General features: G+C 74.1%; 203 protein-coding genes, 4 tRNA genes, 1 pseudogene and 2 riboswitches (2 of these 210 only partly in view). Of the genes and pseudogenes, 133 read left to right on the top strand and 75 right to left on the bottom strand.

Annotated features, from left to right (window positions below; genetic code table 11):
- Positions 1-235, bottom strand: partial view of a DUF2530 domain-containing protein gene (locus tag ACQFYA_RS17175; protein ID WP_499126178.1) — the 5' portion only. The gene continues 23 nt to the left of window position 1, outside the view; 235 of the gene's 258 nt are visible here — the first part of the coding sequence; the start codon lies at positions 233-235; the stop codon falls past the left edge of the window.
- Positions 236-460: 225 nt separating this feature from the next.
- On the opposite strand from ACQFYA_RS17175, the gene ACQFYA_RS17170 reads away from it, so the two are divergent.
- From ACQFYA_RS17170 to ACQFYA_RS17155, 4 genes are all read left to right on the top strand, one after another.
- Positions 461-1,966, top strand: a complete 1,506-nt coding sequence (locus tag ACQFYA_RS17170) for a sugar transferase (protein WP_499126176.1) — start codon at positions 461-463, stop codon at positions 1,964-1,966.
- A 156-nt stretch (positions 1,967-2,122) separates the two neighbouring features.
- Positions 2,123-3,586, top strand: coding sequence for an NCS2 family permease (locus ACQFYA_RS17165; RefSeq protein ID WP_499126175.1), 1,464 nt, complete (start codon positions 2,123-2,125; stop codon positions 3,584-3,586).
- 81 nt (positions 3,587-3,667) lie between these two features.
- Complete coding sequence (locus ACQFYA_RS17160) at positions 3,668-4,981, top strand: UDP-glucose dehydrogenase family protein (RefSeq protein ID WP_499126173.1); 1,314 nt, start codon at positions 3,668-3,670, stop codon at positions 4,979-4,981.
- Positions 4,982-5,149: 168 nt separating this feature from the next.
- Positions 5,150-6,496, top strand: a complete 1,347-nt coding sequence (locus ACQFYA_RS17155) for an MFS transporter (protein WP_499126171.1) — start codon at positions 5,150-5,152, stop codon at positions 6,494-6,496.
- Positions 6,497-6,545: 49 nt separating this feature from the next.
- Here ACQFYA_RS17155 and ACQFYA_RS17150 read toward each other — a convergent pair whose 3' ends face one another.
- On the bottom strand, positions 6,546-7,382 hold the full coding sequence (locus ACQFYA_RS17150; RefSeq protein WP_499126169.1) for an MHYT domain-containing protein: 837 nt from the start codon (positions 7,380-7,382) through the stop codon (positions 6,546-6,548).
- 121 nt (positions 7,383-7,503) lie between these two features.
- On the bottom strand, positions 7,504-8,670 hold the full coding sequence (serC, locus tag ACQFYA_RS17145; protein WP_499126167.1) for a phosphoserine transaminase: 1,167 nt from the start codon (positions 8,668-8,670) through the stop codon (positions 7,504-7,506).
- Between the two features lie 144 nt (positions 8,671-8,814).
- On the opposite strand from serC, the gene ACQFYA_RS17140 reads away from it, so the two are divergent.
- The 5 genes from ACQFYA_RS17140 (at position 8,815) to ACQFYA_RS17120 (ending at position 13,999) form a co-directional block, all read left to right on the top strand.
- The gene (locus ACQFYA_RS17140; protein WP_499126165.1) at positions 8,815-9,534 is read left to right on the top strand and encodes an iron-dependent transcriptional repressor DtxR; all 720 of its coding nucleotides are present in this window, start codon (positions 8,815-8,817) and stop codon (positions 9,532-9,534) included.
- Positions 9,535-9,664: 130 nt separating this feature from the next.
- A riboswitch (cyclic di-AMP (ydaO/yuaA leader) is annotated at positions 9,665-9,842 on the top strand.
- Positions 9,843-9,845: 3 nt separating this feature from the next.
- A complete protein-coding gene (locus tag ACQFYA_RS17135; RefSeq protein ID WP_499126163.1) occupies positions 9,846-10,637 on the top strand; it encodes a C40 family peptidase in 792 nt (263 codons plus the stop codon).
- 191 nt (positions 10,638-10,828) lie between these two features.
- Positions 10,829-11,018, top strand: a riboswitch (cyclic di-AMP (ydaO/yuaA leader).
- On the top strand, positions 11,019-11,825 hold the full coding sequence (locus tag ACQFYA_RS17130; RefSeq protein ID WP_499126161.1) for a C40 family peptidase: 807 nt from the start codon (positions 11,019-11,021) through the stop codon (positions 11,823-11,825).
- Positions 11,826-11,993: 168 nt separating this feature from the next.
- Positions 11,994-12,950, top strand: a complete 957-nt coding sequence (locus ACQFYA_RS17125; RefSeq protein WP_499126160.1) for a universal stress protein — start codon at positions 11,994-11,996, stop codon at positions 12,948-12,950.
- A gap of 137 nt (positions 12,951-13,087) precedes the next feature.
- Positions 13,088-13,999 carry a putative endonuclease domain-containing protein gene (locus ACQFYA_RS17120; protein ID WP_499126158.1) on the top strand — a complete coding sequence of 304 codons (912 nt, stop codon included), beginning with the start codon at positions 13,088-13,090 and terminating at the stop codon, positions 13,997-13,999.
- Positions 14,000-14,075: 76 nt separating this feature from the next.
- Here ACQFYA_RS17120 and ACQFYA_RS17115 read toward each other — a convergent pair whose 3' ends face one another.
- The gene (locus ACQFYA_RS17115; protein WP_499126156.1) at positions 14,076-14,912 is read right to left on the bottom strand and encodes an ABC transporter permease; all 837 of its coding nucleotides are present in this window, start codon (positions 14,910-14,912) and stop codon (positions 14,076-14,078) included.
- Positions 14,909-15,958: an ATP-binding cassette domain-containing protein gene (locus ACQFYA_RS17110; RefSeq protein WP_499126155.1), complete on the bottom strand. Its 1,050-nt coding sequence runs from the start codon at positions 15,956-15,958 to the stop codon at positions 14,909-14,911. Before ACQFYA_RS17110 ends, ACQFYA_RS17115 begins: the two co-directional genes overlap by 4 nt.
- Before the next feature lie 104 nt (positions 15,959-16,062).
- On the opposite strand from ACQFYA_RS17110, the gene ACQFYA_RS17105 reads away from it, so the two are divergent.
- Positions 16,063-17,454: a serine hydrolase domain-containing protein gene (locus ACQFYA_RS17105; protein WP_499126154.1), complete on the top strand. Its 1,392-nt coding sequence runs from the start codon at positions 16,063-16,065 to the stop codon at positions 17,452-17,454.
- A gap of 46 nt (positions 17,455-17,500) precedes the next feature.
- On the opposite strand, the gene ACQFYA_RS17100 is transcribed toward ACQFYA_RS17105, so the two are convergent.
- A complete protein-coding gene (locus ACQFYA_RS17100) occupies positions 17,501-18,271 on the bottom strand; it encodes a GntR family transcriptional regulator (RefSeq protein WP_499126153.1) in 771 nt (256 codons plus the stop codon).
- 338 nt (positions 18,272-18,609) lie between these two features.
- On the opposite strand from ACQFYA_RS17100, the gene ehuB reads away from it, so the two are divergent.
- The 4 genes from ehuB to ehuA are packed head-to-tail and all read left to right on the top strand — an operon-like array spanning position 18,610 to position 21,751.
- Complete coding sequence (gene ehuB, locus ACQFYA_RS17095; protein ID WP_499126151.1) at positions 18,610-19,539, top strand: ectoine/hydroxyectoine ABC transporter substrate-binding protein EhuB; 930 nt, start codon at positions 18,610-18,612, stop codon at positions 19,537-19,539.
- Positions 19,540-19,543: 4 nt separating this feature from the next.
- The gene (gene ehuC, locus ACQFYA_RS17090) at positions 19,544-20,290 is read left to right on the top strand and encodes an ectoine/hydroxyectoine ABC transporter permease subunit EhuC (protein ID WP_499126149.1); all 747 of its coding nucleotides are present in this window, start codon (positions 19,544-19,546) and stop codon (positions 20,288-20,290) included.
- Positions 20,287-20,934: an ectoine/hydroxyectoine ABC transporter permease subunit EhuD gene (ehuD, locus tag ACQFYA_RS17085; protein WP_499126147.1), complete on the top strand. Its 648-nt coding sequence runs from the start codon at positions 20,287-20,289 to the stop codon at positions 20,932-20,934. The genes ehuC and ehuD overlap by 4 nt, the downstream gene beginning before the upstream one ends.
- Positions 20,935-20,962: 28 nt before the next feature.
- Positions 20,963-21,751, top strand: coding sequence for an ectoine/hydroxyectoine ABC transporter ATP-binding protein EhuA (ehuA, locus tag ACQFYA_RS17080; protein ID WP_499126145.1), 789 nt, complete (start codon positions 20,963-20,965; stop codon positions 21,749-21,751).
- An 85-nt stretch (positions 21,752-21,836) separates the two neighbouring features.
- On the opposite strand, the gene ACQFYA_RS17075 is transcribed toward ehuA, so the two are convergent.
- The 5 genes from ACQFYA_RS17075 to ACQFYA_RS17055 form a co-directional block, all read right to left on the bottom strand.
- The gene (locus ACQFYA_RS17075) at positions 21,837-23,213 is read right to left on the bottom strand and encodes a hypothetical protein (protein WP_499126143.1); all 1,377 of its coding nucleotides are present in this window, start codon (positions 23,211-23,213) and stop codon (positions 21,837-21,839) included.
- Positions 23,214-23,377: 164 nt separating this feature from the next.
- Positions 23,378-24,700: an aspartate aminotransferase type Ic gene (locus tag ACQFYA_RS17070; RefSeq protein WP_499126142.1), complete on the bottom strand. Its 1,323-nt coding sequence runs from the start codon at positions 24,698-24,700 to the stop codon at positions 23,378-23,380.
- A gap of 87 nt (positions 24,701-24,787) precedes the next feature.
- A complete protein-coding gene (locus ACQFYA_RS17065) occupies positions 24,788-25,300 on the bottom strand; it encodes an SRPBCC family protein (protein ID WP_499126140.1) in 513 nt (170 codons plus the stop codon).
- Entirely contained in the window at positions 25,297-26,208 is a 912-nt protein-coding gene (locus ACQFYA_RS17060; RefSeq protein WP_499126138.1) for a hypothetical protein, read from the bottom strand. The genes ACQFYA_RS17065 and ACQFYA_RS17060 overlap by 4 nt, the downstream gene beginning before the upstream one ends.
- Positions 26,205-26,711, bottom strand: coding sequence for an OsmC family protein (locus tag ACQFYA_RS17055; protein WP_499126137.1), 507 nt, complete (start codon positions 26,709-26,711; stop codon positions 26,205-26,207). The genes ACQFYA_RS17060 and ACQFYA_RS17055 overlap by 4 nt, the downstream gene beginning before the upstream one ends.
- 184 nt (positions 26,712-26,895) lie before the next feature.
- Here ACQFYA_RS17055 and ACQFYA_RS17050 point away from each other — a divergent pair, with 184 nt between their 5' ends.
- Positions 26,896-27,648, top strand: a complete 753-nt coding sequence (locus tag ACQFYA_RS17050; protein WP_499126135.1) for an SDR family oxidoreductase — start codon at positions 26,896-26,898, stop codon at positions 27,646-27,648.
- Positions 27,649-27,687: 39 nt separating this feature from the next.
- Positions 27,688-28,605: an RNA polymerase sigma factor SigJ gene (sigJ, locus tag ACQFYA_RS17045; RefSeq protein WP_499126134.1), complete on the top strand. Its 918-nt coding sequence runs from the start codon at positions 27,688-27,690 to the stop codon at positions 28,603-28,605.
- Between the two features lie 18 nt (positions 28,606-28,623).
- Here the strand turns inward: sigJ and ACQFYA_RS17040 are convergent, their stop codons facing one another.
- A complete protein-coding gene (locus ACQFYA_RS17040; RefSeq protein WP_499126132.1) occupies positions 28,624-30,015 on the bottom strand; it encodes an NAD(P)/FAD-dependent oxidoreductase in 1,392 nt (463 codons plus the stop codon).
- A gap of 538 nt (positions 30,016-30,553) precedes the next feature.
- Here ACQFYA_RS17040 and ACQFYA_RS17035 point away from each other — a divergent pair.
- The 9 genes from ACQFYA_RS17035 (at position 30,554) to ACQFYA_RS16995 (ending at position 39,850) form a co-directional block, all read left to right on the top strand.
- On the top strand, positions 30,554-31,378 hold the full coding sequence (locus tag ACQFYA_RS17035) for a thymidylate synthase (RefSeq protein ID WP_499126131.1): 825 nt from the start codon (positions 30,554-30,556) through the stop codon (positions 31,376-31,378).
- Between the two features lie 7 nt (positions 31,379-31,385).
- Entirely contained in the window at positions 31,386-31,910 is a 525-nt protein-coding gene (locus ACQFYA_RS17030) for a dihydrofolate reductase (RefSeq protein ID WP_499126130.1), read from the top strand.
- A gap of 375 nt (positions 31,911-32,285) precedes the next feature.
- The gene (locus ACQFYA_RS17025) at positions 32,286-33,266 is read left to right on the top strand and encodes an ABC transporter permease (protein WP_499126129.1); all 981 of its coding nucleotides are present in this window, start codon (positions 32,286-32,288) and stop codon (positions 33,264-33,266) included.
- A gap of 11 nt (positions 33,267-33,277) precedes the next feature.
- The gene (locus ACQFYA_RS17020; RefSeq protein ID WP_499126127.1) at positions 33,278-33,940 is read left to right on the top strand and encodes a YesL family protein; all 663 of its coding nucleotides are present in this window, start codon (positions 33,278-33,280) and stop codon (positions 33,938-33,940) included.
- A gap of 14 nt (positions 33,941-33,954) precedes the next feature.
- On the top strand, positions 33,955-35,466 hold the full coding sequence (locus ACQFYA_RS17015; protein WP_499126126.1) for an extracellular solute-binding protein: 1,512 nt from the start codon (positions 33,955-33,957) through the stop codon (positions 35,464-35,466).
- A gap of 107 nt (positions 35,467-35,573) precedes the next feature.
- Positions 35,574-36,917 carry a glycoside hydrolase family 28 protein gene (locus ACQFYA_RS17010; RefSeq protein WP_499126124.1) on the top strand — a complete coding sequence of 448 codons (1,344 nt, stop codon included), beginning with the start codon at positions 35,574-35,576 and terminating at the stop codon, positions 36,915-36,917.
- Complete coding sequence (locus tag ACQFYA_RS17005; protein WP_499126123.1) at positions 36,914-38,422, top strand: extracellular solute-binding protein; 1,509 nt, start codon at positions 36,914-36,916, stop codon at positions 38,420-38,422. The genes ACQFYA_RS17010 and ACQFYA_RS17005 overlap by 4 nt, the downstream gene beginning before the upstream one ends.
- 1 nt (position 38,423) lies before the next feature.
- Positions 38,424-38,927: a hypothetical protein gene (locus ACQFYA_RS17000; protein WP_499126122.1), complete on the top strand. Its 504-nt coding sequence runs from the start codon at positions 38,424-38,426 to the stop codon at positions 38,925-38,927.
- Entirely contained in the window at positions 38,924-39,850 is a 927-nt protein-coding gene (locus tag ACQFYA_RS16995) for a carbohydrate ABC transporter permease (protein WP_499126121.1), read from the top strand. The genes ACQFYA_RS17000 and ACQFYA_RS16995 overlap by 4 nt, the downstream gene beginning before the upstream one ends.
- A gap of 82 nt (positions 39,851-39,932) precedes the next feature.
- Here the strand turns inward: ACQFYA_RS16995 and ACQFYA_RS16990 are convergent, their stop codons facing one another.
- The 3 genes from ACQFYA_RS16990 to xylA form a co-directional block, all read right to left on the bottom strand.
- Complete coding sequence (locus tag ACQFYA_RS16990; RefSeq protein WP_499126119.1) at positions 39,933-41,333, bottom strand: serine hydrolase domain-containing protein; 1,401 nt, start codon at positions 41,331-41,333, stop codon at positions 39,933-39,935.
- Positions 41,334-41,337: 4 nt separating this feature from the next.
- Positions 41,338-42,846 (bottom strand): FGGY family carbohydrate kinase, encoded by a 1,509-nt coding sequence (locus ACQFYA_RS16985; RefSeq protein WP_499126118.1) that lies wholly within the window; start codon positions 42,844-42,846, stop codon positions 41,338-41,340.
- Between the two features lie 90 nt (positions 42,847-42,936).
- Positions 42,937-44,103 (bottom strand): xylose isomerase, encoded by a 1,167-nt coding sequence (gene xylA / locus ACQFYA_RS16980; RefSeq protein ID WP_499126116.1) that lies wholly within the window; start codon positions 44,101-44,103, stop codon positions 42,937-42,939.
- A gap of 139 nt (positions 44,104-44,242) precedes the next feature.
- Here xylA and ACQFYA_RS16975 point away from each other — a divergent pair, with 139 nt between their 5' ends.
- The 4 genes from ACQFYA_RS16975 (at position 44,243) to ACQFYA_RS16960 (ending at position 47,807) form a co-directional block, all read left to right on the top strand.
- Positions 44,243-45,496, top strand: coding sequence for an ROK family transcriptional regulator (locus tag ACQFYA_RS16975; RefSeq protein WP_499126114.1), 1,254 nt, complete (start codon positions 44,243-44,245; stop codon positions 45,494-45,496).
- Between the two features lie 183 nt (positions 45,497-45,679).
- Positions 45,680-45,752: transfer RNA gene (locus ACQFYA_RS16970), tRNA-Arg, on the top strand.
- Positions 45,723-47,246: a hypothetical protein gene (locus ACQFYA_RS16965; protein ID WP_499126112.1), complete on the top strand. Its 1,524-nt coding sequence runs from the start codon at positions 45,723-45,725 to the stop codon at positions 47,244-47,246. The genes ACQFYA_RS16970 and ACQFYA_RS16965 overlap by 30 nt, the downstream gene beginning before the upstream one ends.
- Before the next feature lie 33 nt (positions 47,247-47,279).
- The gene (locus tag ACQFYA_RS16960; RefSeq protein ID WP_499126111.1) at positions 47,280-47,807 is read left to right on the top strand and encodes a DinB family protein; all 528 of its coding nucleotides are present in this window, start codon (positions 47,280-47,282) and stop codon (positions 47,805-47,807) included.
- A gap of 57 nt (positions 47,808-47,864) precedes the next feature.
- Here the strand turns inward: ACQFYA_RS16960 and ACQFYA_RS16955 are convergent, their stop codons facing one another.
- Positions 47,865-49,109 (bottom strand): MFS transporter, encoded by a 1,245-nt coding sequence (locus tag ACQFYA_RS16955; RefSeq protein ID WP_499126109.1) that lies wholly within the window; start codon positions 49,107-49,109, stop codon positions 47,865-47,867.
- Positions 49,110-49,443: 334 nt separating this feature from the next.
- Between ACQFYA_RS16955 and ACQFYA_RS16950 the strand changes: the two genes are divergently transcribed.
- Positions 49,444-54,036: a PDDEXK-like endonuclease domain-containing protein gene (locus ACQFYA_RS16950; protein ID WP_499126107.1), complete on the top strand. Its 4,593-nt coding sequence runs from the start codon at positions 49,444-49,446 to the stop codon at positions 54,034-54,036.
- Positions 54,037-54,094: 58 nt separating this feature from the next.
- Complete coding sequence (locus ACQFYA_RS16945; RefSeq protein WP_499126105.1) at positions 54,095-54,301, top strand: hypothetical protein; 207 nt, start codon at positions 54,095-54,097, stop codon at positions 54,299-54,301.
- Positions 54,302-54,323: 22 nt separating this feature from the next.
- On the opposite strand, the gene mscL is transcribed toward ACQFYA_RS16945, so the two are convergent.
- Both mscL and ACQFYA_RS16935 read right to left on the bottom strand, forming a co-directional pair.
- Positions 54,324-54,746 (bottom strand): large conductance mechanosensitive channel protein MscL, encoded by a 423-nt coding sequence (gene mscL / locus ACQFYA_RS16940; protein WP_499127581.1) that lies wholly within the window; start codon positions 54,744-54,746, stop codon positions 54,324-54,326.
- A gap of 117 nt (positions 54,747-54,863) precedes the next feature.
- Positions 54,864-55,637, bottom strand: a complete 774-nt coding sequence (locus ACQFYA_RS16935; protein ID WP_499126104.1) for an SAF domain-containing protein — start codon at positions 55,635-55,637, stop codon at positions 54,864-54,866.
- 144 nt (positions 55,638-55,781) lie between these two features.
- Here ACQFYA_RS16935 and ACQFYA_RS16930 point away from each other — a divergent pair, with 144 nt between their 5' ends.
- On the top strand, positions 55,782-55,958 hold the full coding sequence (locus tag ACQFYA_RS16930; RefSeq protein WP_499127643.1) for a hypothetical protein: 177 nt from the start codon (positions 55,782-55,784) through the stop codon (positions 55,956-55,958).
- Positions 55,959-55,972: 14 nt separating this feature from the next.
- Here ACQFYA_RS16930 and ACQFYA_RS16925 read toward each other — a convergent pair.
- Positions 55,973-56,224, bottom strand: a pseudogene (locus ACQFYA_RS16925) (FmdB family zinc ribbon protein); the annotation flags it as partial.
- Between the two features lie 56 nt (positions 56,225-56,280).
- Here ACQFYA_RS16925 and ACQFYA_RS16920 point away from each other — a divergent pair.
- Positions 56,281-58,950 carry a penicillin acylase family protein gene (locus ACQFYA_RS16920; protein WP_499126102.1) on the top strand — a complete coding sequence of 890 codons (2,670 nt, stop codon included), beginning with the start codon at positions 56,281-56,283 and terminating at the stop codon, positions 58,948-58,950.
- A gap of 12 nt (positions 58,951-58,962) precedes the next feature.
- On the opposite strand, the gene ACQFYA_RS16915 is transcribed toward ACQFYA_RS16920, so the two are convergent.
- Positions 58,963-59,628 carry a 5-formyltetrahydrofolate cyclo-ligase gene (locus ACQFYA_RS16915; protein ID WP_499126101.1) on the bottom strand — a complete coding sequence of 222 codons (666 nt, stop codon included), beginning with the start codon at positions 59,626-59,628 and terminating at the stop codon, positions 58,963-58,965.
- 110 nt (positions 59,629-59,738) lie between these two features.
- Here ACQFYA_RS16915 and ACQFYA_RS16910 point away from each other — a divergent pair, with 110 nt between their 5' ends.
- The 3 genes from ACQFYA_RS16910 to ACQFYA_RS16900 all read left to right on the top strand — a co-directional run bounded on the left by ACQFYA_RS16910 (position 59,739) and on the right by ACQFYA_RS16900 (position 61,920).
- Entirely contained in the window at positions 59,739-60,380 is a 642-nt protein-coding gene (locus ACQFYA_RS16910) for a GNAT family N-acetyltransferase (RefSeq protein ID WP_499126100.1), read from the top strand.
- Between the two features lie 103 nt (positions 60,381-60,483).
- Positions 60,484-61,797 (top strand): hypothetical protein, encoded by a 1,314-nt coding sequence (locus ACQFYA_RS16905; RefSeq protein ID WP_499126099.1) that lies wholly within the window; start codon positions 60,484-60,486, stop codon positions 61,795-61,797.
- 50 nt (positions 61,798-61,847) lie between these two features.
- A tRNA-Ala gene (locus ACQFYA_RS16900) sits at positions 61,848-61,920 on the top strand.
- 58 nt (positions 61,921-61,978) lie between these two features.
- Here the strand turns inward: ACQFYA_RS16900 and ACQFYA_RS16895 are convergent.
- The gene (locus tag ACQFYA_RS16895) at positions 61,979-62,521 is read right to left on the bottom strand and encodes a sugar O-acetyltransferase (RefSeq protein ID WP_499126097.1); all 543 of its coding nucleotides are present in this window, start codon (positions 62,519-62,521) and stop codon (positions 61,979-61,981) included.
- Positions 62,522-62,614: 93 nt separating this feature from the next.
- On the opposite strand from ACQFYA_RS16895, the gene ACQFYA_RS16890 reads away from it, so the two are divergent.
- Both ACQFYA_RS16890 and ACQFYA_RS16885 read left to right on the top strand, forming a co-directional pair.
- On the top strand, positions 62,615-64,270 hold the full coding sequence (locus ACQFYA_RS16890; RefSeq protein ID WP_499126095.1) for a hypothetical protein: 1,656 nt from the start codon (positions 62,615-62,617) through the stop codon (positions 64,268-64,270).
- 131 nt (positions 64,271-64,401) lie between these two features.
- Entirely contained in the window at positions 64,402-65,850 is a 1,449-nt protein-coding gene (locus ACQFYA_RS16885) for a beta-N-acetylhexosaminidase (protein WP_499126092.1), read from the top strand.
- Positions 65,851-65,937: 87 nt separating this feature from the next.
- Here ACQFYA_RS16885 and ACQFYA_RS16880 read toward each other — a convergent pair whose 3' ends face one another.
- Positions 65,938-67,767 carry a dolichyl-phosphate-mannose--protein mannosyltransferase gene (locus ACQFYA_RS16880; protein ID WP_499126090.1) on the bottom strand — a complete coding sequence of 610 codons (1,830 nt, stop codon included), beginning with the start codon at positions 67,765-67,767 and terminating at the stop codon, positions 65,938-65,940.
- Positions 67,768-67,801: 34 nt separating this feature from the next.
- Here ACQFYA_RS16880 and rsmI point away from each other — a divergent pair, with 34 nt between their 5' ends.
- A complete protein-coding gene (gene rsmI / locus ACQFYA_RS16875) occupies positions 67,802-68,695 on the top strand; it encodes a 16S rRNA (cytidine(1402)-2'-O)-methyltransferase (RefSeq protein ID WP_499126088.1) in 894 nt (297 codons plus the stop codon).
- A 101-nt stretch (positions 68,696-68,796) separates the two neighbouring features.
- Here rsmI and ACQFYA_RS16870 read toward each other — a convergent pair whose 3' ends face one another.
- Complete coding sequence (locus ACQFYA_RS16870; protein ID WP_499126085.1) at positions 68,797-69,399, bottom strand: isochorismatase family protein; 603 nt, start codon at positions 69,397-69,399, stop codon at positions 68,797-68,799.
- 92 nt (positions 69,400-69,491) lie between these two features.
- Between ACQFYA_RS16870 and ACQFYA_RS16865 the strand changes: the two genes are divergently transcribed.
- Positions 69,492-70,598, top strand: a complete 1,107-nt coding sequence (locus tag ACQFYA_RS16865; protein ID WP_499126082.1) for a mandelate racemase/muconate lactonizing enzyme family protein — start codon at positions 69,492-69,494, stop codon at positions 70,596-70,598.
- Between the two features lie 31 nt (positions 70,599-70,629).
- On the opposite strand, the gene ACQFYA_RS16860 is transcribed toward ACQFYA_RS16865, so the two are convergent.
- Positions 70,630-70,809 (bottom strand): hypothetical protein, encoded by a 180-nt coding sequence (locus ACQFYA_RS16860; protein WP_499126079.1) that lies wholly within the window; start codon positions 70,807-70,809, stop codon positions 70,630-70,632.
- A gap of 165 nt (positions 70,810-70,974) precedes the next feature.
- Between ACQFYA_RS16860 and ACQFYA_RS16855 the strand changes: the two genes are divergently transcribed.
- From ACQFYA_RS16855 to ACQFYA_RS16815, 9 genes are all read left to right on the top strand, one after another.
- Positions 70,975-72,165, top strand: a complete 1,191-nt coding sequence (locus ACQFYA_RS16855) for a PQQ-dependent sugar dehydrogenase (protein WP_499126077.1) — start codon at positions 70,975-70,977, stop codon at positions 72,163-72,165.
- A 65-nt stretch (positions 72,166-72,230) separates the two neighbouring features.
- Entirely contained in the window at positions 72,231-74,015 is a 1,785-nt protein-coding gene (metG, locus tag ACQFYA_RS16850; protein WP_499126073.1) for a methionine--tRNA ligase, read from the top strand.
- Positions 74,016-74,072: 57 nt separating this feature from the next.
- The gene (gene metG, locus ACQFYA_RS16845) at positions 74,073-75,695 is read left to right on the top strand and encodes a methionine--tRNA ligase (RefSeq protein WP_499126070.1); all 1,623 of its coding nucleotides are present in this window, start codon (positions 74,073-74,075) and stop codon (positions 75,693-75,695) included.
- A 2-nt stretch (positions 75,696-75,697) separates the two neighbouring features.
- Positions 75,698-76,651 carry a TatD family hydrolase gene (locus ACQFYA_RS16840; RefSeq protein ID WP_499126067.1) on the top strand — a complete coding sequence of 318 codons (954 nt, stop codon included), beginning with the start codon at positions 75,698-75,700 and terminating at the stop codon, positions 76,649-76,651.
- 113 nt (positions 76,652-76,764) lie between these two features.
- Positions 76,765-77,928, top strand: a complete 1,164-nt coding sequence (locus tag ACQFYA_RS16835) for a resuscitation-promoting factor (protein ID WP_499126065.1) — start codon at positions 76,765-76,767, stop codon at positions 77,926-77,928.
- Positions 77,929-78,162: 234 nt separating this feature from the next.
- Entirely contained in the window at positions 78,163-79,458 is a 1,296-nt protein-coding gene (locus ACQFYA_RS16830; RefSeq protein WP_499126063.1) for a resuscitation-promoting factor, read from the top strand.
- Positions 79,459-79,822: 364 nt separating this feature from the next.
- Complete coding sequence (locus ACQFYA_RS16825) at positions 79,823-81,169, top strand: aggregation-promoting factor C-terminal-like domain-containing protein (RefSeq protein WP_499126062.1); 1,347 nt, start codon at positions 79,823-79,825, stop codon at positions 81,167-81,169.
- Positions 81,170-81,222: 53 nt separating this feature from the next.
- Positions 81,223-82,095, top strand: a complete 873-nt coding sequence (gene rsmA, locus ACQFYA_RS16820) for a 16S rRNA (adenine(1518)-N(6)/adenine(1519)-N(6))-dimethyltransferase RsmA (protein WP_499126060.1) — start codon at positions 81,223-81,225, stop codon at positions 82,093-82,095.
- A complete protein-coding gene (locus ACQFYA_RS16815) occupies positions 82,092-83,036 on the top strand; it encodes a 4-(cytidine 5'-diphospho)-2-C-methyl-D-erythritol kinase (RefSeq protein WP_499126058.1) in 945 nt (314 codons plus the stop codon). Before rsmA ends, ACQFYA_RS16815 begins: the two co-directional genes overlap by 4 nt.
- A 150-nt stretch (positions 83,037-83,186) precedes the next feature.
- Here ACQFYA_RS16815 and ACQFYA_RS16810 read toward each other — a convergent pair whose 3' ends face one another.
- A complete protein-coding gene (locus ACQFYA_RS16810; protein ID WP_499126057.1) occupies positions 83,187-84,170 on the bottom strand; it encodes an acetylxylan esterase in 984 nt (327 codons plus the stop codon).
- Between the two features lie 168 nt (positions 84,171-84,338).
- On the opposite strand from ACQFYA_RS16810, the gene ACQFYA_RS16805 reads away from it, so the two are divergent.
- The 10 genes from ACQFYA_RS16805 (at position 84,339) to ACQFYA_RS16760 (ending at position 98,057) form a co-directional block, all read left to right on the top strand.
- On the top strand, positions 84,339-85,592 hold the full coding sequence (locus ACQFYA_RS16805) for an ROK family transcriptional regulator (protein ID WP_499126054.1): 1,254 nt from the start codon (positions 84,339-84,341) through the stop codon (positions 85,590-85,592).
- Between the two features lie 157 nt (positions 85,593-85,749).
- On the top strand, positions 85,750-87,111 hold the full coding sequence (locus ACQFYA_RS16800; protein ID WP_499126053.1) for an ABC transporter substrate-binding protein: 1,362 nt from the start codon (positions 85,750-85,752) through the stop codon (positions 87,109-87,111).
- Between the two features lie 4 nt (positions 87,112-87,115).
- Entirely contained in the window at positions 87,116-88,051 is a 936-nt protein-coding gene (locus ACQFYA_RS16795; RefSeq protein ID WP_499126051.1) for a carbohydrate ABC transporter permease, read from the top strand.
- Positions 88,051-88,974: a carbohydrate ABC transporter permease gene (locus ACQFYA_RS16790; RefSeq protein WP_499126048.1), complete on the top strand. Its 924-nt coding sequence runs from the start codon at positions 88,051-88,053 to the stop codon at positions 88,972-88,974. The genes ACQFYA_RS16795 and ACQFYA_RS16790 overlap by 1 nt, the downstream gene beginning before the upstream one ends.
- A 76-nt stretch (positions 88,975-89,050) precedes the next feature.
- A complete protein-coding gene (locus ACQFYA_RS16785) occupies positions 89,051-92,140 on the top strand; it encodes an alpha-mannosidase (RefSeq protein ID WP_499126045.1) in 3,090 nt (1,029 codons plus the stop codon).
- Positions 92,141-92,221: 81 nt separating this feature from the next.
- The gene (locus ACQFYA_RS16780) at positions 92,222-93,412 is read left to right on the top strand and encodes a glycoside hydrolase family 76 protein (RefSeq protein ID WP_499126043.1); all 1,191 of its coding nucleotides are present in this window, start codon (positions 92,222-92,224) and stop codon (positions 93,410-93,412) included.
- Positions 93,413-93,425: 13 nt separating this feature from the next.
- Positions 93,426-95,333: an ABC-F family ATP-binding cassette domain-containing protein gene (locus ACQFYA_RS16775; protein ID WP_499126040.1), complete on the top strand. Its 1,908-nt coding sequence runs from the start codon at positions 93,426-93,428 to the stop codon at positions 95,331-95,333.
- On the top strand, positions 95,330-95,785 hold the full coding sequence (locus ACQFYA_RS16770; protein ID WP_499126038.1) for an Lrp/AsnC family transcriptional regulator: 456 nt from the start codon (positions 95,330-95,332) through the stop codon (positions 95,783-95,785). Before ACQFYA_RS16775 ends, ACQFYA_RS16770 begins: the two co-directional genes overlap by 4 nt.
- Before the next feature lie 57 nt (positions 95,786-95,842).
- The gene (gene lat, locus ACQFYA_RS16765) at positions 95,843-97,195 is read left to right on the top strand and encodes an L-lysine 6-transaminase (RefSeq protein ID WP_499126037.1); all 1,353 of its coding nucleotides are present in this window, start codon (positions 95,843-95,845) and stop codon (positions 97,193-97,195) included.
- Positions 97,196-97,463: 268 nt separating this feature from the next.
- A complete protein-coding gene (locus ACQFYA_RS16760; RefSeq protein ID WP_499126035.1) occupies positions 97,464-98,057 on the top strand; it encodes a hypothetical protein in 594 nt (197 codons plus the stop codon).
- An 87-nt stretch (positions 98,058-98,144) separates the two neighbouring features.
- Here the strand turns inward: ACQFYA_RS16760 and ACQFYA_RS16755 are convergent, their stop codons facing one another.
- From ACQFYA_RS16755 to ACQFYA_RS16735, 5 genes are all read right to left on the bottom strand, one after another.
- Positions 98,145-100,856, bottom strand: a complete 2,712-nt coding sequence (locus ACQFYA_RS16755) for an FtsX-like permease family protein (protein ID WP_499126034.1) — start codon at positions 100,854-100,856, stop codon at positions 98,145-98,147.
- Positions 100,853-101,584: an ABC transporter ATP-binding protein gene (locus tag ACQFYA_RS16750; RefSeq protein WP_499126032.1), complete on the bottom strand. Its 732-nt coding sequence runs from the start codon at positions 101,582-101,584 to the stop codon at positions 100,853-100,855. Before ACQFYA_RS16750 ends, ACQFYA_RS16755 begins: the two co-directional genes overlap by 4 nt.
- Positions 101,581-102,219: a PadR family transcriptional regulator gene (locus ACQFYA_RS16745; RefSeq protein ID WP_499126031.1), complete on the bottom strand. Its 639-nt coding sequence runs from the start codon at positions 102,217-102,219 to the stop codon at positions 101,581-101,583. Before ACQFYA_RS16745 ends, ACQFYA_RS16750 begins: the two co-directional genes overlap by 4 nt.
- A gap of 124 nt (positions 102,220-102,343) precedes the next feature.
- Positions 102,344-103,171 (bottom strand): hypothetical protein, encoded by an 828-nt coding sequence (locus ACQFYA_RS16740; RefSeq protein ID WP_499126029.1) that lies wholly within the window; start codon positions 103,169-103,171, stop codon positions 102,344-102,346.
- Positions 103,156-103,335: a hypothetical protein gene (locus ACQFYA_RS16735; protein WP_499126028.1), complete on the bottom strand. Its 180-nt coding sequence runs from the start codon at positions 103,333-103,335 to the stop codon at positions 103,156-103,158. Before ACQFYA_RS16735 ends, ACQFYA_RS16740 begins: the two co-directional genes overlap by 16 nt.
- A 411-nt stretch (positions 103,336-103,746) precedes the next feature.
- On the opposite strand from ACQFYA_RS16735, the gene ACQFYA_RS16730 reads away from it, so the two are divergent.
- The 7 genes from ACQFYA_RS16730 (at position 103,747) to ACQFYA_RS16700 (ending at position 111,437) form a co-directional block, all read left to right on the top strand.
- On the top strand, positions 103,747-105,357 hold the full coding sequence (locus tag ACQFYA_RS16730) for a peptide ABC transporter substrate-binding protein (protein ID WP_499126026.1): 1,611 nt from the start codon (positions 103,747-103,749) through the stop codon (positions 105,355-105,357).
- Between the two features lie 171 nt (positions 105,358-105,528).
- The gene (locus tag ACQFYA_RS16725) at positions 105,529-106,533 is read left to right on the top strand and encodes an ABC transporter permease (RefSeq protein WP_499126025.1); all 1,005 of its coding nucleotides are present in this window, start codon (positions 105,529-105,531) and stop codon (positions 106,531-106,533) included.
- Positions 106,526-107,458, top strand: coding sequence for an ABC transporter permease (locus ACQFYA_RS16720; protein WP_499126024.1), 933 nt, complete (start codon positions 106,526-106,528; stop codon positions 107,456-107,458). Before ACQFYA_RS16725 ends, ACQFYA_RS16720 begins: the two co-directional genes overlap by 8 nt.
- Positions 107,459-107,463: 5 nt before the next feature.
- On the top strand, positions 107,464-108,546 hold the full coding sequence (locus tag ACQFYA_RS16715; protein WP_499126023.1) for an ABC transporter ATP-binding protein: 1,083 nt from the start codon (positions 107,464-107,466) through the stop codon (positions 108,544-108,546).
- A complete protein-coding gene (locus ACQFYA_RS16710; protein WP_499126021.1) occupies positions 108,539-109,810 on the top strand; it encodes an ABC transporter ATP-binding protein in 1,272 nt (423 codons plus the stop codon). Before ACQFYA_RS16715 ends, ACQFYA_RS16710 begins: the two co-directional genes overlap by 8 nt.
- A 2-nt stretch (positions 109,811-109,812) precedes the next feature.
- A complete protein-coding gene (locus tag ACQFYA_RS16705; protein WP_499126018.1) occupies positions 109,813-110,640 on the top strand; it encodes a type 1 glutamine amidotransferase in 828 nt (275 codons plus the stop codon).
- Positions 110,640-111,437, top strand: a complete 798-nt coding sequence (locus ACQFYA_RS16700) for a serine hydrolase (protein WP_499126017.1) — start codon at positions 110,640-110,642, stop codon at positions 111,435-111,437. Before ACQFYA_RS16705 ends, ACQFYA_RS16700 begins: the two co-directional genes overlap by 1 nt.
- Before the next feature lie 42 nt (positions 111,438-111,479).
- On the opposite strand, the gene ACQFYA_RS16695 is transcribed toward ACQFYA_RS16700, so the two are convergent.
- The 3 genes from ACQFYA_RS16695 to ACQFYA_RS16685 all read right to left on the bottom strand — a co-directional run bounded on the left by ACQFYA_RS16695 (position 111,480) and on the right by ACQFYA_RS16685 (position 115,237).
- Positions 111,480-112,724 carry an MFS transporter gene (locus ACQFYA_RS16695; protein WP_499126015.1) on the bottom strand — a complete coding sequence of 415 codons (1,245 nt, stop codon included), beginning with the start codon at positions 112,722-112,724 and terminating at the stop codon, positions 111,480-111,482.
- Positions 112,725-112,760: 36 nt separating this feature from the next.
- Positions 112,761-113,264 carry a MarR family winged helix-turn-helix transcriptional regulator gene (locus ACQFYA_RS16690; RefSeq protein WP_499126013.1) on the bottom strand — a complete coding sequence of 168 codons (504 nt, stop codon included), beginning with the start codon at positions 113,262-113,264 and terminating at the stop codon, positions 112,761-112,763.
- A gap of 170 nt (positions 113,265-113,434) precedes the next feature.
- Positions 113,435-115,237, bottom strand: coding sequence for an MFS transporter (locus ACQFYA_RS16685; protein WP_499126012.1), 1,803 nt, complete (start codon positions 115,235-115,237; stop codon positions 113,435-113,437).
- Between ACQFYA_RS16685 and ACQFYA_RS16680 the strand changes: the two genes are divergently transcribed.
- Complete coding sequence (locus ACQFYA_RS16680) at positions 115,148-115,648, top strand: MarR family winged helix-turn-helix transcriptional regulator (RefSeq protein ID WP_499126010.1); 501 nt, start codon at positions 115,148-115,150, stop codon at positions 115,646-115,648. The genes ACQFYA_RS16685 and ACQFYA_RS16680 overlap by 90 nt on opposite strands.
- Positions 115,649-115,794: 146 nt before the next feature.
- Here the strand turns inward: ACQFYA_RS16680 and ACQFYA_RS16675 are convergent, their stop codons facing one another.
- The gene (locus ACQFYA_RS16675; RefSeq protein ID WP_499126009.1) at positions 115,795-118,137 is read right to left on the bottom strand and encodes an FdhF/YdeP family oxidoreductase; all 2,343 of its coding nucleotides are present in this window, start codon (positions 118,135-118,137) and stop codon (positions 115,795-115,797) included.
- Positions 118,134-119,030: a formate dehydrogenase accessory sulfurtransferase FdhD gene (fdhD, locus tag ACQFYA_RS16670; RefSeq protein WP_499126007.1), complete on the bottom strand. Its 897-nt coding sequence runs from the start codon at positions 119,028-119,030 to the stop codon at positions 118,134-118,136. The genes ACQFYA_RS16675 and fdhD overlap by 4 nt, the downstream gene beginning before the upstream one ends.
- Positions 119,031-119,172: 142 nt before the next feature.
- Between fdhD and fdhA the strand changes: the two genes are divergently transcribed.
- The gene (gene fdhA / locus ACQFYA_RS16665) at positions 119,173-120,396 is read left to right on the top strand and encodes a formaldehyde dehydrogenase, glutathione-independent (protein ID WP_499126006.1); all 1,224 of its coding nucleotides are present in this window, start codon (positions 119,173-119,175) and stop codon (positions 120,394-120,396) included.
- 78 nt (positions 120,397-120,474) lie between these two features.
- Here fdhA and ACQFYA_RS16660 read toward each other — a convergent pair whose 3' ends face one another.
- Genes ACQFYA_RS16660 through ACQFYA_RS16650 form a run of 3 tightly spaced genes read right to left on the bottom strand, consistent with a single transcriptional unit; the run spans position 120,475 to position 122,133 of the window.
- Positions 120,475-121,074 (bottom strand): TetR/AcrR family transcriptional regulator, encoded by a 600-nt coding sequence (locus ACQFYA_RS16660; protein WP_499127579.1) that lies wholly within the window; start codon positions 121,072-121,074, stop codon positions 120,475-120,477.
- Positions 121,075-121,123: 49 nt separating this feature from the next.
- Positions 121,124-121,597 carry a DoxX family membrane protein gene (locus ACQFYA_RS16655; RefSeq protein ID WP_499126005.1) on the bottom strand — a complete coding sequence of 158 codons (474 nt, stop codon included), beginning with the start codon at positions 121,595-121,597 and terminating at the stop codon, positions 121,124-121,126.
- A 20-nt stretch (positions 121,598-121,617) separates the two neighbouring features.
- Positions 121,618-122,133, bottom strand: a complete 516-nt coding sequence (locus ACQFYA_RS16650) for a DM13 domain-containing protein (RefSeq protein ID WP_499126003.1) — start codon at positions 122,131-122,133, stop codon at positions 121,618-121,620.
- A 162-nt stretch (positions 122,134-122,295) separates the two neighbouring features.
- Here ACQFYA_RS16650 and ACQFYA_RS16645 point away from each other — a divergent pair, with 162 nt between their 5' ends.
- From ACQFYA_RS16645 to ACQFYA_RS16595, 11 genes are all read left to right on the top strand, one after another.
- Positions 122,296-122,991 (top strand): response regulator transcription factor, encoded by a 696-nt coding sequence (locus tag ACQFYA_RS16645; RefSeq protein ID WP_499126002.1) that lies wholly within the window; start codon positions 122,296-122,298, stop codon positions 122,989-122,991.
- Positions 122,992-122,993: 2 nt separating this feature from the next.
- Positions 122,994-124,154, top strand: a complete 1,161-nt coding sequence (locus tag ACQFYA_RS16640) for a sensor histidine kinase (protein WP_499126000.1) — start codon at positions 122,994-122,996, stop codon at positions 124,152-124,154.
- Positions 124,155-124,294: 140 nt separating this feature from the next.
- A tRNA-Gln gene (locus ACQFYA_RS16635) sits at positions 124,295-124,366 on the top strand.
- 120 nt (positions 124,367-124,486) lie between these two features.
- Positions 124,487-126,118, top strand: coding sequence for a bifunctional UDP-N-acetylglucosamine diphosphorylase/glucosamine-1-phosphate N-acetyltransferase GlmU (glmU, locus tag ACQFYA_RS16630; RefSeq protein WP_499127577.1), 1,632 nt, complete (start codon positions 124,487-124,489; stop codon positions 126,116-126,118).
- Positions 126,115-127,098, top strand: coding sequence for a ribose-phosphate diphosphokinase (locus ACQFYA_RS16625; protein ID WP_499125998.1), 984 nt, complete (start codon positions 126,115-126,117; stop codon positions 127,096-127,098). Before glmU ends, ACQFYA_RS16625 begins: the two co-directional genes overlap by 4 nt.
- A gap of 69 nt (positions 127,099-127,167) precedes the next feature.
- Positions 127,168-128,325 carry a glycosyltransferase gene (locus ACQFYA_RS16620; protein ID WP_499125996.1) on the top strand — a complete coding sequence of 386 codons (1,158 nt, stop codon included), beginning with the start codon at positions 127,168-127,170 and terminating at the stop codon, positions 128,323-128,325.
- Positions 128,326-128,624: 299 nt separating this feature from the next.
- Positions 128,625-129,245, top strand: a complete 621-nt coding sequence (locus tag ACQFYA_RS16615) for a 50S ribosomal protein L25/general stress protein Ctc (protein ID WP_499125994.1) — start codon at positions 128,625-128,627, stop codon at positions 129,243-129,245.
- Between the two features lie 127 nt (positions 129,246-129,372).
- On the top strand, positions 129,373-129,975 hold the full coding sequence (gene pth, locus ACQFYA_RS16610) for an aminoacyl-tRNA hydrolase (protein ID WP_499125992.1): 603 nt from the start codon (positions 129,373-129,375) through the stop codon (positions 129,973-129,975).
- 122 nt (positions 129,976-130,097) lie between these two features.
- The gene (locus ACQFYA_RS16605) at positions 130,098-131,345 is read left to right on the top strand and encodes a glycosyltransferase (RefSeq protein WP_499125990.1); all 1,248 of its coding nucleotides are present in this window, start codon (positions 130,098-130,100) and stop codon (positions 131,343-131,345) included.
- On the top strand, positions 131,342-133,105 hold the full coding sequence (locus tag ACQFYA_RS16600; RefSeq protein ID WP_499125989.1) for a polysaccharide biosynthesis tyrosine autokinase: 1,764 nt from the start codon (positions 131,342-131,344) through the stop codon (positions 133,103-133,105). Before ACQFYA_RS16605 ends, ACQFYA_RS16600 begins: the two co-directional genes overlap by 4 nt.
- Positions 133,102-134,349, top strand: coding sequence for a glycosyltransferase (locus ACQFYA_RS16595; protein WP_499125987.1), 1,248 nt, complete (start codon positions 133,102-133,104; stop codon positions 134,347-134,349). The genes ACQFYA_RS16600 and ACQFYA_RS16595 overlap by 4 nt, the downstream gene beginning before the upstream one ends.
- Here ACQFYA_RS16595 and ACQFYA_RS16590 read toward each other — a convergent pair.
- Genes ACQFYA_RS16590 through ACQFYA_RS16575 form a run of 4 tightly spaced genes read right to left on the bottom strand, consistent with a single transcriptional unit; the run spans position 134,267 to position 140,082 of the window.
- Positions 134,267-135,493 carry a glycosyltransferase gene (locus ACQFYA_RS16590; protein ID WP_499125985.1) on the bottom strand — a complete coding sequence of 409 codons (1,227 nt, stop codon included), beginning with the start codon at positions 135,491-135,493 and terminating at the stop codon, positions 134,267-134,269. The genes ACQFYA_RS16595 and ACQFYA_RS16590 overlap by 83 nt on opposite strands.
- Positions 135,490-136,581, bottom strand: coding sequence for a glycosyltransferase family 4 protein (locus ACQFYA_RS16585; protein ID WP_499125983.1), 1,092 nt, complete (start codon positions 136,579-136,581; stop codon positions 135,490-135,492). Before ACQFYA_RS16585 ends, ACQFYA_RS16590 begins: the two co-directional genes overlap by 4 nt.
- Before the next feature lie 16 nt (positions 136,582-136,597).
- Positions 136,598-138,031, bottom strand: coding sequence for an O-antigen ligase family protein (locus ACQFYA_RS16580; protein ID WP_499125981.1), 1,434 nt, complete (start codon positions 138,029-138,031; stop codon positions 136,598-136,600).
- Positions 138,028-140,082 carry a glycosyltransferase gene (locus tag ACQFYA_RS16575; RefSeq protein WP_499125979.1) on the bottom strand — a complete coding sequence of 685 codons (2,055 nt, stop codon included), beginning with the start codon at positions 140,080-140,082 and terminating at the stop codon, positions 138,028-138,030. Before ACQFYA_RS16575 ends, ACQFYA_RS16580 begins: the two co-directional genes overlap by 4 nt.
- A gap of 201 nt (positions 140,083-140,283) precedes the next feature.
- Between ACQFYA_RS16575 and ACQFYA_RS16570 the strand changes: the two genes are divergently transcribed.
- Both ACQFYA_RS16570 and ACQFYA_RS16565 read left to right on the top strand, forming a co-directional pair.
- Positions 140,284-141,306: an NAD-dependent epimerase/dehydratase family protein gene (locus tag ACQFYA_RS16570; protein WP_499125978.1), complete on the top strand. Its 1,023-nt coding sequence runs from the start codon at positions 140,284-140,286 to the stop codon at positions 141,304-141,306.
- Between the two features lie 22 nt (positions 141,307-141,328).
- On the top strand, positions 141,329-142,516 hold the full coding sequence (locus tag ACQFYA_RS16565; protein WP_499125976.1) for a class I SAM-dependent methyltransferase: 1,188 nt from the start codon (positions 141,329-141,331) through the stop codon (positions 142,514-142,516).
- A 106-nt stretch (positions 142,517-142,622) separates the two neighbouring features.
- Here ACQFYA_RS16565 and rfbC read toward each other — a convergent pair whose 3' ends face one another.
- Positions 142,623-143,171, bottom strand: coding sequence for a dTDP-4-dehydrorhamnose 3,5-epimerase (gene rfbC, locus ACQFYA_RS16560; RefSeq protein WP_499125974.1), 549 nt, complete (start codon positions 143,169-143,171; stop codon positions 142,623-142,625).
- 169 nt (positions 143,172-143,340) lie between these two features.
- Here rfbC and ACQFYA_RS16555 point away from each other — a divergent pair, with 169 nt between their 5' ends.
- The 7 genes from ACQFYA_RS16555 to ACQFYA_RS16525 are packed head-to-tail and all read left to right on the top strand — an operon-like array spanning position 143,341 to position 151,116.
- Positions 143,341-144,798 (top strand): glutamate-1-semialdehyde 2,1-aminomutase, encoded by a 1,458-nt coding sequence (locus ACQFYA_RS16555; protein ID WP_499125972.1) that lies wholly within the window; start codon positions 143,341-143,343, stop codon positions 144,796-144,798.
- Positions 144,795-145,697, top strand: a complete 903-nt coding sequence (locus ACQFYA_RS16550) for a glycosyltransferase family protein (protein ID WP_499125971.1) — start codon at positions 144,795-144,797, stop codon at positions 145,695-145,697. The genes ACQFYA_RS16555 and ACQFYA_RS16550 overlap by 4 nt, the downstream gene beginning before the upstream one ends.
- A complete protein-coding gene (locus tag ACQFYA_RS16545; protein ID WP_499125969.1) occupies positions 145,697-146,356 on the top strand; it encodes a PIG-L deacetylase family protein in 660 nt (219 codons plus the stop codon). The genes ACQFYA_RS16550 and ACQFYA_RS16545 overlap by 1 nt, the downstream gene beginning before the upstream one ends.
- Positions 146,353-147,564, top strand: a complete 1,212-nt coding sequence (locus ACQFYA_RS16540) for a polysaccharide pyruvyl transferase family protein (protein ID WP_499125967.1) — start codon at positions 146,353-146,355, stop codon at positions 147,562-147,564. Before ACQFYA_RS16545 ends, ACQFYA_RS16540 begins: the two co-directional genes overlap by 4 nt.
- Positions 147,561-148,478, top strand: coding sequence for a glycosyltransferase family 2 protein (locus ACQFYA_RS16535; RefSeq protein WP_499125965.1), 918 nt, complete (start codon positions 147,561-147,563; stop codon positions 148,476-148,478). Before ACQFYA_RS16540 ends, ACQFYA_RS16535 begins: the two co-directional genes overlap by 4 nt.
- Positions 148,475-149,680, top strand: coding sequence for a polysaccharide pyruvyl transferase family protein (locus tag ACQFYA_RS16530; RefSeq protein ID WP_499125963.1), 1,206 nt, complete (start codon positions 148,475-148,477; stop codon positions 149,678-149,680). Before ACQFYA_RS16535 ends, ACQFYA_RS16530 begins: the two co-directional genes overlap by 4 nt.
- Complete coding sequence (locus ACQFYA_RS16525) at positions 149,677-151,116, top strand: apiosidase-like domain-containing protein (protein WP_499125962.1); 1,440 nt, start codon at positions 149,677-149,679, stop codon at positions 151,114-151,116. The genes ACQFYA_RS16530 and ACQFYA_RS16525 overlap by 4 nt, the downstream gene beginning before the upstream one ends.
- A gap of 42 nt (positions 151,117-151,158) precedes the next feature.
- Here ACQFYA_RS16525 and ACQFYA_RS16520 read toward each other — a convergent pair whose 3' ends face one another.
- Genes ACQFYA_RS16520 through ACQFYA_RS16500 form a run of 5 tightly spaced genes read right to left on the bottom strand, consistent with a single transcriptional unit; the run spans position 151,159 to position 156,135 of the window.
- Positions 151,159-152,070 (bottom strand): glycosyltransferase, encoded by a 912-nt coding sequence (locus ACQFYA_RS16520; RefSeq protein ID WP_499125960.1) that lies wholly within the window; start codon positions 152,068-152,070, stop codon positions 151,159-151,161.
- A complete protein-coding gene (locus ACQFYA_RS16515; protein WP_499125958.1) occupies positions 152,070-152,906 on the bottom strand; it encodes an ABC transporter permease in 837 nt (278 codons plus the stop codon). Before ACQFYA_RS16515 ends, ACQFYA_RS16520 begins: the two co-directional genes overlap by 1 nt.
- A gap of 5 nt (positions 152,907-152,911) precedes the next feature.
- Positions 152,912-154,135 carry an ABC transporter ATP-binding protein gene (locus ACQFYA_RS16510; RefSeq protein ID WP_499125956.1) on the bottom strand — a complete coding sequence of 408 codons (1,224 nt, stop codon included), beginning with the start codon at positions 154,133-154,135 and terminating at the stop codon, positions 152,912-152,914.
- 34 nt (positions 154,136-154,169) lie between these two features.
- The gene (locus ACQFYA_RS16505) at positions 154,170-155,225 is read right to left on the bottom strand and encodes a glycosyltransferase family 2 protein (protein WP_499125954.1); all 1,056 of its coding nucleotides are present in this window, start codon (positions 155,223-155,225) and stop codon (positions 154,170-154,172) included.
- Entirely contained in the window at positions 155,218-156,135 is a 918-nt protein-coding gene (locus ACQFYA_RS16500) for a glycosyltransferase family protein (RefSeq protein WP_499125953.1), read from the bottom strand. Before ACQFYA_RS16500 ends, ACQFYA_RS16505 begins: the two co-directional genes overlap by 8 nt.
- 155 nt (positions 156,136-156,290) lie before the next feature.
- Between ACQFYA_RS16500 and ACQFYA_RS16495 the strand changes: the two genes are divergently transcribed.
- Both ACQFYA_RS16495 and ACQFYA_RS16490 read left to right on the top strand, forming a co-directional pair.
- On the top strand, positions 156,291-157,403 hold the full coding sequence (locus tag ACQFYA_RS16495; RefSeq protein ID WP_499125951.1) for a glycosyltransferase WbsX family protein: 1,113 nt from the start codon (positions 156,291-156,293) through the stop codon (positions 157,401-157,403).
- Entirely contained in the window at positions 157,400-158,452 is a 1,053-nt protein-coding gene (locus ACQFYA_RS16490) for a glycosyltransferase family 4 protein (RefSeq protein ID WP_499125949.1), read from the top strand. Before ACQFYA_RS16495 ends, ACQFYA_RS16490 begins: the two co-directional genes overlap by 4 nt.
- Here the strand turns inward: ACQFYA_RS16490 and ACQFYA_RS16485 are convergent.
- The gene (locus tag ACQFYA_RS16485) at positions 158,415-159,074 is read right to left on the bottom strand and encodes a phosphatase PAP2 family protein (RefSeq protein WP_499125947.1); all 660 of its coding nucleotides are present in this window, start codon (positions 159,072-159,074) and stop codon (positions 158,415-158,417) included. The genes ACQFYA_RS16490 and ACQFYA_RS16485 overlap by 38 nt on opposite strands.
- Before the next feature lie 224 nt (positions 159,075-159,298).
- Between ACQFYA_RS16485 and ACQFYA_RS16480 the strand changes: the two genes are divergently transcribed.
- Positions 159,299-162,610 (top strand): hypothetical protein, encoded by a 3,312-nt coding sequence (locus tag ACQFYA_RS16480; protein ID WP_499125945.1) that lies wholly within the window; start codon positions 159,299-159,301, stop codon positions 162,608-162,610.
- Positions 162,611-162,658: 48 nt separating this feature from the next.
- Here the strand turns inward: ACQFYA_RS16480 and ACQFYA_RS16475 are convergent, their stop codons facing one another.
- Positions 162,659-162,916 (bottom strand): PqqD family protein, encoded by a 258-nt coding sequence (locus ACQFYA_RS16475; protein ID WP_499125944.1) that lies wholly within the window; start codon positions 162,914-162,916, stop codon positions 162,659-162,661.
- 218 nt (positions 162,917-163,134) lie between these two features.
- Here ACQFYA_RS16475 and ACQFYA_RS16470 point away from each other — a divergent pair, with 218 nt between their 5' ends.
- From ACQFYA_RS16470 to ACQFYA_RS16455, 4 genes are all read left to right on the top strand, one after another.
- Positions 163,135-163,248 (top strand): lasso RiPP family leader peptide-containing protein, encoded by a 114-nt coding sequence (locus tag ACQFYA_RS16470; RefSeq protein ID WP_499125942.1) that lies wholly within the window; start codon positions 163,135-163,137, stop codon positions 163,246-163,248.
- Between the two features lie 79 nt (positions 163,249-163,327).
- Entirely contained in the window at positions 163,328-164,482 is a 1,155-nt protein-coding gene (locus ACQFYA_RS16465; RefSeq protein WP_499125940.1) for an asparagine synthase-related protein, read from the top strand.
- Positions 164,479-164,955 carry a lasso peptide biosynthesis B2 protein gene (locus ACQFYA_RS16460; RefSeq protein WP_499125939.1) on the top strand — a complete coding sequence of 159 codons (477 nt, stop codon included), beginning with the start codon at positions 164,479-164,481 and terminating at the stop codon, positions 164,953-164,955. Before ACQFYA_RS16465 ends, ACQFYA_RS16460 begins: the two co-directional genes overlap by 4 nt.
- A gap of 8 nt (positions 164,956-164,963) precedes the next feature.
- Positions 164,964-165,941, top strand: a complete 978-nt coding sequence (locus tag ACQFYA_RS16455) for a hypothetical protein (RefSeq protein WP_499125937.1) — start codon at positions 164,964-164,966, stop codon at positions 165,939-165,941.
- Here the strand turns inward: ACQFYA_RS16455 and ACQFYA_RS16450 are convergent.
- Positions 165,872-167,764, bottom strand: coding sequence for an ABC transporter ATP-binding protein (locus tag ACQFYA_RS16450; protein WP_499125936.1), 1,893 nt, complete (start codon positions 167,762-167,764; stop codon positions 165,872-165,874). The two genes, ACQFYA_RS16455 and ACQFYA_RS16450, sit on opposite strands and share 70 nt — an antisense overlap.
- A 157-nt stretch (positions 167,765-167,921) precedes the next feature.
- Here ACQFYA_RS16450 and ACQFYA_RS16445 point away from each other — a divergent pair, with 157 nt between their 5' ends.
- Positions 167,922-169,070, top strand: coding sequence for a nucleotidyltransferase domain-containing protein (locus ACQFYA_RS16445; RefSeq protein WP_499125935.1), 1,149 nt, complete (start codon positions 167,922-167,924; stop codon positions 169,068-169,070).
- 9 nt (positions 169,071-169,079) lie between these two features.
- Here the strand turns inward: ACQFYA_RS16445 and lhgO are convergent, their stop codons facing one another.
- Entirely contained in the window at positions 169,080-170,291 is a 1,212-nt protein-coding gene (gene lhgO, locus ACQFYA_RS16440) for an L-2-hydroxyglutarate oxidase (protein ID WP_499125934.1), read from the bottom strand.
- A gap of 250 nt (positions 170,292-170,541) precedes the next feature.
- Here lhgO and ACQFYA_RS16435 point away from each other — a divergent pair, with 250 nt between their 5' ends.
- From ACQFYA_RS16435 to mfd, 4 genes are all read left to right on the top strand, one after another.
- Positions 170,542-171,144 (top strand): DUF4190 domain-containing protein, encoded by a 603-nt coding sequence (locus ACQFYA_RS16435; protein WP_499125932.1) that lies wholly within the window; start codon positions 170,542-170,544, stop codon positions 171,142-171,144.
- 111 nt (positions 171,145-171,255) lie between these two features.
- Entirely contained in the window at positions 171,256-171,906 is a 651-nt protein-coding gene (locus ACQFYA_RS16430) for a DUF4190 domain-containing protein (protein ID WP_499125930.1), read from the top strand.
- 177 nt (positions 171,907-172,083) lie between these two features.
- The gene (locus tag ACQFYA_RS16425) at positions 172,084-172,983 is read left to right on the top strand and encodes a DUF4190 domain-containing protein (RefSeq protein ID WP_499125928.1); all 900 of its coding nucleotides are present in this window, start codon (positions 172,084-172,086) and stop codon (positions 172,981-172,983) included.
- A gap of 337 nt (positions 172,984-173,320) precedes the next feature.
- Entirely contained in the window at positions 173,321-176,947 is a 3,627-nt protein-coding gene (gene mfd, locus ACQFYA_RS16420) for a transcription-repair coupling factor (protein ID WP_499125926.1), read from the top strand.
- 28 nt (positions 176,948-176,975) lie between these two features.
- On the opposite strand, the gene ACQFYA_RS16415 is transcribed toward mfd, so the two are convergent.
- Positions 176,976-177,407 (bottom strand): PPOX class F420-dependent oxidoreductase, encoded by a 432-nt coding sequence (locus tag ACQFYA_RS16415; protein WP_499125924.1) that lies wholly within the window; start codon positions 177,405-177,407, stop codon positions 176,976-176,978.
- A 178-nt stretch (positions 177,408-177,585) separates the two neighbouring features.
- Here ACQFYA_RS16415 and ACQFYA_RS16410 point away from each other — a divergent pair, with 178 nt between their 5' ends.
- The 3 genes from ACQFYA_RS16410 to thpD are packed head-to-tail and all read left to right on the top strand — an operon-like array spanning position 177,586 to position 180,134.
- On the top strand, positions 177,586-178,992 hold the full coding sequence (locus ACQFYA_RS16410; protein WP_499125922.1) for a hypothetical protein: 1,407 nt from the start codon (positions 177,586-177,588) through the stop codon (positions 178,990-178,992).
- A gap of 6 nt (positions 178,993-178,998) precedes the next feature.
- The gene (locus ACQFYA_RS16405; RefSeq protein WP_499125920.1) at positions 178,999-179,217 is read left to right on the top strand and encodes a hypothetical protein; all 219 of its coding nucleotides are present in this window, start codon (positions 178,999-179,001) and stop codon (positions 179,215-179,217) included.
- Positions 179,214-180,134 (top strand): ectoine hydroxylase, encoded by a 921-nt coding sequence (thpD, locus tag ACQFYA_RS16400; RefSeq protein WP_499125918.1) that lies wholly within the window; start codon positions 179,214-179,216, stop codon positions 180,132-180,134. The genes ACQFYA_RS16405 and thpD overlap by 4 nt, the downstream gene beginning before the upstream one ends.
- A gap of 102 nt (positions 180,135-180,236) precedes the next feature.
- Here thpD and ACQFYA_RS16395 read toward each other — a convergent pair whose 3' ends face one another.
- A complete protein-coding gene (locus tag ACQFYA_RS16395; RefSeq protein ID WP_499125916.1) occupies positions 180,237-180,962 on the bottom strand; it encodes a hypothetical protein in 726 nt (241 codons plus the stop codon).
- Positions 180,963-181,138: 176 nt separating this feature from the next.
- On the opposite strand from ACQFYA_RS16395, the gene eno reads away from it, so the two are divergent.
- The 3 genes from eno (at position 181,139) to ACQFYA_RS16380 (ending at position 183,890) form a co-directional block, all read left to right on the top strand.
- A complete protein-coding gene (gene eno, locus ACQFYA_RS16390) occupies positions 181,139-182,422 on the top strand; it encodes a phosphopyruvate hydratase (protein WP_499125914.1) in 1,284 nt (427 codons plus the stop codon).
- Between the two features lie 314 nt (positions 182,423-182,736).
- On the top strand, positions 182,737-183,576 hold the full coding sequence (locus ACQFYA_RS16385) for an FtsB family cell division protein (protein ID WP_499125913.1): 840 nt from the start codon (positions 182,737-182,739) through the stop codon (positions 183,574-183,576).
- A 41-nt stretch (positions 183,577-183,617) separates the two neighbouring features.
- Positions 183,618-183,890, top strand: a complete 273-nt coding sequence (locus ACQFYA_RS16380; protein WP_499125911.1) for a VOC family protein — start codon at positions 183,618-183,620, stop codon at positions 183,888-183,890.
- Positions 183,891-183,925: 35 nt separating this feature from the next.
- Here the strand turns inward: ACQFYA_RS16380 and ACQFYA_RS16375 are convergent, their stop codons facing one another.
- A complete protein-coding gene (locus ACQFYA_RS16375) occupies positions 183,926-184,759 on the bottom strand; it encodes an IclR family transcriptional regulator (protein WP_499125909.1) in 834 nt (277 codons plus the stop codon).
- Between the two features lie 69 nt (positions 184,760-184,828).
- Between ACQFYA_RS16375 and ACQFYA_RS16370 the strand changes: the two genes are divergently transcribed.
- The 7 genes from ACQFYA_RS16370 (at position 184,829) to ACQFYA_RS16340 (ending at position 191,153) form a co-directional block, all read left to right on the top strand.
- Complete coding sequence (locus ACQFYA_RS16370; protein ID WP_499125907.1) at positions 184,829-185,884, top strand: 2-dehydro-3-deoxygalactonokinase; 1,056 nt, start codon at positions 184,829-184,831, stop codon at positions 185,882-185,884.
- The gene (locus ACQFYA_RS16365) at positions 185,881-186,510 is read left to right on the top strand and encodes a 2-dehydro-3-deoxy-6-phosphogalactonate aldolase (protein WP_499125906.1); all 630 of its coding nucleotides are present in this window, start codon (positions 185,881-185,883) and stop codon (positions 186,508-186,510) included. The genes ACQFYA_RS16370 and ACQFYA_RS16365 overlap by 4 nt, the downstream gene beginning before the upstream one ends.
- A 40-nt stretch (positions 186,511-186,550) precedes the next feature.
- Positions 186,551-187,699 carry a galactonate dehydratase gene (dgoD, locus tag ACQFYA_RS16360; protein ID WP_499125905.1) on the top strand — a complete coding sequence of 383 codons (1,149 nt, stop codon included), beginning with the start codon at positions 186,551-186,553 and terminating at the stop codon, positions 187,697-187,699.
- Positions 187,700-187,813: 114 nt separating this feature from the next.
- On the top strand, positions 187,814-188,350 hold the full coding sequence (locus ACQFYA_RS16355; RefSeq protein WP_499125903.1) for a DUF501 domain-containing protein: 537 nt from the start codon (positions 187,814-187,816) through the stop codon (positions 188,348-188,350).
- A gap of 88 nt (positions 188,351-188,438) precedes the next feature.
- Positions 188,439-189,431, top strand: a complete 993-nt coding sequence (locus ACQFYA_RS16350) for a Ppx/GppA phosphatase family protein (protein ID WP_499125901.1) — start codon at positions 188,439-188,441, stop codon at positions 189,429-189,431.
- Between the two features lie 70 nt (positions 189,432-189,501).
- On the top strand, positions 189,502-190,953 hold the full coding sequence (locus ACQFYA_RS16345) for an NAD(P)/FAD-dependent oxidoreductase (protein WP_499125900.1): 1,452 nt from the start codon (positions 189,502-189,504) through the stop codon (positions 190,951-190,953).
- Positions 190,954-191,079: 126 nt separating this feature from the next.
- Positions 191,080-191,153 (top strand) — tRNA-Leu (locus ACQFYA_RS16340).
- 98 nt (positions 191,154-191,251) lie between these two features.
- Here ACQFYA_RS16340 and ACQFYA_RS16335 read toward each other — a convergent pair.
- Positions 191,252-192,160: a LysR family transcriptional regulator gene (locus ACQFYA_RS16335; protein WP_499125898.1), complete on the bottom strand. Its 909-nt coding sequence runs from the start codon at positions 192,158-192,160 to the stop codon at positions 191,252-191,254.
- Between the two features lie 71 nt (positions 192,161-192,231).
- On the opposite strand from ACQFYA_RS16335, the gene ACQFYA_RS16330 reads away from it, so the two are divergent.
- Both ACQFYA_RS16330 and ACQFYA_RS16325 read left to right on the top strand, forming a co-directional pair.
- The gene (locus ACQFYA_RS16330) at positions 192,232-193,170 is read left to right on the top strand and encodes an EamA family transporter (RefSeq protein WP_499125896.1); all 939 of its coding nucleotides are present in this window, start codon (positions 192,232-192,234) and stop codon (positions 193,168-193,170) included.
- Positions 193,171-193,180: 10 nt separating this feature from the next.
- Positions 193,181-193,576, top strand: a complete 396-nt coding sequence (locus ACQFYA_RS16325; RefSeq protein WP_499125894.1) for a helix-turn-helix domain-containing protein — start codon at positions 193,181-193,183, stop codon at positions 193,574-193,576.
- A 201-nt stretch (positions 193,577-193,777) separates the two neighbouring features.
- Here ACQFYA_RS16325 and ACQFYA_RS16320 read toward each other — a convergent pair whose 3' ends face one another.
- From ACQFYA_RS16320 to ACQFYA_RS16310, 3 genes are all read right to left on the bottom strand, one after another.
- On the bottom strand, positions 193,778-194,383 hold the full coding sequence (locus tag ACQFYA_RS16320) for a ClpP family protease (RefSeq protein ID WP_499125893.1): 606 nt from the start codon (positions 194,381-194,383) through the stop codon (positions 193,778-193,780).
- Positions 194,383-194,994, bottom strand: a complete 612-nt coding sequence (locus ACQFYA_RS16315) for a ClpP family protease (RefSeq protein ID WP_499125891.1) — start codon at positions 194,992-194,994, stop codon at positions 194,383-194,385. Before ACQFYA_RS16315 ends, ACQFYA_RS16320 begins: the two co-directional genes overlap by 1 nt.
- 88 nt (positions 194,995-195,082) lie before the next feature.
- A complete protein-coding gene (locus tag ACQFYA_RS16310; RefSeq protein ID WP_499125890.1) occupies positions 195,083-195,601 on the bottom strand; it encodes a MarR family winged helix-turn-helix transcriptional regulator in 519 nt (172 codons plus the stop codon).
- Between the two features lie 138 nt (positions 195,602-195,739).
- Here ACQFYA_RS16310 and ACQFYA_RS16305 point away from each other — a divergent pair, with 138 nt between their 5' ends.
- Positions 195,740-196,972 (top strand): MFS transporter, encoded by a 1,233-nt coding sequence (locus tag ACQFYA_RS16305; protein ID WP_499125888.1) that lies wholly within the window; start codon positions 195,740-195,742, stop codon positions 196,970-196,972.
- A 189-nt stretch (positions 196,973-197,161) separates the two neighbouring features.
- Positions 197,162-200,554: an efflux RND transporter permease subunit gene (locus tag ACQFYA_RS16300; protein ID WP_499125887.1), complete on the top strand. Its 3,393-nt coding sequence runs from the start codon at positions 197,162-197,164 to the stop codon at positions 200,552-200,554.
- Between the two features lie 76 nt (positions 200,555-200,630).
- Here ACQFYA_RS16300 and ACQFYA_RS16295 read toward each other — a convergent pair whose 3' ends face one another.
- Positions 200,631-201,503, bottom strand: a complete 873-nt coding sequence (locus ACQFYA_RS16295; protein ID WP_499125886.1) for a DUF2705 family protein — start codon at positions 201,501-201,503, stop codon at positions 200,631-200,633.
- Positions 201,500-202,432, bottom strand: coding sequence for an ABC transporter ATP-binding protein (locus tag ACQFYA_RS16290; RefSeq protein ID WP_499125884.1), 933 nt, complete (start codon positions 202,430-202,432; stop codon positions 201,500-201,502). The genes ACQFYA_RS16295 and ACQFYA_RS16290 overlap by 4 nt, the downstream gene beginning before the upstream one ends.
- Before the next feature lie 231 nt (positions 202,433-202,663).
- Here ACQFYA_RS16290 and ACQFYA_RS16285 point away from each other — a divergent pair, with 231 nt between their 5' ends.
- A complete protein-coding gene (locus tag ACQFYA_RS16285; protein WP_499125881.1) occupies positions 202,664-203,545 on the top strand; it encodes a Bax inhibitor-1/YccA family protein in 882 nt (293 codons plus the stop codon).
- 29 nt (positions 203,546-203,574) lie between these two features.
- Here ACQFYA_RS16285 and ACQFYA_RS16280 read toward each other — a convergent pair whose 3' ends face one another.
- Genes ACQFYA_RS16280 through ACQFYA_RS16270 form a run of 3 tightly spaced genes read right to left on the bottom strand, consistent with a single transcriptional unit; the run spans position 203,575 to position 205,839 of the window.
- Complete coding sequence (locus ACQFYA_RS16280) at positions 203,575-204,348, bottom strand: hypothetical protein (protein ID WP_499125880.1); 774 nt, start codon at positions 204,346-204,348, stop codon at positions 203,575-203,577.
- Positions 204,345-204,965 carry a TetR/AcrR family transcriptional regulator gene (locus tag ACQFYA_RS16275; RefSeq protein ID WP_499125878.1) on the bottom strand — a complete coding sequence of 207 codons (621 nt, stop codon included), beginning with the start codon at positions 204,963-204,965 and terminating at the stop codon, positions 204,345-204,347. Before ACQFYA_RS16275 ends, ACQFYA_RS16280 begins: the two co-directional genes overlap by 4 nt.
- The gene (locus ACQFYA_RS16270) at positions 204,958-205,839 is read right to left on the bottom strand and encodes an alpha/beta fold hydrolase (RefSeq protein WP_499125876.1); all 882 of its coding nucleotides are present in this window, start codon (positions 205,837-205,839) and stop codon (positions 204,958-204,960) included. Before ACQFYA_RS16270 ends, ACQFYA_RS16275 begins: the two co-directional genes overlap by 8 nt.
- Positions 205,840-205,988: 149 nt before the next feature.
- On the opposite strand from ACQFYA_RS16270, the gene ACQFYA_RS16265 reads away from it, so the two are divergent.
- Together ACQFYA_RS16265 and ACQFYA_RS16260 are read left to right on the top strand one after the other, a co-directional pair.
- On the top strand, positions 205,989-206,417 hold the full coding sequence (locus ACQFYA_RS16265; RefSeq protein WP_499125874.1) for a YciI family protein: 429 nt from the start codon (positions 205,989-205,991) through the stop codon (positions 206,415-206,417).
- Positions 206,384-207,727, top strand: a complete 1,344-nt coding sequence (locus tag ACQFYA_RS16260) for an RNA polymerase sigma factor (protein WP_499125873.1) — start codon at positions 206,384-206,386, stop codon at positions 207,725-207,727. The genes ACQFYA_RS16265 and ACQFYA_RS16260 overlap by 34 nt, the downstream gene beginning before the upstream one ends.
- 22 nt (positions 207,728-207,749) lie before the next feature.
- Here ACQFYA_RS16260 and ACQFYA_RS16255 read toward each other — a convergent pair whose 3' ends face one another.
- Positions 207,750-208,736 (bottom strand): DMT family transporter, encoded by a 987-nt coding sequence (locus tag ACQFYA_RS16255; protein WP_499125871.1) that lies wholly within the window; start codon positions 208,734-208,736, stop codon positions 207,750-207,752.
- Between the two features lie 84 nt (positions 208,737-208,820).
- Between ACQFYA_RS16255 and ACQFYA_RS16250 the strand changes: the two genes are divergently transcribed.
- Both ACQFYA_RS16250 and ACQFYA_RS16245 read left to right on the top strand, forming a co-directional pair.
- Positions 208,821-209,726, top strand: a complete 906-nt coding sequence (locus tag ACQFYA_RS16250) for a LysR family transcriptional regulator (RefSeq protein WP_499125869.1) — start codon at positions 208,821-208,823, stop codon at positions 209,724-209,726.
- Positions 209,727-209,791: 65 nt separating this feature from the next.
- Positions 209,792-210,193 carry an FKBP-type peptidyl-prolyl cis-trans isomerase gene (locus ACQFYA_RS16245; protein ID WP_499125867.1) on the top strand — a complete coding sequence of 134 codons (402 nt, stop codon included), beginning with the start codon at positions 209,792-209,794 and terminating at the stop codon, positions 210,191-210,193.
- Positions 210,194-210,320: 127 nt separating this feature from the next.
- On the opposite strand, the gene ACQFYA_RS16240 is transcribed toward ACQFYA_RS16245, so the two are convergent.
- Complete coding sequence (locus tag ACQFYA_RS16240) at positions 210,321-211,517, bottom strand: class I SAM-dependent methyltransferase (protein WP_499127575.1); 1,197 nt, start codon at positions 211,515-211,517, stop codon at positions 210,321-210,323.
- A gap of 128 nt (positions 211,518-211,645) precedes the next feature.
- Here ACQFYA_RS16240 and ACQFYA_RS16235 point away from each other — a divergent pair, with 128 nt between their 5' ends.
- Positions 211,646-211,984 carry an Rdx family protein gene (locus tag ACQFYA_RS16235; protein WP_499125865.1) on the top strand — a complete coding sequence of 113 codons (339 nt, stop codon included), beginning with the start codon at positions 211,646-211,648 and terminating at the stop codon, positions 211,982-211,984.
- Between the two features lie 84 nt (positions 211,985-212,068).
- On the opposite strand, the gene ACQFYA_RS16230 is transcribed toward ACQFYA_RS16235, so the two are convergent.
- Positions 212,069-212,476 (bottom strand): DUF5997 family protein, encoded by a 408-nt coding sequence (locus ACQFYA_RS16230; protein ID WP_499125864.1) that lies wholly within the window; start codon positions 212,474-212,476, stop codon positions 212,069-212,071.
- Positions 212,477-212,530: 54 nt separating this feature from the next.
- On the opposite strand from ACQFYA_RS16230, the gene ACQFYA_RS16225 reads away from it, so the two are divergent.
- Positions 212,531-213,460, top strand: coding sequence for a LysR family substrate-binding domain-containing protein (locus ACQFYA_RS16225; protein WP_499125862.1), 930 nt, complete (start codon positions 212,531-212,533; stop codon positions 213,458-213,460).
- 3 nt (positions 213,461-213,463) lie between these two features.
- Here ACQFYA_RS16225 and ACQFYA_RS16220 read toward each other — a convergent pair whose 3' ends face one another.
- From ACQFYA_RS16220 to msrA, 3 genes are all read right to left on the bottom strand, one after another.
- The gene (locus ACQFYA_RS16220) at positions 213,464-215,014 is read right to left on the bottom strand and encodes an ATP-dependent DNA ligase (RefSeq protein WP_499125861.1); all 1,551 of its coding nucleotides are present in this window, start codon (positions 215,012-215,014) and stop codon (positions 213,464-213,466) included.
- 96 nt (positions 215,015-215,110) lie between these two features.
- On the bottom strand, positions 215,111-215,968 hold the full coding sequence (locus tag ACQFYA_RS16215) for an aldo/keto reductase (RefSeq protein ID WP_499125859.1): 858 nt from the start codon (positions 215,966-215,968) through the stop codon (positions 215,111-215,113).
- A gap of 52 nt (positions 215,969-216,020) precedes the next feature.
- Positions 216,021-216,701 (bottom strand): peptide-methionine (S)-S-oxide reductase MsrA, encoded by a 681-nt coding sequence (gene msrA / locus ACQFYA_RS16210; RefSeq protein WP_499125857.1) that lies wholly within the window; start codon positions 216,699-216,701, stop codon positions 216,021-216,023.
- 181 nt (positions 216,702-216,882) lie between these two features.
- Between msrA and ACQFYA_RS16205 the strand changes: the two genes are divergently transcribed.
- From ACQFYA_RS16205 to ACQFYA_RS16175, 7 genes are all read left to right on the top strand, one after another.
- Positions 216,883-217,497 carry a YdeI/OmpD-associated family protein gene (locus ACQFYA_RS16205; RefSeq protein ID WP_499125855.1) on the top strand — a complete coding sequence of 205 codons (615 nt, stop codon included), beginning with the start codon at positions 216,883-216,885 and terminating at the stop codon, positions 217,495-217,497.
- Positions 217,498-217,621: 124 nt separating this feature from the next.
- Positions 217,622-218,872: an AI-2E family transporter gene (locus ACQFYA_RS16200; protein WP_499125854.1), complete on the top strand. Its 1,251-nt coding sequence runs from the start codon at positions 217,622-217,624 to the stop codon at positions 218,870-218,872.
- Positions 218,873-220,096, top strand: a complete 1,224-nt coding sequence (gene ilvA, locus ACQFYA_RS16195) for a threonine ammonia-lyase (RefSeq protein WP_499125852.1) — start codon at positions 218,873-218,875, stop codon at positions 220,094-220,096.
- Between the two features lie 253 nt (positions 220,097-220,349).
- The gene (locus tag ACQFYA_RS16190) at positions 220,350-220,520 is read left to right on the top strand and encodes a hypothetical protein (protein WP_499125851.1); all 171 of its coding nucleotides are present in this window, start codon (positions 220,350-220,352) and stop codon (positions 220,518-220,520) included.
- Positions 220,520-220,888 carry a YciI family protein gene (locus ACQFYA_RS16185; protein WP_499125850.1) on the top strand — a complete coding sequence of 123 codons (369 nt, stop codon included), beginning with the start codon at positions 220,520-220,522 and terminating at the stop codon, positions 220,886-220,888. The genes ACQFYA_RS16190 and ACQFYA_RS16185 overlap by 1 nt, the downstream gene beginning before the upstream one ends.
- On the top strand, positions 220,888-221,232 hold the full coding sequence (locus ACQFYA_RS16180; RefSeq protein WP_499125848.1) for a YciI family protein: 345 nt from the start codon (positions 220,888-220,890) through the stop codon (positions 221,230-221,232). Before ACQFYA_RS16185 ends, ACQFYA_RS16180 begins: the two co-directional genes overlap by 1 nt.
- Positions 221,229-222,596 carry an RNA polymerase sigma factor gene (locus ACQFYA_RS16175; protein WP_499125846.1) on the top strand — a complete coding sequence of 456 codons (1,368 nt, stop codon included), beginning with the start codon at positions 221,229-221,231 and terminating at the stop codon, positions 222,594-222,596. Before ACQFYA_RS16180 ends, ACQFYA_RS16175 begins: the two co-directional genes overlap by 4 nt.
- Here the strand turns inward: ACQFYA_RS16175 and ACQFYA_RS16170 are convergent.
- The 5 genes from ACQFYA_RS16170 to ACQFYA_RS16150 form a co-directional block, all read right to left on the bottom strand.
- On the bottom strand, positions 222,568-222,972 hold the full coding sequence (locus ACQFYA_RS16170) for an ectoine synthase (RefSeq protein ID WP_499125844.1): 405 nt from the start codon (positions 222,970-222,972) through the stop codon (positions 222,568-222,570). The two genes, ACQFYA_RS16175 and ACQFYA_RS16170, sit on opposite strands and share 29 nt — an antisense overlap.
- Before the next feature lie 45 nt (positions 222,973-223,017).
- On the bottom strand, positions 223,018-224,316 hold the full coding sequence (gene ectB, locus ACQFYA_RS16165) for a diaminobutyrate--2-oxoglutarate transaminase (RefSeq protein ID WP_499125842.1): 1,299 nt from the start codon (positions 224,314-224,316) through the stop codon (positions 223,018-223,020).
- A gap of 127 nt (positions 224,317-224,443) precedes the next feature.
- Positions 224,444-225,070: a diaminobutyrate acetyltransferase gene (ectA, locus tag ACQFYA_RS16160; protein ID WP_499125840.1), complete on the bottom strand. Its 627-nt coding sequence runs from the start codon at positions 225,068-225,070 to the stop codon at positions 224,444-224,446.
- A 343-nt stretch (positions 225,071-225,413) separates the two neighbouring features.
- Entirely contained in the window at positions 225,414-225,896 is a 483-nt protein-coding gene (gene greA, locus ACQFYA_RS16155; RefSeq protein WP_499125838.1) for a transcription elongation factor GreA, read from the bottom strand.
- A gap of 215 nt (positions 225,897-226,111) precedes the next feature.
- Positions 226,112-226,531 (bottom strand): DUF4307 domain-containing protein, encoded by a 420-nt coding sequence (locus tag ACQFYA_RS16150; protein WP_499125837.1) that lies wholly within the window; start codon positions 226,529-226,531, stop codon positions 226,112-226,114.
- Positions 226,532-226,638: 107 nt separating this feature from the next.
- On the opposite strand from ACQFYA_RS16150, the gene mca reads away from it, so the two are divergent.
- Entirely contained in the window at positions 226,639-227,514 is an 876-nt protein-coding gene (mca, locus tag ACQFYA_RS16145) for a mycothiol conjugate amidase Mca (protein WP_499125835.1), read from the top strand.
- Positions 227,511-227,515 carry the beginning of a hypothetical protein gene (locus ACQFYA_RS16140; RefSeq protein ID WP_499125833.1) on the top strand. It continues 370 nt past the right edge of the window, so the window shows 5 of its 375 coding nt (coding positions 1-5); its start codon is at positions 227,511-227,513; the stop codon falls past the right edge of the window. The genes mca and ACQFYA_RS16140 overlap by 4 nt, the downstream gene beginning before the upstream one ends.

Here is a 227,515-nt window from a genome sequence, read left to right as displayed (position 1 = left end):
GCCGGTGCTTGCGCTCCCACAGCAGGCCGGCGCCGCCGAGCAGGATGCCCACGACGCAGGTCACGACCACCTCGGCGCGCGTGCTGGCCGTCAGGTAGAGCACGAACGTCACCACCAGCGCGACCGTCCACGCGGCGATCCCGCCGAGCATCACGCGCCGCAGGTCCACGCGCAGGGGCGGGGGGCCGGGACGGCGCTCCTCGGGGTGGGTCAGGAGGCGGACGAGCGAGGGCACCCCCGCAGTCTAGGGCCCGGGCCGGTCGTGTCCCGAGGCACCCTCGCCGTGACGCGGAGGGGCGGCTGAATATCGGGTGAAAGTCCAGGTCAGAGGGTGAAAATGCGCTCGGGTGAAAGCCGGGGTGAAAGGCCCCTCCGGACCTCTCCGCGGGGCCCGCGCGCTCCTACCTTGGTGAGGCAGCCGTGCGAGGGCACGGCATCCGACCGGAGGAAGGAGGCCGCCGTGATCACCATCCCGGAGACCGGCCAGCCCCTCCGGTCGCGCACCGCCGCCGTCCGCGCCGCCCGCCTCCGGGAGGTGCGCGAGTCGTTCCGTGCCGGCTCCTGGCAGTCGGCCTACCGCCGCCGCCTCCTGCGCACCGACCTCGTGGTCGTGGTCGTCGCGGCCCTCGTCGCCGCGCTGGCGCGCGGCGCCGTGCACGACAGCGTGACGCCGACGGTGCTCGGCGACCAGGTGCTCTCCGCCGTCGTGCTCGTCACGACCTGGCTCGGCAGCCTCTGGGCGACCCGCGCGTACGACGTGCGGGTCTTCGCGTCCGGTCCGGCCGAGTACCAGCGGGTCTTCGACGCGTCGTGGCGGCTCGTCGCCCCGCTCGCGCTGCTCGCGCTGCTGGCCGCGCGGCCCGGCGTCTCCACGTTCCTCCTCGTGGCCGTCCCGACCGGCGTCGTCTCCCTGCTGGTGGGCCGGTGGCTGTGCCGCAGCTGGCTGCACCGGCAGCGCCGGGTGGGCGGGTGCGTCACCCTCGTCCTCGCGATCGGCCTGCGGGACCAGGTGGAGCGCCTCGTCCACGAGCTCAACGACCGCTCGTCCGGCTACCGCGTGGTGGGCGTGTGCGTGCCCACGTCCGACGACATCCGGCCCGGCGAGGAGATCCTCGGGGTGCCGGTCCTCGGCGACCTGCGCACGGCCGGCACGATGGCGACCCAGGTCGGCGCCGACTGCGTCGCGGTCAGCGGCTCGGACACCATCACGGCGGACGTCGTGCGCCGCCTCGGCTGGGAGCTCGAGCCCGCCGGCGTGGACCTCATGCTCACCGCCGAGCTGGCCGACGTCGCCGGCCCGCGCATCACCATCACCCCCGAGCAGGGCATCTCGCTGCTGCACGTCGACGCGCCGCGGTTCACCGGGCCCCGGTACGTGCTCAAGTCGGTCGTCGACTGGACGGGCGCGGCGCTCATCACCCTCCTCCTGCTGCCCCTGCTGGCCGTGATCGCCCTCGCCGTGCGGCTCACCAGCGCTGGGCCGGTGCTGTACACGCAGGACCGGGTCGGTCGCGACGGCCGCACCTTCCGGATGCTCAAGTTCCGGTCCATGCGGGTCGGGGCCGACCGGGAGCACGCGCTGCTCGCCGAGCAGAACGACGGCGCCGGCGTGCTGTTCAAGCTGCGCGACGACCCGCGCGTCACCCGGGTGGGCAAGGTGCTGCGCCGGTACTCCATGGACGAGATGCCGCAGCTGTTCAACGTGCTCGCCGGGCGAATGTCGCTCGTCGGCCCGCGGCCGTCGCTGCCCGCCGAGGTGTCGCAGTACGAGGCCCGCGTGCGGCGCCGCCTGCGCGTCAAGCCCGGCCTCACCGGGCTGTGGCAGGTGGGCGGCCGGTCCGACCTCTCCTGGGAGGAGGGCGTGCGGCTCGACGTCTACTACGCCGAGAACTGGACCGTCTTCGGCGACCTGCTCATCCTCGCCCGCACGGCGAAGGCCGTGGTGACGGGGCGCGGGGCGTACTGAGCCGGCTCTCGGCCGACCGCGCGGAGTGACGTGCGTCCCGGGCAACCACCCGGGCGGGGCGTGGACCTGCGAGGACGTGCGTCGCGCGTGTGAACTCGTCGTCACGATGTGGCAACGACGCCGGTGGCCTTCACACGGTCTGCCATCATTCTGCCCATGGCGAACCAGACCACCGCGCCGCCGCAGGGCGACCTGAGCGCGATCGACCGCTTCTTCAAGATCACCCAGCGGGGCTCCACCATCGGCGCGGAGATCCGCGGCGGCCTGGTGACGTTCTTCGCGATGAGCTACATCATCGTGCTCAACCCGCTGATCATCGGCACGGTGCAGGACGGCACCGGTCAGGTGCTCGGCGGCGGGGCCGAGGCCACGCCCGAGACGCTCGGGATGGTCGCGGCCGCGACGGCGCTCGTCGCCGGCGTCGCGACGCTCGTCATGGGCGTCTTCGCGAACTACCCCCTCGGCCTGGCCGCGGGCCTCGGCCTGAACGCCGTCGTCGCGTACTCGATCGCCAGCCTGCCGAGGGTCACCTGGGCCGACGCCATGGGCCTGGTCGTGATCGAGGGCATCATCATCCTGATCCTGGTGCTCACCGGGTTCCGGGAGGCCGTGTTCAAGGCCGTGCCCATCGAGCTCAAGACGGCGATCAGCGTCGGCATCGGCATGTTCATCGCGCTCGTCGGCCTCGTGAACGCCGGCTTCGTGGTGCCCGGGGAGGGCACGATCGTCGCGCTCGGCAACCTCGGCACGTGGCCGATCGTCGTGTTCGTCGTCGGCCTCGTCCTCACCATCGTGCTGTTCGTGCGCAAGGTCCGCGGCGCGATGCTCATCGCGATCATCACGGCGACGGCGCTCGCGGTGGTGCTGGAGAACGTGCTGCACATCGGCACCAAGGGCGGCGGCAACCCGAACGGCTTCAACCTCAACGCCCCCACGTTCAACGGTGTGGTCACGACGCCGGACCTCGGCCTGATCGGCCAGTTCTCGCTGCTCGGCTCGTTCCAGAACATCGCCGCGGTGTCCGTGGTGCTCATCGTGTTCTCGCTGCTCATCGCGGACTTCTTCGACACCATGGGCACGATGGTCGCGGTCGGCGCGGAGGGGAAGCTGCTCGACAAGGAGGGCAACCCGCCCCGCACGCGCGCGATCCTCGTCGCGGACTCCGTGGCCGCCATCGCGGGCGGCGTGGGCAGCACGTCGTCCAACACCGCGTACGTGGAGTCGACGACGGGCGTGGGCTCCGGCGCGCGCACCGGCCTCGCCGCGGTCGTCACCGGCGTGGCCTTCCTGGCGGCGACGTTCCTGTCGCCCGTCGTGGCCCTCGTGCCCTACGAGGCCGCCGCGCCGGCCCTCGTCTTCGTGGGCTACCTGATGATGGCGCAGGTCGCGGGCATCTCGTGGCGCAACGTGGAGATCGCCATCCCGGCGTTCCTCACGATCATCCTGATGCCGTTCACCTACTCGATCTCCGACGGCATCGGCGCCGGGTTCATCGTCTTCGTGATCATCAAGCTCGCGCTCGGCAAGGTGCGCCAGATCCACCCGCTCATGTGGGTCGCCGCGGCCATGTTCGTCGTGTACTTCACGCTCGACCCGATCCAGACCGCGCTCGGCCTCTGAGGTCCGCCCGGCGCCCCGGTGGGACTGCTCCCACCGGGGCGCTAGCGTGTGCCCGGACGCTCGACGAAGGGCAGGACAGCCGTGCAGATCTCGGTGATCGGTCTCGGATACCTGGGCGCGGTGCACGCCGCGAGCATGGCGAGGCTGGGGCACGACGTCGTCGGCGTCGACGTCGACCCTGCGCGGGTGGACGCCCTCGCGGCCGGCAAGGCCCCGTTCTTCGAGCCCGGCCTGGACGAGCTGCTGGCCGAGGTCACGGCTTCCGGGCGGCTCACGGTGTCGACGGAGATGTCCGCCGTCGAGGGTGCCCGGGTGCACTTCGTGTGCGTCGGCACGCCCCAGCGCCGTGACGGGCAGGCGGCCGACCTCTCCTACGTCGACGCGGCGGTCGACGCGCTCGTCGCCCACCTCGCACCGGGCGACGTCGTCGTGGGCAAGTCGACCGTCCCCGTGGGGACCGCGCAGCGCCTGGCCGCCACGGTCGCGACGGCCCGGCCGGGCGCCGCGCTGGTGTGGAACCCGGAGTTCCTCCGCGAGGGCTTCGCCGTGCAGGACACGCTGCACCCCGACCGGCTCGTCTACGGCGTGCCCGACGGCGCGGCGGGGGAGCGGGCGGCCGCGGCGCTGGACGAGGTGTACACCGCGCTGCTGGCCGAGGACGTGCCGCGCATCGTCACGGACTACGCGACGGCCGAGCTGGTCAAGGTCGCGGCCAACTCCTTCCTCGCCACCAAGATCTCGTTCATCAACGCGATGGCGGAGCTCTGCGAGGTCGCCGGGGGCGACGTCGCGCGCCTGGCCGACGCGATCGGCTACGACGCCCGCATCGGCCGCCGCTTCCTCAACGCCGGGCTCGGGTTCGGCGGCGGCTGCCTGCCCAAGGACATCCGCGCGTTCCGGGCCCGCGCCGACGAGCTCGGCGCGGGCGACGCCGTGGCGTTCCTCGGCGAGGTCGACGCCATCAACAACCGCCGGCGGGCACGCATGGTCGATCTCGCCGCCGAGGTGCTGGGCGGCATGGTCGAGAGCGCCGAGGTCACGGTGCTGGGCGCGGCGTTCAAGCCGGACAGCGACGACGTGCGGGACTCGCCCGCGCTCGACGTCGCGGCGCGCCTGGCCGAGCTGGGCGCGGCCGTAACGGTGCACGACCCCCAGGCGATCGACAACGCCCGCGCCAAGGAGCCGGGGCTGCGCTACGAGCGGGACCTCGAGGAGGCGCTGGCCGGCGCGGACGCCGTCCTCCTGCTCACCGAGTGGCGGCAGTACCGCGAGCTCGACCCCGAGCGGGTGGGCGCGCTCGTCGCGCAGCGCACGGTGCTGGACGGCCGCAACGCGCTGAGCCGCACGGCGTGGACGGCCGCGGGCTGGCAGTACCGCGCCCTCGGCCGCCGCTGACGGCGCCCGCGCGAGACCTCCCGACGCCGCTCCGCGGCGTGCGCCGCGTCACTCCCCGGGTGGGGAATAGAACGATTCGATAGTCTGTTGCCCACGTCGACGACCCACCCCCAGGAGAAGGAGACACGTGTCCCCCGCGAGCGACCGACCCACCGGGGGGCTCGCCCGATGAGCGCCACCTTCTCCTCCCTGAAGTACACGAACTACCGCATCTGGTTCGCGGCCGCCCTCGTCGCCAACGTCGGCACGTGGATGCAGCGCATCGCGCAGGACTGGATCGTCCTCACGGACCTCAGCGACGACTCCGGCATCGCCGTCGGACTGACCACGGCGCTCCAGTTCGTGCCGTTCCTCCTGCTGTCCCCGTGGGCCGGCGTGCTCGCCGACCGGCTGCCGCGTCGGCGCCTCCTCATGGTCACCCAGGGCGGCATGGGCGTGCTCGCGCTCGCCCTCGGCGCGCTCGTGCTCTCCGGCCGCGCGGAGCTGTGGCACGTGTACGTGTTCGCCCTGCTGCTCGGCGTCGTCTCCGCGCTCGACAACCCCGCCCGACAGACCTTCGTCGCCGACATGGTGCCCGCCGACAAGCTGCCCAACGCCGTGGGGCTGAACAGCGCGTCGTTCAACGCCGCCCGCCTCATCGGCCCCGGCGTGGCCGGCCTGCTCATCGCCGCCGTCGGCGCCGGCTGGGTCTTCATGATCAACGGCGTCACGTTCGGCGCGACGATCGCCGCCCTCGCGCTGATGCGCGTGCGCGAGCTGCGCCCGCAGCCGGCCGCCCCCCGCGCCAAGGGACAGATCCGCGCGGGCGTGCAGTACGTGCGGCGGCGCTCCGACATCGTCGTGATCATGGTCGTGATGTTCGTGGTCTCGACGTTCGGCCTGAACTTCCAGCTCACCTCCGCGCTCATGGCGCGGGTCGAGTTCGGCCGCGGAGCGAGCGAGTACGGCATCCTCGGCTCGGTGCTGGCGATCGGGTCCCTCGCGGGGGCGCTGCTGGCGGCGCGGCGGGACCGCCCGCGGGTGCGCCTCGTCATCGGCTCCGCGTTCGCCTTCGCGATCTCGACGGCGGTGCTCGGCCTCATGCCCACCTACCCGGCGTTCGTCGTGGCGTGCATCCCGGTCGGGCTGTCGTCGCTCACGATGATGACGGCGGCGAACAGCGCGCTCCAGGTCTCCACGGACCCCGTGATGCGGGGCCGGGTCATCGCGCTCTACGTGATGGTCTTCCAGGGCGCGACGCCGATCGGGTCGCCGATCGTCGGCTGGATCGGCGAGGCGTGGGGACCTCGCTGGTCGATCCTCGTGGGGTCGATCGCGACCTTCCTCGTCGCGTCCGCGGCGACCGCGTGGGCCGTGCGCCGGTGGCACCTGCGGGTGCGGTACCGCGTGCGGCGGCGGCCCCACCTCGAGGTCGTCTACCTCGACCGGGAGGTGCTGCAGGGCGTCACCACCCGCGACGGCGTGCGCCGCGAGCTGAGCCGGGCCGACGCCGAACGGGTGCCCACCTCGGCCTGACCGGCCGTCGCGGGCGCGCGGCGGAGCGCCCGACGTCAGGGGCGCGAGGTCAGCGGCGCGACGCGACCGGCTCGTGGCGCGCGGCGTGCCGCGTGGCCGGTTCGGTGCTCCCGCGTGCCCGGCGCCGCTGCCGCGCCTCGAACTCCTGCTGGTCGCGCATCTCCTCCTCGGTGGGCCACATGAGCACCACGAAGATCAGGGCCACCGTGAGCGCCGCGATCCCGAGGATGAGGGGCCCGAGCAGGTCGATCGCGGTGGTGCCGCTCGTGGGCACCCCAGGCTTCCCGGTGATGGTCAGCGCGGCCATGCCCGTGTAGTGCATGCCGCTGACCGCGACGCCCATGATGAGGGCGGCGCCGAGGGTCGCGGGGCGGCCGCGCACGTTCGCGCTGAGCCACAGCGCGGCAGCGGCCGCGACGATCGCGATGAGCACGGAGAGCCCCACGATCGGCAGCGAGAACTCCATGTGCCCGGTCATCCGCATGGCGGCGATGCCCATGTAGTGCATCGCCGCGACGCCGAGCCCGGCGACGATGCCGCCGGAGACCAGCCACAGCGGGCGGTCACCGCCGAAGCCGACGAGGAACAGCCCGATCGCGACGACCACCACGGCGACGAGCGCGCTGAGGACCGTCTGGGGCACGTCGTAGTTGATCGGCATGTCGGTCACCGTGAAGCCGAGCATCGCGATGAAGTGCATCACCCAGACGCCGGTACCGCCGATCGCGAACGACGCGACGAGCAGCCAGACCGCGCGCGTCTTGTTGTCGGTCGCGGCGCGGGCGCGCGAGGTGGCCGACAGGCCCGTCGCCGCGCCCAGGCAGGACGCGACGTACGCGAGCAGCGGGGTGATGATCCCGTACGTGAAGTGGTGCATCTCCGGCATGCGCGGCCTCCCGGCGTCCTCGCCCCATTTGTGACGAGGCGGCACGTTATCAGCCCGTGACATAGTGGGTGAAAAGTGCCCCCTGATCTGGGCAGATGCCGGCGCGTTTCGCGGGACCGGGTCAGCCGAGGCGCTCCACCACGTGGTCGACGCACACGGTGAGGGCGCGCACGTCGTCGGGCTCGACGGCGGGGAAGACGCCCACACGCAGCTGGTTGCGGCCGAGCTTGCGGTAGGGGAACACGTCCAGCACGCCGTTCTCCCGGAGCACCCGGACGACCGCGGCCGCGTCGATCGCGTCGTCGAGGTCGACGGTCGCCACGACGGTCGACCGCTCGGCCGGGTCGGCCACGAACGGCGTCGCCCAGTCCCGGGCGTCGGCCCAGCCGTACACGACGCCGGCGGACTCCGCGGTCCGCGCGCTCGACCAGGCGAGGCCGCCCTGCGCCAGCAGCCACTCGACCTGCTCGGCGAGCAGCACGAGCGTCGCGACGGCCGGGGTGTTGAGCGTCTGGTCGAGCCGGGAGTTGGCGAGGGCGGTCGTCAGGGAGAGGAACTCCGGAACCCAGCGGCCCGTCGCCGTCCCGGCGCTCGCCTCCACGCGCTCCGCCCGCTCGACGGCGGCGGGGGAGCAGACCGCGAGCCACAGGCCGCCGTCGGCGGCGAAGACCTTCTGCGGCCCGAAGTAGTAGACGTCCGTGTCGGCGACGTCGACCGGCAGTGCGCCCGCCCCCGAGGTGGCGTCCACGAGCAGCAGCGCGCCGTCGGCGCGCGCGTCCTGCACCTGGCGCACCGGCGCCATCGCGCCGGTGGACGTCTCGTTGTGCGGGGTCGCGTAGACGTCCACGTCGTCCGCGCGCACCAGGTGGGCCACCGTGCCGGGATCGGCGCGCACGACGTGGGGGTCGGCGAGGAACGGCGCGCGGGTCGTCGCGGAGGCGAACTTGCCGCCGAACTCCCCGAAGACGGCGTGCTGCGTACGGCGCTCGACCAGGCACGCGGCCGCGATCTCCCAGAAGGCCGAGGAGCCGCCGTTGCCGAGCGCCACCTCGTACCCGTCGGGCAGCGCGAACAGCTCGGTGAGCCCGGCGCGCACGCGGCGCACGAGGTCCTTGACCGCCGGCTGCCGGTGCGAGGTCCCCAGGACCGGGGCCGCCGGGTCGCCCGCCGCCGTCAGCGCGGCGACCTGGGCGGGCCGCACCTTGGAGGGGCCGGAGCCGAAGCGACCGTCGCCCGGCAGGAGCGACGGGGGGATGACGAGGGTCGGCGGTGTCGGCGCGGCGGGCATGGGGTCTCCGGTTCCGTGCGGGAGCGGCGGGGCGTCGGTGGGGCAGGGCAGTATGGCGCGGGGCACGCGCACGACGGCGCCGCGCGACCCGCCTGCGCCCACGCGTGCGAATAGACTAGGCCGCGCCGAACGACGGGAGTGGACGTGACCGACCTGATCGACACCACGGAGATGTACCTCAAGACGATCTACGAGCTCGGTGAGGAGGGCATCCCCCCGCTCCGTGCACGGATCGCGGAGCGACTGGGCCACTCCGGGCCCACGGTGTCGCAGACGGTCGCGCGCATGGAGCGTGACGGGCTCGTCGTCGTCACGGGGGACCGGCATCTCGAGCTCACGCAGGCGGGGCAGGCCAAGGCCACCCGCGTGATGCGCAAGCACCGGCTCGCCGAGCGACTGCTGACGGACGTCATCAAGCTCGACTGGGAGCACGTGCACACCGAGGCGTGCCGCTGGGAGCACGTGATGAGCGATCTCGTGGAGAAGCGGCTCGTCACGCTGCTCGACCACCCGCACGCCGATCCCTACGGCAACCCGATCCCGGGCCTGTCGGAGCTGGGGGAGCAGTTCAAGGACGTGCCGTTCCTCGAGGGCGTGCAGTCCCTGCCCGCCGTGCTCGCCGCGGGGCGGGTCGCGGGCGGTGCGGACGGCGACGCCGTCGACCTGGTCCTGCAGCGCATCGCCGAGCCCCTCCAGGTGGACATCGAGCTGCTGGCACGCCTCGCCGAGTCCGGCATCGTGCCCGGTGCCCAGATCACGGCCCGGGCGGCCGGGGACGACGTGACGGTCGAGGTCGAGGGGTCCGGCGTCGCGCTGGACCTCCCGGAGGAGCTGGCCAGGCACCTCTTCGTCGCGAGCCGCTGACCAGCGTCGCGATCCCCGGGCGGGGCGGCACGCCACATCGTGACCGCAGCGTGACATCCCCGGTGCTCTTCCGGTACGGTCGGGGTCGCTCGCCGGAGTTCATCCGGCGGGCGCTCGACCGGGCGCCGAATCCTGCCGCCGGCCGAGCTCCACGGACATCCGCACGGCAGGAGCGGGGGACCCACTTCGGGCGTCGGTGACGACGTCCTCGGGGTGAAGCCGGAAGGGCCCGGACACGGGCGTGGACGGCCGGGTGTTTCTCCCACCCGAACCCGACAGCTGACCTCGCAGGCGACAGGAGAGGTAGACACGTGAGCGCACGCACGAACCACGGCCGGCACCGCGCCGCCCGTCGTCCGATCGCCCTCGCCCCGACCGGGGTAGCCGGTCGCCGCGTGGCCGTTGCCGCCGCCGCCGGTGGCCTCCTGGTCTCGTCCTTCGCCAGCGCGAGCGCCGCCCAGGCCGCGCCGGTCGACAACGACGCCGCCAACAAGCTCAGCACCGTCGATCTCGGTGCCCTCACCGACCAGGCTCGCGAGGCCCTCGAGGCCGCGCCGGTCGTCACCGTCGACGCCAAGGCGAAGGTCGACGTCGAGAAGGTCACCGCGAAGATCGTGGCCGACGCCGAGATCACGCCGGCTCCCGAGCCCGAGCCCGAGCCGGTCGTCGAGGAGGTCGTCGCCGACACCACGTCCGACGTCGCCTCCCGCACCACCGACACGGCGTCCCGCTCCGAGGAGCGCGAGGCTGTCGAGGTCCCCGCGTCGGCCAACGGCTCGGCGATCGTCTCGATCGCGATGCGCTACGTGGGCGTCCCCTACGTCTCGGGCGGCACCAGCCCGTCCGGCTTCGACTGCTCGGGCCTGACGCAGTACGTCTACGGCCAGGCCGGCATCAGCCTCCCGCGCACGTCGTCGGCGCAGCGCTACGCCGGCACGGTCGTCTCCGCCTCCGAGGCGCAGGCGGGCGACCTCATCTGGACGCCGGGTCACGTCGCGATCTACGCCGGTGACGGCATGCAGATCGACGCGCCGAAGCCGGGAGACGTCGTCAAGTACCGGGCGATCTGGCAGTCCAACCCCACCTTCATCCGCGTCGGCTGAGTCCGTCCGACACGGTCGAACGAAGCCCCGCTGCGCAGTTGCGCGGCGGGGCTTCGTCATGTGTGGAAAAAGGCGCTGACCTGCACGAACGAAGAGTGACCGAGGTCATGCACAGGGCCCCGTGATCGAAACGTGACATTGCCGTCCGCGTCCGCTACGGTGTCAACCACTCGGCGGTGACCCGTCGAGTCTCGACCGGAACGCCGAGCCCTGCCACCGGTCGAGCACGCAACCGCACGGCAGGGGCGGGGGACCCACTTTTGGGCGCTGTTCCGACAGCGTCCTTGGGGTGAAGCCCCACGGACCCAGGTCCGTGAGGCCGGGTGATTTCTCCCACCCGAACCCGACAGCTGACCTCGTAGGCGACAGGAGAGGGAACACGTGAACGCACGTACCACGCGCGCCCGGCACCGTGCCGCGCGCCGTCCGCTCGGCGGGCTCGTCAGTTCGACGGTCACCGGTCGCCGGGCCGTCGTCGTCGCCGCCGCCGGCGGTCTGCTCGTCTCGACCTTCGCCAGCGCGGGTGCCGCGCAGGCGGCCCCGGTCGACCACGACGCATCCAAGAAGCTCAGCACGGTCGACCTGGGCTCCCTGAGCGACCAGGCCCGCCAGGCGCTCGAGGCGGCCCCGGTCGTCACGGTCGAGAGCAAGGCGAAGGTCGACGTCGAGTCCATCAGCAAGAAGATCGCCTCCGAGGCGGAGATCATCCCGGCGCCGGAGCCCGAGCCGGAGCCCGTCGTCGAGGAGGCCTCCACGACGGAGACGGTCTCGCGGACCACGGAGACCGTCTCGCGGAGCGCCGAGCGCACGGAGGCGCCGGTCGAGTCCGTGTCGTCGGACTCGTCGCGCGGCGCACAGGTCGTCTCGATCGCCCAGCGCTACATCGGCACGCCGTACGTCGTGGGCGGGTCCAGCCCGTCCGGCTTCGACTGCTCGGGTCTCGTCGCCTACGTGTACGCGCAGGTCGGCGTCAGCCTCCCGCACCAGTCGAGCGCCATCCGCGACGCGGCGAACACTTCGGTGATCTCCGCGTCCGAGGCTCAGCCGGGCGACCTCATCTGGTCGCCGGGTCACATCTCGATCTACATCGGCGGCGGCCAGCAGATCGACGCCTCGCGTCCCGACGGCTGGGACACCCGCGTGCGCGACATCTGGCAGTCGAGCCCGGTGTTCCTGCGCGTGAGCTGACCACCGCGCCGAGCATCGCGCCGAGAAGACCCCCGCACCCGCCACGGGTGCGGGGGTCTTCTCGCGCCGGTGCGCTTTGCTGGGACTTGCGCCTACCTTTCGCTACGCTTGAACCGGGCGCCCTCGACGACGAGGGCGGACTCCTCGCCAGCGAACAGGAGGCGCGAGATGACACGGCCTGAGGTCGTCCTGGTAGGTGTCGACGGCTCTGCAGCAAGCCTGCACGCCCTCGACTGGGCCGCCGCGTACGCGCGGCGGGTGGGTTGGGCCCTGCACGTCGTCTGTTCGTACTCCCTGCCGTCGTTCACGGCCGCGTCGCTCGACGGCGGGTACGCGGCGCTGGACGACACCGCGATCCAGGAGGGCGCCAAGGCGGTGCTCGCCGAGGCGGAGGAGCGCGTCGCCGCGAGCGGCGTGCCGGTGACCGGCACGGTCGCGACGGGGGACGCCGCCGGGGTGCTCGTCGAGCTGTCCCGGGACCACGCGCTCGCCGTCGTGGGGACGCGCGGCAAGGGCGGTTTCACGGAGCGCCTCCTGGGCACCGTCTCCTCGGCCCTCCCGGCGCACGCGCACTGCCCGACGGTCGTTGTGCCGTACCGCGGCGGCGATCCCGACGCGGCCACACTGGAGCGGCGGGACGGCGACGCCGTGCACGAGGTGCGCCGGATCGTCGTGGGCGTCGACGGCTCGCCGTCGGCCGAGGTGGCGCTGAAGCACGCCGTGGCGCAGGCGAGCGCGTGGGACGCGGAGCTCGTCGCCGTCGCGGGCGTCCCGCTCGGCGGGGGCGCCGGCATCCTCGCCTGGCTGCCGTCGCAGATCGACCACGAGACCGTGCTCGCCGACGTCAAGGCGGGCCTCGACGTGACCGTCGACCGTGCGCAGGCCGCGAACTCCGGCGTCACGATCAAGCGCCACGTGCTCGACGGCACGGGTGCCGAGCTCCTCACCGAGTTCTCCACCGGGGCGGACCTCATCGTCGTCGGCTCCCGCGGGCGCGGTGGCTTCCGCGGCCTCCTCCTCGGGTCCACCAGCCAGGCGGTGCTGCACCACTCCGCCTGCCCGGTGCTCGTCGTGACGCGCAAGTGCGACGAGGAGCTCAGCGAGGACCCCGCCGACGCCGCCTGACACCGAAGCGCTGTGGGTACGAAAACGGCGAGAATCCCGTCGGGGATTCTCGCCGTTTTCGTACCCACAGCGCTTCGGGGCGGGATGCCTGTGGATGAGCGCCGACGCCGGGGTGCCGACGGTGCCATCGTGCGGGCATGGCGCGCCGATCACTGATCGCCCTCGAGGAGCTCCCGTCCGAGCCGTTCGCGGTGGCGGACGCACTGTCGACAGGCGTCCCCCGGCATCGCCTGCGTGCCGCAGACGTCGAGGCGCCGTTCCACGGCATCCGCACCACGTCGCCGCTCGGTGGCCTGGCCGACCGCTGTCGTGCGCTGTTGCCGGCCCTCGGAGCGACCTGCGCGTTCAGCCACGGGACAGCCCTGAGCCTGCTCGGCGTGGAGCTCCCATGGACGCTCGAGGGGGACGACCGGCTGCACGTCGTCACGTCGGACGAGTCGGAGCGGCTGCGCCGGGAGGGTGTCGTGGCACATCGATCACGACAGTCGTTCCTCGACGTGGTCGACCTGGACGGCATCCCTGTGACGACGGCAGCGCAGGCGTTCGTGCACGTCGCCGTGGGCCTGCGACTGCCGGACGACGTGGTGGTCCTGGGGGACGCGATGATGCGCCGGCAGCAGGCGCACACCACCGTCTCCGAGATCTCAGGGCTCGCCGAGCGCACTCGGAAGGTCAAGGGCATCACGCAGGTCCGCGAACAGATCGAGCGCATGCGTCCGGGGACGGACTCGTCGCCCGAGACCCGTACGCGCCTCGCCCTCGTGGACGGGCACCTTCCCTGCCCTCGGGTGAACGAGGTCGTGCTCGCGCACGACGGCACGTACGTGAAGCGGGTCGACCTGACGTATCCGGGACTGAGGATCGCGGTCGAGTACGACGGCGATCAGCACCGCACGGACAAGGCACAGTGGCGAGAGGACGTCCGCGCGCGCCGCAGGCTCGAGGAGCTCGGCTGGATCGTGATCGTCGTCGTCGCCGACGACCTCCGAGATCCTCGAGCGCTGGTGGCTCGTGTCCGTGCGGCCATCCGATCACGCGCCCGTGCCTGACGTGTGGGTACGACGATGGCGAGAATTCCGTCGGGAATTCTCGCCATCTTCGTACCCACACGCAGGGGCGGGGCGGTCAGTGGCGGGTGCGGTACAGACGCATGGTGATGGGGCCGAGGACGCCGGTGAGGACCACGGAGGCGACGAGCACCCAGACGATCTCGCCGCTGTCGGGCTGGCCGCCCATGAGCCCGCGGATCGCGGTGACGACGTGCGTGACCGGGTTGATCTCGACGAACCGTTGCAGGGCGGCGGGCATGGTGGACGGGTCGACGAAGATGTTCGACGCGAACGTCAGCGGCATGAGGACCATCATCGACACGCCCATCACGGCGTTCGGGGTGCGCAACAGCAGGCCCAGGATGGTGAAGATCCAGCTCAGCGAGAACGCGAAGACGAGCAGGAGCAGCACGCCGAGCACCACGCCGACGAACCCGCCCTCGGGCCGGAACCCGAGGATCAGGCCGAGCCCGATCGTCATGACCGACGCGATGGAGTAGCGCACGGTGTCGCCGAGCAGCGCCCCGACGATGGGCGCCGGCCGCCAGATCGGCAGCGACCGGAACCGGTCGAAGACGCCCTTGGTGATGTCCGTGTTGAGCGTGTAGCCCGTGTACACGGTGACGATCACGATGGTCTGCACGAGGATGCCCGGCAGCAGGAACTGGATGTACGCGGAGGTCGAGCCCGCCAGCGCGCCACCGAACAGGTAGGTGAACATGAGCGTGAAGATCACGGGGGAGACCAGCACGTCGAACAGCTGCTCGGGCACGTGCTTGATCTTCAGCAGAGCCCGCCAGCCGAACGTGAGCGTCATCGCGACGGCGGACGGCCGTGCGGGGCGCTCGGTGAGCGCGACGGCCTGCCGCAGCGTGGTGGTCGTGATCTCGGCCGCGTCGGCGGACGTGGTCATCGGGACACCTCCTGGGCGTCGGCGGGCTGTGCCTCGGCGTCGTCCTCGGCCGGGAGCGGCTTGCCCGTGATGGTGAGGAAGACCTCGTCGAGGCTCGGCTGGCCCAGCGTGAACTCGGGCACCGCGATGCCGGCCTCGCCGAGCGCGGGCAGGAGCCGGGCCACGGCCTCGGCGCAGTCGTCGGGCACCCGCGCCGTGAGCGCGTACGGGTCGGTGGGCAGGGTGGGCTCCGCCCCGAGGAGCTTCTCGACGACGCTGGCCGCGGCCGCGCGCTGGGTCGCGTCCGCCAGGCGGATCGACACCGCGCCCTGCCCGACGGACCGCTTGAGCTCGGTGGACGTGCCCTCCGCGATGACGGTGCCGTGGTCGATGACGGCGATGCGGTCGGCGAGCTGGTCGGCCTCCTCGAGGTACTGGGTGGTGAGCAGCACGGTGGCGCCGTCCGCGACGAGCACGCGCACGATGTCCCACACCTGGTTGCGGCTGCGGGGGTCGAGGCCCGTGGTGGGCTCGTCGAGGAAGAGCACGCGCGGCGCCAGCACGAGCGAGGCGGCCAGGTCGATCCGTCGTCGCATGCCGCCGGAGTACGTCTTGACCTGGCGGGCGCCGGCGTCGGAGAGGCTGAACGCCTCGAGCAGACCCTCGACGCGCCGCCGCGCGGACGTCCCCGTGAAGCCGTACAGGCGGGCGAGCATCAGGAGGTTCTCGGTGCCGGTCAGGTCCTCGTCGACGGAGGCGTACTGGCCGGTGAGCCCGACGGCGCTGCGCACGGCGTCGGCGTCGTCCACCACGTCGTGCCCGAGCACGCGGGCGGTCCCCGCGTCGGGCCGCAGGAGGGTCGCGAGCATCCGCACGACGGTGGTCTTGCCGGCGCCGTTCGGGCCGAGGAGGCCGAAGACGCTGCCGGTCGGGATCTGCAGGTCGACGCCGTCGACTGCCTTGGTGACCTGCTTGCGGGTGGTGAAGTGCTTGACGAGGCCGCGCGCGTCGACGGCGAGGTCGTCGAGCGGCGGACGGGGGTCGTGGTGGGTGGGCGGGTCGGACATGGGAGCTCCCGGGGTCGCCTGGGGTGACGTGCGTCACCTCCCAGGCTAGGACGTCCCTCCGACGCCGAACTCATCGCAGGATCGCGCCGTGACAGGGTGGCCGCATGACCGCTGAGCCCCTGACGCCGGACCTGCTGGACCCCTCCGCCCTCGCGGCCTGGGTCGCGACCCAGGCGGGGTACGCCCGCGTGCCTGGCGTCCAGTACGCCGTCCGTGTGGGCGACGACCTCGTGCTCGACGGCGCGTGGGGCGTCGCCGACGTCACGACCCGCGAGCCGCTGCGCACCGACCACGTGTTCCGGGTGGCGTCGCACTCCAAGACGTTCACGGCGACGGCGGTGGCGCGGCTGGCCGAGCGCGGCGCGCTGCGGCTCGACGACCCGTTCGACGCGCACCTCCCCGAGCTGGAGGGCGTCGCCGTCGGCCGCGTGACGCTCCGGGAGGCGCTCGGCCACACGGGCGGGGTGCTGCGCGACGGCCGCGACGCCGACTTCTGGCAGCTCGGCGCGCCGTTCCCCGACCGCTCCGGCCTGCTCGCGGCGGTCCGGTCGGGCGGACCTGTCCTGGGGCGCGGCGAGGTCTTCAAGTACTCGAACCTCGCCTACGGCCTGCTGGGGCTCGTGGTGGAGGCCGTGACGGGAGCGTCGTTCGGGGCGCACGTGCGGGACGACCTGCTCGGGCCGCTCGGGCTGGCCGGTACGTCGCCCGAGCTCGACGACGCCCCGGCCGTCGTCGGCCACTCCGCCCTCGGCGTCGCGGATGACGGACGGCTGCCGGTGGCCCCCGTGGCCACGGGCGCCCTCGCCGCGGCGACCGGGTTCTGCTCGACGGCGTCGGACCTGACGCGCTGGTTCGCCGCGCACCTGGACGGCTCCGACCTGCTGCGCCCCGAGACCCGCCGCCTGCTGCAGCGCGACGAGTCGGCGATCGACCGCCCGCACGCCCGCCCGCGGCGGTACGGCCTCGGCTTCGAGGCGCGCGAGATCGAGGGCCGCCGCGTCGTGGGGCACGGCGGCGCGTTCCCCGGCCAGCTCAGCCGGACCTGGGCCGACCCCGCGGGGCGGGTCGTCGTGTCGGTGCTGACCAACGCCGTCGACGCCCCGGCCGACACCGTCGCGACCGGCCTGTTCGCGCTGGTGGCGACCGCCCTCGACGCCGGCGCTCCCGGGTCGGCCGAGGAGCTCGCGGCCCTCGACCGCCGCACGGGCCGGTTCGCCAACCTCTGGGGCCTGACCGACGTCGTCCGCCTCGGGCGGGAGCTGTGGCTGGTCGACCCGCGCCGTGAGGACCCGCTGGCCGGGGCCGAGCGCCTCGTCGTGGACGGCGACGCGCTGCGCCTCGCGGCGCTCCCCGGCTTCGGCGCCCCGGGCGAGCCGGTGGAGGTGCTCGCCGGCGACGACGGGCGACCCGCCGCGATCGTCGTCGGCGGGCTGACGTCGTGGCGCGCGGACGACTACGAGCGCGAGCGGCGCACCCAGCTGGCCCGGCTCGGCTGACGCGACGTACGCGGCTGACGCGACGTACGCGCCACGCTCCGCGGCGTCAGGGCTCGGGGAAGGTCGGGGTGATCGGCTCGAGGCGGGGCGCCGGGGAGGGCCGGGGCTCGTCGAACGTCTCGACCTCGATGGTCTCGGGCGCGAGCAGCCGGGCGACCGCCTCGTCGAGGTTGGTCCGGATGGCGGCGACGAGCCCGTCCGCGTCCCGCGCCTCGAACCGCTCGACCAACTCGACGTGCGACTCGGCGGCGTCCTTGCGCACGGCGTAGTCCTCGCTGAGCGTGAAGCTCGCGATGCGGACCTCCACGATGAGGGTGGTCATCCAGCGCAGCAGCCACGGGTTGTCGGCCGCGGCGACGAGCGTCCAGTGCACGTTGAGGTCCGCGTCGCCCACCCGGCGCGCGTCCTCGCTGCGCTCGGCGGCCACGAGGGCGTCGTGGGCGGCGCGCACGGCCGCGAACTGCGGGGGCGCGGCGCGCTCGACGGCCAGGGGTGCCGCGGACGTCTCGACGATCGCGCGCGCCTCGTACAGCGACCGCACCCGGTCGGCGCCGACCCGCACCACGCTGAGCCCGCGGCCCGGGACGGAGCGCAGCAGGCCCTCCTGGACGAGCCGTTGCGCGGCCTCGCGGAACGGCCCGCGGCTGACGCCGAGCTGGCCCGACATCTCGACCTCGCGGATGGGCGACCCCACGGGCAGCGCCCCCGAGTAGACGGCGTTGCGCAGCTCGACGGTGATGAGGTCGACCGTCGACGGCCGTGTCACCGGCGACAGGAACGGCGCGCTGCCGACGGGGACCCGTGACGACGGGGTCATCTGCTCTCCTTCCAGGGGGTCGGGGACCGCCCCGACGGGACACATCATCCCGTGAAACGGCCCTCCGGCCAGATCGTGACCCTCTTGTGACCAGGCCATGACTGCACTTTTCGGGCATCCCGACGCCCTTCGCCGCAGCCGTCGGCCCGCTCGGCACTGCTCTGACCTGCGATGTCATGGTGCAGGAACGCCTCCAGGCGGCGCGCCCTCCGTGATTGTAGACAATCCGACATGTGGATACATAGATTGTCGTAGCGTCGGCATCGCGGCTACGGTGTCGCACCGTCCAGACCTATCGCCCGGCGCGAACCCTCGCCGGGCCACGAAGGGAGACACCCGTGTCGTCCACCAGGACCACGAGGCGCCGCCGGGCGTTCGTCGCTGCCGGCTCCGTCCTCACCATGACCGCACTGGCCGCCTGCTCGAGCGTCGACAACGGCGGTTCCGGTGACGGCGAGGGCTCGACGCTCCAGAGCATCAAGGACGCCGGCACGGTCACCGTCGCGTTCAACGGCGAGAAGCCGTACAGCTACGAGGACGGCGGCGAGCTGACCGGCGCGACGATCGCGCTCGACAAGGAGATCTTCGGGGCGCTCGGTGTCGACGACGTCGAGGGCGTCCAGACGGAGTGGAACTCGCTCATCCCGGGGCTCAACGCCGACCGCTACGACACCGTGAGCGCGGGCATGTCGATCCTGCCGGACCGCTGCGAGCAGGCGGCGTTCGCCGAGCCGACCATCATGTACACGACGGCGTTCCTGGTGCCCAAGGGCAACCCGGACAAGCTCACCGACTGGCAGTCGGTGGAGGGCTCCGACCTCACCATCGCCGTCACGAGCGGTGCGATCGAGGACGGCTACGCCAAGGACACCGGCGTCAAGACGATCACGGTCGGGGACTCCACCGACGGGCTGAACGCCGTCGTCACGGGCCGCGCCGACGCGTTCGCGCTGACCGGCATCTCGATCCGCGCGCTCGCGGACAGCACGGACGAGGACGTCGAGGCGACCGACGCGTTCGTCGCGACCATCAAGGGCGTGCCTCAGCTCGGCGCCGGCTCCGAGGTCTTCCGCAAGGGCGACACCGAGCTGCTCGACGCCTACAACAAGGAGCTCGCGAGGTTCACGGGCGACAAGGACAAGTGGCTCGAGGTCATGGAGCCGTTCGGGTTCACCGAGGCCGAGTTCCCGCCCGACGGTCTGACCGCGGAGATGCTCTGTGACGGGGACCTGAAGAAGATTTCCGACGAGCTGGGGCTGGAATCCTGACCGCATGTCAGATGATCTCCAGTCACTGATCGACAGTCTTCCCGACCTCGGCGCCGGGGTCCTCGTCACCCTCGAGATGACCCTGGGTGGCGCCCTCGTCGCGATGCTCGTCGCCCTCGTCCTGGGCTTCGGCTCGCACACGCGCTCACTGTGGGTGCGCGGGCCGTCCCGCGTGGTGATCGAGTTCTTCCGGGGCACCTCACTGGTGGTCCAGGTCTTCTGGATCTACTACGTCCTGCCCCAGCTCGGCTTCAAGATGGAGGGGATCGCCGTCGCGATCCTCGCCCTGGGACTCAACTACGGGGCTTACGGCGCCGAGGTCGTGCGCGGCTCCATCGTGTCCGTCCCGACCGGGCAGTGGGAGGCCGCGACGGCCCTCAACCTGGGCTGGTTCCACAAGGTGCGTCGGGTGGTGTTCCCACAGGCCTGGGCGCTGATGCTGCCCCAGTTGGCCAACCTGCTGATCCAGCTCGTCAAGGGTTCGGCGCTGGCCTTCTACATCTCGCTGCACGACGTGTACTGGTGGACCGACCAGCTCCAGCGGGAGACGCGGGACACGTTCTTCAGCTTCGGGGCCGGCCTCATCGTCTACTTCGTCATCTCCTACGTGCTCACGTGGGGCATGAACTGGCTCGAGGAGCGTGCCAAGCGTCGCCTCGGCCGCGGCACGCGCCCGCGTCTGCGTGACGTCTTCGGCCTCAAGCCCGGGGTGCCGTCCGAGATCGCCGCAGTGAAGGGGGGAGTGGCATGAACGAGAACAGCCTGTGGGACTGGAACGTTGCGTGGGACGTCCTGCCCTCGCTGCTGCGTGGCCTGGTCGTCACGATCGAGGCCACGGTCGTGGGCATGATCATCGCCTCGATCCTGGGCCTGTTCATCGCCCTGGCGATGCGGGCGCCGACCCGGTGGGTGCGAGCCCCGCTGCGGCTCGTCGTCGACTTCATCCGCATGACGCCGCTGCTGGTGCAGCTCGTGTTCGCGTGGCTGCTGCTGGTCGACGTCCCGCCGCTCGTCATCGGGTTCGGCGTGCTGGGCGTGCACTACGCCACGTACATGTCCGAGGTGTACCGCGCCGGCATCGAAGCGGTGCCGCAGGGGCAGTGGGAGGCCGCCACGGCGCTCAACCTCCCGCGGTCGCGGACCTGGTTCGCGATCATCCTGCCGCAGGCCATCCGTAAGACCCTGCCGGGCCTGGGGAACTACGCGGTCTCGATGTTCAAGGAGACCCCGTACCTCTTCGCGATCACCGTCGTCGAGATGTACCAGGCCGCGCAGGACTACGGTGCGAACACGTTCTCGTACATCGAGCCGCTGACGATGGTGGGCCTGCTCTTCCTCATCGTGAGCTACCCGACCTCGTTGCTGGTGCGCCGGATGGAGATCCGCCTTGCCTGACCCGACGACCTCCGCTGGGAGCCAGACCATGACCAACACCTCGAACGGCACCCCTGCCATCGAGTTCCGCGACGTCGTCAAGCGGTTCGGTGACAACGTCGTGCTCGACAAGCTGAACTTCTCGGTCGCCCAGGGTGACCGCGTGACCCTGATCGGCCCGTCGGGATCCGGCAAGACGACGATCCTGCGCCTGCTGATGACGCTCGAGGAGGCGAACGGCGGGCTCATCCTCATCGACGGCGACCCCTACACGCATGAGTACAAGGGCGACAAGTGGGTCGAGATCTCGGAGAAGCGCCGCCGTGTGGTGCGCAACCGGGTCGGGATGGTGTTCCAGCAGTTCAACCTGTTCCCGAACATGACGGTGCTGGAGAACATCATCGAGGCGCCGGTCCACGTGCTCGGCAAGTCGAAGGCGGAGGCCATCACCCGGGCCGAGCAGCTGCTCGAGCAGGTCGGGATGTCCGAGAAGCGCGACTTCAAGACGAACCAGCTCTCGGGCGGTCAGCAGCAGCGCGTCGCCATCGCGCGGGCGCTGGCGATGGACCCGGAGATCCTGCTGCTGGACGAGGTCACCTCGGCGCTCGACCCGGAGATCGTCGCCGACGTGCTCGGCGTGCTCCGCGAGATCGCCGAGACCACGGACATCACGATGCTGCTGGTCACGCACGAGATGCAGTTCGCGCGGGAGGTCTCCAACCGGGTGCTCATGTTCGACGGCGGGCAGATCGTCGAGGAGGCGGACCCCGAGACGATGTTCACCGACCCCAAGCACGAGCGCACGCAGGAGTTCCTCAAGGCCGTCCTCGGCCGCTGATTCTCCGAGGCCGAACAGGCGGTTGCCCCCGGTACGACGCGCGAATCGCGCGTCATACCGGGGGCAACCGCCTGTTCGGCGCTGGTCAGGATGCCGGCGTCGGGGTGGCGGTGGCGGACGGGTCGTCCTCCGCGGAGCCGCCCGACGACGAGCCCGCGCCCTGCTCCGCGTCCGAGCCGCCCGTGCCAGTGCCCGGGTCGGTGCCGGAGCCGGTGTCCGTGCCGGTGTCGCCGGTGGAGCCGTCGTCCGTGCCCCCCGACGTCCCGCCGGACGTGCCGTCCGAGGTGTCCGAGCCGTCGTCGCCCGTACCGCCGGTGCTCCCGCCCGTGCTGCTGCCGTCGGTGCTGTCGTCCGTCGTGCCGCCGGTGGAGCCGTCCGTCGGGGTGTCCGTCGCCGTGTCCGGGTCCGTGCCGCCGGTGGTCTCCGGCGTGGGCTCGTCGGTCGGCGCGTCCGTGGTGCCGGTTGTGGAGCCGCCGCCGTCCGTGCCCTGGTCGGTGTCGTCGTCGGGCACGTTCGTCGGGTCCTCGGACGGGCTGGTCGGCACGGTGGTGGCGTCGTCCGGGTCGGTGGAGCTGCGGCTGATGCTGGTGCCGGAGCCCTCCTGGCCGCGCACCGCGTCGGAGAGCGGCTTGCCGATGACGAGCTCGACGACCAGCACCACGCCCATGACGACGACGAACAGGCCGGCCGCCGTCATCGCGAGCACCTTGCCGGTGCCGTGCTTCTCGACGAAGCGCAGCCACGCGTTGCGGGGCTCGGGCTCGTCGGCACCCTGCTCGTCGGTGCCCTGGTCCTCGGCGCCGGTCGCGCCGTCCGCCGTCGTCTCGTTCGCCGTCGTCTCGTTCGCCGTCGTCTCGTTCGCCGTCGTCTCGTCCACGGTCGTCGGGTCCACCGGGAACCCGTCGACACGTGTCTCGTCAACCCGGGTCCCGCCGGCCGTGCGCTCGACGGTGTCCGCCGTGCCGTCGTCGACGCCGAGGGCCGTGGCTCCCGACGTGCTGACGACCGTGCCGCGGGACGTCGTGGTCGTGGCGGCGTCGCCGAGCCGGATGGACGCGGTGCGGGAGCGCGCGCCCGCCGCCGGGGCGGTGCGCGCGACGACCTTGGTGACGACCGGCTTGAGCTGCTCGTGCGTCTTCTCGATCGAGCGGGTGTAGAGGAAGTTGCCGATGACCGTGATGACGCTCGCCAGACCGGCGCCGATGATCGTGCCGGCGACGCCGAAGAACGACATGAGCACGGTCGCGCTGATCGCCGCGAGGGCGCTCGCCGCCACCTGGGTGAGCGAGAGCCGGGTCTTGGCGGGGGCCGCGTGCTCGTCGGCGCGGGGTGCGTCGGGGGAGGCGCCCTGGGCCTGGGAGCGGGGCGGGTCGCCCGGGGCGGGGGAACGGGGGAGGAGGTCACGAAGGGCTGCGTCCAGGTCGGGGTCGTCGGTCCGACGCCCGCTGGCTCCCGCGGGCACGAGGGCCGCGCGCCGCGGGCTCCGGCGTCTGCCGCGGGCGTCTCCAGCAGCCTAGGCCGGGCGTGTGCAGGTCGCAGCGGGCGGTCGTGACCCGGCCCGAGAGGAAGCGCGAAGATCCTGTGAGGCCGCTGTCCGAGGGCAGGTGAGCGGCGGTGTCGACAGGCTCAACCGGTGACGGAGGCGGCCTCCGCCGCGGCGAGCAGGATGCAGGTGGCGACGCCGTCCATCGCCACGCGCACCTCCTCCAGGGGCGGCATGGTCGGCGCGAGGCGGAGGTTCCGGTCCTGGGGGTCCCGGTGGTACGGGAACGTGGCGCCCGCGGGGGTCAGCGCGATGCCCGCCTCCTTGGCGAGCTGCACGACGCGCGCCGCCGTGCCGGGCACGACGTCGACGGACACGAAGTACCCGCCCTGCGGCTCCGTCCACGTCGCGACACCGCGGTCACCGAGGCGCTCGGCGAGGATCGACGTGACCGCGGAGAACTTGGGAGCGAGGATCTCGCGGTGCTTGCGCATGTGGGCGCGCACGCCCTCGGCGTCGCCGAAGAACTGGGCGTGCCGCAGGTGGTTGATCTTGTCCGGGCCGATGGACCGGATGCCGAGGTGCTTCGTGAACCAGGCGACGTTGGTGGGCGACCCGGCGAAGAACGCGACGCCGGACCCGGCGAAGGTGATCTTCGACGTCGACGCGTACAGCAGCACGCGGTCGGGGTTGCCGGCCTCGGCCGCGAGATCGATCGCGTTCGCCGACTTGGCGCCGTGCTCGGTGAGGTGGTGCACGGCGTACGCGTTGTCCCAGAAGATGCGGAAGTCGGGGGCGGCCGCGGGCATCGACACCAGGCGGCGGGCGACGGCCTCGGAGACGACGGAGCCGTCCGGGTTGGCGTACGTGGGGACGACCCACAGGCCCTTGATCGTCGGGTCGTCGGCGACCAGCGCGGCGACGGCCTCGGCGTCGGGGCCGTCCGGGGTCATCGGCACGGTGACCATGCGGATGCCCAGCTCCTCGCAGATCGCGAAGTGCCGGTCGTAGCCGGGCACCGGGCAGACGAACGTGATCTGCTCCTCGCGGGACCAGGGCCGGTCCGACCCCGGCACGCCGAACAGCAGCGCCTGCACCACGGTGTCGTACATGAGCGTGAGGGACGCGTTGCCCTGAGCGAGGAGCTGCTCCACGGGCACGCCGAGCAGCTCGGCGAAGATGCGGCGCAGCTCGGGCAGGCCCGCGAGGCCGCCGTAGTTGCGGGTGTCCGTGCCGTTCTCGGCGGCGTGCCCGCCCTCGCCCGGCAGGGCCAGGAGCGCCTCGGAGAGGTCGAGCTGCTCGGCGGACGGCTTGCCGCGCGTGAGGTCGAGCGTCAGCCCGCGCGCCTGCAGGTCCGCGTACTCGCGGCGCAGGTCGTCGAGCCTGCCGGCCAGCTCGGCGGCGAGATCGGCCGCCGGGGCGGACGGGGAGGTGGACGACGGCGCGGAGAAACCCTCGGTGCTCACCCCACGGACCTTACCGGCCCGCCCGCGGGGGTGGCAGGGGCGTCCCACCGGCCAGCCGTCGCCCAGCCACCAGCCCGGGAGCCTGGGTCAGGGGCGCCGTGCGAGCGCCCGCCCGAGGCGCGCCAGCGAGAGCTGCATGAAGCCGCGCAGGACGAGCCCGACCAGCGGGTCGGTGACGGCGCGGGGGAAGGGGCCGGCGAGGTGCGCCTCCTCCCACCACACGACGCGGCAGCGTCGCTCGTCGAGGGGCACGACGTCGAACCCGGCGTGCCCGAGCAGCACCGGGCCGAGCTTGCGCAGCCGCGTGCGGCCCACCCGGGAGGCGGCCGTGGACGGGCGGTCGAGCTGCTCCACGACCATGCGGTCCAGGACGACCACGCGTCCGAGGAGGCTGCCGGGGTCGCGACGCACGCCCGGCCCGCTCGCCATCGCGTAGCGCGCGCCCACCTCCGGGCCCCGTCCGGCGGGTCCCTCCAGGCGGGTGGCGACGATCCACCGCGGGTGCGTGCGCAGGTCCGCGACCCAGGCGTACGCGACGGACGCCTCCACGGGCACGAGCCGGGCGACCTCGACGCGGCGGGCGCGACGCTCGGCCGTCATCGCCCGGCGTCCCCGCCGCGGCCCTTGCGGCGCGGCAGCCACCGGCTCGGCGACGTGCGCCGACCGGGCGCGTCGAGCGACCGCAGCTCGGGCACGTCGGCGCCGGGCTCGAGCACCGCCTCCACGACGCGCGGGAAGTGGTCGGGCGGGGGGCCGAACGCGCGCCGCGACTGCGCCACGACGCCGTGCCCGAGCGCGCGCCCGCCCGCGACGCCCACCACGATGCCCACGCCGAACGGCAGCAGCCGCCCGAGCGCGAGCGACCCCTGCTTCGCGACCTGCCGCTTGAGGAACTGGCGGGCGAGGGTCCGGTTGACCCGCTTGATCGTGGTCTGCGGCATGGACGTGAGCAGCACCTTGCCCCACGCCACCGTCGAGCCGCCGATCGCGTTCTCGACGTCGCGCGCGCCGCGGTCGCCCAGCACGGTGGCCAGCAGCAGGGCGCGCCGGCGGGGCACGTCGTCGATCTCGATCCCGTGCACGTCGGCCACCGCGAGGGCGAACGCCGCCGAGGACGCGAAGAAGGTCGCGACGTCGCCCGTCGTGAGGGCCGTCGCCGCGGCCGTGCCGACCGACGGCGCGGCCGCCGCGGCGCCCACGGCACCGCCCGCCGTCGTCAGGAGCGCGAGGTACTCCTTCTCCAGGATCCGCACGATCCCGGCGGGGTCCGCCTCGGGGTTGCGCTCCCGCAGCTTGTCCACGTGCTTGTGGATCGCCGCCGACGGGATGGTCACGGCCTTGTCGAGCAGCGCGTCGAGCACCGGCGTCGACCGGTACTGCGCCCACTCCTCGCGGCGCGTCGCCGCGTCCGGTACCTCGGCGACGTCGTCGCCCCGCTCGTCCCGGGGGACGACCTCGCCGCCCGTCGTGCCCTCGACCGGCCCGCGGCCCGCGTCGCCCGCGCTCACGACGCGGCGCCCTCCGCGCCGTCGCCCGCCGGCTGCTCGAAGACCGCCGGGGGCACCAGGGCGCCCGCCTTGAGGGTGCGGCCCACGGTGCAGGCGCGGTCGATGGAGCGCTGCGCCAGCAGCAGCGTCTTGTTGCGCGTCTGCTCGTCGAGGCCCGAAAGGTCGATCTCGAAGCGCTCCGTGAGCACCGGGTAGCGGTCCTCGTCCATGTCCTTGGGGTCCTCGACGCGCACGACGACCTTGTAGTCGTCGCCCAGCACGCGGGCGAACTTCACGTCGCTGCTCATCCCCGCGCACGCGGCGAGCGCGATCTTGAGCAGCTCGCCGGGCGTGAACACGGCGCCGGCCTCGACGGGCCCGACCTCCACGCTCGCGCCGCGGCCCGAGTGCCCACGGTAGGTGCGGGTGCCGGTGCGCTCCACCCACAGCGGGTCGGTGGGCGACGGGGTCACGGGGGCCGCGGCGTCGGGGGCGGTCTCGGTCGTGGTGCTCTGGTCCGTCATGAGGTGATCCTCCCACTGGTCGTCCGGGGGCGTCCGGGCGGTCCCGGGGAGAACGTGCGAACGCCCTGCCCGATTCCGTCGTGTGGCCCGGGTCACACGACCGGGCTGTCACGGAACGTCCGCGCCCCCGGTCAAGAGGGTGTCGGGCGGCCACCGGGCCGCGCACCGCAGAGAGGACAGGCTCATGAAGATCGTGGTCGTCGGTGGGACGGGACTCATCGGGAAGCAGGTCGTCGCACTCCTCACGGAGGCCGGGCACGAGGCCGTCGCGGCCGCGCCGAGCACCGGCGTGGACACCCTCACCGGCGAGGGCGTGGACGCGGCGCTCGCGGGCGCGGACGTCGTCGTGGACGTGTCGAACTCGCCGTCGTTCGCGCCGGACGACGTGTTGCACTTCTTCACGACGTCGACCCGCACCCTGCTCGACGCCGAGGCGCGCGCCGGCGTGCGGCACCACGTGGTGCTGTCGATCGTCGGCGCCGACCGCAACCCCGACTCCGGCTACCTGCGGGCGAAGGTCGCGCAGGAGGCGCTGGTGCGCGAGGGCGGCATCCCCTGGTCCGTCGTGCGGGCCACCCAGTTCTTCGAGTTCGCGGCCCAGATCGCCGACGGCGCCACCATCGACGGGACGGTGCGCATCCCGCCGGTCGGGTTCCAGCCGATCGCGTCGGCGGACGTGGCCCGGTTCGTCGCCGAGGCCGCCGCGGGCGAGCCCAGCCACGGGCACGTCGACGTCGCCGGCCCGGAGCGGGTGCGGTTCGACGCGTTCGTCCGCGGGGCGCTCGAGGCTGCGGGCGACGACCGCGAGGTGGTGGCCGACCCGTCGGCGCCGTACTTCGGCGCCGTGCTCGTGGAGGACTCGATCGTGCCGCAGGGCGACGCCCGGCTCGGCGCCGTGACGTACGCCGAGCACCTGGCGGCGCGGGCGGCCGCTTGACCCCTCCCGCACCGTCCCGGCCGGGCGTACCGTGACCGCATGACGACGCGCCCGTCCGCGCCCGAGCGCCCCGGCGCCCTCGACGAGACCGAGGGTTCCGGGGCGCTCGACGCGTTCCTCGCGGCACGCCCGCAGCTGTTCGGCATCGCCTACCGCATGCTCGGGAGCGTCGCCGAGGCGGAGGACGTCGTGCAGGACGCCTGGATCCGCTGGCAGGGCACGGACCGCGGCGTCGTGCAGAACCCCGCCGCCTTCCTCACCACGGTGACGACGCGGCTCGCCATCAACGCGGCGACGTCGGCGCGCGCCCGGCGCGAGACGTACGTGGGGCCGTGGCTCCCCGAGCCCGTCGACACGTCCGCCGACCCGGCGCTCGGCGCCGAGCGGACCGAGGCCCTCGAGACGGCGACCCTGCTGCTGATGGAGCGGCTCACCCCGCTCGAGCGCGCCGTCTACGTGCTGCGGGAGGCGTTCGGCTACCCGCACCGGCGGGTGGCGGAGATCCTGGACCTCACCGAGGCGAACGCGCGGCAGCTCGCGCGCCGGGCGCGGGAGCGGCTCGGCACGCGCGAGGCCGTGCCCGTGGACCCGGGCGAGCACCGGCGCCTGCTCGACGAGCTCGTCGCCGCGGCGCACGAGGGCGACCTCGCCCGCTTCGAGCGCTACCTGGCGGACGACGTCGTGGCGCGCCCCGACGGCGGCGGGCGGGTGCACGCGTCGCGGGTCGAGCTCGTGGGCCTGGCGCGGGTGTCGCTGTTCCTCGACAACGTGTGGCGCAAGTTCTGGAACGCCGGCGAGGTGCGCGTCGTCGAGGCCAACGGGCTGCCGGCGATCGTCGTCGACATCGACGACGCGCCGTTCGCGCTGCTCTCCCTCGACGTCGTCGCCGGCCGGGTCGAGCACGTGTACGTGCAGGTCAACCCGGACAAGCTCGGAGGGTACGCCGCCGCGGCCTGAGCCCGCGGCGGCGCCCGCTCAGGCGACGGGCAGCGGCGTCTCGTCCCGTGGGCCCTCCGCCGGCGCGGGCTCGTCGACGTCCTCGGCGGGCGCCGTCGCCGCGGCGAACGCGGCGCGCGGCGTCTGCACCGAGGCCAGCGAGACGACGTCCCGCCCGAACGTCGCCGCGGTGAGCCATACGGCGAGCACGCGGGCCTTGCGCTCCCACGTCGGGATCGCCAGCACGTGGTAGCCGCGGTGCATGAGCCACGCGAGGCGGCCGCGCACCACCAGCCGGCGGAACTGGAAGATCCCGGAGCCCAGGCCGAGCGTCGCGACCACCCCGAGGCTGCCGTGCACGTAGGGCCGGGTCGGGCGGCCGTGGAGCGTCGCCACGAGGTTGCGCGCCAGGCGCCGCCCCTGCCGAACGGCGTGCTGGGCGTTCGGCACGGCCAGCGCGCCGGGCCGCGGCACCGCGAGGTCCGGCACGGCGGCGCCGTCGCCCGCAGCCCAGGCGTCGTCCACGGGCGCGTCGTCGGTGCCGACCCGCAGGTCCGGTCGCACGACGACGTACCCGCGGTCGTCGACGGGCAGGTCGGTGTGGGTCGCGACCACGGGGTTCGCCGCGTTGCCCGCCGTCCAGACCAGCAGCCCGGACGGGAACGACTCGCCGGACGTGAGCGTGACGACGCCGTCGGCCGCCGAGGCCAGCCCGGTGCCGAGGTGCACGTGCGCGCCGCGCCGTTCGAGCTGCTCCACGACCCAGCGGCCCGGGCGGTCCGTCACCTCGGGCAGGATCCGGCCGGCCCGCTCCACGAGGTGGAACCGCAGCTCGGCGGCGTCGATCTCGGGGTAGCGGGGGAGCAGGTCGTGCGCGAGGGACAGCAGCTCGCCGAAGCCCTCGACGCCGGAGAACCCGCCGCCGACGAAGGTCACGGTGAGCAGGCGCTCGCGCTCCGGCCCGGGCGGCAGGCTCGCCGCCCGGTCGAACGACGTGAGCAGACGGTCGCGGATGGCGACGGCCTCCTCGACGTGCTTCATCCCGATCGCGTGCTCCGCCACGCCGGGGACCGGGAAGACGCGCGTCACCGCGCCCGCCGTGACCACCACCGTGTCGTAGGGCAGGCGGTACGGCTCGCCGGACCGGGGGCGCACGACCACCGCGCGGTCGGCGTGGTCCACGCGCGTCACCGACCCGTCGACGAGGCGCGTGCGGCGCAGGTGGCTCCGGTGCGCCACCGCCGCGTGTCGCGCCTCGACGGACCCGGCCAGCACCTCCGGCAGGAACGGCTGGTAGGTCATGTACGGGCGCGGGTCGACCAGCACCAGCTCGACGTCCCCGCGCCGCAGCTCCCGCCGCAGCCCCTTCTCCAGCTCCTGGGCCGCCGTGAAGCCCGCGTAGCCGCCACCGACGATCACGATGCGTCGCATCACTGCCTCCTGTACCGCGCCCGTCGGGCGCTCTCACCACGTCGACCACGCAGCGGTGCAGGTCGTGACACCCGATCGGTGTGACGTCGGCGACGACAGCGCGGCAGTTCGGGATCAGATCGGCAGCTCGGACTGCCGATCTGATCCGGAACTGCCGCGGTGATCGGCCTGTACCCCGAGTGCCCAGCTGGATCCGGACCTCCTCGACGTGCACGCTCGCGCCGGCCGTACCAGCCGAAGACTGCGACGGCGATCATGACGCCGAGGCCTAGGCCGAGAACCATCGCCGTGCTGCTGTCACTCTCGGCGAGGAGCATCGGCAGACGCACCAGCGCTCCCACGGCGACGAGGGCGGACCCCACGAGCACGGTGCGGCTCGCCGCGCTTCGTCGAGGGCGGGCCGGCGCGCGACCTTCCTGGTCAGGACTGTTCGAACGCGTGCTCATCCGTCACCCCTCGTCGTCGTCGCGACGGATCCTGCCGCGGCGCGCCGGAGCGACCGCCGCCGAGGTCGTCGGTGGAACCTAGACTGGCCCGCATGACCGCGCCCACGCCGTCGAGCACCCCTGTCCCGACCCCCTACGAGGACCTCCTGCGCGACGTGCTGGAGCACGGCACGCACAAGGAGGACCGCACCGGGACGGGCACGCGCAGCGTGTTCGGACGGCAGCTGCGGTACGACCTGCAGCAGGGCTTCCCGCTGATCACCACCAAGCGCGTGCACCTCAAGTCGATCGCCTACGAGCTGCTGTGGTTCCTGCGCGGCGACTCCAACGTGCGCTGGCTGCAGGAGCAGGGCGTGACGATCTGGGACGAGTGGGCGTCGCCCGAGGGCGAGCTCGGCCCGGTGTACGGCGTGCAGTGGCGGTCGTGGCCGACGCCGGACGGCCAGCACGTGGACCAGATCGCGGGCGTCATCGACCAGATCAAGGTCAACCCGGACTCGCGGCGCCTGATCGTCAGCGCGTGGAACGTGGCCGAGCTCGCGGACATGGCGCTGCCGCCGTGCCACCTGCTGTTCCAGTTCTACGTGGCCGACGGGAAGCTCAGCTGCCAGCTCTACCAGCGCTCGGCAGACCTGTTCCTCGGCGTGCCGTTCAACATCGCGTCGTACGCGCTGCTCACGCACATGGTGGCCGCGCAGACCGGGCTCGAGGTCGGCGAGTTCGTCTGGACGGGCGGCGACTGCCACATCTACGACAACCACGTGGAGCAGGTGCGCACCCAGCTGTCCCGCGACCCGTACCCGTACCCGTCGCTGCGCCTCGCGCCCCGCGACTCGATCCTCGACTACACGTTCGAGGACATCGAGGTGCTCGGCTACCAGCACCACCCGGGCATCAAGGCCCCGGTCGCCGTCTGAGCCCCTCGTGATCGGGCTGATCTGGGCGCAGGCGCGCGACGCGGCCGGCCGGGCCGTCATCGGCGCCGCCGGCGCCATCCCGTGGCGCGTCCCCGAGGACTTCGCGCACTTCAAGGCGACGACCGCCGGGCACCCCGTGGTCATGGGCCGTCGCACCTGGGAGTCCCTGCCGCGCCGACCGCTGCCGGGCCGCACCAACGTCGTCGTGACCCGCCGCGCCGGGTGGTCCGACGGCGGCGCCGTCGCGGCGTCTTCGCTCGACGAGGCCCTGGCGCTCGCCGCCGCGGCCCCCGGCGGGGACGAGGTGTGGGTGATGGGCGGCGGCGAGGTCTACGCGGAGGCGATGGCGCTCGCGGACCGGCTCGTCGTCACGGAGGTCGACCTCGACGTCGAGGGCGACGCGTTCGCCCCCGCCGTCGACGGCGCGGCCTGGGAGGTCGTCGACGACGGCGCCTGGGCGACCTCGTCCGGCCCGGGCGCCCTCCGCCACCGCGTCCGCACCTACGCCCGCGGGTCGCGCCCCGCGAGATAGTCCGCGGTCCTGCGAGGTAGTTCGAGCTCCCGCGAGGTAGTCGGAACAGCGCCGAGGTAGTGGACCAGACCACTACCTCGGCGCGTCTCGAACTACCTCGGCGAGCCCGGAACTACCTCGGCGCGTCTCGAACTACCTCGGCGCCACTCGAACTCCCTCGGCGGGCTCGGAACCGCCGTGCGCCGGGGCTCCGCCGGGCACCCGCATCACGATCTCCGCACCGATCGGTGGAAGGCGCTTGCCGATTCCGGTACCTGTCGGGTACGTTTCCGAGAAACCGGTTACCGGCGCGTTTCACCAGGGACGCGGATCGCTCGACGACGAGCAGAGGGGCACGCCAATGGTGGTAGTGACGGACGACAAGGGGCTGGCGCGGTGAGCGCGGTCACCGCCGCGAAGACCGCGGCGCCGACGACGCCGACGACGAGCACTGCCACGCCGTCGCCCCCGCGCAGGAAGCGGGTGCCCGCCCTGTGGAAGCACAAGACTCTCTACCTGATGGCCCTGCCCGGCATCGTGTACTTCCTGCTGTTCAAGTACGCGCCCATGGGCGGGCTCGTCATCGCCTTCCAGGACTACCTGCCGTTCCTCGGCATCACGGGCAGCCCGTGGGTCGGGTTCGACCACTTCGTGCGCTTCTTCACCGAGGACACGTTCTACGTGCTCCTGCGCAACACGCTGATGATCTCGCTGGGGATGCTGATCTTCGCGTTCCCCGTGCCGATCATCGTGGCGCTGCTGCTCAACGAGGTGCGGACCAAGTGGTTCCAGCGCAGCATCCAGTCGGTCGTCTACCTGCCGCACTTCCTGTCGTGGGTGATCGTGGTGTCGATCTTCTACGTGCTGCTCACCACCGACGGCGGCTCGGTCAACAACCTGCTCGTCTCCTGGGGCCTCGAGCCGATCCCGTTCCTCACCGACCCCGACTGGCTGCGGCCGATGTACATCTTCCAGGAGATCTGGAAGGGCGCGGGCTGGGGCACGATCGTCTATCTCGCGGCGATGACCGCCGTGGACGTGCAGCTCTACGAGGCGTCGGAGCTCGACGGTGCCGGCCGCATGCGCCAGGCCTGGCACATCACGCTCCCGGCGATCCGCCCGACCATCATCGTCATGTTCATCCTCGCCATCGGCGACTTCCTGGAGCTCGGGTTCGAGCACATGTTCCTGGTGATGAACTCGCTGAACCGCGACGTCGCCGACATCTTCGACACCTACGTCTACACCGCGGGCATCGAGAACGGGCAGCTCAGCTACGCCGCCGCGGTCGGCCTCTTCAAGGGCCTCGTCGGCCTGCTCCTCGTCGTCTTCGCGAACCGCCTCGCCAAGCGGTTCGGCGAAGAGGGCGTCTACTAAAGGGGCGGCCGGTGTTCTCCTTCGAAGGTTTCGTACGCATCGACGCGTTCTGCCGCGGCGTGTTCCGGGTGGTGTGCCTCAACCTGCTGTGGCTGGCGACGACGGTGCTCGGCCTCGGGATCTTCGGCTTCGGGCCCGCGTGCTACGCGATGGCGAAGTACATGGACCGGTGGCTCCGGCACGGCGAGACGCCGTCGCCCGTGCGCACCTACGTCGCCTACCTCCGGGAGCAGACCCGTCAGGCGATGGTGACCGGCTGGATCGTCCTCGCCGCCGGCGCGGTGATCGTCACCAACGTCTTCGCCGCGGCCACCTGGGCCCTGCAAGCCGTGAACGTCCTCGCCCTGGTGGTCCTCGGGATCGCGACGGCGTACGTCTTCCCCGTGATGGCGGCCACCGACGTCGTCACGGTGCGGCGGCGGTTCGCCGCGGCGCTGCTGATCGGCTTCGGGTCGCTGCACTGGACCATCATCGGCGCCGCCGCGGTCGGCGTCGCCGAGTGGCTGCTGTGGACCTACGCGACCCCGATGCTTCTGCTCTTCGGGGCGGGAGTCCCGGCCTTCGCGGTCGGGATGGTCACCCGAGTCGTGTTTCGCCCCCTGACGGAGTCCCCGGACATGCCGGGCCGCTCCCTGCACCACCTGAGCGCACCTGTGACGGAGCAGGTGTCATGAGAGGAGCTACACCCATGAGCAAAGCCATGTTCGTGAAGGGCGCGGCCACTGCGGCAGTGGCGGCGCTCGCCCTCACCGCCTGCAGCGGGAGCGGGTCGGGAGACGGCGGTGGGGAGGCCGACGACGGCCCGATCACCTGGATGTCCATGCTCCACACGCCGGTGACGCCGGACGAGGACGGACCGATCCAGACCGCGCTGGAGAAGTACACCGGCCAGGAGTTCACGATGCAGTGGGTGCCGGACGCCTCGAAGGAGGAGAAGATCAACTCCGCCCTCGCGTCCGGCGAGCTCGCCGACATCGTCTCGCTCACGGTCACCGACAGCACGACGGTTCGCCAGGCGCTCGGTGCCGGTCAGTTCTGGGACGTGGAGCCGTACCTCAAGGACTTCCCGAACCTGTCGAAGATCGACGCGCAGACGCTGGACGCGGCGCGGCTGGACGGGAAGCTCTACGGGGTGCCGTTCCAGAAGATCAAGGCGCGCTACGGCGTGGTCGTCCGGCAGGACTGGCTGGACAACCTGGGCCTGGAGGCGCCGCACACGATCGAGGACCTGGAGAAGGTCGCGGTCGCGTTCGCGAACGACGACCCGGACGGCAACGGCAAGGACGACACGACCGGGTTCATCGACCGCGAGGAGAGCTTCCTCGTCGGGTTCCGGTCGCTGACCGGGTACTTCGGCGCGGGCGACAAGTTCGCCGTGGACGACGCCGGCCAGGTGCACGCCGCCTTCGCCAGCGACGAGTTCAAGGCCGCCATGGAGTGGTACCGCGGCGTCTACGAGAAGGGCGGGGTGAACCAGGAGTTCGTCACCGTCCAGAAGCAGAACCAGCAGGACGCCATCGCCCGCGGCAAGGGCGGCATCGTCGTCACGGGCCTCTTCGAGGCGAAGAACTACATGGCACTCGCCGAGAGCGCCGACCCGAAGACGCCGATGAAGTGGGCGCTGATCAACGACATCACCCAGGGCGGCCAGCCGCACCGCATCATCACCGACACCGGCGGCGGCATGGGCGGCTGGCTCGCGCTGCCCAAGTCGGCCGTGAAGGACGAGGCCGAGGTCACGAAGGTGCTCGGCTTCATCGACAAGCTGCTGGACGAGGAGCCGTACGGCCTCATGACCAACGGCGTCGAGGGCGAGCACTACTCGGTGGACGCCGACGGGGTCGTGACGATCGAGGACCAGACCGCCTGGGAGCAGGAGGTGCAGCCGTACTCGTCGTCGCGCCCCTCGGAGAAGGTCGTGACCTACAAGAGCTCGGCGCCGTACGTCGACGAGGCGAACGAGAAGATGACGGCGCAGGAGCCCGACGTCGTCATCAACCCGACCCAGTCGCTGTCCTCGGACACCTTCGACCGCCAGTGGTCGACGATCGAGGACAAGGCCATGGACGCGTACAACCGGTACATCACGGGCCAGATCGAGATGTCGGACTACGAGGCCGTGGTCGAGGACCTGCGTGGCCAGGGTCTGGACGACATCGAGCAGGAGTTCACCGCGGCGTACGCCAAGGTGAACGGCTGACGATCCCGTCGGTCGAGCCTACCGAGACCCGTCGCCGGTTGAGCTTGTCGAAACCCACCGAAGGTTTCGACAAGCTCAACCGGCGGACCCGACCTGAGAGGCGACACGTGCACACCCTCGACGAGACCCTGGCCACGGCCACGCTGCAGGCCGCGATCGACGACGCCGCGGCGGCCGGCGGCGGCACGGTCGTGGTGCCCGCCGGCACGCACCGCACCGGGGCCCTGCGCCTGCGCTCCCACGTGGAGCTCCACCTCGAGGCGGGGTCGCGGCTGGAGTTCGTGCCCGATCCCGCGCTGTACCCGCCGGTGGACGCGCGCTGGGAGGGGGCCACCGCCACCATCCACCAGCCGTGCCTGTACGCGCACGGCGAGACCGGCGTCGCGATCACCGGCCTGGGCACGATCGACGGGGGCGGCGCGGCCTGGTGGGACACGTTCCGCCACGACCGTGACTCGCTCGCCCACCCCCGGCCCACGCTGATCGGCATCCACGGGTGCGAGCACGTGACGATCCGCGACGTCACCCTGACGAACTCGCCGGCGTGGACCGTGCACCCGCTGCTGTGCCAGGACGTGAGCGTGTCGGGCGTGCGGATCCACAACCCGGCCGACTCGCCCAACACGGACGGCATCAACCCCGAGTCGTGCCGGAACGTGCGCATCAGCGACTGCCACATCGACGTGGGCGACGACTGCATCGCGATCAAGGCGGGCACCGAGCGCACCGCCGAGCGCGTGCCGTGCGAGAACGTCACCATCACCGGCTGCACGATGGTGCACGGGCACGGCGGCGTCGTGCTCGGCAGCGAGATGAGCGGCGGCATCCGCAACGTCGTCATCACGGGCTGCGTCTTCCAGGGCACCGACCGCGGCATCCGGCTGAAGTCCCGCCGCGGCCGCGGCGGCGTCGTCGAGGACGTGCGCGTCACCAACGTGGTCATGGACGGGGTGCTGTGCCCGTTCGTGATCAACCCCTTCTACTTCTGCGGCCCGGACGGCAAGGAGCCGTGGGTGGCCGACCGCAACCCGTACCCGGTGGACGAACGGACGCCCGCGTTCCGCCGGATCCACCTGGCGCACGTCACGGCCCGCGGCGTGCACGCCGCCGCCGCGCACCTGTACGGCCTGCCCGAGGCGCCGCTGAGCGAGATCACCCTCGACGACGTCGCGATCTCGTTCGCCGACGACGCCCGGCCGGGCGTGCCGGCGATGGCGGCGGGCGTCGACCCCGTCGCCCGCGCCGGCCTCCGCGTCGGGTACCTGGCGGACTCCACGTTCTCTCGCGTCCGTGTCGTCGGCGCGCAGGGGCCCGAGCTCGTCGTGGAGGCGAGCCCCACGCTGCGGGTCGTGGACGTGACCGGGCAGATCGAGCGGGACGACGACGTCGTCTCCCGTGCACCGAGCGCGCCTGCGACGGAGCAGGCGCCACGAGAGGAGCAGATCGTATGAGGAAGAGCCTGTTCACCCGGGGAGCGGTCGCGGCTGCCGTGACCGCGCTCGCCCTCACCGCGTGCAGCGGTGGCGGCTCCGGCGACGACGCGGCCGAGGCCGACGGCCCCATCACCTGGATGGCGACGCTGCACACGCCTGTGACGCCGGACGAGGACGGACCGATCCAGACGGCGCTGGAGAAGCACACCGGCGAGGACCTCGAGATCCAGTGGGTGCCGGCGGCATCCTCGGCGGAGAAGCTCAACGCGGCGCTCTCCTCGGGCGCGCTCGCCGACATGGTCTCGATGGCCCCGGTCGACAGCTCGACCGTGCGGCAGTCGCTGAAGTCCGGGATGTTCTGGGACGTGGAGCCGTACCTCAAGGACTTCCCGAACCTGTCGAAGATCGACCCGCAGACGCTGGACGCGGCGCGGCTCGACGGGAAGCTCTACGGGGTGCCGTTCCAGAAGATCAAGGCGCGCTACGGCGTGGTCGTCCGCCAGGACTGGCTGGACAACCTGGGCCTGGAGGTGCCGCACACGATCGAGGACCTGGAGAAGGTCGCGGTCGCGTTCGCGCAGGACGACCCGGACGGCAACGGCAAGGACGACACGACCGGGTTCCTCGACCGTGAGGAGAGCTTTGACCTGGGCTTCCGGTCGCTGTCGGGGTACTTCGGCGCCGGGGACGACTTCGAGCTCGACGACGCCGGCAACGTGCGGTCGACCCTCGACAGCGACGCCTTCAAGCAGGCGATGGAGTGGTACCGCGGCGTCTACGAGGCCGGCGCGGTGAACCAGGAGTTCGTCACCATGCAGAAGACGAACCAGCAGGACGCGATCGCCCGTGGCAAGGGCGGCATCATCGTCACCGGGCTCTTCGAGGCCAAGGGCTACCTGGCGCTCGCCCAGGACGCCGACCCGACGACGCCGATGAAGTGGGCGCTCGTCAACGACATGACCGCAGGCGACGTGCCGCGGCGGATCCTCACCGACACGGCCGGCGGGCTCGGCGGCTGGCTCTCCTTCCCCAAGTCGGAGGTGAAGGACGAGGCCGAGCTGAAGAAGGTCCTCGGCTTCGCCGACAGGCTGCTCGACGAGGAGGCGTACGGCCTCATGACGAACGGCGTCGAGGGCGAGCACTACTCGGTGGACGCCGACGGGGCGGTGACCATCGAGGACCAGACCGCCTGGGAGCAGGAGGTGCAGCCGTACTCGTCGTCGCGGCTCTCCGAGAAGGTCGTGACGTACAAGAGCACCGAGCCCTACGTCGACGAGGGCAACGAGAAGATGCTCGAGAACGAGGAGTACGCCGTCGTCAACCCCGCGCAGTCGCTGTCCTCCGACGCCTACGACCGGCAGTGGACCACGATCCACGACGAGGCCAAGGACGCGTACAACAAGTACGTCGTGGGCCAGATCGAGATGGCGGACTACGAGGCCGCGATCGAGAAGCTGCGTGGCCAGGGCCTGGACGACATCGAGCAGGAGCTCACCGCGGCCTACGCCGAGGTGAACGGCTGACATGGCCGTGACCGAGACGCCCGCACCTGGTTCCCTCGACGACGTCGACGCGACGTCGCCGATGCGGCGCACCGTCGAGCTGTGGCTGGCGGGTGCGACGGCGGCCCTGACGACGTTGCTGCTCGGTGCGTTCACCCTCGTGGTGAACGGCGTCGACGAGCAGACGTTCGCCGACACGCTGTACCCCCTGCTCACCGACGCGGGTGTCACCACGGCGGGTGCGGGTGTCTCGGTCGACGCCGCCTACGAGGCGACGCGCACCCTCGCGGCGTGGTTCGGCTTCACGGTGGTGGTCGTGCTCGGCCTCACGGTGGTCGGCTTCTGGCGCGCTCGCCGTCGGCCGTCGCGACGGTCGACCGGCTGGTGGTTCCTCGCGGCCGGGCTCGCCTGCCTCCTCGGCAGCCAGCTCCTCCTCTACCCGATCGCCTTCGGGTTCTTCGTCACGGCAGGGCTCTTCGCCCTGCGTCGCCCCGATCAGCATCCCCAGACTGGGAGTTCCAGATGAGCAACAACGTCGCGGCAGCGTCTGCCGCCCGACCCCTGCGCACCACGGGTCGCGCCCGCAAGCCCTCGGTCGGGGTGCGTGTCTTCCAGGTGGTCAACGCCGTCGTCCTGACCGGCTTCGCGCTGCTGTGCCTGATCCCCTTCCTGAACGTGCTCGGCAGCTCGCTCGCCACGCCCGGCGAGATCGCGACCCGGCCGTTCATCCTGATCCCGCAGACCTTCACGCTCGACGCCTACCGGTACATCCTGTCGACGTCGACGATCTTCCAGGCCATGGGGGTGTCCGTCTTCGTCACGGTGGTCGGCACGTTCCTCAGCCTGCTGGTCACCGCGCTCATGGCGTACGCGCTCTCGAAGCGGTACCTGCGTGGTCGCCGGGTGATCAACTTCCTCGTCGTCTTCACGATGCTCTTCAGCGGCGGCATGATCCCCACGTTCATCGTGGTGCAGAAGCTGGGACTCATCGACTCGCTGTGGTCGCTGATCCTGCCGGTGATGATCAACGCGTTCAACTTCGTCATCATGCGCAGCTTCTTCCAGGGCATCCCGGACAGCCTCGAGGAGGCCGCGCGCATCGACGGGTGCTCCGAGCTCGGGGTGTTCTGGCGGATCGTGCTGCCGCTGTCGCTCGCGTCGATCGCCACGATCGGCCTGTTCTACGCGGTCTACTACTGGAACACCTACCAGAGCGCGATCCTCTACATCAACGACTCGGAGAAGTGGCCGATCCAGGTGCTGCTGCGCCAGATCGTGATCGTGGCGTCGGGCATGAACGCGGACGAGGGCTCCGTCGACGTGGTGCCGCCGGCCCAGTCGGTGAAGATGGCGGTCATCTTCGTGGCGACGCTGCCCATGCTGCTGGTGTACCCGTTCATCCAGCGGTTCTTCGTCAAGGGCGCCCTGATCGGCTCCGTGAAGGGCTGACCGCCGCCGGCAACGCCCGGACCCCGCTGGTCGAGCCTGTCGAAACCCGTCTGGTCTCGACAGGCTCGACCGACGAGTCCGTTCAGCCGGCCGGGGAGTACGCGGCGTGGAACGTCCAGCGCGGGTCGAGCGTCTCGCCGAACCCCTGGGACTGGACGGCGAGCGTGCCGTCGTCGAGCAGGACGAGGCGCAGGCGGAGGGTGGCGAGCTCGTCGCCGTGCGTCCCGGCGCGGACGTCGAGGGTGCCCGGGCCTGACCAGCCCGCTGTGACGACGGCGGGCTCGCCGGCCACGGTCGTCACCGCGGCGCCGGACGTGTCGAGGGCGAGCGACCAGCCGTCCGTCGACGCGACGGTCCCCCCGCCGGGGGCGAGGTCGAGGGTCAGCCCCGCCGGCCCGGCGTCCGGCGTGCGCGTGGCCCAGCGGCCGGAGAGCGGGCGCGCGTGCGCGGCGTCGTGCCGGGGGGCCGGCCACGCGAGGTCGACCAGGTCGGGCGCCATGCCGGGCGCCATGCCGGGCGTCACCTCGGCCGCCTCGCCGCGCGCCGGGGCGACGAGGTGGTCGAGGACGAGATCCAGGAGCTTCTGGTCGCCGCTCGCGGCCGCCTGGGCGTCGGCGGTGACGACGACCGAGACCCGGCAGGCGGGGTCGCCGTAGACGATCTGGCCGCCGAGGCCGAACATCAGCCAGCCGCCCTGCGGCGGCAGCCAGAGCTGGTAGCCGTAGGCGGCGCGGAACGAGCCGCCCCAGGTCTGCGTGGCCGGGTCGGACTGCGGGGACGTCGCCGCGTCCAGGTAGTCGGCGGGCAGCAGCCGGGCGCCGTCGTGCACGCCGCCGTCGAGCAGCAGCCGCGCGAGGCGGCCGAGGTCGTCGGGCGTGCAGATCAGGCCGGAGCCGCCGTGGCTGAACCCGTCCGGGCCGGGCAGGAAGCGCAGGCCGGGGCTGACGCCGATCGGGTCCAGCACCCGCGGGCGCAGGTACTCCGCCACGGACGTGCCGGTGGTCCGCTCGACCAGGGCCGCCAGGGTGTACGACGCGCTGGTGTCGTAGGTGAAGAGCGCGCCCGGCGGGTGGGTCGGCGGCACACGGAAGTAGGACTCGAGCCAGCCGCCCTCGCGCACCTTGTAGGTCGTGGACCGGTGCGGACCGCGCATCGCGAGCATGTCGCGCAGGGTGGTCGCCTCGAGCCACGGGTGCGGCGGGCTCCCCGCGACCAGGTCGGGGAAGTGCCGGACGACGGGGTCGTCCAGGCTCAGCGCCCCCTCGGCGGCGAGCAGCCCGACCGCGAGGCCGGTGACCGTCTTCGAGAGGGAGTACATCCGCTGCGGGACGTCGTGACCCCGGGGCGCGCACGCGGCGGCGAGCAGCCGCTGGTCGCCCGCGCGGACGTCGACGGTGTGGATCGCGACGTCCAGCTCGTGGGCGCGCGTGACGACGGTCTCGAGCCCCTCCGCGAGCCCCGGCAGGCCGGTGTGCGTGGCCACGGGCTCAGACCAGGTCGCGGACGGCGGCGTACTGCTCGCGCACCACGGGCCGCGGGTCGGCGTCGAGCGTCGTCGCGATCGTCGTCGACCACCCGGGTGCCGCGGCACCCGCGTCGTCGGCGGCGGCCAGGACCCACGCGGCCTGGCGGGCCGCGCCGTCGGCCACGTACTCGCCCGGCTCGGGGACGCCGATCGCGAGCCCGAACACCTGGGTCGCCACCTGCTGCACGGCGGGGGACTGGGCGGCCCCGCCGATGAGCATGACGCGCTCGATCGGCACGCCCTGCGCCCGCAGCGCGTCGAGGCCGTCGGCCAGCCCGCAGAGCATGCCCTCGACGTACGCGCGGGCGAGGTGCTCGCGGGTGGACGTCGCCAGCCGGACGCCGTGCAGGGTGCCGGTGGCGTCGGGGCGGTTCGGGGTGCGCTCGCCCTCGAGGTACGGAACGAGCACGAGGCCGTCGGCGCCGGCGGGGGCGGCGAGCGCGAGGTCGGCGAGCTGGTGCACGTCGACGTCGAGCACGGACCGGGCGGCGTCGAGCACCCGGGCCGCGTTGAGCGTCACCGCGAGCATCAGGGCGTTGCCCGTGGCGTCGGCGAAGCCGTTGATGGCGCCGGTGCCGTCAGCGGTGCGCTTCGGCGCCACCGCGGAGACCACGCCCGAGGTGCCGATCGAGACGGCGATGTCGCCGGGCGTCATGCCGAGCGCGAGCGCGGCGGCGGCGTTGTCCCCGGCTCCCGGGCCGAGCAGGGCGCCGCCCTCGACGTCCGCGCCGGCCACCGACGCGTGGGCGACGCCGCCGGACTCCGCCGGGCCGAGCACGCGGGGGAGCACGACGTCGTCGCGTCCGAGGGCGAGCTTCAGCAGGTCCGGCCGGTACGCGCCCGCGCCGGACTCTCCTGAGCCTGTCGAAGGGCCGTCCGCCTCGGCGTCGTAGTAGCCGGTGCCGGACGCGTCGGAGCGGTCGGTGCGCAGCGCGTCGAGGCGCGGCCCGAGCGGCGACCCGCCCTCGGGCCCGAACCCGGCGATGCGCCAGGTCAGCCAGTCGTGGGGGAGCGCGACGGCGGCGACGCGCGCGGCGTTCTGGGGCTCGGCGTCGCGCAGCCAGCGCAGCTTGGTGACGGTGAGGGAGGCGACCAGCACCGACCCGACGGCGTCGGCCCACGCCTGGGCGCCCGCGGTCCGGTCGCCGTCGCCGAGCTCGGTGATGAGGTCCTCGGCCGCCGTGGCGGAGCGGGTGTCGTTCCACAGGATCGCGTCGCGGACCACGCGCCCCTCGGCGTCCAGGGCGACGAGGCCGTGCTGCTGGCCGCCGACAGAGATCGCCGCCACGTCGTCGAGGCCGCCCGCGTCCTTCGACGCGGCGAGGAAGGCGTCCCACCAGTGCTGCGGGTCGATCGAGGTGCCGTCAGGGTGCTTCGCCGTGCCGGAGCGGACGAGCCGCCCGGTCTCGGCGTCGCGCACGACGATCTTGCAGGACTGCGTGGAGGTGTCCACGCCGGCGACGAGGGGCATCGTTGCTTCCTTCTCGGTACGGGCCGTCGCCGGTCGAGCCTGTCGAGACCGGGTCTCGACAGGCTCGACCAGCAGGGTGTGGCGGTGTGATCAGCCGATGAGGTGCTTCAGCGCGAGCTGGTGCAGTCGCACCAGACCGTAGTCGCGCTCGGCGACCGCGTCGACGTCGACGTCCTCGTACGCGGAGCGGTCCGCGAGGAAGTCGTCGAACGACTCGCCCGCGGCCAGGGTCGGCTGGCCCAGCTCGAAGATGCCGGCGTGCTCGAACGCCTTCTGCACCTCGGCGTCGTCGCGGTAGGCCTTGGCCTTGGCGGCGAGCATGTCGTAGGTCTCCATGTTCGCCTTGGCCGACTCCCACACGCCGTCGAGGAACTCGGTGCGGCTCGGCTTGTAGTCGAAGTGGCGCGGGCCCTCGTAGCGGGGGCCGCCGTTCGGGAAGCCGTTCTCGAGCATGTCGACCGTGAAGAAGGCGCTCAGCAGGTCGCCGTGACCGAAGACGAGGTCCTGGTCGTACTTCGGGCCGTGCTGACCGTTGAGGTCGATGTGGAACAGCTTGCCCGCGTACAGCGCCAGCGCGAGGCCGTGCGTGTAGTTGAGGCCGGCCATCTGCTCGTGGCCCGTCTCCGGGTTGAGGCCCACGATGTCGCCGTTGTCGAGCGTGTCGATGAGGGCGATGGCGTGGCCGATGCTCGGCAGGAAGATGTCGCCGCGGGGCTCGTTCGGCTTGGGCTCCAGCGCGATGCGCAGGTCGTAGCCCTTCTCCTTGATGTAGGAGGCGACGGTGTCGATGCCCTCCGCGTAGCGGGCGTGCGCGGCGTGCAGGTCCTTGGAGTTGTCGTACTCCGTGCCCTCGCGGCCGCCCCACATGACGAACGTCGAGGCGCCCATCTCGGCGGCCAGGTCGGCGTTGCGCAGCACCTTGCGCAGACCGTAGCGGCGCACCTCACGGTTGTTCGAGGTGAACGCGCCGTCCTTGAAGATCGGGTGCGTGAAGGTGTTGGTCGTGACCATCTCGCAGACGAGGCCGGACTCCTCGGAGGCCTTCTTCACCGCGTCGATGTGCTTCTGACGGTCCGCGCCCTCGGCGCCGAACGGGAAGACGTCGTTGTCGTGGAACGTGAAGCCCCACGCGCCGAGGTCGGCCAGCTTGCGGATCGACTCGGCCGGGTCCAGGTCGGGGCGGGTCGCCGTCCCGAACGGGTCGGCGGCCGGCCAGCCGACGGTCCACAGGCCGAACGAGTACTTGATGTCGCTCACGGAGTTCTCCTCGTCGAGGTGGGTGCCGGGTCGGGGCGTCGCGTGGTGCCGGAACGGCGTGCGGTCGAGCGGCGTCGCGTCGGCGCGGCGTTTTGTTGTACGGCTGAACTATTGCGCGCCGCTGGGCTAGAGTCAACACGTGCCAGCCCCCTCGACGACGACGCCCGACCGCGCGCACCATGCGCCCGCCGGCGGAACCGCGTCGCGTCAGCACACCCTCCGGGAGCGGAACCTGCGGCTCGTCGCCGCCGCCGTCTTCGGGGCTTCCACCCCACCGTCGCGCGCCGACGTGGCCGCCGCCACCGGGCTCACCCGGGCCACCGTCTCCACCCTCGTCGACCGGCTCGTCGCGGGCGGTCTCGTGGCCGAGCTGCCGCCGGTCGCGGCCCAGCGCGCCGGGCGCCCCGCCGTCCCCCTCGTGCCCGCCGGCCGGTCCGTCGTCGGGCTCGGGCTCGAGGTCAACGTCGACTACCTCGGCGTGCGCGCGCTCGACCTCGTGGGCGACGTCGTCGCCGAGCGCGTCGTCACCGGGTCCCTGCACGACTCCGACCCCCGCGACGTGCTCGCGCGCCTGCGGGTGCTCGCCGCCGAGGCGGTCGCGGAGGTCGAGGCAGGCGGCATGCGGGTGGCCGGGGCGCGGCTCGCGCTGCCGGGGCTCGTCGACGCGCGCGGGGCGCGGCTGGAGGTCGCGCCCAACCTGGGCTGGTCGTCCGTGGAGCCCGTGCCCGAGCTCGACCTGCGCGCCGGCGACGGGAGCGCGCTCGACGTCGAGGTCGCGAACGAGGCCAAGCTCGCGGCGCTCGCGGAGCTCCCTTCGGCAAGCTCAGGACGGCGCGCGGGCGACGTCCCGCCCTCCTTCCTCTATGTCTCCGGCGACGTCGGCGTCGGCGCGGGCATCGTCGTCGACCGCGAGCTCTTCCTGGGGGAGCGCGGCTGGAACGGCGAGATCGGGCACGTCGTCGTCGACCCGGCCGGGCCGCGGTGCTCGTGCGGCGCCACCGGCTGCCTGGAGCAGTACGCCGGCAAGGAGGTGCTGCTGCGCGGCGCCGGCCTCCCCGCGTCCGCCCCGGTGCACGCCATCGTCGACCTGCTGCACGCCGGTGACGACGCCGCACTCGACACCGTCCGGCGCGGGGGCCGGGCGCTCGGCTCCGCGCTCGCCACCTTCGTCAACCTCGTCGACGTCTCGACCATCGTGCTCGGCGGCGCGTACGCCGAGCTGTTCGGCTGGGTCGGGCACGTCGTCGCCGGCGTCGTCGAGGAGCGCGCGCTCGCCGCGCCCTTCGCGCCCGTCGACGTGCGACCTGCCGCCGCCGGGCCGCACGCGGCCCTCACCGGCGGCGCGCGGGAGGTGCTGCGGTCGGTGGTCGCCGACCCGGCCGGGTGGGTGTGACTGTCGCCGTCGGCTCGGGCGGGCATGGGCCGCCAGCACGAAGCCGGTGCACGTCGACGTCCGTCCGCGTGTCCCCTCGGGTCGTCGATTCCTCGGGCACGAGGTCGGACGCTAGGCTGTGGGGCGTTCGCGGCGAGATGTGACGTCCAGCCGCTGCCCGCGTCGTCACCAGTGACTGCGCGAGCGCCTGTAGCTCAGTGGATAGAGCACCGCTCTCCTAAAGCGGGTGTCGGCAGTTCGAGTCTGCCCAGGCGCACTCCGGTCGGTTGACGGCGACCAGCGCTGGCGGGGACCGCCCACGCGCGCGGGTGAATCCGATGATGCCGCTTCGGTTCGCGATGCCCTGACAGGAGCCTTGGGCTACGGTCCGGGAAAGTGCGTCGACAGCAACGGAGCTGACGTCATGGCCGAGGAATCCTGGCACGAAGCGCGACTGATACCGACGTCGGGCATCAACGCCGCCGAGGAACAGGAACGACGAGCTACATCGGCGCTGCTCGCCGTCATGGTGGCGGTGCGTGAGTTCGGCCGTGCCCTGACGAAGCCGTTCGGTGCGCCCGTGGGGAACCTGGAGGCGTTCATCGAGGTCCCGTTCGTCCTGGGTGAGCGGCGTCTCTACCCGGACGGGCTGCTCAGGGTGCGCCGCGGTCAGAAGAGCTGGACCGCGCTGATCGAGGTGAAGACCGGGCGCAACGAGCTCGGCAGCGAACAGATCGAGAACTACCTCGATATCGCGCGGGAGCAAGGTTTCGACGCCGTCGTCACGATCTCGAACGAGATTCCTCCGGTCGTCGGTCAGCACCCGACCAAGGTCGACAGGCGGCGGCTGCGGAAGGTGGCGCTGCATCACCTCTCCTGGACACAGGTCCTTTCCGAGGCGGTGATGCAGAAGGAGTTCCGTGGGGTGGCGGACCCGGACCAGGCGTGGATCCTCGGTGAGCTCGTCCGTTATCTGGAGCACCCGCGGTCGGGGGCCCTGCAGTTCGAGGACATGGGCGAGGGCTGGGTCGCGGTCCGGGACTCGGTGCAGGCGGGCACGCTCCGACCTCAGGACAAGGGCGTGGACGAGGTCGCCAGCCGTTTCGACGCCCTCCTGCGCTTCGCGAGCCTCGAGCTCGGCCGCACGCTCGGCGCCGAGGTCGCCACCGTGCTCTCGAGGAAGGAGCTCGCCGACCCTGCCGTGCGGACGCAGGGGCTCGTGTCCGCACTGGTGTCTGGCGGTGCGCTGAGCGGGTCGATCCGCATCCCCGACACCGTCGGGAACCTGCTCGTGACCGCTGATCTCCGCGCTCGGACGATCACCTGTCACGTGGATATCGACGCTCCCCGTGAGGGCCGGCCACCGACCCGGGTCAAGTGGCTCGTCCGGCAGCTCAAGAACGCTCCGGACTCGGTGCGGGTCGAGGCGTTCGTCGCCCACGCGCGGGGTGCGGGCGCCGCGGAGCTCCTGCGCGACGTGCGGGAGGACCCGTCGCTCCTCGTCGTCGACCCCAAGAAGGAGCTGCGGTCCTTCAGGGTGGCGATGTCAGCACCGATGGGAGCCAAGCGGGGCCGCGGCCGTGGCGCGTTCATCGACTCCGTGCTCGACACCGTCGACGGCTTCTATGCCGACGTCATGCAGCACCTCAAGGCCTGGTCCGCAGCTCCGCCCAAGGTCCGTGCGGTGCCGGAGGACGACGCGGAGACCCTTGCCGGTGACTCGCTCGTCTCGACGTCCCTGTCTTCTCAGGACGGGGCCGAGACGGCATAGGTGTCGACGAGCGGCGGCCCGTACGCTGCCCGCATGCCGCTCTCCGACGTCGAACCTCGCCTGGACTCCGCCGACCCGGCGGAGCAGTTCGCCGCCTACCTCGACTACTACCGCGCCGTCGTGGCGCGCAAGCTCGACGGGATGACCGACGAGCAGCTGCGCACGAGCCTGCTGCCGTCGGGGTGGACGCCGCTGGAGATGCTGTCCCACCTGGTGCACATGGAGCGCCGCTGGTTCGTCTGGGGCTTTCTCGGCGAGCAGGTCGAGCACCCGTGGGGCGACAACGTCGACGACGCTCCCGAGCAGCCGTGGGGCGTGCCCGCCGGCGTCGCGCCGGACGCGCTCGTCGCCGCGCTGCACGCGGGCGGGCGCCGCACGCACGAGGTCCTCGCGGCGCACGACCTCGCCGAGCGCGGTGCGGTGGGCGGGCGGTTCGTCGCCGGCGACGGCACCCCGCCCACGCTGGCCTGGATCTGCTTCCACGTGCTGCAGGAGTACGCCCGGCACGCGGGGCATCTCGACGTCGTGCGCGAGCTCGCCGACGGCGCGACGAGGGAGTAGCGCGAACTACCTCGCGGAGATTCGAACTACCTCGCGGAGATCTGAACTACCTCGCGGTCAGTCGGCCTGGGCGTGCGCGACGTGCGCGAGCTGGCGCCACACGAGCACGAGCGTCAGCCCCGCGCCGGCGAAGCCGAACCACATGGGGGCGGTGAGGCCCCAGTGCTCGGCGAGGACGCCGCCGATGGCGTTGCCGACGACGATCCCGCCGAAGACGCACATCATGTAGACCGACCCCACGCGGCCCTGGAAGCGGGCGGGCGTGGCGCGCTGGCGCACCGTGTTGGAGACGGTGCCCCACACGAAGGCGTACACGCCGAAGACGAAGAGGGTCACCATCGCCACCCAGCCGCTGGGCGCCAGGGCGAGCGCCAGGTGGAACAGCACCTCCAGGGTGAGGCAGGCCTTCATCAGGGTGGCGAGCGAGAACCGCCGCTCCAGCCGCCCGTAGGAGAACGTGCCCAGCAGCCCGCCCACCGCGGACGCCGTGGTGAGCAGGCCGTAGCCCACGGGCCCCATGTGCAGGTGGTCGAGGGAGTACTTCACGAGGATGGCCCACGGCGCGGCCCACGTGATGTTGAAGACGAGGATCACCAGGGCGAGCGTCCGCACCGCGGGGCTGGTCCAGATCCAGCGCAGCCCCTCGGCGATGTCGTGCCGCACCTTCGTCGGCCGGTCGAGGTCGCGGGCGCCGTGCGCGGGCGGGAGCGGCGTCAGCACCACCTTGCCGACCAGCAGCACGGCGAGCAGCACGGTCAGCACCTGCACCGCGAACGGCCAGGCCGCCCCCGCGGCGAAGAGCGCCGCGCCGAGCGGCGGCCCGACGAGCTGGTTGGCGGTGAGGAACCCGGCCTGCAGGCGCGAGTTGCCGATGCCGAGGTCGGCGGGCTTCAAGAGCATCGGCAGCAGCGTCTGGGACGTGGTGTCCGCGAACACCTCGGCCACGCCCATGAGCAGCATCGCGGCCAGCACGACGCCGATGTTCACGTGCCCGGTCACGATCACCACGCACAGCGCGGCGACGACGACGGCGCGCAGGAGGTTCGCGACGATGACGAGGCGGCGGCGGTCGAGGCGGTCCGCGAGGACGCCCGCCCACAGGCCGAACACCAGCCAGGGCAGGCGCTGGAGCATCGCGGCCAGCGCCACGAGCATCGCGGAGCTCGTCTGCGAGGCGACGAGGAGGGGCCCCGCCGCCAGGGCGACGCCGTCGCCGATGTTGCTCACCCACGACGCCGACATCAACCACCGGAACCCGGCGCCCATCCGGGCAGGCGCGACCGCCTCGACCACTCGCTTCACGGCCGCCCAGCCTAGATGCCCCGGGCAGACGGCAACCCTCTGTTTTCCCTCAGCCCGGTTGCGAGGTTCGCCCCGCGCGGTTATTGACGCCGCCCCCGCCGACCGGCACACTCTCGGGTGACAGCGCGCATCGCCCGCCCCCTGCGCGGTGCGCGCTGTCCTCTGCCGGGCCGCGCCCGGCCCGACGCCCCTTCGGACCCCCCGCCGAGGGGGCGTCAATTCGTCCCCGTCGGCAGAGCGCGACTCCCGCCGTCGCAGGAATCGACAGGCTCAACCGCCGGAGGGTCGGCGCGCCGACGCCGGTGCGGGGGCCGCGCCGTTCTACCGTGCTGGCGTGAGAGCCGCCCGACGATCCACCGCCACGACCGCGGTCGACCCCTCTGCCGGGGCATCCGCTGCGCCGGCCACGTCCCCGCGGACGGGCCGGGACGACGGCGCCCCGACGGCCGCGGACGACACGGCGGCCGACGCCGCGACCGAGACCTCGAACCAGGACCGGGCGGGCGGGCGCCCGTCGTCCTCCGGCGCCGACGGGGCCGCCCACGACGCCCCGGGCGGGCGGCGGGCGGCCGAGAGCGCGTCGTCCGCCGCCGCCGGGGCGGTCGAGTCCGCCACGCGCAGCTGGCGGTCGTCCCTCGTGGAGATGGTGGGCGGGTCGTCGCTGTCCGACGTCGGCCTGCTCGGCGAGGCGATCGTCGACCTCTCCAAGGCGCACCCCTCGGGCGTCGCCGGCCTGTTCGCCGGCCGCCCGACGCGCCTGTCGAACCTGGTGCGCGAGGGCGACGCCCTGCCGGCCGCGCGGCGTCGCGCCCGGGCCGTCGCGGCCCGCGCGGCCGAGCACGCGTCCCGCTACGGCGTCGCGCCCACGTACCTCGCGATCGGCGTCGCCACCTGGGTGGAGCACGACGACGGCCCCGAGGTGCCGCTGGGCGGGGGCGGCCCGCAGCGCCACGACGTCGCGGCCCTCGCCCGCGTCGCGTCGTCCGGCACGGCGCGCGCCGTCGCGCCCGGCGCGGCGGACGAGGACGGGGCGGACGACGTCGACGCCGAGGGGACGCCCGGCGAGGACACGGCGGCCACGGACGATGCGAGCGGCGGTACGCACGTCGGCGCCGACGGCCGCCTCGGCACGGACGGCGACACGGGCGAGGCCCCCGCGCTGACGACGTCGATCCCGGTCGTGTCGATGGCGTCCCGCGAGCCGGCCGCCGCGCCCCGCGCGACGCCGTCGGACCCGGACGACGCACCGCCCGCCGGCCGCGTCGTGCACGCCCCGGTCGTGCTGCGCCCGGTGACCCTCACCCCGCGGGGCGACGGCGGCGCCGACTACGACCTCACGCTCGAGCCCACGGTCGAGATCAACCCCGTGGTGGCGCGCACGCTGCGCGCGCACGGCGCGCTGCTGGACCCGGCGGCACTCGCCCAGGCGACGTTCACCCTCGCCGGCTTCGACCCCACCGACGTGCTGGCCCGCGTGTCGGCGCTGGGCGAGGCCGTGCTCGAGGACTTCCGGCTCGACCGCCGCGTGCTCGTGGGGACGTTCGTCCACCCCGGGCAGGCCCTGGTCGACGACCTCGACCAGCTCGCGCCGTCGCTGCACCGGCACGAGGTGGTCGCCGCGCTCGCCGGCGTGGACGACGCCGCGCAGCGGCTGGCGGCCCTCGAGCTGCCCGCCGTGCGCCGCAGCGACGCCGACCCGACGCGCGAGCGCGGGGTCGGCGACCTCGACCCGCAGCAGCGGTCGGTGCTCGACGCGCTCGCGACGGGCGGGCACCTGTTCGTGGACGCGCCGGTCGGGTCCGACGTGGCCGGCACGCTCGCCGCCGTCGTCGGCGAGGCGACGGCCGCGGGCCGCTCCGTCCTGTACGTCACGGGTCACCGGCGGGCGGCGGACCGGCTCGCCCTGCGGCTGGACTCCCTCGGCCTGGAGAGCCTGCTGCTCGACGTCCCGCCCCACCCGACGTGGCGCGAGGACGTGACGCGGCGGCTGCTGTCCGCGATGGCGAGCGAGCCCGAGCAGGTGGACGTCGACGGCGCCGCGCGGGTGCGCGACGCCCTGATCGGCACGAGGTCCCAGCTCACGGGGTACATCGAGGCGCTGCACCAGCCGCGCTCGCCGTGGCAGGTGTCCGCCTACGACGCGCTGCAGGCACTCGCGCGACTGACCTCCGAGCGGCCGGCGCCGTCGACCACCGTGCGGCTGGCCTCCGAGTCGGTGCTCGCGCTGACGCCCGAGCGTCGCCGCGAGATCACCGCGGGTCTGGAGCGTGCCGCCGCGCTGGGGGCGTTCACGCTGCGCCCGTCGTCGACCCCTTGGTACGGGGCGCACCTGCTGACCGACGACGACGCGCGGCAGGCGCTGGTGCGCGTGGAGCGGCTGCGCGACGTGACGCTGCCGCAGCTGCGCCGCCAGCTCGCGTACACGGGCGAGGTCACGGGCCTGACGACGCCGACGACGGTGCGCGGCTGGGGCGCACAGCTCACGATGCTCGGCGGCATGCGTAGCACGCTCGACCTGTTCCACCCGATGGTCTTCGAGCGCACGGCCGCGGACCTGGTGCAGGCGACGGCGTCGCGGCGCTGGCGGGCCGAGCACGGCATCGAGATGGGCTGGTTCGCGCGCCGACGGCTGCGCAAGCGCGCCAAGGACATGGTGCGGCCGGGCGTGCGGGTGCCGAACCTGCACGAGGCGCTGGTGCAGGTGCAGGAGCAGCGCGACGTCTGGGCGGAGCACGCCCAGCGCGGCGGCTGGCCGACGCTCCCCGAGGGGCTCGCGTCCATCGAGGACACCTACGAGGCGGTGCGCATCGACCTCGAGGCGCTCGAGCCGGTGCTCGCCCCCACCACCATGGGCGGCCACCTGCTCGACCTCGACCTGGACGGGCTCGGCGAGCGGCTGCAGCGGCTCGCCGGCGCCGCCGACGCGCTGGCCGTGCTGCCGGAGCGCACCAGCCTGCTGCGGCAGGCGCGGACGGCCGGGGTGGGCGACCTGGTCGACGACCTCACGGACCGGCGGGTGCCGGGCGACCTCGTCGAGGCCGAGCTCGAGCTCGCCTGGTGGTCGTCCGTCTTCGAGCAGCTGCTGGGCGCCGACCCGGTTCTGGCCGGTCAGGACGGCGTCGGCCTCGACGCCCTCGCCCGGCGCTTCCGCGAGCTCGACCGCGAGCACCTCGCCGCGCTCTCCCAGCCGGTGCGGGTCGCGGCGCGCGCACACCTCGGCACCGCCATGCGGGAGGACCGCGACTCCGCGGAGGCCCTGTTCACCGAGCTCATCGAGGGCCGGATGACGACGCTGCGCGATGTCGCGGAGCGCCACGGCGACGTGCTGCGCCGCCTGCGTCCCGCCCTGGTCGCCACCCCGACGCTCGTGCCGCACCTGCTGCCCGAGCACCGCACGGCGGACGTCGTGATCCTGGACGCCGTGCAGCACGTGCCGACCGAGGTCGTGGTGCCGGCCATCGCGCGCGGCCGCCAGGTCGTGGTGGTGGGCGACCCGCGCTCGGCGTCCGGCTCCAGCGTGCACGAGCTGGCCGCGCTGCTGCCGACGGTCACGCTCCTGCCGCACGAGAACAGCCGCGACCCGGAGCTGACCCGGCTGCTCGCCGCCCACGGGTACGAGGGGCTGCTGCGGCCCGCGCCGCTGCCGCGCGCGGAGGCGCTGGTGCACCTCGACGTGGTGGACGGCACCGGCATGCCGGACCCGGTCTCGGGCAGCGTCGAGAGCACGCAGGCCGAGGTCGACCGCGTGGTCGAGGTGTCGATCGAGCACGCGCTGACCCGCCCCGAGGAGACGTTCGCGATCGTCACGGTGACGGCCGCCCACGCCGACCGGGTGCGCGAGGCCCTGCTCGCGGAGGTGCGGGCCAACCCCGCGCTGGCGCCGTTCTTCTCCGGCTCGCGTCCCGAGCCGGTCGTGGTCGCCGACATCACCGGCGTGGCCGGCCTGTCGCGGGACACCGTGCTTTTGTCGGTGGGCTTCGGCCGGACGCCGCACGGCCGCGTGCTGCACCGCTTCGGCGTGCTGGGCGAGGCCGGCGGAGAGGCGATGCTGGTCGGGGCGCTCGGCGCCACGCGCAAGCGGCTGCACGTCGTGTCGTGCTTCCGGGCCGACGCGCTCGACCCGGAGCGGCTGCGCAGCGCCGGCCCGCGGCTGCTCGTCGAGACCCTGGAGCTGGCCGAGCGCCGTTCGGGCGTGGCCGACCAGGTGCGGCTCGGCAACGGCGTCGACGTCGGCCGAGCGCCCGACCGCCTGCTGGTCGACCTCGGCGAACGGCTCTGGAAGCTCGGCTACCTCGTCGAGACGGACTACGGCGCCCCCGACGGGGAGCGCATCCCGCTGGTCGTGGGGCACCCCGACCTGCCCGGCGAGCTACTCGTGGCCGTGCTGACCGACGACGCCGCGTACGTGGCCGAGCCGTCCGTGCGCGTGCGCGACCGGCAGCTCGCGGAGCGGCTCGAGGGCCTGGGGTGGGTCGTGACGCAGGTCTGGTCCGCGGCCGCGTTCCTCGACCCCGACGGCGAGGCGGACCGCGTGCGCCGGCTCGTGCAGCGCGTGCGCGACGAGCGGATCGGCACCGCCGGGGGCGTCGTGCCGCCGCGCGAGGTGGTCGTGCCGGTGCTTCCGGACGAGGACGAGGCCGTCGACCTCGAGGTCACGCCGGACGTCGTCGAGGTCGCGCCCGAGGCCGCGGCGGACGCGGAGGTCGAGCTGGCCGAGGTGGCCGAGGTGGCCGAGGCGACGCCGGACGGTGCCGAGGGGGCGGTGGTCGAGGAGTCCGCGGTCGACGGGTCCGCGGGAACGCCGGACGCCGCCGATGCCGACGCCGACACTGCCGCCGACGCGAAGGGCTCTGCGTCGCCGTCGGGCGACGGTGCCGGGCAGGGCGAGGGGCTGGACGAGGCCGCGGAGCCGCGACCGGAGTCCTGATCCGGAACCCTGCGGCCGCCTCGGTGAGGAGTGGCCCGCGGTGGCGGACAATGGCCGGGTGAGCGAATCCTCCGACCTGGACCGCCCAGCGCCCGGCACCCCGTCCGACGAGGCGCCGCCGCGCCGGCGGCCGCGCCGCCGTGTGGTGCGTCAGGGCACCGAGCGGGAGACGGTGCCGGGTGAGACCGCCGACGACCGCGGCGGCCACGACGACAACGACGACCGGCTGATGCGGGACGTGCCGCCGCACTGGGGCCGCCGCTGACGCTCGCGGCCGCGCACGCCGGTCAGGGCTGGGGGCGGCCCGCCTGCGCGGCGAGCAGGTCGCGGATCTCCTGCAGCAGGACGGTGTCCTGGGCGAGGGGCTCCGGCTCCTGCTCCTGGCCGCGGGCACGGCGCTCGGCGAGCTTGTTCAGCGGCATCACGATGGCGAAGTACAGCGCGGCCGCGATGATGAGGAAGTTGAGCACGGCGTTGAGGAAGCCGCCGACCGACAGCACCGAGGCGTCGATGCCGTCGTGCGGCCCGCGCAGGGTGATGTCCCAGAGGCCCGTCAGGTCGGGCTTGCCGAAGATCGCGCCGATGATCGGGTTGAGGATGTTGTCCACCATCGCCGTCACGACGGCGGTGAACGCGCCGCCGATGATGATGCCGACGGCGAGGTCGACGACGCTCCCTCGCATGATGAATTCCTTGAAGCCCGCGAGCATGCTCTTCACGTGGTTCCCCCTGTGGTGTGCGCGTCCGCCGGGCAGGCCCGGCGTGGAACTGACGGTCGCCGATTCTCTCGGGGGAACTCAGCCGCTGCAAACGCCTGGCGCGGCGCGTCACCGGACCAGCACCGCGCCGACGGTGCCCCAGCCGGAGGCTGCGGAGACGCCGGGGGCCTCGTCCTCGGACACCGCCACGAGCGTGACGTCGGTGCCGTCCGGCGACGCCGTCGCGCCGCCCAGGAGCCCGCCGCCGCCGGCCGCGCCCCCTTCGACCGCGGGCCGCGGCAGCACGAGGGCCCGCCGCGCGAGGTAGGCGTCGGGCCCCGCGTCGTCGCCGTCCTCGTTCGTCGCGCCCGCACGCGCGGCGTCACCCGTGACGACCAGGTCGACCCGGTCGCCGGGCTGCAGCCACCCCGACGCCGTGTCGTCGAGCCGCACCGGGACGACCACGGTGCCCCGCGGGGCCTGGGACACCACGCCACCGCCGGGCAGCAGCTCGCGTCGGAGCGGGAGCCCGGCGGGCAGGGCGGTGGCCGGCGCGCGCCCGACCACGTCGTCGACGTCGGTCGCGACCCCCTCGGGGGCGAGGGCAGCCGCCACCCGGACGGTCGTGAGGTCGTCGGCCGCCACGGGCTCGCCGGCGGCCAGGGCGTGCGCGGGGACGAGGACGTCCACGGTGGGCGGGGGCGGCGGACGGAGGGCCTGGACCACCGCCGCGGCGGCGAGCCCGCAGCACGCCGCGGCGAGCACGAATCGGGCGCGCCACAGGAGCGAGCGCAGCCGGCGCGCCGAGCGGCGTCGGGCGGGCGCACCCGGCCCGTGCGGGCCGGGCGGATCGCTCGGGCGGCGTCGGAGGGAGGGGCGGTCGGGGGAGTCGGGCAGCGGCATGCGGCGACGCTAGGCCGCCGGCGCTCCGTCGCCGGGTGCGCTGCGCAGACCTGTGGACGGCCGTCGGCTGGGGGCGGCCTCGGAGGCCGGTGGTGCCGCGGCGCCGTCCGTCCGGCGCCCGCCCGGGGTCAGGAGGACGCGGCCTTGGAGGAGCTCGAGGACGACGTCGACGACCCGGACGACGACGAGCCGGAGGTCGAGCTGCTGGAGCCGCTCGACCCGCTCGACGACGAGGAGTCGCCGCCCGACGTGCTCGACGACACGGAGCTCGTGGAGGGGCTCGAGCTCTTGCCCGACCCGGCCCGCGAGTCGGTGCGGTAGAAGCCCGAACCCTTGAAGGTCACACCCACCGAGCCGTACTGCTTGCGCAGCTGTCCGCCGCACTCGGGGCAGACGGTCAGCGAGTCGTCGGTGAACGACTGGTGGACGTCGAAGGCGTGGCCGCAGTCGGCACACCGGTACGCGTAGGTGGGCACGTGATCTCCTCGGGGCGGACGCCGGCACGCCCTCCGGGGCGGGGCGATGCTGGCACTCAGGTGATGCGAGTGCCAAGCATACGCCGGGCTGTAGTCTCGCCTGCGTGTCATCGACCGCCAGCCCTGCAGCACCCGGAAGCCCGCCCGACCCCGACCCCTCGTCGGACGTGACGGAGACCGAGGAGACGCCTCCGCGGCAGGCCCGTCGCTCGCGGCTCCGCAGCGCGGTCGTCGGCGTCGCCGTGGTCCTGGTGCTGGCGATCGTGGCCACCACCGTCTTCACCGTCGTCACGCTGCGCCGGCCCCTGCCGGACCACGACGGCTCGCAGCAGGTGCCGGGCCTCACGTCCGCGGTCGACGTGCGCCGCGACGCGCAGGACGTGCCGCAGGTCTACGCGGACACCTCCGAGGACCTGTTCCGCGCCCAGGGCTACCTGCAGGCGCAGGACCGCTTCTTCGAGATGGACTACCGCCGGCACGTGACCGCCGGCCGCCTGGCCGAGCTGGTCGGCGACGTCCCCGCAGCGATCGAGGCGGACAAGGTGACGCGCACCTTCGGGTGGCGCCGCGTGGCGGAGCAGGAGTGGCACCTCATCTCCGACGACTCCCGCGCCTACCTGCAGGCGTACGCGCAGGGCGTCAACGCCTACCTCGAGAACCGCGACGCGGAGGAGCTCGGCGTCGAGTACACCGTGCTGGGCGCGCGCGTGGACGTCGACGAGCCGGAGCCCTGGGACCCGGTGGACTCGCTCGCCTGGCTCAAGGCGATGGCCTGGGACCTGCGCGGCAACTACGACAGCGAGCTCGACCGCGCGCTGTCCTACAGCACGCTCGGCGAGACCGACCTGGTCGACGAGCTCTTCCCCTCGTACGGGCAGAGCGGCAACAGCCCGGTCCTGCGCAACCGCGACCTGGCGAACGACCGGCCGGACGACGCCTCGGACGAGGGCGACCAGGCGTACGAGGACAGCACGACCGACGCCGAGGTCACCTCCGCGCTCACGGGCCGCACGACGGGAGGCGGCGCCGCGACCGACGCCCTGGGCGCCGCCGTCGGCTCCGCCCGGAGCGCGCTGGAGGCCGTGCCGGTCCTCGTGGGCCGCGGCGACGCGGCGGGCTCCAACTCCTGGGTCGTGTCGGGGGACCACACGGCGTCGGGCAAGCCGATGCTCGCCAACGACCCGCACCTCGCGCTGTCCGCGCCGGGCATCTGGTCCCAGGTGGGGCTGCACTGCAACGAGGTCTCGGCCGAGTGCCCGTTCGACGTCGCGGGCTTCTCGTTCGCCGGCTTCCCGGGCGTCGTCATCGGGCACAACGGCGACCTGTCGTGGGGCCTGACGAACATGGGCGCCGACGTCACCGACTTCTTCATCGAGCGCGTCCGCGGCGACACGTGGCTCAAGGACGCCGACGCGGAGGAGTGGGAGCCGCTCGACGTGCGCACCGAGACCATCCGGGTCGCGGGCGGCAGCCCGGTCGACCTCACGGTGCGCAGCACGGAGCACGGGCCGATCGTCTCGGACGTCCTCGACGTCGGGGACGTGGTGGGCTCGCCCACCCAGGAGGGCACGGAGTTCGGGGAGTACGAGGTCGCGCTGCAGTGGACGGCGCTGCAGCCGGGCCGCACCGCGGACGCGGTCTTCGCGTTCGACACGGCGAAGGACGCCGACGACGTCCGGGCCGCGGCCGCGCAGTTCGAGGTGCCGGCGCAGAGCATCGTGTTCGCGACCGCCGACGGCCACATCGGTTACCAGGCGCCGGGGCGCATCCCTGTGCGCTCGACGGTGCGTGGCCCGGTGCCGTCCGACGGCACGTGGCCGCGGCCGGGGTGGGACCCTCGCTACGACTGGCAGGGCTGGGTGGACGCGGACGAGATGCCGCGCGCGCTCGACCCCGCGGACGGGTTCATCGTCGCGGCGAACCAGGCCGTGCTGCGCGACGGCTCCGGGCCGTACCTCGCGGAGGACTGGGACTACGGCTACCGCTCGGAGCGCATCCGCACGCTGCTGTCCGAGCAGATCGCGGCGGGCCGGCCCTTCACCGCGGCGGACATGAACCGCATCCAGAACGACGACTGGTCGGCGTTCGCGGAGGCGCTCGTGCCCGCGCTGCTCGACGTCGACGTCGACGACTCCTTCGGCGCCGAGGGTCAGCAGCTGCTGGCCGACTGGGACTACCGGATGGACGCCGACTCGCCGGCGGCCGCGTACTTCGCGGCCGTGTGGCGCAACCTCCTGCAGGAGACGTTCTGGGACGACCTGCCTCCCAGCATGCGCCCCGACGGCGGCTCGCAGTGGCTGCTGGTGGTGAAGTCGATGCTCGACCGCTCGGACGACGCGTTCTGGGACGACCGCACCACCGCGAACGTCGTCGAGTCCCGCGACGAGATCCTCACGCGCGCACTGATCAGCGCGCGTCGCGACCTCACGGTGGAGCTGTCGAAGGAGCCGACCGACTGGGACTGGGGCACGCTGCACACGCTGCGGCTCGAGCACCCGGTGCTGGGCGGCGCCGACGTGCCGTCGCTGGTGCGCGACCTGGTCAACCCGGAGCCCGTGCGCATGCCCGGCGGGTCGTCCATCGTCAACGCGACGGGGTGGGACGCCGGCACCGGCAGCTTCGCGGTCACGACCGGGCCCTCCATGCGGATGGTCGTGGACATGGCGGACCTCGACGCGTCGACGTGGGTCACGGCGACAGGCACGTCCGGCCACCCCGCGTCGTCGCACTACGACGACCAGCTCGACGAGTGGGCCGCGGGGGAGACCTTCGCGTGGCCGTTCTCCCGCGACGCCGTCGAGGAGGCGGCGACGACGCGCGCGACGCTGGTGCCCTGAAGGCGAGGGCGCTCAGCCCTCGCGGGCGGCGGGCAGCTCCTGCCAGCCCTCGGGGGTGACCACGGCGTGCACGGGCACGTCGTGGTCCGCGGTGGGCAGCGGGTGCTCGGCCGAGTCGTAGAGCTCCTCGGGGAAGACGAGCGCGACGACGGGCACACCGGGGCGACGGATCTTCAGGGAGCGGTCGTACCACCCGCCGCCCTGGCCGAGCCGCACGCCGCGGTCGTCGACGGCGAGGGCGGGCGCGACGACGACGTCCGCCAGCGTGATCGCGTCGGGGCCGAGGGCGGGCCCGCCGGGCTCCGGCGGGCGTCCCGGCGCGCGCTCCAGCAGGTCGTCGGGGCCGGCGTACTCTGCCCAGTCGCGCGCCAGCCCGGCGCCGAGCACGGGCAGCAGCACGCGTGTGCCGCGCTCCGCGAGCTGCTCCAGCAGCACGCGGGTGCCGGGTTCGGTGGGGCGGGAGACGTAGGTGGCGACCACCCGCGCGTCGCGGACGGCGGGGACGGTGGCGAGCACCTCGGCGAACGCGTGCGCCGCCTCGTCGCGGAGCCGGGGGGACCGCTCGGCGCGATGGGCGCGGATGGCCCGGCGGAGCTCTTCCTTGGCGTCCGCGACCTCCATCCCGGCGACGACGGGGTACGGCTGGTGGGCTCTCGATCCGTTGCGGTCGCCGTGCATGGGGCCATTGTGGCAGGGTCCCGTTGCGGGAGTCCCGGCGCGCGCCGGTGACGCCGAGAACGGCTTGGCCACGAGGCGCGGGCCGGAGCGTCGGGACGGAACGAGGTGGCATGACCCACAAGCACGCCCGGGGATGGGCCGTGGCCCGCCCGTGGCCGGTGACGCTGCGCGAGGACGGTCCCGCGGGCGCCGTCGTGCTGCGCCCGCTGCGCCGCAAGGACGGGCCCGAGTGGCTGCGGCTGCGGGCCCGGAACGCGGGCTGGCTCGAGCCGTGGGAGGCCACCTCGCCGGGGGAGCGGCCCGCCGCGGCGACGTTCGGCGACTACCTCCGCGCCCTGTCCGCGCAGGCGCGCGCGGGCACCACGCTGCCGTTCGCCGTCGAGCTCGACGGGGCGCTGGTCGGGCAGCTGACCGTCTCCCAGATCGTCTACGGCTCGCTCTGCTCCGCGAGCATCGGGTACTGGGTGTCGCAGGACGTCGCGGGCCGGGGCGTCATCCCCACGGCCGTCGCCATGGCGGGCGACTACTGCCTCGTCGTCCTCGGGCTGCACCGGCTCGAGATCAACATCCGCCCCGAGAACGCGCCCAGCCTGCGCGTGGTCGCGAAGCTCGGCTTCCGCGACGAGGGCGTGCGCGAGCGCTACCTGCACATCCAGGGCAGCTGGCGCGACCACCGCACCTTCGCGCTCACGTCCGAGGACGTCCCCGAGGGCCTCCTCGCCCGCTGGCAGCGGGTCCGCGAGGACGGCTGACCGGCTCGCGACCGGTCCCGACGACGGTTCCCACCAGGGCTGACAACGGACACGCCGCGACGGCGTGCGTCCGTGGTGTCGCACCGTCCCCTACCGTCGTGACGTGGAAACGTCGGCGGCAGGACTCGCGGTGCTCGCGCTGTTCGTCCTGTGGCTGGGCTTCTGGGTGCCGCACCGGCTGCGGCACCGTCAGCAGCTGCTCGAGTCCCGGATGGACGACAGGTTCTCCGGCGGTCTCCGGGTGCTGGCGGTGGCGGAGGCGGGCGGTGCCCGCGGGGTGTCGACCCCGACCGGCGGCGCGGTGCCGCTGCTGGTGCCCGGCACGACGTCCGACGGCGGAGGAGGGGAGAGGCCGATGGGTCTGGACGACGACAGGAGTGCGTCGCGAGCCCTGACGGCTCCGCGCGCCGAGAGTCCCGCGGCCGACCGGCCCCGGGAGTCCCGCCTCGCCCTGCTCGAGCTGCGCGCGGCGCGGGCGCGCCGCCGGCTGCTGCTCACCGTGCTGCTGCTGCTCGCGACCGCGGCCGGGTGGGTCGTCGTCGCGCTGGGCCTCGTGAGCTGGTACGCCGGTGCCGTCCCGTCCGCCCTGCTGCTCGCCGTGCTCGTGCTCGGCCGGGTCGCCGTGCTGCAGGCGCGTCGCACCGACGCGCGCTGGGCGGCGGAGCGCAAGGCGGCGCAGCGGCAGGCGACGGAGGCGCGCGCCCTGGCGAACGGCGGCCCGCACGCCCCGCGCAACCGGGCCCGGGTCACCGGCCACGCCGTGCGCCCCTCGACGACGCACACCCAGATGATCCCTCGGGTGTCCGTGCCGACGACGTCCGACCGGCCCGCGCCGGCCCGACCGGCGCAGCGCGCGCCGCGTCCCTCGGAGCCCACCACGACGTCCCGCGTGACCGTCCCCGCGGACGGCGCGCGCGGCGACGAGAGCGCGGAGCCCGAGCCGGTCGCCGTCGTCTCCGTCGACCGGGCGGCGTCGGGCCGGCAGGTCTTCGACGTGGGTGCGGACGAGCCGGTGCCTGAGCCCGAGCCCGTCGTGCTGGTCGACCCGGGTCCCGGTCCGGTCGCGGGCCCGCCGCCCGTCGGGAGCGAGCCGTGGGAGCCGGTGCCCGTGCCGCTGCCGACGTACGTCACGAAGCCGACCGCGCCGCGCCGTGAGCCGCGCCCGATCCCCGGGGCGTCGGCCGGCCGCGCGCTGCCCGCCGCCGACCCGGTCCGCAGCGCCGCGCTCGCCGCGACGATGCGGGCCACGCTCGGGCCCACGGCGACGCCGGCGGGCGGCGCGGACGCGCGTCGTCAGGAGTCGTCGGCCGCGGGAACGGCCGCCGGTCCGACGGCGGGAGACGAGCCCCGTCCGCGCACCGAGACGCTCGGGCTGCCGCTCGACGAGATCCTCGCGCGGCGTCGCGCGGCAGGCTGAGCCGATTTGCCGACCTGCCCCGACGGGGTGCTAATGTTGGCACCGCTCTCGGGGCTATGGCGCAGTTGGTAGCGCGTCTCGTTCGCAATGAGAAGGTCGGGGGTTCGAATCCCCCTAGCTCCACCCGATGGCCGAAGGCCGCCGCACCTGGTGCGGCGGCCTTCGTCGTGTCCGGGGCCTGTCACCAGGTGCGGCGCACGGTGGCGCTGGTGCCGGTGACGAGGCTCCGGGGCGGCACGTCCTCGGTCACGACCGACCCGGCGGCGACGACGGAGTCCCTCCCGATGGTCACGCCGGGCAGGATGGTCGCGCCGGCGCCGATCCACACGTTCTCCGCCACGTCGATCGGCCCGCCGGTCAGCCACACCTTGCGGTCGTCGGTGTCGACCGGGTGGCCCACCGTGATGAAGGTGACCTTCGGCGCGACCATGACGCGCTCGGCCAGCCGGATGCCCGCGTAGTCCAGGAACGTGCAGCCCTGGTTGACGAACACCCGCTCGGCGAGGTCGAGGTTCAGCCCGTGGTCCGTGTAGAAGGGCGGGTAGATCGTCACGCGCGGGGGCAGCGGGCGACCCAGGATCTGCTCGAAGAGCGCCGCCTTGCCCGCCTCGTCGTCGAAGGGCAGCACGTTGAGGCGCGAGGTGAGCTCGGTGGCGCGCAGCACGCGCTCCGACATGGCCTGGAACTCGGGGCTGTGGATGCGCATGAGGAGGTCGCTCGGCATCCCCCGATCTTCCCGCGACCTGGTGCGGAATGTTCACGAGGTCGTGACGGAGGGCGTCGACCCGGACACGGGGGATGCGCAAAGATGAGGGGCGTGCCCCTCCGGAACGTCCGATTCGTCCTGCCCGCCGTCGTCCTCACCGGTGCCCTCGCACTCTCCGGCTGTGCGGGGTCCTCGCCCGAGCAGGGCTCGGCCCCGTCCACCGGGGCGCCCGCGGTCGCGGTGAACGACCTGTCGACGCACACGGTGCTGCTGGACTCGGCCGATCCCGTGGAGCTGGCGCTGACCACGAGCCAGACGGTCTATGCCCGCTCGGAGGTCGTGGTGCTTGCGGACGCCGACGACGAGGCGGCGCGCCCGGCGCTCGCCGCCACGGCGGAGGCGGTGCACGCCCCCGCGCTGCTGGCCGACGCGGACACCTCCGGCTCCGGCCTCACCGAGGAGATGGAGCGGCTCGGCGCGCGCGCCGCGGTGGTGGTCACGGGCGACGAGGTCGACGAGGCCTCCGACGGGGAAGGCGACGCCGCACCGGGCGAGGCGTCGCGACGCGCCGCGGACGCGGCCGGCGTGCAGGCCGTCGAGGTCTCGCCGGACCTGGTCGAGGGCGAGCACGGCGCCGAGGGGATGCTCGAGGACGACGACCTGGAGGACCTCTCGGCCCGGCTCGACGCGCTGCTCGGCGACGGACCGACGGCGTCGGCCTCCGCGGACGGGAGCGGCGAGACCGGCCGGGACGAGCCGCAGCTGCTGCGCGAGGTCCTCGCGCTCGTCGACCCGGAGGACGGGCAGGAGGCCGCGATCGCCTCCCTGCGCGCGGCGGGCGCCGTGACGACCGAGGTGCCCGGCGGCGACCTGGGCACCCGGCGCGCCGTGCAGACGGTCGACCGGGCGCAGGCGCTCACCGTCGTCGGGGTGGGCCGGTCGTTCGGCGACCCGGCGACCTTCGCGTGGCGCGTCGCGGCCGCGGAGCGGGCCGCCCTGCTCCCCACCCGCTCCCAGCACCTGCTCCCCGCGCGGTACGTCACCGTCGACGCGTCGGTCTGGGACGACCCGGCCACCGCCGTGGCCCGCGCCCAGGCCGCAGCCGCGGCGTACGCACCGGCCGACGACGGCGCGGACGGGGGCACCGACGACGGGGCGGCGGGTCCGGTGGTGCCGACGCTCGTGCTCCCCGCGAGCGCCACGGAGAGCGGCCCCGGCGAGGACGGCGACTGGGTGACCCGGCAGGACGTGGACGCCCTGCGGCCGTTGGTCGCCGCGGCGCGCGACGCCGGGGTGTACGTGCTGCTCGACGTCGGCGCGGGCCCGGGGCCGGTGGTGGACCAGGTGCGGGCGGCCGAGCCGTTGCTGCGGAACCCCGGCGTCGGCGTCGCCCTGCACCCCGAGTCGCGGGTGGGCGACGGTGTGACCACGACGTCCCACGAGATGGCCGCCGCCGAGGTGGACGGCGTGACGGCATACCTCGCCGACCTGGCGTCGCGCGAGGGACTGCCGCCGAGCCTGCTGGTCGTGCACCAGACGCGGCCCGAGTCGGTGGCCGACCGGGCACGGCTGCGCTCGGTGCCCCAGGTGGAGACGGTGCTCGTCGCCGACCGGACGGGCGGTGTCACCACGGGGGAGTGGGTCTGGAACCAGGTGAGCGCCGACGCCCCGGAGGGCCTGCACCTGGGCTGGTCGGGGCCGCCGTCCGGGGTCGCGTCCTCTCTCGTGCCGACCGACCCGGCGCCGGTGGTGATCGCCACGTCCTGAGGGCCGGCGCCGGCGTCGTTGACACCGGTCGGGCGGATTCGGCAGGATCGTTAACGTTTCTCCGTCGGGCCCGTGTCCGACCTGTTCTGTCGCTGTCCCGACCCCTGTCCCGACCCAGGAGACTGATCGCCGTGCTGCCCCTGATCCCGTGGCCCACCGTCGTCGACGGGCAGGACGCGTCGCCCCTCGCCCTGGACGCCGCCTACGTCGTCGCGCCCGACGACTCCCTCGCGGCGCTCGCCGCCGAGCAGCTCGAGGCGTCCGGCGTCCGCGTGGCCGCGACGGGCGACGAGGGCGCGACCCCGGTGGTGCTGCGTCTCGACGACGCCGCCGGCCCGGTGGGCTCCGACAACCCCGAGCGGTACACCTTGCGCGTCACGACCGCCGGCGTCGAGGCCGCCGCGCCGGAGCCGATCGGCCTGTTGCACGCCGTCCGCACCCTGCGCCAGCTCGTCCCCGCCGCGGACACGGAGGGCGGCGGCCCGCGCGCGGTGCCGGCCGTCGTCGTGCACGACGCGCCGCGGTACCGCTGGCGGGGGCTGTCGTTCGACGTCGTGCGGCACTGGTTCGGCCCCGACGACATCCGCGCCGTCGTCGACCTCGTCGCCGCGTTCAAGCTGCGGGTGCTGCACCTGCACCTCACCGACGACCAGGGCTGGCGCATCGAGGTGCCATCCCGCCCCGAGCTGGAGAAGGCCTCCGACAGCCAGGTGGGCGGCGGCACCGCCGGCTTCCTCACCGTCGACGACTACCGCGAGCTGCAGGAGTACGCGGCCGCGCGGTTCGTGACGATCGTGCCGGAGTTCGACATGCCCGGTCACATCAACGCCGCGACGCAGGTCTACGGCGCCCTGACCCACGACGGCCTGACCACCGAGCCCTACGAGGGCATCGAGGTCGGCTTCTCCCGCCTGTGGTTCGACAACCCCGCCACCGAGCCGTTCCTGCGCGACGTCATCGGTGACATCGCCGGGATGACGCGCGGCGAGTGGGTGCACGTGGGCGGCGACGAGGTGCACACGATGGAGGTCGAGGAGTTCGCGAAGTTCGTCGAGCTCGCCGGCCGGATCGTGCGCGAGCAGGGCAAGACGCCGATCTTCTGGCAGGAGGGCGCCCGCGGCCCCGTGGAACCCGGCACGCTGCTGCAGTACTGGGAGCCCAAGGGCGAGGAGTTCGACCGCTTCGTCGCCGCGGCGCACGCGGGCGCGCGGTTCGTCATGTCGCCCGGCAACCACGCCTACCTCGACATGCAGTACGTGCCCGAGCACCCGCTGGGGCTGCACTGGGCGGGGTACGTCGAGCTGCGCGACTCGTACGAGTGGGACCCGACCACCGTCATCGACGGCCTGCCCGCCGACGCCGTCGAGGGGGTCGAGGCCGCCGTCTGGACCGAGACGATCACCACCCGCGACGAGCTGTTCTCGATGCTGCTCCCGCGCCTGGGCGCCGTCGCCGAGGTCGCCTGGACCGCGCCGGAGCGCAAGGACTGGGACGCCTTCCGCGCCCGCGTCGCCGCGCAGGCGCCGGCCTGGCGCGACGGCGGCTGGGCCTTCCACCCGACGCCCCAGGTCGACTGGTGACACCCGCTGGTCGAGCCTGTCGAGATCCGCTGGTTGAGCCTGTCGAAACCGGACCCGCGGTCTCGACAAGCTCAACCAGCAGGGGGATCAGATCCAGGACTCGAGGCGCATGACCGACTGCCAGTACGGGTACGGCACCTGCGTGCCCGTCCACAGCGGGTAGAAGACGACCGACACGGCCAGGATCACGACCAGGACGGCGATGATCGCCGCGACCACGCGGGCGCGGGCGCGACGTCGCCCCTCGGTGCGTTCGAGCGCGACCACCATCGGGTAGACGAGCGTCAGCACCACCCAGGGCGTGAAGGCGATCGTGTAGAACGTGAAGATCGTCCGGTCGCTGAACGGCGGGGCGTACGCGAACCACGGGAGCCAGCCGGCCGCCGTGCCGCTGAGCACGGCGAGGGCACGCCAGTCGCGGAACCTGATACCCAGCCAGATCGTCGCGACGATCGCGAACGCGGCGAGCAGCCACAGCAGCGGGTTGCCCAGCGACGTGACGGCTCGGGCGCACGCGTCCGCGGCGTCGGCGGGGCAGGTGCCCTGGCCGGGCGCCTCCTTCTCCCAGAAGAACGACGTGGGCCGCCACTGCACGATCCAGCCCAGCGGGTGGGACGCGTAGGGGTGGTCGGAGGACAGCCCGGTGTGGAAGTCCCACATCTGCCGGTGGTACTCGACGAGGCTGCGCAGCGAGTCCGGCAGCCAGGTGACGCCCTCGCCGGGATTCTCGGCGGCCCACTGCCGCAGGTAGGCGCCCTGGTTCGCGAACCACGACCACCAGGACGCGACGTACACCACCACGGCGGTGGGCACGATCGCGAGGAACGCGGGCACGGCGTCGACGACCAGCGAGTCCTCCCACCAGCGGCCGACCCCGGCGGCCCGGCGCGCGGCCAGGTCCCACAGGACGGTGAGGATGCCGAAGACGGCGACGAACCACAGCCCCGACCACTTGGTGCCGCACGCCAGCCCGAGGCTGACTCCCGCGGCCAGCCGCCACCAGCGGAAGCCGAGCCGCGGGCCGTAGCGCAGCACGGTGCCGCCCGCGTCGACGATCTCGGCGACCCGGCCCGCGAGCCGTCGTCGCGCCTGCTCGCGGTCCATCACCAGGCAGCCGAACGCGACCAGCACCCAGAACATGAGGAACTGGTCCAGCAGCGCCGTGCGCGAGTGCACGATGGCCTCGCCGTCGACGGCGAGCAGCAGCCCGGCCACGATCCCCATGGCCGACGACGCGAACAGCCGCCGCGCGATCCGCACCAGCAGGAACACGGCGAGGATCCCGATGATCGCGCTGGACAGCCGCCACGCGAAGGAGCTGGTCGCGCCGCCGCCCGCGTCCATGCCGAGCCAGATCATCCACTTGCCGATCGGCGGGTGGACGACGTACGCGGCCTTGTCGAGGTAGGTGAGCACGTCGCCGGCCTCGAACGCCGGGTTCGGCTCGTCCGGCCACTGCGCCTCGAAGCCCAGCCGGCCCAGCGTGAAGGCGTCCTTGACGTAGTACGTCTCGTCGAACACGAGCTGGTGCGGCTGGCCCAGGTGCCACAGCCGTGCGACCGCCGCCAGCAGCGTCACCGCCAGCGTGCCGAACCAGCCCCAGAACCGGTCGCGGCGGCGCAGGTCGAGACGCATCCGCCGGGCCCCCAGCAGACGCTCCAGCAGCCGCGCCTGGGTCGAGCGGCCGTCGGCCTCCTCGGGCGTCGGGTGGAACGCCGGCGCGGGGGCGCTCGCGAACGGCGACGGCGGCGGGGCGGCGGGCTCGGCTCCCGCGTCGTCCGCGCGCGGCCCCTCCGGATCGGACGCCTCGTCCACGGCGTACGGGTCGTCGACCGCGAGGTGGCGGGCGCGGGTCGACGGCGTGCCCGCGAGCGCGGGATCGCCGGTGGTGGAGGCGTCGGCGTCGGGGGCGGTCACCGGGTCATCGTAGGGGCGTGGGACGCTGGTCACCATGACCTCCGAGCCGTCCGCCGCGCCCCGCACCGTCCCGACCGCGGAGGCCGGGGCGGTCGTGCTCGCCGCCACGCCCATCGGGAACGCCGAGGACGCGTCGCCGCGGCTGCGCCGGCTGCTCGCCGAGGCCGACGTCGTCGCCGCCGAGGACACCCGCAGGCTGCACGCCCTCGCCGCGCGCCTGGGCGTGACCGTGCAGGGCCGGGTCACGTCGTTCCACGAGCACAACGAGGTGGCCCGCGCCGACGAGCTGCTGGACGTCGTCGCCGACGGCGGCACCGTCGTCGTGGTGTCGGACGCGGGCATGCCGGCCGTGTCCGACCCGGGCTACCGCGTGGTGGCCCGCGCCGTCGAGCGGGGGGTGCGCGTGACCGCGGCGCCCGGCCCGTCCGCGGTGCTGACCGCGCTCGCGCTGTCGGGGCTGCCCACCGACCGGTTCACGTTCGAGGGGTTCGTGCCGCGCAAGACGGGCGACCGGTCGCGCTGGCTGGGGGCGCTCGCCGCCGAGCACCGCACGATGGTCTTCTTCGAGGCGCCGCACCGCATCGCGGAGACGCTGCGCGCGATGGCGGACGCGTTCGGCGCCGACCGGCCGGCCGCCGTCTGCCGCGAGCTGACCAAGACGTACGAGGAGGTGCTGCGCGGCGCGCTGACCGACGTGGTCGCCGAGGCCGACGCCCGAGCCGCCGACGGCGACGGTCTGCGCGGCGAGATCTGCGTCGTCGTCGGCGGGGCCCCGGCCGGCGCGGCGCCCAGCGTCGAGGACCTCGTGCCCGAGGTGCTGGCGCGGGTCGAGGCGGGGGAGCGGCTCAAGACCGTCGTCGCCGACGTCGCCACCGCCGCCGGGGTGCCCAAGCGCGACCTCTACGCCGCGGCCCTCGCCGCGAGATAGAGAACCCGGCCCGCGAGATAGAGAACCCGGCCCGCGAGATAGAGAGGGGGGCGGACCGCTGATGGCGGTCCGCCCCCTCTCTATCTCGCGGGCCGGGTTCTCTATCTCGCGGTGGAGGGGGCGAGCTCCACGCCGGCTGCGGCGAGCTCCGCGCGGGCCTGCTCGCCCTGCTCGGGGCTGACCGGGATGGTGAGGTCGGTGAGCACGCGGGTGTCGAGGCCGAGACCGACGGCGTCGAGGGCGGTCCGCTTGACGCAGTGCGACTCGACCAGGCCGACGACGTCGACCGCCTCGACGCGGGCGTCGCGCAGGGCCTGCTCCAGGGTGCGGCCGTCGCCGTCGATGCCCTCGAAGCCGGAATAGCCGTGCGCGTACTGGCCCTTTTTCACCGACACGTCGGGCTGCAGGTCGGACAGAGCGGGGTGCAGCTCGGCGTTCGGGGTCCCGGCGATGCCGTGCGGGGGCCACGAGTCGACGAAGTCGGGGTGGTCGCTGAAGTGGTCGCCCGGGTCGACGTGCCAGTCCTGCGTGGTCACGACGATCTCGTACCGGTCGCGGTGGGCGGCGGCGTAGGCCGCGACGTCCTCGGCGACCTGGTTCCCGCCGTCGACGGCGAGCTCGCCGCCCTCGCAGAAGGTCGGCTGGACGTCGACGACGATCAAGGCGCGGGCCGGGGCTCCCGCGGGGGTCGCGCTGGAGGTCATGCGACCACTCTGCCACCGCCCGTTCACGGCACGGTCCGCTAGCGTTCCCGTCCATCGACACGAGACCGACCGCCGATCTCCGGAAGGGCCTCATGACCTCTGCAGACCCCCGCATCAGCTCCGTCCGCCTCGCCCGCCTCGGGACCCGCTACCCCCGCACCGTCGGGCGCAACGCCCGGCTCGGCAGCCACGGCGACGGGCCCGGGTCGGACGTCGCCGTCCTCGTCACCGACGACGGCCGCACCGGCTGGGGGCTGGTGGAGGGCCCGCCCGGCGACGTCTCCCGGGTGGAGGGCCGCGTGCTCTCCGAGCTGGCCGACCCCGCCGTGGGCGTGGTCGACCCCGCCGACCGCTGGCTCGACGTCGCGCTGCACGACCTCCTCGGCGTCGTGCACGACGCCCCGGTGCACGCCCTCCTCGGCGGGCGCGGCACGACCGACGTCGAGGTCTACGACGGCGCGATCTACTTCGACGACCTCGACCCGCAGGAGGCGCCGCGCGGCGTCGACCTGCTGGTCGAGGAGTGCCGGGCGGACGCCGCCCTCGGCTTCCGGGACTTCAAGCTCAAGATCGGCCGCGGCAACCGGTGGATGGACCGGGCCGCGGGCGACGCGCGCGACGTCGAGGTCACGCGAGCGGTGCGGGACGCGCTCCCCGACGCCCGGATCCTCGTCGACGCCAACGACGGCTACGACGTCGACGGCTTCCTCGCCTACCTCGACGCCGTCGTCGACGTCAGCCTCTACTGGGTCGAGGAGCCCTTCCTCGACGACCCGGTCGACCTCAAGGCCCTGCGGGCCTGGCTCGACGCCCGCTCCCCGGCCACGCGCATCGCCGAGGGCGAGACGAGCCCCGACGTCGACGCCCTCCTGCCGGTCGCCGCCGCCGGGTCGATCGACGTGCTGCTCATGGACGTCATGTCGTACGGGCTGACCGCCTGGCGCGGCCTCATGCCCCGGCTCGTGGAGGCGGGCGTGCACGCCTCGCCGCACGCGTGGGGCCGCCCGCTCAAGACGCGGTACGCCGCGCACCTCGCCGCCGGCCTCGGCAACGTCGAGGTGGTCGAGGGCGTGCCGGGCGAGGTGGCGGGCGTCGACCCGGCGCTGCTGCTGCCCCGCGACGGGGTGCTCCGCCTCGGCGACGCCCCCGGCTTCGGACTGCCGCTGCCCGACGACGTCCACCTGCGCCCGGTCGGCTGAGGCCGGTCGACCGAGGCCGGTCGGCGGGCGGTCAGAAGGAGCCGAAGCCGCCGACCGCGGGCGGGCGGAGCGGCTGGACGCCCATCGTGCCGGCGGCCGGGCGGGCGCCGTCCGGGGCGGGCGGGAGGGCGGACAGGTCGCTGTGGCGTTCGCGCTCGGCCTCGTGCTCCCGGCGTCGGAACCAGGTCGAGATGGTGCGGACGATGTGCATCAGTACCTCCGGCTTGGTGCGGACTTGACCACAGGGTGCCAGAACTCCGACCGTCGGTCGACCTCCCGTCGACCGACACGCGCGCGGGCGGGGCGGGAGGATGGGGCCCTGGACCGCGATCCCCGCCACGCCTTCGTCCCCCGCGCGGCCGCGGCCGCGGCCCTCGTGCTGGCCGTCCTCGCCGGCTGCTCCACGTCGGACGACGGCGAGCCGCCGGTCGTGCCGGCGACGCCGGCGCCCACGGCCACGACGGGGAGCCCGGCGGTCCCCACCGAGGAGTCGCCGGCCGCGACGCCGGGGGCCACGGTCGAGACGGTCGTCGACGGCCTGGACGTCCCGTGGGGCCTGGCGCCGCTGCCGGACGGCGCGCTGCTGGTCAGCCTGCGCGACGCGGCCCGGCTGGTCGTCGTCGACCCCGACGCCGGCACGACCGCCGAGGTCACGGGCCCCGGGGCGGACACGCTCGCGGCCGAGACCACGCCGGACGGCGAGGGCGGGCTGCTGGGCGTGGCCCGCGACCCCGGGTCGGGCGACGTCTTCGTCTACCGCACGGGCGCGGACGACAACGCCGTGCTGCGCGGCACGCTGGACGGCGGCGGTGCGGACGGCTGGGTGCTCGGCGAGCTCACGACGATCCTCGACGGCATCCCCCGCGCCGGGCACCACGACGGCGGCGCGCTGGCGTTCGGGCCGGACGGCCACCTCTACGTCGGCACGGGGGACGCGGGCGACGGGCAGCAGTCCCAGGACCCGGCGTCGCTGGGCGGCAAGATCCTGCGCGTCACGACCGACGGCGACCCGGCCCCCGGCAATCCCGACCCGGCGTCCCCGGTCTGGACGTCCGGGCACCGCAACGTGCAGGGCCTGGGCTGGGACGCCTCGGGCCGGATGCTCGCGAGCGAGTTCGGGCAGAACACCTGGGACGAGCTCAACGAGATCGAGCCGGGCGGCAACTACGGCTGGCCGGACGTCGAGGGGCCGGACGGCGCGGGCGACGGCACGGTCGCGCCGGTGGCGTGGTGGTCCACCTCCGAGGCGTCGCCGTCGGGCCTGGCCGTGACCGACGACGCCGTGTACCTCGCCGGGCTGCGCGGCGAGCGGCTGTGGCGGGTGCCGTTCGGCAGCACCGCCTCCGGGGCGACCGAGGGCGACCGCGTCGACGCCGACGGCAGCGTGCGCGCGCTCGGCGAGCCGCAGCCGCTCCTCGCCGAGGAGCTGGGGCGCCTGCGGAACGTGGCGCCGGTCGTGACCGGGGGAGGCGACGCCGACGGGCTGTGGGTGCTGACCAACAACACCGACGGGCGCGGGTCGCCGCGCGACGGCGACGACCGGCTGGTGCGGGTCACGCTCGGCTGACGCGGTCGTGGCCGGGGCGCCGGACGGGGCGGGAGCGCCGCCGCCCGGCCCCTAGAATCGCGGGCGTGACCCACATCCTCTCCGCCGTGGCCTGGCCCTACGCCAACGGCCCGCGGCACATCGGCCACGTCGCCGGCTTCGGCGTTCCCTCCGACGTCTTCAGCCGGTACATGCGGATGGCGGGTCACGACGTGCTGATGGTCTCCGGCACCGACGAGCACGGGACGCCGATCCTCGTGCAGGCGGAGCAGGAGGGCGTCACGCCCCAGCAGCTCGCGGACCGCTACAACCGCGTGATCGTCGAGGACCTCGCGTCCCTCGGGCTGTCGTACGACCTGTTCACCCGCACGACGACACGCAACCACTACGCCGTCGTGCAGGAGATGTTCCGCACGGTGCACAAGAACGGCTACATGGTCGAGAAGACCACGATGGGCGCGATCTCACCGTCCACCGGCCGCACGCTGCCCGACCGCTTCATCGAGGGCACCTGCCCCATCTGCGGGTACGACGGCGCGCGCGGCGACCAGTGCGACAACTGCGGCAACCAGCTCGACCCGATCGACCTGAAGAACCCGCGCAGCCGCATCAACGGCGAGTCGCCCAGGTTCGTCGAGTCGAACCACTTCTTCCTCGACCTGCCGGCGTTCGTCGACGCGCTGAGCTCCTGGCTCGGCGCCCGCGACGGGTGGCGGCCCAACGTGCTGAACTTCAGCCGCAACCTGCTCGACGACGTGCGCCCGCGCGCCATGACGCGCGACATCGACTGGGGCATCCCGGTGCCGCTCGAGGGCTGGGAGGACAACCCGTCCAAGCGGCTGTACGTGTGGTTCGACGCCGTCATCGGCTACCTGTCCGCGTCGATCGAGTGGGCGCGCCGCTCCGGCGAGCCCGAGGCCTGGCGCGAGTGGTGGACGAACCCCGACGCGCGGTCGTTCTACTTCATGGGCAAGGACAACATCACGTTCCACTCGCAGATCTGGCCGGCGGAGCTGCTGGCGTACGACGGCCGCGGGACCAGGGGTGGGGCGCCCGGCCCGTACGGCGAGCTGCAGCTGCCGACGGAGGTCGTGAGCAGCGAGTTCCTCAACGTCGAGGGGCAGAAGTTCTCGAGCTCGCGCGGCGTGGTCATCTACGTGCGCGACATGCTGGCCCGCTACCAGCCCGACGCCTTCCGGTACTACGTGGCGGCCGCCGGGCCGGAGACCCAGGACGTCGACTTCACGTGGGACAGCTTCCTGCGCCGCACGAACGACGAGCTGGTCTCGGGCTGGGGCAACCTCGTGAACCGCACGGCGAGCATGGTGCACAAGAACTTCGGGCAGATCCCGGCGCCGGGCGAGCCGGCCGACGTGGACCGGGGCGTCCTCGCGACCACCGGCGAGGCGTTCGGCACGATCGGCGGGCTCATCGGGTCCAACCGGCAGCGCGCGGCGATCGCCGAGGCCATGCGCGTCGTCGGCGACGTCAACCGGTACGTGTCCGAGACGGAGCCGTGGAAGCTCAAGACGGACCCCGACCGGCTGGCGACCGTGCTGCACACCGTCACGCAGGCCGTGAGCGACTGCAACACGCTGCTCAGCCCGTTCCTGCCGCACTCGGCGCAGCAGGTGCACGAGACGATCGGCGGCACCGGGACCTTCGCGCCCCAGCCGCGCATCGACGAGGTCACCGACCTGGACGACGCCTCCCGGCAGTACCCCGTCATCACCGGCGACTACGGCTTCCCCTCGTGGGAGTCGCGTCCCGTGACGGCGGGCGCCGCGATCGGGAAGCCCGCTCCCGTGTTCACGAAGCTCGACGACTCGATCGTCGAGGAAGAGCTCGAGCGGCTGCGCGAGAAGGCCTGAGCGCAGGCTCGTCCCGCGGGCCGAGGAGGCCGCCGCGTCGCAACTACGATGGGCACCATGCCCGAGCCCGCGAAGACCTTCTACCTGACGACGCCGATCTACTACGTCAACGACGCCCCTCACATCGGGCACGCGTACACGACGGTCGCGGCCGACGTCGTCACCCGCTGGCACCGTCAGCGCCAGGAGGACGTCTGGTTCCTCACCGGCACGGACGAGCACGGCGAGAAGGTGCTGCGCACCGCCGAGGCGAACGGGGTCAGCCCGCAGGAGTGGGCGGACCGCCTGGTCGACACGGCGTGGCAGCCGGTGCTGCAGACGCTCGACGTGCGCAACGACGACTTCATCCGCACCACGCAGGAGCGGCACGAGTCCGCCGTCCAGGTCTTCCTGCAGGACCTCCACGACAAGGGCGAGATCTACGCCGGCTCCTACGAGGGTCCCTACTGCGTGGGCTGCGAGGAGTACAAGCTCCCGGGCGACCTGGTCGACGGCACGGGTGAGTACGAGGGCCAGAAGCTGTGCCCCATCCACCTCAAGCCGGTGGAGATGCTCGCGGAGGAGAACTACTTCTTCCGCATGAGCGCCTACGCGGACCGCCTCCTCGCGCTGTACGAGGAGCATCCCGAGTTCGTGCAGCCCGCCAGCGCCCGCAACGAGGTGATCGGGTTCGTCAAGCAGGGCCTGCAGGACCTGTCGATCTCGCGGTCCACGTTCGACTGGGGCATCCCGATCCCGTGGGACGACAAGCACGTGCTGTACGTCTGGTTCGACGCCCTGCTCAACTACGCCACGGCCGTCGGCTACGGCGCGGACGACGAGGCGGCGCGCGAGAAGTTCGCGCAGACGTGGCCGGCCGACGTCCACCTGGTCGGCAAGGACATCCTGCGGTTCCACGCCGTCATCTGGCCGGCCATGCTGATGGCCGCGGGGCTGCCGCTGCCGAAGCGCGTGTTCGCGCACGGCTGGCTGCTCGTGGGCGGCGAGAAGATGAGCAAGTCGCGGCTCACCGGCATCGCCCCGGGCGACATCATCGACACCTTCGGCTCGGACGCCTTCCGCTACTACTTCATGCGGACCATCGCCTTCGGCGGCGACGGCTCGTTCTCCTGGGAGGACATGGTCGCGCGGTACAACGGCGAGCTCGCCAACGGGTTCGGCAACCTGGCCTCGCGCACGGCCGCGATGATCGGCAAGTACTTCGGCGGCGTGCTGCCGAAGCCCGGCCCGGCGACCGACCTCGAGGCGAACCTCGAGGCCGTCGCCGCGAAGGCCGTGGCGGACGCCGAGGCGGCGATCGACCGGCTGGCCATCCACGACGCCGTCGGCGCCGCGTGGTCGCTGGTGGACGCGACCAACGGGTACATCACCGAGACGGAGCCGTGGAAGGTCGCCAAGGCGCCGGGCGAGACCGACGACGACGGCCACGGCGTGGACGGCGGGCGGCTCGCGACGTCGCTCGTGACGGCGGCGGAGGCGCTGCGCTCGCTCGCGGTGCTGCTCAACCCGGTCACGCCGAAGGCCGCGCACGGGCTCTGGGACGCGCTGGGGGCCGAGGCTGCGCTGGGGTCGCTCGACTCCCAGCCGGTGGCGGGGGCGGCGCAGTTCGGCGTCCTGCCCGCCGGGACCGCGGTGACCAAGGGTGCGGCGCTCTTCCCGCGCCTCGCCGACGACGCCTGACCGTGGGGCGCAAGCGCGAGCGCGGGTTCCCGGCGGACCCCGAGCCCCTGCCCGTCCCGGTCGCCGACAACCACACGCACCTCGACGCGATCGCGGGCGTCCTGCCGGAGGGCACGGCCGCCCCGAGCGTCGCCGAGCACCTGGCCCGCGCCGCCGCGGCGGGGGTCGACCGGGTCGTGCAGGTGGGCTGCGACCTGCCGGGCATCGACTGGACGGTGGAGCTGCTGCGCGACCCGCTGGTCGAACCTGTCGAGACCGGGTCCCGACAGGCTCGACGGGCGAGCGTGCTCGCGGCCGTCGCGATCCATCCCAACGAGGCGGTCCTGCACGCGGGGGTGCGCGAGGTCGGCCCGGACGGCCTGGAGCCGGACCCGGCGGCCCATCACGCCGCGTCCCTCGACGACGCGCTCGCGCGCGTCGCGGAGGTCGCGCGCGCCCAGCCGCGCGTGCGGGCGGTCGGCGAGACCGGCATGGACCTGTTCCGCACCGGCCCGCAGGGCGAGCGGGTGCAGCGCGAGGCGTTCCGCGCGCACGTGGCGCTGGCCAAGGAGCTCGGGCTGGCGCTGCAGATCCACGACCGGGACGCGCACGCGCAGGTGATCGACGTCCTGCTGGCCGACGGCGCCCCGGAGCGCACGGTGTTCCACTGCTACTCCGGCGACGAGGAGATGGCCGCCCTGGCGGCCGAGCACGGGTGGTTCCTGTCGTTCGCCGGGCCGGTGACGTACCCGAAGAACGACCACCTGCGCGCCGCCCTGCGCGCGGTGCCGCTCGAGCTGGTGCTGGTCGAGACGGACGCGCCCTACCTGCCGCCGCACCCGTACCGCGGGCAGCCGAACGCGCCGTACGTGGCGGCGCACACGGTCCGCGCGATGGCCGACGTGCTCGGACGCCCGCTGGACGACGTCTGCCGGGCGCTCTCGGCCACGTCCGAGCGCGTGTACGGCGCCTGGTGAGGCGCCCGGGCGACGAGCGGGGCACCCCGGGGCTTCCCCCGTGGTCACGGTTCCGTTACGGTCTGGTGCTCGTGCGGAGATCGAGGACGAAGCGGGCGTCGGGCGGGTCGACCGTGCCTCGTCGCGCCCCCCTCGCCGGCGCCGCCCGGCACGCCGTCCACGGCGCCGTCGTGCTCGCCCTGGTGGGCGGCACCGCCGCCGTCGCGCAGGTGCACAAGACGATGACGATCGACTACGACGGCCGCGTCGCGACGGTCGACGCGTACGGCGCGTCCGTGGCGGACGTGCTGCGCTACCACCACATCGCGACCGGCCCGGACGACCTGGTGCAGCCGGCCGCGTCGTCGGCGGCCATGGACGGCGGCGAGGTCGTCGTGCGGTCGAGCCGCGACGTCACGGTCGAGATCGACGGCGAGGTGTCGACGTTCCCGACCACGGCGCACACGGTGGGCGAGCTGCTGGCCGCGCTCGGGCCCCGTGGCGCGGACGCCGTCACCTCGGCGTCGCGCACCGCGCCGCTGGACCGCGCGCCGGTGCGGGTCTCGACCACGAAGACGGTGCAGGTGGCGGTCGACGGCCTCGTCCTGCCGATCCGCACGTCGCAGTCCACGGTGCGCGACGTGCTGGGCACCGCCGGCATCACGCTGGGGAAGCACGACCGCACGTCGGTGCCGCTCGGCGCGGCCGCCGTCGACGGGATGGTCGTCATGGTCAGCCGCGGCGACACGGACGCCGACCGGAAGACCGAGGTCATCCCGTTCGAGACCGAGCGCGTCGAGTCCGACGAGCTGCCGAAGGGCTACGAGGTCGTGCAGACGACCGGCGTGCCGGGGGAGCGCGTCACCACCTACGAGGTGCGCACCCTGGACGGCGCGGAGGTGGAGCGCACCGTGCTCGACCGCGAGGTGACGCGCGAGCCCGTCGACGAGGTCGTCCTGGTCGGCACGCTCGACGTCTCGACCGCGACCCCCGACCCGGGCTCGGCGAAGGCGATCGGCAAGGCGATGGCCGCCGAGCGCGGCTGGGGCGGCGACCAGTACGCCTGCCTCGAGAAGCTCTGGGACAAGGAGTCCGGCTGGCGCTGGAACGCCGAGAACCCGTCCAGCGGGGCGTACGGCATCCCGCAGGCCCTGCCCGGCACGAAGATGGCGTCGGCCGGCTCGGACTGGCGCACCAACCCGTCGACCCAGATCGAGTGGGGGCTGGGCTACATCTCGGGCCGGTACGGCACCCCGTGCGGGGCGTGGAGCCACTCCATGTCGGTGGGCTGGTACTGATCCCCGGCACCCGGCGAGGGTGTGACGGCGGCGTGACGCCGGTGTGAGACCGCCCACGCGGATCGTCCCGACTTTTCGGGCACCCCCGGACAGACGCGGGCATCCGTACCATGACCGGGCTTGGCCGATGATCACGATCCGGTTACGGTCTTCGGAGCCACCGGATCGACCTCGGACCCGACCGCCAGTCGGGCGCCCGCCGTCGTGGCCGGAACTCACGACGACTGGACCTGTGTGAACTCCTCGAACGAGTCTCCCGACCCCTCGGCCGAGTCGACGCCCGCGGCGTCCGGCGCCGGCACCACCACCGCCACGCGCCGCCGTCGGCTACCGCTCATCGCCGGCCTCGCGGCCGGTGCGCTCGTCCTCGCGGGCGGCGCGGCCACGGCCTACGAGTCGGCCCGCAAGAACGTGACCCTCGACATCGACGGCCAGACCCGGACCGTCGACACCTTCTCCGGTTCCGTCGCCGGCCTGCTGGACGCCCAGGGCGTCCGCGTCGGCGACCGCGACACCGTCACTCCCGGCACGGATGCCGCCCTGCGCGACGGCTCCCAGGTCGTGGTCCGCTACGGGCGCGAGCTCACCGTGGACGTCGACGGCGAGCAGGACGACGTGTGGGTCACCGCGCTCGACGCCGAGGAGGCGCTCCGCGGCCTCGACGCGCGCGGCTCCGACGTCTCCCTCGTCGCGTCCCGCTCCGGCGACCGCGCGTCGCTGCCGCTCCAGCTCGACGCCGACCAGCCGGTCGCCGTGGTCGCGGACGGCACGACGAGCGTCGTCGACGACGGGTCCGTCGGCCTCGAGGCGATCCTCCAGGGCCTCGGCCTGACCGTCGACAAGGACGACCACGTCTTCGTCGAGCGCCAGGCCGCGAAGGCCGAGGACGACCCGCAGGTGCGCATCGTCATCGAGCGCGTGAAGACCTCCAAGGTCACCAAGAAGGTGGAGGTGGACCACAAGTCCCGCACCGAGCAGGACGCCGACCGCTACTCCGACCTGGGCAGCACGGTGGCCCAGGAGGGCAAGGACGGCGAGCGCACGCTCACGTACCGCGTGACCACCGTCGACGGCGACGTCGTCGCCAAGAAGAAGCTCTCGGACAAGGTGACGACCAAGCCGGTCACGGAGGTCGTCGTCGAGGGCACCAAGGAGCGCCCCGAGCCCGAGCCCGAGCCGGAGCCCGCTGACGACTCGTCGTCCGACAGCTCGTCCTCCGACAGCTCGTCCTCGTCCTCGTCCTCGTCCTCGTCGTCGTCGAGCGGCTCGTCGGCCGCCACCGGCTCCGCGCCCGCGGGCGTGTGGGCGGACCTGGCCCAGTGCGAGTCGGGCGGCGACCCCGCCACGAACACCGGTAACGGCTACTACGGCCTGTACCAGTTCTCGGCGCAGACCTGGCAGGCGATGGGCGGCAGCGGCCTCCCGTCGGAGAACTCGGCCGCCGAGCAGACCCGCATCGCCCAGAAGCTGCAGGCGCAGTCGGGCTGGGGCCAGTGGCCCGGGTGCGCGGCCAAGCTCGGCCTGCTCTGACCGGTCGCCCACGAGCGACACGACCGCCCGGACCGGCAATGCCGGCCCGGGCGGTCGTGCGTCCGGGGCCCTGGCGCGAACGTGGGCCTCGTCACGACCGGGCCCACGGATTAGGTTCCCGATAACGAATCGGTTACGGTCGTGAGTCCCGCGTGCGAGACGTGCCTTCCAGGTGTACGCGACGCGGACCGAAACCGCCGGATCGGTGGGTCGGAACTCGGCGCCCCCAGGGCGTAGAGGCCGGGAGCGAAGCGCGATCGCGCCGCCCCGGTGCGTGACGGGTCGTCGAGGCCCGCCGCCGACGACCGTGCCCGGACAGCACGACGACTGGACTCTCGTGACCCGCACCCCCCAGACCTCCCCTGTGCCTGCCGTGCCGGACGCCGGCGCTGACACCCCCACCCCCGCGGCGACCCGCTCCCGGCGCCGCTGGCCCCTCCTGGCCGCCGCGACCGCTGCCGCGGTCGCCGTCGCCGGCGGCGCGGTCGCCTACGCCGACGCGCGCAAGACCGTGACGCTCGACGTCGACGGCGCCGTGCGCACCGTCACCTCGTACTCCGGCTCCGTCGACGACCTCCTCACCTCGCAGGGCGTCGTCGTGGGCGACCGCGACGTCGTGACCCCGTCGGCCGGTGCCGACCTCGAGGACGGCGCCGACGTCGTCGTCCGCTCCGGCAAGGAGCTCAACCTCCAGGTGGACGGCAAGAAGACCGACGCCTGGGTCACCGCCCTCGACGCCAGCGAGGCGCTCGACACCCTGACCGCCCGCGGCGGCGACGTGCGCATCGTCGCGTCCCGCTCCGGCGACCGGGCCTCGCTGCCCGTGGACGTCGACACCGACGGCCCCGTGGCCGTGGTGCACGACGGCACGACCGACGTCGTGGACAGCGCCGACGACGTCGAGGCCGTGCTGGCCGAGGCGGACGTGAAGCTCGGCACGAAGGACCGCGTGCACGTCACCGACTCCGCCAACGCCGAGGTGAAGAAGGACGTGACCGAGGCCGTCGCGGCCGAGAAGAAGCAGGGCGCGGCAAAGGACGGGAAGCAGGCGGGGACGACCGCGGCGCAGACCGAGGAGGTCGCCGCGACCGAGACCGCCACGCCGCAGGTCGCCGTCGTCGTCCAGCGCGTCGAGACCAAGAAGGTCACGACCACGAAGGCGATCGCGCACGACACGACCACCAAGAAGTCGTCCGGCCGGTACTCGGACCTCGACGCGAAGGTCGCGACGAAGGGCAAGGACGGCGAGCGCACCATCGTCCAGCAGGTCACGACGATCGACGGCAAGGTCGTGAAGCGGTCCGAGGTCTCGGACAAGGTCACCACGAAGCCCGTGACCCGCGTGCTCGTGAAGGGCACCAAGGAGCGCCCCGAGCCCGAGCCCGAGGAGAGCACGACCACGACCTTCTCGGGTTCCACCCGGTCGATCGGCCAGCAGATGGCCGCCGCCCGCGGCTGGAGCGGCTCCGAGTGGACCTGCCTCGAGTCCCTGTGGACCAAGGAGTCCGGCTGGAGCGCCTCCGCGGCCAACCCGTCGTCGGGCGCGTACGGCATCCCGCAGGCGCTGCCCGGCTCGAAGATGGCGTCCGCCGGCTCCGACTGGCAGTCGAACCCCGCCACGCAGATCGAGTGGGGCCTCGGCTACATCGCCGACGTGTACGGCACCCCGTGCGGCGCGTGGGGCCACTCGCAGTCCGTCGGCTGGTACTGAGACGCCGGTCGCGCCGACCGGCACGGAGCGGGTCGCCGAATAGACTCGCCCTCATGACCCACACCCCTGGCGCCCTGCTCGGCCCTGCGGAGATCCGCGAGCTGGCAGGGCGCCTCGGCGTCCGCCCCACCAAGACGCTCGGGCAGAACTTCGTGCACGACGGCGGCACGGTACGCAAGATCGTCCGCGCCGCCGGGCTGCGGCCGGGGGAGCGCGTCGTCGAGATCGGCCCGGGCCTGGGGTCGCTGACCCTGGGGCTGCTCGAGGCAGGGGCGTCCGTCGTCGCGGTCGAGATCGACCGGGTGCTGGCGGGGCAGATCGCCGAGACCGTCCGCGCCCACGCGCCCGAGGCGGACTTCGAGGTGGTGCACGCCGACGCGCTGGAGGTCACCGAGCTGCCGGGCGAGCCGCCCACGGCGCTCGTCGCGAACCTGCCGTACAACGTCGCCGTGCCCGTGCTGCTGACCTTCCTCCAGCGCTTCCCCTCGCTGGAGCGCGTGCTCGTCATGGTCCAGGCCGAGGTGGCCGACCGGCTGGCCGCCGGCCCGGGGTCGCGCACCTACGGCGTGCCGTCGGTGAAGGCCGCCTGGTACGCGAGCGCGCGGCGGTCGCTCAACGTGAGCCGGCACGTGTTCTGGCCGGAGCCCAACGTGGACTCCGCGCTCGTCGCGCTGGAGAAGCACGACCCGCCGGTCACGACGGCGACGCGCGAGCAGGTGTTCGCCGTCGTCGACGCTGCGTTCGCCCAGCGCCGCAAGACGCTCCGGGCCGCCCTGGCGACCACCTTCGGCTCCGGCGCCGCCGCCGAGGTGGCGCTGCGGGCCGCGGGCGTGGACCCGAGCCTGCGGGGCGAGCGGCTCGAGGTCGCCGACTTCGCGCGGATCGCCGAGCAGCTTCCGGTCGCTGCTGGCACGGTGGACGCGTGACGCACCTCGCCGCCGCCCCGTCGCCGTCCGTGCGCGTCCGCGCGCCGGGCAAGGTCAACCTGTCGCTGCGCGTCGGCGCGGTCCAGGACGACGGGTACCACCCGCTGGCGACGATCTTCCAGGCGGTGGCCCTCTACGAGGAGGTCACCGCCACGCAGGTGCCCGAGGGCGCCGGCATCACGATCACCGTGGACGGCCCCCAGGCCGACCACGTGCCGGTGGACTCCTCGAACCTCGCCTGGCGGGCGGCGGAGGCCGTGGCCCGGCGGGTCGGCGTCGCACCGGACGTCGCGCTGCACCTCGCCAAGGGTGTGCCCGTGGCCGGCGGCATGGCGGGCGGGTCGGCCGACGCGGCGGCGACGCTCGTCGCCTGCGACGCCCTGTGGCAGACGGGCCTCAGCCGCGACGACCTGGCGACGCTCGCCGCCGGGCTCGGCTCCGACGTGCCGTTCGCCCTGCTGGGGCACACCGCCGTCGGCACGGGCCGCGGTCACCTGCTGACGCCCGCCATGGCGCGCGGCGAGTTCCACTGGGTGTTCGCCACGCAGGAGGAGGGGCTGTCGACCCCCGCCGTCTACGGCCGCTTCGACGAGCTGACGGCCGACGCGGGCGACGCGCCCGACGACCCGGGGCTGGCCGAGGACAACGGGCTCATGCAGGCGCTGCGCGCGGGCGACGCGCACGCGCTCGGGCGCGCCCTGCACAACGACCTGGAGCCCGCCGCGCTGTCGCTGCGTCCCGAGCTGGAGCGCACGCTCGCGGTCGCCCGCGACGCGGGCGCGCTCGGCACGCTCGTGTCCGGCTCCGGCCCGACGGTGGCGGCGCTCGCCCGGTCGCGGCAGCACGCGCTGGCGGTCGCCGCGTCCTGGACCGCCGAGGGCGCCGCCGACTCCGTGTGGTGCACCTCCGGCCCCGCGCAGGGAGCCCGCCTGCTCCCCTGACGCCGAGGTAGTGCGAACCGTGCCGCGAGATAGAGAGGGACTCCGCCGAGATAGAGAGGGGACGGCCCGCAGCCGGCTGCGGGCCGCCCCCTCTCTATCTCGGCGGAGTCCCTCTCTATCTCGCGGTCTGCCTGCTCCGGCCGGCGCTGGTCAGAGGTGCTTGGCCAGCCAGGAGAGGGTCGGGGCGAAGCGGTAGCCCTGCCCGCCCTCGTGCCCGTTGTACGGGTAGACGTCGATCGCCTTGTCCGGGGCCGTCTCGCCGAGCGCGCCCCACTGGTTGTAGGCGGCGTACACCGTGGACGGCGGGCACACCGCGTCCATGAGGGCGGTGGAGAACAGGCCGGCGGCGCGGGCGCGGCGGGCGAACGAGACGCCGTCCAGGTAGGAGAACGTGCGCCAGACGGCGTCCTCGTGCTCGCGGTGCACCGACAGGTAGCGGGTGATCTCGCCGTACGGCATGGCGTCGGAGATCTGCACGGCACGCCGGTAGTGGCACAGGAAGGGCACGTTCGGGACGGCGGCGGAGAGGTCCGGCACCAGGCCCGCCACGGCGACCGCGATGCCGCCGCCCTGGCTCGTGCCCGCGACCGCGACGCGGGCGGGGTCGACGCCGTCGACCTGCCGCACCGCGTCCACCGCCCGCACGCCGTCGGTGAAGACGCGGCGGTAGTAGTGGTCGTGCGGGTCGAGCACGCCGCGGGTCATGAAGCCGGGGGAGGCGGGGCCGCTGCCCACCGGGTCGGGGGTGTCCCCGCCGTGCCCCCAGCCCGACCCCTGCCCGCGCGTGTCCATGACGAGGTGCGCGTACCCCGCGGCGGCGAGGCCCAGGTGGTCGTGCGCCAGGCCGCGGCCGCCGCCGTACCCGACGAACTCGACGACGGCCGGCAGCGGGCCGTCCGCGCGCGCGGGCCGGGTCAGCCACGCCTTGACCGGCTGCCCGTCGAACCCGGGGAAGGTGACGTCGTCCACCACGAGCTCCGTGAGCCCGGTGTCGACCCGGGCGAGCTCCGGGGCACCGTCGTGCGCGCGGCTCTCGACGAGGGTCTGCGACCAGAACCCGTCGAAGTCGGCGGGCTCGTCGACCTCCGGCGCGTACGCCTCGAGCTCGGGCACGGGCAGGTCGAACTGGGCCATCGGTTCCTCCGGGACTTCCTGCGGCTCTGCGGTGTCGGGCTGCACTGTAGCGGGGCGCCGCCGTGGCCGGGGAGAACGCTTCCCGCGCCGGACGTCTACAGTGCAACCACCTCCGGGCGCGACGACCGCGGTGCGGCGGCCGCCCGGCCGGACGGGTGAGGTGAGGACGTGACGGTGCGACGCGGGACCAATCTGCCGCGGGTGGGCGACTTCAACCAGATGGTCGTGCTCGACCAGGTGCGACGGTCGCCGGACGGCTCCAGCCGCAGCGAGCTCGCGGCGAGCACGGGGCTGTCGCTGCAGGCGGTGTCGAACATCGTGGCGCGGCTGATCGCGCACGGGTACGTCGTCGAGGGGGAGCGGCGCGCGGAGGGCCGCGGCAAGCCCCGCACCATGCTGTACCTGGACCCCCAGGGCGCGTACGCGCTCGGCGTGCACATCGACCCGGTGGTCGTGACGTCGGTGCTGGTCGACCTCGACGGGCGCACCGTGGAGAAGGTCGTCGAGCCGACGCCGGCCGGCCCGCAGGCCGTGGCGGACGCCGTCGCGGCCGCGTGCGCGGCGATGCTCGAGGCGGCCGGCGTCGAGCGTGCCGCCGTCCTCGGCCTCGGCGTCGCCGCTCCCGGCCCGGTGGACCTGCGGGCCGGCACGGTGATCCGGCCGCCCCTCCTGGCCGGCTGGGGCGAGGTGCCCGTGCGCGACCTGCTGGCGGCGGCGACCGGATTCGACGTCGTGCTCGACAAGGACGTGTCGGCGGCGATGGTGGCCGAGCTGTGGCGCGGCAACCGCATGCTGCGCGGCACGTCGCTGTTCTTCTACACGGGCTTCGGCGTCGCGGTGGCCCTGGCGCACGACGGCGAGCTGCTCGCGGGGTCGTCGCGCAACGCCGGCGAGGTGGGGCACCTCATGGTCGACGACGACGGCCCGCTGTGCGACTGCGGCAAGCGCGGGTGCATCGGGATCTCCGCGGCGCCCGCCACGCTGGTCGCGCAGGCCGTCGGTGCCGGGGTGCTGCCGCCGGGCACGCCGGCGTCGTCGCCCAGCGAGCTCGACGCGGCGCTCACGACGCTGTGCCGGCTCGCCGCGGACGGCGACGACGTCGCGACGGGGATCCTCGAGGTGTCGGCGCGCCGGGTGGCCCGGGGGATCACGGTGGTGGCCGACCTCGTGGACGCGGGGGTCGTGGTGTTCGGCGGGCCGGCGTGGGCGCGGCTGGCGCCGCACTACCTGCCCGTGGTGCGGCGCGAGCTGACCCTGGAGGCGACGCTGCGCGAGGTGCACGCCGTCGAGGTGCTGGGCTCCGCCGTGGGCGACCACGTCGGGGCGGTGGGCGCGGCCAGCCTGGTGCTGGACGGCCTCTTCACCCCGCGGCCGTCGGACCTCGTCGGCGGGACGTCCGTGGGCGCGGTCGTCCGCAAGTAGGCCGACGGAGGGGCCGACGGAGAGCCGACGGAGAGCCGACGGAGGGGCGACGGAGAGACATGGCGCGGATGCCCTTGACAGGAATAACTCAATTCGGTTGAGTAATTCCGTCAGCCGGCCCGACGCCGTCGGGCCACTCATGTGGCAAAGGAGCACCATGCGACTGGCACGAACCCTCTCCGCGGGGACCGCGGTCACTGCGCTCGTCCTCGCCCTCGGTGCCTGCGGTTCCGGGGGCGACGAGGGCGGCGACGGCGCCGCGACGATCAAGATCGCGTACCAGAAGTTCGGGAACTTCACGCAGGCCGACGAGCTGTTCAAGGACGTCAAGGCCGACTACGAGAAGGAGAACCCCGACGTCACCATCGAGCTCGTGCCGATCGAGGCGAGCCAGAACGACTACTTCACCAAGCTCGCGCTGATGAACCGCGCGCCGGGCACCGCCCCGGACCTCATGTACGAGGACACGTTCATGATCAAGTCCGACGTCGAGGCGGGGTACCTGCTGCCGATGGACGACTACCTCGCGGACTGGGAGGACTGGGGCCAGTTCGTGGACCAGGCCAAGCAGGCGGGCCTGGGCGACGACGGCAAGACCTACGGCGTGCCGATGGGCACCGACACCCGCGGCCTGTGGTTCAACAAGGACGTGCTCGACAAGGCCGGGCTGCCGGCCGACTGGGCGCCCAAGAACTGGGACGAGCTGCTCGAGGCAGCCCGGGCGATCAAGAAGTCCGACCCGGACGTCATCCCGCTCAACGTCTACTCGGGCAAGCCGATGGGCGAGGGCTCCACGATGCAGGGCTTCGAGATGCTGCTGTACGGCACGGGCGGCACGCTCTACGACACCGACGCCTCGACGTGGGTGGTCGGGTCGCAGGAGTTCGTCGACTCGCTCGACTTCATCAGGACGATCTACACCGAGGGCCTCGCCCCGACGCCGCAGCAGGCCCTCGACCCGAACGTCGGCAACACGGTCTCGGCCGAGTGGCTGCCGAAGGGCAAGCTGGGCATCTCCCTCGACGGGTCCTGGATGCCGGGCACCTGGCTCGAGGAGGGCACGGCCCCCTGGCCCGAGTGGACCGACGTCATGGGCACGGCCCCCATGCCGACGCAGGAGGGCCAGGCCCCCGGCGCGGTGAGCATGTCGGGCGGCTGGACGATGGCGATCGGCGCCGGGTCGAAGAACCCCGACGTGGCGTTCGACGTCCTGACCCACGCCCTCGACAAGGAGAACTCGCTGCGCTTCGCGATCGACAACAGCCAGATCGCGGTGCGCACCGACGTCGCGGAGGAGCCCTCGTACTCGGAGGCGAACCCGACCGTGCCGTTCTTCTCCGACCTCGTCGAGGTGACGAACTTCCGCCCCGCCACGTCCGACTACGCGCAGATCTCCAACGCCATCCAGGTGGCGATGGAGTCGGTGATGACCGGCCAGCAGACGCCCGAGGAGGCGGCCGCGGTCTACGACAAGGCCGTGGTCGCCCAGGTCGGCGAAGAGAACACGACGAACGGCTGACGACGTGACCGCCCTCGCCCCCGCGCCCCCCGCGGCGCCGGGAGCGGGGCCGTCGCCGGTGCGGCGCACGCACGTGCGCCGCACCGCCGGCCGCCTCGTCCCGCTGCTGCCCGCCGTCGTCCTGCTCGCGCTGTTCATGCTCGGGCCCGTCGTCTGGTCGTTCTACGGGTCGTTCACCAACGCCGCGCTGACCGGGCCGAACGCCCTCGCTCCCGAGTGGGTGGGGCTGGACAACTACGTCGCGCTGCTCAGCGACCCCGACTTCCCCAAGGCCCTGTGGCTGACGGTGCTGTTCGTGATCGCGTCCGCCGTGATCGGCCAGAACGTGGCCGGCCTCGGCCTGGCGATGCTCATGCGCTCCGCGCTGAAGCCCGTGCGGGCCGTCGTCTCGACGCTGGTCGTGACGGCGTGGGTGCTGCCCGAGATCGTCGCCGCCTTCGCGGCCTACGCCTTCTTCCACGCCGACGGCACGCTCAACTCGCTGCTGGCCGGCGTGGGGATCACCGGGGCCGACTGGCTCTTCGACTACCCGATGCTCGCCGTCATCCTCGCGAACATCTGGCGGGGCACGGCGTTCTCGATGATGGTCTACTCGGCCGCGATCTCGGAGGTGCCGCCGGAGATCACGGAGGCCGCGACGGTCGACGGAGCCAACGGGTGGCAGCGCCTCGTGTGGGTCACGCTGCCGACCATCCGCCGCAGCATCTCGACCAACCTCATGCTCACGACGCTCCAGACGCTCTCCGTGTTCACGCTCATCTACGTGATGACCGGCGGCGGCCCGGGGACCGACAGCTCGACGCTGCCGATCCTCGCCTACCAGGAGGCGTTCAAGTTCGCCCAGGTCGGCTACGGCACCGCGATCGCCACCGTGATGCTCGTCATCGGCGCCGTCTTCTCCGTCGTGTACATCCGCAGCCTGAAGCCGGAGGTGGACTGATGGCCACGACCGTGCCCGCCTCCGTGCCTTCCCCGGCCGGCGTGCCCGCCGTCCCCGCCGCGCCCCGGCGGAACCGTCGCGGGGCGCCGTCCGTCTCCGCCCCGGGCCCGCGGTACGCCCGCGTGCTGTCGAACGTCGTGCTCGTCGTCGTCGGCGTGTGCTTCCTGCTGCCGCTCGGCTGGATCGTGCTCGCGTCCCTCGACGCGAGCGCCACCCTCGCCGTCCGCCTCCCGGAGGAGTTCACCCTCGCGAACTACACGGCCGTCATGACGCCCGAGCAGACGTGGGTGCCGCTGGCGAACTCGTTCCTGCTGTCCGCCGGCACGGGCGTGATCACCGTCGTCGCGTCGGTGCTCGCGGCCTACCCGCTGTCGCGCTACCGGATGCGGTTCAACAAGCCGTTCATGTACGCCGTGCTGTTCGGCACCTGCCTGCCGATCACGGCCATGATGGTGCCGGTCTACTCGCTGTTCGTGCGGCTCAACCTGCTCGACTCGCTGCCGGGCACCACGTTCTTCATGGCCGCGACCTCGCTGCCCATGGCGATCTGGATGACCAAGAACTTCATGGACTCCGTGCCGATCTCCCTCGAGGAGGCGGCGTGGACCGACGGGGCGTCGGCCATGACGACCCTGCGCACCATCGTGCTGCCGCTCATGCGGCCCGGCATCGCCGTCGTGTTCATCTTCGTGTTCATCCAGGCCTGGGGGAACTTCTTCGTCCCCTTCGTGCTGCTGCTCACCCCCGAGAAGCAGCCGGCGGCCGTGAGCATCTTCGCGTTCTTCGGCCAGTACGGGTCGGTCGCCTACGGCCAGCTCGCGGCCTACTCGATGCTCTACTCCATCCCCGCCGTCGCCCTGTACGTGCTCGTCTCCCGGCTCTCCGGCGGGTCGTTCGCGCTCGCCGGCGCCGTCAAGGGCTGACCAGCCCCCGCACCTGTCCCGCTTGAACCTGTCCCACCAGAGTCCGACCATGTCCCCGTCACCAGGAGCCTGATCCATGCACGACACCACCGCCCGCACCACCGCGCGCCTGCAGCGGTTCACCCGCGACTGGCTGGAGCCCGCGGTGCTCCGCGAGACCCGGCCGCTCGACGTCGAGGCGTGGACCGTCGGCGGGGAGCCGGTGCCCTTCGCCGAGGCGGTCGCGGCGACGTACGCGCCGTTCGCGATCGGCGCCCCGTGGGGCCGCCCGTGGGACACGACCTGGTTCCACGTGACCGGCGCCGTCCCCGCGGAGTGGGCCGGCGACGCCGCCCTCGCCGGGACGCGCGCCGAGCTCGTCGTGGACCTCGGCTTCACCGGCGCCGGGCCGGGCTTCCAGGCCGAGGGCACCGCGTGGACGCCCGACGGCCGCATCATCAAGGCCGTCGAGCCCCGCAACCAGCACGTGCCCCTGGCGCCCGGGCACGCGCTGGACGGCGACGGGCGGGTCGACCTCTACGTCGAGGCCGCCGCCAACCCCGACGTGCCGGGCGGCGCGTGGACGCGCCCGACGCGCATGGGCGCCTGGGACACCTCCGGGCCCGACCCGATCTACGCGCTGCGGACCATGCACGTGGCCCTCGTCGACCAGACCGCCTGGGAGCTGCTGCAGGACGTGCGCGCCCTCGCCGGCCTGGTGCGGGTGCTGCCCGCCACGAGCCCGAGGGCGGCGGAGGTGCTGCGCGCCCTGGAGGACATGCTCGACGCCGTCGACCCGGACGACGTGGCCGGCACCGCCGCCGCGGGGCGCGCGGCCCTCGTCGGCGCGCTGGCCAGCCCGGCCGCCGCGTCGGCGCACCGCATCCACGCCGTCGGGCACGCGCACATCGACTCCGCGTGGCTGTGGCCGACGCGCGAGACCGTGCGCAAGTGCGCCCGCACGTTCTCCAACGTGCTCTCCCTCATGGACGAGGACCCGGACGTGACGTTCGCCTGCTCCTCGGCGCAGCAGTACTCCTGGGTGCAGGAGTACTACCCGGAGCTGTTCGAGCGGATCCGCGAGCGCGTGCGCGAGGGCCGGTTCGTGCCCGTGGGCGGCATGTGGGTCGAGTCGGACACGAACATGCCGGGCGGCGAGGCGCTGGCCCGCCAGCTCGTGGCCGGCAAGCGGTACTTCATCGAGGAGCTGGGCGTGGAGCCCAAGGAGGTGTGGCTGCCGGACTCCTTCGGGTACTCGGCGGCGCTGCCGCAGCTGGCCCGGCTCGCCGGGAGCGACAACTTCCTCACGCAGAAGATCTCGTGGAACGACACCAACCGGATGCCGCACCACACGTTCTGGTGGGAGGGCATCGACGGCAGCCGCGTCTTCACGCACTTCCCGCCGGTGGACACGTACAACTCCGACCTGTCCGCGGAGGAGCTCGACCGTGCCGAGCGGCAGTACGCCGAGAAGGGCCGCGCCAACACGTCGCTCGTGCCCTTCGGCTACGGCGACGGCGGCGGCGGCCCCACCCGCGAGATGGTGGCCGCGGCCCGCCGCACCCACGACCTCGAGGGCTCGCCGCGCGTGGAGCTGTCCGACTCCCAGTCCTTCTTCGACGCCGCGCGCGCCGAGTACGCCGCCCCGGCCACGTGGACGGGGGAGATGTACCTCGAGTACCACCGCGGCACCTACACCTCGCAGGCGCGGACCAAGCAGGGCAACCGCCGCAGCGAGCACCTGCTGCGCGAGGCCGAGCTGTGGGCCTCGACGGCGGCCGTGCGGACCGGGGCCCAGTACCCGGCCGAGCGGCTCCAGCGCCTGTGGCGCACCGTGCTGCTGCAGCAGTTCCACGACATCCTGCCGGGGTCGTCCATCGCCTGGGTGCACCGCGAGGCGGAGCGGAACTACGCGGAGGTCGCGCGCGAGCTGGAGGAGATCGTCGACGCGTCGCTGCGCGCGCTCGTCGGGGAGGGCTCCACGCCCGTCGCCGTCAACGCCGGTCCGTTCGCGCGCACCGGCGTCGCGGGGCTCGGGGCCGCGGCCCTCGACGCGCCGCGGGGCGCGGCCACGGTCACCCCGGTGCCCGGCGTCGCGACCGACGCCGGCGGCTGGGTGCTGGAGAACGACCTGGTGCGCGTCGTCGTCGACGCGAACGGCCACGTCGTCTCCGCCGTCGACCGGGCGAGCGGGCGCGAGGCGATCCTGCCCGGCGCGCGCGCCAACCTGCTCCAGCTGCACCGCGACGTCCCCAACGAGTGGGAGGCGTGGGACATCGACGAGCACTACCGCCGCAGCACGACCGACCTCCTGGACGTCGCGAAGATCGAGGTCGTCACGACCGACGCCGGCCCCGCGCTGCGGGTGCTGCGCGAGGTCGGGTCGTCCCGCGTCGAGCAGGACCTCGCGCTCGCCGCCGACGGGCGCGGGCTGCGCATCACGACGCGCGTCGACTGGCACGAGCGGCAGAAGCTCCTCAAGCTCGCGTTCCCGCTCGACGTGCGCGCCGAGCGCGCGACGTCCGAGATCCAGTTCGGGCACGTGCACCGGCCCACGCAGGTCAACACCTCGTGGGACCACGCGCGGTTCGAGACCGTCGCGCACCGGTGGGTGCACGTGGGCGAGCCGGGCTTCGGCGTGGCCGTCGCCAACGACTCCACCTATGGGCACGACATCACCCGCACGCGGACCGACGACGCGACGGACGCGCAGGGCGCCCGGGGCACCACCGTGCGCCTGTCGCTGCTGCGCGCGCCGAAGTTCCCCGACCCCGACGCGGACCAGGGCGAGCACGAGCTGACCTGCGAGCTGGTCGTCGGGGCCGGCATCGACGACGCCATCCGCGCGGGCTACGCGCTCAACCTGCCCGAGCGTGTCGTGACCGGCGACCACGGGGTGGACCCGCTGGTGGTGGTCGACAACGACGCGGTCGTCGTGGAGGCCGTGAAGCTCGCGGAGGACCCTTCGACAGGCTCAGGGGGGTCCGGCAGCGGCGACGTCGTCGTGCGGCTCTACGAGAGCCGCGGGGGGCGGGCCCGCGCCCGGGTGTCGCTGGGCTTCGAGCACGGCGACGTCGAGGTCACGGACCTGCTGGAGCGCCCGCTCGGCAGGCCCGAGGCCGACGGCGGCGACGTGCTCCTCGAGCTGTCGCCGTTCCAGGTCGTCACGCTGCGCGTGCGCCGCTGACGACCCCCGCCGGTCGAGCCTGTCGAGACCGGGTCTCGACAGGCTCGACCGGCGTTCCACCACCGAGCGAAGGAGAGAACGATGAGGTTCACCAGAGCAGTCGGTACGGTCGCCGCGCTGGCGTGCGTGCTGGGGGCGGCGGGCACGGCGTCCGCGTCCGAGGGCGGGCACGGCGGGGACCACGGCGCGTCGCCGCGCACGCAGCAGGCGCGAGCCGTGGCCAGCTACGAGGCGATGCAGGAGCACCTGTACGCCGGCGACGGGTCGGGGCTCTACCGCGAGCGCTACCCGTCCGGCGCCGAGGACCGGCCGTACTCCTACGAGTGGCCGTTCTCCCAGGCGCACGTCGCGACGCTCGACCTCACGGGGATGCCCGGACGCGCGGGCCGGTCGTTCACCGACGACCTCGCGGACCGGGCGGCGGGGCAGGAGCGGTTCTGGAACGCGGACGGGGGCACCACCGGGCTGCCGGCGTACGACTCCTACGCGCGCGCCCCGTACGGCGACGGCGGCGACATCTTCTACGACGACAACGAGTGGGTCGCGCTGGCCAAGGTGCAGCAGCACCTCGCCACGGGCGACCAGGCGGCGCTCGAACGGGCCGAGGAGATCTTCGAGCTCGTCGTCTCGGGCTGGGACACCGACACGACGCACCCCGCGCCGGGCGGCGTCTTCTGGACGCAGGCGCCCTGGAGCACCGACCGCAACACCGTCTCCACCATGCCCGGTGCGCAGCTCGCCACGCGGCTGTACATGATCACCGGCGAGGACCGCTACCTCGACTGGGCCGAGCGGATGGTCTCCTGGACGGACGAGCACCTGCTCGCGCCGAACGGCCTGTACTGGGACAACGTCAAGCTCGACGGCTCGATCGACCGGACGCAGTGGTCGTACAACCAGGGCGTCCCGCTGGGCACGTACACGCTGCTGTACGAGGCGACGGGCCAGGAGCGGTACCTGGAGAAGGCCGAGGCGATCGCGGCGGCCTCGTACCGCTTCTACGTCACCGAGGGCCGGCTCGCCGGGCAGCCGATGTTCTTCAACTCCATCTGGTTCAAGAACCTCCTGCTCCTGGAGTCGGTGACGGGCGGGCACACCTACCGTGACGCGATGGCGGACTACGCGGACACGCAGTGGCGCGAAGCGCGGGACGTCGGGACCGGGCTGTTCAACGCGGGCGACGAGCACACCGAGCTGCTCGAGCAGGCGGCCATGGTGCAGATCTACGCCACCCTCGCGTGGCCGCGCGGCAAGGCGTCGATCCTGTACTGACTACGCTCGGGGGGTGGCACACCTTCTCGGGGCGGACGGCATCGCGCTGACCATCGGCACCCGCACCCTCCTGCACGACGTCTCGCTCGGGCTCGACGACGGCGACCGCGTCGGCGTCGTCGGCCCGAACGGGGCGGGCAAGTCCACCCTGCTGCGGCTGCTCGCCGGCACCCAGCCGCCCGACGCGGGCCGCGTGACCCGCGTGGGCGGCTCCCGGCTCGGGATGCTCGTGCAGCGCGACGTGGACGACGACGCCGCGACGATCCGCGACCTCGTGCACGGGGACGACGCCACCCACACGTGGGCGTCGGACGCGCGCATCCGCTCCGTGCACGCCGGCCTGCTGGCCGACCTCGACCTCGACCAGCCGGCGTCCACGCTCTCCGGCGGGCAGCGCCGCCGCGTCGCGCTCGCGGCGCTGCTCGTCGAGGACCCCGACGTCCTGCTGCTCGACGAGCCCACCAACCACCTCGACGTCGAGGGCGTCGCCTGGCTGGCCGAGCACCTCGCGGCCCGCTACGGGCGGCCGGGCGCCACCGGCGCGCTCGTCGTCGTGACGCACGACCGCTGGTTCCTCGACGCCGTCTGCTCGCGCACCTGGGAGGTGCGGGGCGACGGCACCGGCGCCGTCGACGGGTACGACGGCGGGTACGCCGCCTACATCCTGGCGCGCGCGGAGCGCGCCCGGCAGGCCGCGACCGCCGCGGAGAAGCGCAACAACCTGCTGCGCAAGGAGCTCGCGTGGCTCAAGCGCGGCGCCCCCGCGCGCACCTCGAAGCCCAAGTTCCGGCTCGACGCCGCGGCCGCGCTCATCGACGACGAGCCGCCGCCGCGCGACAGCCTCGAGCTCACGCAGATGGCCACCCGCCGCCTCGGCAAGGACGTGCTCGACCTCGAGGACGTCACCGTCACCGTGCCCGCCCCGCTGGTCGAGCCTGTCGAGACCACCCAGGTCTCGACAGGCTCGACCGGCGGAGGCGGGCGCCGCGTGCTGCTCGACGACGTCACCTGGCGCCTCGGCCCCGGCGACCGGTACGGCGTCGTCGGCGTCAACGGCTCCGGCAAGACCACCCTGCTGTCCCTGCTCGCCGGCCGCCGCGTGCCCGACTCCGGCCGCGTGCGGCGCGGCAAGACCGTGCACGTCGCCGAGCTGAGCCAGGACGTCGGCGAGCTGGACGACGTCGCGCACCTCACCGCCGTCCAGGTGGTCGACCAGGAGAAGCGCACCGTCGTCGTCGACGGCAAGGAGCTCACGGCGGGCCAGCTCACCGAGCGCCTCGGCTTCACGCGCGAGCGCGCCCACACGATCGTGCGCGACCTCTCCGGCGGCGAGCGGCGCCGGCTCCAGCTGCTGCGCCTGCTCGTCTCCGAGCCCAACGTGCTGCTGCTCGACGAGCCCACGAACGACCTCGACACCGACACGCTGGCCGCGGTCGAGGACCTGCTCGACGGCTGGCCCGGCACGCTGATCGTCGTCTCGCACGACCGGTACCTGCTGGAGCGGGTGTGCGACCGGCAGTGGGCGCTGCTCGGCGACGGCGCGCTGCGGGACCTGCCGGGCGGGGTGGAGCAGTACCTCGCCCTGCGCCGGTCCGCGCGGGCGTCGGACGGCGGCGCGTCGCGGGTCCAGTCCGGCGCCGCGCGCCCCGAAACGGCGCCCTCCGAGCCCGCCGGCGGGACGGCCGCGGCGGCGCCCGCGGCGTCGGCCTCGGAGGTGCGGGCCGCGAAGAAGGAGATCTCGCGGATCGAGCGCCGGCTCGCCCGTATCGCGGACGAGGAGAAGACTCTGCACGACCAGATCACCGCCGATCCGACCGACTACACCGCGGTGGCCGCCCTCGACGAGCGACTCCGGGAGCTCGGCGCCGAGAAGGAGGAGCTCGAGATGGCCTGGCTGGAGTCCGCGGAGGTGGCGGGATGAGCGACGGGACCCTGGACGACGTCGACCGGGCGCTCGTGCGGGCCCTGCGGGAGGACGGGCGTGCCACGCTGGCGGCGCTCGCCGGGGTGACCGGGCTGTCGCAGTCCGCCGTGCAGGCGCGGGTGCGCAAGCTCGAGGCGCGGCAGGTGATCACCGGGTACCGCGCCGTCGTCGACCCCGAGGCCGTGGGGCTGCCGATCGCGGCGTACGTCGAGATCACGCCGCTGGACCAGTCGCAGGCCGACGACGCCCCCGAGCGACTGCGCGACGTGCCCGGCATCGAGTCGTGCTGGTCGGTGGCCGGCAACGCGAACTACATGCTGCTGGTGCGCGTCGCGTCGCCGAGCGCGCTGGAGGACCTGCTCGGGGTGATCCGCCGCGAGGCGGGCGTGTCCACCCGGTCGACGATCGTGCTGCGGACGTACTTCGAGGGACGCCCTCTCGCCCGCTGACGATCTTCTTCCGGCGGATCTCTGGTTTCGCCGGAAGTTCTCCCCTACCTTCGGGGTATGACCGAGACAATCTCTCAGCGCACGGCCCCCAGCGTCGGTGGCTCGATCGAGGCCACCGCCGTCCTCGAGTCGCTGCGCGAGCACCTGCTCGTCGACGGCTTCGACCTCGTGCTCGACCTCGAGCGCTCGCACGGCTCGACCCTCGTCGACGCCCGCGACGGCCGCGAGTGGACCGACCTGTTCACGTTCTTCGCCTCCAACCCCCTGGGCATGAACCACCCCGCCCTGTTCCGCGACCCGGTGTTCCGTGAGGAGCTCACCCGCGCCGCGCTCAACAAGCCCTCCAACTCGGACGTCTACACCGTCGAGCTGGCGCGCTTCGTGAGCACCTTCGCGCGCGTGCTCGGCGACCCCGCCCTGCCGCACCTCTTCTTCGTCGACGGCGGCGCGCTCGCCGTCGAGAACGCGCTCAAGGTCGCGTTCGACTGGAAGTCCCGGCACAACGAGGCGCACGGCCACTCGCCCGATCTCGGCACGAAGGTGCTGCACCTGCAGCACGCGTTCCACGGCCGCTCCGGCTACACCATGTCGCTCACCAACACCGAGCCCGGCAAGGTCGCCCGGTTCCCCAAGTTCGACTGGCCGCGCATCAGCTCGCCCTACCCCGGGCACGACGCGGACGGCGCCGCGCGCGACGTCGAGGCGCTGGAGGCCCGGGCCCTCGCCGAGGCGCGCGCCGCGTTCGAGGCGCACCCGCACGACATCGCGTGCTTCGTCGCGGAACCGATCCAGGGGGAGGGCGGCGACCACCACCTGCGCGCCGAGTTCCTCCAGGCGATGCAGGCGCTGTGCCACTCCCGCGACGCGCTGTTCGTGCTCGACGAGGTGCAGACCGGCGTCGGCATGACCGGCACCGCCTGGGCCTACCAGCAGCTCGGCGTGCAGCCCGACGTCGTCGCGTTCGGCAAGAAGGCCCAGGTGTGCGGCGTCATGGCCGGCGGGCGCGTCGACGAGATCGACGACAACGTCTTCCGCGTCTCGTCGCGCATCAACTCCACCTGGGGCGGCAACCTCGCCGACATGGTGCGCTCTCGCCGCATCCTCGAGGTGATCGAGGCCGAGGGGCTGATCGATCGCGCCGCGCGCGTCGGCGCGGGGCTCCTCGCCCGGCTCGAGTCGCTGGCCGCCGCGCACCCCGGCGTCGTCACCGACCCTCGTGGGCGCGGGCTCATGTGCGCCGTGTCGCTCCCGTCGCGCGCCGCGCGCGACGCCGTCCTCGCCGGCCTGCACGACCAGGGGTACCTGATCCTCGGGTGCGGGGAGCGGTCCGTCCGGTTCCGGCCCGCGCTGACCGTCGACGAGTCCGTGCTCGACGCTGCTGTCGACGCGTTGGACCGCGTCGTTGGTTGAGCCTGTACCCGCTCGCTGGTTGAGCCTGTCGAAACCTGCTCTCGCTGGTTGAGCCTGTCGAAACCCGCGCTCGCTGGTTGAGCCTGTCGGAACCCGCGCTCGCTGGTTGAGCCTGTCGAAACCCGCTCACGGTGGCCGCCGGGCCCGGGAGTCGTGCGCACGGCAGCGTTCACGGGCGCCAGGGCGCCCTCCACTTCGGGTCTGACTACCGTGCGCACGACTCCCCAACCCGGCTCCTCTCGTCTCGCGGTGGTGGCAGGATCGCGTGGTGACTTCCCATCGCGTGGACGTGCTCGACGGTGATCCGGCGCTGGTCGTGACGGTGCTGCCGGGCGTGGGCTACACGGCGCATGGCCCGGTACTGGCGCGGCCGGCCGCGGCGCTGCGCGAGGCCGGCTGGTCGGTGCGGACGGTGGTGTGGGACGGCGAGTGCCGAGACTTCGACCTGGCGCGCCGGGTGTACGCCGACGTCGTTCGCGCTGGCGTCGCCGCCGCGCCGGACGCCGTCCACCTGGTGCTGGCGAAGTCGCTCGGCACGCTGGCGCTGCCGGTCGCCGTCGAGCTGGGGCTGCCCGGCGCGTGGCTGACGCCGCTGCTCGCCTCCGGCCGGGCGCCGGAGGTGCGTGCCGCCGCGGCCGCCCTGGGGGAGTCGGGCGTGCCGGCGCTGCTGGCGGGTGGCACCGCCGACCGGCTGTGGGATTCGGCACTGGCGGCGTCGTCCGGGGTGCGCGTCGTCGAGGCGGACGGCGCCGACCATGCCCTGGAGGTGCCGGGCGACGACGCCCGGACGCACGCGATCCTCGACGAGCTCACCGCAGCGGTCGTCGACCTGGCAGGGACGCTGCACGCCGCCGGCGACTGATCACCGCGGCACTTCGGGATCAGGTCGGCAGTTCGAACTGCCGACCTGATCCCGAACTGCCGCGCTGTGAAGAGGTCCGTCCGGGCTTCAGCTCGCCAGGCGGCGGGTGAGGACCAGCCGTGAGCGGGTCACCAGCCACGCCGCGCCCACGGCCAGCAGCGGCAGCACCACGACCATCGCGCCCAGCACCGCCCACGGCACCTCGACGGTCCACCGTGGGTCGGGCTCGGCGTACCGGAAACGCTCGAACATCACGAACGCCGCCCCCAGCACGATCCCGGAGAGCCCTCCCAGCACGCTGCCGATGACGGCGACGGTGCCCGCCTGCGCCGCGACGATCCGCTTGCGCGTGGTCGGGGCGGCGCCCACCGCGGCCAGGGTCGCAAGGTCTGGCCGCGACTCCGTCGCGGCCAGGGCCGCCACGATCCACGTTGCCGCCAGGGCGAGGAGTCCCGCGCTGCCTACGATGAGCAGCGCGCTGAGCCACTGGGGCGACCCGAAGTCCCGAGGCCCGGCTCCGACGGCCACGCAGACCGTGCACTGTTGCTCGTCGGCACCGGGGAACTCGGCGTTCAGCGCGGCCTGGAGGGTCTGGCGCTCGGCCTCCCCGAGCGGCGTACCGGGCATCGCGACGAACCCGCCGAGCGCGGGCGAGGTGCCCGTGGCCTCGGCGGCGGACGCGGGCACGACGGGGAAGTTGGCGTTGGACGGCCCGAGCGGGTCGCCCACGCCGGTCGCCGGGATGCGCACGTCACGGCGGCTCGTCTGCTCCTGCGCGTCGGTGTCCCACGTGACGACGTCGAGAGCGGCGGTGCCGTCGTCCTCCACCACCCCGGCCTGGACGACGGCGCGGCCCGCGGTGAGGGCGGCAGCCGCGGCATCCGGGGACGGCACACCGAGCAGCGGGACGAGGGTGCCGTCGTCGACGACCGGTCCGACGATCGCCGCCGGGCCCACGACGTGTGCCTCTTCACCCTGGGGCGTGAGCAAGACGCTCATCGACCCGGGGTCGTCGTGCGGTCCGCGCAGCACGGTCACGGGGTAGAGGCGGCCGACGTCGGGGAGGGTGTCCTGGACGATCGCCTCGACCCGGGCCCCCTGCGCCGGGGTGAACTGCATGTGGGTCTCGTGGTACGCCGGGGCGATCACCAGGGCGTCCGGGGCGGCGATCAGTGCCTGGGAACGATCGTTGTGCGCCGTCTGCGAGAACGAGTACACGAGCCCGCCGCTGGCACCGGCGACGGCGACGAGCACCGCCGCCAGGGCGGGCGCGGTGCGGCCGCGGTGGCGGGCGGCGTCGCGCAGGGCGAACCGCCAGGCCAGCGGGAGGTGCCGCGCGAGGCGGCCGAGGGCGGCGACGATGCCGCCGCACGCGAGCACCAGGCCGAGCTCGCCGACCACCACCCCGGCGGCGACGCCGAGGGCCTGACCGGCGAACCCCGCTGCGACGGCGCCCGCGAACCCGGCGACCCCCAGGGCGGTGCCGACGACGACCGGCCAGGCGCGGTGGGCCGTCTCTCCGCGCCGTCCGGCGAGCACGGCCACCACGTCCGCCCGCGACGCGCGCCGGGCCGGGATCCACGCGGCGCCCGTCGCCAGGAGGACGCCGACGGCGAAGATCGCGGCGACCGGCGGCCAGAGCACGGCGAGGACGGCGCCGGTCGCGAACGTGACGACCAGCGCGGCGGCGCCGATCCCCACGACGACGCCGACGGCGGACGCGCCGACGCCGATGACGACGCCGGTGCCGAGCACCACGGCGCGCAGCGATCGCCGCGTCCCGCCGGCCGCCGCGACGAGCGCCAGCGACCGCGCCGAGCGGCGCGCGCCCACGGCGAACGACGGCCCGATGAGCAGCACCACCTCCAGCAGCGCCACGGCGGCGACGGCGGCGAACGGCGCCCACTGCTGGGCACGGTCGGAGGCGCTCTCCGCCGGCATCCCGCCGTAGTAGGGCACCGCCTCGTCCGGCGGTGGGTCGAACAGGACGTCGCGGCTCACGACGACCGCGCCGGTGCGGTTGAGGCGCAGCACGTCGCCCCAGGTGACCGGTGCGTCGCCGGCGACGAACCACTCCACCCCGGGCGAGGTGGACCCGTCCGGGTCGACCTCCATCGGTGCCGTCAGCGGGCCGCCGCGCGGTGCCAGGACGTCTGTGTGCCGGCTCGCCCCGTCGGCGAGCAGGCCGGAGACGCGGACCGTCGCGTCGCCGTCGTCCTCGCCCGGGGCGGCGATGCCCGCGAGACGCACCTCGTCGCCCGTCGCGACTCCCAGCTCCGCGGCGAACGGCGCGGAGAGGGCGACCTCGCCGTCCCCGGGCAGCACGCCGTCCGTGAGCGGCCAGGTGGCGGCCATCGTCGCGTCGTCGAGCTCGGCCTGCGTGATGCCGCCGTCGAGCTGAAGGTCTCCGGCGAGCACGTCGGCGCCGCCGGTGAGCGTCGTGAGGAGCCGGTCGCCCGCCGGCAGCAGAGCGGTGAGCTGGGCCTCGATCCCGGCCAGGGCGACGGGCTCGAGATCGCCCTGCCCGGCGATGCTCGTCGCCCGCGGGTCCTGCGTGGTGCCTGGTCCGTTGTACGTCAGCCGCGCCTGGAGCTCGGGGCCCAGCTCCCGCTGCGCCACCGCCTCCGGGGTGTCCTGCGCCGACCACAACGCCGTCGTCGCGAACGACCCGATGGCGACGGGCAGGGCCACCATCACCGTGACCAGCGCCGTCCGGCCCGTGTTGCGGCACGCGTCGCGCCACCCGTAGCGCAGGGCGACGCGCCATCGTCCGCGGAACCGGGAGAGCGCGCCGCTCACGCGTTCACCGCGCGGCGGAGCAGCGAGTCGGGGCCGGCGAGGGAGCCGGTGGAGTCGACGACGACGCCGTCGCGCAGGAAGACGATGCGGTCCGCCCAGGCGGCGTGCCGCGCGTCGTGCGTGACGAGCAGGCCCGCGGCCCCGGCGTCGACGCGCTGGCGCAGGACACGCATGACGGCCTCGCCCGTGACGGAGTCGAGGGCGCCGGTGGGCTCGTCGGCGAGGACGAGACGTCGCGGGCCGACGAGGGCGCGGGCGATGGCGACGCGCTGACCCTGCCCGCCGGACATGTCGTCCGGGAAGCGGTCGGCGAGGTGATCGAGGTCGACCGCGGCGAGCGCGGCGGTGCCCTCGGCCCGTGCCCGGCGGGCGGACAGGCCGTCGAGCTCGAGGGGGAGCGTGACGTTCTCGAGCGCGGTGAGGGCGGGCACGAGGTTGAGGTCCTGGAACACGTAGCCCACGTGCTTGCGGCGCAGCCGGGCGCGCGCCCGCGCGTCCAGGGTGCCGACGTCGTCGCGGCCTACCGTGACCGTGCCCGACGTGGGGGTGTCGAGCCCGCCCGCGAGGTTGAGCAGCGTCGACTTCCCGGAGCCGGAGGGCCCCATGACGGCGACGAGCTCACCCATGCGGACCTCCAGGTCCACGCCGCGCAGGGCGTGCACCTCCGTGGCGCCGTGCCCGTGGACGCGGGTCACCTCGGTCATCCGCAGCATCGCCGGGGCCTTCATCGCGCGCCGCCGGTCGCCGTGGTCGCCGTGGTCGTCGTGGTCGTCGTGGTCGTCGTGGTTGCCGGGGCCGAGGCGGGCCGGTCGGCCGGGCGCGCCGGGCGGTCGACCGCCGCCCGCGCGACCGTCGACTCGACGTGGTCGAGCCAGCGCACCTCGGCCTCGGCGGCGAAGATCAGGGAGTCGAGCACGAGGGACCACGCGAGGCCGTCCGGGTCGGCGGACGCGTCGCGCTTGAGCAGCGTGTAGTCGCGCAGGGCGCGCAGCGACTCCGTGCGCTGCTGCTGGATGACCGCGGCGACGTCGACGTCGTGCCCCTCGGGCCGCACGGTGACGGCGAGGGCGAGCTTGATCGCCAGCTCGTCGCGGGCGGGGGCCTTGCGCTCCACGGGGCGCAGCCACCACGCGTCGGCCTCGTCGCGGCCGGCGTCGGTGAGGCGGAACCGCTCCGGGGCGTCGCCGTCGCCGGGCACGGGCTCGACGAGGCCGTCGCGCTGCAGTCGCTGCAGCGTGGTGTAGGCCTGGCCGATGTTGAGCGGCCACGTGCCGCCCGTCCGGGTCTCGAACTCCTGCCGCAGCTGATAGCCGTGCATCGGGCGCTCGGACAGCAGCGCGAGGAATCCCTGTTTGACGGACACCCTGACCTCCATGGTTACCGGGTAAGCAAAGTCGCGTGGCGTGATACTTGCCGAGTAACTACCGGCGCGTCAAGCGGGACGTTCAAACCTTTCCCGTCGGACGGTTCACCGCGGCACTTGGGGATCAGGTCGGCAGTTCGAACTGCCGACCTGATCCCGAACTGCCGCGCTGACCACGCGAGCGTCCCGGTGGCAGCGGGAGCCGCGGGTCGACCCGGCTCGCCCGGCGGACGTCGGCCGGGAAACGTTCGAGCAGGCGGCGGGAGACGTCGTCGGGCGACCGTGCGTGCCGGGCGACGAAGCGCAGCGGCCGGACGCCGAGGTGCTCGGTGAGGGCGTCCTCGCGCACCTTCTCCTCGAACAGCGCCCGCTCGGCGTCGTACCCCGGCCCGAACGCGCCGTCGCGGTACTTGACCCGCCCGTCGAACTCGGCGAGCACCCGGTGCTCCGGCCAGGCGAGGTCGACGAAGAAGCGTCCGGCGGGAGTGTCGACCTGGAACTGCGTCCGGGGCCGGGGGAGGCCCAGTCGCAGCGCCATGTAGCGCAGCCAGGTCTCCCACGGCGGTTCGGCGCGTCCGTCGGCGAGGCCGAGCACGAGCCGCGCCCTGGTGGTGCCGTTGCGACGCCGGCGCTCGCGGAGCGCACCGTCGGTCTCCTCGCGGTCGAGACCGTGCCCGAGAGCCCAGTCGGCCACGACGAGACCGCCCAGCGGGTGCAGGGTGGTGAGGCAGTCGGCGACCGTCCGTGCGAGGTCGGTGACCGGCAGCCCGCCGAGCTCCACCCAGCGTTCGGGCAGTCCACGGTGCCGCACGACGTCCCGGGCCGACCGCGAGCTGGCGCCGGAGCGCTGGAGGACGTGCGTCGTCGTCGGCGTCTCCCACAGCGGGGCGCCCCAGACGAGCGCCGCGCTCTCGTGGCTGAACACGTGGTCGGCGCTCAGCTGCCGGTGCACGGCGGCGACGTGGTCGCGCGCGCGTGCGTGGGGGCGGCGCTGCGGTCGTCGCAGGCGAGGTAGGCGCCGCGTCGCAGCCGCAGGAGCTCCCCGGTCGCGACCGCCCGGCGCAGCTCCGCGCGGTCCTGGTCCCGCGCGATCCGCAGGCGTCCGTCGTCGGTCATGGCTCGCCAGTGTGCCCGGGCGGCGCGACCGACGGGCTCGGTCGACCCGGTGCTGTGGACGCTCATCGCTTGGGGGCAGGTTCAGCGCGGCAGTTCGGGATCGGTGCGGCAGTTCAAACTGCCGCACCGATCCCGAACTGCCGACGCGACGAGGGTGTCGAGAGACGTCCCGGGCGACACGCAGGTGATCGTTACCCATCCTTAACAGTGATTTTCACCACGACGGTCCATGATGGCGATATGTTCCACGGCAACGTCGTCGTGCGCCGCTGCGAGCGGGTGACGACGTCGTGCACGACGACGTGAAAGACGGCATGGCAACGGCGCCTAGAGCGACCACGACGTGGGGAGAAGCCGGTGACGATGGGGCGAAGGGCCGCTGTGGCGGCCGCGGCGACAGCGGTGACGCTGGTGCTGGCGAGCTGTTCCGGTGGGGGCGGGAACGAGGGTGACGAGGGCGGCGGCGGAGGCGGCGGGAGCGACCCGGACGCGACGCTGCAGCTCTCGCTCTCGCAGGACGTCGAGACGCTGCTGCCGATGGACTCGAACGTCTCGGACAACATCTCCGTCCTCGACGTCGTCTACGACGGGCTGGTGCGGTACGACCCGAAGACCACGGAGCCGTACAACTACGTGGCCGAGAGCATCGAGTCCGACGACAACACGGTCTGGACCATCAAGATCAAGCCGGACCTGACGTTCCAGAACGGGGAGCCGGTCGACGCGGACGCGTTCGCCCGGGCCTGGAACTACGCCGCGTACGGCCCGAACGCGATGGGGAACAACTACTTCTTCGAGCGCATCGCCGGCTACGACGAGATGCAGGGCGAGACCGACGACGACGGGAACGTCACCAAGGAGCCCGCGGCCGACACGCTGTCCGGCCTCAAGGTCGTGGACGCCCAGACGCTCGAGGTCACCCTCACCGGCCCGTTCGCCGGCTTCTCGACGATGCTCGGCTACACCGGGTTCTACCCGATCGCGCAGGAGTGCCTCGACGACATCGACGCGTGCGCGGTGCAGCCGATCGGCAACGGCCCGTTCGAGGTCGAGAAGTGGGACCAGGGCGTGAACCTCACGGCCAAGCGCTGGGAGGACTACACGCTGGACGAGACGCCGGAGTACGGCGCGATCGAGTGGACCGAGTACACGGGCGAGGACAACTGGCCCGACTTCCAGGCCGGCAACCTCGACTTCGCCGTCCCGCCGCCCGCCGAGCAGGCGGCCGCGGCCAACGACCCCGACCTGCAGGAGCGGTACGTCGAGGGCCCGGGCGCCGCGCTCACCTACCTCGCGTTCCCGCTGTACGAGGACGGCCCGTGGAAGGACGTCGAGTTCCGCAAGGCGATCTCGATGGCCGTCGACCGGCAGGGCATCATCGACGCGCTGCTGCCCGGTCAGCGGGTGCCGGCCGACAGCTGGGTGGTGGCCGACGTCGTGCCCGGCGGCACCGGCGGCACGTGCGAGTACTGCGAGTTCGACCCGGACGCGGCCAAGGCGGCGCTGGAGAAGGCCGGCGGCTGGCCCGAGGGCGAGAAGCTCACGATCCACCTCGGCCAGGACGCGACCGAGCAGGAGCTGTTCAAGGCGGTCGGCGACTCCATCCAGGAGACGCTCGGCATCCCGTACGAGCTCGACGCGACGCCGGACTACTTCGCCCGCCGCGCGGCGCGCGACTTCTCCGGCCCGTTCCGCGCCAACTGGTTCCCGGACTACCCGCTGAACGAGAACTACCTGGCCCCCGTGTACGCCAGCGGCGACGCGAAGAACGGCAACACGGAGTTCGGGTACTACAGCGCGGACTTCGAGGCGGCGGTCAAGGCCGGCGACGAGGCCGCGACCCTCGACGACGCGATCACCCAGTACCAGGAGGCCGAGAAGATCCTCGCGGCCGACTTCCCGACCGTGCCCCTGTTCGTGGCGCAGAACACGGACTACTACAGCGAGAACGTGTCGAACGTCGTCCTCGACCCGTTCAGCGGAGAGCCCAAGCTGCGCCTCCTCGAGGTGACGAACGGCTAGCAGTTCAGATCGACTCCTCCCGGTGGTCGCCGGCCCAGGTCACAGGCCACCGGGAGGGAACAAGAGCGTGGCGGGGGTCATGGTGTCGCGAGGCTGGTCGGGCCTGGCGGATGGCGCGCCTCGCGACACCATGACCCCCGCCACGCGAACCCCGGCACGGAAAGAAAGTGAATGGGCCGCTACATCCTTCGCCGCACCCTCCTGGGCGTGGCCACCCTGCTGCTCGTGATGTTCGTGCTGCACCTGCTCACGACGTTCGCGATCCAGCTCAACGGCAACCCCGCCCTCGCGTTCTTCGGCGACAAGGTGCCCACGAAGTCGCAGCTCGCCGCGGTCGAGGTGCGGTACGGCCTCGACGACCCCTGCTACGACCAGCCGGGCAACCCGTGCCTGGGCCCGTTCGTGGAGCGGCTGGGCCAGTACGCGCAGGGTGACTTCGGCACCAACCTGCGCGGGCGCGAGGTGACGGACATCGTCGCGACCGCGGCGCCGAACACCCTCAAGCTGTTCCTCGTCGTGACGATCGTGTGGTTCGTGCTCGGCATGGGCCTGGGCACGATGGCGGCGCGGTGGCGCGGCCGGTCCGGGGACCACGGCATCCGGCTGACGTCGGTGCTCATCGACGCGTTCCCGATCTTCGTGCTCCTCCTGGTGTACCGGTACGTGTTCGCGGTGCCGCTGAACGGCTGGGCCTCGGACGTGTTCGGCGACGACAGCCTGCCGGCGCTGTGGTTCCGGCCGTCGTTCGACGACGACCATCCGTGGGCGACGCTGCTGGTGCCCGGCATCCTGCTGGGCCTGGCGGGGTCGGCCGCCTTCATCCGCCTGGTGCGCGCGAGCCAGCTCGAGTCGTACACCGGCGACCACGTCCGCACGGCGCGCTCGCGGGGGCTGAACGAGAGGCACGTCGTGCTGCACCACGTGGTGCGCAACTCGGCGGTGCCGGTCGTCACGGCGGTCGGCCTGACCTTCACCGAGGCGCTCGCGGGCGCCGTCATCACCGAGGGGATGATGAACATCTACGGCATGGGCGGCGTGCTGTGGGAGGCCGTCCGGGCCTCCGACGTCGCCCTCGTGCTCGGCGTCGTCACGATCCTGGCGGCGGTGACCGTGTTCGTGATGCTGGTGGTCGACATCGCCTACGCCGCCCTGGACCCGAGGATCCGTTATGCCTGAGCCCACCGCTGCCACCGCCACCCCGGACGCCCCGGGCGTGGGCGCGTCGGCGTCGCTCGGCGGCGACGCCTGGCGCCGGCTGCGACGCCGGCCGGACGTCATCGCGTCCGCGTTCATCGTCGCCTTCTTCGCCGTGATGGCGGTGTTCCCGACGCTGTTCACCAGCACGGACCCGCAGCGCTGCATCATCGGGGACTCGAAGATCCGCCCGCAGGGCCTGGGCGGCACCCACCCGATCGGCACGGACGTGCACGGGTGCGACATGCTGGCGCAGCTCGTGCACGGGTCCCGCCCGTCGCTGATGCTCGCGTTCGTCGTGGTGGGCGCGTCGCTGCTCATCGGCGTCGTGCTCGGCCTGCTCGCGGGGTACTACCTGGGCTGGGTGGACACGGTCGTGTCCCGCACGATCGAGGTGTTCCTCGTCATCCCGCTGCTGCTCGCTGCGCTGCTGCTGCTGTCGCTGTTCCGCAACGTGAGCGTGGGCAGCGGTGCGTTCGACGTCATCCTCCTGCCCGCGCTGGTGCTCACCATGTTCGGCTGGATGGGGTACGCCAGATACGTGCGGGCGAGCGTGCTGGAGGCGAAGAACCTCGACTACGTGACCGCCGCCCGCGCGCTCGGCGCGTCCGACCTGCGGGTGATGGTGCGGCACGTGCTGCCCAACGCGATCGGGCCGGTGACGGCGCTCGTGCCGACGGCCATCGCGGGCGTGATCAGCGCGGAGGCGGTGCTGGCGTTCCTCGGCATCGGGGTCCGGCCGCCCGCGATCAGCTGGGGGATCATGATCACGAACGGCGCGGACTGGGTGACCGGGGGGTACGCGTACCTGCTGCTGTACCCGCTGGGATGCCTGATCCTCACGGTCCTGGCGCTGGTCGTCCTCGGTGACGCCCTGCGCGACGCCCTCGACCCGAGGCTCCGGTGACGGACATGACGGAGATCGGCAAAGAGATCGGCACGGAGATCGGCATGGAGACGATGACCCAGACCCCGGCCACGGCGCGGCCGGCCGGCGCCACCCTGCTCGAGGTGGAGGACCTGGCGGTCGAGTTCCGGTCCGACGACGGCGCGGTGCGCGCCGTCGACGGGCTCAGCTACCGGGTGGAGGCGGGGCGCACGCTGGCCCTGGTGGGCGAGTCGGGGTGCGGCAAGTCCGTGAGCTCGCTCGCCGTGATGGGGCTGCTGCCCCCGACGGCGCGCGTCGTGCGGGGGACCGCGCGGTACCGCGGCACGGACCTGCTCGCACTGTCGCCCACGAAGCACCGGGCGTACTGCGGCACGAGCGTCGCGATGGTGTTCCAGGACGCGCTGGCGGCCCTCAACCCGGTGCACACGGTGGGCTACCAGCTCGCCGAGTCGCTGCGGACGCGGACGGGCGTGTCCCGGCGCGAGGCGCGGGCGCGGGCGGTCGAGCTGCTCGAGCTGGTGAAGGTGCCGAACGCGCGGCAGCGGGTCGACGAGTACCCGCACCAGTTCTCCGGCGGCATGCGGCAGCGCGTGATGATCGCGTCCGCGCTCGCCCTCGACCCGGACGTGCTCATCGCGGACGAGCCGACGACGGCGCTGGACGTCACGGTGCAGGCGCAGGTGCTGCGCCTGCTCGCGGAGATCCAGGCGGAGCGGCAGATGGGGCTCGTGCTCATCACCCACGACCTGGGCGTGGTCGCGGGCGTCGCCGACGACGTCACCGTGATGTACGCCGGGAGGGCCGTGGAGCACGCGCCCGTGCGCGACCTGTACGCCGCCCCGGCGCACCCGTACACGCGGGCCCTGCTGCGGTCGGTGCCGCGGCTCGACGCCCCCGAGGACCGCACCGTCGGGGGACGGCTGCCCGTGGTGCCGGGCCGCCCGCCCGCGCCCGGCCGCGTGCCCGCGGGCTGTGCCTTCCACCCGCGGTGCGACATGGCCCGCGACGTCTGCCGCACCGACGTGCCGCCGCTCGACGACGTCGCCCCCGGGCGGTCGTCGGCCTGCCACTTCGCCGCCGAGCTCCTGGGAGGCGTCCGTGCCTGAGACCACCGCACCGGGCCCCGTGCCCGACGCCGCGGCGACCGACGCCTCCGACGTCGTCCTCGAGCTGCGCGACCTCGCCAAGTCCTACCCCGTGCGCAGCGGCATCGTGCTCAAGCGCACCGTGGGGCAGGTGCAGGCCGTCGACGGGGTCTCGCTCACCCTGCGACGCGGGCGCACGCTCGGCCTGGTGGGGGAGTCCGGGTCGGGCAAGTCCACGCTGGCCCGCGTGCTCGTGGGGATCGAGAAGCCGACCCGCGGCCAGGTGCTGGTCGACGGCGAGGACGTGTCGACGATGTCGCGCGCCGCCCGCCGCGAGCTGCGCCGGTCCGTGCAGATGGTCTTCCAGGACCCGTACACGTCGCTCAACCCGCGGATGCCCGTGGGCGAGATCGTGGCCGAGCCGTTCCGCATCCACCCCGATGCCGTCCCGCGGGCCGGCCGCCGCGCCGCCGTGGCGGAGCTGCTCGAGCTGGTGGGCCTCGACCCCGACCACGCGCACCGCTACCCGCACCAGTTCTCCGGCGGCCAGCGCCAGCGCATCGGCATCGCCCGGGCGCTCGCGGTCAAGCCGCGCGTGCTGGTGTGCGACGAGCCGGTCTCGGCCCTCGACGTGTCCGTGCAGGGGCAGGTCATCAACCTGCTCGAGGACCTGCAGGACGAGCTCGGGCTGTCGTACCTGTTCATCGCGCACGACCTGGCCGTCGTGCAGCACATCGCCGACGAGGTCGCGGTCATGTACCTCGGCCGCGTCGTCGAGGAGGGCGACGGGCCCGCCGTGTACGACGACGCGCACCACCCCTACACCCGGGCCCTGCTGTCCGCGGTGCCCGTGCCGGACCCGACCGCCCGGGCCGCCGACGACGCCTTGCTGCTGGAGGGCGACCCGCCCTCTCCGGCCGACCCGCCGTCCGGCTGCCGGTTCCACACGCGCTGCTGGCTCGCCCGGCAGCTCGCCGCGGGGCAGGGCGCCGGCGACGGTCCGGAGGCCGTGCCCGAGCGGTGCCGCACGGAGGACCCGGTGCTCGTGCCGCTCGGGCGGCGGGACGACGACGCGCTCGTGCCGCACGCCGCCGCGTGCCACTTCGCCCGGGAGGCCGCGACGCTCGGCGGTCGGCCGACGGCGAGCGCCGACCCCGTCGTCGAACCCGTTCCCGATCCCGAGGCGACCCTCGACCCCGAGACCGCCCGCGCCGTCGTGCACCGTGCGACCGGCCCCGAGACCGACCCCGTGCCCGAGACCGTCCCCGACAGCAGGGAGCGCTGACCGTGCCCGACAGCCGACCGACCGTCGTCCTCGTCCAGAACTCCCCGCACAGCGGGCCGGGCAGGCTGCCCGGCTGGCTGGAGGAGGACGGCGCGGCCGCCGTCGTCGTCCAGGGTGCGGACCTGGCCGAGCAGGTCCCCGCGCTCGCCGGCGACGGCTCCGGCGCCGCCCCTGTGCACGGCCTCGTCCTGCTGGGCGGCGGCCTGCTGCCGGACGAGGACGATCGCGCCCCCTGGCTGCCGCACGAGCGCGCACTCGTGGCCGAGGCGCTGGACGCGGGCGTGCCTGTGCTGGGCATCTGCCTCGGCGGCCAGGTGCTGGCGCACGTCACCGGGGGCGCCGTGACCGCGCGCTCGGGGGAGACGGAGAAGGGGCTGTGCCCCGTGCGCCTCCTCGCGGGCGCGGCCGACGACGCGCTGCTCGGGCCGGTCGGCCCGCTGGCGGACGGCGGCGAGGTGCGGATGGTCGAGAGCCACGTCGACTCGATCACCGGGCTGCCGCCGCAGGCGGTGCACCTGGCGACCAGCGACGCGTGCGGCGTCCAGGCGTTCCGCGTCGGCGACGTCGCCTGGGGACTGCAGTTCCACCCCGAGGCCGCGCCCGAGCGGATCGGCCGGTGGGACGCCGACGAGCTCGCGGCGCTCGGCTACGACCGGGACGAGCTGCTGGCGGCCGCCCTCGAGCGGGCGCCCGAGAACGAGCGGCAGGCCCGCGCGCTCGCGGGCGCCTTCGCAGCCGTCGTCCGCGACCGCTGTGGGTACGAGAACGGTCAGAATTCCTCGCCGGATTCCGACCGTTCTCGTACCCACAACGTGTCGGGGGTGCGCTGATGCCGGCCACGGGCACGCACTCGGACGGCGTCCCCGTCGTCGCGTACCAGGTGCGCCGGGCAGGGGGCGAGGTGCTCGCGGAGCGGGACGCGGACGCGTCCTTCTACGCCGCCTCCACCGTGAAGCTGGCCGTGCTCGTCGCGGCCGCCCGCGCGCTGGACGCTGGAACCCTGACGCTCGAGCAGGAGGTGGCCAGTACCGACACGTTCTCCTCGCAGGTGCCCGGCGCCCCGGACTACCGCATCGAGCCGGACGACCTCGACCCCGGCATGCCCGCCCCCGGCACCCTCATGCCCGTGGGGCTGGTGGTCGAGCGGATGGTGGTGGTGTCGTCCAACGAGGCCACCAACATGGTGATCGATCTCGTGGGCCTCGACGCCGCGAACCGCGCGCTGGCCGACGCGGGCGCCGGCTCGAGCGTCGTCGGGCGCAAGTACAGCGACCTGGCCGCCGAGGCCCGCGGCGCCTCGCACCGCGTCACGCCCGCCGACCTCGCGGCGCTGATGTCCGCCGTCGTGGCCGGGCGCCTCGCCGGCCCCGAGCGCACCGCCTGGATGCTCGACCTGCTCGCCCGCCAGACCGACCGGCAGCTCACTGCCGCCGTGCCCGAGGGCGTGCCGTTCGGGTCCAAGTCGGGCTGGGTGGACGGCATCCGGCACGACGTCGCGTTCGTGGGCGGGCCCGGCCCCGACGCGCTGGTCGTCGCCGTGTGCACCCGGGGTTACGACGAGCCGGAGGCGGAGGAGACGCTGCAGGCCCTGGGCGCGCTCGCGCTCACCCTGGCAGACCCGTGCTGAGCGGACCCGTGCTGAGCGGACCCGTGCTGAGCGAGCGGGGGCTCAGGCGCGCTGCCGGGCGGACGCCAGCCACATCGCCACGGCCATGACGGCGAGGACCCCGGCGACGACGACCAGCGGCGCCGTCCACCCGCCGGTCGCCTCGTGCACCGCGCCGGCGACCGTCGGCGCGAGCGCCGCGCACCCGTAGCCCGCCGTCTGCACGACGGCCGACGCGCGTCGTGCGACCGCGATGCCCGGGCTGCGCTGCGCCACCAGCGTGAAGATCGCCGTGAAGTTGCCGCCCTGCGCGGCGCCCGCGAGGCCCACCCAGAGCAGCCAGAGGTCGGGCGCGAGCAGCAGGCCGAGCGGCAGTGACAGCCACATCGCCGACAGGAGCACGGCCACCGCGCGCGACGACAGGCCGCGCGCGAGGCCCGCCGGGACGATGAACGACCCCAGCACCGCGCACAGCTGGAAGGGCGCCGCCGCGCTCCCGGCCCCGGCGGCGCTCATGCCGAGCCGGTCGTGCAGGATCTCCGGCAGCCACGCGGTCACCGCGTAGTACCCGCTCGCCTGCCCGGCGAACGCGACCGACAGCAGGACGACGAGCCGCCGCACCGACCGCCGCGCCGCCGGGTCGAGGGCGGCCAGCTCCGCGCGGGCCGACGGCGGTCGCACCCGCGCCGCGGACGGCGCGCCGTCCGTCCGGCCGCGGGCCGCGAGATGCCGGCCCGCCGGCACCCACGCCACCAGCGCCGCCACGGCCAGCACGCCCCACCCGGCCAGGGCCCACTGCCAGCCGAACGCCGTCGCGAGCGGCACGGTGAGCATGGTGGTGAACGTCGAGCCGAGGTTCATCATGGCGCTGTACGCGCCCGTCACCGCGGCGGCCCGGCGCCGGAAGTCGCGCGTGATGACCACCGGCACGGCCACGTTGCCGATCGCGATCGCGATCCCCACCACCGCGGTCCCGGCGAGCGCGGCCGGCACGGAGCCGGCCGAGCGCAGCATCGTGCCGGCGAGGATGCCGGCCAGCGAGGCGCCGAGCGCCAGCTCCGGCCCAGTGCGCGCCACCAGCACCGACGCCAGCGGGGTGCACAGGGCGAAGCACAGCACCGGGACGGAGGTGAGCAGCCCCACGCCCGTGGGCGTCAGGCCGAGGCCGGCGGCGACCTCGTCCACCACGGGAGGCAGCGAGGTGATCGGGGCGCGCAGGTTGAGCGCCACCAGGAGCAGCGCCGCGAGCAGGAGACCCGTGCGGGCCCCGTCGTCGCGCGCGCCGGAACGGGAGGGGTAGGACGTCACAACAAGATCACTCGGTCGTCTCGGTGGGGCGGTCGGTCACTCGTCGAACTGGGCGACGACGGTGCGCAGCAGCGCGGCGAGCTGGGGCCGCACGGCGGCGGGCAGCGCGTCGAGCACGCGGGCCTCGACGTCGAGCAGGTCGCTCATGGCGGCGTCGACCCGCTGCCGGCCGGCGGCGGTGAGCTGCACCAGCACGCCGCGGCGGTCCGCCGGGGCGCGGTGGCGCTCCACCAGGCCGCGCTCCTCGAGCCGGTCGATGCGGTTGGTCATGGTGCCGCTGGTGACGAGGGTCTGCGCCACCAGCACGCCGGGGGACAGGCGGTACGGCTCGCCGGCCCGGCGCAGCGCGGACAGCACGTCGAACTCCCACGTCTCCAGGTCGTGCCGCGCGAACGCGCCGCGCCGCGCACGGTCCAGGTGCCGCGCGAGGCGGCTCACGCGGGAGAAGACCGTCAGCGGCTCCACGTCCAGGTCCGGGCGCTCGCGCCGCCACGCGTCGACGATCCGGTCGACCTCGTCGGCCCGTGCCTCCACATCCATGGGGGCGAGACTACGCCCGGTCTCTCGACGTCAAGAATCTTGACGTGCCCCGTGGCCGCCGAGGTAGTTCGATCCTCGCCGAGGTAGTGGACTGGACCACTACCTCGGCGAGAACTGAACTACCTCGGCGAGATCTGAACTACCTCGGCGGGATCTGGACTGCCCCGGCTTCAGGCGTGGCCGGCCTCGCCCTCGACGGTCTCGAGGACGACCTGCTCGACGGTCGCGCGACGGGCGCCCCGCAGCGTGACGAACGCCACCAGGGCGACGACGAGGACAAGCACCGCGGCGACGAGGAACGCCGCGTGCATGCCGGAGACGTACGCGTCGCCGGCGGTCTGCGCCGCCGCCGCGTCCAGGCGGCCGGGCACGGTGCCCTGGGCCAGGCCCTGCAGCTCGGCCTCGTCGAGGCCGAGCGTCTCCGTCCGGGAGTGCACGCCCGCCGCGACGACGGCGGACATGACCGCGGTGCCGAGCGCCCCGCCGATCTGGATGCAGGTGGACTGGAAGCCGCCCGCCACCCCGGCCAGGTGCACCGGCGCCGAGCCGACGATCGCCTCCGCGCCCGCGGTGATGGTCATGCCGGTGCCCATGGCGAGGACGACGAACGCGACGGCCATGACCCCGTACGCGGAGGTGGCGGACGCGTTCAGGAGCACCAGCAGGCCGACCGCGGTGAGGGCGAGGCTCAGGGTGCCCGCGACGCGCGTGCCGATCCGCGCGACGAGCGCCGCGCCGACCGGGGCGGCGACGATCGAGACCGCCGACATCGGCAGGAGCATGAGCCCGGCCTCGAGACCGGTGGCGCCCCGCAGGTTGATGAAGAACATCGGCAGGACGAAGGTCGAGCCCATCAGGACGAAGAAGTTGGCGGCGATCATGAGGCCGCCGGTGCCGACCGTGGTGCCGCGGAACAGCGACGGCGGCAGCAGCGCGTCGCCGGTGCGCGCCTCGGTGCGGGCCTCGAGGGCGACGAACCCGACCACCACGACCAGGCCCAGCGCGAGCAGCCCCAGGGTGCGGGCGTCGCCCCAGCCCCACGTCTCGGACTGGACGATGGCGAACACGGTCGCCACGAGGCCGATCCCCAGCACGACGACGCCGCGCACGTCGAACCGGCCGGCCGCCGGGAAGCTCGTCCGCGGCAGCAGGCACAGCCCGTACACCAGGCCGACGACCGCGACGGGCGCGTTGACGAAGAACACGGACTGCCAGCCGAACGTCGCCTCGAGCGCGCCGGCGAGGGTCGGGCCGACGGCGATGGCGATGGAGGACACGCCGCCCCAGATGCCCACGGCCATGCCGAACCGCTCGCGGGGGAACGTGGCGCGGAGCATGGCGAGGGTCTGCGGCATGAGGATGCCTGCCGCGACGCCCTGGACCACGCGGAAGCCGATGAGGCCGACCGCGGAGGTCGACAGCCCGATCGCCACCGAGGCGAGCGTGAACAGCACGAGCCCGGCGAGGTAGAGGGAGCGGTGCCCGTACCGGTCACCGAGCTTGCCGGCCAGGATCAGCGTGACGGCGAGGCCGAGCAGGTAGCTGTGCGTGACCCACTGCAGCTGCGCGAACGTCGTGCCGACGTCGGCGGCGATCGACGGGTTGACGATCGACACGACGGTGGCGTCGAGGCCCACGAGGAACAGGCCGAAGGCGACGCCGACCAGCGTGAGCCAGGGGCGCCCGCGCAGCGGGGCGGGGAGGGCGGCGGGGCGGCGGACGGGCGCGCAGAGGTCGTGGCGGTGCTCACGGGGCTCCTCGGGAGTCGGGGGAGGGGGCGAGCGGGGGCGCGGTGCCGGCGTCGGCCCGTGCGGGCAGCGCCCGGTGCCCAGATCGCTAGTGATTATGAAACTATAACTAACACTGGGACCTAGGATCGGACCATGCCCGACGAGACGATCGTCACGCCCGGCCGCGGACTGCCCGACGGCCTGACCGAGCTCGCCGACGTCGTCGTCGAGCTCGCCCGTCACCTCGACGTCCGGTCGCCCGAGCTGCGCGGGATCGTGCCGCTCACGGGCACCGAGGTGGCCGTGATCCGGCAGGTCCACCGCAGCCCGCGCACGACGCCGTCCCGCATCGCCGGGGCGACCGGGCTCGCGCGCAGCAACGTCAGTGCCGCGCTGCGCACCCTCGAGGCGCGGGGGCTCGTGCTGCGCGAGCACCCGGCGGGCGACGGGCGCGCGGTGGAGATCGTCGCCACCGAGCTGGCGGACGACCACGTCGCGCGCATCTACGAGTTCTGGACCCGGCGGCTCGAGCTGGCGCCGCCCGACGTCCGCGCCGCCGCGCTCGACGCCCTGCCCGCGCTCGGCGCGCTGGCGGCCGCCCTCGGCGGGGCCACGGCGTCGTCCACGGGGGGCGAGGCCGGCTCCCCGAGGTAGCGCGAACTACCTCGCCGGAGTTCGAACTACCTCGCCGGAGTCCGAACTACCTCGCGGGGACCTGGACTACCTCGCGGGGACCTGGACTACCTCGCGGGGACCTGGACTACCTCGCGGGGACCTGGACTACCTCGCGGGGACCTGGACTACCTCGCGGGAGGTCGGGCTCCGTCGGGGGCGGGCTCGAGCCGCACGACGACTGCCTTGGAGACCGGCGTCCGGCTGGTCTCCGCGGTGGCGCCGAGCGGCACGAGGACGTTCGCCTCCGGGAAGTAGGCGGCCGCGCAGCCACGCGCCGTCGGGTACGCGACGACCCGCTGGCCCCGCAGCACGCGGTCGACGCCGTCGTGGTACTCGCCGTGCACGTCGACGGTCGTGCCGTCGGCGAGGCCCAGCTCCGCGAGGTCCTCGGGGTTGACGAGCACCACGGCGCGCCCGCCCTTGATGCCGCGGTAGCGGTCGTCGCGCCGGTAGATGGTGGTGTTGAACTGGTCGTGGGAGCGGATGGTCTGCAGCAGCAGGCGGCCGGGCGGGCACTCGACGGGCGCGAGCTCGTTGACCGTCAGGTGCGCGCGGCCGTCGGGCGTGGGGAAGGTGCGGGAGTCGCGCGGCCCGTGCGGCAGCCGGAACCCGCTCTCGCGGCGGATCTTCGCGTTGTAGTCCTCGCAGCCGGGGACGACGCGCGCGACGTGCTCGCGGATCACGTCGTAGTCGCGCTCCATCGCCGCCCAGTCGATTGCCCCGGCCCGGTTCCCCGGCGCGTCCGGGCGCGCGGCGAGGACCGCCCGCGCCATCCGCGTGACGATCGCGACCTCCGAGAGCAGCCCGGGCCCCACCGGCTCGACCTTGCCGCGCGACGCGTGCACCGCGCACACGGTGTCCTCGACGGAGACGAACTGCTCGCCCGAGGCTTGCCGGTCCACCTCGGTCCGCCCGAGCGTGGGCAGGATCAGCGCCTCGCGCCCGACGACGGCGTGCGACCGGTTGAGCTTCGTCGAGATCTGCACGGTCAGGTCGGCGCGGCGCAGCGCGTCCTCCGCGGCGCCGGTGTCGGAGATCGCCGAGACGAGGTTGCCGCCGAGCGCGACGAGCGCGCGGACGCGGCCGGCCGCCAGGCCCTCGACGGTGCCGACGGCGTCCACGCCGTGCTCGCGCGGCACCGGGAACCCGAACTCGGCCTCGAGCGCGTCGAGGAAGCTGTCCGGCATCTGCTCCCAGATGCCCATGGTGCGGTCGCCCTGCACGTTGGAGTGGCCGCGGATCGGCGACGCCCCCGCGCCCGGGCGGCCGATGTTCCCGCGCAGCAGCAGGAGGTTGACGATCTCCTTGATCGTGGGGACGGCCTTCGCGTGCTGGGTCAGGCCCATCGCCCACGTGACGATGACGCGCTCGGCGTGGACGTAGCGGTCGGCGAGCTCGTCGATCTCCGCGCTCGTCAGCCCCGTCGCGGCGCGCACCGCGTCCTCGTCGAGGACGGCCAGGTGCGCGGCCAGCTCCCCGAGCCCCGTCGTGTGCTCGGCGAGGAACGCGTGGTCCAGCACCGCGCCGGGCGCCGCGGCCTCGGCGCCGAGCACCCGCTTCGACACGGCCTGCAGCAGCGCCATGTCCCCGCCGAGGCGGATCTGCAGGAACTGGTCGGCGAGCTGCGTGCCCCGGCCCGCCAGCCCGCGCGCCGTCTGCGGGTTCTTGTAGCGCATGAGCCCGGCCTCGGGCAGCGGGTTCACCGCGACGATGCTCGCCCCGGCCTCCTTGGCCTCCTCGAGCGCGGTGAGCATCCGCGGGTGGTTGGTGCCCGGGTTCTGCCCCATGATCACGACCAGGTCGGCCTTCGCGAAGTCGTCGTAGGTGATCGTGGCCTTGCCGACGCCGATGGTCTCGCCGAGCGCGGCCCCCGTGGACTCGTGGCACATGTTCGAGCAGTCGGGCAGGTTGTTCGTGCCGAAGGCGCGCACGAACAGCTGGTAGACGAACGCCGCCTCGTTGGACGCCCGCCCGCTCGTGTAGAAGGCCGCCTGGTCGGGGTCCTCGAGCCCGCCGAGCCGGTCGGCGAGGATCGCGAACGCCTCGTCCCAGGAGACCGGGACGTAGTGGTCGGAGTCCGCGGCCTTGTGCACGGGCTCGACGAGCCGGCCCTGCTGCCCGAGCCAGTGCTCGGGGCGCGTGCGCAGGTCGGAGACGGGGTGCTCCGCCCAGAACGACCGCTCGACGACGAGCCGCGTCGCCTCCCACGTGACGGCCTTGGCGCCGTTCTCGCAGAACTCCGCGGGCTTGCGCCGGTCCGGGTCCGGCCACGCGCAGCTCATGCAGTCGAAGCCGTCCTTGTGGTTCATCGACAGCAGCAGCTTCGCCGACCGGGCGGGCCCCATCCCGCGTACGGCGGGCACGAGCGCGTGCAGGATGCCGGGGACGCCCGCCGCCCACTCCTTCGGCGGCCGGGTCCCCGTCGGCCGGTCCGGCGTGCGCGTGGTGTCCGGCGTGTCCCTGGTCATGCGGCGTCCCCTCTCCGGTGCCCCTGGGCGGGCCCGGTGCCTGCCCGTTCCGTGCCGGCGTCCTCGACCACCCGGTGCTCGCCGGCGTAGACGACGAGCGTGGGGTCGCGCACGAACCCGACCAGCGTCAGCCCGGCCTCGTCGGCGAGCTCCGCCGCCAGCGACGACGGCGCGGAGACCGCCGCGAGCACCGGCACGCCCGCCATGACGGCCTTCTGCGTGAGCTCGAAGCTGGCCCGCCCGGACACCATGAGCACCGTGCCGCGCAGCGGCAGCAGCCCGGCCGCGGCGGCCCAGCCGACCACCTTGTCGACGGCGTTGTGCCGGCCCACGTCCTCCCGAACCACCAGCGGCTCGCCGGTGGCGGCGTCGAACAGGCCGGCGGCGTGCAGCCCGCCGGTGCGGGCGAACACGTCCTGCGCGGCGCGCAGCCGGTCGGGGAGGGAGGCGAGCAGCGCCGCGTCCACGCGGACCGGGTCGCCCGCCACCTCGAAGGCGCCGCGGGTGCGCACCGCGTCGATCGACGCCTTGCCGCACAGGCCGCACGCGCTGGAGGTGAAGAACTCCCGGGCGAGCGCCGGGTCCGGCGGGGCGACGTCCGCGGCGAGGGCGACGTCGAGCACGTTGTAGGCGTTCTCGCCCGGCACCCCCGGGGAGCCGGCGCAGTACCGCGCGCCGGCGACCTGCCCGCCGCCGGTCACGACGCCCTCCGAGACGAGGAAGCCGGTGGCGAGCTCGACGTCGTGCCCGGGCGTGCGCATCGTGACGGCGTAGGAGCGCCCGCCCACGCGGATCTCGAGCGGCTCCTCGCCCGCGAGCAGGTCCTCGCGGCGCGCAGAGCGGCCGCCGATCGTGACGCGCCTGACGCGGCGTCGGACGGTGACCCGGGTCATACCCGCAGGCCTAGCAGACCCCCGACCCGCGCACAACGTCTGCCCGGACCTCACCCGCTCCCGGCCTGCCGGTCGGGCGCGACGTGCCTACGGTCGACCTACCGGTCCGGACCGGGCCGGGACGTGTTCGAGGAGGAGCACCATGGCAGACACCAACCGCGCCGTCGCGTACAAGGGACCCGGCGAGGTCGAGGTCATCGACATCGACTACCCCACGTTCGAGCTCAGGGACGGGCCGGGGGTGAACCCCGCCAACGTCGGCCGCAAGGTGCCCCACGGCGTGGTCCTGCGGACGGTCGCGACGAACATCTGCGGGTCGGACCAGCACATGGTCCGGGGCCGCACCACGGCACCGACGGACCTGGTGCTCGGTCACGAGATCACCGGCGAGGTCGTGGAGGTCGGCCGGGACGTCGAGTTCCTCAAGGTGGGCGACCTCGTCTCGGTCCCGTTCAACATCGCGTGCGGCCGTTGCAAGAACTGCAAGGAGCGCAAGACCGGCATCTGCCTGAACGTGAACCCGGACCGACCGGGCAGCGCGTACGGGTATGTCGACATGGGCGGCTGGGTCGGCGGGCAGGCGAACTACGTGCTCGTGCCCTACGCCGACTGGAACGTCCTGAAGTTCCCGGACCGGGATCAGGCGCTCGAGAAGATGATGGACCTGACCATGCTGTCCGACATCTTCCCGACCGGGTTCCACGGCGCCGTGACGGCGGGCGTGGGGGTCGGCTCCACGGTGTACGTCGCGGGCGCGGGGCCGGTCGGGCTCGCCGCCGCGACCGGGGCGCTGCTGCTGGGGGCGGCCGTCGTGATCGTCGGGGACATGAACGCCGACCGGCTGGCCCAGGCCCGCACGTTCGGCTGCGAGACCGTCGACCTCACGAAGGGCGACCCCGGCGACCAGATCGAGCAGCTGCTCGGCGTCCCCGAGGTCGACTGCGCGGTCGACGCCGTCGGGTTCGAGGCCAAGGGCCACGGCGCGGACTCCGGGCACGAGGCCCCGGCCACCGTGCTCAACTCGCTGATGGACATCACCGCCGCAGGCGGCGCGCTCGGGATCCCGGGGCTGTACGTCACGGGCGACCCGGGCGGGATCGACGAGGCCGCGAAGAAGGGCTCGCTCTCGCTGAGCCTGGGCACGGGGTGGGCCAAGTCGCTGGCCTTCACCACGGGTCAGTGTCCGGTGATGAAGTACCACCGCGGCCTGATGCAGGCGATCCTGCACGACCGCGTGCAGATCGCGAAGAACGTCAACGCGAAGGCGATCACCCTCGACGAGGCCCCGCGGGGCTACGCCGAGTTCGACGCCGGTGCGGCGACGAAGTACGTGATCAACGCGAACGGGTACCTCGACGGCAGGTGAGCAGGACCCGCGTCGGTCGAGCCTCTCGGGATAAGGGGGTCTCGACAGGCTCGACCGACGGAAGGGCTCGGCCCGCGGTCAGCGGGACTTCGTGAGCTCGGGCTTCTTGACCATCCCGGACAGCCCGTTCCACGCGAGGTTGGTGAGGTGCGCGGCCACCTCGGCCTTGTCGGGGCTGCGGGCGTCCAGCCAGTACTGCCCGGTGAGCGCGACCATCCCCACGAGCATCTGCGCGTAGAGCGGCGCCGCCCGGCGGTCCAGGCCGTTCGCCTTGAACTGGTCGCCGAGGATGTGCTCGACCTGGGTGGCGACGTCGCCGATGAGGCTGGAGAACGTGCCCGTGGCCTGGGCGACGGGGGAGTCGCGCACCAGGATGCGGAAGCCGTCCTCGGACGCCTCGATGTACCCGAGCAGCGCCAGCGCCGTGCGCTCGACCAGCACCTTCGGGTGGCCGCCCTGCTCGAGAGCGCCCATCAGCGCATCGGTGAGCGCGCGCACCTCGCGGTCGACGACGACGGCGTAGATGCCCTCCTTGCCCCCGAAGTGCTCGTAGACCACCGGCTTGGACACCTCGGCGCGGGCCGCGATCTCCTCGACGCTGGTGCCGTCGAAGCCCTTCTCGGCGAAGAGGCCGCGGCTGACCTCGAGCAGCTGCTCGCGCCGCTGGCTCGCCGTCATCCGGGCGCGCGGCGGACGCTTGGACGCTCGGGAGTCGGAGGGCATGGGGTCATTGTGCCTGGGCGGGCCGCCGGGACGCGAGGACGGCGCCGAGCGACCAGGCGCTCGCCGCCGCGGGGAACAGCAGGACGACCGCCGACAGCAGCACCATGACGGGGTACTGGCCGACGAGCTGGTCGGCCAGCCAGTACGTCATGAGCGTGACGACCGACGCGCAGGCGGCCGGCACCGTGAGGACGCCGAGCACCAGTACGACGCCCAGCAGCGTCTCCAGCAGGGGCATGACGACCCCGAAGAACCCGGGCGCGGAGCCCAGGACCGTGTCGGTGAAGAGCTGGAAGAACTCCGGCACGCGCGGGTTCGCCGCGGCGCTGTCCACGACCAGCCGGATGTCGGCGGCGCCGAACCCCGCGCGGTACTTGGTCAGGCCCTCGGCCAGCCACAGGAGCCCGAGGGCCACGCGGGCCGCCCCGGCGAGAGCCGGGGCGACGCGCGAGCGAGGTGCCGTCGGGGCGTGCCTCACGGTCGACGTCACGGCGGGCCTCACATCAGCGTGGCCGCGCCGAACACGGCCTTGGCCTTGTCGCAGTGCACGACGACGTCGGTGAACTCCGCGGCGTCCACGCCGTCGAGCGTGAACGTCTGCTCGGCCTCGTCGTACGCGACCGTGCCGAGCTCCGTGCCGGCGGCCACGGCGGCCTCGTCGGAGCCGTTCGCCAGGTACAGGTGCAGGTCGGGGCCCTCGTCGGAGGAGAAGCCGGAGAGGGTGACGGTGTCGCCCTCGACGGTGACCGTGCCCTCGACGGACTTGTCGTTCAGGCCGGCGAACGAGCCGTGCTGCGCCATGGGGTCGGCGCTCATGTCGTCGGACTGCATGTCGTCGGACTGCATGTCGTCGGACTGCATGTCGTCGGACTGCATGTCGTCGGACTGCATCGACTCCTGGGCGGCCGGCGTGGTCATGTCGTCGCCGGAGGCGGCGTCCGTGTCCGCGCCGCACGCGGACAGGGTCAGGGCCAGGGCGACGAGCCCGGTGGTGGCGAGTGCCTTCGCACGCATGAGGGGTGTCCTTCTCGTCTCGGGAACGGGGTGTTCGTCGGTGTGCTCGGTGTGTTCGGTGCTGCGTCACGACCGAACCACCGCGCCGTCCGGCCCGGGGGCGTTCTTTCAGTTCCGTAAGGAGCGCTCGCGTGCGCCCCGCCGCTGCGTAGGGTGCGGCGCATGGGGAGCAGCAGGCCGCGGGTCATGGTCGTGGAGGACGACGCGACCGTGCGCACCGTCGTCGGCGACTACCTGCGGGCCGCCGGGTACGACGTCGCCCTCTACAGCGAGGGCGGCAGCGCGCGGGACGCGCTGCGGGCCGACCTGCCGGACGTGCTGGTCGTGGACCGCATGCTGCCGGGCGTCACCGGCGACGACCTGTGCCGCGACGTGCGGCGGACGTCCGACCTGCCGATCATCATGCTCACCGCCCTGGGGGCCGTCGAGCAGCGGATCGCGGGCCTGGAGCGCGGCGCGGACGACTACGTCACCAAGCCGTTCGCGCTGAAGGAGCTGCGGCTGCGCGTCGACGCGCAGCTGCGCCGTCGCGTGCCGTCCTCGCCCGGCGACGTCTTCACCGTCGGCGACTTCCGCGTCGACCCGGGCCGGCGGCGGGCCTGGCGCGGCGGCGACGAGATCGCCCTGACGGCGCGCGAGTACGAGCTGCTGCTGTACTGCGTGCGGCACCCCGACCAGGTGCTCGCGCGCGACGACCTGCTGGGCGAGGTGTGGGGGTGGAGCTTCGGCGACGCGTCCACCGTGACGGTGCACGTGCGGCGCCTGCGGGAGAAGATCGAGCCGGAGCCCCGGTACCCCGTGTACCTGCGGACGGAGTGGGGCGTGGGCTACCGGTTCACGCCGCGAGGAAGGGGCTGACCGTGCTCTCGTGGACCGACGTCGGGCTGATCGTGCTGACCACCGTGGTCTGCACGGCCGTCGTGACCGCCCTCGCGGTCGCCGCCCTGCGGTGGAACCGGCGCGGGCCGGTCGCCTCGCAGTTCGCGATCGTGATCGCCGCGGCCGTGGCCTCGATCGTCGCCTCGGTCGTGGCCGTCATGGTCGAGATGTTCATCTCCACCCACGACCTGGTCGTGCTCAGCGCGGTGGTCGCCGTCTCGACGGTCATGAGCCTCGCCGCGGCCTGGCTGACGACGACCCGCGCCGTGCGCCGGTCGGTGGGCACCCTCTCGGAGTCGGCGCGCCGGATCGCGGACGGCGGCGTCGTCGAGCCGGGGCCGGCCGGCTGGCGGGAGTTCGACGACCTGCACGCGCAGCTCGCCGACACCTCCACGCGACTGGCCGCCGCGCGGGCCGAGATCGACAAGCTCGACGCGGCCCGCCGGCAGTTCTTCGCCTGGATCTCCCACGACCTGCGCACGCCGCTCGCGGGTATCCGCGCCATGACCGAGGCGCTCGACGACGGCGTCGCCCCCGACCCGGACGAGTACGTGCGCACGATCCGGTCGAAGGTCGACACGCTCACCGCCATGGTGGACGACCTCTTCGAGCTCTCCACCCTGCAGAGCGGCACGCTGCGGCTCCAGCGGGAGGTGGTGGTCCTCCTCGACCTGGTGTCCGACGCCGTCGTCGACGTCCGCGACGCGGCCGCCCGCCGGGACGTGCGCATCGTCCAGGCCGGGATCGAGGGGCACCTGCTCTGGGCCGACCCGCGGGAGCTGACCCGCGCGATCGGGAACCTCCTCGCCAACGCCGTCCGGCACGCCCCGGCCGGCTCCGAGATCGTCGTCTCGGCGCACACCCGTGACGACGAGCATCTCGTCATCGGCGTGCTCGACCACGGCAGCGGGGTCGCCGCCGCCGACCTCGGGCACCTGTTCGACGTCGGGTGGCGCGCGAGCGAGGCCCGCACCGCCGACGCGGACGCCGAGGCCGGCGCCGGCCACGGCGCGGGCCTCGGCCTCGCCATCGTGCGCGGCATCGTCGAGGCCCACGGCGGGCGCATCACCGCAGCCCACGTCCACGACGGCTTCGAGCTCGCGCTGACGCTCCCCGTCCGGCCGGAGCCCGTGAGCGCCTGACGGGGTGTGGCGCGTGCCACGCCCCCGCGGTCCCGCGGAGCGCGAGACGCGTGCCAGGGCGGTCCGCCGGACCTGGCAGACTGAGGACGGACGCCCGACGGTGCCGCGCCTGCGGGCGCAGACCCGCCCCGGGGGCCCGGTCCGCCTTGGTGTAATCGGCAGCACAGAGGTTTTTGGTGCCTTTGGTCCAGGTTCGAGTCCTGGGGGCGGAGCTCGCGCACCATCGACAGAGCACACCCGAGAGAGACGGAGCACTCGTGGTCTCGACACGACCGGACAGCACCGAGAGGCCGGCGGCCGTCGTCGTCCTCGCCGCAGGGCAGGGCACCCGCATGAGGTCCGCGACGCCGAAGGTGCTGCACGCCCTCGGCGGGCGGTCGATGCTCGGGCACGCCATGGCCGCGGCCCGGGAGCTCGACCCCGAGCACGTGGCGGTCGTCGTCCGGCACGAGCGCGACGTCGTCGCCGCCGCGGCCGCCGAGCTCGACCCCGCCGCGCTCGTCGTCGACCAGGACGAGGTCCCCGGCACCGGCCGTGCCGTGCAGTGCGCCCTCGACGCCCTGGACGCGCGCGCCCACGCCGGCCGCGCCGCCCAGCTGGTGCACGACGACGCCGTGGACGACGAGCTGCACGCCGACCACGCCAACGGCGGCGACCACCCGCTGGGCGACGGCCTGGACGGCGCGGTCGTCGTCCTCGCCGGCGACATCCCGCTGCTGGACGGCGCCACCCTCGGCCAGCTGCTGGCGGCGCACCACGCGGACGGCAACGCGGTCACGGTCCTCACCACCGAGGTCGCGGACGCCACCGGCTACGGGCGCGTCGTGCGCGAGGCCGGCACGGGCGACGTGCTGGCGATCGTCGAGCACAAGGACGCGACGCCCGAGCAGCGCGCGATCCTCGAGATCAACAGCTCGGTGTTCGTCTTCGACGCCGCGGTGCTGCGCCGCAGCCTGGCCGGCCTCGACCGCGACAACGCGCAGGGCGAGGTCTACCTCACCGACGTCGTCGCCGCGGCGCGGGCCGAGGGCCGGGCCGTGCGGGCCGTGCTCAGCGACGACCCGATGCTCGTCGAGGGCGTCAACGACCGGGTGGCGCTCGCCGTCCTCGGCGCCGAGCTGAACCGGCGCGTGCTCACCGAGTGGATGCAGTCCGGCGTCACCGTCGTCGACCCGGCGACCACCTGGGTGGACGTGGACGTCGAGCTCGCCCCCGACGTCACCCTGCTGCCCGGCACCCAGCTGCACGGCGCCACGAAGGTCGACTCGGGCGCGACGATCGGCCCGGACACCACGCTGACCGACGTCGAGGTGGGGCCGGGCGCGAGCGTCGTGCGCACGCACGGCTCGCTGTCCGTGATCGGCGCGGACGCGAAGGTGGGCCCGTTCGCCTACCTGCGGCCCGGCACGGAGCTCGGCACCAAGGGCAAGATCGGCACCTTCGTCGAGACGAAGAACGCGCAGATCGGCGAGGGCTCCAAGGTGCCGCACCTGTCGTACGTCGGCGACGCCACGATCGGCGAGCACACCAACATCGGCGCCGCGTCGGTGACCGTGAACTACGACGGCAAGGCGAAGCACCGCACGGTGATCGGCTCGTACGCGAAGACGGGCGCGGACACCATGTTCGTCGCGCCGGTCACCGTCGGCGACGGTGCCTACACGGGCGCCGGGTCGGTCATCGTCAAGGACGTGCCGGCGGGGGCGCTCGGCGTCGCCCGCGCGCAGCAGCGCAACGTCGAGGGCTGGGTGGAGCGCCGCTGGCCCGAGACCCCGGCCGCCGAGGCCGCCGCGCGCGCCCGCGCCGACGCGGAGGTCCAGGGCCTCGGTGCGCAGGCACAGCAGCAGCTCGCCGCGCACAATGCCCTCACCGGCGCCATCCCCGTGGTGGCGCCCGGCGACGCCCCCACGACCACCCCCTCCGCCGACAGTTCCGACCCGACCGAAGGAAGCACGCAGCGATGAACAACTTCATCCCCGGCACCGGAGAGCGCACTCTCGTCCTCGCCTCCGGACGGGCGCACCCGGAGCTCGCGGAGTCGGTCGCGAAGGAGCTCGGCATCGAGCTGCTGCCCGTCTCGGCCTACGACTTCGCGAACAGCGAGACGTACGTGCGCTTCGGGGAGTCGGTGCGCGGCGCCGACATCTTCCTGCTGCAGAGCCACACGGCCCCGGTGAACCAGTGGCTCATGGAGCACCTGCTCATGGTCGACGCCGCCAAGCGGGCGTCGGCCCGCAGCGTCACCGTCGTCGCGCCGTTCTACGCCTACGCGCGCCAGGACAAGAAGAGCCGCGGCCGTGAGCCCATCTCGGCCCGCCTCGTGGCGGACATGCTCAAGACCGCCGGCGCCGACCGGATCATGAGCGTCGACCTGCACACCGCGCAGATCCAGGGCTTCTTCGACGGCCCGGTCGACCACCTGTGGGCCATGCCCGTGCTGGTGGACTACGTGCGCACACGCGTCGACCTGTCGAACGTCGCCGTCGTCTCGCCGGACGCCGGCCGCATCCGCGTCGCCGAGCAGTGGGCCGCCAAGCTGGGCGGCTGCCCGCTCGCGTTCGTGCACAAGACGCGCGACGTCACCCGCCCGAACCAGGCCGTGGCCAACCGCGTCGTCGGCGACGTCGAGGGCCGTGACTGCGTGCTCGTCGACGACCTCATCGACACCGGCGGCACCATCGCGGAGGCCGTCAAGGTGATCATGGACGCGGGCGCCCGCTCCGTGACCGTGGCCGCCACGCACGGCGTGCTGTCCGACCCCGCCGCGCAGCGCCTGCAGGAGTGCGGCGCCACCGAGGTGGTCATCACCGACACGCTGCCGATCTCGCCCGAGAAGCGGTTCGAGAAGCTCACCGTGCTGTCCATCGCCCCGCTCGTCGCCCGCGCCATCCGCGAGGTCTTCGACGACGGCTCCGTCACGAGCCTGTTCGACGGGAACGCCTGAGCGACGCCGACGGCCCGGGGTGACGCGTCGCCCCGGGCCGCGGCGTCCGCCGAGGGGAGGTACGTGGACATGGCGGTGGACGTGACCGTGGTGGTCCCCACGTACAACGAGGGGCCGAACGTCGCCGAGCTGGTCCGCCGCCTGACCGCGGTGCTCGGGCCCGAGGGCGAGGGCGCCCGCGTCGCCCCCGGCGGCGTCGAGGTGCTGTTCGTCGACGACTCCACCGACGACACCCCCGCCGAGATCGACCGGGTCGCGGCGACGTCGGCCGTGCCCGTGCGGGCGATCCACCGCGAGAGCCCCGAGGGCGGGCTGTCCGGCGCCGTGGTCGCCGGGCTGCGGGCGGCGTCCGGCGAGCGGGTCGTCGTGATGGACGGCGACCTGCAGCACCCGCCCGAGATGGTGCCCGTGCTGCTGGGCACCGCCCGCGAGACGGGCGCGGACGTCGTGGTCGCCTCCCGCTACACCGGGCGCGGTGACGCCGGAGGGCTCGACGGGCGCTACCGGCGCTGGGTCTCCAAGGCCTCCGGCCTGCTCGCGCGGTCCATGTTCCCGGTCAAGCTGCGCGACGTCTCCGACCCCATGACCGGGTTCTTCGTCGTGCGCCAGGGCGCCGTCGACCTCGACGGGCTGCACCCGCGCGGGTTCAAGATCCTGCTCGAGATCCTCGCGCGGCAGCGGCTCGTCGTCGTCGAGGAGCCGTTCGTCTTCGGCGAGCGGTTCGCCGGCCGGTCCAAGGCCACTCTCGCGAACGGGCTGCGCTACGTGCAGCAGCTCACGATGCTGCGGTTCGGGCGCCTGTCGCCGTTCGCCGTGATCGGCGCGGCGGGCGCCGTCCTCAACCTGGCGATCCTCGCGGGCCTGCAGGCCCTCGGGGTGCACTACCTGCCCGCGGTGATCTGGGCCAACGTCGTGACGATCGTCATCAACTTCCTGCTGCAGGAGCGGTTCGTCTTCGCCGACCTGCGTGAAGGTGCTCACGGTTTCTGGGGCCGCTTCGTGCGGTCGTTCGCGTTCAACGGGACCGAGGCCGTGGTCCGCACGCTGCTGCTGTGGTGGATCGTCGAGCGCGCCGTGCCGCACCCCGAGCTGGTGCAGGCGGCGCTCATCCTCGTGGCGTTCGTCGTGCGGTTCGTCTTTCAGGCGCAGGTGGTCTACCGCCCGCGCGGCGGCACCGTGGCCCGCGGACGTGCGGGGGACCGCCCGGGCGAGCACGCCCAGTCCTGAGGGACGCTATACTCGTCCGGTTGCCTCGGCGAGGGACGTCTGACGGGCGCAGGTCGAGCAGGGTCATCCTGCCCGGTCCAGCGGCACCATCAGAGCTGGATCCGTCGGATTTCCGTGATCGACTGGGCGGCTGTCGGTGCACCGCGTCCTCATGCGGGTGCCCTACGGCGCGCTCCGATCGCGTCCGTCACGTGTCCCACGCCGACGCAACCGCAAGTTCGCGGGGACCACCCACCTCGTGGACGGCCGACGACTCCCTCTGGTCATCGGCACGCACAGACATCCCAGGAGTGATCCACGTGTCCGACATCAAGCTCGCCGCCGAGGCCCGCACCGAGTTCGGCAAGGGCGCCGCCCGCCGCATCCGTCGTGAGAACAAGATCCCCGCCGTCCTGTACGGGCACGGCGCGGACCCGGTGCACATCACCCTCCAGGGCCACGCGACCATGCTCGCGATGCGTCACTCGAACGCCCTGTTCTCCATCGAGCTGGACGGCAAGACCGAGCTCGCCGTCGCCAAGGACGTGCAGCGCACGCCGGTGAACAGCATCATCGAGCACATCGACTTCCTGATCGTCCGCCGCGGCGAGAAGATCGCCGTCGACGTCACCGTGAACATCGTGGGCGAGTCGGCCCCCGGCACCATCCACTTCGTCGAGGCGCAGACGCTGTCCGTCGAGGCCCTCGCCACCGACCTGCCCGAGTCGGTCGACGTGTCGATCGAGGGTCTCGAGGTCGGCTCGCACGTCACCGCCGGCGAGGTCGAGCTGCCCGAGGGCGCCACGCTGCTGACCGACCCCGAGGCGTCCGTCGTCCAGGTCGCCGAGCCGCGCTCCGAGGTCGCCGCCGAGGACGAGGAGGCCGAGGAGGGCGAGGCCGCCGCGGACTCCGCCGAGGCCGCCGAGTCCACCGAGGGCTGACACACCCCGACCCGTTCGCCGTGGGCGCGTGCCGTCGTCGGTCGAGCCTGTCGAGACCCGCTGTGGTCTCGACAGGCTCGACCGACGACGGCCCGCGCCCACGGCTCTTGGTGGGAGGAACCGCCGCATGACCGACACCCCGTGGCTCGTCATCGGGCTCGGCAACCCCGGCCCGAAGTACGCGGGCAACCGGCACAACGTCGGGCAGATGGTGCTCGACCTGCTCGCCGAGCGCACCGGCGCGCGGTTCTCCCGGCACGCCCGCGCCCAGGCCGTCGTCGCCGAGACGCGGCTCGGGGTGCTGCCCGGCGGCCGGCCCGGCCCGCGCGTCGTGCTCGCCAAGCCCACCACGTACATGAACACCTCCGGCGGCCCGGTCGCCGGGCTGGCGAAGTACTACGGCGTGGACCCGGACCAGGTGGTGGTCGTGCACGACGAGGTCGACATCCCGTTCGACACCATCAAGCTCAAGTCCGGCGGCGGCGAGGGCGGCCACAACGGCCTGCGCGACATCACCAAGGCGCTCGGCACCAAGGACTACGTCCGCGTGCGCGTCGGCGTGGGCCGCCCCCCGGGCCGCATGGACACCGCCGACCACGTGCTCAAGGACTTCTCCGCCACCGAGCGCAAGGACCTCCCGATCCTCGTCGACGACGCCGCCGACGCCGTGGAGATGGTGCTCGTCGAGGGCCTGCTCACCGCCCAGGGAAAGTTCCACACCAAGGTGTGATCCCGGCCTGACCGGCCGATTCACCCGGGTGAGGAACCCCGGAACCGGGCCGATTCCGGGTCCTCCCGCCCTAACCTGACGGGGCCCGCCGTGCCGCACGGCGGCGTCGCAGGGGAGGGCCGATGACCGACGGTGTGGTGCTCGCTCACGACTACGCGACGCAGAGGGGCGGGGCGGAACGCGTCGCGCTGCTGATGGCGCAGGCGTTCCCCGGCTCCCCGATGTACACGACGCTCCACCACCCGGACGGCACGTTCCCGGACTTCGCGGAGGTGGACCTGCGGACCTCGTCGCTGGACCGCGTCGGGATCCTGCGCCGCCACCACCGCCTCGCGCTCCCGCTGCTGCCGGCCGCCGTCGACCGGCAGCGCGTCGCGGGCGACGTGCTGCTCGCGTCCTCCACCGGCTGGGCCCACGGGTACCGCGGCGCACGACGCACCGTCGTGTACTGCCACGCCCCCGCCCGGTGGCTCTACCAGACCGAGCGGTACCTCGGGGCGCACGCCCCGGCCGGCGGCGTCGTCGACCGGGCGCGCGCGCTGGCGTCCCGCGCGGCGCTCGCGGCGCTCGCCCCCGGCCTGCGGGACTGGGACCGGCGCGCGGCCGGGCGGGCCGACGTCTACCTCGCCAACTCGACCGTGACGCGCGACGCGGTGCAGGCCGCCTACGGCATCGACGCCGAGGTGCTGCCGCCCCCGCCCGCGCTGGCGCCCGACGGACCCGAACGGGCGCCGCGCGCCCTGCGCGACGCCGCCGACGCAGGGCCAGAGGCCCAGGGCGAGGACGGGGCGCAGGGCGGCTACCTGCTGTGCGTGGCGCGGCTGCTGCCGTACAAGAACGTCGACGTCGTGGTCCGGGCGGCGCTGAGCTCCGGGCGGCGCCTCGTGGTCGTCGGCGACGGCCCCGACCGGTCCCGGCTCGCGGGCCTGGCGGCGCGCGGCCGCCCCGGCCAGGTCGTGCTCGTGGGCCGGGTGGACGACGCCGAGCTGCGCTGGCTCTACCGCCGCGCGGAGCTCCTCGTCGCGGCGTCCTACGAGGACTACGGGCTGACCCCGCTGGAGGCGGGCGCGTTCGGGATGCCCGTGGCGGCGCTCCGGGCGGGCGGCTACCTGGACACCGTGGCGCCCGGCGTCAACGGGGTCTTCTTCGACGCGGTGACGCCCGCGTCGGTGGCGCAGGCGATCGACACGGCCTGCGCGACCCGGTGGGACGCGGACGCGATCGACGCGCACGTCGAACGGCTGGGCGTGCCCCGCTTCCTCGACCGTCTGCGCCAGGTGGTGCGCGACCAGCGCGACCAGCGCGGCCACGGGGTCGCCGCGACGGCCGGGACCATGACCACCGCCGCAGGGAAGGCAGGGGTCCGATGACCGTGCGGGAGTTCTTCCGGACCGTCTGGGACGGCAAATACCTCGTCGTGGTGACCCTCGTCGTCGTGCTCACCGCGGCGTTCGTGTACCTCGACCGGCAGGACCAGGTCTACGAGGCGACGGCGACGGTGCAGCTGCGCGAGGCCGACGCGGCGCCCGACTCGGACGTCGCCGCCATGACGGTCGACGCCGACCCGGACCTCGCCACCGGCCCCGAGGTGGAGCGGGCGGCGTCCGCCACCCTCGGGACGGCCGAGGGCGACCTGACCGTCACGGCGACCGCCGGCGCGGAGACCGGCTCCGTCGCCGTCACGGCGCGGGGCGGCAGCGAGGAGCAGGCGATCGCGGTCGCGAACGCGTTCGCGGGAGCGTACGTCGCGCACCTGCCGGCGGTGCTCGAGGGGCAGCTCGACGAGATCGACGCCCGCCTCGAGCGCCTGAGCGACCGGTACGACACGGTGAACCAGCAGAGCAAGAAGACCGACGTCCTCGCCCAGACCGAGCTCACCACGCTCGAGGGCCAGTACCAGGTGCTCGTGGGCGAGCAGCAGATGCTCGACTCGATCCGCGCGTCGGAGGCGGTGGCCGTCGTGGCGAAGCCGGCGGTCACGGCGGTGTCCCTCGGGGTGCCGCCGGCCACCGTCGTCGCCCTCGGGCTCCTCGCCGGGCTGATGGCCGGGGTCGGGGTCGCCTTCGCCAAGCGCGGCCTGGACTTCCGCGTGCGCGGCGCGACGCAGGCCGGCGAGCTCACCGGGCTGCCCGTGCTCGCCGAGCTCTCCGGCGTGAAGCACTCCCTCAAGGACGCCCGCGCGACCGAGATCCTGCCGATCTCCAGCCGCACGGCGTCGCCGTTCACCGAGTCGATCCGCGAGCTGCGCACCTCGCTGCACGTGGCCCTCCCGGAGGGCGACCACGCGATCGTGCTCGTCACGGCGACCGACCCCGCGGCCCCCCGGTCGTTCATCGCGGCCAACCTCGCGGCCTCGTGGGCGCTGAGCGGGCGCCGGACGGCGATCCTGCAGGCGGACATGCGCCGGCCCGAGCTCGCCGCGCTGCTGCCGCCGCCCGCCGGCTGGGAGGGGGACCTGCAGCTGCCGCGGCCCACCCGGGTGCCGCACCTCGAGCTGGTGCCGGTGCCGCACGTGGCGATGGACCCCGCGGACTACCTCGCCACCGACGACGCCCGCGCGCTCGTCGACGGACTGCGCGAGCGGGCGGAGATCGTCGTGATCGACGCGCCGCCCGTGCTCGCAGCCGCCGACGCGACCATCCTCGGCGGGTACGCCGACGCCGCGGTGCTCCTCGCGACCGTCGGCAAGACCGACCGCGTGGTGCTCACCGAGTCGGCCGACCGCCTGAGCGGGAACAACGTGCCGCTCGCGGGGATCGCCCTCTCGGGGGTCAAGAGCGACCGCCGCACCCGGTACGCGTCGGTGTACGACGCGGCCGGCGGCACGTCGGCGGAGCAGGTCGCGACGGCGGAGCAGGACGGCGCGGACACCGCGCGTCCGCCGGCCAAGGCGGCACCGACGAAGGGACCGACGGAGAAGCCGGCGAAGGACGGCCCCGACGGCCCCGACGGCCAGGAGGTCGGGGCGGAGACCGTCCGGCTCCCGGAGGTGGTGTCCGCCAGCGGGGCCACGGCGACCCGCGGCCCGCAATGGGCACGGGTCACGTCGCGGTCGTCCGGCGCCGTCGTGCCGGGGGCCGAGCCGACGGAGGAACCCGGCGGGCGGAAGCGCAGGAACCCGGAGCGGTGAACGGGCCCCGCTCGCGCGGCCCGCTGCGGGTCCTCGTCGTCGGGCACACCGCCGAGCTGGGCGGCGCGGAGCTCGCCCTGGTGCGGCTCTGCGCGGCCCTGCGGCGCGAAGCGTCCGGGGCGGAGGTCGACGTCCGGGTGGTGCTGCTCGCGGACGGGCCGCTGGTCGCGCTCCTCGAGAGCACCGGGACGCCCGTCAGGGTGGTCGAGGCGGACCCCGACCTCGTGACGGCGGGCCGGGGCACCCTCACGGCGCTCTCCCGGGGAGCGCTGCGGCGCGCGTCCTCCGCCGTGCGGACCGTCGTCGCGCTGCGACGCGTCGTCCGCGCCGTCCGGCCGGACGTCGTGCACACCACCACCCTCAAGGCGGACGTGCTCGGGCTCGTCGCGGCGCGGACCTGCCGCGTCCCCGTGGTCTGGCACGTGCACGACCGGATCGCGCCCGACTACCTGCCGCCCGCCGTCGTCCGCGTGCTCCGGTCGGCGGCCCGGCACGGCCCGCGGGCCGTCGTCGCCAACTCGCGCGCGACGGCCGCGACCCTCCCGGGGGTGCGCGACCTGACGGTCGCCTACCCGGGCTTCGCGCCGGAGCAGGCGCTCCCCGCTCCGCCGCCCGTGCCGCCGCCCGGGCGGCCGCGCGTCGTGGGGCTCCTCGGCCGGATCTCGCCGACGAAGGGCCAGCTCGAGCTGGTCCGTGCGGCGCCCGCGGTGCTCGCGCGCCATCCGGACGTCGTGCTCCGCCTGCTGGGCGCTCCCGCCTTCGGGGCGGGGGACTACGCGCGGGACGTCGAGGCCGAGATCCGGCGCCTCGGCCTCGGGGGACGGGTGGAGCTCGCGGGCTTCGCCGCCGACCCCGCCGCCGCCCTCGACGCGCTCGCGCTGTGCGTGCACGCGTCCCCGGTGCCGGAGCCGTTCGGCCAGGTGGTGGTCGAGGCCATGGTGCGCGGCGTGCCCGTGGTCGCCACGGACGCGGGCGGCGTCCCCGAGATCCTGCGGGCAGACGGCGCGCCGCTCGGCCGTCTCGTCCCCCCGGGGGACCCGCGGGCCCTCGCCGACGCGATCGTCGCCGTCCTCGACGACCCGCGCGCCGCGCACGAGGTCGCGGTGCGCGCGCACGCCGTCGCGCTGGAGCGGTTCGCGGTGGCGGGGACGGCGCGCGCCGTCACCGCGGTGTGGCGACGTGCCGCCCGGCGCGCGCCGGACCCGCGGCGCCCGCCCGTGCCAGCACGGCCGCGAACCGCGTGACCTGACCGTCCCAGGTCGGCACGTCGTCGGCCGGCGCCGACGGCGCCGGGTCCGTCAGGAGGCCGCGCACCGCGGAGGGGAACAGCGCCGCGTCGACGGCCGTGACGGCGGTCGTGGCCTGGCCGGCTTGGACGGCCTGGTCGGCCTGCTCGCGGAACCCGGCGACGGGCGTGGTCACGACCGGCCGCCCCACCGCGCGGTACTCGTACAGCTTGAGCGGGTCGAGGCTGTCGGTGAAGCCGTCCACCACGTGCGGGACGACGAGCGCCGCGGCGTGCTGGAGATACCCGGGGACGGCGTCGAACGGGCGCGCCCCGGTGAGCACGACGCCCGCACCGCGCAGCCGGGCCTCCTCGTCGCGCTCGAGCGCCACCGGACCGACCAGCACGAGGGTTCCCGCCCCCGCCAGCGCGGCCTGGGTCCGCACGCACAGGCCGACGTCCAGCCGGTCGCCGTGCAGCGTGCCCACGTACACCGCGCACGGGCCCGGGGGGAGGTCGGCCGGGCGGGGACGCGGGCGGCGGTACGCGGCGACGTCCACGCCGTTGGTGACGAGGGTGACCGGGCCGGCGGTCCCGTCGCCCCCCTTGCGCGCCGCGAGCGCCGGCGAGCAGACCGTGACCTCCCGCGCCCCGGCGAGCAGCGCCGCCTCCGCCGCGACGATGCGCGCGTGCTCGGCGGGGGCGCGGCGCGCGCTCGTCCAGTCGTCGGTGACGTCGTAGACCGTGCGCCAGCCCGTGACGGCGAGGACGTCGGCCGCCCCGGGGTCGTTGGCCCACAGCACGGGTCGGCGCAGCCCGGCCCGCGCCGCCGCGCGGCGCACGCCCGCGGCGCGGCGCCGGTCGCCCCCGGGGTCCGCGCGGCGGGGCCACCACTTGGTCTGCTGCAGCAGCCACAGCCGGCCCGGCGCCACGCCGTCCAGGGGCGGCCCGGCGCGCAGCCCGAGCCCGGTGCGGGGGCGGGTGCGGCGCAGTGCGTCGTGCGCGGGGTCGCGGGGCGGCTCCACCACGAGCAGCCGCGACCGGGGGAACCGGCGCAGCAGCCCTGCCGCGAGGTGCTGGTTGCGCCGCCACACGTCGTCCCACGGCTCCAGCGACACCAGCACGACGTCACGGACGCTGTCGCGGACGCCGTCGCCCGTCACGACGCCCGCCCGGAGCCGAGCGGGGCGCCCTCGCGCGCCGGGGCGCGGCGCAGGACGCCCCGGTAGACGGCGTCGGTGGCGGCCGCCTGCGCCGCCGGGGTGTAGCCGCGGCGCTGGCGGTCGCGGGCGGCGGCGGCGAGCGCGTCGCGACGCGCGGGCGACGCGGCGAGCTCGGCGAGGCACCGCCCGCCGTCGTCCGGGTCGCCGGGCCGCCAGAGCGCCGCGGGGTCGAGGCCGCCGAGCGTCTCGACGTGCCCGCCGGCGTCGGCCGCCGCCACGGGCAGGCCCGCGGCCATCGCCTCCAGCACGCTGAGCCCGAGCCCTTCCGCGGGGCACGGGGCCAGCAGCAGCGACGCCCGCGCCATGTGCGCGGCCACGTCGCGGCGCTCGCCGAGGAGCCGGACGCTGTCGGTCAGCCCGTGGTGGCTCACCAGCCGTGCCAGGTCGTCACGCAGCGAGCCCCCGCCCGCCACGTCGAGCCGCCACCCGCGCGCCGCCAGGCCGGAGTCGGCGAAGGCGAGGATGCCGAGGTCGGTGCGCTTCTCGGGCTCGAGGCGCTGCACCATCAGCACCACCGGTGCGCGGTCCGCGGCCCGCGGTCCGCCGTCGGGGGTGTCGTCGCCGGCCGGCCCCACCCCGGGCGGGACGACGACGCTCGGCCCGTCGACCGCGGCCGCGACGTACCGGCTGATCGAGATCTGGGCCGCCAGCCGCGGCCCGATCACGCGGGAGGCCGCGCGCCCCCCGAGGCTGCGCCCCCGGACCTGCGCGAAGTGCCGCGTGGCCACCACCGGGACCCGGCGCGCCGCCGTCGTGCTGCGCCCCGCGACGACCGCCAGGAGCTCGGCCGCCGTCATGTGGGCGTGCAGCACGTCGGCCCCGGCACGCAGCGGAGCCAGCGACGCCCGGGCCTCGCGCAGGGACCCGCCCGGCAGCACGCGCACCCCGGGGCCCGCCGCCTCGCGCACCCTGCCGACGTCCCCGCCGACGACGACGACCCGGTCGCCGCGCACCGCCTGGGCGCGCGCCAGGCGCGCGACGTGCGACTCCACGCCGGCGAACGCGCCGGAGACGACGACGTGGACCACCGCGAGCGGGGCCCGTTCACCGCTCCGGGTTCCTGCGCTTCCGCCCGCCGGGTTCCTCCGTCGGCTCGGCCCCCGGCACGACGGCGCCGAGGACGGCGTCGGGCAGCTCGGGCCGCAGGCGTTCGGCGTCGTGCGCCTGCGCCCCGAGGCACAGGCCCACGATCACGAACGGCAGCGACGTCTGGACCGCGACCCAGAACAGGTCGAGCTGGCCCTGCACCATCCGGTTCGCGACCACCGCCACCGCGAGGGTCCCGTAGCGGGGGTCGACCCGCCACGCCACGACGAGCACGCCGACCATCATCACGAGGAAGCCGACGAGCCCCACCGTGCCGGCCGAGCTGAGCACCTCCAGCTCGGCGTTGGGCGGCTGGAACTCGAACTCGGTGCGGCCGGCGGTCCACCAGCGCAGCCCCACCCCGAACCACTCGTTCTGGTTCCACACCGCGAGCGACTGCTCGAACCACGTGAGCCGCTGGTACGTGGAGTTGAACGTGTTGCCCGACGCGAGCTGCTCCGCGACCGTCCGCCACACGTACCAGACCGCGACCGGGACCACGAGGAGCGGGAGCTTGCTGCGGTGCCGACCGGGCTCCGGGCGCAGGATCAGCACGAGGACCGCCACGGCGAGCCCGATCATCGCCTGCCGCGACTGGGCGGCGGCGATGCCCGCGCCGAAGAGCAGGAACAGCCCGATGGCGACGGGGCGGCTCCAGCCCAGCCAGCGCGGGCGGGCGTAGGCGATGGTCGCGCCGAACGCGAGGATGTCGCCGAGGGCGTTCTTGTGCAGGCCGAACGGCGCGCCGAGGTAGACAGGGTCGGGGTTGCCCGCGAGCATCCGGGGCACGCCCACCAGGAGCGCCGCGACGGCCACGACCACCATCGGCGCGACGAGCAGGTTGGTCGCGAGCCGACCGTGCCCGTCCCGCGCGGCCGCCCAGCCGACGATCACGGCCCCGCCCACCAGCAGCCACGCGTGGAACCACTCGACCGTGTTGGCGGTGTACGGGTTCGCGACCACGGTGAACAGCGTCGCCGCCTGGTAGACGGCGGTGAGCCACAGGATCGAGCGCACGGGCCGGCTGAACGGGCGTGGACCCAGCACGAGGGCGATGCCGAACGCGGCCGCGAGCGCGAAGTCGCTGATCGACAGGTCCACGCCGGCGGCGCTCACCCGGGGCACGAGGGCCAGCGCGGGCATCACGAACGCGATCGTGGCCGACGGGGAGCAGGCGACCAGGCCGAGCGCCAGGACGAGGGCGGCCGCGGCCAGACCCCAGGTGAGGTCGAAGGCCGTCACGGCCGCCACGACCCCCAGCGCCGTCACGCCGGCCGCCGCGACGACGACCCGTTCGGTCCGCCGGTCGGTGCGGACCACGGTCCCGACCCGGGAGCCGACCCGGGAGCCGACCCGGGAGCCGGCCCGGGTGCCGACCCAGGTGCGGGTCACGGCGCCGACCGCGAGCCCGGCCGCGCGCTCGACGGGCCGCTCGGCGCGGCGGCGACGAGCCGGCCCTCCGCGCGGAGCGGCCCGGCCAGGTACAGGCCGAGGCGCCGGCGGGCGGCGCGACGGGCCTCGGCGTCCGGCAGGACGACGGCGCGCGCGGCGGACCCGGCGGCGGCGCCGACGCGCGCGACCTGCCACCCCAGGGCCCCGTGGTGCTTGCGCAGGTAGCGCTCCTGCGAGGCGTGGAAGTGCGTCTCGCGGCGCGACGGGTCGCTGCTCGTGGCGCCGCCCGCGTGGCGGGCCACGACGTCGTCCACCAGCACGTGGCGCCATCCGCGGCCGGTCGCGCGGCGCGCCCAGTCCGTCTCCTCCGCGTACAGGAAGAAGCGGTCGTCCAGGGGCCCGACGTCGGCGAGGGCGTCCGCGCGCAGCATCAGCACGGAGCCGATCACGTAGCCGTCCCGGGCCGCGCGGTCGTGTACGCGGCCGAGGCCCACGGCCTCCAGCCAGGTGCGTGCCGGCGAGGGGAACGGCCAGGCCACGCGCGCGGGCTGCCCGTGGTCGTCCACCTGGGCGGGCCCGACGCTCGCCGTCCGCGGGTGGTCGTGCAGCCGCCGCTGCAGCGCGAGGATCTCCTCGACGCCGATCACGGCGTCGGGGTTGAGCAGCAGCACGTCGCGGCCCGGGAGCTGCCGGTGCGCGAGCGCGTGGTCGACGCCCGCGGCGAAGCCGCCGTTCGTCCCGGGGTCGAGGTAGCGGCCGCCGGCGATCTCGACGATCTCCTTGACCTCGGGCAGGGAGGAGTTGTCCACCACCGTCAGCGGCAGGTTGCCCACCAGCGGGGCGAGGGCGGCGCGCAGCCGGTCCGGCGCCCCGTAGGCGACGACCACGACCTCCGGCGGCTCGGGCACGGCGGGCAGGACCCGCCCGCCCGAGCGCGGCCGGGCGCACGCGTGCTCGTACAGGTCCTGGTACGCCGTGGCGACCGCGGGCCACGAGCACCACGCGGCCTGCGCCTGCCCGGCGTCGCGGAGCCGCGCTGCGAGGGCGGGGTTCGTGCCGGCGGCGAGGAGCGCCTCGCGGAGCGCCCCCGGGTGGTCCGGCGGCACGAGCAGGCCGGCCGGCCCGACCACGTCCGGCAGCGCGCCCGTCGAGGTCGCCACGACCGGCACACCGCACGCCATCGCCTCGACCGCCACGCGGCCGAACTGCTCCACCCATCCCGGCGTGCGCCGGGACGGCACCGCGAGCACGTCGAGGGAGCGGTAGAACGCCGGGAGCTGCGCGTCGTCGAGGGCGCCGTGGAAGCGGACCCGGTCGCCCAGCGGTCGCGCGGCGGCGTGCAGCGCGGCCGCGTCCGGGCCGTCGCCCGCCACGTCGAGGCGCAGGCGGGGCTCGTCGTGGACGGCCGCGAGCAGGGTGTCGACGCCCTTGTGGGGCGCCAGCCGCCCGGCGTACCCGACCCGGACCACGCCGGGCGTCGCGTCGTCGAGCTCGTCCGGACCGCGGTCGGGGCGGAAGACCTGCAGGTCGACGCCGAGGGGGACGGTGCGCACCATGCCCCGCGCGCCCTTGGCCAGGACCACCTCGCCCGCCTGGTCGCTGCACACGCTCACCGCTGCGGCCCGCCGCAGCACGCGACGCTCGACCGCCCGGAAGGGGAGCGGGTACCGCTTGGCGATGTTCTGCGCCGAGTAGACGACGAACGGCGCGGGGGAGCGCCCGCGAAGCCGGGCGCGCAGCCACGCGAGGGCCAGCACCTCGGCCGTGGCGAGCGCGAACGGCTCCTCGTGCACGTCGAGCACGTCGTGCGGCGTGCCCAGCGCGCGCCACACGTCCCGCGGGCGGTACACGAACAGGGCCGGGTGGGTGCCCCACGTGCGCAGCCCGGCGACGTCCTCGCCGTCCCGCGCCACGAGCGGCACGCGGCGCCCGCCCTCGTCCCAGGCCAGCGCCGCGCACAGCGTGACGTCGACCCCGCGGCGGCGGAGCTCGCGCTCCCGTTCACGCCACGCGTCGACGACGGCACTGTGCGAGAAACGCAGGACTCTCATGCCTCCCGATCCTCGCCGTCGCCGCCGGGCCGGGGAACGACGCGGAGGCACAATCACCCGGGGCACAGGGGGTTTTCACCCCGGGCAACCCTCACGGTCGACGGCGTGCCCTGGTTAGCGTCGAAGCGGCTTCGCAGCCACCGGTCCACGGCCGTCCAAGGCCCCGGGACCGGCCGAGACGACGATGACGGGGGACGACCGATGCGAGTGCTCGTCGATGGGGACCGAGGCTATGTCGGTGCGGTGCTGGTGCCGTTCCTCCAGGCCGCCGGCCACGAGGTGGTAGGGCTCGACGTCGGCTGGTACGACGGGTGCGACTTCGGGCCGCCGGTGACCGGGTACGAGCAGCGCACGGGCGACGTCCGCGACGCGCGGCCGGAGGACCTCGTCGACTTCGACGCGGTCATCCACCTCGCGGCCATCTCGAACGACCCGCTGGGCCACCTGAACCCGCAGGCCACGTTCTCCGTGAACACGGACGGCGCGGTGCGCATGGCGCGCGCCGCCCGGGAGGCCGGGGTGACGCGGTTCCTGTTCTCCTCGTCCTGCTCGCTGTACGGCGCGGCCGGCGACGAGCCCGTCCACGAGGGCTCGGGGTTCAACCCCGTCACCCCGTACGGGGAGTCGAAGGTCCAGGCCGAGCGCGGGATCTCGGCGCTCGCGGGGGACGACTTCTCGCCCACGTTCCTGCGCAACGCCACCGCGTACGGCTCCTCCCCGCGGCTCCGGGCCGACATCGTCGTCAACAACCTCACCGGCACCGCGTACACGCGGGGGCAGGTGCGGCTGCAGTCCGACGGCAGCCCGTGGCGGCCCCTGGTGCACGTCGAGGACATCGCCCGCGCCTTCCTCGCGGGTCTCGAGGCGCCGCGGGAGGTCGTGCACGACCAGGCGTTCAACGTGGGCCGGGACGAGGACGTGGTGCAGATCCGCACCATCGCCGAGCAGGTCAGCGAGATCACGGGCGCGCCCGTGACGTTCGCCGACGGCGCCGGCGCCGACTCCCGCAACTACCGGGTGGACTTCACCAAGATCCGTTCGACGCTGCCTGCGGCCGCGCCGAGCTGGACCATCCCCGACGGCATCCGCGAGATCTGGAAGGACGCCTCGGACCGCAACCTGACCGCCGAGCAGTTCGAGGGCGAGCGCTTCGTGCGCCTCGCGCGCATCAACCGGCTCGCCGACGAGGGACGCCTCGACATCGCCACTCTCCGGCTGCGCTGAGCCGGGACCTGGGAGGAACACCATGACCGACATCTCCACCCCGACCCCGCCGGCCCCCGTCTCGGGCCCGTCCGGCACCCCCGTCGACCCCGCCTGGCGCGACCGCTGGGACTCCTCGGCCGAGGGCGTCGTCGTCCTCGACCTGGGCATGCAGCCGCCCGCCGACCTGTTCCCCGAGCCGTCCGACCCGACGCCCGACCCGGAGCACCCGCTGCGGATGGTGCTCGGCACGTCGACCGGGCTGGCACAGATCGAGGCGGACCCGACGTCGCCCCAGGAGCCGCGCGGCGTGGAGCCCGCGGCCCTGGTCGCCCAGGCCGAGGCCGCGGTCGACCAGGCCGAGGCCGCCGGGTTCGTGCGCCGCGGCGCCCGCGTGCTGGAGTACCCGAGCCCGCACGGCGGCACCTGGGTGGACCAGCTCGCCCGGCGCGACATGGTCGAGGTCACCGACGGCCCCGCCGAGCTGATCGTCGACATCTTCGGGATGATGCACGACGCCGACCAGCGCGCCGCGCTGCTCGAGCGCCGGGACCGGCTCGCCGACGACGGCGTCCTGCTCATGCAGTACCACACGCTCGCGGCGATCGTGCGGGGCGGGATCTGGAACGCGCTGCGGCACGGCCACTTCGCCTACTACTCGACGCCGGCGCTCGTGCGCATGGGCGCGGAGGTGGGGCTCACCGCCGTCGGCGCGTGGGAGTACCCCCTGTACGGCGGCACGATCATGCTCGCGTTCGCGAAGGAGGGCTCCCGGTGGGGCGCCCAGACCCCCGACGTGACCGCGATGGTGGAGCGCGAGACGGCCGAGGGGATCCTGGACGCGCGGTCGGTCGGGAGCCTGGACACCGCCCTGCGCGAGTCGGTGGCCGCCATCGGCGCCTTCCTGAGCGACGCGACGGCGCGCGGGCTGCGCGTGACCGGCTACGGGGCGGCGTCCCGCACGTCCGCGCTGCTGCGCGCCTCGGGCATCGACGCGACGCAGGTCGTCGCCGTCGCCGACGCCTCCACGGCCAAGCACGGCCGCACCATGCCCGGCAACCGCATCCCCATCGTGTCTCCGGACGACCTGGTCGCCCTGCGGCCCGACCGGGTGCTGCTCTTCGTCCCGGACCTGCTGGACGAGGTGCGTCGTGCGCTGCCCCAGGTCGAGGCGAACGGCGGGCGGTGGGTCGTGCTGGACCCGATGCCCCGCGAGGTCGCCCCGCTCTGACCGGTCCGCTCCGACACGGACGACGCCCACGAACGACGGCGGTCCGGCTCCGATCCCGGAGCCGGACCGCCGTCGTCCGTGGGCGTGGTGCGGGCGTGCGAGGGGATCAACGACCGAGGTCCGCCGTGAACTCGGCCCACGACAGGCCGTGCCGGTCGCGCTCGCTGACGATGGTGATCGGGGCGGGCCACGGCACGGCGAGGTCGGGGTCGTCGAAGCTGACGGTGACGTCCTCGTCCGGTCCGTAGAAGTCGTCGATGCGGTACACGAAGTCCGTCACCGACGTCAGCGCCTGGTAGCCGTGCAGGAACCCCCGCGGGATGTACACCTGCCGGCAGAGCTGGTCGTCGAGCAGGAACGTCTCCATCTGCCCGAAGGTGGGGGAGTCGGGCCGCGCGTCGATCGCGATGTCGAGCACGGCGCCGTGCGCGCACCGCACCAGCTTGGCCTCGCCCTTGTTCGTCCGGCCGTGCAGGCCGCGGACGACCCCCTGGTAGGACCGGGACTGGTTCTCCTGCTTGAAGCCGGCCGGGTCGATCCCGGCATCGGCCATGACGGCGACGTCGTACGTGCGGGAGAAGTAGCCCCGCTCGTCGCGGTGGGGTGTCGGCTCGAACACGAGGAGCCCTGGGATGGATGTCTCGATGACCTTCATGCGAACTCACGCTAGGTCGCCGAGGGCACCGAGGGGACCGCCCCGGGCGGATGAAATCCGGCTGTATCGCTGCGGTGGCCGGGTGAACTGGCGAGGAGCGTCTTCCGCCCGCCGCGCCCCGGTGCACAGACTGGCGACGGCCAGCAGGTCCGATACCAGGGAGCCTCAGATGACCCAGACCGCAGGCAGCAGAGAGAGCACCACCACGGCGGACGCGCCCGGCCGGTACGGCTTCGCGCGGTCGGCCGCGGCGCAGCGCCGGCTGCACGAGCTCGTGCCCGGCGGGGCCCACACCTACGCCCGCGGATCGGACCAGTACCCCGAGGGCATGGCGCCCGTGCTGGTGCGCGGCCAGGGCGCCCGGGTGCAGGACCTGGACGGCAACTGGTTCGTCGAGTACGGCATGGGGCTGCGCGCGGTGACGCTCGGGCACGGCTACCGGCCGGTCGTCGAGGCGGTGACGCGCGCCGCGTCGGACGGCGTGAACTTCTCCCGGCCCTCGGTCTGGGAGCTGCGCGCGGCCGAGCGGTTCCTCGAGCAGGTGCCCGGCGCCGAGATGGTCAAGTTCGCCAAGAACGGCTCGGACGTCACGACGGCGGCGGTCAAGCTCGCGCGCGTCGCGACGGGCCGCGACCTGGTCGCCGTCTGCAGCACCCAGCCGTTCTTCTCCACCGACGACTGGTTCATCACGACCACCGCGATGGGCGCCGGGATCCCGCAGGCGCACCGCGACCTCACCGTCGGGTTCCGCTACAACGACCTCGACTCCGTGCGCGCGATGCTCGACGCCCACCCCGGACGCGTCGCCGCGCTGATCCTCGAGCAGGCCACCGCGACCGCCGAGCCGGCGCCCGGGTTCCTCCAGGGCCTGCGCGACCTGGCCGACCGCGACGGGTTCGTGCTGATCTTCGACGAGATGATCACCGGGATGCGCTGGGCGGCCGGCGGGGCGCAGTCGGTGTACGGCGTCGTGCCCGACCTGTCCACGTGGGGCAAGGCGCTCGGCAACGGCTTCTCCGTCTCGGCGCTCGCGGGCCGCGCCGACCTCATGGAGGTCGGCGGCCTCAACACGGACGCCTCGCGCGCGTTCCTGCTGTCGACCACGCACGGGGCGGAGACGACCGGCCTGGCGGCCTACCTCGCCGTCGCCGACGCGTACGCCGAGCGCGACGTCGTCGGGGTCATGGAGGCGCAGGGCGAGAAGCTGCGCCGCGGCGTCGAGGACGCCGCGGCCGAGGCCGGGCTGTCCGACCGTGTGACGGTCATGGGCCGCGCGTCGTGCCTGGTGTTCGGCACGCGCGACACCGACGGCAACCCCTCCCAGGCGTTCCGCACCCTGTTCCTGCAGGAGCTGCTCGAGCGCGGGGTGCTGGCCCAGTCGTTCGTGATCTCGGCGGCGCACACCGACGCCGACGTCGAGGCGACCGTGGAGGCGGTGCGCGGCGCGCTCGCCGTCTACGGACGGGCCGTCGACGCCGGCACCACCGACGGCCTGCTGCGGGGGCGACCCGTGGCGCCGGCGATGCGCGAGCAGGCCGCGCCCCGGAGGCTCCCGGACGCCGGGCGCGACGAGGACGAGGGGGCCGGCAGCGTCGCCGGCCGTGTGACGACGGAGGTCGGGTCATGAAGGTCGTGCTGTTCTGCGGCGGGCTGGGGATGCGCATGCGCTCCGGCCCGGAGTCGCTGCCCAAGCCGATGATGTCGATCGGGTCCCGCCCGGTCCTGTGGCACATCATGAAGTACTACGCGCACTTCGGGCACACGGAGTTCATCCTGTGCCTCGGGTACGGCGCGACGGTCGTCAAGGACTACTTCCTGAACTACGCGGAGACCCACTCGAACGACTTCGTGCTCAGCAAGGGCGGGGACCAGGTCGAGTTGCTCTCGAGCGACATCAGCGAGTGGCGCATCACGTTCGTCGACACCGGGATCGACACGCCCATCGGCGAGCGGCTGCGGCGCGTGCGCCCGTACCTGGAGGACAACGACGTCTTCCTCGCGAACTACGGCGACGTGCTCACCGACGCGCCGATGGACGAGATCGTCGACGAGCTCGTCGCCACCGACGCGGTGGGCTCGCTCCTGGCGGTGCCGCCGCAGGACTCGTTCCACGTGGTGCGCTACGACGCCGACGGCACGATGCGCGACCTCGAGCCCGTGGCCGGCATGACCATGTGCATCAACGGCGGCTACTTCGTGCTGCGCCAGGGCATCTTCGACTACCTGGACGAGGGCGACGACCTCGTCATGAACGGCTGCGTGCGCGCGGCCCGCGACGGACGCTTCCGTGCCGTGGGCTACGACGGGTTCTGGGCTCCGATGGACACCCTGAAGGAGCGCAACATGCTCGAGGAGATGGACCGCCAGGGGCGCAGGCCGTGGGCCGTGTGGGAGCACGCCCCGGGCACGCTGCGCCCCCGCCGGGCGACGGACGCCACGCCGCCGCCGGACGCCACGACGCTGACGGGCTTCACGCCGCCGGACCGCGACCTCGCGCCGGCGCTGAGCGTGCCGGGCGCGAGCTGATGATCGGGCTCGTCCCGCCCCAGGGGCGCCTGCGGGTGCTGTGCGTCGCGGCGCACCCCGACGACGTCGAGATCGCCTGCGGCGGCACCCTCCTGGCGCTGGCGGCGCGCGGCGAGGTGCAGGTCGTGGTCGCGACGCTCACCGGCAGCCCCGAGCGGTGCGCCGAGGCCGAGGGGGCGGCCCAGGCCTTCAGCCCGGGCGCGACGAGCCGGTTCTGGTCGTTCCCCGACGGCCGCCTGCCGGAGCACTGGGGCGCGGTCAAGGACGCGCTCGAGGACCTGGCCCGCGAGCTGGAGCCGGACGGCAGGATCGACCTGGTGCTCGCGCCGAGCCCGCAGGACGCGCACCAGGACCACCGGCTCGTCGGGGAGCTGGTGCCGACGGTGTGGCGCGACTCCCTGGTGCTCGAGTACGAGATCCCGAAGTGGGACGGCGACCTGCGCCGCGTGACGACGTACGTGCCGGTGGGGCGGGACGACGCGCGCCGCAAGGTCGAGCTGCTGTCCAAGCACTACCCGTCCCAGACCGCCCGCGACTGGTGGGACGACGAGACGTTCCTCGGGCTGATGCGCCTGCGGGGGATGGAGTGCCGGTCGTCGTACGCCGAGGGCTTCACGGTGCGCAAGCAGCGGCTCGACCTGGCCGGCCCGGCGTCATGACGACCCGGGTGGCGCTGTTCGCGGAGCTGGGCGTCAGCAGCATCGGCAACGACGCGTCGGCCGCGCAGGTGATCCGGATGCTCGAGGCCGGCCCCGGCGCCGTGGAGGTGACCATCGTCAGCCGCGAGCCTGCCGGATCCCGGGAGGCGCTCGGGCGTCCGGCGACGAGCGCCCGGGCGCGGTGGGGCTATTCCGGTCCCGGCCACGACTCGGGCGTGGCCAAGGGCGTCCGGCTCGCCCTGGACCTCGTGCACCTGGTGCGGCTCGCGGGCCGGTTCGACGCCATCGTCGTCCCCGGCACCGGCGCACTGGAGGCGGGGCACGGCGGGCCCCCGCGGGGCACGCTCCTGTCGCTCCTGCTGGTCGGCCTGGCCGCCCGGTGCCGCGCCACGCCGTACGCGTGGCTCGGCGTCGGGGGCAGCCGGTACACGCGCAGCCTCACGCGGCGGGTGGTGCGTGCGGCGGCGACGACGGCGAACGTCCGTTCCTATCGCGACCCGCTCACGCGCGAGGCCGTCGGGTCGACCGGCGTCGACACCGCCCGCGACGTGCTGATCGACGACATCGTGACCGCACGGTCGGACGTGCCGCTCGCGGCATCCGACGCGAACCGCGGCGTCGTCGTCGTGAGCGTCATCGACGTGCCGTCCGCCGACGGCGCGGCCTGGGCCACCGACGCCGAGCGCGAGCGCTACCGCCGGGAGACGGGCCGCGTCGTCGCGGCGCTCGTGGACCGTGGCGAGCGGGTGCGCGTCGTCGTGTCCGACGCGGCCGACGTGGCGGTCGCGAGGCAGGTCGTCGGCGACGTCTCCGAGCACGTGGCCGAGGAGCGGACCTTCGGGAGCGTCGAGATCCGCACGCCGCGCGACTTCGAAGAGATGCTGCGGGAGCTCGCAGGTGTCCGGGCCGTCGTCGGCAGCCGCTTCCACCTCCTCGTCGGCGCGGCGCTGAACCGGATCCCGTTCGTCACCGTCGAGCACGCGGACAAGGTGCGGGTCCTGGCGGAAGCCGCCGGCGTGGGCGCCTACCGCCTCGACGCCCACAGCTTCCGGTCCGACGAGCTCGTCGAGGCGCTCGACGCCCTGGTCGACAAGCGCGACGCCCTGTCGCGGGACGTCGACGCGTGGGCCGACGGCGCGCGCGAACGGACGCTGCGCGGCTACGACGAGGTCCTGTCCAGGCTCGGTGCGCTGCGGGAGGCGTCGTGACAACTGTCCCACCGGTGACCATCGGGGTGCCCGTGCACGACGGCGAGCGCTACCTCCCGCAGGCGCTCGCAGCCCTCGAACGCCAGGACTTCGGCGACTTCGCCGTGGTCGTGGCGGACAACGCCTCGACGGACGGCACCCAGGAGATCGGGCGGGAGGTCGCCGCCCGCGACCCGCGGTTCACGTACGTGCGGCACGAGGTGAACATCGGCGGCGGCCACAACGCGGAGTGGCTGCTCGACCACGCACGCTCCCCGCTGTTCGCGTGGGCCTACCACGACGACCTGCGCGAGCCGGCGTGGCTGCGCCGCAGCGTCGAGGTGCTGGACGACGCGGGCCCGGCCGCCGTGTGCGCCGTGCCGCGCGTCGTGCTCGTCGACACCGCGGACCGGGAGGTCGGCGAGCACCACGACGGCGACGCCGCCCTCGCCGACGGCCTCGCCGGGCCGTCGCCGCACGTGCGGCTGGGGACGGTGCTGCGGCGGATGGTCGGGCAGGTCGGGTTCGGGCTGATGCGCACCACGGCGGCGCGCGCCGCGGGCGGCGTCAGGGTCTCGACGGCGGGCGAGATGGTGCTGCCGGCGGCGCTCGCCCTGGCCGGCCGCCTGGAGGTGGTGCCCGAGCGCGGGCTGCTGCGCATCCGCGCGCACGACGAGCGGCACGGCGGCGACCGGGACAGCGAGGCGGCCTGGGTGGACCCCAGCCGTCCCCGCACCGTGTTCCCGTACTCGCGTTCCACGTTCCTCCTGCTGCAGGCCGTGGGGGCCGCGCCGCTGGACACCGCCGAGCGCGTGCGGTGCGCGGGAACGGTGCTCGGGCGCTGGACCGTCCCCGGATGGCGCAGCATCGTCGGGGACCTCGCCCGCCTGCCCCGGGACGCCGGGCTCGTCGGCGCCCGCCGGAGGGTCGCGTGAGAACGGTGCGGCGGGTCGCGTTCTTCGGCGAGACGGGCATCGGCAACTACGGGAACGAGGCCTCGCTGGTCGCCGGGCTGCGGCTGCTCGACGGCACCGGCGCGCGGGCCCTGGCCGTGGCGCAGCTTCCCGCCGTCGTCGAGGCCACCTACGGCGTCGACGCGGTGGACATCAAGCACCCGAGCGCGCCGCGCCGCGGGGTCAAGGGCCTGCTCGGCCGGGTGGCCGACGTCGTGCACCTGGGCCGGACCGTGCGGTCCGTGGACGCCGTGGTCGTCCCGGGCACGGGCATCTTCGAGGGGCAGGGCGTGCGCCCGCGCGGGATCCCGTTCTCGCTGTGCTGGCTCGCCGCCTGGTCGCGCCTGCACCGCCGCCCGCTGCTGCTGCTGAGCGTGGGGGTCGACGACCTCGGGTCGCCGGGCGTGCGCCGGCTCTTCGCCTGGACGCTCTCCTGTGCGGACGTCGTCACCGTGCGCGACGAGGAGTCCGCCCAGGGCGTGGCAGGGCTGGGGGTGCGCCGCGAGGCGCCGGTCGTGCCCGACCTCGTGCTGCGCCGCGAGCCCGTCACCGCGGCACCGACCCCCGGCACCGCCAGGACCGACCCGCTGGTCGCCGTCGGCGTCATGGACTGGGGCGGCGCCGAGCGGGACGCCGACCGGGAGGTGTACACCGGCCGCAGCGTCGCGCTCGTGCGGGCGCTCCTCGACACGGGGGCGAGGGTGCGCGTGGTGACCGGCGAGGACCTGGACCTGCGCGTCGCCCGTGAGGTGGTGCGCCGCGTCCGCGCGGCCGACCCCGGGGCCGTCGTCGAGCTGAGCGAGGCCCGGACCGTGGAGGACGTCGCGCACGCGCTCGGGGGGTGCCACGCCCTGGTCGCCGCGCGCTACCACAACCTGGTCGCGGCGGTGAGCGAGGGCGTGCCGGTCGTCGGCACGGGGTACGGGCCCAAGCAGGCGTCGCTCGTGGCGCACTACGCGCCGGCCGGCAGGGGGCAGGACCGGGCGCACGACCGGGCGCACGACCGCGACACGTACGACACGGCGACCGTGGTCGCCCAGGTGCGCGAGATCCTGGCCGACCACGCCGCCGAGGCGGCGCACGTGCGGGAGGTCGCGGAGTCGGACCGCGCCGCCGTGGTCGCGCAGGAGGACCGGATGCGCGACCTGCTCGGCCTCCGCACGGCGCGTCGGGTCGCGTCGTGAGCCGGCGGGCCGTCCGGCGCGTCGTGGCGGTGCTCGTGGTGGCGGCCGTCGCCGTCGTCGCCGCCGTCGTGGGCTACCGGGCGCTGCGGCCGGGCACCCCCGAGCAGGACGGGTGGTACGAGCGCCCGCCGGCGGCGGACGCGCCCGTGCGCGCGGTCACCCCGTCGACGGCGTGGCCGGCGGCCGACGGCGACCCGGCGTTCGTCACGGCGATCGCGGACGGCGGCCGGTACTTCGTCGACCAGGACGGCGCGCCGATCCTCGTGCGCGGGGACGCGCCGTGGTCGCTCCTGGTGGACCTGAGCCCGGCCGAGGCCGAGACGTACCTGACCACCCGGTCGGAGCAGGGCTTCAACGCCCTCGTCGTGTCCCTGCTGGGCAACCCGGCGAACGGCGGCCCGTCGGCGGACGGCGCCACGGTGGACGGGCTGCTCCCGTTCACGGACGGCGACGTCACCCGCTGGAACGCGCCGTACTGGGACCGCGCGCACGCCACCCTGGAGCGCGCGGCGGACCTCGGCCTCACGGTGCTGCTCTACCCGGTGGACAGCTGGACGATCGACGAACCGTTCGGCTCGCCCGGCGTCGACGTCTGCCACGACTACGGGGCGATGGTCGGGGAGTGGGCCGCCGACCTGCCCCACGTGCTCTGGATGGCCGGCGGCGACTACACGCCCGAGCCCGCCGACGACGCGTGCCTCGAGGCCGTGCAGGAGGGGATCCGGTCCACGGGCGATGCCCGGCCGTTCTCCGCCCAGCTCATCACGGTGCGGTTCGCGGGCCAGGACCCGCACTGGGACCCGCTCGTCGACTGGGACTTCGTGTACAGCTACCAGCCCGTCTACGAGGCCGTGCGCGAGGCGTACGACACCGGGCCCGCGCGCCCCGCGCTGCTCGGCGAGTCGAACTACGAGGGTGAGAACAACATGGGCGACGAGCCCACCACCACCGAGACGCTGCGGCGCCAGGTGCTGTGGGCGATCACCTCCGGCTCGCCGGGGGAGGTGTACGGCACCGACGACTGGGAGTTCCTGCCCGGCTGGCAGGACCGGATGCGCTCCGCGGGCGCCGAGCAGGTGGCGCGGCTGCGTGACGTCGTCGCGTCGTTGCCCTGGTGGACGCTGGTGCCCGACGACGGCTCGCTGCTCACCGGCGGCGCGGGCGGGAACCCGGACGCCTTCGACCAGCTCGAGAGCGACCTCGCGACCGCCGCGGCGAGCCCCGACGGCGACCTCGCCCTCGTCTACGTGCCGACGCACCGCACGATCACGCTCGACGTCGGCCGGCTGGCGGAGGGGGCGCGGGCCTGGTGGGTGGACCCCACGACCGGGGAGCCCGCGCCCGCCACGCTCGCCGCGTCGATGACGACGCCGGGGGCGAACGCCGCCGGCGACCACGACTGGCTGCTCGTGCTCGGCACCCACCCGGTGGGCTGAGGACACCCCCGCCGGTCGAGCCTGTCGAGACCCGTCAGGTCGTCAGGGACGGCCGAGCCGGTGCCGCACCCGGCGGGTGGCCTCGCGCGCCGCGGCCCGGGCGTCGAGCCGTACGGCGCGACCGAGCATCCGCGCGGCCCCCAGGACCCGGCCGCGGCGCAGCCGGGCGAGGCCCTCGCCGACGGAGTCCGCGGCGTCGCGGGCGTCGAGCGCGGCAAGGTTCGCCCGCACGTCGGCGAGCACCCGCGGGTCTGGGTTGTTCTCGGCGCCCCACAGCTGCATGCCGATCATGCGGCGCGCCCAGTCATGTACCTGGGCCTTGTTGTCGTGGGTCGTGTTGGAACCGTGCCGGCGATAGAGCGTCAGCACCTCAGGAACGCCGACGAGACGCGAGTACTGCAGCAGCCGGAAGGTGAGGTCGGTGTCCTCCGCGTAGGCGAGTGCGGGGTTGAACCCGCCCACGCGCACCAGCTCGGTGCGCCGGTACACGAAGGAGACGAGGTTCGGGAACGGACAGCGGCCAGAGAGCAGGTCGCGTGCCGTCTCGTCCCGCGCGACGAAGTGGTGCCCGCGGTGGCCGCCGCCGGCGTCGATGGCGTCGATGGACGAGTAGGAGGCGCCGGCGCCGGGGTCGGCGTCGAGCGCGTCCACCAGCACCTGGAGCCGGTCGGGCAGCCAGACGTCGTCGTCGTCGAGGAACGTCACGTACTCGCCCCGCGCGAGCGCGACGCCGTGGTTCAGGGGGATCGACACGTCGTGGCCCGCCTCGCGCACCACGACGGCACCCGGTACGGCGGACACGACGTCCCGCACGCCCTCCGGGTCGGGCGAGGCGTTGTCCATGACGACCAGGTGCCAGTCGGTGAACGACTGGTCCTTGACGCTCTGCAGCGCCTCGGCGAGGTAGGGGGAGACACGGTTGGTCGACATGACCACGGTCACGCGGGCGGTCATCAGATCACGTCCGCGAACTCGCGCTCGCGCCGCTGGAACACCAGCAGCCCGCCCACCACGGCCACGGCCGAGACCCCGAGCAGGCCGGCGACCTGCCAGGCCGGCGGGCCGGGGGTGCCGAGCATGGCCCAGCGGAAGCACTCCATGAGCCAGGTCAGCGGGTTCGCCTCGAACCACCACGTCAGGCCCGCGGGGACGGCGTCCAGCGAGTAGGCCACCGGCGTCGCGTACATGAGCACCTGCACCAGCCAGGGGAGCACGTACTGGACATCACGGAACTTGACCATGATCGCGGACGCGGCGAGGCCGAGGCCGGACCCGAGCGCGAGGGCGCAGAGCGTCCACAGCGGCAGCCCGATCAGGGCCCAGCCGGGGTTGACGCCGTTGACCACGAGCAGCACCGCGAACAGCACGAGCGACACGGCGAAATCGAGCAGCACGGAGAGCATGGTCGACAGCGGCACCACGACGCGGGGGAAGAACACCTTGGACACCAGCGCCTGGTTGGCCACCAGCGACGGCGCGGCGCGGGTGAGCACGCCGGAGAACACGGTCCACGCCGCCGTGCCGGCGAAGGCGAACAGGAAGTAGGGCACGCCGCCCGTGGGCAGGCCCGCCACCCGGCCGAAGACGATCGCGAAGATCGCCGCCGTGACGAGCGGTTGCAGCACCACCCAGGCGACGCCGATCGCGGTCTGCCGGTAGCGCAGCACGATGTCGCGGACGCCGAAGCGGTAGAAGATCTCGCGCGCCTCCCACAGCTCGCGCCACCGGGGCACGTTGAGCCGCCCGGGCGGGGTGATGACGATCCTGGTCGCGGCTCTGGCCGTGCTCATGCCGGTCACCACGTCTCGTAGTCGAAGTCGCACAGGACGGCACCGAAGATGCCGTCCTCGATGACGACCTCCGGGTACGGGAGATGAGGCAGGACCTCGAACGTGGCGGCAGCCTGCCATTCGTCGAAGACGCCCGCCTGGCACAGGTACATGTCGACCGTGTAGGGCCCGGGCTCCAGCCAGAGGTCCTTGATCCGGACCTCGCCGCCGTGCGGTTCGGACGGGTCGAACCACTGGCCCACGAGTCGCGAGTCGGCCTGGGTGACGATGACGCCCCGATGGTTGCGGACGTGGCAGGTGACGAAGTACTTCCCGACGATCTCGGGGTTGGCGCCCACCTCGAACGTGATCACCGTGTCGTCGACCGGTTCGCGGATCTCGGGCGTCGTGACCCGGGTGAACCGGATCAGCCCGGTACCGGGCCGTCGTCGGACGTCTTCCTGGCTCTCGCGGAAGCTGTTGAAGCTCTCGCGGTAGGCGGCCATCGCGTCATCCACCGTCCCGTGGTGCACCAGGCGCCCGCGGTCGAGGAACATCGCGGAGCTGCACAGCGTCGTCACCGTCTGCATCTGGTGGCTCACGTAGAGCACGGCGCGGCCGTCCTTCGCGACGTCGCGCATCTTGTCCAGCGACTTGCGCTGGAACTCGGCGTCGCCCACCGCCAGCACCTCGTCGATCGCGAGGATCTCCGTCTCGAGGTGGGCCGCCACCGAGAAGGCCAGGCGCACGTACATGCCGGAGGAGTAGCGCTTGACCGGGGTGTCGAGGAACTTCTCGACGCCGGAGAACCGGACGATGTCGTCGAACCGGCGCCGGATCTCGCTGCGGCCCATGCCCAGGAGCGAGCCGTTGAGGTAGATGTTCTCGCGGCCGGTGAGCTCGGGGTGGAAGCCGGTGCCGACCTCGAGCAGGCTGCCCACCCGGCCGCCCAGCTCCACCCGGCCGGCGCTCGGCGCCGTGATCCGCGTGAGGATCTTCAGCAGCGTGCTCTTGCCGGCGCCGTTGCGCCCCACGATGCCGACGGCCTCGCCCCACGGGATGTCGAACGAGATGTCGTGCAGGGCGTCGAAGGTCTCGAACTCGCGCCGGTGGAACGGATGCCGGACGCGCGCGACGAGCGCCTCGGACAGCCGGTCGTGCGAGCGGCCGGAGGTGGCGATGCGATACGACTTCGCCAGGCCGCGGGTCGAGATCGCGGTGTCCGGCGGGCTGTCGGTGGTGCTGTTCATACGGGTCCCTCGCGACGGTAGGAGTGCGGTCACGCTAACCGCGCGGGGCGGGCGGGCCGAGGGGTGCAGGGGCCTTTTCACCCCGGTCGGGGCGGGATTCCACCCGGTCCTCCGGCGGCGCCGTGATCCGACCGCGCGGCGCCCAGGAGGCGGCGAGCGACTCGAGGGCGCGCGGGGCCCGGCCGGAGGCGCGCACGACGTGGGCGGCGAGGGCGGCGGCCACCACCACCGCGGCGCGCAGGCCCTCCCGCGGCCCGCGGTCGCGCCAGGTGCGCACCGGCTGCGGGAGCACCCGGTGGCGCAGCAGGCCGCGGCCGCTCACGCCGGCGTCGCGCCACCGGGTGGCGAACAGCAGGGCGTTGCGCGCGTAGTAGAAGGTGCCGAGGTAGGACGCCGGGCCGGTGAACGACGCCGAGACCCGGTGCCGGACCACGGCGTCCGGGTCGACGAGGAGCCGCACGCCACGCTGCCGCGCGCGCAGGCTCCAGTCCGAGTCCTCGAAGTCGAGGAAGTACCGGGCGTCGAAGCCCCCGACGAGGCACCACGTGGCGGCCGTGGCGCACACGCAGCAGCCGGTGAGCAGGTCGGCGCCGAACGGCTCGCCGGAGGCGAGCCCGGCGGCCGCCTCCGCCGCCGTCAGGTGGCGCGGGAGCCCGTCGACGTCGTCGAGCACGGCGCCGGCGAACCAGAGGTCGCCGTCACCCGCCCCGTCGGTGCCGTCACCGAGCCGCACGATCCGTGGGCTCGCGGCCACGGCACCCGTCGTCGCCAGGGCGGCCAGGCGGTCGAGCGCCCCGGGGTCCACGAGCGTGTCGTTGTTGAGGACGGTGAGCAGGTCGTAGCCCCGCTCGAGCCCCCACGCCAGCCCGCGGTTCATTCCGCCCGCGAAGCCGAGGTTGTCGCCCGTCTGGAGGGTCGCGACGTGCGGCCAGCGCTCGGCGACCGCCTCCAGGACGCCGTCCTCGGAACCGTTGTCGACCACGAGCACGTCCGTGGCCGGCGACCCGGCGACGAGCGAGCCGACGCAGCGGAGCGTGTCACGGCGGCCGTGCCAGGTGAGCACCACCACCAGCTGTCCCCGGTCAGGCACGAGGAGTCACCGCCCCGGCCGTCGGGTCTGCGGGGCGCACGCCGTGCCGCGCCGGGAGCACGTCGTCCTCCCGGACCGGGCGCAGGCGCGGCCAGACGGCGCCGAACAGCGGGTGCACGTCGCGCTGCACCCGCCACGCCACCGGGGACGGCCACCAGACGAGCCACAGGTACCGCCGCGCCGCGAAGTCGCGGGAGTGGCCCCACCCGCGCACCTTCGCGCGGACATGGCCCAGCGGCCGGGCCCACGAGTTGTGCACGATCGCGTCCTCGGGGCGGGCGGCGAGGACCCGCACCTCGCCCGGCTCGGCGGCCCGCCGGACCGCGGGCGACGTGGTGTCGCCGTGCACGAGCACCCGCAGGCGCCGGCCGTCGGTGCGGCGGGCGTTCGCGAGCCGGGTCCCACGGCGCACGGCGACCGGCCCGGGGTACTCGTACGCGGGCGTGCCGGCCGCCGTCGTGACCTCGAGGTAGCCGCGGCGCGTGCGCCGGTACAGCACGCGCATCGGCCACTCGACGGCGTCGCAGCCGTGCGCGTCCGCCGTGCGGAGCGCAGCCAGCAGCGCGTCCGGGTGGGGGAGCAGCTCGTCGCCGTCGAGCTGCAGCACCCAGTCGACGTCGGGGGAGAACGCGTCGAGCGCGGCCTGCCGCTGCGCGGTCTCGCCGCGCAGGGGGTCCTCGACGTCCCGCCAGGTGCCGGGCACCACGCGCAGCACGCCGCGGGAGTCGACCGTCCGGACCACCTCGAGGCACTCCCGGGCGGGCACCGGCCGGCCGTTCCAGCCCAGCCCGTCCTCGGGGTAGGGCACGACCAGCTCGTCCACGTGCGGGGAGTACGCGCGCAGCGTGTCCTCGAGCCAGGTCAGGTCCCCCGGCAGGACGTACGCGCCGAGCCTCGTCGTGGTGCTCACCCTGTCTCCCCACCTGTGCCCGGCGACCTCATACGGCGAGGCTAGGCGCGCACCGGCAGGTCTCCGGGGTGAAGTTGCGCCCCCGGGGCCTGTCGCCGGGGTGAAATAGCGCCGGCGTCGTTGAGACGGCCCGGATCGCTGCACAGACTCGGGCCATGACGACGACGGCGGCTCGCGCGGTGGCGTTCTATCTGCCGCAGTTCCACCCCGTCCCCGAGAACGACGCGTGGTGGGGGCCGGGGTTCACCGAGTGGACCAACGTGGCGCGGGCGCGCCGTCTGTACCCCGGGCACGCCCAGCCCGACGTCCCCGCCGACCTGGGCTTCTACGACCTGCGCCTGCCCGAGTCGCGGGCCGCGCAGGCCGAGCTCGCGCAGCAGCACGGCGTGGAGGCGTTCGCGTACTGGCACTACTGGTTCGGCGACGGCCGCCGCATCCTCGAGCGCCCGTTCACGGAGGTGCTCGCGACGGGCGACCCCGGCATCTCGTTCTGCCTCGCGTGGGCCAACCAGACGTGGAGCGGCATCTGGCACGGCGACGCCGATCGGGTGCTCATGGAGCAGCGCTACCCCGGCCGGGCGGACCACGTGGCGCACTTCGAGGCGGTGCTGCCCGCGTTCCGCGACCCGCGCTACCTGCGCGTCGGCGGGCGGCCGGTGTTCTACGTCTTCCGCCCCGAGGAGCTGCCGGACGCCGCGGCCTTCGTCGACCTGTGGCAGTCGCTGGCCCGCCGCGCCGGGCTCGAGGGGCTCTACCTGGTGGCGGAGATGAGCGACCTCGTGGGCCGCGGCGTGCGGTACGACCGGGTCAAGGAGGACGGGTTCGACGCCGGGGTGTACATGCGGATGCCGGCCGGGACGTCGCGCCGGGACCTGCTGCGCATGCGCGCCGTCCGCAAGCTCGCGGGCGGGCCCGAGATCCACCCGTACACGACCTCGTGGGCCGAGCAGAACCGCACCGGCGACCTGGTCCAGCCCTGCGTGTACCCGAACTGGGACAACACGCCCCGCTCCGGTCGGCGCGGCATCGTGCTGCAGGGGGCGACCCCCGACGGCTTCCGCGAGAACGTCCGCCAGGCCGCCGCGTCGGTGGCGCACCGGCCCGCCGACGAGCGCCTGCTGTGGGTCAAGTCGTGGAACGAGTGGGCGGAGGGCAACCACCTCGAGCCCGACCTGCGGTTCGGGCACGGCTGGCTCGAGGCCCTGCGCGACGGGCTCCGGGACGGCCAGCGCGACGGTGCCGCCGGGACGGCGGGCGGCACGCCATGAGGATCGCGATGGTCTCCTACTACCTGCCCAGCGCGAGCAAGCAGGGCATCGGCTACCAGGTGCACGAGCTGGCCACGGAGCTCGTGCGGCGCGGCCACGACGTCGACGTGATCAGCGAGTGCCCGCCCGTGCCGGGCGCGGTCTACGGGCACCGGCACGTGCAGCTGGGCGGCGCGCTGCGCACGTTCCGGTTCGCGACCGCGGTGCGGCGCCTCGACCTGTCCGGCTACGACGTGCTGCACGCGCACGGCGACGACTACTGGCTGTGGCGCCGCCGCGTGCCGCGGCACGTGCGCACCCTGCACGGCTCGTGCTTCGAGGAGGCGCGGCGCATCCGCGGGGCGAAGGAGCGCCTGCGGATGGTGCTCCTCGGCTGCTCCGAGCTGCTCGCGAGCGTCGTCGCGGACCGCACCGTCGTCGTCTCGCCGGCCACGCGGCGCTGGTACCCCTGGGTGCACGACGTGGTGCCGAACGGGGTCGACACGTCCCGCTTCGCTCCCGCCCCGGACGGCCGCGCCGGCCACCCGGTCGTGCTGTTCGTCGGCGCGTGGCACGGCCGCAAGAACGGTGCCGAGCTCGCCCGCCAGTTCGTCCGCGACGTGCGCCCGCGGCACCCCGACGCGGAGCTGTGGATGGTCTCGCGCGACGTGCCCGACGACGCCGGCCCCGGCGTGCGGGCCCTCGGGGCGCTCGACGACGCGGCGCTCGCGGACGCCTACCGGCGGGCCTGGGCGTTCTGCCTGCCGTCCGACTACGAGGGCTTCGGCATCCCCTACGTGGAGGCGATGGCGAGCGGGCTCCCGGTCGTGGCCACCCCGAACGTCGGCGCGCGGTACGTGACCGACGAGGGCCGCGCCGGGGCCCTTGTCCCGCTGGAGGGCGTGGGTGCCGCGCTCGCCGACCTGCTCGGCGACGGCGCCCGTCGCGCCGCGCTGACCGACGAGGGCCTCGCGCGCTCGCGGGACTTCTCCCTGGCGGGGGTCGTCGACCGGTACGAGGAGCTGTACCGCCCTACCGCACCTGCGCCGGCGCCCGCCCGCGCACGGTGACCGGCGGGGTCTCGCCGAGGCGCAGCGCCCACCACGTCGCGGCGGTGACCGCGCCGACGAGCAGCAGCGAGCCGAGCACGTCCGACGGCCGGTGTGCGAACGACACGACGTTCACCGCCACGGCGACGAGCGCGACCAGGGACCAGCCGGCGACGACGGCGCGCGACGCCCCTCCCGGCCAAAGGAGCACGACGGCGACGCACAGCGCCGTCACCGCCGCCACGTGCCCGCTGGGGTAGGAGTTCTCGGGGATGCTCTGGTGGCCCAGGTCGGGCCGGTCGAGCAGCACGTGCTTGAGGAGCTGCGACCCGAGGACCGAGACGCCCACCACCAGCGCCGCCGCCGCGAGCCGCCGCCACGCTCGCGCTCCGACGGCGCGCGCCAACGGCACGAGCACCACCGCGGCCAGCAGCAGCGGGAGGAGGGCCCGCACGAGGCGGGTCAGCGGGACGGTGGCGTCCCACAGGCTCGCCGTCGCGGCGAGCGCACCGTCGTCCAGCCGCTGACCCGCGTCGGTGCGGACCGCGAGCAGGTACAGCGCGGCGACGCCGAGCCCCAGGACGACGCCCACGACGGCGGACGTCCCCGAGGGGCGTCCGCCCGGCTCCGCACGCAGGCTCACGACCTCGTCCCGGGGATCGTCATGCGTCGCCTCCTCGGCTTCGCCGTCAGTGCGGTCGTGGTCTTTGCACACACGTCCTGGACAGTGTTTCGGCACCCGCGGCGCCTGTCCCCGTGCGGCCCGGGTGAAACGGTCCGGGTCAGGGGTGAACTGTCCGCCCCGGCCCGTCGGTCGTCCCCCGCGCTGCCTAGCCTGGCCGGACGCACGCGCTCCCGGGAGGACCAGTGACGCGACGAGTGGTGGTGACGGTGTCGGCGCTCGCGGCGTGCGTCGTCGTCGTCGGCGTGCTCGTCCTCGCCCCGCCGCTGCTCCGGGGGGAGGGCGACGGAGGGGGCGCCCCGGCCACTGCGACCGCCCCGACCTCCCCGACCGCCACGACCGCTCCGGCGGGGGCCGTCACCGGCGCCGTCCCCGTCTGCGGCATCCCCGACCTGGCACAGGTGGTCGACGACGGCGTCGACCACGCCGCGTCGGGCGGGGTGCGCACCGTGGTCGACGGGGTCCTGCCCGGGACGGGGGAGCTGATCTCCGCCCGGGTCTCCGGCGGGACGGCGTACGTCGTGTCCCGGGTCGACGCCACGTACACGGTGGCGAGGTTCGCGCTCGACGGCGGGACGCCCGAGGGCGAGACGGTGGTCGAGCTCGACTGGGACGGGTCGGCCGAGACCTTCGGCACGAGCTCCTTCGAGGTGTCCGACGACGGCTCGGTCTACCTGCTCGACACGCTGATGGGACGCCGCGACCTCGTCAAGGTGGCGCCGGACGGCACCGAGACGTGGCGCACGACGCTGCCCGAGGGGCCGCAGACCACCGGGGCCGTCCTCGACCTGGAGGGGACCGTCCTGTGGGCCGACGCCGGTCGCGGCGAGGTCGTGGGCGTGGTCGACGCCGGGACGGTGCTGCACCGGGTGGGCGCCGACGGCACCCTGCTCGACCCCCTGCCCATCGACGGGACGGTCCTCGGGCAGCTCGACGGCGGGGCTGCCGTCCTGTCGGCCGCGCGGCCGGCCGCGGGCGGCGACCGGACCGACCTGCGGCTGACGGTGGTGGAGCCGGACGGAGCCGTGCGGGCGCGTCTCGGCTCGTCCGCCCCGGCGGAGCCGGCACTCGGCGTGCCGACGCTGCCGTGGACGGACGCGACCGGTGCGGGGGCGGCCCCCGGCGGCGGGCTGCTGCTCGCCGAGCCGGGCACCGGGCTGCGCCGGTATGGCGCCGACGGCGTGCTGCTCGGCACCTGGCCGGACGTCAGCATGGACCTCGAGCAGCCGTTCAGCCTGGCCGACCGCACGCCGGTGCTCCAGGACGGCGACACCTACTACGTGCTCACCGACGGCGCGGACGGCGGGCTGTCGCTGACGGCGATCTCCGCGGACCGGATGGCCGAGGGGCTGCGGGCGCCGATCACGCTCACCGCCGACAGCGAGAGCCTCGTCGCGGTCATGGGCCTGGGGGCCGGGCTGCTCGTCGACCGCCCGTACGGGGTGTTCGCCGCCGGCGAGGAGCCGCAGGTGGCCGCCGTGTTCGACGAGGCCTGGGGCGCGCACGCCGACCGGTACCGGCTGCGCTACCAGGTGCGCGGCGACCCGCGGGTGCCGGACCCCGTCGTCGGCGAGGAGCACCTGGCCGACCTGCCGACGGCGGGCGGGGAGGTCGAGCTCGACCTGCCGCCGTCCCGCCCGGGCGTCTACGAGGTCGACGCGGCGCTGGTGGACGACGACGGGACCGCCGTCTCCGGGGCCTGCCTGCGCTACACGGTGACCCCGGAGGGGAGCGCGCTCGACCCGGCGGCGCTCGCGGACGGCGCGGACTGGGGCGGCGCCCAGCCGCTGCGCGGCGTGCAGCTCGCCCACCAGCTCGGGGTCGGGTCGCACCGCGTGCAGCTCGACCTCGGTGCGCTCGTCCCGGACCCGACGGCGGAGCCCGGCCCGGCCGGGATCGCGTGGGAGGCGCTGCCCGGCGCCACCGTGGGCGCCGAGCCGGAGGGGACGACCGACCCGTTCGCCGACCTCGCCGCCGCGGCGCGGGAGGCCGAGCGCACCGGGGTCCGGCTCGTCGTGCAGGTGGGCCAGGGCGGGGACGCCGAGCGCGCCGCCGCGGAGGCGGGCACCTGGGAGGGCTGGGTGCGGCAGGTCGTCCTCGGCCTGCGGGAGCACGCACCGGGGATCGTGTACTGGTCGCCGTGGAACGAGCCGAACGGCACGGGCTACGACGACGCCGCCCGGTACGAGCGCGAGGTCGGCGCGCCCTTCGCCCGCGGCGTCCGCGCGGCGGACCCGGACGCCGTCGTCGTCGGGGGCAACACGCTCGGCGTGGCCCTCGACTGGTGGTCCGACCTCGTCGCGGCGGGCGGCTGCGACTCGATGGACGTCGTCGGCATCCACCCGTACACGGGGCACAACCGGTCGTGGGAGGAGGAGGGGTTCTCGGCCGACGGCGCCGAGCTGGACCAGCTGCGGGAGATCCTCCGACCGTGCGACGACCGGCCGGTGTGGGACACGGAGACCGGCTGGTGGTCCGACGGCGTCGTGAACTTCTGGGCGTCCGGCTGGGACGTGGCGCGCAAGCTGTGGTGGTACGCGCTCGAGGACGTCGAGGAGTGGACGTACTTCTTCAGCGAGGGCGGCTTCGGGGAGTCGGGCAACTCGTGGTCGCTGCTGCAGTACGACGCCTACGTGAAGCCGGCGGGGGCGGCGATGGCGGCGACGGCCCCCGTCCTGGCAGGTCTCGACGACGTCGCCTCGGTGGGCACCGGGGCGCCCGGGGTGCACGCGATGCAGGGCCGGGCGGACGACGGGTCGACGGTCCTGGCGCTGTGGTCGGAGGAGCTGTCGACGTCGGTCGTGGTGACGCCGCGCGGCGGGCGGGAGGTCGAGGCCGCCCGCCGCGACGTCTACGGGGCCGAGCAGGACCTGACGCTCGCGGCCCGGGGCACGGAGGTCCCCGTGACGGGCAGCCCGGTGATGCTGCGGCTCCCGGCGGGCGCGGAGCTGCAGGTGCGCGCCACCGAGCCGTTCGGCGACGACGTGCTCGAGGGGCGCCCGGTGTCGGTGTCGTCCACCCACCCGGACGCGGGCGACCCGGCCACGATCACGTCGGGCACCTTCGACGTCCGCGAGCCGTGGCGCTCCGGCCGGCTCGCGGACGGCTCGGTCGACCCCGCCCCGGCGGTGGAGGTCGAGACCGGCGGCCCGGTGACGGTCGACCGGATCGCCGTGGCCACGGCGGGCATCAAGTGCTGCACGGCCGGTCTGCGGAGCTACACGGTGGCGGTGCGCGCCGCGGACGGCGGGTGGCGCACCGTGGCCACCCCGTCCGGCCAGCTGTGGGACCGCGTCGCGCTGGTCGAGATCGACCCGGTGGAGATCACCGCCGTGCGCGTCTCCGTGCCGTGGACCGAGATCCGCGGCACGCGGGTGCTCGACGTCAACTACTCCGGCGTCCTGGGCGGCCCGCCGACGCCGTTCATGCCGCTGGTGACCGAGAGCGACTGGCTGGTCGCCGTGAGCGCCGTGCGGGCCTGGGAGCCCGCCGGCTGATCAGGCCTCGACTCAGGCCTCGACTCAGGCCTCGACTCAGGCCTCGACTCAGGCCTCGACCAGGAGCTCGCGGTGGCGCAGGTCGTCGACGAACGCCGCGACGTCCCGCTGCGCCACGTCCCGCGCGATCTGGTACTCCGCGGCGAGCGCGTCGCGCAGCTCCTCCGCCGAGCGGTCCTCCTGGAGGAGCTTGGCGACGAAGGCGCCGCTGCCGTTCGTGGTGAGGTACGTCGACGACACGAGGTCGAGGATGACCAGCTCGCCGTCGATCTCCTGCCAGGTGACCCCGTCCTCGCGCAGCCTCATCGTCGTGCCTCTCGTCGTCGGCGGGTCCGGCTCGGCCGGACGTCGCACCGAGGATAGGCCGGGAACGGGCGTCCCGACGGGGCAGGGACGGCCTTTCACCCGACGCCGGGTGAAAGGCGCCGCCGTGGCGGGTGACATCGCCGCCGCGCGCTTGACCGGTCTGCGCCGACCAGGCGACGTTGAACGCGTCCTGCACGCACGAGAGGAAGGAGCCTCCCATGTACGAGGCACCGCGCATCACCGAGGTGGGTTCGGTCAAGGACGTCACGCTGGAGCAGACGCTGGCCTTCGACTACGACGGCGACCTGTTCCACAAGGGCAAGGCGTCCTGACCCTTTCCCGCAGACGCGGCGCCGGCCCTCCGATGCCGGGGGACCGGTGCCGCGTCGTCTCTCCAGGAGGACTCGGACGATGACGTCGTTCTACCGCCCGACGGCGTTCGAGGCCGCAGCCTGCTGGCTGCCCGGGCTCGTCGACGTCCGGCGCGCGGTCGGAGCGGGTCCCGATCCCCTCGAGCAGCTCAAGCGGGCAGTCCGCGTGGCCGCCGGCGGCCGGCCCGTCGCCGTGACCTTCTCCGGCGGCCGCGACTCCTCCGCCGTGCTCGCCGTCGCGACCGCCGTCGCCCGCGAGGACGGGACCCCCGACCCGGTGCCCGTGACGTTCCGCTACCCCGGCGTCGAGGAGGCCGACGAGACATCGTGGCAGGAGGCGGTCGTCGAGCACCTGGGGCTGTCGACCTGGCAGCGCCTCACGATCGACGACGAGAACGACCTCCTGGGTGCGGAAGCGCGAGCGAGCCTGGTGCGCCGCGGCCTGCTGTTTCCCGCGACGATGCACGTCAAGGACGCGATGCTCCGCGAGCTGCGCGGCCACGCCGTGCTCACGGGCGAGGGCGGCGACGAGGTGTTCGGCGACCGCCGGGGCCGCGCCCTGCTGCGCATCGCACGAGAGCACGCCCGTCCCGGGACGCCCCGACGGAGCGCGGCCCGCTCGCTCCTGCCGCGTCCCGCGCGTCGACGCCGGGAGCGGGCAGAGGTGGCCGGGAGCATCGGGGGCCTGCAGTGGCTGACCGCGAGCACCCGCGAGCGCCTCGCGGACGAGTTCGCGCGCGACGCCGCCGCGGAGCCGCTGGCGTTCGGCCGCGGCCTGGGGTGGCTGCGCCGCCGCCGCGCCAGCCGCGTCTTCCTGGACACCTACGGGCAGGTGGCTTCGGAGCACGACGTGGTGCTCGCCCATCCGCTGCTGGACGACCGGTTCCTCCGTTCCCTCGGGGCACGGTTCCCGTTCGGGTTCACCGACCGCACCGCGGGCATGCTGGCCGTCTTCGGCGGCCTGCTGCCGGGGGCGGTGTGCGCCCGGGGGAGCAAGGCGTCGTTCAACCGCGCCTACCTGGGGTCCGCGACGCGAGACTTCGCCGCCACGTGGGACGGCAGCGGCGTCGACCCCGAGCTGGTCGACGTCGACGCCCTCCGTACGGCCTGGCTCTCGGGGTTCCCGCCCGGGCCGACCAGCCTGCTCCTCCAGCAGGCGTGGCTGGCGTCGGTGAGCGCGCAGGTGCCGCGATGACCGTGGCCGGGGCGCTGCGCCGCCTGGGTGCCGTCCCCGTCGCGCTCCGCCTCCTCGTGGCCCTCGTGGTGCTCGAGTCGCGGCTCCGGCGCTGGGGGGTGACCAGGGTCGCCGTCCGCTACGACCTTCCCCTGCTGTCGTCGCCCGCGCCGTCGTCCGGAGACTTCGACCTCGCCGTGCTGGACGAGCGCGAGGTGCGTGATCTCCGGGTGCTGCGCCGGGTGCTGCGCCTGCCCGGGGTCAACGGCACCTGCCTGCGCTCGGCCGTCCTCGCGGGCCGGGTCCTGCGAGGACGTCGCCCGGCGCTGGTGCTGGGCGTCACGAAGTCCGCCGGCGTCGTCCGCGCCCATGCGTGGCTGCGCGTCGACGACCTGGACCTGGACCTGGACCGGGGGACCGGCTTCCGACCCCTCGTCATCGACCACCACGTCGACCACCACGTCGACCACCACGTCGACCACCACGGAGCGTGAGACATCCCATGGATCGTCAGCTGCTGTACGGCCTCGTCGTCGAGGCCCCGTTCGACCTGCACCAGGCCCGGAGTTGCGACGTCGCGGCACCGGCCGACGTCGAGCTCGCCCAGGGACCGGGCACCGACCAGCGCACGGCGCCCGGGGGACGGGTGATCCTCCACTACGCCCTCGCCGGCGACCCCTGGTACACGGCCTGGGACCTCGGGGCGGAGGGCTTCCTGCTGAGGTTCCACGACGCGTGCGACTTCGAGATCTCCCCGGACCGGCGGCAGGTGACGCTGCGCGAGGCGGACGGCGTGGACCCGGGGCTGAGCCGTGTGCTCACCACGGGCGGGATGCTCGCCTTCCAGCTCTACCTGCGCGGGGAGGCGGTGCTGCACGCGAGCGCGGTCGAGGACGACGAAGGGGTGCTCGCCTTCGTCGGCTACTCCGGGATGGGCAAGTCCACGATGGCGACCCTGATGTGCGCCGAGGGGGCCGCGCTCGTCACCGACGACGTCCTGCGCCTCGACCGGACCGAGGACGGCTTCGCGGCGCGGCTCGGGGCGACCGAGGTGCGGTTGCGCAAGGGCGCCGACACCCTGGTCGACCGGTTCGGCGACCGGGCACCCGGACGCCGGGTGAGCGCCGACGCGCGCCACGTGCTCCAGCTGGGCGCCGGGGCGCGGGACCGCCGCCCGCTGCGGGCGATCGTCGTGCCGCAGCCGGACCGCGACGGCGGTGACCTGGTCGTGAGCCGTCGGTCGGGGACGCAGGCGCTCTTCGAGCTGTTGCACTACCCGCGACTTCACGGGTGGCAGGACGAGCGCGTGCAGAGCACCCACCTGCGGCACCTGGCGGAGGTCGCCCGCCAGGTTCCCGTCCTGGTCGCCGACGTGCCGTGGGGCCCACCGTTCGACCCGACGCTCGGGGCTCAGCTCCGCCGTTCGGTGGCGGCGGCCTCGGCCCGTTCGCTCGTCGCGGCGGACGCCCCGTCGAGGTAGGACCGCGCCTGGACGGTGAACATCTCGGCATACGCGCCGTCGAGGGCCATCAGCTCGTCGTGGCTGCCCTCCTCGATGACCGCGCCGTCGTCGAGCACGACGATGCGGTCCGCGGACCGGACCGTCGAGAAGCGGTGCGAGACGAAGAGCGCGGTCCGCCCGTCGAGCGTGGCCCGCAGGGACGCGAACAGGTCGTGCTCCGCCAGGGGATCCATCGCGGCCGTGGGCTCGTCCAGGATCACGAGGGCGGCGTCGCGGTAGAAGGCCCGGGCGATCGCCACGCGCTGCCACTGGCCGCCGGAGAGCTCGGTGCCGCCGGGGAACATCCGCGACAGCCGTGACTCGTATCCGTCCGGGAGGCCGGTGAGCGCCGCGTCGACGCCCGCGATCCGCGCCGACCGTCGCACCCGCTCGTGGTCGACCGGGACGTCGGACCGGCCCAGCGCGACGTTCCACGTGGCGGTGTAGGCGTAGTGGACGAAGTCCTGGAATATCACCGCGACCTGCGAGCGCACGGCTGCGCGCCGCATGGCGTCGAGCGGGCGGTCGCCCCAGAGGACCTCGCCGGACGTCGGCTCGTAGAGCCCCGCGAGCAGCTTGGCCAGTGTGGTCTTGCCGGAGCCGTTGGCGCCCACGAGAGCGACGACCTCGCCGGGGCGCAGCGCGACGTCCACGTCGCGGAGCGCCGGCCGGTCCGCGCCCGGGTACCGGAAGGAGACCCCGCGGGCGAAGACCCCGGGGAAGACCCCCGGCGGTTCCAGGCTCCCGTCGGCGGCGGCTGCCGCGGCGCGGCCGTCCTCGAGGAACGCGTGCACGTCGTCGAGGAAGAGCCCGGACTCGAAGATCTGCTGGACACCCCCGAAGATGCCCTGGATCTGGCCCTGGAGCATCCGTACCGCCACGACCGCGGCGCCGGCCTCGGCGAACGAGACCGCGCCGCGCGTGATCAGCCAGGCCAGCACCATCAGCACCGCGGCGAGGACGACCGCGGCGGCAAGGTTGCCGACACCGTTCGTCAGGGCCCGGCGGCGCACGTGCCGGGCCAGGGCGGCGAGGTACGTCGCGTAGAGCTCGCGATAGCGGGCCTGGAGCCACGGAGCCGACTGGAACGCCCGGATCTCCTTCGCCTCGTCCCGAGAGCTCTGCACGTAGTTCGTGTAGATGCGCTCCCGCTCGTTGGTGGTCTGGGCCACCCTGAAGGCGAACTCGAGCCGGCCCTCACGCCGCCCGGTGAGCAGGAGGGGCAGGCCCCCGACAGCGAGCAGCGGCAGCAGCAGCGGGTGCAGCGCCACCAGCGCCGCTCCCACGCCGATCGCCGAGATGGCCGAGCCGACCAGGTCGAACATCCCCTGCGTCACCTGGAACGGCCGCGAGAGGGCGTTGACCCGGACACGCTGGAGCCGGTCGTAGAACTCCGCGGACTCGAACTGGTCGAGGGGGACGCTCGTCGAGACCTCCTGGACCTCCTCGGCCATCAGCCGCGCGACGTGCTCGCCGAGCACGCGGCGCACGAAGCCCTGGAGTCCGCCCGCGACGCTCGCGACCGCGGTGAGGGCGGCCATGGCGACGACCGGCCCGGCCACCGTCCGCAGGGAGGCAGCTCCGTCCGCGAGCCCGATCAGCGCGTCCAGGAGCGCGGAGACGACCAGCACCTGGCCCGCCAGGGCGACGGCGACGATCACCTGCAGCACCAGCATGGCGACGAACAGGGGGCGGCTGGCGCGCCACGACACGGCCAACGACCCGGTGAGGTGGCGCAGCAGGCGCCGGGTCCTGGCCTCGTCCGCCCCGGACCCGTTCTGGGCCGTCGTCGTGTCCGCCACGTCGATCGCTCCGTCCCCGACCGTCCTGGCCGGCGGGTGCCGGCGTGTGCCGGCGTCAGACACGCTAGCCGCGCCGCCCCTCCGAAAGGGCCGCCGGGCCGAGATTTCGCCCGCTGCGGGCGGTCCGCCGGGACGTGTCGGTACTTATCCTGCCGGGATGGGGGAACGCACGACGGCGCGTCGGCCGCTGGCACAGGTGCTGGTCGACTCCGTGGCGCCCGAGGGTGCCACCCCGTCCGTCGGGCTCGCCGGCATCGCGCTGGAGCAGCTGGCCGAGGCGGCACAGGACCACCGGGTGCTGCCCGCCGTCGCCAAGCACGCCGCCGTGCTCCCGGACTGCCCGGAGGCGTGGCGGGCCCCGCTGCGGCGGGCGCGCGACGAGCAGGTGGTGCGGCACCTCGGCGTCCTGGCGGAGCTCGACGGGCTCGGGAAGGTGCTCGACGGCGCCGACGTGCCCTGGGCCGTGTGCAAGGGGCCTGCGGCGACGGTCCTGTGGCCGGCTCCGGACATGCGCGAGTACTACGACCTCGACCTCTACGTGCCTCGTGCGTCGTTCGGGGAGGCGGTCGCGGCGCTGGAGGAGGCAGGGTGCGTGCCCGAGGACCGCAACTGGCCGCTGATGGCGGCGTCGCGCCGGGCCGAGTACGCGTTGCGCGGCCCGTTCGGCGTGCACGTCGACCTGCACTGGGACGTCGCCGTCCCCGAGGCCGCGCGGCGCACCTACCGCATGGACCACGACGCGATGATCGACCGCCGTCGCCTCGTGGACATGGGCGGCGGCCGCTCCGTGCCCACCTTCGACCCGGTCGACACGGTGCTGGTGCTGGCGTTCCACGCCGCCCAGTCCGGGGCCGGGCGCCTGATGTGGCTCGTCGACGTCACCGGTGCGGTCGAGGCGTGCGGACCACGGTCGGCCGAGATCGGGGCGCGTGCCAGGAGCATGCGGGTTGACGTGCCGGTCGGCCTCGTCCTGGAGCGCGCGGCACGCGTGCTCGGGGGCCGGGGAGAGACCGGCCTGGGAGGGCAAGGGCTCCTCGGGTCGGCGACGGCGCTGCTCGACGCGAGGCACGGCTTCCCGGACCTCCCGGGCGACGCGCACCGCAGCGGCCGGCTCTACTCGAGCGCCCGCCCGAGCGCCACGGGCACGGCGGCCGCGCTGGTGCGCGACGCGCTCGCGAACCGCAGGATCGAGCGGGCGATCCGACGAGGCGTTCCCGGTGCCGACGAGAAGGCCCTGCGGGTCGACGTCCCCGACGCGGGCGCGCGGGCGGACTACTTCCGGTTCGTGGACTCGGGTTCGGGCTGAGCCCGACCGTCAGCGGGCGCCTGCCATCGCCCGGTCCAGCTCGGCCTCCACGTGTCGGGCGATCTCCAGCGACGCCGTCGCGGCGGGCGACGGCGCGTTGATCACGTGCACCTGGCGGGGGCCGGTGCGGACCAGGAAGTCGTCCACCAGCGAACCGTCGCGGTGCAGCGCCTGGGCGCGGACCCCGGCGGGCGCGGGGTGCAGGTCGTCGGCCGTGGTGCCGGGCAGCAGCCGGGCGACGGACGCGGCGAACAGCGTGCGCGACACGGAGCGCACGACCTCCGCCGCCCCGGGCACGAGGTTGCGCCCGGCCAGCCGCCACAGGCCGGGCCAGGACGCGGCGTCCAGCACGTCGCGCAGCACGACGTCCTGGCGCCGGTAGCCCTCGCGGGCGAGGGCGAGGACCGCGTTCGGCCCGGCGTGCACGTCGCCGTGCACGCCGCGCGTGAGGTGCACGCCGAGGAACGGGAACCGCGGGTCGGGCACCGGGTAGACGAGGCCGCGCACGCGGGCGGCGGCCTCGGGCGCGAGGTCGAAGTACTCCCCGCGGAAGGGCACGATGCGCGCGCCCGGGTCGACGCCGCAGGCGAGCGCCAGCCGGTCGGCGTGCAGGCCGCCGCACACGACGAGCGCGTCCGCGACCAGCTCGTGCCGCCGGCCGGTCCCGACCTCCTCGACGTCGACGCGCACCTGCGTGCCGACCGTGCGGGCGCCGTGCAGCGCGCGGCCGAGCAGCACGGTGCCGCCGGCGTCGCCCACCTGCCGGGCGAGGACGGCGCACACGCCGCGGTAGTCGACCACGCCGGTCGTCTCGACACGCAGGGCGGCGACGCAGGCGATGTCGGGCTCGTACTCGCGCGCCTCGACGGGGTCGAGCTCGCGCACCGGCACGCCGTTGGCGACGCCCCGCTCGGCGAGCGTGCGCAGGCGGTCGCACTCGTCCGCGCTGGTCGCCACGACGAGCTTGCCGGTGGTGGCCACGGCCACGCCGTGCTCGGCGGCGAACCGCGTCATGGACTCGGCGCCCGCGGTGCCGAGCCGGGCCTTGAGGCTGCCCGGCGCGTAGTACAGGCCGGAGTGGATGACGCCGGAGTTGCGCCCGGTCTGGTGGAGCGCGAGGTCCGGCTCCTTCTCGAGCACGGTCACCTCGTCCCCGCGGCGCGCGAGGCGTGCCGCCGTCGCGAGCCCGATGATCCCTCCTCCGACGACGATGACGCGCATGGTGCCTCCTTCGGACCTGGGCGCGGGAGCGGGCGACGTGCCCGGAGCGCCTCCGCTCACGATGCCGCACGACGGCTGCGCCGTGGCCCCCCGCCGCGGGTGAACGCACGGGTGAACTGAGGGCCGGGCCCGCGCGGGTCGCGGCGGAGGGGTGAAGTGCGGGACGCCGCTTGCCCCGGGCGGCACCGTGGTGGGATTCTCTGGCCGTTGATCAGGCCACGGCCTCGTGGACGATGAGGGGACGGTGGCGATGGGCCAGTACGACGGCGCGCAGCAGCAGGTGGCGCCCGACCCCTTCGCCCCGCCGTCGGAGGTCCCGCCGCCGTCCGAGCCGCCCCGGCTCGGGTCGCCCCCGCCCGGGTCGCCGACGCCGTACTCCTCGTACTCCCCGTACCCGCCGTCCGCCACCGGCACGGACGGCGTGTCGATCGCCGCCCTGGTCACCGGGTTGCTGTTCCTCGGGATCGTGCCGCTGGTGCTCGGCATCGTCGGGCTCCGGCGCGTGCGGCGCAGCGGGCGACCGGGCACGGGCCTCGCCGTGTCCGGCATCGTGCTGGGCGTCGTCTCGATCCTGGCCTGGCTCGTCGGGGTCGCGTTTCTCGCCTTCGCGGTGAACGTGCTCGACGAGGAGGGCGTCCTCGACGACCTGGGGGCGGAGCTGTCCCGAGCGACGGCGACGGAGTACGGCGACGACCCCGACCTGGACCTTCTCTACGACAACTGCTCCGCCGGGAACGACGTGGCCTGCGACGACCTGTACTGGATGTCGCCCGCGGGGTCCGAGTACGAGGACTTCGCCCTCAGCTGCGGCGGCCGCGAGGAGCGGTGCCTCATCACGATCGGCGAGGAGTAGGCGCCGAGCACGTCGCCGACCGGGTCTGTCGTGGCGAAGTCCGGCATAGTGGGAGGAGCGGGGCGCGGCCGGACCGCTGCCCGCGCCGGGCGTCGACGAGGAGGAACGGCCATGAGTCAGGACGACGGCACGCAGCCCAACCCGTACGAGCCACGGCCGGAGGACCCGCTGCCCGACGAGCCGGCCGCCGGCGCCGAGCAGCCTCACCAGCCCCCGCAGCCGGACCCGTACCAGCAGCCCGGCTACCCGCCGCCCGCGCCGGGGGCACAGCCGCAGCCCGGGGACCCGGCGCAGCAGCAGGCCGCGCAGCCGCCGGGCTACCCGCAGCAGCAGGGTGACGCGCAGCAGCAGCAGGGTGACGCGCAGCAGCAGCAGGGTGACCCGCAGCAGCAGCAGGGTTACCCGCAGCAGCAGGGCTACGCGCAGCAGCAGGGTTACCCGCAGCAGCCGTACGCCCAGCCCTACGCCCAGCCGTACGCGCCGTCCGCGGGCACGGACGGCTGGTCGATCGCTGCGCTCGTCACCGGCATCCTCGGCCTGGCGATCGTGCCGCTGGTGCTGGGGATCATCGGGCTCTCGCGGATCAAGCGCACGGGTCAGCAGGGCAAGGGGATGGCGATCGCCGGCATCGTGCTGGGCGCGATCGGGATCGTGGCGTGGATCGTCGTGATCGTGTTCGCGGCCGCACTGTTCTCCCAGATCGACCCGAGCGACTTCGAGACGTCGTTCGACTCGTCCGCGGCCCTGCTGCTCGCGCGGTAGCCCGCGCAGGGTCCGTTCACCTCCGGCCCGTCACCGACGGGCCGGCACGTCGTCGCGGGGATGTGCGGGTCCGGCGAAGACGCCGTCGAGGCCTGTCGCCCGTCGGCCCCGGGTCGGTAGCATCGCGGCTCGGACGGCGCGCCGGGCCGTCCGGGACGCACGCCGACCAGGAGGACCATGAGCCACCCCCAGGGGTACGACCCCCACGACGCACGCCCCACCCAGGTATTCCCGCCGCGGGAGGACGGCACGGCGGTGCTGCCGGCCACGTGGGAGCAGTCTCCGCAGGGCGACACCGGGGCCGCCGCCGCGCTCCCGCAGGGACTCGTCGCCGGGTCGGTCGCCGGGCCGGGCCCCCCGCCGGCGCCCGCCCCGTCGTCCACCCGCCTGGCGGCGGCGCCCGCCGCCGGTGCGCCCGCACCGCACGCGGCCGCCCCGTACGAGTCGGCGCCGCGGGCCGCGGTGCCGCAGTCGTGGGACTCCTCGCCGTCCGCCGCTCCGCGGCACGCGCCCGGTCACGGCGGGCAGCCGGCGGGGACGGGCAGGCAGGCCCCGGGGTCGCGCGGCGGGACGGAGCCGACGGCGGTGGCGGCCCTGATCACCGGGATCTTCGGGTTCGTCGTGCCGCTGCTCGGCGTCCTCGCGATCATCCTCGGCGGCGTGGGCCTGGACCGCACCCGCCGGCGCGGCACGGGCGGCCGGGGCATGGCCGCCACCGGCGTGACGTTCGGGTCGATCCAGGTGGTGTTCACGGCCCTTGTCGTGATCGCGGGCATCTGGGCCTGGAACACCTACGGCGACGACATCGAGGCCGGGCTGGCGCAGGCCGAGGACCTCACCCAGACCGACCTGTCCGTGCCGGACCTGCTGCTCGGCGGGGTCACCGGCGACCTGTCCTTCGGTGACCTGCAGGACCTCGCGGGCACGCTGGGCCAGGCCGACGAGCTGCAGAACCTCGGCGGCGAGTGCCAGGCCGGCGACGCGGCGGCCTGCGACGACCTGCTGGGCAGCCTCCCGGACGGCGTGAAGGACCAGCTGCCCCAGGACCTGCTCGACCAGCTCCCCTCCGGCGGCTGACCGCGAGGTAGTCCAGATCCCCGCGAGGTAGTCCGAATGCCCGCGAGGTAGTTCAGATCCCCGCGAGGTAGTTCGGCCGAGAGGTGTCTCGAACTACCTCGCGGGGATCTGGACTACCTCGGCGCGTCTCGGACTACCTCGCGGCTTGTACGGGAGGGCGTCGGAGGGTCGGCGTAGTCTGGTGCGGCACGCCCGGCACCCCGCCGGTCGCACGGCTCCCGGGTCACGACGCTCACGTCACGACCCACCGGAGCCCCGTGCGTCCCGGGGAGAGCTGGGCCTGTCGTCGTGCCCGCCCCGACCTCGCCGCGCCGCAGACCCCGTCCGAAGGACCCGCATGAACCTCACCGGCATCGTCCCCGCCCTCCTCGCCGACCCCGGAGCCGCCGCCGCGCTCGAGCACGTGCGCGTGCGCGGGTTCGCCGACGTCGTCGGGCCGGTGGGCGTTCGCGCGCCGCTGCTGGCGGCGGCGGCCGAGCGGCGCCCGCTCGTCGTCGTCACCGCGACGGGGCGCGAGGCCGACGAGCTCGCCGCGTCCGTGCGCGCCTACCTGCCCGACCACCGCGCCGACGACGTGGCCGTCCTGCCCTCCTGGGAGACGCTGCCGCACGAGCGGCTGTCGCCCCGCGCGGACACGGTGGCCAAGCGGCTCGCCGTGTTCCGCCGGCTGGCCCACCCGGCGCCCGAGCCGGGGCTGACCGGCCCCATCCGGCTGCTCGTGATGCCCGCGCGGGCGCTGCTGCAGCCGGTGGTGGACGGGCTCGGCGAGCTGGAGCCCGTGGAGCTGCACACGGGCGGCACCGCCGACCTCACCGAGGTGGGCGACCGCCTCGTCGCCGCCGCGTACACGCGCGTGGACATGGTGGAGCGCCGCGGCGAGTTCGCGGTGCGCGGCGGCATCCTCGACGTCTTCCCTCCCACGGAGGACCACCCGCTGCGGCTCGAGTTCTGGGGCGACGAGGTGACGGAGGTCCGCTGGTTCTCCGTCGCGGACCAGCGCTCGCTGGAGATCGCCGAGCAGGGCCTGTGGGCGCCGCCGTGCCGCGAGATCCTGCTGACCGACGCCGTGCGCGAGCGCGCGGCCGGGCTCGTCGAGCGCCTGCCCGGCGCGATCGAGATGCTCGACCGCCTCGCCGCCGGCGTCGCCGTCGAGGGGATGGAGTCGCTCGCGCCGGTGCTCGTGGACCGCATGGTGCCGGTGCTGGAGCTCGTGCCCGACGACGCGCTGCTCGTGATCGACGAGCCCGAGCGCGTGCGGAGGCGCGCGCACGACCTCGTCGCCACGACCGAGGAGTTCCTCGCCGCCGCGTGGACGGGCGCCGTCGCGGGCGGCGCCGCCCCGATCGACCTGTCGGCCGCGTCGTTCGAGACGTTCTCCGAGGTGCGCGACGTCGCGGCCCGCCGCGGCCTGGGCTGGTGGACCCTGTCGTCGTTCGGCCTCGACGCGCCCACGACGGGCGAGTCCGACGCCGCGGCGGACGCCGCGGTCGCCCCGACCTCCGAGGTCGACGGCGTCACGACCTTCACCGTCGGCGCACGCGACGTCGAGTCGTACCGCGGCGACATGCAGCGCGCCCTGGACGACGTGCAGACGCTGCAGCGCGCGGGCTGGCGCCTGGTGCTCACCACGGAGGGCCACGGCCCGGCCAAGCGCATGGTCGAGCAGCTGTCGGCCGTGGATACCGCGGCGCGGATGGTCGCGGAGCTCGGCGAGGAGCCGGAGGGCGGCGTCGTGCTGGTCGCGCCCGCCCTGGTGGGCAAGGGCTTCGTCGCCTCCGACCTGCAGCTCGCCGTGTTCAGCGAGTCCGACCTCACGGGCCGCCAGGGCTCGACGACCCGCGACATGCGCAAGATGCCGAGCCGGCGGCGCAACGTCGTCGACCCGCTGCAGCTGCGCGGCGGCGACTTCGTGGTGCACGAGCAGCACGGCGTGGGCCGGTTCGTCGAGATGGTCCAGCGCACGCTGGGCGCGGGGGCGAACGCGGCGACGCGCGAGTACCTGGTCATCGAGTACGCGTCGTCGAAGCGGGGGCAGCCGGGCGACCGGCTGTTCGTGCCGATGGACCAGCTCGACCAGGTCACGAAGTACACGGGCGGGGAGTCGCCGTCGCTGTCCAAGATGGGCGGCGCGGACTGGAAGAACACCAAGGCACGCGCCCGCAAGCACGTGCGGGAGATCGCGGGCGAGCTCATCCACCTGTACTCGGCGCGCATGGCCACCCAGGGCCACTCCTTCGGGCCGGACACCCCGTGGCAGCGCGAGCTCGAGGACGCGTTCGCGTACGTCGAGACGCCCGACCAGCTCGTGACGATCGACGAGGTCAAGGCCGACATGGAGAAGGCCGTGCCGATGGACCGCCTGGTCTGCGGCGACGTCGGCTACGGCAAGACGGAGATCGCCATCCGCGCCGCGTTCAAGGCGGTGCAGGACGGCAAGCAGGTGGCCGTCCTCGTCCCGACGACGCTGCTGGTGCAGCAGCATTTCGACACGTTCTCCGAGCGGTACGCCGGGTTCCCGGTGACGGTGCGCGCGCTGTCCCGGTTCCAGAGCGACAAGGAGTCGGCCGAGACGGTCGAGGGGCTCGGCAAGGGCACGGTCGACATCGTCATCGGCACGCACCGCCTCCTTACCGGGTCGGTGCGGTTCAAGGACCTCGGCCTGGTGATCGTCGACGAGGAGCAGCGGTTCGGCGTCGAGCACAAGGAGACGCTCAAGCAGCTGCGCACCAACGTGGACGTGCTCGCGATGTCGGCCACGCCGATCCCGCGCACGCTGGAGATGGCGGTCACGGGCATCCGCGAGATGTCGACGCTCGCCACGCCGCCGGAGGAGCGCCACCCCGTCCTCACCTACGTGGGCGCGTACGAGGAGAAGCAGATCTCCGCGGCGCTGCGCCGCGAGCTGCTGCGCGAGGGCCAGGTCTTCTACGTGCACAACAAGGTGGAGACGATCCAGAAGACGGCGTCCCGTCTGGCCGAGCTCGTGCCCGAGGCCCGCATCGGCGTGGCGCACGGCAAGATGAGCGAGCACCAGCTCGACCAGGTGATCCGCGCCTTCTGGGAGAAGGAGCTGGACGTGCTGGTCTGCACCACGATCATCGAGACCGGCCTGGACATCTCCAACGCCAACACCCTGATCCTGGAGCGGGCGGACGTGCTCGGCCTGTCCCAGCTGCACCAGCTGCGCGGCCGCGTGGGCCGTGGCCGCGAGCGCGCGTACGCGTACTTCCTGTACCCGCCGGAGCGCCCGCTCACCGACACCGCGCACGACCGGCTCGCGACGATGGCGGCGCACACCGACCTGGGCGCCGGCATGCAGATCGCGATGAAGGACCTCGAGATTCGCGGCGCCGGCAACCTGCTCGGCGGCGAGCAGTCGGGGCACATCGCGGGCGTCGGCTTCGACCTGTACGTGCGCATGGTGGGCGAGGCGGTCGCGGCGTTCCGCGGCGAGCGCGAGGAGGAGCAGCCCGAGGTCACCATCGAGCTGCCCGTGGACGCGCACCTGCCGGAGTCGTACATCGCGACCGAGCGGCTGCGCCTCGAGGCGTACAAGAAGATCGCTGCCGCGCAGGACGCCGCGGCGCTCGCCGAGGTGCGCGCCGAGCTGGTCGACCGCTACGGCACCCTGCCCGACGTCGCCTCCGCGCTGTTCGACGTGGCGGACTTCCGCAACCACGCCCGCCGCGCCGGGCTCTCGGACGTCACCGCGCAGGGCAAGTTCATCCGGTTCGCGCCGGTGGACCTCGCCGAGTCGGCGCAGCTGCGGCTCAAGCGGCTGTACCCGGGCACGATCCTCAAGCCCGCCATCCGCGCGTTCCTCGTGCCCTTCCCGACGACGGCGCGCATCGGCGGCCGCCCGCTGCGCGGGTCCGAGGTGCTCACGTGGGCGCGGCAGCTCATTGACGCCGTGGTCGTGGGGGAGGTCTCCGCCGCCGCGAGCGTCGGCACCGCGGCGCGCTGACGGTCCCGGTCGGGCGCGCCGCGGGCCGTCAGCCGAACGACATCGCGGACGCGCGCTCGACCTCGACGAGGAAAGCGATGCGCTCCTCGCCGCGCGGGTAGTCGGCGCCCGTGTACACGCGGGCGATCCGGTCGACGACGGCCCAGCCGGTGTCGCCCATCAGCACGCGGTCCACGCGGCCGCGCAGCATCGCCATCTCCCACGGCCGCTCGGTGTGCGACACCGAGACGGCGACCCGCGGGTCGCGGTCCACGTTGCGCGCCTTCTGCGAGCGCAGGCTCGTGAGGAACGCGAGCCGGTCGCCCTCCCACGCGACCCAGAGCGGCACGCTGTGCGGGGACCCGTCGGGCAGCAGCGTCGCGAGGTGGGCCACGTGGGGCTCCGCGACGAGCGTGCGGGCCAGGTCGGGCAGGTGGGCGGGGCCGGGCAGGGAGGCGGAGCCAGGGGGTGCGGTCGTCATGCAGGGTCGACTCGCCGGACGGCCCGGACTGATCGCCCGGACGTCGTCCCGCCGGGTTCACCTCCGTTTCAGCAGGTGGGGACGGGCGCGCGTCCCTAGCATGAGCCGGAGGGCGCCGTGACGGGGCCCGGCCGTGCGCGGGCGCGGCGACCTGACGCGGGCGACGACGGAGGACGCGATGAGCGGCACGACCGACGACGGGGCGGGGGCGACGGACGCGGCCGCGCGCCTGGCGGCGCTGGAGCGCGAGAACGCGGAGCTGCGGGCGCGACTGGCGGCCGGCGAGGGGCAGCCGGTCGTCGTGGCCGCGGCACCGCCGACCACCGCGCCCCGGGAACGGCGCCACCGCGGTCGCGCCGCAGCGGCCGTCGTGCTCATCGTCCTCGGCGCGCTGCTGGCGCCCGTGGCGGTGATCTCGGCGTGGGCGGAGCGCACGCTGACCGACTCCGACCGGTACGTCGCGACCGTCGGTCCGCTCGCCTCGGACCCCGCGGTCCAGGGCGCCGTCGCGGGCCGGCTCACCGACGTCGTGATGGAACAGATCGACGTGGACGCCATCGTGGGCACGGTGGTCGGCGGGCTCGAGGAGCGGGGGGTCGGGCCGCGCGCGACCGACGCGCTGACGCAGCTCAAGGGGCCTCTGACCAGCGGCGTCGAGTCGTTCGTCCGCCGCGCGGCCGACAACGTCGTGCAGAGCGACGCGTTCGAGGACGCCTGGGTGCAGGCCAACCGGACGGCGCACCAGCAGCTCGTCGCGACGATGGAGGGCCAGGGCGGCGAGCTGCTGCAGATCGGCCAGGACGGCCAGCTCACCATCCAGCTCTCCGGCATGATCGACCTGCTCAAGCAGCGGTTGGTCGACCGGGGGCTGGGCATCGCGGCGCGGATCCCGGAGGTGAACGCCACCTTCACCCTGATGCAGACCTCGCAGCTGGTGCAGGTGCAGAACCGGTACGCGCAGGTCGTGGCGCTGGGCACGTGGCTGCCGTGGCTCTCCCTGGGCCTGCTGGCGGCGGGCGTGCTCGTGGCGCGGCGCAAGACGCGTGCGCTGGTGGTCGCGGGGCTGGCGCTCGCGGCCGGCATGGTGCTGCTCGCGATCGCGCTGGCGATCGCGCGCGGGCTCTACCTGAACGCCCTCAGCGACGTGGTGCTGCGCCTCGACGCCGCCGAGGTGCTGTTCGACCAGGTCCTGTCGTTCCTGCGGATCACGCTGCGGACCATCGGCGTGCTCGGCCTCGTGGTGGCGCTCGTCGCGTACCTGGGCGGTGGCAGCGCGTCGGCGCGGTCCCTGCGGAAGGGTACCCAGCGCGGGTTCGCCACGCTGCGCGACTACGGCGAGGGCCGGGGCGTCTCGACCGGCCCGGTGGGCGACTGGCTCGGCCGTTACCGCACGGTCGTCCGCGTGGCCGTGATCGGCGTCGCCGTCCTCGTGCTGCTGCTCGCGGGCAGCCCGACACCGGCGCTCGTCGTGGGCACCGCCGTGGTGGCGGGCCTGGTCATCGCCGTCCTCGAGCTGGTGGCGCGGCCGCCGCGGCCCGACGCCGCGGCCCCCGACGCGCCCGAGGCGGCGGCGCCGCTACCCTGACGCGTCGTGGCCACCACCGACACCGAGATCACCGCCGACCTCGTCCGGGATCTGCTGCGCGAGCAGCACCCCGACCTCGCCGACCTGCCGGTGCGGCTGGGCGCCCGGGGCTGGGACAACCAGCTGTGGCGGCTCGGCGACGACCTCGCCGTCGACGGGTGCGCCCGCAGCGACCATGACGACACCACGACCCCGGGTCCGCCCGGGAGAGCGGAGGAGACATGACCGCGACCACCGAGACGACCTTCGGCACGACCACCGACGTCTTCCCGACCCGCCTCAGCGAGGCAGGGGCGACGATCGCACGCCGCCATCCCACCGTGTGGGGCAGCCCCGCGGACGGCCCGTTCGAGGAGCCCGAGCTGGAGGCCCACGCCGCGCGCGGGTTCACCGTCGTCGAGGACTTCATCACCCCCGAGGAGGTCGCCGGCTTCACGGCGGAGCTGGACCGGCTCGCCACGGACCGCGCACTCGCCGACGACCCGCGCCTCGTCACGGAGAAGTCCTCCGGCGAGGTGCGTTCCGTCTTCGAGGTGACGGAGCTGAGCCGGGCGATCGACGCCCTCAGCCGGGACCCGCGGCTGCTCGACCGTGCCCGCCAGCTGCTGGGCTCGGACGTCTACCTGCACCAGTCCCGGGTCAACTACATGCCGGGGTACAAGGGCAGCGGGTTCTACTGGCACTCCGACTTCGAGACGTGGCACGCCGAGGACGGCATGCCGGCGCCGCGCGCCGTGAGCTGCTCGATCGCGCTCACGGCGAACTACCCGTACAACGGCGGCCTCATGGTGATGCCCGGGTCGCACCGCACGTACGTGCCGTGCGTGGGGGAGACGCCGGAGAACTATCACGAGGCCTCGCTGCAGGAGCAGAAGATCGGCGTCCCCTCCGAGGAAGCCATCACCGAGCTGGCGCACCGGCACGGCGTCGACCAGTTCACCGGTTCGGCCGGCTCGGCCCTGTGGTTCGACTGCAACATCATGCACGGCTCGGGGAACAACATCACGCCGTTCCCGCGCTCGAACATCTTCCTGGTGTTCAACAGCGTCGAGAACGCCCTCACGGAGCCGTTCGCGGCCCCCGCACCGCGTCCGGAGCACATCGGGCGGCGCGACGGCGCTCCGTTGACGCCGCTGGCCTGACCCTCGGGCTGCTGTCGGCGAGGTGGCGGTCAGGCCGTCCGGGCACCCGGGTGGTCGGCCGCCGCCTCGCCGTGTCCGCCGGGCCGCACGGTCATGACCGGGTCACGGCCGGGTGTCGGGGCTGTCGGCCTCGTGACCGGGCGGCCGCCCGAGCAGTCCGGCGATGCGCTGCTCGATGGCGTCCGTGGCGGCGTCGGGCAGCGCGACGATGCCCTCCAGCTCCTTGACCGCGCGACGGTACGCGGACTGCCGCTCGACCCGGCCGGCGCCCTCGTCGTCGGCCAGGGCGAGCAGCGTCTTGGCCCGGTCCAGCGCGCGGCGCTCCTCGGGGGAGAAGTCGGAGGCGCGGCGGCGCTTCGCCTCCCGCTCGGCGACGTCGAACCGGACCTGGTACTCGCGGACCGCCTCGCGGTACCGGTCGAGCTGTGCGCGGTCCTCGATCTCGGCCGGGTCCTTCGGGCGGAGCTCCTCGGCGTCGCGCCGCGCGCGGTGGAAGTCGACGGTGACCTGCTCGCGCATGTCCGTCATGACCGGGAACTCGAGCGTCTTGACGGCGTCGAGCTCGTAGTCGAGCCACCGGCGCTCGGTCTCGTCGTGCGTGGCGATCGTCCGGGCGACGTCGGAGGCCAGCGAGCGATCCGACGCCGGGGTCGAGGTGGAACCGGCCGTGGGCGCCGCCCCGCCGTGCTTGATCTTGTACATCTCGATCTTGTCCCGGCGGCGGCGCTCGTCCCACACCTGGGCGCCGCGGATCCAGCCGCCGACGATGCCGCTCAGCGGGAAGACCAACCACCAGTAGGAACCGAGGAAGTCCCAGAAGCCGTCCACGGTGCCCACGCTAGCGGGGGAGCCGGCCCGGTCCGTGGTCGCGGACGCTGCCCGGCGGGTGCCGGTCTAGGCTGGGGGCGTCAACCCAGCACCGTCGCGGGCGTCAGCGGCCCCGGGCACCCCTGCCTGGGCCTTGCCGCGCGGTCGCCCGCGAGCCCCGTCTGAAGGAGCAGCCCGTGGCAAGCATCGAAGCCGTTGGAGCACGCGAGATCCTCGACTCGCGCGGCAACCCCACCGTCGAGGTGGAGATCGCGCTGGACGACGGCACGTTCGCCCGTGCGGCGGTCCCGTCGGGCGCCTCGACCGGCGCCTTCGAGGCGGTCGAGCGTCGTGACGGCGACAAGGGGCGCTACCTGGGCAAGGGCGTCGAGGGCGCGGTCAACGCCGTCATCGACGACATCGCCCCCGAGCTCATCGGCTACGACGCCGAGGAGCAGCGCATCATCGACCAGACCCTCATCGAGCTGGACGGCACCCCGAACAAGGGCAAGCTCGGCGCCAACGCGATCCTCGGCGTCTCGCTCGCCGTCGCGAAGGCCGCCGCCAAGTCGGCCGGCCTCGACCTCTTCCGCTACGTCGGCGGCCCCAACGCGCACGTGCTGCCGGTCCCGATGATGAACATCGTCAACGGCGGCTCGCACGCGGACTCGACCGTGGACTTCCAGGAGTTCATGATCGCGCCGATCGGCGCGCCGACCTTCAAGGAGGCGCTGCGCAACGGCGCTGAGGTCTACCACGCGCTCAAGAGCGTGCTGAAGTCCAAGGGCTTCTCCACCGGCCTCGGCGACGAGGGCGGCTTCGCCCCCGACCTGCCGTCGAACGTCGCGGCGCTCGACCTCATCGTCGAGGCGATCGAGAAGGCCGGCTTCGCGCCGGGCTCCGACATCGCCATCGCGATGGACGTCGCTGCCACCGAGTTCTTCAAGGACGGCGCGTACCACTTCAAGAACGGCGAGGTGCACTCGACCGAGGACATGATCAAGCTCTACGAGAGCATGGTCGCGAACTACCCGATCGTGTCCATCGAGGACCCGCTGTCCGAGGACGAGTGGGGCGCCTGGACGCAGTTCGTGTCCGAGGTCGGCGACAAGGTCCAGGTCGTCGGCGACGACCTGTTCGTCACCAACCCGGAGCGCCTCGCCCGTGGCATCCAGGAGAAGTCGGCGAACTCGCTGCTGGTCAAGCTCAACCAGATCGGCACGCTCACCGAGACGCTCGACGCCGTCACGCTCGCGCAGCGCAACGGCTTCACCACGATGACCTCGCACCGCTCCGGCGAGACCGAGGACACCACGATCGCCGACCTGTCCGTGGCGACCAACGCCGGCCAGATCAAGACCGGTGCCCCGGCCCGCGGCGAGCGCATCAACAAGTACAACCAGCTCCTGCGCATCGAGGAGGCGCTGGACGACGCCGGCCGCTACGCCGGTCGTTCCGCGTTCCCGCGCTTCCAGGGCTGACGCCCCGGAACGCCGCTCGACGACGGCCGGTCGCCCCTCGCGGGCGGCCGGCCGTCGTCGTCCCGCGAGGTAGTTCAAATCCCCGCGAGGTAGTTCGAAACCTGGCGAGGTAGTTCCCCAATCCGGACTACTTCGCGGGATCGTGAACTACCTCGCCGGCACGGGAACTACCTCGCGAGGTTTCGAACTACCTCGGCGGGAATGGAACTACCTCGCGGCATTCCGGACTACCTCGCGGTCGTGCGCGGGTCCGCCTCGCGGGCGCGCCGACGACGGTCCCGGGCCCGGGCGGTGCGGATCGGCAGAATCGGGGCGTGCCTGCTCGTCGCCCGACCTCGCCCTCCGCACGCCGCCCGGCGTCGCGGCCCTCGGGCGCGCGGAGCGGCTCCGCGCGACCCACGACGACCGCGAACGGCTCGGTCGGCGCGCCCTCGTCCGCCCGCCCGCGGTCCGGCGCGCAGGGCACGAAGGCGTCGGCGTCAAAGGGGTCCAAGACGGCCGGCGCGAGCAAGGGGACGACGGGGGCGAAGTCCTCGTCGAAGGGGACGACGCCAGGAAAGGCGCCGCGGAAGTCGTCGGGCACGGCGTCCGGCACGGCGTCCGGCGGACGGCGCGGGTCGCGACGTCCGGCGGGGCCGGCGCGCGAGGACCGGCGCCGCAGCCGCTACGGGCTGGTGCTGCCGGAGGTGCTCACCGTCCGGCTCATCGTGCTGTCCGTGGTGGTGCTGCTGGCCGTCGTGCTGCTGCTGCCCACGGTGCGGGGCGCGGTGCAGCAGTCCCACGAGCTGGACCGGCTGCGCACGGAGCTGGCGCAGAACCAGGCCGAGCGGGACCGCCTGGAGGTGGAGCTCGGGCGCTGGGACGACCGCTCCTACGTCGAGGAGCAGGCGCGCTCCCGCCTCAGCTTCGTCATGCCGTCCGACAAGGTGTGGCGCGTGGTCGACCCCGACGCGGCGGGGGCGGACGACGTCGACCCGGTGACGGGCGAGGCGGTCGACTCCGGCCCGGTCGGCACGTCGGCCGGCCCGAGCGTGCCCTGGTACCAGTCCGTGTGGGAGTCGGTGCAGGTCGCCGACGGCCCCGCCGCCACGACCGGCGGCGACGCGAAGGACGCCCCGGCGAGCACGCCGAGCCCGTCGTCGCCCGGAGGCTGAAGAGCCGGCGGCCGCAGGCGCCGCGCGCCTACGGTGGACGCATGACGACGCCGGTCGTCGACCCCACCGGCGAGGGCCCGCGGCTGTACTTTCAGCGCGTCCCCGAGGGCAAGGTCGTCAAGAACCGCGTGCACCTGGACGTGCGGGTGGGCGCCGGCCTCGTGGGGGAGGAGCGGCTCGCCGCGCTCCAGGCGGAGCAGGCGCGGCTCGAGCCGCTCGGCGCCGTCTACCTGTACACGCAGCTCGCCGACGGCGAGGAGGAGTCCTGCATCACGATGCAGGACGTCGAGGGCAACGAGTTCTGCCTCGACTGAGACCTGCCCCGACCGTGCCCGCTCGTCGGCGCCCGTCAGCGCGCCGCCGGTCGGAACCCGAGCCCGGCGCCGATGCCGGCCGCGGCGTCCAGCACCACGGGGACCAGGGCCTCGACCCGGGCCGGGGGCATGGCAGGACGGCGCGCGGACACGCTGATCGCGGCGGCGATCGCGCCCGACGCGTCGCGCACGGGCGCGGCGACGCACAGCACGCCCGGCTCGTTCTCCTCGAGGTCGAAGGCGACCCCGCGCCGCGCCGACGCCTCCATGACGGCGACGAACTCGTCGGCCGTCAGCACCTCGGTCTCCGCCCCGGCGCCGGCGGCGGTGCCCACCCGCCGCTCCGCGAGGAACCGGTCGCGCCAGCGGTCCGGGCGGTCGAGCAGCAGCGCCTTGCCGATGCCGGTGCGCGTGAGCGGCATGCGGTGCCCGATCCGGGACCGCATCGGCGCCCCGCGGGCGCCGGGGATCTTGTCGAGGTAGAGCACCTGCCCGCGGTCCTCGATGGCGAGGTGCACGGTGTCGGACACCCGCGCGGCGAGCGCCTGCAGCGGCGCGGCCGCGACGGCGGCGACCGGGTTCTCCTGCAGCGCCTGGTAGCCCAGCTCGATGAGGGCCGGTCCCAGCGCGTGCCGGCCGTCGTCGAGCCGGCGCAGGTAGCCGGCGGCCACCAGGAGCTGCAGCAGCCGGTGGGTGGTGCTGCGCCCGACGCCGGTCTCGGCCACCACGTCCCGCAGTCGCTCGTGCCCGCGGGCGACGGCGTCGACGACGGCGAGGCCGCGCGCGAGGGTCTGCGTGCCCTCGGGCACGGGGACGGCCCGCGTCGCGGGTCGGGTCGCGGGCGTCGCGGCGTGCGGGGGGACCGTCATCCCGCGACGGTATCCCGATAATCGGGAAGCGTGTCCCCTTCGGGGGGGCGTCGGCCTAGCGTCCCGTCCATGGCCGACGACGCTCCCCGCCGCGACGCCGCGCTGGTCGCCCTCGACTGGGGCACCACGTCGTTCCGCGGCTGGCTCCTGGACGGGGCCGGGCGCGTGCTCGACGAGGTCCGCGCGCCCGACGGCTCCCTGCGCACCTCCGAGGGCGCGCGCACCGACGAGGAGCGTGCCGCCGCGTTCGCGGGCACGTTCGCCCGGCGGTGCGGGCCCTGGCTCGACGCCCGTCCCGGCCTGCCGGTGGTGTGCGCCGGCATGGCGGGCAGCGACCACGGCTGGGCGCAGGCCGGGTACGTGGACGTGCCGGCAGGCCTCGACCGGCTCGCGCACCGCCTCACCGCCGTGCCCCTCCCCGCCACGGCCGACGCCCCCGCCGTCGCGGGCGGCGTCGTCCACCTCGTCCCGGGGCTGCGGGTGCCGGGACCGGACCCGGACGTCATGCGCGGGGAGGAGGTCCAGCTGCTCGGCGCGGTCGCCGTGGCCGGTGACGACCCGCCCGCGGCCGTCGTGCTGCCGGGCACGCACTCCAAGTGGGTGCGGCTCGACGGCCCCCGCGTCGCCGGCTTCTCCACCGCGATGACGGGGGAGGTCTACGCCCTGCTGCGGCGCGACAGCATCCTCGCGCGGCTCGCCGACGGCGAGCCCGGGCCCGCGCCGTCGGGCGCCTTCGACCTCGGGCTCGACGCCGAGGCCGAGCGCGGCGACGACCGCGGGCTGCTCGCGCTGCTCTTCACGGCGCGCACGCTGGTGCAGGCCGGACGGCTCGCGCCGCCCGACGTGGCCGACTACCTCTCCGGGCTCCTGGTGGGCTCCGAGGTGCGGCACGCCCTGCGCGCGACGCCCGCCGCCGACGTCGCCGTCTGCGGGTCGGCCGCCACGGCCGCGCGGTACCGCCGCGCGCTGGAGCGGCACGGCGCGACCGCCCGCGCGGTCGTCGAGGACGCCGCGGCCCGCGGCCTGTGGCGGGTCGCCGTCGACGCCGGGCTCGTCGCCCCCGCTGCCCGCACCGCCACCACCGCCCGCACCGTCCCGGCACCGACCCTGGAGGACCAGCCATGACGCAGCACGCCACCGGCCTCGTCGCCATCCTGCGCGGGGTCACGCCCGACGAGGCCGTCGAGGTCGCGACGGCGGCGCTCGCCGCCGGCCTCGACGCCGTCGAGGTGCCGCTCAACTCGCCCGACCCGCTCGAGTCGGTGCGGCGGATCCGCGCCGCCCTCGGCCCGGACCGGCGCGTCGGCGCGGGCACCGTCCTCACGCCCGACGACGTGCGCCGCGCCGCCGACGCCGGCGCCTCGCTCGTCGTCTCGCCGAACACCCGGCCGGACGTCGTCGCCGAGGCGGTCCGCCTGGGCCTCGAGAGCTTCCCCGGGGCCGCCACGCCGACCGAGGCGTTCGCCGCGCTCGACGCCGGGGCCACGGCGATCAAGATCTTCCCCGGCCAGGCCGTCGGGGTGTCCGGGATGCGCGCCTGGGCGAGCGTCCTGCCCGCGGGCACGCGGCTGGTCCCGGTCGGCGGGGTGGACGCGTCCACCCTCGGCGACTGGGCCCGCGCGGGCGCCGACGGCGCCGGGATCGGTACGTCCCTGTACCGCCCGGGGGACTCGCCCGCCACGGTCGGCGCGCGCGCCGCCGAGCTCGCGCGCGTCTGGGCCGCGCACACCGACAGCGCCACCGACCACTGACCACCACCACTGACCGAGCACCGACGCCGAGAGGGATGCCGTGAAGATCACGTCACTGACGACATTCGTCGTCCCGCCCCGCTGGCTCTTCCTCAAGATCGAGACCGACGAGGGGATCGTCGGCTGGGGAGAGCCCGCCCTGGAGGGGCGCGCCGCCAGCGTGGCGGCCGCCGTCGAGGAGCTGTCCGACTACCTGGTCGGCCAGGATCCCCGACGGATCGAGGACCACTGGACCGTGCTGTACCGCTCCGGGTTCTACCGGGGCGGCGGGATCCACATGAGCGCGCTCGCCGGCATCGACCAGGCGCTGTGGGACATCAAGGGCAAGGCGCTCGGGGCGCCCGTGCACGAGCTGCTCGGCGGCCGGCTGCGCGACCGGATCAAGGTCTACTCGTGGATCGGCGGGGACCGGCCCGCGGAGACCGCCGCGGCCGCGAAGGAGGCCGTCGAGCGCGGCTTCTCGGCCGTGAAGATGAACGGCCCCGAGGAGCTGCAGTACCTCGACACGCGGGACAAGGTCGAGAAGGTCGTCGCCAACGTCGCCGCGGTCCGGGAGGTCGTCGGGCCCGACGTCGGGATCGGCGTGGACTTCCACGGGCGCGTGCACCGGCCGATGGCGCGGGTGCTGCTCGACGCGCTGGAGCCGTACCACCTCATGTTCGTCGAGGAGCCGGTGCTCTCGGAGCACGTCGACGGGATCGCGGACGTCCTGCGGGCCTCGACGACGCCGATCGCGCTGGGGGAACGGCTCTACTCGCGCTGGGACTTCAAGGACGTCATCACGTCCGGCGTCGTCGACGTGATCCAGCCCGACCTGTCCCACGCCGGCGGCATCACCGAGGTGCGCAAGATCGCCGCGATGGCCGAGGCCTACGACATCGCCGTCGCCCCGCACTGCCCGCTGGGCCCGATCGCGCTCGCGGCCTGCCTGCAGCTCGACGCCGTCGCGTACAACGCGGTGATCCAGGAGCAGAGCCTCGGGATCCACTACAACACCTCCAACGACCTGCTCGACTACGTCGTCGACCCCTCGGTCTTCGCCTACGCGGACGGCTCGGTCGAGATCCCGGACGGGCCCGGCCTCGGCATCGAGGTGGACGAGGACTACGTGCGCGAGCGCGCCGCCGTCGGGCACCGGTGGCGCAACCCCGTGTGGCGGCACGCGGACGGGTCGTTCGCGGAGTGGTGAGCCGAGTGCTGAGCGGTGTGGTGAGACGAGCGGTGACGGGGCGCGACCGCGGCACCCCCGGGTCCGGGGGAGAATGAGGGCTGCCCCCGCCCGCGAACGCCCCGAGGACCCGTCGTGACCGACCAGCCCGCAGCACCCGCCGACGACACGGCCGGCACCGACCCGGCCGTCGTCACCGACCGCGACCTCGAGGTGCTCGCCGAGCAGCTCGGGCGGCAGCCGCGCGGCGTCGTCGGCATCGCCGCGCGCTGCGTGTGCGGGCGGCCGCTGGTCGTGCGCACCGCGCCCAGGCTGCCCGACGGCACGCCGTTCCCGACGACGTACTACCTCACGCACCCGGGCGCCGTCGCCGCCGCGTCGCGGCTGGAGGCGCAGGGCGTGATGAAGGAGATGACGGAGCGGCTGGGCGAGGACGAGGAGCTCGCCGCCGCCTACCGCCGCGCGCACGAGCACTACCTCGCGCGGCGCGCGGAGCTGGGCCGCGTCGAGGAGATCGAGGGCATCTCGGCCGGCGGCATGCCGACGCGCGTCAAGTGCGTCCACGTGCTCATGGGGCACGCCCTGGCCGCCGGGCCGGGCTTCAACCCGTTGGGCGACGAGGCGCTCGCGACGGTCCGCGACCAGTGGCGCCCCGACCGCTGCTCGTGCTGACGGACCTCTGACGGACCGCTGACGGGCGTTCGTCACACGCTCCCCGCCCGGGGAGCGCACGGTCGGTGCCGGGTGAGAGGGTGACCGCGTGACAGAGAGCCCCACCCCCTCGTCGTCCGGACCGGCCACCGGGACGCGGGTCGCCGCGATCGACTGCGGGACCAACTCCATCCGCCTGCTCGTCGCCGACGTCGGTCCCGACGGCACGCTCACCGAGGTCGACCGGCAGCTGCGCATCGTGCGCCTCGGGCAGGGCGTGGACCGCACGGGCGAGCTCGCCCCCGAGGCCCTGGCGCGCACGCTCGAGGCGTCGCGCGACTACGCCGAGGTGATCGCGGGGTCGGGGGCCACGCGGGTCCGCTTCGTCGCCACGTCGGCCACGCGGGACGCGCGCAACCGGCAGGAGTTCGCCGACGGGGTCCGCGCGGCCGTCGGCGTCGACCCGGAGGTCGTCTCCGGCCGCGAGGAGGCGGAGCTGTCGTTCCGCGGCGCCACGGCGGGCGTCGCCGGCCAGCACCCCGGCCCGTACCTCGTGGTGGACCTCGGCGGCGGGTCGACCGAGCTCGTGCTCGGCACCGCGACGCCGGACGCGGCCCTCTCCCTCGACGTCGGGTCTGTGCGGCTCACCGAGCGGCACCTGCACTCCGACCCGCCCGCCCCGGCCGAGGTGGAGGCCGCCCGCGCCGACGTGCGGGCCGCCCTGGACCACGCGGCGCGGACGGTCCCGTTCGCCCGGACCGCGACGCTCGTCGGCCTCGCCGGCTCGGTGACGTCGGTGACGGCGCACGCCCTCGCCCTGCCCGAGTACCGGCGCGAGGCGGTGCACGGCGCCGTGCTCGGCGTCGACCGGGTGCTGGCCGCGTGCGACGACCTGCTGCACCGCAGCCGCGCGGAGCGGCTCGCCCTCGGCTTCATGCACCCCGGGCGTGCGGACGTCATCGGCGCCGGGGCGCTGGTCTGGGCGGAGGTCGTGACCCGGGTCCGGGACGACGTCGCGGCCGCGGGCGGCACGCTGCGCGACGTCGTGACCAGCGAGAGCGACATCCTCGACGGCATCGCGCTCTCCCTCGCGCGGCCCTGAGCGGGGGTCCGGGTGTCGCACCGTGGACGCCGCGACTGCGAGTGCCCGAGGCGGTCGTAGAATGGTCACCATGCCTCAGAACGTTCTGTCGACGGACACCCATGCCCAGGACGCGCCCGCAGCGGCCCCGCGGCCCCGTAAGGTTCCCCGCATCGTCGTCCTCGGCGGTGGGTCCGTCGGCCTGTACGTGGCGCGACGACTGCGCCGCAAGCTCGGCAAGCAGGACGCGGCGATCGTCGTCGTCGACCCCCGGCCGTACATGACGTACGCGCCGTTCCTGCCCGAGGCGGGCGCCGGGTCGATCGACGCCCGCGACGTCGTGGCGCCGCACCGCAAGGCCCTCAAGGGCGTCGACGTGCTGCAGGGCAAGGTCAACCACATCGACCACGCCGGCCACAAGGTCACGATCCACCCCGAGGAGGGGCCGGACTACGAGGTCTCCTACGACCAGCTCGTCGTCGGCCTCGGCTCGGTCTCCCGCACGCTGCCCATCCCGGGCCTGGCGGAGAACGCGATCGGCTTCAAGAACGTGGAGGAGGCCATCGCGGTCCGCAACCACGTGCTCAACCGCATGGACGTCGCGTCCTCCACGTGGGACGCCGAGGCGCGCAAGCGCATGCTCACGTTCACCTTCGTGGGCGGCGGCTTCGCCGGCATCGAGGCGCTCGCCGAGATCGAGGACATGGCGCGCTACGCCACGCGCAACTACCCGACGATCGAGCCCGAGGACCTGCGCTTCGTGATGATCGAGGGCACGGGCCGCATCCTGCCCGAGGTCTCGGAGCCCATGGGCCTGTGGGCGCTCGACGAGATGAAGAAGCGCGGCATCGAGTTCCACCTCAGCACGTTCCTGTCGTCCTGCGTGGACGGCCACGTCGTGACCTCGACGGGCGTCGAGTTCGACACCGAGACCATCGTGTGGACCGCGGGCGTCAAGGCGCACCCGGTCATCAAGGAGGAGTCGGACCTCCCGTTCGACAAGCTCGGCCGCGTCATCGTCAAGCCCACCCTGCAGGTGGCCACGGAGGACGGCGAGATCGTCCCCGACGCCTGGGCCGCGGGCGACTGCGCCGCCGTGCCGGACGTGCTGAACCCCGGGCAGTTCTGCCCGCCGAACGCGCAGCACGCGATCCGCGAGGCGACCAAGCTCGCCGACAACATGATCGCCGTCCTCAAGGGCGAGCAGCCCGAGGACTACAGCCACAAGAGCGTGGGCGTCGTCGCCTCCCTCGGCCTGTACAAGGGCGTCGCGGAGCTGTTCGGCTTCCTCAAGCTGCGCGGCCCGCTCGCCTGGCTCGCGCACCGTGGCTACCACGTGATGGCGATGCCGACCGGCAACCGCAAGCTGCGCATCATGGTCGGCTGGGTCGGCCAGTTCCTCATGGGCCGCGAGATCGTGTCGCTCGGCTCGCTGCACGACCCGCGCGACGAGTTCCGCAAGGCCTCCGTGCCGCCGAAGCAGCCGGGCCAGAAGGTGGAGCAGAAGGCCGAGTCGTCGGCCGCGCGCGCCGAGAGGGGCTGACCTTCCTCCCGCCGAGATAGAGAAGGCGACCCGACGAGATAGAGAGGCTACGCGCCGCAGGCGGTGCGGCGCGTAGCCTCTCTATCTCGTCGGGTCGCCTTCTCTATCTCGGCAACTCGGCACGACGCCCCCGTAGCCCAACTGGCAGAGGCAGCCGGCTTAAACCCGGCCCAGTCCCGGTTCGAACCCGGGCGGGGGCACCTCAGTGCCGGGAGCGCGACGTCGCCGGAGGTCCAGCCGGGATGGGCACCGGGCAGCTTGGGTCCGGTCGTCATGCCTCTCGGAAGCTGCCGCGACCTCAGCGCGTCATCGCGGCCGCGACGTCGGCGCCCGCCCGGTGGAAGGCCTCGACCACGCGCCGCACGGCGAGCCGCTCGGCCCGGTCGGGCCGCAGCACCGCGGAGACGTGCCGCGCGGACGCGATGTCGGCCAGCTCGCGCAGCACCAGGCCGGCGTCGGTGGGGGTGGTGAAGCGGGGCAGCACGGCGACCTGGTCGCTCGTGGCGACGAGCGCCTCGATGAGGCGGTTGTCGCGCAGCCGCTGGGTGACGCGCAGCTCGGCCCCGGTGGCCTGCTCGACGGCGAGGCGCACGGAGTCGAACGGGTAGCCGAGGGGGACGCCGATCCAGTCCTGGTCGACGAGGTCGCGCGGCCGCACCTGCGGCAGGCGCGCGAGCGGGTGGTGCGCGGCCATCGCGATGTCGAGGGGCTCGCGGGCCAGCGGCACCACGGTGAGGGCCTCGGCGCCGGCCGGCCGCACGCTGGTGAGGGAGTGCGCGACGACGACGTCGTGGTCGGCGGTGAGCGGGCCGTACTCGGCCTCGGCGATGTCGACGTCGGCGCACCGCAGCGTGATCGCCGTGCCCGCGAGGTCGGCCATGACCCGGGGCAGCAGGAACGTGGCGGCGCTGGCCAGCGCCGCCACCGTGACGGTGCCGGACGGCTCGCCCTGGAACGCGTCCCAGCGGGCCTGCACCTGCTCGAGCGCGGCGGCGACGGAGGCCCCGCCCTCGGCCAGCAGCCGACCCGCCTCGGTGAGGCGCAGCCCGCGGCCGGACGGCTCGACGAGCGGCGTGCGCAGCTCGCGCTGGGCGGTGCGGAGCTGCTGGGACACGGCCGACGGCGTGCGGTGGGTGGCCCGCGCGACGGCGGTGACGCTGCCCCGGTCGGCCAGCTCGCGGAGCAGCTCGAGGTGCCTGGCATCCATGAAGGCAGGCTACAGACAGAGTGAAGCAACTTTCGCTTGTCCTTCATGATTGCTCGGGTGAGGCTGGGCGCATGCCCGCCCGTCACCGGCTGCTCGCCGTCCTCGTCGCCCTCATGTGGGGGCTGAACTTCATCGCCATCGACGCCTCGCTGCAGCACTTCCCGCCGATGTTCCTCGTGGCGCTGCGCTTCGCGCTCATCGCGGTGCCCACGGTGCTGCTGGTGCCGTGGCCCGACGTGCCGGTGCGCTGGCTCGTCGGCTACGGGCTCGGGTTCGGCACCCTCCAGTTCCTGTTCCTCTACTGGGGCATGGCGGCCGGCATGCCGGCCGGGCTCGCCTCGCTCGTGCTGCAGATGTCCGGGCCGTTCACCGTGCTGCTCGGTGCCACGTTCCTGCGCGAGCGGGTGAGCGGGAGGCAAGTGCTCGGCATCCTCGTCGCCGTGGGCGGCCTCACCCTCGTGGCCTGGCAGCAGTCCGCGAGCGCGACCGTCGTGCCGTTCCTGCTCACCCTCGCCGGCGCCTTCGGCTGGGCGATCGGCAACGTGTGCAACCGCCAGGCGAAGCCGCAGAGCCCGCTGCGCCTCACGCTGTGGATGTCGGTCGTGCCGCCGCTGCCGATGCTCGCGCTGTCCCTGCTGGTGGAGGGGCCGGGGGAGATCGCGCACTCGCTCACGTCGTGGGACGAGCCGGGCGCGGTGGGCGCCGTCGTCGGCCTCGCCTACACGGTGCTGGTCGGCACCGTGCTGGGCTCCGGCGTGTGGACCTGGCTCATGGCCCGGCACCCGGCGGGCGTCGTGGCGCCGTTCTCCATGCTCGTGCCCGTCGTGGGCATGACGGCGGCCTGGCTGGTGCTCGGCGAGCGGGTGACGCCTGTCGAGGGGATCGGCGCGGTGCTCGTCGTCGGCGGGGTGCTGTTCGGCAGCACCCGGGCCGCCCGCCGCCTTCTGCCGTCAGCAGAACGGCCGCCCGTCGAGCCGCTGGCAGAGCCGTCGGCGGCCGGGCGCGGGTAGCGTCGTCGGCATGACGGCGGACATGCGGGTCGGCACGGTGACCGAGGTGCAGCACGTGCGCGAGCCGCTGCTGCGCCACCTCGTCGGCGCCATCCTGCGCCGCGCCCGGCTGCGCCAGGGCCGCACCCTGCAGGAGGTGGCCGGCGCTGCGCGCATGTCCACGGCATACCTGTCCGAGGTGGAGCGAGGCCGCAAGGAGGCGTCCTCCGAGATGCTGGCCGCCGTGTGCGCGGGGCTCGGCCTCCGCCTCGTCGACCTCGTCTCCCAGGCCCACGACGCGCTCGCCGCGAGCGTCGAGCAGCAGCAGAGGGTCCGGGTCGTCACCTCGGTGCGCGAGCGCTCGTCGTCGGCGCCGCGGCACGTGCGCTCGACGACGACGTCGGACGTGGTCGCCCTCGCCGCCTGAGCGCCGCCGCTGGTCGAGCCTGTCGAGACCTGTCCGCTGGTTGAGCCTGTCGAGACCGGGTCCGCTGGTTGAGCCTGTCGAAACCCGGTACTGGGTCTCGACAAGCTCGACCGGCGACTGGGTCCGCTGGTTGAGCCTGTCGAAACCCGGTACAGGGTCTCGACAGGCTCGACCGGCGACTGGGTCTCGACCGACGACGCGTCAGGCGGCGGTGGACAGCTTGCGCGACATGACGACGGCGTCCGCCACGCCGTACCTGACGGCGTCGTGCGCCGACAGGATGAGGTCGCGGTTGGTGTCCGCCCGCAACCGCTCGATGGTCTGCCCGGTGTGGCGGGCGAGCAGCTCCTCGGTCTCGGCCCGCAGCCGCAGCACCTCGCGCGCCTGGATGGCCAGGTCGGACACGGTGCCCTGGCCCTGGCCGGACGGCTGGTGCAGCAGCACGCGGGAGTGCTCCAGCACGGTCCGCCTGCCCGGCGTGCCGGCGGCGAGCAGCACCGCGGCGGCGGACGCGGCCTGGCCCATGCAGGTGGTGGCGACGTCGCAGCGCACGTACTGCATCGTGTCGTAGATGGCGGTCATCGCCGTGGCGGAGCCGCCGGGGGAGTTGATGTACAGCCCGATCTCCTGGTCGGGCGCCTCGGACTCGAGGTGCAGCAGCTGCGCCATGACGACGTTGGCCACGCCGTCGTCGATCTCCGTGCCCACGAAGATGATGCGGTCGCGCAGCAGCCGGCTGAAGACGTCGGAGTACCGCTCGCCGAGCGGGGTGCGCTCGACGACGCTCGGGATCGGGTAGCCGCTCATCACAGCCCCGCCTTCCGGCCGGCGGCCGTGGGCCGCACGTCGTCGACGTTCTCCACGATGCGGTCGACCATCCCGTACTCCAGCGCCTCGGTGGCGGTGAACCAGCGGTCGCGGTCGCTGTCGGCGGCGATCTGCTCGACGGTGCGGCCGGTGTGCTGCGCGATGAGCTCGTGCATGACGTGCTTGGTGTGCTCGAGGTTCTCCGCCTGGATGGCGATGTCGACGGCGGTGCCGCCGATGCCGCCCGACGGCTGGTGCATCATCACGCGGGCGTGCGGCAGGGCGTAGCGCTTGCCCTTGGTGCCGGTGGTGAGCAGGAACTGGCCCATGCTCGCGGCGAAGCCGAAGCACACGGTGACGACGTCGTTCGGCAGCAGCCGCATCGTGTCGTAGATCGCGAGCCCGGCGCTGATGGAGCCGCCGGGGGAGTTGACGTACAGGGCGACGTCGGACCGGGGGTCCTCGGCCGACAGGAGCAGGAGCTGGGCGCCGACGCGGTTCGCGACGGCGTCGTCGATCTCGGTGCCGATCACCACGATGCGCTGGTGCAGCAGCCGCGCGGTGAGCTGGTCGTCGAAGGAGCCGGGACTGGTGGGTGCGGGTGTGCTCATGCCCCCACGGTCCGGCGGGGACGGCCGGGACGGGAGGGTTCTCTGCCCGCAGCGCATCTGCCCACGGCAGATCGCGCGCCCGGAGGGGCTACGCGCCGCGCTTGTACGCGTCGAGGTCGGTGTTGAGGCGCTCGACGAGGTCGGCGAGGGTCTCGCGGTCGGCGGCGGACCAGCCGTCGAGCACCGCCTCGTAGGTGGCGCTGCGCCGCCGGCGCTGCGACGCGAAGGCGCGCCGCCCGCTGTCGGTCGCGGTGACGACGACGGCGCGCAGGTCCTGCGGGTCCCGGCTGCGCTCGACGTGGCCGGCCCGCTCGAGGGCGACCGCCTGCCGGGTCACGGTCGAGGCGTCGATGCCGAGCCGGTCGGCGAGGGCGCGCACGTGCTGCGGCCCGCCGTCGCGCAGGGCGTGCAGCATGAGGTAGCCGGACCGGTCGAGGTCGCCGGCGCCGCCGCGGGCGGTGGTCGCGGCGCTGGTGCGCTCGGCCCGCCGCAGCAGCTGGGCGAGGCCGAGCTCGACGCGTGCGAGCACCTCGGGGCTCGTGCCGCCCGGGTCTCCGCGCAGGTCAGGGCGCTCGGGCTCCGGACTGTTTCCCGGGGAAGCGGTCATAGGTGTATCCTACAGGGAAATTGCCTGCACGATGCAGGTATCTCGGCGCCCCGACGGGACGCCCGACCGGCGAGGGCGGCGGTCCAGGACCAGCAGACGAAGCCCGCGGCGGACCCGTGGGGCAGGAGTGAGGAGCTCGTGGCAGGCACACGCAACGAACCGAACAAGACCGCCATCTACGCCACCGCGCTGACCGCGTTCTTCGCGATCGCCGGCATCGCGGTCGTCGACCCGATCCTGCCGATCATCGGCGAGGAGATCGGCGCGACCACTTGGCAGATCGAGCTGCTCTTCACCGCCTACATCGCCGTCATGGCGGTGGGCATGATCCCGGCGGTGCTCGCCACCGGGAAGTTCGGGTACAAGAAGATCCTCGGCGCCGGGGTCTCCCTCGTCGCCGTCGCCGCGATCCTCGCCGCGCTGAGCACGTCCATCGGCCAGCTCGCGGCGCTGCGCGGCCTGTGGGGCCTCGGCAACGCGATGTTCTTCGCCACCGCGATGGTGCTGCTCGTCTCGCTCGCCAACGACCGCGAGTGGGTGGTCGGCATCTTCGAGACCTGCGTCGGCCTCGGGTTCGCCGTCGGGCCGCTCATCGGCGGCCTGCTCGGCAGCATCAGCTGGCGCGTGCCGTTCTTCGCCTGCGGCCTCTTCATGATCGTCGCCCTGGCCGTGTCGATCACGAAGCTCAAGGACCCGGCCGAGAAGCCGACCCCGTTGAAGCTGGGCCAGGTCTTCTCCCTGTTCCGCAAGCCCACGTTCCTCGCGCTCGCCGCCGTCACGGCCACGTACAACTTCGTGTTCTTCATCATCCTCGGCTACACGCCGATCTTCCTGGGGCTCGGCGTCGTCCCGCTGGGCCTCGTGTTCACGGCGTGGGGCCTCGGCCTCGCGTTCGGCATCCTCGTCGTCGGCCACAAGCTGGCGCACACGATCGGGCAGGTGCAGACGCTCGGGGTCGCGATCGCGGGCGTGCTGGTCATGACGCTGCTCCTCGCGCTCGGGCTGCCGACGGCGGCCTCGATCGTCGTGCTCGTCGTCGCCGGCGTGTTCATGGGCATCGCCAACGCGATCCTCACCGACCTGTCGCTGGCGCTCGGTGACCCGGACCGGCGCGTGACCACCGGCGCGTTCAACCTCGTGCGCTGGGGCTTCGCCGCCCCGGCGCCGGTCATCGCGGGCCTCCTCGCCCCGAGCGGCCTCGCGCTGCCGTACTGGGTGGCCGTCGCGGTGCTCGCGGTGGGCGTCGTCGTCTTCCTGATCACGGCGCACAAGATGGCCGGCCAGCTCGGCGAGCGCGTGCTGTGGGCGCGCTGGAACAAGGCGGCCGCCGCCGTCGAGGGCACCCCCGAGGAAGCCATGTCGGAGCTGTGACCTCCAGCACGTGACGTCGCGGCCGCGCGCCGCGACGCACGAGGACGGGCGCCGAGCGGGTCACCGCTCGGCGCCCGTCCGACTTTCGGACGATGTCCCGGGGAACCCGCGGCGCGTATCGTCCGTTCAGCCCGTGCGTCACGACAGCGGAGTCGTGCCCTACCTGCAGACCGTCCGACTGGAGTGAGCGTGTTCCGACTTGCCCGCCTGTCCCTGGCGAACCGCGCCGTCGTCGCCCTGGCGACGATCGCGATCTTCGTCTTCGGGGCGATGAGCCTGGGCTCCCTCAAGCAGGAGCTCATCCCGTCCCTGGAGCTCCCGGCGGGCGCGGTCGTCGCGACCTACCCGGGCGCGTCGCCGGAGGTGGTGGAGCAGCGCGTCACCGAGCCGCTCGAGGCCGCCGCCCAGTCGGTCGAGGGCATCGAGTCCGTCGGCTCGACGGCGTCCACCGGCAGCTCGGTGACCACCGTGCAGTTCGAGTACGGCACCGACATGGACGCGGCGACGCAGCGGCTGCAGACCGCCGTCACCCGCATCCAGTCCCAGCTGCCCGAGGACGTCGAGCCGCAGGTGGTCACCGGCTCGCTCGACGACCTCCCCGTCATCCAGCTCGCGGCCGCCGGCAGCCAGGACTCGGGCGAGTCCGTGGACGCCGCCGCGCTCGCGGACACCGTCGACTCCGTCGTCGTGCCCGCGCTCGAGGACCTGGACGGGGTGCGCTCGGTCGCCGTGACCGGCGGCGAGACCGACCAGGTGCTGGTCGACGTCAAGACGAAGAAGCTCGCCGCAGCCGGTCTGACCACGCAGGACGTGGCCGACGTGCTGAAGGACAACGGCGTCGTGCTGCCCGCCGGCACCATCACCGACGACGACGTCACCTACTCCGTGCAGGCCGGCTCCAGCATCGACAGCGTCAAGGAGCTCAAGGCGCTCCCGCTGGTGCCGGACCCGTCCGCCGCCGCGGGCGCGACGTCGGGCGCGGGCGACGCCACCGGCGGCACCACCGGCGAGGTCGGCGACGGCACGGGCGCCCCGCCCGCGGCCGACGGCTCCGCACAGGGCTCCGTGCCCGGCGCCACCGACCCCTCCGCCGTGCAGATGCCGGCCGCCCCCGAGCCGGTGACGCTCTCCGACGTGGCGACCGTGAAGGTCGTGCCGGTCGAGGCGACGTCGCACTCCCGGCTCGACGGCGAGGACTCGCTGGGCGTCGCCATCACCAAGACCCCGGACGGCAACACCGTCGACGTCTCCCACGCCGTCCAGGACGCCATGGACGACCTGCGGCCCGAGCTCGAGGACGCCGGGGTCACCACCGCCGTCGTCTTCGACCAGGCGCCGTTCATCGAGGAGTCGATCGAGGGGCTCGCCACCGAGGGCGGCCTCGGCCTGCTCTTCGCCGTGATCGTCATCCTCGTGTTCCTCGTCTCCCTGCGCTCCACCCTCGTGTCGGCCGTGTCGATCCCGCTGTCGCTGGCCGTGACCTTCGTGGTCATGAACGCCACCGGGTACACGCTGAACATCCTCACGCTGGGCGCCCTCACCATCTCGATCGGCCGCGTCGTCGACGACGCCATCGTGGTCATCGAGAACATCAAGAGACACCTGTCGTACGGGGAGGACAAGAAGGAGGCGATCCTCACCGCCGTGCGCGAGGTGGGCGGCGCGATCACCGCGTCGACCATCAGCACGGTCGCCGTCTTCCTCCCGATCGCGCTGGTCGGCGGCATGGTGGGCGAGCTGTTCCGTCCGTTCGCGATGACCGTCGCGATCGCGATGCTCGCGTCGCTGGTCGTGGCCCTCACGATCGTGCCCGTCCTGGCGTACTGGTTCGTCAAGGCGCCCGCCGTGGCCGCCGACCCGGCCGAGGCGGAGCGTGTCCGCGAGGCCGCGGAGGCCAAGGAGCGCCGCGGTCTGTGGCAGCGCGCCTACGTGCCGAGCCTCGGCGCCGCCCTGCGCCACCCGTGGGTGACGCTCGTCGTCGCGGTCGCCGTCCTCGGCGGCACCCTCGCCCTGGTGCCCCGCCTGGAGACCAACTTCATCGGCGACTCCGGCCAGGACACCGTCACGGTGACGCAGACGTTCGAGAACGGCGCGTCCCTCGAGGCGCAGGACGCCGCGGCCGCCGACGTCGAGGACGCGCTGGGCGACGTGGACGCGGTCGAGAGCGTGCAGACCACCGTGGGCTCGGGAGACGCCGCGATGGCCGCGTTCACGGGCGGCGGCTCCGCGCCGCAGGCGACCTTCGCCGTCACCCTCGACGCCGACGCCGACGGCGTCGCCGCGCAGGGCGAGATCCGCGACGCCGTCGAGCCGCTGGCCGACACCGGCGTCACCTCCGAGGTCAGCGTCTCGGGCGGGGACTCCGGCTTCGGGTCGACCACCGTGGACCTCGTGGTGCAGTCGCACGACGCCGACGACCTGGAGGCGGCGGCCCAGCAGGTCACCGACGCGGTGTCCGGCCTGGACGGCGTGGCCGAGGTGACCAACGACCTCGCCGCCGCGCAGCAGGTCGTGCAGGTGTCCGTCGACCGCGAGAAGGCGGCCGAGGCGGGCCTGACCGAGACCCAGGTGTCCGGCGTCGTGTCGGGCGCGATGGACCCGGAGCAGACGGCGGGCGAGGTCGACCTGGGCGACGGCCCGGTCGACGTCGTCGTGAAGACCGGCGACGCCCCGGCCACGCAGGGCGAGATCGAGGACCTCGAGATCCCCACCGCCGCGGGCACGGTGCCGCTCACCGACGTCGCGACCGTCGAGAAGGTCGACGTCCCCACGTCGATCTCCCGCACCGACGGCCAGCGCTCGGCCACGGTCTCGGTGACGCCGGAGACCCAGGACGTCGGCACGCTGAGCGCCGACATCACCGCCGCGACCGACGACCTCGACCTGCCGGCCGGGGCCACCGTCGAGGTCGGCGGCGTCGCGGCCGACCAGGCGGACGCCTTCGCCGACCTGGGCCTGGCCCTGCTGGCCGCGATCGCCATCGTCTACCTGGTGATGGTCGCGACGTTCGGGTCGCTGGTGCAGCCGCTGATCCTGCTGGTGTCGGTGCCGTTCTCCGCCACGGGCGCGCTGCTGGCGCTGCTCGCCACCGACACCCCGCTGGGCGTCCCGGCGCTCATCGGCGTGCTGATGCTGGTGGGCATCGTGGTGTCGAACGCGATCGTGCTCATCGACCTCATCAACCAGTACCGGGACCCGTCGAAGGGGCACCCCCGGTCGCTGGACGAGGCGGTGCGCGAGGGCGCCCGCAAGCGGCTGCGGCCGATCGTCATGACGGCGCTGGCGACGATCTTCGCGCTGACCCCGATGGCCGTGGGGCTCACCGGCGGCGGGTCGTTCATCAGCCAGCCGCTGGCGCTCGTGGTCATCGGCGGGCTCATCTCCTCGACGCTGCTCACGCTGTTCGTGGTGCCCGTGCTCTACGAGCTCATCGAGCGGCGCAAGGAGCGTCGTCGGACCAAGCGCGACAGCCGGGCGGTGCGCCGGGCCGAGCGTGCCGAGCGGGCCGCGGCCCGCGCCGCGGAGAAGGCCGAGGAGGCCGCCGCGGTCGCCCGCCGCGAGGCGGGCACGGACCCGGCCTGACCCGGCTCGGCCGCGCTGTCGGTCGAGCCTGTCGAGAACCCAGCAGGGCTCTCGACAGGCTCGACCAGCGTTGTCGTCAGGCGTCGCGGCGCTTGAGCGTGACGGCGGCGGCGACGAGCAGGACGACCGTGTACCCGGCCAGGACGGCGTAGCCCACCCAGGGGTCCAGCAGGGCGTCGGTCTCGGCGCCGCGCGAGATGACCCGCTCGCCGGCGACGCTGGGCAGCAGCTTGTTGACCCAGTCCGTCCACGCCGCGTCGGTCGCCTGGACGACGATGCTGAAGATGAGCGGCACCACGAAGAAGAGCGCCACGATCGTGAAGATGGCGCCCGCGCTGTGCCGCATGAGGGTGCCCACGGCCAGGGCGAACGCGGCCACGGTGGCCAGGTAGAGCACGCAGCCGGCCAGCGCGCGCACCTGCTCGGGGTCGGACAGGTCCACGCTCAGCCCGGCGGTGTCGAGCATCGGGGCGGTCGCGACGTACGCGATCGCGAGGGCGACCGCCACCACGACCGCGGTGGTGAGCACGATGACGACCAGCTTGGCCCACAGCACGGGCAGGCGGCGGGGCACGGCCGCGAAGGTCGAGCGCACGGTGCCCGTGGAGTACTCGCTGGTGACGATCAGCGTGGCCAGCACGCCCACGGCGAGCGCGCCGAACGAGTAGCCGAACGTCACGATCGTGGTGCCGGTGAGCCCGATCGCCTGCAGGCCCGGGTCCTGGGACATGCCCTCGGACATCTCGGGGGTGTCGGCCGCCACGCGCATGATCGCGGCCATCATGAGCGCGAGCCCGATCATGACCACGGCCGTCACCACCACGGTCCACACCGTGGAGCGCAGCGTGCGGAACTTGATCCACTCGCCGCGCAGCACGCGGCCGAACGTCACGCGGTGGACGTCGACGGCGGGCGCGGCCTCGCGGGTCGGTGCGGGGGCGGTGGTCATCGGGGCGCTCCGTCCGTCGTGCCGACCGCTTCCGTCTGGTACTCGACGGAGTCGGCGGTGAGCTCGAGGTACGCCTCCTCGAGCGTCGAGGCGACCGGGGTCAGCTCGTGCAGCACGACGCCCCCGCCGGCGGCGACCTCGCCCACCCGGGCCGCCGCGATCCCGGTGACCTCCAGGGCGCCGTCGTCGGTGGGGGAGACGTCGCCGCCCTCGCGCCGCAGGGCGTCGGCGAGGTCGGCCGCCTGGGGCGAGCGCACCCGCACGACGTGGCGCGAGGCGCCGTCCACCAGCTGCTGCACGGGCATGTCCGCCAGGATGCGGCCCCGGCCGATGACGATCACATGGTCCGCGGTGAGCGCCACCTCGCTCATGAGGTGGCTGGACAGGAACACCGTGCGCCCCTCGCCCGCCAGGTAGCGCGACAGCGTGCGCACCCACAGCACGCCTTCCGGGTCGAGGCCGTTGACCGGCTCGTCGAGGATGAGCGTGCGCGGGTCGCCGAGCAGCGCCACCGCGACGCCGAGGCGCTGGCCCATGCCGAGCGAGAACCCGCCCACCCGCTTGCGCGCCACCGCCGCCAGGCCGGTGAGCTCGATGACCTCGTCCACGCGGGCGGGCGCGATCCCGTGCGTCGCGGCGAGGGACTGCAGGTGCTGGCGTGCCGTGCGGCCCGGGTGCACCGCCTTCGCCTCCAGCAGGGCGCCCACCTCCGCCAGCGGCCGCGCGTGCTGGGCGTACGGGCGCCCGTTCACCGTGACGTGGCCCGCGGTCGGCCGGTCGAGGCCCATGATCATGCGCATCGTGGTCGACTTCCCGGCGCCGTTGGGGCCGAGGAAGCCCGTGACCACGCCGGGCTGGACGGTGAACGTCACGTCGTCCACCGCGAGCTGGGGTCCGTATCGCTTCGTCAGTCCGTGCGCTTCGATCATGTCGCTCCCTGGAACGGTCGTCTCAGGTGCTGTCGCCCCGCCGCCGTCGGCGATCACGGTGTTCCGAGCCTACGTGCCGGTCACGGGTCCGTCTCGATCGGAGGGGGTGATCGCGGGAACCTATCGGGACGCCGATGCGTTCCCTACGATGGATCGCACGGCCAGCGACCCGGCTCTGCACGCGCGACGACCCGTCGTCGGGCACCCGGCAGCCGCGACCAGGAGGAGTTCATGAGCAACCCCGTCTTCTCGAACAGCGACGTCTTCGGCGAGCCCCGCCGCAACGGCCGTGGCGGCGCGGCGACCGCGTCGCGGCAGCCGCAGTACGGGCAGGTCGCCTACGGCGCGTCCGCGGGCACCACCGGGGCGCAGGCCGCCGACGCGGCCTCGCTCGAGAACATGTACCAGTCGCCGTCCGCCACGACGGCGGACACCAAGCGCCTCACCTACGACGACGTCATCATCAAGACGGGCGGCCTGCTCGCGCTGCTCGTGGTGGTGGCCGCCGCGACGTGGAACTTCGCGCCGCAGCTGTGGCCGGTCGGCATGATCGCCGGCCTCGTGCTGGGTCTCGTCAACGCCTTCAAGAAGAACCCGAGCCCGGCGCTCATCATCGCCTACACGGTGGCGGAGGGCGTCTTCCTAGGCGGCATCTCGCTGGCGTTCGGGTCGATCGCGGTCGGCGACAGCGGCACGTCCGCGTCGGTGATCGTGCTGCAGGCCGTCGTTGCCACCATGGCGACGTTCGCGGCCGCGCTGTTCCTGTTCAAGTCCGGCAAGGTGCGCGTCACCCCGAAGTTCACGCGCTGGCTGCTGGTCGCGATGGTCGGCTACCTGGCCTTCTCGCTGGTGAACGTGGTCCTCATGTGGACCGGCGTCGCCGGCGGCGAGTGGGGCCTGCGCTCCGGCCCGATCGGCGTCATCGTCGGCCTGGTCGCGGTCGGCCTCGCGGCGGCGTCGCTGATCATGGACTTCGACTCCATCAAGCGTGGCGTCGAGCAGGGCGTCCCGGCGAAGTTCGCCTGGTCGGCCGCGTTCGGGCTGATCGTGACGCTCGTCTGGCTGTACCTGGAGATCCTGCGCATCCTGGCGATCCTCCGCGGCGGCGACTGACGTTCACCGCTCCGCACGCCGACGGCCGGTCACCCCTCGGGGTGGCCGGCCGTCGCCGTCCCGGGGGCGTCGGCCGCCGGGCGCGCGAGGGCCCAGGCCACGAGGGCCAGGCCGAGCGCGACGAGCACGCCGTGCCCGACGCGCACCGCGGGGGTGCCGAAGAACTGCGGCAGGTACAGCACCAGGCCGGCAGCCAGCGGGACGCCCGACCAGCGCGGCCGCACCCCGCCACGCCACAGCGCGCCGGCGGCGAGCAGGCCGGCGGCGGCGACCAGGGCGAGGCCGAGGCCGAAGACGGTCATCGCCGCGGGCTGCTCGCGCAGCACGTCGACGTCGGCCAGGAGCGCCGGGTCGTCGGCGCGCAGCGCGGCCTCGGCGATCGTGCGGATGCCGAAGATCTCCGCGCCGAAGTAGAGCGCGCACGCCCCGGCGCCCGCCCACGCGGTGGCGACGGCGGCCGTGGCGGCGCGGCCGCCCGGAGCGTGCCCGGCCGAGGCGTGGCGTGCGCGCAGCACCGACCGCAGGCCGAGGAACGTGGGCGCGAGGAGCCCGAGCCCGGCGATCCCGCACAGGTGGGCGACCACCCACCGGTCGGAGGCGAACGCCTCGGCGAGCGCCAGGGTCGCCACCGCCTCGTCCGGCCACGGTCGCAGCGCGGGGAAGAGCAGCAGGAGCGAGCCGGAGGCGATCGCGCCTGCCGTGGTCCAGCGGACGGTGCGGCGCAGGGCGTCGGCGGCGGGCGAGGGCGGGCGGGTCCCCGCGCGGTGGGTCGCGGCGGGCGTGGTCGTGGCAGGCGTGGTCACGGCTGCTCCTCAGGGTGCTCGGCCGACGCCGGCGCGTCGGCGAGGGCGGTGACGCCGGTGACGAGCATGTCGACCAGCGCGTCGTAGCTGCGGTCGAGGTCCTCCGGCAGGCGGAACCCTCCGCCGAGCTCCAGGACGACGAAGCCGTGCACGCCCGCGCGCACGACGCGCACGGCGTCGACGATGCGGTCGTCGGGCAGGCCGAAGCCGTGCAGCACGGCGCCGACGAGCGCGACGATGCGCGTCGCCGCCTCCCGGTGCTCGGCGTCCTCGGGGGCTTCGGGGTCCGGCGCGAGCTGCGTGGCGGCGTAGCGCCCGGGGTGCGCGGCGGCGTAGGCGCGCCACGCGCGGGCGAGGGCGCGCAGGGCGTCGGGCCCGGACCGGCCCACGGTGACGGCGGCGCTGGCCGTGGTCAGCTCCGCGAGGGCCACCAGCGCGACGTGCCGGCGCAGCGCGGCCAGCGAGCCCACGTGCTTGTACAGGCTGGGGGTGGCGACGCCGGCCGTGGCGGCGACCTTCGCGAGGGTGAGGTCCGCGAGGCCCGTCGGGCCGCCGGCGTCCACCTGCTCGAGGGCGATCCGCACCACCGCGTCGCGGGACAGCCCGGCCCTAGGCACGGTCGGCCATCCCGTCGACGCCGTCGCCCCTCCGGCGGTCGAGGCTGACGAGTCCCGCGAGGAAGTCGAGGACGGCGGGCGTCACGACCTCCGGCGCCTGGTGCTGGGGGTAGTGCCCGACGCCCGGCACGAGGAGCTCGCTGCCGCCGAGCGCGTCGCGCATGCGGCCGAGCTCGGCGCCCGCGTCCTTGTAGTCCGGGTCGAGGTCGCCGACGACGACGAGCGACGGGGCCTGGACGCGGGGGACGAGCGGCTCGATGACGGAGTGGTCGAGCGCGAGCGCGAGGTCGCGGAACGAGCGCAGGTGCGCCGGGTCGGCCATGCTGCGCCGGATCTCCGCGACGTGCTGCGCGTGGCGGGGCGAGCGGCGGCCCTTGGCGAACATCGAGGTGTAGAGGGACGCCCAGGCGGCGGCGCCCCACGGGCGGACGAACATCGCGCGGTACAGGAGGCGGTTCATCCGGAGCTGGGCGGAGGAGCCCGTCTCGCGCAGGTGCGGGGCGACCAGCACGAGCCCGTGCACCAGGTCGGGCCGCTCGGCGGCGGCCCACACGGCGGCGGACCCGCCCATGGAGCTGCCGACGAGCACCGCCGGCCCGGCGTCGAGGTGCTCGACGAGGGCGACGAGGTCGGTGCCGGTGGCGACGTCGCCGTGGGTGGTGAAGGTGGTGTCGGAGTCGCCGTGGCCGCGCAGGTCGGTGACCACCACGCGGTGGCCGGCGGCGACGAGGGCGGGGACGAGGTCGTCGTAGGTGGAGCGCAGGTCGCCCATGCCGGGGACGGCGACGACGAGCGGGCCCGAGCCCGTGTCGGTGTAGGCGAGGCGCCCTTCGGGCCGGGAGAGACGCTGGATCTCGGTGCTCCTGGTGTCCATAGCCATAAAGCTAAGCCCATTAGCCAACGGTGGCAAGAGGGTTCGCGAAAGAAGTTCTGAGCCCGGTGTCGATCCTGCGGTTCCCCGTTCGACCTGGGGATGAGAAGGTCGCCACGAGGGTGACCGCGATCACGACAGGGAGCAGGACGATGGCCAAGTACATGCTGATCATGCGGGGGACCGACGAGGGTCAGGCCGCCTACGAGGAGATGGACTTCACCGAGGTCATCGCCGCCATGGGCCGCTACAACGAGTCGATGATGGACGCCGGCGTCCTCGCGGCGGGTGAGGGGCTGGCGGACGCGTCCGAGGGTGCCGTCGTCGACTTCTCCACCGACACCCCCGTGGTCACCGACGGCCCCTACGGCGAGACCAAGGAGCTGTTCAACGGCTTCTGGATCGTGGACGTGGCCTCCAAGGAGGAGGCGATCGAGTGGGCCAAGCGGGCGCCGCTGTCCGGTGCCGGCACCAAGCTCGAGGTGCGCCGCGTGAACGCCGTCGAGGACTTCCCGCAGGACGACGAGTGGATCCAGAAGGAGGAGGGATGGCGCGCGGAGCAGGCGCAGCGCGGTCAGTGAACCCGCCCGCCCCCGACGACGGAGGCCGCGCCGACGGCGCGGCCTCCCGGCGTGCCGTCGAGGCGGTCTGGCGCATCGAGTCCAGCCGCATCGTCGGCGCCCTCGCCCGGTACACCAACGACTTCGCGCTCGCGGAGGACGTCGCGTCCGAGGCCCTGGCGGAGGCGCTGGTCGCCTGGCCGCGCGACGGCGTGCCGCGCGACCCGACGGCGTGGCTGCTCGCCACCGGCCGGCGCCGGGCCATCGACGCCTTCCGCCGCCGGTCGGGCCGGGACGAGCGGTACGCGACCCTCGCCCGGGACCTCGGCGAGGGCGGCGCGCTGACGGGGGCGCCGGGCGGCGCGCCGGACCCGGACGGCGACCTGCTGTGGGACCCGGACCGGATCGAGGACGACCGGCTCGCCCTGCTCTTCGTCTCCTGCCACCCCGTGCTGGCCAAGGAGGCGCGGATCGCGCTGACCCTGCGGGTGGTGGGCGGCCTGACCAGCGAGGAGATCGCGCGGGCGTTCCTCGTGCCGGTGCCCACCGTGCAGGCCCGCATCACGCGCGCGAAGAAGACGCTCGCCGCGGCGCGCGTGCCGTTCGAGGTCCCGACGGCCGAGGACCGGCCGGAGCGCCTCGGGTCGGTGCTGAACGTGCTCTACCTGATCTTCTCGGAGGGCTCCACGGCGACCGCCGGCGACGACTGGATGCGCCCCGACCTCGCGTACGAGGCGGTGCGCCTCGCGCGGGTCCTGACCCGCCTCGTGCCCGACGAGCCGGAGGCGCACGGGCTCCTCGCGCTGCTGGAGCTCACCGCGGCACGGTTCGCGGCGCGGACCGGCCCGGACGGCGAGCCCGTGCTGCTCGAGGACCAGGACCGGCGGCGGTGGGACCTCTCGGCGATCCTCCGGGGGCGGTCCGCCCTGTCGCACGCCGTCGCCGTGGGGCGGGGCCTGGGCCCGTACGGCCTCCAGGCGGCGATCGCGGAGCAGCACGACGTCGCGCCGTCGGTCGCAGAGACGGACTGGGAGCGCATCGTGCTGCTGTACGAGGCGCTGGGCCGCGTGGCGCCCTCGCCCGTCGTCGAGCTCAACCGCGCCGTCGCCGTGTCGATGGCGAGCGGGCCGGCGGCCGGGCTGGCGCTCGTGGACGACCTCGTCGTGCGCGAGGTGCTCTCCGGCTCCTACCTGCTGCCGTCGGTGCGCGGGGAGCTCCTCGCGCGGCTCGGGCGTTCCGACGAGGCGCGCGGCGAGCTCGAGCTGGCCGCCCGCCTGTGCGGCAACGCCCGCGAGCGCGGCGTGCTGGAGCGCAAGGCCGCCGCCCTCTGACCGGTCACGGCCCGCTCGGCCGTCATGCGGCTCTGACAGGCCGGGCGCGGCGGGGGAGGGTGGCGACGGCGACGCCGGTGAGGGCGAGCGCGCCGCCCACGAGGACGATCGCCGTCGGGACCTCGTCGAGGAGCACCCAGGACATGAGGACGACGAGGGGCGGGGCCGCGTAGGTCGCGGCCGCCGTGCGTCCCGCGCTGGTCCGGCTCAGGGCGTAGCCCCACGTGCTGAACGCGATCGCGGTCGGGAACACCCCGAGGTACACGACGCCCAGGACGGACGAGGTCGGGGCGGCCGCGAGCTGGGTGACCAGCCCGGGGAGGAACGGCAGCGCCGCGACCGTCCCGGCGAGGCAGCCCAGCCAGGTCATCGTGAGCGCGTCGACGTGGGGGAGCAGCCGCTTCTGCAGCGTGGCCGCCCCCGCGTAGAGCGCGGCCGAGGCGAGGCCCAGGACGACGCCCACCGCGTCGAAGCGGCCGGCCGACGTCGCCACGGCGATGATCACGACGCCCGTGAACGCCACCGCCATCCCGACGAGCAGCCGTCGCGGGAACCCCTCGCCCAGCAGCAGCCCCGCGAGGACCGCGACGAGCATCGGCGCGATGTTGACCAGCAGCGCGGTGGTGCCCGCGTCGAGGTGCTGCTCGGCGGCGTTCAGCGCGAGGTTGTAGCCGCCGAACCACGCCACGCCCCAGACGAGGACCAGCAGCAGCACCCGGCCGCGCGGCAGCCGCACCGGCGCGCGGCGCCGGGTGCGCGCCACACCGAGGATCACGGTGAGGGCGAGCGTGCCCACCGCGACGCGGCCGAGCGTGAGCGGCCCGGCGGCGAAGTCCTGTCCCGCCGCGCGGATGCCGACGAACGCCGACGCCCACAGCACCACCGTGACCGCCATCGCGGCGGCGGTGAGGGGGCCGACCCGGGCGGTCGTGGTCGCGCGGGGCGCGGTGGTCGTGGTGGTCGCGGCGGTGGACGCGGGGGGCGTGCTGCCGGCGGCGGTCTGGGCCATGCCGCCGATCCTGCCTCGTCACGTCCCGTGAGCACCAGTTCAGATATCTACCGAACAGTTCAGTCGCGCTGTAGTGTCGCGACCATGCTCGACGTCCACCGGCTCCGCATCTTCCGCTCCGTGGTCGCCAGCGGCTCCGTCGCCGCCGCGGCCTCCAACCTCGGCTACACCCCGTCGGCCGTGAGCCAGCACGTGGCGGCGCTGCAGCGCGAGACCGGCCTGCAGCTGCTCGCCCGGCACGGGCGCGGCGTCCGGCCGACGGCTGCGGGGCAGGCGCTCGCCGCCCAGGCCGACGGCCTGCTCGCCCGGATCGGGGAGGTCGAGACGTTCGTCGCGGACCTGCGCTCCGGGCGCTCGGGCAGCCTGTCCGTCGCCTACTTCGCGTCCGTCGGGGCCGCGTGGCTGCCGGCCGTCGTCAGCACCCTCGCCGCGGGCTTCCCCGGGGTGCGGCTCGACCTCGAGCTGACCGAGGAGATCCCGACCGACCCGTCCCGGCGCGCGGACCTCCAGCTCGCCGTCGCCCAGCCCGACTTCCGGCCGGCCGCGGGCACCACGGCCCACCACCTGCTCGACGACCCGTACGTCGCCGTCGTGCCGCTGGACCACCCGCTGGCCGGCCGCGACGAGATCGAGCTGGCCGAGCTGGTCGGCGACCGCTGGGTCGACAACGACTTCGCGCGCGGGTGGTGCCGCCGCAACCTGCTCGAGGCCTGCCGGGCGGCCGGGTTCAGCCCCGCGTTCACCGTCGAGGCGCACGACTACCCCACCGCCCTCGCCTTCGTCGCCGCCGGCATCGGCATCACCGTGCTGCCCGCGCTCGGGTCGGTGCGCCCGGCCGCCGGGACCGTGGCCGTGCCGGTGGTGCGGCCGGTGCCGGTGCGGTCGATCTACGCGTTGGTGCAGGACGCGGTCGCCGACACCCCGCCCGTGCGGGCCGCGCTCGCCGCGCTGCGCGACGTCGCCGGGGTGCAGAGCGCGGCGTCCCGTTAGGCTGGACGGCGCATCTCCGCCCGGGCTGCTGCCCGGCGGTCCCCGGACGAAGACGAGGTACCCCTGTGACCACGCTCCCCACCGCCACCGGCGGCTTCGGCGACAAGCCCCAGATCACGTTCCCCGAGGGCGAGGCGCCCGCCGGCCTCCAGGTGCAGGTGCTCAACGAGGGCACCGGCCCGGTGGTCGACGCCGGCCGCACCATCGTCGTCAACTACCTCGGCCAGACCTGGGGCGGCGGCGTGTTCGACAACTCCTACGACCGCGGCCAGACCATCGACTTCCCGATCGGCGTCGGCGCCGTCATCGGCGGCTGGGACAAGGGCCTGGTCGGCCGCAACGTCGGCGACCGCGTGCTGCTGTCCATCCCGGCGGAGCACGGCTACGGCCAGCGCGGCGTGCCGCAGGCCGGCATCCCCGGCGGCGCGACGCTCGTCTTCGTCGTGGACGTCGTCGACGTGCACTGACCCTCTCGGCGAGGTAGTTCCGATCGTGCCGAGGTAGTTCCGAACGCGCCGAGGTAGTTCCGAACGCGCCGAGGTAGTGGTCCAGTCCACTACCTCGGCGCGGGGAGAACTACCTCGGCACGATCGTTCAGCGCCGGCGGGACCGGGTGACCGTGAACTTCGGGTTCTGCACGATGTGCACGGTGGGCCCGACGGCGCGGGTCAGGGCCTGCCGGTAGTGCAGCGCCGTGTTGAACACGCACCACAGCTCGCCGCCCTGGCGCAGCGCGCGCCCCGCCGCGACGAACATCCGGTGCGCGGCGTCGGTGCGCACGGCGGCGCGGTCGTGGAACGGCGGGTTGAGCAAGATCAGGTCGAGGCTCGCGGGCTCCAGGTCCTGGCCGGCGTCGCCCCGCAGCGCGACGACGCGCTCGCCCACGCCGTTGGCCTCGGCCGTCGCGCGCGTCGACGCCACGGCCGCCGCCGAGCTGTCCGTGCCCGTCACCCGTGCGTCCGGATACCGGTGCGCGAGGACCGTGGCGAGCAGGCCGGTGCCGCTGCCCAGGTCCAGGGCGTCGTGCACGCGGTCGGCGACGGGCCACTTGTCGGCCGTCGTGAGCAGGAAGCGGGTGCCGAGGTCGAGGGCCGTGCCGGCGAACACCCCGCCGTGGGCGACGACGTCGAGGTGCGGCGTCCCCGCCGCGGCGACGAGCTCGGCGTCCGTCAGCCGGGCGGTGGCGGGATAGCTGGGCGCCGCGTCGCGCGCCTCCGGCCGCACGCCGGAGGCCACCAGCACGCGCGACTTCTGCCGCGCCAGCGTGGCACGCACGTCGGTGAACGACGCGGCGAGCACGTCGTTCATGGAGCGCGTCATGTGCTTCACGCGCCCACCCGCGAGGACGACCACGTCCTCCGCGGCGTGCCGTGCCACCAGCTCGGCGATCTCCGTGAGCTCGGCGAGGGACTTCGGGAGCTGCAGCAGGATCAGCCGGGCGCCGGCGAGCAGGTGCTCGTCCAGGTCGTCGCGGACGGAGATCTCGAGCCGGTCTCGGCCTCCTCGTGCGAGGTCCAGCCGGTCGACGTCGTCCAGCTGGTGGTCGATCGCGGCCTCGGTGGTGGTCGAGTCCGCGTGCACGCGGACGTCCGAGGCGCCGAGGGCGAGGGCCCCGAGCGTCAGCGCGCCGAACCGGTCGCCGATCGTGACCACCTCGCCCGGGGACGCCGTCGCGAGCAGGGGAGCGGCCTCGTCGAGCAGCAGCCGGTCGGTGGCGTCGACGGCGACGGGGCCGTCCGGGCGCGAGCCGTCCTCGGGCCACGGGGTCAGCGCGGCGAGGACGGCGTCCAGGCGCGCGGCGGGATCGGAGGCGCCGGGGGCGGCGGGCTCGGGGCTGGGGTCGGGCTCAGGGACGTGGTGCACCCGACCAGTCTCCCCGACGCGGACGGACCTGCCCGACAGCGCCCTACCCTGACGTCATGACCGAAGCCCCCGCCGTGCCCGAGGCCGCGTCGACCGCGCGCGTGTCGATCACCTACTGCACGCAGTGCCGGTGGCTGATGCGCGCGGCATGGGTGGCGCAGGAGCTGCTACAGACGTTCCGGACCCGCCTCGGCGAGGTGGCCCTCGTGCCGGGTACCGGCGGGGTGTTCCGAGTGGAGCTCGACCCCGGCGACGGCCGGGACGCCGTGACGCTGTGGGACCGGGCCGTCGAGGGCGGGTTCCCGGAGATCCCGCCGCTCAAGAAGGCGATCCGGGACGCCGTCGCCCCGGACCTGTCCCTCGGCCACACGGACCGGGTCGCCGCGCGCGACTGACCGTGAGCTCGGTCAGGTGGTTCGAGGTCGGTCACCATGCGGACCGACCTCGGACAGACGGACCGATCTCACAGGTTCCGCGGGTCAGCGGGAGCGGCGCGCCTCGCGCGCGGCCTGCTCGGCGGCCTTGGCCGCGACGCGGTCCTCCTCCTCGCGCACCTTCTCCGCCGTCGCGCGCTCGTCGGCCAGCCACTGCGGCGGGTCCTGGCGCAGCTCGTCGATCTGCTCGGTGGTCAGCGGGTCGGTGATGCCGCCGCGCGCGAGCCCGGCGATGGAGATGCCCAGGCGGCCCGCGACGACGGGGCGCGGGTGCGGGCCGTTCCGACGCAGGTCGGCGAGCCACTGCGGGGGGTTCTTCTCGAGCTCCTCGAGCTCGGCGCGCGTGACGCCGTGCTCCTGGAACTCGGGCGGGGTCGCGGGCAGGTACACCCCGAGCTTCTTCGCCGCGTTCATCGGCTTGAGGACCTGCTGGGAGAAGGGGGTTCCGGCCATGGGCCCCAGCGTAGTCGCGGCAGCCCGCGCGCGACGCCCACGTAGCCTGGTGCCGTGACCGACCAGCCGGGCGATGGCCCCGACGACGCCCCCGAGCCGACCTTCGACGATGCCGTTCTCGACGAGGACGGCGCGGTGGCCGACGACGGCGCCGGCGTCGCCTTCCGGCTCGGGTACGTGCCCGGCGCGACGCCGGGCCGGTGGGCGCGCACGTGGCGCGACCGGCTGCCCGACGTCCGGCTGGGCCTGGTGCAGCTGGACGCCGCCGACGCCTCGGCCGCGCTGGCGGAGGGGCGCGTCGACGCCGCGATCCTGCGGCTGCCGGTCGACACCGCCGCGCTGCATGCGATCCCGCTGTACGAGGAGCTGCCGGTGGTCGTCGTGTCCCGCGACCACCTGCTCGCGGCGACCACGGACGAGGAGGTCGTGACCGCCGCCGACCTCGCCGACGACGTCGTCTGGCTGGCCTCGGACGACGTGCTCTACCCGGACGGCGCGAGCGTGCCCGGTCGTGCGCCCGCGGCGTACGACGACGGCGCGGGCGGCGCGGTCGAGCCCGAGCGCCCCGCCACCGCGGCGGACGCGATCGCCCTGGTGGCCACCGGCGCGGGCGCCACCGTCGTCCCCATGTCGCTGGCGCGGCTGCACCACCGCAAGGACGTCACGTACCGCGTGCTGGACGGCGGACCCGCCGCGCCCGTGGCGCTCGCGTGGCGGGTCGAGGGGCTGTCCGACGAGGTGCAGGAGCTCGTCGAGGAGATGATCGGCATCGTCCGGGGTCGCACCGTGAACAGCTCGCGCGGACGGGCCGGCCGCGACCGCGCGGAGGCCGCCGCGGAGGCGCCGGCGCGCGGCAAGGGCGACGCCCGCCCCGCCGACGGGCGCCGGGACGGGCGCAAGGGCGCCACGTCGCAGGGGCGGCGGCCGGGCGCCGGCGGACGGCCCGGGCGCGGGCGCCCTCGCGGGGGCCGTGGCCGGCGCTGAGCGTCAGCCGTCGGCCGGCGCGCCGGCCGCGAGCACGCGCACGGTGTCGACGGTGTCCGCCTCGTCGGCGGTCTTGTCGTCGCGGTAGCGGACCACCCGCGCGAAGCGCAGCGCCATCCCGCCGGGGTACCGGGTGGAGCGCTGCACGCCGTCGAACGCGATCTCCACCACCTGCTCGGGACGCACCTGCACGACGTACGACGACCCGTCCGCCGGTGACGTCGCGAGCTCGGTGAACCGTTCGGTCTGCCAGGCGAGCATCTGGTCGGTCATGCCCTTGAACGTCTTGCCGAGCATGACGAAGCCGCCGGTGGCGGGGTCGCGGGCGCCGAGGTGGATGTTCGACAGCCAGCCCTGCCGGCGCCCGGAGCCCCACTCCACGGCCAGCACGACGAGGTCGAGCGTGTGCCGCGGCTTGACCTTCACCCAGCCGGCGCCGCGGCGCCCGGCGGCGTACGGCGCGTCGAGGGCCTTGAGCACGAGGCCCTCCTGGCCGGCGGCGACGGCGTCGGCGAAGAACCGCTCCACCTCGCCGACGTCGGCGGACACCAGCCGCCGCACGACGACCTCGGGCGGCAGCACCCGGTCGAGGACGGCGAGCCGCTCGGCCGCGGGCGCGTCGATGAGGTCGGTGCCGTCGTGGTGCAGCACGTCGAAGAACCGCACGGTCAGCGGCAGGCTGTCGCCCGCGTCGGCGTCCTGGGTGCCGGTGCGCGACGCCGTGTCCTGGAACGGCCTCGGCCGCCCCGCGTCGTCGAGGAGCAGCGCCTCGCCGTCGAGCACGACCGTGCGCACGTCGAGCGACCGCGCGACGGCGACCACCTCCGGCAGGCGCGCGGTGATGTCGTCCAGGGACCGCGTGAAGACGGCCACCTCGTCGCCCCAGCGGTGCACCTGCACGCGGATGCCGTCGAGCTTGGTGTCGGCCGCGACGTCGGCGCCGTCGAACTTCTCCATCGCGGCGGCGACGTCCGGGGCCGACGACGCGAGCATCGGCCGCACGGGCCGCCCCGGCTCGAGCCGGAACGCCTCGAGGGCGGGCGCGCCGCCGTCGAGCGCCGCTCGCGCGATCGGGCCGGACAGGGCGCTGAACATCGCGGCGCGCCGCACGACCGGCAGCGGCACGTCGGCCGCGGCCGCGATCGCGTCGAGGAGCAGCGAGTCGAGCGCGCCCTGGCGCAGCTCGCCCAGGACCAGCCGCCGGACGAAGTCCTGCTCGTCGGCGGTCGCGCGGGCGAACAGGTCGTCGACGGCGGCCCGGCGGGCCGCCTGCGAGCCCGCGCCGGCGAGCCGCTCGAGGTGGTCGAGGGCGGCGTCGACGTCGGCGGGGGTCAGCGACGGCTCGTCGGCCGGGGCCGGGAGGCTCCCCAGCGTGCGCCAGCCCAGCCCCGTGCGGCGCTGCCGCGGACGCCCGGAGAGGAACGCCGCGGCGACCTCGACCTCGTCGCCCGGCGTGGCGGCGCGCAGCGCGCCCGCGAGCAGCGCGCGCTTGCGCAGCCGGGACCGCGTCGCGGCGAGGGCGGCGTGCGTGGTGACCAGCTCGGAGAGCAGCACCCGACGATCGTCGCACCCGCCCCCGACGCTGTCGCGACGCCGGCGCCGTGCTCCCGACGCGTGGTCGAGTCAGACGGCCCGCCCCGCGGGCGGCGCTCAGAGCTCCTCGTAGACCGCCGGGTCCTGGTCGGCCGTGCGCCCGTCGGGGCGGCCGAGGCCGGTGATCCGCGCCATCTCGTCGTCGGTCAGCTCGAACGAGAAGAGGTCGAGGTTGTCGGCCTGCCGCGCCGGGCTGGACGCCTTGGGGATCGGCACGACGCCGAGCTGCACGTGCCAGCGCAGGATCGCCCGGACGGGCGAGACGCCGTGCGCGGCGGCGACCTCCGCGATGACCGGGTCGCCCACCATCGCGCTGGCGCGGCCGATCGGGCTCCACGCCTCGGTGACGATGCCGCGCTCGGCGTCGGCCGCGCGCTGCTCGGCCTGCGGGAAGTACGGGTGCAGCTCCACCTGGTTCACGACCGGCGTCACGCCGGTCGCCTCGATGACGGCGTCGAGGTGCTCGGGCAGGAAGTTCGACACGCCGACGTGGCGGATCAGGCCGCGCTCGCGGCAGTCCACCAGCGCCTGGTATGCCTCGACGTACTTCCCGATCCGCGGGTTGGGCCAGTGGATGAGGTACAGGTCGAGGTGGTCGAGCCCGCTGCGGTACACGGACTCCTCGACGGTGGCGACCGCGTCGTCGTAGGCCTGGCGGCGGCCCGGGAGCTTCGACGTGATCAACAGCTCCTCCCGGGGGACGGAGGAGGCGCGCACGGCGCGGCCGACCGTGCCCTCGTTCTCGTAGCTGAACGCGGAGTCGATCAGGCGGTAGCCGGTGTCGATCGCCCGGGCGATCGCGTCGGCGCCGGCGGCGCCCTTGAGCTTGTACGTGCCGAACCCGACGGCGGGGATCGCGGTGCCGTCGGCCGCGGCGAGGGTGGGGACGTCGGGGGAGGTGCTCTGGTCGCTCATACCCCCATTCCACACCTCCCGGCCGCGGGCGGTCACCCGCGGCCGGGGCCGGTCACGCGGCGTCGGGGTAGGGGACGCCCGTCGTGGCGTGGCAGCGGTAGCCGTGCGGGTTCTTCGCGTCGGACAAGTACTCCTGGTGGTAGTCCTCGGCGTAGTAGAACGGGCCCGCCTCGGCGGCCGGGCGCAGCTCGGTGGTGATCGGGTCGTAGCCCTTCGCGGCGAGGACCTCGGAGTACCGCTCGGCGGTCTCGCGCACCGCCTGCTCCTGCTCCGGCGCGGTCCAGTACACGGCGGACCGGTACTGGGTGCCGACGTCGTTGCCCTGCCGGAAGCCCTGGGTCGGGTCGTGCCGCTCCCAGAAGATCTTGAGCAGCTCGGCCTCGGAGACCTTGGCCGGGTCGTACGCCACGAGCGTCGTCTCGGTGTGCCCGGTGCGCGCCGTGCACACCTCCTCGTACGTCGGGTTCGGCGTCGTGCCGCCCATGTAGCCGACGGCCGTGCTCACCACCCCCGGCACCTGCCAGTAGATCTCCTCGGAGCCCCAGAAGCAGCCCATCGCCAGGTACAGCACCCGCGTGCCCTCGGGCCACGGGCCGACGATCGACGTGCCGAGCACCGTGTGCGGGCGGGCGGCGGGCAGCACGGGCGACTCGCGCCCGGGCAGCGCGTCCTCGGGCGTCACCATCGTCGTCTTGCCGGCACGGCCGAGCAGCTGGTCGAAGATCGAGTTCATCGCGATACCTCCATTGACCTTCATTGCCCTTCATGGTCGGGACGCTGTGGTCCCGGTAGGCGCAACGACGCCGGGCGCGCCGGTGTTCCCCGCCCTCGAGCACGCGATCCCTCGCGCCGCCCGCGCGGATGCCGCGAGGTGTCGCGTGCTCGAAGGCGACGGGTGGCGCTACGGTCCCGTCATGGGTGACGACCGAACGGACGACCCGGACCACCTCGTGCTCGCCGACCCGGCGGCGTGGCGGAGGTGGCTCGACGAGCACGAGGACACCCGCCCCGACGGGGCGTGGCTGGTGCTCGCGAAGAAGGGCCGCCCGGCCCCGACGACGCTCACCCACGCCACGGCCCTCGAGGAGGCCCTGTGCAGCGGCTGGATCGACGCGCAGATGCGCAGCCTGGGCGCCGACACGATGCTGCAGCGGTTCTGCCCGCGCCGCCCCCGCAGCCGCTGGTCGGTGCGCAACCAGGAGATCGTGGCCCGGCTGACCGACGAGGGCCGCATGCGCCCGCGCGGGCAGGCGGAGATCGATGCGGCGCGGGCGGACGGGCGCTGGGACGCCGCGTACCACGGGCCGGCGCGGGCCGAGGTGCCGCCCGACCTGGCGGCGGCGCTCGCGGCGGACCCGGCGGCGTCGGCGACGTTCGACGTCCTCACGTCCCAGAACCGGTACGCGATCCTGCACCGCCTCGGGGCGCTCAAGACCGCCGAGGCGCGCGAGCGGAACGTGGCGAAGTACGTCGCGATGCTGGCGCGCGGCGAGACGCCGTACGCGCAGAAGCGGCGCCCGGGCGCCTGACGGCCGCGCGCCGGGGCGCCGACCTGTGGACGAGCCGTGAAGATCCTGGTCCACGGCGGGACGTCGGGGCGCCGCCGCGCGTGGCCCTCGCGCGGCAGGTCCCCGCGCCGCCTAGGGTTTCTCCGTGAGCTCGGAACGCACTTCTCCCTCCGGCGCGGACGCCGTGCCGATGAGCGTCCGCGCGGCGGCCTCCTGGTCGTGGCGCGTGCTGCTGATCGCGGCCGCCGTCGCCGGCTTCCTGTGGCTGCTGGCGGCCCTGAAGACGATCGTCGTGCCGGTCGCGATCGCGCTGCTGGTGACGATCCTGCTCGCGCCCGTGCGCCGGGCCCTCCAGCGGTGGCACCTCAGCAAGGGCCTGGCGACGGCCGTGTCGATCGTCGGGCTGATCGTGCTGGTGGGCGGCCTGGTGACGCTGGCCGGCACGTCCATCGTCAGCGGCTTCCAGGACCTGGCCGACCAGGCGGTCGCCGGCTTCAAGCAGTTCACGACGTGGCTCGGCGAGGGCCCGCTGCAGCTCGACTCGAAGCAGCTGTCCGACTACGGGCAGCAGCTGCAGAGCTCGATCGTCGAGAGCTCGGGCCTGGTCTCCGGCGCGCTCGGCGCCGCGACCACGGTCGGGCACGTCCTCGTCGGCGCGCTGATCGCCCTGTTCTGCACGATCTTCTTCCTGCTCGACGGGCGCACCATCTGGACGTGGCTGGTCAACCTGCTGCCGGTGCGGGCGCGCGAGTCCGTGCACCAGGCGGGGCGTCGCGGACTGGTCACCCTGTCCGCGTACGTGCGCACGCAGATCCTCGTGGCGTTCGTCGACGCCGTCGGCATCGGCGTCGGCTCGGCGTTCTTCGTCCCGGCGCTCGCCCTGCCGATCGGCATCCTCGTCTTCATCGGCTCGTTCGTGCCGATCATCGGTGCGATCGTCACCGGCGCCATCGCCACGGCCGTCGTGCTGGTGGCCAACGGCTGGATCGCCGCGCTCATCATGCTCGGCATCGTGCTGCTGGTGCAGCAGGCCGAGAGCCACATCCTGCAGCCCTTCCTCATGGGGCACGCGGTGTCGCTGCACCCTGTGGCCGTGGTGCTCGTGGTGGCGGCCGGCAGCCTCGCCGCCGGCATCGTCGGCGCCCTGTTCGCGGTGCCGCTGGCGGCTGTGCTCAACACCGTGCTGCTCTACCTGCACGGGCACGACAAGTTCCCCGAGCTCGGCACCGACGACCACGTGCCGCTGTTGCGCCGACGGCCCCAGCTGCCCGGTACCCTGCTCTGGTCGGGACGGACGTCGTCGCAGGAGACGGCGACGACGGGCGGCACCTCGGACGGCAGCACGACCGACGCCCCTGCCCCGCCCGACACGGGCCCGGCAGGAGAGAACAGGTAAGTGGCAGCACACCCCCCGATCGACCGCGTCACCCTCGACGACGTCCGCGCCGCCGCGCAGGCGCTCGACGGCGTCGTCACCCGCACCCCGGTGCAGGCGTTCCGCGCGATGACCGAGGCCGCGGGCGCGCCCGTCGTCCTCAAGTGCGAGAACCTGCAGCGCGCCGGGTCGTTCAAGATCCGCGGCGCGTACACGCGCCTGAGCCGGATGCCGGACGAGGAGAAGGCGCGCGGGGTGGTCGCGGCCAGCGCCGGCAACCACGCGCAGGGCGTCGCCCTCGCGGCCCAGATGCTCGGCATCGAGGCCGTCGTCTACATGCCCGTGGACGCGTCCGTGCCGAAGCTCGCCGCCACGCGCGGCTACGGGGCCGAGGTGCGGCAGGTCGGCGCGAGCGTGGACGAGGCGCTCGTCGCGGCCCGCGCCGAGGCCGCCCGCTCCGGGCGCACGCTCATCCACCCGTTCGACCACCTGGACGTCGTGACCGGGCAGGGCACCGTCGCCCTCGAGATCCTCGAGCAGGTGCCCGACGTCGGCACGGTCGTCGTGCCGCTCGGCGGCGGCGGGCTGGTGGCGGGCATCGCGACCGTGCTCGCGGAGGCCGCCCCGCACGTGAAGGTGGTGGGCGTGCAGGCCGAGACGGCCGCCGCCTACCCGGCATCGCTCGCCGCGGGGCGCCCGACGGCGGGCACCCTCGGGGCGACGATGGCGGACGGCATCGCCATCGGCACCCCCGGCGACGTGCCGTTCGAGGTGCTGGCGCGCCTCGGCGTCGAGGTGCGCACCGTCTCCGAGGAGGAGATGTCCCGGGCCCTGCTGCTCGTGGCCGAGCGCGCCAAGCTCATCGTGGAGCCGTCCGGCGCCGCCGGGGTGGCGGCCGTGCTGGCCGCCGACCCGGGCTCGCTGCCGGGCACGATCGTGCCCGTCCTCACCGGCGGCAACATCGACCCGCTGCTCCTGCTGCGCGTGGTGCAGCACGGGCTCGTCGCCGCGGGGCGCTACCTGCAGCTGCGCCTGTGCATCGACGACCGGCCGGGGTCGCTCGCCACGCTGCTCGACACCATCGCGGGGACCGGCGCCAACATCGCCCAGGTGGAGCACACCCGCACGGACACCGCGCTCACCGTGTCGCAGGTGCTCGTCAACGTGCAGCTCGAGACCAAGGGCCACGAGCACTGCGCCGCCGTCGTCGAGAAGCTGCGCGGCGCGGGCTACGCGATCGCCTGACCGCGGTCCGGCGCGGCGTGCCCCACCTCGACCGTCGTGGCGTCGGTGGTGACGAGCAGGCGCTGCGCCTCCGCCACCCGGCACCGGCGTCGCCGCCCGCGGACACGTCCCGGTGCCAGGCGGCGAACAGGGCGTCGCGAGCACCGGCATCAAACAGTCCGGACCAGGTCTCGCCGAGGTGTCGATCCGGCCGGTCGCCGTTCGTCGTCCTGATGACACGGCCGCACGGGCCGTGCGCGACGAGAGGCACACGATGCGATTCCTGGACAGGATTCTCGAGGCGGGCCGCACGCAGCGGCTCGACGCCACCACCCGGTACCGTGACGGTCGCAGCGTCGGGGACGGCATCGAGGCCGTCGACGTGGCGTTCTACGGGCCGATGGTGTTCCGCCGGCCCGTCACGATGTGGACCGAGGAGGCCTGATGCGCTACCTGATGCTGGTGCTGAGCACGCCGGACGACCCGGAGCTGCGACCGGAGGACGCGGAGGGCGCGCCCCCGATCGAGCAGTGGGTCGAGCGCTACTACGGCAGCGGCACGGCCGTGCTGGGTGACCGACTGCGGCCCCCGGAGGACGCGGTCGGCGTGCGGGTGCGCGGCGGGAGCGTCGTCGTCACGGACGGCCCGTTCTCGGAGGCGAAGGAGGCGATCGGCGGGTTCGACGTCATCGAGGCGCCGGACCTCGACACCGCGATCACGATCGCGTCGGAGCACCCCATGGCGCACGGCGGCGCGATCGAGCTCCGGCCGGTGTGGCCGCTGAACCTCGACGGGCAGCAGGGGGGCGAGTGATGCGGTACCTGTTCCTGGTGCGCGAGCCCGACGTGCCCGACCGCGGCCCGACCCCCGACATCGAGGAGTGGGTGCGCCGGCACGACGCGGACGGGTCGAGGGTGCTCGGCGAGCGCCTGCGCCCGGCCGCCGACGTCCGGCACGTCCGGGTGCAGGGCGGGGAGACCGTCGTGACCGACGGGCCGTTCGCCGAGACGAAGGAGGTCATCGGCGGGTTCGACGTCGTCGAGGCGCCCGACCTCGAGACGGCGCTCGCGATCGCCGCCGAGCACCCCGGGTCGTGGGGCGGCGGGACGGTCGAGGTGCACCCGTTCTGGCCCACCGGGACCGGCCTGCCCGCGTGACGGCGCCCGGGGCGCCCGCCGCCGTCGAGGACGCGTTCCGCTCCGAGTGGGGGCGCGTCCTCGGCGCGGTCGCGCGCAGCACGGGCGATCTCGACCTGGCGGAGGAGTCCGCGCAGGAGGCGTTCGCGACGGCGCTGCGCACGTGGGCGCGCGACGGCGTGCCCGAGCGACCGGGTGCCTGGCTGACGACGGCGGCGCGACGGCACGCGATCGACGTGCTGCGCCGGCGCCGGACCGAGGGGGAGAAGGCCACCGCCGCCGCGCGGCTCGCCGCACGGGTGGACGCCGGGCCCCGCGCCCACGGGCCCGGGGCGGACCCGGTGCCCGACGAGGTGGCGACGGGGCTGGACGGCGACGGGTGGGAGCTCGACGACCCCGACGGCGACCTGCTGCGCCTGGTGTACACCTGCTGCCACCCGGCCATCCCGCTCGACGGCCGGGTCGCCCTTACGCTGCGCTCGCTCACGGGCATGACGACCCCCCAGGTGGCCCGGGCGTTCCTGGTGCCGGAGGCGACGATGGCGCAGCGCCTGGTCCGCGCGAAGGCGCGCATCCGCGCCACGGGGATCGCGTTCCGGGTGCCGCCGGAGGCGCTGCTGCCGGAGCGCACCGCCGCCGTGCTGGCCGTCCTGTACGTGCTCTTCACCGAGGGGTACGACGCGTACGCCGAGCCGGCCGGCGACGTGGCCGGCGCGGCCGAGCGGCGCGCCCTGGCCGACGACGCGGTGCGGCTCGCCCGGCTGGTGGTCCGGCTGCTGCCGGACGAGCCGGAGGCGGGCGGGCTGCTCGCCCTCGTGCTGCTGCAGCACGCCCGCCGGGACGCCCGGCACGGCCCCGACGGGGCGTCGGCCACGCTCGCGGAGCAGGACCGCCGCCGCTGGCGGGCGGACGAGATCGCCGAGGGCCTGAGCGTGCTGGACGGGGCGCTGGCCGCGCGCCGCCCGGGGGCGTACCAGGTGCAGGCGGCGATCGCGGCGCTGCACGCGGGGGCGGCCCGGGTCGAGGACACCGACTGGGTCGAGGTGCTGGGGCTGTACGACGTGCTGGCGGCGATGACGCCCTCGCCCGTCGTCGCGCTGAACCGCGCGGTCGCGCTCGCGGAGGTGGCGGGCCCGGCGGCGGCCCTCGAGGCGGTCGACGCCCTCGCCGACGCCCCCGCGCTGGCGCGCTACCACCTGCTCCCGGCCGTGCGCGCGGACCTGCTGGTCCGCCTCGGCCGCGACGCCGAGGCCGCGGACGCACTGCGGCGGTCCCTCTCCCTGGTGGACAGGGAGGGGGACCGCCGCCTGCTGGAGCGCCGGCTGGTGGCGCTCGGGGTTCCGGGTGGTGCGGCGGTCAGACCGCCGCGGCCTCCGGCTCGGTGACGAGCGGGTAGACGCCGTTCTCGTCGTGCACCTCGCGGCCGGTGACCGGCGGGTTGAAGACGCAGACGCACGTGATCTCGGTGCGCGGGCGCACCTTGTGCTTGTCGTGGTCGTTCAGCAGGTACAGCGAGCCGGGCCGGAGCTGGTGCACCTCGCCGGTGGCCAGGTCCTCGATCTCGCCCTCGCCGGACGTGATGAAGACGGCCTCGATGTGGTTGGCGTACCAGAAGAAGCTCTCGGTGCCGGCGTAGAGCGTGGTCTCGTGCACCGAGAAGCCGACGCCCTCCTTGGCGAGGACGATGCGCTTCGAGCGCCAGTTCTCGCTCTTGATGTCGGCGTCGGTGTCGGTGACCTCGTCGAGGGTGCGGACGAGCATAGGGGTACCTCCGGGATGTCGGGTGCGGTGGGTGGGGGGCGGGACTCAGCCCAGGACGGCGGCGACGGACTCGCTGATGATCTTCAGCCCGCGCTGCAGCTCGTCGTAGGTGATGGTCAGGGGCGGCAGCAGCTTCACGACCTCGCCCTCGGGGCCGGACGTCTCCATGAGGAGCCCACGGGAGAACGCCTCGTCGCAGATCCGGCCGGCGGTCTCGCCGTCGGGGGTCTGCAGGCCGCGCGCCAGGCCGCGGCCCTTGGCGACCAGCACGTCGTCGCCGTAGCGGGCGACGAGGGAGTTGAAGTGCGCCTCGACGAGCGCGCCCTTGTCGATCGTGGTGCGCTCCAGCTCGTCGTCCGACCAGTAGGTGCGGAGCGCCTCGGTCGCCGTCGCGAACGCGGGCGCGAAGCCGCGGAACGTGCCGTTGTGCTCGCCCGGCTCCCAGATGTCCAGCTCGGGGCGCACCAGGGTGAGCGCCATCGGCAGGCCGTAGCCGGAGATCGACTTCGACAGGCAGATGATGTCCGGCACGATCCCGGCCTCCTCGAACGAGAAGAACCCGCCGGTGCGGCCGCAGCCCATCTGGATGTCGTCGACGATCAGCAGGATGCCGTGCCGCTTGCACAGGTCCGCCAGGCCGCGCAGCCACTCGGCGCGCGCGGCGTTGATGCCGCCCTCGCCCTGCACCGTCTCGACGATCACCGCGGCCGGCTCGTTGAGGCCGCTGCCGCCGTCCTCGAGCAGCCGCTCGAGGTACATGAAGTCGTCGACGTCGCCGTTGAAGTAGTCGTCGTACGGCATCGGGGTGGCGTGCACCAGGGGGATGCCCGCGCCGCCGCGCTTCATCGAGTTGCCCGTGACGGACAGCGCGCCGAGCGTCATGCCGTGGAAGGCGTTGGTGAAGTTGATGACCGACTCGCGGCCCGTCACCTTGCGCGCCAGCTTCAGCGCCGCCTCGACCGCGTTGGCACCGCCGGGCCCGGGGAACACCACCTTGTGGTCCAGGCCGCGGGGGCGCAGGATCACGTCGCTGAAGGTCTCGAGGAACTCGCGGCGCGCCGCGGTGAACATGTCGAGGGTGTGCACCATGCGGTCGTCGGTCAGGTAGTCCAGCAGCACCTGCTTCAGCCGCGGGTTGTTGTGCCCGTAGTTGAGGGTGCCGGCGCCGGCGAAGAAGTCGAGGTACTCGGTGCCGTCCTCGGCGTACACCGTCGTGCCGACGGCCCGGTCGAACACGACGGGCCAGGAGCGCGAGTAGCTGCGGACCTCCGACTCGAGGGCCGTGAAGCCCGGCGGGTCGCCGGCGGCGGACGCCTCGGTGGTGGGGACGGTCGGGGTTGTCACGGAGGACACTCCTTGAGGTGGTGCGCGCCGGTGCGGTGTTGTGGGGAGCGGGGCTGCGTCGTCACCTGCGCGCTGAACCGGCGCAGCCCGGGGTCTGGTCTCCGGCCGTGAGGGCCTGGACCGTGGGTCAACGGGTGGGGCTGAACCCCTCGATCACCAGCAGCGGCTCGGCCTCGTGGCCGTCCGGGAAGTGCGTCGCCTCGTAGCCGGTGGTCTCGCGCAGCGTCGCGCCGCGCTCGGCGGCCCAGCGCGCGAAGACGCGCCGTGAGGACGCGTTGTCGGTGGTCACGGTGGTGTGCACCCGGGTGACGGGCGGTCCGCCGTCCGACGCCGCGCCGTCGACCACGGCGTCCAGCAGGCGGCCGGCGACGCGCTGCCCGCGGGCCCGCGGGTCCACGGCGACCTGCCACACGAAGAGCGTGGCCGGGTCGGCGGGCAGCCGGTACGCGGAGAGGAAGCCCACCGGGCCGGCGTCGTGCGTGCCGTCGTCGAGGTAGGCCAGCCGGCAGGTCGCGGAGAAGTGGTCCGCGAGCAGCAGGTACGCGTAGGAGGAGTTGAGGTCGAGCGAGCCCGAGTCACGGGCCAGCCGCCACATCGCCGCGCCGTCCGCCGTGGTCGGCGGCCGGAGCGTCAGGCCCGCGAGCGGGCCCGCAGGGCGGGGCGACGCCCCGGGCCCCGGCGTGCTGCCGGGCGCGGCGTCGGTCGAGCTGTCGTCGGTCGGGTGGTTGGTCGTTGCGGCGTCCGTCGTGTCCATACCGCCGTCGACCATAGACGCATCGAGGGGAAAATTCACCTCCGTCATGACCTTTCCTCGACCGAGGGGGCTGTCGGGAGGGGCGTTGATCGTTGGCAGACCAGCGAAAGGTTGCCACGGCCATGGACGGATCATCGACGGTTCTGCGGAGGGTCATTCGTCTCGGCAGGTGAGATTTCCGGGCATCGACGGGCATCGACGGGCATCGACGGGCATCGACGGGCATCGACGGGCATCGACGGGCATCGACGGGCCTCGCCGGGCGCGGAGACGGCTGTGGGCGTGCCCGTCAGCACGGGCACGCCCACGGCATGCGTCTGGTCCGGGCGAGCCCGGAGCGAGGTCAGCCCGCGAAGGGCGTGGCCTTCGTGATCTCGACGGGGATCTCGCGGCCGTTCGGCGCGGTGTAGGCCACCTTCTCGCCGATGCGGTGCCCGTCGATCGCGGCGCCCAGCGGCGACGTCGGCGAGTACACGTCGAGGTCCGTGGTGCCGCCGATCTCGCGGGAGCCGAGCAGGAACGTCATCTCGTCCCCGGCGACCAGCGCGGTGACGACCATGCCGGCCTCCACGACGCCGTCGTCCGCGGGCGTGCCGATCTGGACGTGGCGCAGCTTCTCGGTGAGCTCGCGGATGCGGGCCTCGTTCTTCGCCTGCTCCTCACGGGCGGCGTGGTAACCGCCGTTCTCCTTGAGGTCGCCCTCGTCGCGGGCGGCGGCGATGCGCTCGGCGATCTCGGTGCGGGCGGGGCCGGAGAGGTTCTCCAGCTCGGCCTGCAGCCGGTCGTGAGCCTCCTGGGTGAGCCAGGTGACGGTGCTCTCGGTCACGAGGGCTCTCCTTTCGTGGTGCTCGTTGGCCTGATTCGGCCGTGCACGGGCGACCGACGAGCGTCGGCACGCGCGTCGGCTGGGCAGGACTGGCGTGTGAATCCCTCAGGATAGCCCGGCGGCGGGGCAGAACCCAGGTCTCTGCCCTGGGCGAACAGGATGAAAGCGCGGCGAACGGGGATGAAGAGCCCCGCGGGGAAGCGCCGGGGGAGGTGTCAGGAGCCGTCGGTGACGTCGCAGGACTCGATGACCGCGGTCGTCGCCTCCTCGGACGTGCGCAGCGTCACGGTGTACGTGGAGGTCTGCGTCTCGCTGGGGCCGACCGGCACGTCCAGCGTGCCCACCTGGGCGTAGCTCGGGGCGAGCGCCTCCACCTCGCAGACCGCCGTCGTGCCGGGCGGCATGTGCACCTGGAAGGTGACGTCCACCTGCTCGGCGTCGCGCACGTCAAAGCTCACCACGTCGACGTCCACCGGGTCACGGCGGTTCTGCTCGACCGAGAACCACGCCGCCAGGCCGACCGCGGCGGCGAGGGCCGCGCCGATCGCCACCTTGCCGCCCGTCCCGAGGCCGCGGCGCTCGGGGCGCGTGCCGTACCGGTCGGCGGGGGGAGTGGGGCTGACGGGCTCGCTCATGGTGCACCATTGTCCCTGAACCCTGCTGCCGACCCGTCACCCCGGGAGGGACCTTGTCCTCCGCCTCCTCCGCGCCGCCTTCGGGGCGGCCTGAGCCCCTGCGTCTGATGGCCGTGCACGCGCACCCCGACGACGAGTCCAGCAAGGGGGCCGCCACCACCGCGCGGTACGCCGCCGAGGGCGTGGAGGTGCTCGTCGTGACGTGCACGGGCGGCGAGCGGGGCGACGTGCTCAACCCCAGCTTCGAGGTCCCGGCCGGCCACGAGTTCGAGACGGTCGAGGGCCGGCGGGCCGTGCGGCGCCTGGAGATGGCGGCCGCGGCCGAGGCGCTCGGCGTGCGGCAGACGTGGCTCGGCTTCGTCGACTCGGGGCTGCCGGAGGGCGACCCGCTGCCGCCGCTGCCGGAGGGCGCCTTCGCCCTCCTGCCGCTCGAGGAGGCGGCGGCGCCCCTGGTGGAGCTCGTGCGCGAGTTCCGGCCGCACGTCGTGACGACCTACGACCCGTCGGGCGGCTACCCGCACCCCGACCACATCAAGTGCCACGAGGTCGCGTTCGAGGCGTACCACGCCGCCGGCGACGCCTCCCGGTACGTCGTCGAGGGCGGCGCGGAGCCCTGGGAGCCGCTGAAGCTCTACTACAACCACGGCTTCTCGATGGACCGCATGCGTGCCGTGCACGAGGCGATGCAGGGCGCCGGCCTGGAGTCGCCGTTCGGCGACTGGATCGAGTCGCGCACGGCCCGTGAGATCCCCGAGCGGCAGGCGACCACCAGCGTGCCGGTCGCCGACTTCTTCGGGCAGCGCGACGCCGCGCTCGTGGCGCACGCCTCGCAGATCGACCCCGCCGGCTTCTTCTTCGCCGTGCCGCGCGACATCGAGGCCGACGTCTGGCCCACCGAGGAGTACGAGCTCGCGGACTCGCGCGTGCCGACCTCGTTGCCGGAGGACGACCTGTTCGCGGGCGTGCGGGGGGAGGACCGATGAA

Source organism: Promicromonospora sp. Marseille-Q5078 (assembly GCF_050315395.1).
Taxonomy (GTDB): domain Bacteria; phylum Actinomycetota; class Actinomycetes; order Actinomycetales; family Cellulomonadaceae; genus Isoptericola.
The sequence above is the reverse complement of the archived record's forward strand: the minus strand, read 5'-3'. Positions and strand labels throughout refer to the sequence as shown.

What these genes read in the sequence shown, in the direction of transcription:
- ACQFYA_RS17165 (WP_499126175.1), top strand. Translation starts at nt 2,123, where the DNA reads ATGGCGAACCAGACCACCGCGCCGCCGCAGGGCGACCTGAGCGCGATC.
- ACQFYA_RS17155 (WP_499126171.1), top strand. Translation starts at nt 5,150, where the DNA reads ATGAGCGCCACCTTCTCCTCCCTGAAGTACACGAACTACCGCATCTGG.
- ACQFYA_RS17150 (WP_499126169.1), bottom strand. Translation starts at nt 7,382, where the DNA reads ATGCCGGAGATGCACCACTTCACGTACGGGATCATCACCCCGCTGCTC.
- serC (WP_499126167.1), bottom strand. Translation starts at nt 8,670, where the DNA reads ATGCCCGCCGCGCCGACACCGCCGACCCTCGTCATCCCCCCGTCGCTC.
- ACQFYA_RS17125 (WP_499126160.1), top strand. Translation starts at nt 11,994, where the DNA reads ATGACACGGCCTGAGGTCGTCCTGGTAGGTGTCGACGGCTCTGCAGCA.
- ACQFYA_RS17120 (WP_499126158.1), top strand. Translation starts at nt 13,088, where the DNA reads ATGGCGCGCCGATCACTGATCGCCCTCGAGGAGCTCCCGTCCGAGCCG.
- ACQFYA_RS17115 (WP_499126156.1), bottom strand. Translation starts at nt 14,912, where the DNA reads ATGACCACGTCCGCCGACGCGGCCGAGATCACGACCACCACGCTGCGG.
- ACQFYA_RS17110 (WP_499126155.1), bottom strand. Translation starts at nt 15,958, where the DNA reads ATGTCCGACCCGCCCACCCACCACGACCCCCGTCCGCCGCTCGACGAC.
- ACQFYA_RS17105 (WP_499126154.1), top strand. Translation starts at nt 16,063, where the DNA reads ATGACCGCTGAGCCCCTGACGCCGGACCTGCTGGACCCCTCCGCCCTC.
- ACQFYA_RS17100 (WP_499126153.1), bottom strand. Translation starts at nt 18,271, where the DNA reads ATGACCCCGTCGTCACGGGTCCCCGTCGGCAGCGCGCCGTTCCTGTCG.
- ehuC (WP_499126149.1), top strand. Translation starts at nt 19,544, where the DNA reads ATGTCAGATGATCTCCAGTCACTGATCGACAGTCTTCCCGACCTCGGC.
- ehuD (WP_499126147.1), top strand. Translation starts at nt 20,287, where the DNA reads ATGAACGAGAACAGCCTGTGGGACTGGAACGTTGCGTGGGACGTCCTG.
- ehuA (WP_499126145.1), top strand. Translation starts at nt 20,963, where the DNA reads ATGACCAACACCTCGAACGGCACCCCTGCCATCGAGTTCCGCGACGTC.
- ACQFYA_RS17065 (WP_499126140.1), bottom strand. Translation starts at nt 25,300, where the DNA reads ATGACGGCCGAGCGTCGCGCCCGCCGCGTCGAGGTCGCCCGGCTCGTG.
- ACQFYA_RS17055 (WP_499126137.1), bottom strand. Translation starts at nt 26,711, where the DNA reads ATGACGGACCAGAGCACCACGACCGAGACCGCCCCCGACGCCGCGGCC.
- ACQFYA_RS17050 (WP_499126135.1), top strand. Translation starts at nt 26,896, where the DNA reads ATGAAGATCGTGGTCGTCGGTGGGACGGGACTCATCGGGAAGCAGGTC.
- sigJ (WP_499126134.1), top strand. Translation starts at nt 27,688, where the DNA reads ATGACGACGCGCCCGTCCGCGCCCGAGCGCCCCGGCGCCCTCGACGAG.
- ACQFYA_RS17040 (WP_499126132.1), bottom strand. Translation starts at nt 30,015, where the DNA reads ATGCGACGCATCGTGATCGTCGGTGGCGGCTACGCGGGCTTCACGGCG.
- ACQFYA_RS17035 (WP_499126131.1), top strand. Translation starts at nt 30,554, where the DNA reads ATGACCGCGCCCACGCCGTCGAGCACCCCTGTCCCGACCCCCTACGAG.
- ACQFYA_RS17015 (WP_499126126.1), top strand. Translation starts at nt 33,955, where the DNA reads ATGAGCAAAGCCATGTTCGTGAAGGGCGCGGCCACTGCGGCAGTGGCG.
- ACQFYA_RS17005 (WP_499126123.1), top strand. Translation starts at nt 36,914, where the DNA reads ATGAGGAAGAGCCTGTTCACCCGGGGAGCGGTCGCGGCTGCCGTGACC.
- ACQFYA_RS17000 (WP_499126122.1), top strand. Translation starts at nt 38,424, where the DNA reads ATGGCCGTGACCGAGACGCCCGCACCTGGTTCCCTCGACGACGTCGAC.
- ACQFYA_RS16995 (WP_499126121.1), top strand. Translation starts at nt 38,924, where the DNA reads ATGAGCAACAACGTCGCGGCAGCGTCTGCCGCCCGACCCCTGCGCACC.
- ACQFYA_RS16985 (WP_499126118.1), bottom strand. Translation starts at nt 42,846, where the DNA reads ATGCCCCTCGTCGCCGGCGTGGACACCTCCACGCAGTCCTGCAAGATC.
- ACQFYA_RS16960 (WP_499126111.1), top strand. Translation starts at nt 47,280, where the DNA reads ATGCCGCTCTCCGACGTCGAACCTCGCCTGGACTCCGCCGACCCGGCG.
- mscL (WP_499127581.1), bottom strand. Translation starts at nt 54,746, where the DNA reads ATGCTCGCGGGCTTCAAGGAATTCATCATGCGAGGGAGCGTCGTCGAC.
- ACQFYA_RS16935 (WP_499126104.1), bottom strand. Translation starts at nt 55,637, where the DNA reads ATGCCGCTGCCCGACTCCCCCGACCGCCCCTCCCTCCGACGCCGCCCG.
- ACQFYA_RS16915 (WP_499126101.1), bottom strand. Translation starts at nt 59,628, where the DNA reads ATGCACGGCGACCGCAACGGATCGAGAGCCCACCAGCCGTACCCCGTC.
- ACQFYA_RS16910 (WP_499126100.1), top strand. Translation starts at nt 59,739, where the DNA reads ATGACCCACAAGCACGCCCGGGGATGGGCCGTGGCCCGCCCGTGGCCG.
- ACQFYA_RS16895 (WP_499126097.1), bottom strand. Translation starts at nt 62,521, where the DNA reads ATGCCGAGCGACCTCCTCATGCGCATCCACAGCCCCGAGTTCCAGGCC.
- rsmI (WP_499126088.1), top strand. Translation starts at nt 67,802, where the DNA reads ATGACCTCCGAGCCGTCCGCCGCGCCCCGCACCGTCCCGACCGCGGAG.
- ACQFYA_RS16870 (WP_499126085.1), bottom strand. Translation starts at nt 69,399, where the DNA reads ATGACCTCCAGCGCGACCCCCGCGGGAGCCCCGGCCCGCGCCTTGATC.
- ACQFYA_RS16865 (WP_499126082.1), top strand. Translation starts at nt 69,492, where the DNA reads ATGACCTCTGCAGACCCCCGCATCAGCTCCGTCCGCCTCGCCCGCCTC.
- ACQFYA_RS16860 (WP_499126079.1), bottom strand. Translation starts at nt 70,809, where the DNA reads ATGCACATCGTCCGCACCATCTCGACCTGGTTCCGACGCCGGGAGCAC.
- metG (WP_499126070.1), top strand. Translation starts at nt 74,073, where the DNA reads ATGCCCGAGCCCGCGAAGACCTTCTACCTGACGACGCCGATCTACTAC.
- rsmA (WP_499126060.1), top strand. Translation starts at nt 81,223, where the DNA reads ATGACCCACACCCCTGGCGCCCTGCTCGGCCCTGCGGAGATCCGCGAG.
- ACQFYA_RS16810 (WP_499126057.1), bottom strand. Translation starts at nt 84,170, where the DNA reads ATGGCCCAGTTCGACCTGCCCGTGCCCGAGCTCGAGGCGTACGCGCCG.
- ACQFYA_RS16800 (WP_499126053.1), top strand. Translation starts at nt 85,750, where the DNA reads ATGCGACTGGCACGAACCCTCTCCGCGGGGACCGCGGTCACTGCGCTC.
- ACQFYA_RS16790 (WP_499126048.1), top strand. Translation starts at nt 88,051, where the DNA reads ATGGCCACGACCGTGCCCGCCTCCGTGCCTTCCCCGGCCGGCGTGCCC.
- ACQFYA_RS16785 (WP_499126045.1), top strand. Translation starts at nt 89,051, where the DNA reads ATGCACGACACCACCGCCCGCACCACCGCGCGCCTGCAGCGGTTCACC.
- ACQFYA_RS16780 (WP_499126043.1), top strand. Translation starts at nt 92,222, where the DNA reads ATGAGGTTCACCAGAGCAGTCGGTACGGTCGCCGCGCTGGCGTGCGTG.
- ACQFYA_RS16770 (WP_499126038.1), top strand. Translation starts at nt 95,330, where the DNA reads ATGAGCGACGGGACCCTGGACGACGTCGACCGGGCGCTCGTGCGGGCC.
- lat (WP_499126037.1), top strand. Translation starts at nt 95,843, where the DNA reads ATGACCGAGACAATCTCTCAGCGCACGGCCCCCAGCGTCGGTGGCTCG.
- ACQFYA_RS16750 (WP_499126032.1), bottom strand. Translation starts at nt 101,584, where the DNA reads ATGAAGGCCCCGGCGATGCTGCGGATGACCGAGGTGACCCGCGTCCAC.
- ACQFYA_RS16735 (WP_499126028.1), bottom strand. Translation starts at nt 103,335, where the DNA reads ATGACCGACGACGGACGCCTGCGGATCGCGCGGGACCAGGACCGCGCG.
- ACQFYA_RS16725 (WP_499126025.1), top strand. Translation starts at nt 105,529, where the DNA reads ATGGGCCGCTACATCCTTCGCCGCACCCTCCTGGGCGTGGCCACCCTG.
- ACQFYA_RS16720 (WP_499126024.1), top strand. Translation starts at nt 106,526, where the DNA reads ATGCCTGAGCCCACCGCTGCCACCGCCACCCCGGACGCCCCGGGCGTG.
- ACQFYA_RS16715 (WP_499126023.1), top strand. Translation starts at nt 107,464, where the DNA reads ATGACGGAGATCGGCAAAGAGATCGGCACGGAGATCGGCATGGAGACG.
- ACQFYA_RS16700 (WP_499126017.1), top strand. Translation starts at nt 110,640, where the DNA reads ATGCCGGCCACGGGCACGCACTCGGACGGCGTCCCCGTCGTCGCGTAC.
- ACQFYA_RS16690 (WP_499126013.1), bottom strand. Translation starts at nt 113,264, where the DNA reads ATGGATGTGGAGGCACGGGCCGACGAGGTCGACCGGATCGTCGACGCG.
- ACQFYA_RS16680 (WP_499126010.1), top strand. Translation starts at nt 115,148, where the DNA reads ATGCCCGACGAGACGATCGTCACGCCCGGCCGCGGACTGCCCGACGGC.
- ACQFYA_RS16675 (WP_499126009.1), bottom strand. Translation starts at nt 118,137, where the DNA reads ATGACCAGGGACACGCCGGACACCACGCGCACGCCGGACCGGCCGACG.
- fdhD (WP_499126007.1), bottom strand. Translation starts at nt 119,030, where the DNA reads ATGACCCGGGTCACCGTCCGACGCCGCGTCAGGCGCGTCACGATCGGC.
- fdhA (WP_499126006.1), top strand. Translation starts at nt 119,173, where the DNA reads ATGGCAGACACCAACCGCGCCGTCGCGTACAAGGGACCCGGCGAGGTC.
- ACQFYA_RS16660 (WP_499127579.1), bottom strand. Translation starts at nt 121,074, where the DNA reads ATGACGGCGAGCCAGCGGCGCGAGCAGCTGCTCGAGGTCAGCCGCGGC.
- ACQFYA_RS16650 (WP_499126003.1), bottom strand. Translation starts at nt 122,133, where the DNA reads ATGCGTGCGAAGGCACTCGCCACCACCGGGCTCGTCGCCCTGGCCCTG.
- ACQFYA_RS16645 (WP_499126002.1), top strand. Translation starts at nt 122,296, where the DNA reads ATGGGGAGCAGCAGGCCGCGGGTCATGGTCGTGGAGGACGACGCGACC.
- glmU (WP_499127577.1), top strand. Translation starts at nt 124,487, where the DNA reads ATGAGGTCCGCGACGCCGAAGGTGCTGCACGCCCTCGGCGGGCGGTCG.
- ACQFYA_RS16625 (WP_499125998.1), top strand. Translation starts at nt 126,115, where the DNA reads ATGAACAACTTCATCCCCGGCACCGGAGAGCGCACTCTCGTCCTCGCC.
- ACQFYA_RS16620 (WP_499125996.1), top strand. Translation starts at nt 127,168, where the DNA reads ATGGCGGTGGACGTGACCGTGGTGGTCCCCACGTACAACGAGGGGCCG.
- pth (WP_499125992.1), top strand. Translation starts at nt 129,373, where the DNA reads ATGACCGACACCCCGTGGCTCGTCATCGGGCTCGGCAACCCCGGCCCG.
- ACQFYA_RS16605 (WP_499125990.1), top strand. Translation starts at nt 130,098, where the DNA reads ATGACCGACGGTGTGGTGCTCGCTCACGACTACGCGACGCAGAGGGGC.
- ACQFYA_RS16600 (WP_499125989.1), top strand. Translation starts at nt 131,342, where the DNA reads ATGACCGTGCGGGAGTTCTTCCGGACCGTCTGGGACGGCAAATACCTC.
- ACQFYA_RS16575 (WP_499125979.1), bottom strand. Translation starts at nt 140,082, where the DNA reads ATGAGAGTCCTGCGTTTCTCGCACAGTGCCGTCGTCGACGCGTGGCGT.
- ACQFYA_RS16570 (WP_499125978.1), top strand. Translation starts at nt 140,284, where the DNA reads ATGCGAGTGCTCGTCGATGGGGACCGAGGCTATGTCGGTGCGGTGCTG.
- ACQFYA_RS16565 (WP_499125976.1), top strand. Translation starts at nt 141,329, where the DNA reads ATGACCGACATCTCCACCCCGACCCCGCCGGCCCCCGTCTCGGGCCCG.
- rfbC (WP_499125974.1), bottom strand. Translation starts at nt 143,171, where the DNA reads ATGAAGGTCATCGAGACATCCATCCCAGGGCTCCTCGTGTTCGAGCCG.
- ACQFYA_RS16555 (WP_499125972.1), top strand. Translation starts at nt 143,341, where the DNA reads ATGACCCAGACCGCAGGCAGCAGAGAGAGCACCACCACGGCGGACGCG.
- ACQFYA_RS16550 (WP_499125971.1), top strand. Translation starts at nt 144,795, where the DNA reads ATGAAGGTCGTGCTGTTCTGCGGCGGGCTGGGGATGCGCATGCGCTCC.
- ACQFYA_RS16545 (WP_499125969.1), top strand. Translation starts at nt 145,697, where the DNA reads ATGATCGGGCTCGTCCCGCCCCAGGGGCGCCTGCGGGTGCTGTGCGTC.
- ACQFYA_RS16540 (WP_499125967.1), top strand. Translation starts at nt 146,353, where the DNA reads ATGACGACCCGGGTGGCGCTGTTCGCGGAGCTGGGCGTCAGCAGCATC.
- ACQFYA_RS16520 (WP_499125960.1), bottom strand. Translation starts at nt 152,070, where the DNA reads ATGACCGCCCGCGTGACCGTGGTCATGTCGACCAACCGTGTCTCCCCC.
- ACQFYA_RS16515 (WP_499125958.1), bottom strand. Translation starts at nt 152,906, where the DNA reads ATGAGCACGGCCAGAGCCGCGACCAGGATCGTCATCACCCCGCCCGGG.
- ACQFYA_RS16510 (WP_499125956.1), bottom strand. Translation starts at nt 154,135, where the DNA reads ATGAACAGCACCACCGACAGCCCGCCGGACACCGCGATCTCGACCCGC.
- ACQFYA_RS16495 (WP_499125951.1), top strand. Translation starts at nt 156,291, where the DNA reads ATGACGACGACGGCGGCTCGCGCGGTGGCGTTCTATCTGCCGCAGTTC.
- ACQFYA_RS16490 (WP_499125949.1), top strand. Translation starts at nt 157,400, where the DNA reads ATGAGGATCGCGATGGTCTCCTACTACCTGCCCAGCGCGAGCAAGCAG.
- ACQFYA_RS16475 (WP_499125944.1), bottom strand. Translation starts at nt 162,916, where the DNA reads ATGAGGCTGCGCGAGGACGGGGTCACCTGGCAGGAGATCGACGGCGAG.
- ACQFYA_RS16470 (WP_499125942.1), top strand. Translation starts at nt 163,135, where the DNA reads ATGTACGAGGCACCGCGCATCACCGAGGTGGGTTCGGTCAAGGACGTC.
- ACQFYA_RS16465 (WP_499125940.1), top strand. Translation starts at nt 163,328, where the DNA reads ATGACGTCGTTCTACCGCCCGACGGCGTTCGAGGCCGCAGCCTGCTGG.
- ACQFYA_RS16460 (WP_499125939.1), top strand. Translation starts at nt 164,479, where the DNA reads ATGACCGTGGCCGGGGCGCTGCGCCGCCTGGGTGCCGTCCCCGTCGCG.
- ACQFYA_RS16455 (WP_499125937.1), top strand. Translation starts at nt 164,964, where the DNA reads ATGGATCGTCAGCTGCTGTACGGCCTCGTCGTCGAGGCCCCGTTCGAC.
- ACQFYA_RS16445 (WP_499125935.1), top strand. Translation starts at nt 167,922, where the DNA reads ATGGGGGAACGCACGACGGCGCGTCGGCCGCTGGCACAGGTGCTGGTC.
- lhgO (WP_499125934.1), bottom strand. Translation starts at nt 170,291, where the DNA reads ATGCGCGTCATCGTCGTCGGAGGAGGGATCATCGGGCTCGCGACGGCG.
- ACQFYA_RS16435 (WP_499125932.1), top strand. Translation starts at nt 170,542, where the DNA reads ATGGGCCAGTACGACGGCGCGCAGCAGCAGGTGGCGCCCGACCCCTTC.
- ACQFYA_RS16430 (WP_499125930.1), top strand. Translation starts at nt 171,256, where the DNA reads ATGAGTCAGGACGACGGCACGCAGCCCAACCCGTACGAGCCACGGCCG.
- ACQFYA_RS16425 (WP_499125928.1), top strand. Translation starts at nt 172,084, where the DNA reads ATGAGCCACCCCCAGGGGTACGACCCCCACGACGCACGCCCCACCCAG.
- mfd (WP_499125926.1), top strand. Translation starts at nt 173,321, where the DNA reads ATGAACCTCACCGGCATCGTCCCCGCCCTCCTCGCCGACCCCGGAGCC.
- ACQFYA_RS16415 (WP_499125924.1), bottom strand. Translation starts at nt 177,407, where the DNA reads ATGACGACCGCACCCCCTGGCTCCGCCTCCCTGCCCGGCCCCGCCCAC.
- ACQFYA_RS16410 (WP_499125922.1), top strand. Translation starts at nt 177,586, where the DNA reads ATGAGCGGCACGACCGACGACGGGGCGGGGGCGACGGACGCGGCCGCG.
- thpD (WP_499125918.1), top strand. Translation starts at nt 179,214, where the DNA reads ATGACCGCGACCACCGAGACGACCTTCGGCACGACCACCGACGTCTTC.
- ACQFYA_RS16380 (WP_499125911.1), top strand. Translation starts at nt 183,618, where the DNA reads ATGACGACGCCGGTCGTCGACCCCACCGGCGAGGGCCCGCGGCTGTAC.
- ACQFYA_RS16375 (WP_499125909.1), bottom strand. Translation starts at nt 184,759, where the DNA reads ATGACGGTCCCCCCGCACGCCGCGACGCCCGCGACCCGACCCGCGACG.
- ACQFYA_RS16370 (WP_499125907.1), top strand. Translation starts at nt 184,829, where the DNA reads ATGGCCGACGACGCTCCCCGCCGCGACGCCGCGCTGGTCGCCCTCGAC.
- ACQFYA_RS16365 (WP_499125906.1), top strand. Translation starts at nt 185,881, where the DNA reads ATGACGCAGCACGCCACCGGCCTCGTCGCCATCCTGCGCGGGGTCACG.
- ACQFYA_RS16345 (WP_499125900.1), top strand. Translation starts at nt 189,502, where the DNA reads ATGCCTCAGAACGTTCTGTCGACGGACACCCATGCCCAGGACGCGCCC.
- ACQFYA_RS16335 (WP_499125898.1), bottom strand. Translation starts at nt 192,160, where the DNA reads ATGGATGCCAGGCACCTCGAGCTGCTCCGCGAGCTGGCCGACCGGGGC.
- ACQFYA_RS16330 (WP_499125896.1), top strand. Translation starts at nt 192,232, where the DNA reads ATGCCCGCCCGTCACCGGCTGCTCGCCGTCCTCGTCGCCCTCATGTGG.
- ACQFYA_RS16325 (WP_499125894.1), top strand. Translation starts at nt 193,181, where the DNA reads ATGACGGCGGACATGCGGGTCGGCACGGTGACCGAGGTGCAGCACGTG.
- ACQFYA_RS16320 (WP_499125893.1), bottom strand. Translation starts at nt 194,383, where the DNA reads ATGAGCGGCTACCCGATCCCGAGCGTCGTCGAGCGCACCCCGCTCGGC.
- ACQFYA_RS16315 (WP_499125891.1), bottom strand. Translation starts at nt 194,994, where the DNA reads ATGAGCACACCCGCACCCACCAGTCCCGGCTCCTTCGACGACCAGCTC.
- ACQFYA_RS16310 (WP_499125890.1), bottom strand. Translation starts at nt 195,601, where the DNA reads ATGACCGCTTCCCCGGGAAACAGTCCGGAGCCCGAGCGCCCTGACCTG.
- ACQFYA_RS16295 (WP_499125886.1), bottom strand. Translation starts at nt 201,503, where the DNA reads ATGACCACCGCCCCCGCACCGACCCGCGAGGCCGCGCCCGCCGTCGAC.
- ACQFYA_RS16290 (WP_499125884.1), bottom strand. Translation starts at nt 202,432, where the DNA reads ATGATCGAAGCGCACGGACTGACGAAGCGATACGGACCCCAGCTCGCG.
- ACQFYA_RS16285 (WP_499125881.1), top strand. Translation starts at nt 202,664, where the DNA reads ATGAGCAACCCCGTCTTCTCGAACAGCGACGTCTTCGGCGAGCCCCGC.
- ACQFYA_RS16270 (WP_499125876.1), bottom strand. Translation starts at nt 205,839, where the DNA reads ATGGACACCAGGAGCACCGAGATCCAGCGTCTCTCCCGGCCCGAAGGG.
- ACQFYA_RS16265 (WP_499125874.1), top strand. Translation starts at nt 205,989, where the DNA reads ATGGCCAAGTACATGCTGATCATGCGGGGGACCGACGAGGGTCAGGCC.
- ACQFYA_RS16260 (WP_499125873.1), top strand. Translation starts at nt 206,384, where the DNA reads ATGGCGCGCGGAGCAGGCGCAGCGCGGTCAGTGAACCCGCCCGCCCCC.
- ACQFYA_RS16255 (WP_499125871.1), bottom strand. Translation starts at nt 208,736, where the DNA reads ATGGCCCAGACCGCCGCCGGCAGCACGCCCCCCGCGTCCACCGCCGCG.
- ACQFYA_RS16250 (WP_499125869.1), top strand. Translation starts at nt 208,821, where the DNA reads ATGCTCGACGTCCACCGGCTCCGCATCTTCCGCTCCGTGGTCGCCAGC.
- ACQFYA_RS16235 (WP_499125865.1), top strand. Translation starts at nt 211,646, where the DNA reads ATGACCGAAGCCCCCGCCGTGCCCGAGGCCGCGTCGACCGCGCGCGTG.
- ACQFYA_RS16230 (WP_499125864.1), bottom strand. Translation starts at nt 212,476, where the DNA reads ATGGCCGGAACCCCCTTCTCCCAGCAGGTCCTCAAGCCGATGAACGCG.
- ACQFYA_RS16215 (WP_499125859.1), bottom strand. Translation starts at nt 215,968, where the DNA reads ATGAGCGACCAGAGCACCTCCCCCGACGTCCCCACCCTCGCCGCGGCC.
- msrA (WP_499125857.1), bottom strand. Translation starts at nt 216,701, where the DNA reads ATGAACTCGATCTTCGACCAGCTGCTCGGCCGTGCCGGCAAGACGACG.
- ACQFYA_RS16205 (WP_499125855.1), top strand. Translation starts at nt 216,883, where the DNA reads ATGGGTGACGACCGAACGGACGACCCGGACCACCTCGTGCTCGCCGAC.
- ACQFYA_RS16190 (WP_499125851.1), top strand. Translation starts at nt 220,350, where the DNA reads ATGCGATTCCTGGACAGGATTCTCGAGGCGGGCCGCACGCAGCGGCTC.
- ACQFYA_RS16185 (WP_499125850.1), top strand. Translation starts at nt 220,520, where the DNA reads ATGCGCTACCTGATGCTGGTGCTGAGCACGCCGGACGACCCGGAGCTG.
- ACQFYA_RS16180 (WP_499125848.1), top strand. Translation starts at nt 220,888, where the DNA reads ATGCGGTACCTGTTCCTGGTGCGCGAGCCCGACGTGCCCGACCGCGGC.
- ACQFYA_RS16170 (WP_499125844.1), bottom strand. Translation starts at nt 222,972, where the DNA reads ATGCTCGTCCGCACCCTCGACGAGGTCACCGACACCGACGCCGACATC.
- ectA (WP_499125840.1), bottom strand. Translation starts at nt 225,070, where the DNA reads ATGGACACGACGGACGCCGCAACGACCAACCACCCGACCGACGACAGC.
- ACQFYA_RS16150 (WP_499125837.1), bottom strand. Translation starts at nt 226,531, where the DNA reads ATGAGCGAGCCCGTCAGCCCCACTCCCCCCGCCGACCGGTACGGCACG.
- mca (WP_499125835.1), top strand. Translation starts at nt 226,639, where the DNA reads ATGGCCGTGCACGCGCACCCCGACGACGAGTCCAGCAAGGGGGCCGCC.